This window comes from Kribbella sp. NPDC004875 (genome assembly GCF_042873375.1).
Taxonomy (GTDB): Bacteria; Actinomycetota; Actinomycetes; order Propionibacteriales; family Kribbellaceae; genus Kribbella.
The window spans coordinates 481,674-704,729 of the sequence record NZ_JBIALI010000003.1 but is presented as its reverse complement, the minus strand read 5'-3'; the positions used below and the strand labels follow the sequence as shown (position 1 = coordinate 704,729).

The window sequence follows — 223,056 nt, the reverse complement described above, 5'->3', positions numbered from 1 at the left end:
CCGCCCCCCGGCCGCACCGCCGCCGCCGTACCGAATCAACACTAAGGAGAAGTGCCGCAAGTGGCAGCTGAAATGTTCTACGACGACAACGCCGACCTGTCGGTGATCCAGGGCCGCCACGTGGCCGTCCTCGGCTACGGCTCCCAGGGCCACGCCCACGCGCTCTCGCTGCGCGACTCCGGCGTCGACGTCCGGGTCGGCCTGCCGGAAGGCTCGAAGAGCCGGGCGAAGGCCGAGGCTCAGGGCCTGCGGGTGCTCACCCCGGCCGAGGCGGCCGAGGAGGCCGACGTGATCGTCGTGCTGGCGCCGGACCCGGCCCAGCGCAAGCTCTACAAGGAGGCCATCGAGCCGAACCTGGTCGACGGCGACGCGCTGGTCTTCGGGCACGGCTTCAACATCCGGTTCGGCTACATCAAGCCGCCGGCCGGCGTGGACGTCTTCATGGTCGCCCCCAAGGGCCCCGGTCACCTGGTTCGTCGCGAGTACTCCGAGGGTCGCGGCGTACCCGTCCTGGTCGCGGTCGAGCAGGACGCCACCGGAAAGGCCTGGGACCTGGCGCTGTCGTACGCGAAGGGCATCGGCGGCCTGCGGGCCGGCGGCATCAAGACCACCTTCACCGAGGAGACCGAGACCGACCTGTTCGGTGAGCAGGCCGTCCTCTGCGGTGGCGTGTCGGCGCTGATCCAGGCCGGCTTCGAGACGCTGACCGAGGCCGGGTACCAGCCCGAGGTCGCGTACTTCGAGTGCCTGCACGAGCTCAAGCTGATCGTCGACCTGATCTACGAAGGCGGTATCGCCAAGCAGCGCTGGTCGGTCTCCGACACCGCCGAGTACGGCGACTACGTGTCCGGCCCGCGGATCATCGACGCGTCGGTGAAGGCCCGGATGAAGGAGGTCCTCGGCGACATCACCGACGGCACCTTCGCGGCCCGCTTCATCGCCGACCAGGACGCCGGCGCGCCGGAGTTCGCCGAGTTCCGCAAGCAGAGCGAGTCGCACCCGATCGAGGCCGTCGGCAAGGAGCTGCGCGGCCTGATGGCGTGGGTGAAGTCGCACGACGAGGACTACGTCGAGGGCACTGCCGCTCGCTGACCGCCGGGCTCCTTCGCGGGAGCTTGAACACCTTCCCGGGGCCTTGAACAGGTAATTTCCTGTTCAAGGCCCCGGTTTGTCGGGTCAGCTCCCGATGGCTGACTCCGGGGTTTGACACAATGTGTGACGGTTCGCGGGCAGGACGGGTGATGCGGGGGAGGTGACCAGCGGTGGAGGACGGCAGGAACACGCTGCCTCGGCCGCCTCGGCGGGTGCCGGCCGGGGCCGGATCCCTGACCCAGCTCGAGACCCCGAGCCGCCCGAAGTCCGGGGGACCGGCGCCGCGACGGCCGTGGATCTTCGGCCGCGTCCTGGCCGGCCTGGTCGTCCTGCTCGTGGTCGTCGCCGGTGGCGCCGGCGCGGGCTGGTACGTCCGCGCGCAGACCGTCCGGATCGACACCGCCGAGGTGCTGAAGTCGGTCGGCCCGTCGGTCGTCCGGGTGCTCGCGACCACCTGTGAGGGGACGGGCGAGGCGTCCGGCGTACTGATCGACAACGGGCGGGTGCTGACCGCGACGTCGGCGGTCAAGCTGCCGCGGGGGATCGTGATCGTGCTTCCGGACGGCCGGATGCGGCGGGCCAACCTGCTCGCCACCAGCACCGACGGTGTCGCCGTCCTGCAGTCGATCGGGGTCAGCGGCAATGCCGTGCAGTTGGCGCCGGCTGATCCCGGCCCCAAGGCCGAGCGGGCCCTCGTCGGGTACACCTCGGCCGCCAAGCAGGTCATCAACCCGATCGGCCCGGCCGCCGACCCCACGGCGCTCAGCGCGTACATGAACGCGGCCAAGCTCGGTGGCCCGGTCGTCGACAAGGCCGGCCAGGTCGTCGGAGTCGTCGTCGGCGACACGGTCCAGGACAGCACGATCGTCGGTCTCGACAAGCTCCGCGGGTACGCCGCTCCGACGTCGACCGGCATGACCGTCGCACCGAGCGGGACCTGCGAGCTGTCGAAAGGTCCGCAGGCCGCGATCGCCCCGAAGCTCCAGGTCGCCGGTACGCCGCTGGCCGTCGAGGTGCGAGGCCTGCTCGGCAACTACGTGACCCTGGAGAACCAGAAGGACTTCAGCGGTCTGCAGTCGGTGTACTCCAAGAAGCTGGCCCGGTCGCTCACCGAAGAGCGGGACCGGACGAGCCACCGGACGACGTACTTCTTCGATCCGAGGCTCACCGATGTCAGCCCCGACGGCTCGTACGCGCGAATGTCGTACAACGTGCTGTTCGCCTCCAACGAGGACGGTTCCGGAGGCCGCAGCTGCAGCCGGATGGACGTGCGGTACCAACTGGTCCGCGAGGGCGGCAAGCTGGTGATGGACAGCGCCACCGCGGCGTCGGCCGCGGTCAGCTGCGAGACGGATTAGCTGTCACCTGAGCGGAGAGTGACCGGCATGCGGGTCCCCGGCACCTGCTCGCGGGTGGACGGGGTACCATCGGTCCAGCGGGCACAGCGCGGTGCTCTGTTCATCATGAGCCCCTACCGCTTCTGCAGGAGATTCCTCCATGACTGACGTAACCCGGCCCGTCGTCCTGATCGCCGAAGAGCTCAGCCCGGCCACCGTCGAGGCCCTCGGTCCCGACTTCGAGATCCGGCACACCAACGGCGCCGACCGCGCCGAGCTGATCCCGGCCATCGCCGATGTCGACGCGATCCTGATCCGCAGCGCCACCAAGGTGGACGCCGAGGCGCTCGCCGCCGCGAAGAAGCTGAAGGTCGTCGCCCGCGCCGGCGTCGGCCTGGACAACGTGGACGTGAAGGCCGCCACCCAGGCCGGTGTGATGGTCGTGAACGCGCCGACCTCCAACATCACCAGCGCCGCCGAGCTCGCGGTCGCGCTGCTGCTGGCGTCCGCGCGCCGGGTCCCGGCCGCGAACGAGTCGCTCAAGAAGGGCGAGTGGAAGCGCAGCAAGTACTCGGGTGTCGAGCTGTTCGAGAAGACCGTCGGCATCGTCGGCCTCGGCAAGATCGGCGTCCTGGTCGCGCAGCGGCTGGCCGCCTTCGGCATGAACGTGATCGCCTACGACCCGTACGTGCAGGCCGGCCGGGCCGCGCAGATGGGCGTCCGGCTCGCCACCCTGGACGAGCTGCTGGCGAGCAGTGACTTCATCTCGGTGCACCTGCCGAAGACTCCGGAGACCATCGGCCTGATCGGCGACGAGCAGCTGCACAAGGTCAAGCCCGAGGTCATCATCGTGAACGCGGCCCGCGGTGGCATCGTCGACGAGCAGGCGCTGTACAGCGCGCTCAAGGAGGGCCGGGTGGCCGGCGCCGGCCTCGACGTGTTCGCGTCCGAGCCGTGCACCGACTCGCCGCTGTTCGAGTTCGAGAACGTCGTCGTCACGCCGCACCTCGGCGCGTCCACCGAGGAGGCACAGGAGAAGGCCGGTATCGCGGTCGCCAAGTCGGTTCGGCTCGCGCTGTCCGGTGAGCTGGTCCCGGACGCCGTGAACGTCCAGGGCGGTGTGATCGCCGAGGACGTCCGCCCGGGGATCGCGCTGACCGAGAAGCTCGGCCGGATCTTCACCGCGCTGGCCGGTGGCGTCGCGCAGCAGCTCGACGTCGAGGTCCGCGGCGAGATCACGCAGTACGACGTGAAGGTCCTGGAGCTCGCCTCGCTCAAGGGTGTGTTCGCGGACGTCGTCGAGGACAACGTCTCGTACGTGAACGCGCCGCTGCTGGCCGCCGAGCGGGGCCTCGAGGTCCGGCTCGTCACCGACCACGACAGCCCTGAGCACCGCAACCTGATCACGCTGCGCGGCACGCTCGCCGACGGCGCCCAGGTGTCGGTCTCCGGCACGCTGGTCGGCGTCCGGCAGTCGGAGCGGCTGGTCGAGATCGACGGGTTCGACGTCGAGATCGAGCTCGCCGCGCACCTCGCGTTCCTTACCTACGAGGACCGCCCGGGCGCGGTCGGCCAGATCGGCCGGATCCTCGGCGACGCCGACGTGAACATCGCCGGCATGCAGGTCAGCCGGGACCGCAAGGGCGGCCAGGCGCTGGTCGCGCTCTCGGTCGACTCCGCGATCGCCACCTCGGTGCTGGACGACATCAAGGGGGCCGTCCAGGCCGCCACGGCCCGCACGGTGGACCTCGAGGCCTGATTCAGGCGAACGACTGATTTACTGAAGGCGGTCAGCCGCCCGCAGGCGCATGGCGGCTGACAAGGGCCCGAGCTCCATAGCTCGGGCCCGCTTCAGTTCTCCAACCTGCCCACACCGCCCGGTCCGCTCCTGGCCTGCGTTTCAGTGGTTAACCTGCGACGTGTTCCCTTCACTCGCTGCATGCGAGGCAGGAAGGGACGTTCTCGGAGGTTAACCACTGAAGGGCCGAGGCCCCGCGGGGGCGGGGACGGGGGCGGGAGCTGCTAGCGGCGGGTAGCCAGCAGTACGGCGGCGTCCGCCGCGACCATCACCTCGACGGTGGTGAACCGCGGGTCCATCAGCCACTCCTGGCGCAGCGTGTCGACACGGCCCTCGTACATCGGCGGCCAGACCGCGGACGGCGTGAAGTCGTCGAGAACCACGAAGCCGCCGGGCTCGACGACGTCCGCGATCACGTCGCGGGCGGACAGCTTCGCCTCGCGCGCGTCCACGAACAGCAGCGCGAACGGGCCGCGCTCGATCAGTGCGGTCCAGTCGGCCGAGACGACCTCGATCCGCTCGTCGGCGGCGAACAGTTCGCCGACCGCCTTCGCGAGCTGCGGATCGCTCTCGGCCGTGACGATGTTCGTCCCCGCACCGGCGCCACTACGCAACCACGCCGATCCGACGCCGCAGCCGGTACCGAGCTCGCCGAGCAGGCCGGTCTTCGAGGCCGCGAGGGTGGCGAGCAGCCGGCCGGTCTCGTTCCTGGTGGAGCTGACGAATCCGCGCCGGCCGGACAGGCTGAGGGCCGCCGAGACCAGCGGCGGCAGTTCTGGAGGAGCACTCACCGGCTGAGAGTCGCACAGTTCCGGTCCAGCACCCGCACTGAGATCTCACATTTCGGGACAACCTGCCCGCATAGTGGTGAAATAGTCGGACGTGCGAGTAAATTCGTGCGCACCCTGCCACCCACGCCATATTGGGAGGAGCAGCATGTACGACATGTATCCAGCCAACTGGCCCGCGATCGACGCGCGCGAGCGGAAGGCGACCCGCCGTCGCCGTACCACGCGCCCGGCCGGTGATCAGGTCAAGGCTGTCCAAGAGGCCATGAACCGCCGCGACAATGGGGGAGAACCCAAGAAGTGAGCGACAACAAGAACTTCACGCTGGCTGTCGTCCCCGGTGACGGGATCGGTCCCGAGGTCACCACCGAGGCACTGAAGGTGCTGGACGCGGTAGCGGCGCAGTACGGCGTGACGTTCGAGCGGACCGAGTACGACCTCGGCGCGAAGCGCTGGCACGCCACCGGCGAGACGCTGCCGGACGCCGAGCTGGCGGAGATCCGCAAGCACGACGCGATCCTGCTCGGCGCGGTCGGGGACCCGAGCGTCCCGTCCGGCGTCCTCGAGCGCGGTCTGCTGCTGAAGCTCCGGTTCACCCTCGACCACTACGTGAACCTGCGGCCCTCGAAGATCTACCCGTCCGTCGGCTCCCCGCTGGCGAACCCGGGCGAGGTCGACTTCGTCGTCGTCCGCGAGGGCACCGAGGGCCCGTATGTCGGCAACGGCGGCGCACTGCGCGTCGGTACGCCGGCCGAGATCGCCACCGAGGTCTCGGTCAACACGGCGTACGGCGTCGAGCGGGTCGTCCGGGACGCGTTCGCGCGGGCCCTTGCGCGGCCACGCAAGAAGCTCACGCTGGTGCACAAGAACAACGTCCTGGTGCACGCCGGCCACCTGTGGAAGCGGACCGTCGACAAGGTCGCCGAAGAGTTCCCGGAGATCACCGTCGACTACCTGCACGTCGACGCGGCGACGATCTTCATGGTCACCGACCCGGCGCGCTTCGACGTGATCGTCACCGACAACCTGTTCGGCGACATCATCACCGACCTGGCGGCCGCGATCAGCGGCGGGATCGGGCTGGCCGCGAGCGGGAACATCAACCCGGACCGGACCGCGCCGAGCATGTTCGAGCCGGTGCACGGCTCCGCGCCGGACATCGCCGGCCAGCAGAAGGCGGACCCGACCGCGGCGATCCTGTCCGCGTCGCTGCTCTGCGACCACCTCGGACTGACCGAGTCCGCGCGGGCGATCGAGGCGGCCGTCGAGGCGGACATCGAGGAGCGCACGGGCGCTGCCCGCAGTACTGCGGAGATCGGTGACGCAATCGCCAAGCGCGCGGCGGGCTGACCGATGACCACCTGTGAGGCTCCCGCGGCGGCCGGGGGCGATGCTCGCCTGACCAGTCGTGCGAGAGGTACGGTGCGGCTATGAGCGCCATCGAGTTCACCGTTGAGCCCAACACCCAACCGGCCAGCGACGACCAGCGCGCCCAGATCCTGGCGAACCCGGGATTCGGGCAGTACTTCTCCGACCACATGGCGATCGCCACCTGGACGGCCGAGAAGGGCTGGCACGACGCGCGGATCACCGCCTTCGGACCGCTGGAGCTGTCTCCGGCGACCGCGGTGTTCCACTACGCCCAGACGATCTTCGAGGGGATGAAGGCCTACCGGCACCCCGACGACTCGATCCACCTGTTCCGCCCCGAGGCGAACGCGGCCCGGTTCCAGCGGTCCGCCCAGCGGCTCGCGCTGCCGGAACTGCCGACCGAGGCCTTCCTCGACTCGCTGCACAAGCTGGTCGAGGTCGACAAGGCCTGGGTCCCGGGCGGTGGCGAGACCTCGCTGTACCTGCGTCCGTTCATGTTCGGCTCCGACCCGTTCCTCGGGGTGCGCCCGTCCAGCCACGTCACGTACTGCGTGATCGCCTCGCCGGCCGGCTCGTACTTCTCCGGCGGTGTGAAGCCGGTGCGGATCTGGCTCAGCGAGGAGTACACCCGGGCGGCTCCCGGCGGCACCGGCGCAGCGAAGACCGGCGGCAACTACGCCTCCTCGCTGCTCGCGCAGGCCGAGGCGATCGAGCAGGGTTGCGACCAGGTCGCCTTCCTCGACGCGGTCGAGAAGAAGTGGGTCGAAGAGCTCGGCGGGATGAACCTGTACTTCGTCCTCGACGACAACACCGTGGTGACGCCGGAGCTGTCCGGCACGATCCTCGAGGGTGTCACCCGGGACTCGATCCTGAAGCTGGTCACCGATCTCGGGCACCACGTCGCCGAGCGCAAGATCTCGATCGACGAGTGGCGCGAGGGCGCGGCCTCCGGCAAGGTGCGCGAGGTCTTCGCCTGTGGCACCGCCGCGGTCGTCACCCCGGTCGCCTCCCTGAGTTCCAAGGACGGCGAGGTCCAGATCGGCGACGGCACCGGCGGTCCGGTCACCGCAGCCGTCCGCAGCGCCCTGCTGGACGTCCAGTACGGTCGCGCCGCCGACCCCCACGGCTGGATGACCAAGATCTGAGCCACGGCGAACGGCCCGGTGGGTTCACACCACCGGGCCGTTGTCACGTCCGGCGCTTGAGGTACCAGCCGATCGTGTTCAGCACGCCCAGCACCAGCCAGAGACCGATCGCCAGCACCGGCGCTCCGGTCCACCCGTACTCGCTGTACTCGCTGGAGTCCGGCTTCAGCAGCACGATCACGATCGTGTCCGCGAGTCCAAGGTAGGCGCAGACGAACGAGGCGACGGTCGTCGGCATGGCCAGTGCGACCAGGACGAGCAGGGCGTAGGCGATGAACAACCAGTTCGCGGCGCTCCCGAGAAGCTCGGCGTCGCGGGTCATGCTGAAGCCGCTGTAGATGCGCAGGCTGTCGCGGCTGTACTCCCGGATCAGCCAGGTCGGCGTCAGCGTGACGAGCACGGCCAGCGCGGTCGCGTAGCCGAGCAGCTGGAAGCGCAGTTGCTCGAAGCCGTTCGAGTCGCGCGGCGGCAAGGGCGCCTTCAGCAGGTCGAGGTTCACGTCGTCAGGCTCGCTCACTCGTCATCCTTGTTCTGCAGTAGTCGTTTCACAGGATCTTCTCAGGTCTGGGGGCTGGACCGGTGGTCGCTGTTCGCGGGTCCGGTTCGATAGGGTCGGGCGCCATGAGCAGCTTCCCGGACGACGTCGAGGCCTACTACGCGGAGCTCGCCGAGCGCCGTGCCTGGCCGGCCGAGACCGTCGCCGCGATCCGGTCCACCGTCGAGCTGATCCGCGACCTGGACCGTGGCACCGCACCCCGCACGTACGGCGCGGTCGCCGACGACCACGGGACCGACTGGCTGTACGAGGCGGTCTGGCACGAGCGCGAATGGGTCGTCATCCGCCAGCTCGCCGTCGGCGAGGACGGCGAGACCACGCGCTACTGGTGGCAGCGCCTCGAGGACGACGAGGGCATGCTCACCGACCAGGCCCTCGACCGCGAGGAATGGGGCCTGCGCCCCCTCACCCGCGAGGACTTCTACACCGCCTGGGACGACCCAGGCTGGTCCCTCACCGCCTGACGCCTACCCCAGCGACCCTCGCAGCGAGACACACACCTCGCCCCAACCGCGCCCGCTGGCCAGTCGCGTTCGAGGGGTTAACCCCGCGAACGTGGGGTTCTGCGTTGGTACGGGAGGAGAGAAGCCAGCGTGCGGGGGGTTAACCCCTCGAAGGCGAACTCGGGTGGGGGAGTCGGGCGGGCGGGACTGGGACGGGCGCTGGAGTACTGGTACGCGTACTGAATGTTCGTGATGCGAGACGGCGCCGTTACCGGGCGGTGATTGTGTGGCAGACTGCAAAACGTCATGAAGCACTATCGGGTGATTATTCGCTAGGCGCGCTCAGCAAGCTGTACCTGAGCGCGCAGACCTCTCGCACCTTGCGGGAGGTTTTTTGTTTGCCCGACAGACCCCTTCCGGAAGGCCGACCATGAGCATCTCGGACGATTTCCACGTCTACGACACCACCTTGCGCGACGGCGCGCAGCAGGAGGGTCTGGCGCTGTCCGTGGCCGACAAGATCGCGATCGCGCAGTACCTGGACGACCTGGGGGTCGGGTTCATCGAGGGTGGCTGGCCGGGGGCGGTGCCGAAGGACACCGAGTTCTTCGAGCGGGCGAAGACCGAGCTGCACCTGCGGAACGCCACCTTCGCGGCGTTCGGCGCGACCTGCAAGCCGGGGACCGGCGCCGCCGACGACCCGCAGGTGGCCGCGCTGCGGGACTCCGGCGCGGACGTCGTCACACTCGTTGCCAAGAGCCACGATGCGCACGTCGAGCGCGCGCTGCGGACGACGCTCGACGAGAACCTGCGGATGGTCGGCGACACGGTCCGGCACCTGCGGGACAACGGTCAGCGGGTGTTCCTCGACACCGAGCACTTCTTCGACGGGTACCGCGCGAACCGCGCGTACGCGCTGGAGGTCGTACGGGTAGCCGCCGAGGCCGGCGCCGACGTCGTCGCCCTCTGCGACACCAACGGCGGCACCCTGCCCAGGGAACTCCAGGACGTGGTCCGGGACGTCCTGGAATCCACCGGGGCCAGGCTCGGCATCCACTGTCACAACGACGCCGGCTGCGCGGTGGCGAACTCGATCGCCGCTGTCGAAGCCGGCGTCACGCACGTCCAGGGCACGATCAACGGGTACGGCGAACGCACGGGCAACGCCGACCTGCTGGCGATCGTCGCGAACCTGGAGCTGAAGCGCGCGATGCGGCTGCTCCCGGACGGCAAGCTCGCGGAGTCGTTCCGGATCGCGCACGCGATCGCCGAGGTGACCAACGTGCCGCCGTCGAACCGGGCGCCGTACGTCGGTCTGTCCGCGTTCGCGCACAAGGCCGGCCTGCACGCCAGCGCGATCAAGGTGGACCCGGACCTCTACCAGCACACGGATCCGGCGCAGGTCGGCAACGACATGCGGATGCTGGTGTCGGAGATGGCCGGCCGGGCGAGTGTCGAGCTGAAGGGCCGCGAGCTCGGGTTCGACCTCGGTAACGACCGGGAGCTGGTCAGCCGGGTAACCGACCGGGTGAAGGAGATGGAGTCCCGCGGGTACACGTTCGAGGCCGCCGACGCGTCGTTCTCGCTGCTGCTGACCGAAGAGGTGACGGGGCAACGAGCGTCGTTCTTCGACGTCGAGTCCTGGCGGGTCATCACCGAGTCGCGCGCCGACGGCGAGGCGGTGTCCGAGTCGACCGTGAAGCTGGTCGCCGGCGGTGAGCGGGAGATCGTCACCGGGGAGGGCAACGGTCCGGTGAACGCGCTCGACCACGCGCTGCGCACCGCGATCGAGCGGGCCTACCCGGTGGTGAACAAGTTCGAGCTGGTCGACTACAAGGTCCGCATCCTCGACCAGGGGCACGGGACGGACGCGGTGATCAGAGTCCTCATCGAGACCGCCGACGGCGAGGGCTCGTGGGTGACGGTCGGCGTCGGGCACAACATCGTCGAGGCGTCCTGGGAAGCTCTGGTCGACGGCATGACCTTCGGTCTGCTGCGTCACAAGGAGGTCGTCCGATGAGCCTGCTCGCCGTCCAGCGCACGGTCACCGTGTTCACCGCCCGCGTGGTGGAGGTCGAGGGGATGCTGGCCCGCATCGCCGTCTTGCTGAACCCGTACGACGTCCGCGAACTCGCCCTGTCACTGGACGCCGGCGAACTCCGGGTCGTCGTCGAGGGCAACGGTTTCGACGCCGGGCGGGTGGCCGCCCGGCTCGCGAAGGTGATCGGCGTCCTCGAGGTGACGGTCAGCTGACCCCGGCGTGATGCGCGAGGATCGCGGCCTGGCCGCGCCTCGTGAGCCGCAGCCTGGCCAGGATCCGGCCGACGTGACTCTTCACGGTGGCTGCAGTCGACACGCGCCTGCATGTCCTCGCCGGTGGCGCCGGTGGCGCCGGCGGCGGGATGGCGATCGGCTGGGAAACAAAAGGTCGCTGGGTGGCATCTTTGTTCCCAACCTTCGACTGGCAGGGGTCGGTGTCGTCGACTCGGGGGATCGGCCGACTGACCGGATAATGACAGCCTGAACTGATCAGTCTGGACTGATGAGTTATGGTGGGCGGTATGGAGATCTCGGCGTCCGCGATGCGTGCGGCCAGTGAGGTGCGGGTCGTCTTCGGGCGGGTCAAGCGGCAGTTGAAGGCGCTCGCGGAGACCGACGACCTGACGCCGTCGCAGTCCTCGGTGCTCAGCCGGCTGGACAAGGACGGGCCGGCGTCGGCGAGCGTGCTCGCCAGTGCCGAGCGTGTGCGGCCGCAGTCGATGGCTGCGATCATCGCCGCCCTGCTCGCGGCGGATCTGATCGAGCGGCATCCCGATCCCGAGGACGGCCGGCGGCAGGTCGTGTCGTTGACGTCGGCCGGCCGGCATCGGCTGCAGGGGGATCGCAAGGTGCGGCAGGAGTGGCTGGCGCGGACCCTGCAGGAGCACTGCACCGAGGCCGAGCGGAAGACGATCATCGAGGCGCTCGCTCTGCTCGATCACGCCGTCGAGGCGGCCGGGCGTTGACGGAGCAGCGCTTCGACCGGCGGCTGATCGCGCCGATGATCGTCGGTTCGTCGCTGAACCCGATCAACTCGTCGATGCTCGCGGTCGCGTTGATCCCGATCGGCGCCGCGTTCGGCGTACCGCCGTCGCAGACCGCGTGGCTGGTGACCGGCCTGTACCTCGCGACCTCGGTCGGTCAGCCGGTGATGGGCCGGCTCGTCGACCTGTTCGGTCCGCGACCGCTCTACCTGATCTCGACGTCGCTCGTCGGCGTCGCCGGTCTGCTCGGCGCACTGGCGCCGAACCTCGGCGTACTGATCGTCTCCCGAGTTCTCCTCGGTCTCGGTACGTCGGCGGCGTACCCGGCCTCGATGTCGTTGATCCGGAGCGAGGCCGACCGGACCGGGATGGAGACGCCCGCGGTCATCCTGAGCAGCCTGTCGATCGCGAACCAGGTGATCGCGGTGATCGGCCCGACGCTCGGCGGCTTGCTGATCGGGCTCGGCGGCTGGCACCTGATCTTCACGATCAACGTCCCGTTGTCCTTGATCTGCGTGGTTCTCGGCGCGCTCTGGCTCCCGCGGACGCCGCGCTCGCGCGTCGCCGGGCAGATCGACTACGCAGGCATCGTGCTGTTCGCGACCACGCTGGTCTCGCTGATGCTGTTCCTGATGCGGCCGCAGGCCTCGCGGTGGTGGCTGGTGGTGCTCGCGGTTGTCCTCGGGGTCGCGTTCGTGACGACCCAGTTGCGAGTCGTTGCCCCGTTCATCGATCTACGGGTGCTCGGCGGCAATCGGCCACTGATCCTGACCTACGCGCGCCAGGTGCTCGCGTTCGTCGGCGCGTACTCGTTCCTCTACGGCTTCACCCAATGGCTCGAGGAGTCGCGGGGCCTGAGCGCATCCAAGGCCGGTCTGCTCCTGCTGCCGCTGTCCCTGGCCGCGGTGCTCTTCACCGCGCTCACCGGTCGCAGTCCGCGGATCCGCGGCAAGCTGATGGCCGGTTGCGTGTTCCTCATCCTGGCGGCGGCCGCTCAGCTGCTGGTCGGCCCGGGTACGCCGATCTGGATCCTGGCCGTGGTCGGCGTCATCGCGGGGATCCCGCAGGGCCTCAACAACCTGGCCAACCAGACTGCCCTTTACAAGCAGGCCGATCCGGCCCGGATCGGCTCGTCCGCCGGTCTACTGCGTACCTGTGTGTACGTCGGTGCGCTGATCTCTGCGGCCGCCAACGCGCACTTCTTCCAGCACGGCGCGACCACGGCCGGACTGCACGACATGGCGATCTTCCTGCTCGTCGTGTCCGGTCTGCTCGCGCTGGTCACCTTCCTGAACCTTCCTGAATAGCTCTGAACAGCCCTGAAGAGAGAGGCTCCTCCGTGTCCGTCACCACCCTTGACCCGAAGACCGCCCTGGTCGTCATCGACCTGCAGAACGGTGTCGCCGCCATCCCGGGCGAGCCGCATGCCACCTCCGACGTGATCGCCAGGACCGTCGAGCTCGCCGACGCGTTCCGCAAGCACGATCTGCCGGTCGTCCTGGTCCGGGTCAGCTTCGCCGCCGACGGTGGCGACCGGCTCACCGGCCGCACCGAGCGGCCGGCCCGCGCCGCCGGCGGGACGATGCCGCCCGGCGCCGACCAGATCGTCGACCAGCTGGCGGGGAACGCCGACGACATCGTCGTCACCAAGCGCAACTGGGGCGCCTTCCACGGCACCGACCTGGACGTCCACCTGCGCCGCCGCGGCATCACACAGATCGTCCTGACCGGCGTCGCCACGAGCATCGGCGTCGAGTCGACGGCGCGGGCGGCGTACGAGCACGGGTACCACGTCACGCTCGCCACCGACGCGATGACCGACATGTCCGCCGCCGCCCACGAGAACTCCCTGACCTGGATCTTCCCCCGCCTCGGCGAGTCCGGGAGCACCGCGGAGATCCTCGAGCTGCTCGGCTGATCTTTCCGCGCCGAATCGATTCCCAAGAGGGCACCGGAGCGGCTAGCGTCGCGATCATTCCTGACCTGGAGGGGGTTTCGATGGCGCTGACTGATCGCGAGCAGGCCGAGGTCGACTCGGCCAACGCGTCCGGTAAGCAACCGGTGGTGTTCGTCCACGGTCTCTGGCTGCTCTCGAGCAGCTGGGACCGGTGGCGGAGGTTGTTCGAGGAGAACGGGTACAGCACGGTCGCCCCGGGGTGGCCGGACGATCCGGAGACGGTCGCGGAGGCCCGCGAGCACCCGGACGTCTTCGCCCACAAGATGGTGCAGGCGGTCACCGATCACTACCTGGACGCCATCCGCGGACTGGACCGGAAACCAGCCGTGATCGGGCACTCGTTCGGCGGGCTGATCGCGCAGAAGATCGCCGGCGAGGGGGCGGCGGCGGTGACGGTGTCGATCGATCCGGCGCCCGGACGCGGCGTGCTGCCGTTGCCGGCGTCGGCGTTGAAGTCCGGGTCGCCGGTGCTCGGCAACCCGGCGAACGCGCGGCGGTCGGTGACGCTGACGTTCGACGAGTTCAAGTACGGGTGGGCCAACGCCCTCGACGAGGACGAGGCGCACCAGCTGTACGACGAGTTCCACGTGGCGGCGTCCGGCGTACCGATCTTCCAGGCCGCCGTCGCGAACCTGAACCCGTTCAGCGAGACGAAGGTCGACTACAAGGCCGAGAACCGCGGGCCGATCCTGCTGGTGTCGGGGGAGAAGGACCACACGGTGCCGCACGCGATCACGCACGCGGCGTACAAGCAGCACGCGAAGAACTCCGGCGTCACCGAGTTCGTCGAACTACCGAACCGCGGCCACTCGCTGGTCATCGACCACGGCTGGGAAGAGGTAGCCCGCACCGCCCTGGACTTCATCCAGAAGCACGGCGCAGCCTGACCTGAAGGAAGGCCCGCGGAGCGGCGAGTTGCACCGCGGGCCTCCCGGATCGGGGGTCAGTCCCAGCTGAGTCCGCTGGAGGACTGGTACTCGATCACTCTGGTCTCGAAGAAGTTCTTCTCCTTCTTCAGGTCCATCACCTCTGACATCCATCCGAAGGGGTTCCGCGTTTCACCGAAGAGCGGAGAAAGTCCGATTTGTTCCGCTCTGCGGTCCGTGATGAAGCGCATGTACTGCTCACAGAGGTCCGCGGTGAGCCCGAGCATGCCGTTCGGCATCGTGGCCCGGCCGTAGGCGACCTCCAGCTCGCAGGCCTCGGCGAGCATCTGCCGGACCTCGGCTTGGAAGGCGGTTGTCCACAGGTGCGGGTTCTCCTGCTTGATCTGGTTGATGCAGTCGATGCCGAAGTTCAGGTGGATCGACTCGTCGCGCAGGATGTACTGGTACTGCTCGGCGATCCCGACCATCTTGTTCCGCCGGCCGAGCGACAGGATCTGCGCGAATCCGGTGTAGAACCACATGCCCTCGAAGACCACGTAGAACGCGATCAGGTCGCGCAGGAACGCGGTGTCGGCCTCCGGTGTCCCGGTGCGGAAGTCCGGGTCCTCCAGGTGCTGGGTGTACTTCAGCGCCCACGCGTCCTTGTCGGAGATCGACGGCACCTCGCGGTACATGTTGAACAGCTCGCCCTCGTCGAGACCGAGCGACGTACAGATGTACTGGAAGGTGTGGGTGTGCACGGCCTCCTCGAACGCCTGGCGGAGCAGGTACTGCCGGCATTCGGGGTTGCTGAGCTGACGGTAGACCGCGAGGACGATGTTGTTCGCGACCAGGGACTCCGCGGTGGCGAAGAAGCCGAGGTTGCGCTTCAGCATCAGCCGCTCGTCCTCGGTCAGACCGTCTTTGGCACCTGGTGCACGCCGCCAGAGCGCAATGTCGGCCTGCATGGACACCTCGGTCGGCATCCAGTGGTTGTTGCACGCGGCGAGGTACTTCTCCCAGGCCCACGTGTATTTCAGGGGCAGCAGCTGGTTCACGTCCGCCCGGGAGTTGATCATCGCCTTGTCGGCGACCTCGACGCGGGCCGCTCCGATCGAAAGAGTGCTCACTGGCAGGCCTCGCAGTCCGGGTCGTCGAGGGAGCAGACCGCTCCGGTGGGTTCGGGAACAGTCACCGGTACGGCGTTCAGCCGGCCGTCGGTGCCTTGCAGTGTGGACTTCTCCACGTGGGTAGCTGACTGGGAACGCAGGTAATACGTCGTCTTGAGTCCATAGCGCCAAGCTGACCGGTAAAGCTCATCCAGCGCGCGGCCGGACGGTTTCGCCATGTAGAGGTTCAGCGACTGCGCCTGGTCGATCCACTTCTGCCGCCGCGACGCTGCCTTCACCAGCCAGAGCGGGTCGATCTCGAACGCCGTCGCGTACAGCTCGCGGAGGTCGGCCGGGATCCGTTCGATCCTGGCGAGCACGCCGTCGTGGTACTTCAGGTCGGACACCATCACCTGGTCCCACAACCCACGGTCCTTGAGGTCGGCGACGAGGTACGGGTTCGCGATCGTGAACTCACCGGACATGTTCGACTTCACGAACAGGTTGCTGTACGTCGGCTCGATCGACTGGCTCACGCCGCAGATGTTGGAGATCGTCGCGGTCGGCGCGATCGCCATCACGTTCGAGTTCCGCATGCCGTTGCTGAGGACCCTCGCCCGCAGGGTCTCCCAGTCCAACCGGGTACTCCGGTCGATAGTCACGTCGCCGCCGCGCGCGGTGTGCAGCAGGTCCAGTGAGTCGATCGGCAGGATCCCGAGGCTCCACAGCGATCCGTCGTACGACGAGTAGCGGCCGCGCTCGGCGGCGAGATCGCTGGACGCCTCGATCGCGTGGTAACTGATCTGCTCCATCGAACGGTCGGCGAACTCGACCGCTGCATCGGACGCGTACTGGATCCGAAGCTTGAACAGTGCGTCGGCGAAGCCCATCAGTCCGAGGCTGATCGGCCGGTGCCGCAGGTTCGACCGCTCCGACTCGGGGGTGGTGTAGAAGTTCACGTCGATGGTGTTGTCGAGCATCCGCACAGCGGCCCGGATGGTGTCCCGGAGCAGGTCGGCGTCGAGGCCGTCCGGCGTCAGGTGCGCGACCAGGTTGACCGAGCCGAGGTTGCAGACCGCGATCTCGTCCGCGCTGGTGTTCAGGGTGATCTCGGTGCACAGGTTGGACGAGTGCACGACGCCGGCGTGCTGCTGCGGCGACCGCAGGTTGCTCGGGTCCTTGAACGTGATCCACGGATGCCCGGTCTCGAACAGCACGGTCAGCATCCGCCGCCAGAGATCGACCGCCTTGACCTGCTTGAACACCCGGATCTCACCGCGATCTGCCGCCGCCTCGTAGCCACGGTAGGCGTCGGCGAACGCCGGCCCGTACAGATCGTGCAGATCCGGCACCTCATCCGGCGAGAACAACGTCCACTCACCATCGGCCTCGACCCGCTGCATGAACAGATCAGGCACCCAGTTCGCCGTGTTCATGTCATGCGTCCGCCGCCGCTCGTCCCCGGTGTTCTTCCGCAGATCCAGAAACTCCTCGATATCGATATGCCACGTCTCGAGGTACGCACACACAGCGCCCTTCCGCTTTCCGCCGTTGTGGGCGAGCCCGGCGACAGTCATGTAGGACTCGTCGACCTCGACCTCCAGGTCGTGGACGACTGGAACTGTCGGGGTAGGGCGAACCTCGCGCAGCCGGGAGAAGACCATTCCTTCGTGTGCGATCCAGTTGAGCTTCTGGATGGGAGTCACACCCACGAGTTCGGCAATACCGGGTACAGCGGGAATGCGGAGGTCGTAGGCATGCACAGGCTTCGAGAAGCTGATCTCCGATCCGTCGGAGCGACGCCCGACGTGCTCGCCCTCCCGCAACCGGTACTGTCCTGCGGCCGGAATCCCGAGCCGGAGCAGTTGATAGCGCAGGTCCATCGCGAGCCGTCTGGACGTGCTCGTGAAGTAGATTTCCTTGCCGCGTGACACACCGCCATCGGTCTCCAGGAGTCCACGGATGAGTTCGCGGGTCTGATCGAAAGGCAGGTGCGCGAAACGGCGGGCGATGTGTTTGCGCCGCTGTCCGTCGTACAGATCGTCGGCGACGAACGGCATGGTCGCCTCGCCCGGTCCGGCGATGCGCCCCGTCGCCGGATCCCTTCTGGGGCCTCGGCCTGCCGCCCAGTGGATCTGGGCGTAGGTGTCGCCCCTGCCGTTCTCCCAGAAATGGATGCCACGGGAGGTTAGGTATTCGCGGACGAAGGAAAGATGGGTGTCGTTTTGTGGGTTGCCCGAGACGCCCCACTGGTTGCCGTCGTTGGAGAGGTGTCCGTCGCCGAGGAGGACGCCGTACAGGCGGGCATCGTCGGTGGTCAGGCCGCTGACCGGCGCGACCTCCTGAGGGACCACCTGTCCTACGTAATCGCCTTTGGCGAGCATTCCGGCTTCCGCCCAGGCCGCTTGGACCTTGCCTTTGGCCAGCCACTCAAGGGTTCGCTCGTTGGACTGCTCAACGGGTACGCCCTGGATCGCGTAGAACGGGTGACCGGCGGTCACCGTGAGCGGTTCGATCGAGTGCTCTACGTCGATCTGCACCATCGTGTCGTCCTGGTCGTACATGAAGGTCTTCGTGACCTCGCGATAGACACCGCTTGCGCCGAGAACCAGATCCCCGACCTTGATCTCGCTGATCGCGGTTGGACCGTTGGCTGTGTAGACGAGAGTGTCCGGCGCGAAGCACTGATTCACTGCTACGGCGGTGTCGTTGGCGATCTTGAGGAAGGGGACGACGCCTTGGGACTCGCCGTTGGTGCCTTGGATGCCGGCGCCGATGCCGCGGACCGGGGTCCAGTCGTTGCCGAGGCCGCCGGAGTACTTCGCCAGCAGGGCGTTGTTGCGGATGCCGGTGAAGATCTGGGAGAGGTCGTCCTCGACGGTGGTGAGGAAGCAGGCGGACAGCTGGGCCCTGGTGGTGCCGGAGTTGAAGAGGATCGGGGTCGAGGTCATGAAACGGAAGGAGCTGATGACCTCGTAGAACTCGATCGCCTTCGCGTCCCGGTTGTCCTCGCGGAGCGCGATGCCCATCGCGACTCGTAGGAAGAGCGCCTGGGGGAGCTCGAAGCGGACCTTGTCGATGTGCAGCAGGTAGCGGTCGTAGAGCGTCTGCAGACCGAGGAACGTGAAGTCCAGGTCCCGCTCCGGCTTGATCGCCGCGGCGAGCCGGGCGAGGTCGAAGCGGCCGAGCTCCGGGTCGAGGTGCCCGGCCTCGATCCCGAGCTGGATGTAGCGCGGGAAATAGTCGACGTACGCGTCGGTCATGTCGGACTGGCTGGCCTGGCGTGGTTCGCCGTGGACGCGGCCGAGTGTTTCGCGGCGGATCTTGTCCAGCAGCAGGCGTGCGGCGGCGAAGCTGTACTGCGGCTCGGTCTCGACGTACGACCGGGCGGCCATCACCAGCGCGAGCTCGACCTCGTGCTGCGCGATGCCGTCGTAGCAGGCGCCGAGGGTCTCGTTCAGGATCAGCTCGGGGTCGACCGCGTCGAGACCGGCGGCTGCCTCGGCGACGACCACCTTGAGACGGTCGACGTCGAGCGGGGACCGGCTGCCGTCGGCGGCGCGCACGGTCGGTGCCGGCTTCTCGGCGACGCCGGACGCGCCGGCTGGGGTGCGGGCCTTGGTGCGCTCCTCGCGGTAGAGCACGTAGGCACGGGCGACCTGGTGCTCACCGGCGCGCATCAGCGCCAGCTCGATCTGGTCCTGGATGTCCTCGACCTGCACGCTGCGCCGCCCGGACAGCGAATTCAGACCGCGGCTGGTCAGGGCGCCGACGACCCGGCCGGTCAGGTCGGTCACCAGGTCCTGGACCCGGTGGGTGGTGGCCGCGTCGGAGCCCTCGACGGCGAGGAACGCCTTGGTCAAGGCGACGGAGATCTTGGTGGCGTCGAACGGAGTACTGCTGGCGTCGCGGCGGACGACGGTCAGCTCGATCTCCCGGTCCGTCGCCAGGGGCGATGAGGAAGAAGCAATGGTCACAGGTGTGCGCTCCAGAAGTGTTCGGAGACCCGGGACCACGCGAGCAGGCGCACGACGAGACCGGCAGCACCGGCCGGAAAGACTGTCGTCACGCCCTGCGACCCACCCGCGAGATCTCGGACTGCGTGCACCGGCGGTGCACGCGCCGGTGGCAGGTACTCGGACTCGCGGAGGGTCTCCGCTCACCGTTGCGGGGCAGTCCCGGAGTCGCACCGGATTCCCCTGTTGCCTCGGAGTGACCCACATGTTGTGCCATCGATCACTCCGAACCACCAGCAGTAGAGATGCTAAGCCGATGTATCTAGATCTAGTGGTAGCGCAACGTCGCGTGTCGCACATCTTGTGGTCCTCACGCCGCCACGGCATACAGATCCTGGAGCGTCATGATCTCCGATCCGTGATGGATCAGCTCGCGATTGAGGCGCAGTACGACGTGACCGAACGGCTCGGCCGCGTCGAGTTCGTTGGCCTGACTGAGGCCGACCGTGGTCACCGCGTCCTCGTCGAGGCCGGCGATCGCGTCCTGCCAGGCCTCGACCCAGTGCGTCAGCCAGGCCACCGCGTCCCGCGCGTTGCCGTGCAAGGTGATGTCCGCGCGGCCCTGCCGGCTCTCACCGAACGTCCACTCCCAGCGCTCGAAGAACGTCTCGGTCAGGTGCGCGATCAGCCAGGCGATCGTCCGCGGGCCGCGATGGTCGGGCTCGTCCGGCCACTGCGCGACCCACTCCCCGGACCCGAGTGCGCGGAAATGTCCCGCATAGTGCCGCCGGACGACGGTGAGCGCCTCGCTGCTCGGGCGCCAGAAGTACTGCTCGTCGGTCAGTCGGGCCAGCCGCCCGGACAGGACCATCCAGCTGAAGCCGAGCTGGCCACGAACCATGGCCATCGCCGATGGCCGCTGCAGGATGTCCCAGTCGAACGGCTCCGGCATCACGACTCCCCTGTACGATCGAACATATGTTCGAATTCTTGCTCGTCGGGAGACGGAAAGTCAAACCACCTAGCGTGTCGGTCGTGGCCTCGACGGGACTGGTCTGCTAGGTGGTTCGATCCGGGTGTCGGCGGCCGGGCTCGCGAAGCGGCGCTCGAGCAGTGTGAACGCGTCGATCAGTTCGGGTGCCTCGTAGACACGGTTCCGCCGGCCGTCGGTGACCTCGCGCAGGATCCGCGCCTCGACCAAGCGGGCGAGGCCCTGGTTCGCGGCCTGCTGGGAGCGGTCGATGAGCTGCGCCGCGGCGGCGAGCGTGAGGACCGGCGCGGCCGGCAGTGCCTCGATCAGCCGTTCGGTCGCCGAGCCCGCCCGGACCGGCGCGGCGCGTTCCCGCCAGGCAGCCTTCAGGTCGACGGCCGTCTGCTCGAAACGCGCGGCCTCGGCGGTCGCGTGCGTGCAGGCCATCGCGAACATCCGCAGCCACGGATTGGCGGCCGCTCGTGCCTTCGCGGTCGTCGAGCGTCCGACGTACCGGAACGCGGTCAGGGTGTCGACGTACTCCGTCGCGTGGGTGGCGAGCGCCAGCGAGACCGGCGGCACGGTGCGGGTCACGAGGCCGTCGGCGCGCAGGATCAGGTGGATCAGGGCCCGTCCGGTCCGGCCGTTGCCGTCGGCGAACGGGTGGATGGTCTCGAACTGGGCGTGCGCGATCGCGGTCTTGGCGAGCACCGGCAGCGGCGACTCGCGAACGAAGGTCATCAGGTCCGCGAGCAGTTCCGGAATCAGTTGCGCCGGCGGCGGGACGTAGTACGCCTCGGCGGGGGAGCGGCCACCGATCCAGTTCTGCAGGTAGCGGACCTCGCCGCCGTACTCCGGGGTCGGCGACTGGGCCATCAGGAGCCGGTGTGCCTCGAGCAGATGGTCGACCTCGAGTTTGTCGCCGGCCTGGACGGACTCGGTCACCCAGGTCATCGCGTCGACCGCGCCGAGCACCTCCTCGGCCGTGACGTCGCGCGCGCGGTCTCGCAGTACGTCGGCCTTCAACAGGCGGCGGGCCCCGACGACGAGACCCTCGATGTGGGACGAGCCGACCGCCTCGGCGCGCAGCAGGAGCCGCGCGAGCGCCTCGCTGTTGGTCAGTACGGCGGCCGTCGCGTCCAGGCGGGCGAGATCGCCGGCGGCGTCCTCGAGAACCGCGAGAACGTCGTCGCTCAGGTCGAACTCCCGGCCGACCAGTGGGTCCGGGAAGTACAGCTCGTACGACCCGCCCAGCCGCTCGGCCCGGGTGAACCCGTCGGGGTGTCCGGGCCAGCGGTGCAACTCCACGCGTGCCATACCCTTATTCAACCTTATCCATAAACCTTGAACAAGACCTGTGGATGGGAGCGTACGGGCCCGTGGACCCGATTGTGGGCAGACTGCTGGTTGTGACTCTCGACGCGCAGACGCAGGAGATGGTGGCCGCCAACGAGGCCGACTGGGACGCGAGGGCGCCGCTGCACGCGGCGAGCGACTTCTACGACCGGCCTGCCGAGTTCTGGTTCGCGGACTACGAGTGGGACGACCTCGGTCCGCTGGAGGGGCGCGACGTACTGCATCTGCAGTGTCATCTGGGGACGGAGACGGTCGCGTTCGCGCGGCGGGGCGCGCGGGCGGGCGGGCTCGACCTGTCGGAGAAGTCGCTGGAGGCGGCGCGGGGGATCGCTGCCGAGGCCGGAGTCGAGGTCGACTACGTGCACGCGAATGTGTACGAGGCGGTGCAGGCGGTCGGCGGCCGGCAGTTCGACATCGTCTACACGGGCAAGGGCGCGCTCTGTTATCTGCCTGATCTGAAGCAATGGGCCGAGGTTGTGCGGGAGCTGCTCAAACCGGGTGGCGTGCTGTACGTCGTCGAGTTCCATCCGTTGCTCAATGCGCTGCGGGAGGTTTCGCTCCCCGGTGAGTCGGACGATCTCGTGATCCGCGCCGACTACCTCGAAGGGCGCGGACCGATCGCGCACGACTCGACCGTCACCTACACCGGCGACGAGGTCCCCGGCCGCCAGACGAGCTACGAATGGCGGCACGGCCTCGGCGAGATCGTCACCACGCTCGCCGGTGCCGGCTTCCAACTCACCAGCCTGCGCGAATCCGAAGTGCTTCCCTGGCCCCGCTGGCCGTCCATGCAACAAACGCCCGAGGGCTGGTGGCGTCTACCGGACGAGGCGCCCCGAATCCCCCTCCTGTTCGCACTCAAGGCGACCAAGCCATGACCCGCGAGGCACGTCAACAGGACCTCATCACCTACTACTCCAACGAGCTCCGGGCCCGATCCGACCGCGCACTACCGGATGCGCGGGTAACCCGCCGTACCGCTTATCTCAGTCAGCTGCAGGCCGAGGGACGTCATTCAGTCCTGGAGATCGGCTGCGGCCCGGGCCGCGACGGCGAGGCGATCGCGTCGGCGGGCTTCGACTACACCGGAGTGGATCTGGCGCCGGCGAGCGTCGAGGCGTGTCGCGGACTCGGGCTGCGTGCGGAGGTGGCGTCGGTACTCGAGTTGCCGTTCGACGACGAGACGTTCGACGCCGGCTGGACGATGAGCACTCTGCTCCACGTGGCCGACGACGACCTCGACCTGGCGGTGCGGGAGATTGTCCGGGTGCTGCGGCCGGGTGCGGTGCTTGCGGTTGGGCTGTGGGGGAGTGCGGCGGGTGGCGAACGCGTCTGGCAGGACGAGTCGGGGTTCGGGCCTGGCCGCTTCTTCAGCATTCGGACCGACGAAGGATTGCGCGCCGTGCTGGCGGAACACGGTGTCGTGGAGGAGTGGCTCACCTGGGACGACCGCGAGGGGCCGATGCACTACCAGTGGGCGGTTGTGCGCGTCTGACGATGTTGCTGGTTACTGGCCACGTTTCTTCGGGCCTCGGAAGGCGACGTACACGAGTGCGACGCCGAAGGCGGCGATGATGGGGCCGATGGTGGCCCACAGGGTGCTGCCTGTCATTGAGCTGCCCTTGAGGTAGCCCAGGCCCTGCAGGGTCCAGACGCCGCCGACGGCGATGAGCAGGATGCCGAAGGCAATGGCGACGATCTTTCCCATGCTGCGAGGTTAGCCCAGCAGCTGGTCGCAGAGCTCCACGAGTTCCCGGCGGAGCGGCCTGGCGCGGTCGGCGAAGGAACGCTGGGCCGCCGTGTACTCCGCTTTGCCGGCCGGGGTCTCGATGCGCACGGGGGAGTAGCCGAGCTTCGCGAGATCGTACGGCGAGGCCTGCATGTCGAGGGTGCGGATGTCGCGGGCCAGCTCGAAGCAGTCCAGGAGCAGCGCGCTGGGGGTGAACGGCATCAGCTTCGTCGCCCACTTGTAGAGGTCCATGTTGGCGTGCAGGCAGCCGCCTTGTTCCAGGACCGGCTGCGACTCGCGGGTCGGCTGCAAGGCGTTGAGCGGCCGCGCCGGGTCGGTGAAGAAGCGGAACGCGTCGAAATGCGAGCAGCCGATCTTGTGCGACTCGACGACCTGATCGGTGCCCTCGGCCCCTAACCGGAGCGGCCAGGAGGCGTGCCGTACCTCCGGAGTCCGGTACACCATCGCCCATTCGTGCAATCCGAAGCAGCCGAACTGCGGTTGCCGGTCGAGCGTCGCCGCGAGCAGTCGCCGGATCCAGGTGATGCTGTCCGCGCGGCGCTCGATCTCGCCCGGGTCGAGCGCCGCGGTCCCGTCGGTCACGACGTACCCGCGGCGCTCGGCGTAGACCGCGGCGTCCTGGAGGTGGACGCCGGGACCGGGGTGCCAGATGCGGAGCTGGTTCGGACGGGTCGGGTAATAGGTGAAGAGGAAGTCCTCGACGGGGTGCGGTTCGCGGCGCCGCCGGCGTTCGAGATGACCGGCGAGCAGTACGTCGACCCGCTCGGTGTGTTCGGTCGCGTACGACGACCACTCGTCGAAGGGCAGCGTGACGGTCATACGTCGAGGGCGAAGGCGTAGAGATCGACGCCCGGGATCGGAGCCCAGTCCCGCTCGGGGATCCGGACGAACCCGAGACGCTCGTAGATCCGGTGGGCGGTGGTCATGTACTTCGCGCTGCTCATGACGATCCGCCGCAGGCCCTGCTCGCGGGTCCGCTCGATGCAGCGTTCGGTCAGCGCCCGGCCGATGCCCTGCCCGCGCGCCCGTCCCGCGACCCCGAGCATCCGGAACTCGCCCTCGTCGTCGCGCCCGATCTCGCGGTACACCGATCCCACCGGGCAATACGTGACCGTGCCGAGCAGTCCGTCACCGTCCGCGGCCACCCACAACTCCGCCTTGGCGGCCCGGTCAGCCGCCGCACGCAACGTCATCGCGTAATCACCACGAACGAAGCCATCGTGCGTATAGGCCTCCACGGTCAGCTCACCAACCGCGTCGTACTCCTCAGGCCCAGCCAGCCGAATCTCCGTGCTCACCACATAACTGTCTCATCCGCAACCGACGGTAGGCTCGGCCCGTGCGTATCGCCAGATTCTCCGTGGATGACGAGCCGAAGTACGGCGTCGTCGAGACCGACGACCCCGAAGGGCTCGCCGGTACTGTCAACGTGCTCGACTCGGACCCGCTGTACCGGTCGGCCCAGTTCACCGGGGAGAAGCTGCAACTGGCTGACGTCCGGCTGCTGGCGCCCGTGATCCCGCGCAGCAAGGTGGTCTGCGTCGGGCGGAACTACGCGGCACACGCGGCCGAGCTCGGCAACGACGTACCGACGCAGCCGATGATCTTCCTGAAGCCGAACACGAGTGTGATCGGCCCGCGGGACGGCATCGTCTACCCGGAGCAGACCAACGATCTGCACTTCGAGGGCGAGCTGGCGATCGTGATCGGCCGGATCTGCCGGGACCTGCCGAAGGAGCGGGTCAACGAGGTGATCTTCGGCTACACGATCGCGAACGACGTGACCGCGCGCGACCTGCAGAAGACCGACGGGCAGTGGGCCCGGGCCAAGGGGTACGACACGTTCTGCCCGCTCGGCCCGTGGATCAGCACCGAGCTCGACGTCTCGGACCTGCGGGTCACGACCGAGCTCAACGGCGAGACCAAGCAGGACGGGCGGACCTCGCAGTTCATCTTCGACATCCCGGAGGTGCTGGCCTACATCACCTCCTTCACCACGCTGCTGCCCGGCGACGTGGTGCTCACCGGCACCCCCGCGGGTGTCGGCCCGATGCTGCCCGGTGACGAGGTCTCGGTCAGCGTCGAAGGAATCGGCACTCTGACGAACAAGGTGATCGTGCGTGACTGACCGGGCCGACAAGGAGGTCCTGGGCGACCTGGAACCGCACCAGGTGCGGGTGCGGTTCCCACCGTCCCCGACCGGCCTGCTGACCGTCGGCAACATCCGCAGCGCCCTGTTCAACTGGGCCTTCGCCCGCCACTACGGCGGCAAGCTGGTGCTCCGGATCGAGGACACCGACACCGCGCGCAACACCGAGGAGGGCTACCGGTACACGCTCGAGTCGCTGCAGTGGCTCGGCCTGACCTGGGACGAAGGCCCCGACAACGGCGGCGACTACGGTCCGTACAAACAGTCCGAGCGGATGGACATCTACGCCGACGTCGTCGCGAAGCTGCTCGCGGCGGGCAAGGCGTATCACTGCTACTGCTCGCAGGAGGAGCTCGACCAGCGCCGTGAGGCCGCCCGCTCGGCCGGCCAGCACAGCGGGTACGACGGTCATTGCCGCACCATCACCCCCGAGCAGATCCAGGCGTACGTCGACGAGGGCCGGCGGCCCGTGGTGCGACTGCGGATGCCGGACCGCCCGATCGTGTTCGACGACCTGGTCCGTGGCGAGATCACCTTCCTCCCGGAGAACCTCGGCGACTACGTCCTGGTCCGGGCGAACGGTTACCCGCTCTACCCGCTGGTGAACCCGGTCGACGACGCGCTGATGGAGATCACCCACGTGCTGCGCGGTGAGGACCTGCTGTCGTCGACGCCGCGGCAGATCGCGCTCTACGAGGCGCTCGCCGAGATCGGCATCGGCGGCGGCCGGATCCCGAAGTTCGGGCACCTGCCGTTCGTGATGGGGACCGAGGGCAACAAGAAGCTGTCCAAGCGCGACCCGGGCGCCGGCCTCGGCGAGTACATGGAGCGCGGCTTCCTGCCCGAGGGCCTGCTGAACTACCTGGCGCTGCTCGGCTGGTCGATCGCCGAGGACCGCGACGTGTTCACGATGGCGGAGATGGTCGCGGCGTTCGACATCCGCAAGGTGAACGCGAACTCGGCCCGCTTCGACCCGAAGAAGTGCGAGGCGATCAACGCCGCGCACATGCGGATGCTGCCGCCGGAGGAGTTCGCGCAGCGGATGATCCCGTTCCTCGCCGAGGCCGGGCTGCTGCCGGCCCAGCCGTCGGACGAGCAGCTCGCCGTACTGCGCGGCGTCGTACCGCTGGTGCAGGAGCGGATGAACGCGCTCGGGGAGTCCGTCGAGATGGTCGGGTTCCTTTTCGTCGACGACGCGTCGTTCACGATCGACCCGGACGCGGCCGCGAAGGTGCTGACCGGAGACGCCGGCGCCGTCCTGGATGCGTCGGCGAAGGCGCTCGCGGACGTCGAGTGGACGACCGCGGCGATCGAGGCCGCGCTGCGCGCCGCGCTGATCGACGGGCTCGGGCTGAAGCCGAAGAACGCGTTCGGTCCGGTCCGGGTGGCGATCTCGGGCCGCCGGATCTCGCCGCCGCTGTTCGAGTCGCTCGAGCTGCTCGGACGGGAGACGTCGCTGCGCCGGCTCGAGCAGGCCCGGCGTACGACGTCATGACCGTGCCCGCGAAGGACCAGACCCGGAACGGTACGAAGTACCAGGACCTGCTCCGCACCCCCGAGGCACCCCGTGGGTACGTCGTCCTCGGGTCGCTGGCGATCCTGGTCGGCTGGATGATCGCCAGTCTGATCATCCTCGGCGCCCAGCAGGCGATCCGGACCGATCCCGAGGGCACCATGTCGTGGTTCGGGCTGCTGGCCACGAACCTGTCGCTGATCGTGCTGATCCCGCTCAGCATCCTGGTCGCCCGCAAACTCAACCGCCAGGCACCGGGGCTGTTGTCGTCGGTGGCCGGCGGGCTGCGCTGGCGGCCGCTGGCGTGGTTCGCGCTGGCCGCGATCGTGATCGAGTTGCTGGCGCTGGCGGTCGTGCAGTTCGGCAACATCGAGCTCGCGACCGGCGAGCGGCACAGCGGCGGCGCGGCGTCCGATGCGATCGCGGTGATCGTCGTCACGCTGCTCACCTCGACGTTCCAGGCTGCTGGCGAGGAGTACTACTTCCGTGGCTATCTGCTGCAGGCGATGGGCGCACTGGCCCGGAGCAGCGTGGTCGTCGTCCTCGTGACCGCCCTGATCTTCACCGCCGCGCACGGGATCTGGCCGTGGCAGAGTCCGGCACTCTTCCTGGACCGGTTCGCGTTCGGGCTCGTCGCCGGGGTGCTCGTGGTCCGCACGGGCGGCCTGGAGGCCGGCATCGCGGGGCATGCGGCGAACAACGTGGTGACGTTCGTGTTCGCGGCCCTGACCAACAGCGTCGGCGCGAGCCTCGGGGTCAAGGACGCGCCGTGGTCGCTGGTCACCGTCGACGTGGTGAAGTTCGTGGCGTTCGGCGCGGTCGCACTGTGGATCGCGGGCCGGATGAACCTGACGACCGAGCGCGTGAAGAGTCAGGTGTGACAGGAGTGACAACGCGCCGGAGGGACCCCGTTTTGGTGTCCGGTCGGATGCTCGGGTAAGCTCTCCGAGCCGGGTTGGTGAGGGCGGAAACAAACTCTCCAGCTCAGTGAAATGCCTTTGGGGTATGGGGTAATTGGCAGCCCGTCTGATTCTGGTTCAGTTAGTCTAGGTTCGAGTCCTAGTACCCCAGCGGATTGGACCGCACCGATGGAAATCGGTAGAGTTCAACCTCGTTGCCCGGGCCGAAAGGTCCGGATGACAAACCTCTGGCCCCGTTGTGTAGCGGCCTAGCACGCCGCCCTCTCAAGGCGGTAGCGCGGGTTCGAATCCCGTCGGGGCTACCAGAGAAACAGCGCCTCCCACCATTCGGTGGGAGGCGCTGTTGCGTTGCGCCGGGGGTGGGCGCGGGGCGGGGTGGGCTCGGCGGGTGGCCGGCGGCGTCGGGCTCTCGGTAGGCGAGTTCTGCGGAACAAAAAGTGCGGTGGGTGGCGAAAAGTTTCCGCACAGCGGGAGTGGTGGACACTCTCGGGTCTAAGCGCTTAGAGTCTAAGCGCTTAGACCCTCCTCCGGCCGTTCTGGCCCGTCGTTGAAAGGGGATCGCCGTGCCGCGGAACCTCTTCGCCCGTCCCGCCGCCCTGATCGCCGCCCTCGGTGCGACCGCCCTGCTCGCCGCCGGCTGCGGCGGTACGTCGGACTCCGGTACGCCGGCCGCCGTCGACCAAGGCCCGCAGACCGGGACCGTCACGTTCGCCGGGACCGACAACGCCGAGACCTACCAGCCCGTGATCAAGGCCTTCGAGGCGAAGCACCCGGGGATCAAGGTCACGTACACGCAGATCCCGTTCGACCAGTTCAACGCGACGATGCAGCAGCGGCTGAGCGCGAAGGACACCGGGATCGACGTCTACACGGTCGACGAGCCGCGGGTCTCGCAGCTCGCCGCCAAGGGTTTCCTGACCGACCTCAGTGATCTCGACGACCGAGTGAAGAGCTCGGTGAGCGCGACGGCGTACAAGACCAATCACTTCCGCGACAAGCTGTGGTCGGTGCCGATGTGGAACTCGACCCAGTACCTCTTCTACAACAAGACCGCGCTGGCGAAGGCGAAGGTGACGCCGCCGACCGCGGACCCGCAGCAGCGCTGGACCTGGGAGCAGACCGAGGCGGCCGGCCGGAAGGCGATGCAGGCGGGCGCGACGAAGTACGGACTGTTCATGGAGCAGCTCGACATGTACTACCAGCTGCAGCCGCTGGCCGAGTCGCTCGGCGGCGGCTCCGGGATCGAGGGTGACGACGCCCTGACGCCCGCCGTCGAGACCGACGGCTGGAAGAAGGCGATGCAGTGGTACGGCGCCACGTTCGCGAGCGGACTGTCGCCGCGCGGGATCGGTGGGTTCCAGACCGGTCCGGTGTTCGCGGCCGGTGACGTCGCGTTCTTCGTCGGCGGACCGTGGGACCTGAAGATCTTCGGCAGCTCCAAGATCGACTGGGGCGTCGCGCCGCTGCCGTACTTCCAGGGCGGCAAGCCGGTCACGCCGACCGGCTCCTGGTCGCTCGGCATCAACCCGGCGTCGAAGCAGCAGGGGATGGCCCGCAAGTTCCTCGAGTTCGCGACCCTCGACCCGGCCGGCAACCTGGCCACGACGAGCACGACGACGATCATCCCGGCGAACCTCGACGCGCAGAAGCAGTACACCCCGCAGATGGACCGCTTCTCGGGCGCGAAGACCGCCGGCGCCGCCGCGATCACGACGTACGAGAGTGAGCACACCGCGGTGTCGCGGCCGGTGAGCGTCGGGTACATCCAGTTCGAGGAAGTCATGGGGAAGGCGTTCGCCGACATCCGCAACGGGACGAACCCGGACGCGCGGCTGCAGGAGGCGACGCGGCAGCTGACCGAGGCCTGGAAGTCCATCAAGTGAGGCAGCGGCAGGGGCTCATCGCCCTGGCCTTCCTGGCGCCCGCGCTGGTCTGTCTCGCCGTACTGCGGATCGTGCCGGCGATCTCGGCCGTGACCGAGAGCTTCTACACCGAGAGTCTGCTGCGCGGCGGGCGGGTGTTCGCCGGGCTGGGCAACTACACGGATCTGCTGGCGAACAAGGACTTGCGCCAGTCGGTCGGCGTGACGCTGCTCTTCACGGTCCTGGTCAACCCGATCCAGGTGGTCGTCTCGTTCCTGCTGGCGGTCCTCTTCACCCAGAAAGCGGCCGGCTCGAAGCTCTGGCGGACGCTGGTGATCCTGCCGATCGCGACCCCGCCCGCGGTGTCGGCGGTGATCTGGAGTGTCATCTACCGACCGGACGGCCTCGCGAACGGCGTACTCGAGCGACTCGGTCTCCCGGCACAGCCGTTCCTCACGTCGTCCGGCCAGGTGTTGCCGTCGCTGATCGTGCTGCTCTCGTGGATCGGCGTCGGGTACTGGATGCTCTTCCTGATCGCGGGCATCCAGGAGGTCCCGGTCGAAGTACGGGAGGCCGCGCTGCTCGACGGCGCGGGAGCCTGGCGCCGGATGGTGTCGGTCATCCTCCCGCTGGTACGCCGGCCCCTCGCCTTCGTACTCGTCGCCGACACGGTCTCGAACCTGCTCGTGTTCGCCCCAGTCCAGATCCTCACCAAGGGCGGCCCGAACGGCAACAGCAACCTGTTGATGTACGACGTCTACACCCGCGCCTACGCGATCGGCGACATCCACGTCGCGCAGGCCGAAGTGGTCATCCTGGTCGCGCTGACGCTCGTCATCGTGGCGGGACAGTTCCGGTTGTTGCGCGGTGACCAGTGAAGCGGGTCAGCCTCTCGGTCCTCGGCGGAGTCGTCGGCCTGCTGTTCTTCCTGCCGCTGCTGTGGGTCGTGACGAACTCGCTGCGGCCGGGCTCGGAGACGTTCGCCAACCTCAGTCCACTGTCCTGGCAGACGTTCTTCGAGTTGCGGCCGACCCTGACCAACTACTCGTCCTTGCTGAGCAGCGACATCGGTCGCGCCACGCTCAACTCGATCGTCGTCAGTGCCGCCACGGTCGTGATCGGGCTCGCCGTCTGCGCGACCGCGGCGTTCGGGCTGGCGGCGTTCGAGTTCCGCGGGCGTGGGCTGGTGTTCGGGATCGTCGTACTCAGCTTCCTGGTGCCGTTCGACGCGATCGCGATCCCGCTGTCGACGATGTTCCGGGACTGGCACCTGACCAACACGTTCACCGGCCTGGTGCTGCCCGGGATCGGCAACGGGATGGCGATCTTCCTGCTCCGGCAGTTCTTCCTCGGCATCCCGGCCGAACTGGTCGAGGCCGGGCGGCTCGACGGGCTCGGCTGGTTCGGCGTCTTCCGCTGGATCTACCTGCCGCTGTCCAAGCCCGCGCTGATCGGCGCCGGCCTGATGCTGTTCCTGTTCCAGTGGCAGTCGTACGTCTGGCCGCTGCTGATCGGCACCGACGCGCGGCACATCCTCGGTCCGGTCGCGCTCTCGAACCTGCAGGGCCAGAATTTCACCGACTACGGTCTCGTGTTCGCGGGGGCCGTCGTCCTGACCGTCATCCCGCTGGTCGTCATTGCCGGCTTCCAGCGGTACTTCGTCCAGTCCGTCTCGAGTAGCGGCCTGAAATAGGGAGACCATGCAATCCGTGCGATCCATCATCCTGGACACCGATATCGGGTCCGACGTCGACGACGCGATGGCGCTCGCCCAGATCCTGGGCAGCCCCGAACTCGATCTGCTCGAGGTCCACACCGTGTACGGCGACACCCGGCTGCGGGCGCAGTTGGCTCGTCGGTACGGCGTCCTCGCGGGCCGCGAACTGGACGTCGTACCAGGGGTTGTGCAGCCCGTGTCGGGGCGTGCGGTCTGGTGGGCCGGGCACGAGGGCACGCTGCACGACGACCTGGAGCGCGAGACGATCAGCGCGGGCAGTGCGCCCGAGCGGCTGGTCGCACGGCTGCGAGCGCAACCTGGTGAGCTCGACGTCGCGGCGATCGGACCGCTGACCAACCTTGCCGCCGCGCTGGCGCTCGAACCCGAGGCTGCGCGCTGGATCCGGCATCTGTGGGTGATGGGCGGCTCGTTCGGTGACGAGGTGCCGGAGCACAACTTCAAGTCCGACGACGTCGCGGCGCAGACCGTCCTGAGCGCGGGCATCCCGACCACGATCACCGGTCTGGAGATCACGCGTCAGGTGACGATCGAGTCCGCGCGCCTGGAGCGGATCCGGGCCGCGGGTGCCTTGGGTGCGGCCTTGGGCGCGGACATCGAGCAGTGGTGGGCGTTCTGGAGCGAGACCTGGAACGTGCCGCACGACCCGATCGCCGTCCTGACCCTGAGCCGGCCGGAACTGTTCACGTTCTCGGAACCGGGCCGGATCACGATCGCGGTCGGCGGGGAACAGGCCGGGCACAGCACGTTCACCGCGGATCCCGAGGGCACCGTGCGGATTGTCACGGGGGTCGACGCCGAGCAGGTGGCCGAGGAGATCACGGCCCGCATCGTGGCCGCGGGCGCGGCCTGTCCCGCGGCGGATGGGGAAATCGATGGCGACCGCGCGTGACGTCGCGGAGCGGGCCGGCACGTCCACCGCGGTCGTCAGCTACGTCTTCAACAACGGCCCCCGGCCGGTGTCGGCGGAGACCCGCCGGCGCGTGCTGGAGGCCGCGGCGGAGCTGGACTACCGGCCGAACATCCTCGCCCGCGCCCTGAGTGCGGGACGCACCTACTCGCTCGGTCTGCTGATCCCGCAGATCCGCAACCCGTACTTCGCCACGCTGGCCGAACACCTGGAGAGCTTCGCCCGGCAGCACGACCACCTGCTGCTGATCGGTGACTCGGCCGGCGATCCCGAGCAGGAGTCGGCGCACATCGGATCGTTCATCGAGCGCAAGGTCGACGGCGTCGTGCTCGTCTCGTTGCTGGTCGAGCCCGCGATCCAGCGGTTCGCGGCGGCCGGCGTACCGGTCGTTGCCCTGCACCCCGTTCCCGAGGGGGTGACCGTGTCGACGCTGTCCATCGACTACGTCGCCGCCGCCGAGGGCGCCGCCGAGCACCTGCTGTCCCACGGCTACCGCACCCTCGGGATCGTCACCGGTCCCGAGGAATCACCGGGTACGGCGGAACACCGCAGCGGTATCGAGAACGCACTGAAGGCGCACCCCCGGGCCTCGGCTCGGTACGTCGCCGCGCCGGTGTCACGGTTCGCGGCGCGGGACGCCGTACGGGCGTGGTTCGAACAGAAGCGGCCGCCGCGGGCGATCTACTGTTCGACGGACGAGCAGGCGTTCGGCGTGCTGTTCGCGGCATGGGAAGCCGGACTGCGGGTGCCGGAAGACGTGGCGGTGATGGGTTTCGACGGCACCAGCGAGTGCACGGTGACGATCCCGCCGTTGGCCAGCGTCCGGCAGCCGATCGAGGAGACCGCGCGGAGCGCCGTCGAGCTGTTGCTCGACCGGTCCGACCGGGCGGCGGCACGGCACGTGCTCGACTACGGGCTGGTCCCCAGCACGTCCTGCGGTTGTTAGCCCCGTCGCCGGACGGCGCCGGGGGAGGTGGTCAGGCGGGTGACGGGCTGGTTTCTGCCGGGCCGGCCGCGACGTGGCGCACGGACAGGGCGACGCCGATCAGCACGGCGCCCCAGACCAGGGCCGAGATCCCCAGCAGTACGGCGATACTCACCGCGCCGGCGCCCGGCCGAGCGGCGAACAGCACGCCGATCAGCAACGACAACAGACCGTTCACGACCAGCAGCCAGCGCGGCATCACCTGCTGACTGCTGAAGGCCCCGGCGAGCTCGAAGACGCCCCGGACGATCAGCCAGATCCCGAGGATCCAGGTCAGCGTCGCCGCGGTCATCCCGGGGCTGGTGATCGCGAAGAAGGCCGCCAGCAACGCGATCACGCCGAGCGTCACCAGCCAGAGCCGGCTACCGCGGGACTCCCGCTGGAAGGCCTGCACGATCGAGCCGATGCCGTCGGCGAGGGCCCAGAAGCCCCACAGCAGCGCCAGCGCGATCGCCGTGTGGATCGGCCACACGATCGCGAGCACACCGAACACGATGCCGAGCACGCCCCGCACGAGCAGCATCTTCCATCCGAGAGTCAGCCAGTCTCGCTCCATGTCGGACCTCCTTGAGGGGTTTAACCCTCATGGTGATCCCAGTTACGCCGCGTGACAACCACCCGTGACAACTACTCCGATGCCCGCCGCAGGGCCTCGGAGAGTCGCTCGGCGGCCGCCATCACGGCGGGAGCGTGCATCCGGCCGGGCTGCCGGGACAGCCGCTCGATCGGGCCGGAGACCGACACCGCGGCGATCACCTTGCCGCTGGGGGAGCGGACCGGGGCGGACACCGAGGCCACGCCCTGCTCGCGCTCACCGACCGAGTGCGCCCAGCCGCGCCGCCGGACACCGGCCAGCGCGGCGGCGTTGAAGGAAGCGTTGTGGAGGCCGCGGTGCATCCGCTCCGGGTCCTCCCAGGCCAGCAGTATCTGGGCGGCAGACCCGGCCGCCATCGTCAGCTGGCTGCCGACCGGGACGGTGTCGCGGAGACCGGACGGTCGCTCGGCGGCGGCAACGCACACCCGGTACTCACCCTGGCGGCGGAACAGCTGCGCGGATTCACCGGTGATGTCCCGCAGTCGCGCCAGCACCGGGCCGGCGGTGGCGAGCAGCCGGTCCTCACCGGCGGCGGAGGCCAACTCGCTGAGTCGCGGCCCGAGCACGAAGCGGCCCTGCATGTCGCGACCGACCAGGCGGTGGTGCTCGAGAGCGACTGCCAGCCGGTGCGCCGTCGGGCGGGCCAGCCCCGTCGCCGCCACCAGGCCGGCCAGGGTCGCCGGCCCGGACTCCAGGGCGGACAGAACGAGGGCTGCTTTGTCGAGAACACCGACTCCGCTAGAGTTGTCCATGAGACGATACTGCCGTCTCGAATCGTGGAACGCAAGTCGCTTCCGGGGACCAATCGAGAGCACTGTGAGCGAAAGCACCACAATCCAATCTCAAAGGAGAGTCTGATGGGTAGGACGTTGTCGGAAAAGGTCTGGGATGCGCATGTCGTGCGCCATGCCGACGGAGAACCCGACCTCCTCTACATCGACCTCCACCTGGTCCACGAGGTGACGAGTCCGCAGGCGTTCGACGGGCTGCGGCTGGCCGGCCGGTCGGTACGCCGTCCCGACCTGACGATCGCCACCGAGGACCACAACGTCCCGACGTTCGACGTGGACAAGCCGATCGCCGACCCGGTGTCGCGCACCCAGGTGGACACGCTGCGGAAGAACGCCGAGGAGTTCGGCATCCGGATCCACACCCTCGGCGACCCGGACCAGGGTGTCGTCCACGTGATCGGCCCGCAGCTCGGCCTGACCCAGCCCGGCATGACCGTGGTGTGTGGTGACAGCCACACCTCGACCCACGGTGCCTTCGGGGCGATTGCCTTCGGCATCGGTACCAGCGAGGTCGAGCACGTGCTCGCCACCCAGACGCTGATGCAGGCCCGGCCGAAGACGATGGCCGTCACTGTCGACGGCGTCCTGCCGGACGGGGTCTCGGCCAAGGACCTGGTGCTGGCGCTGATCGCGAAGGTCGGCACCGGCGGCGGCCAGGGCTACATCGTCGAGTACCGCGGCGAGGCGATCCGGGCGCTCAGCATGGAGGCCCGGATGACGATCTGCAACATGTCGATCGAGTGGGGCGCCAAGGCCGGCATGATCGCGCCGGACGAGACCACCTTCGAGTACCTGAAGGGCAAGCCGCACGCGCCTGAAGGCGTCGACTGGGAGGCCGCCGTCGAGTACTGGAAGAGCCTGGCGACCGACGAGGACGCGACCTTCGACCGTGAGGTCGTGATCCGCGCCGAGGAGATCGCGCCGTTCGTCACCTGGGGGACGAACCCGGGTCAGGGCCTCCCGCTGTCGGCCAGCGTGCCGTCGCCGGACGACTTCGACAACCCCAACGACAAGGCCGCGGCCGAGCGTGCCCTGGAGTACATGGGCCTGACCGCCGGTACGCCGCTGCGCGAGATCCACGTGGACACGGTGTTCCTGGGCTCCTGTACCAACGGCCGGATCGAGGACCTGCGGGCCGCGGCCGGCGTGCTGGCCGGCCGGAAGGTTGCCGAGGGCACCCGGATGCTGGTGGTCCCGGGCTCCGGCCGGGTCCGGCTGCAGGCCGAGGCCGAGGGCCTGGACACGATCTTCAAGGACGCCGGCGCCGAATGGCGGGGCGCGGGCTGCTCGATGTGCCTGGGGATGAACCCGGACACGCTGGCCCCGGGGGAGCGCAGCGCCTCCACCTCGAACCGGAACTTCGAAGGCCGCCAGGGCAAGGGTGGCCGGACCCACCTGGTGTCGCCGCTGGTCGCCGCCGCGACCGCCGTCACCGGGACGCTGGCCGCTCCGGCCGACCTGCCGCCCGTCGCCGTACCCGCGAACGCCTGAGGAGCAACGGAATCATGGAAGCCTTCACCCAGCACATCGGTACGGCGGCCCCGCTGCGCCGCAGCAACGTCGACACCGACCAGATCATCCCGGCCGTGTACCTGAAGCGGGTCACCCGGACCGGCTTCGAGGACGGCCTGTTCGCGGCCTGGCGCAACGACCCCGAGTTCGTCCTGAACAAGCCGGAGTACGACGGGGTCTCGGTGCTCGTCGCGGGCCCGGACTTCGGCACCGGATCCTCGCGGGAGCACGCGGTCTGGGCGCTGCTCGACTACGGGTTCCGCGTGGTCGTGTCGTCGCGGTTCGGCGACATCTTCCGCGGCAACTCGGGCAAGGCCGGGTTGCTCGCGGCCCTGGTCACGCAGGAGGTCGTGGAGCAGCTGTGGACCGCGGTCGAGTCCGACCCGGGCACCAAGGTCACGGTGGACCTGGAAAACAAGACGATCTCGGCCGGTGACGTCTCGGCACCCTTCGAGATCGACGACTACACGCGCTACCGGCTGCTGAACGGTCTGGACGACGTCGGCATCACGCTGTCGCACGCGGACGAGATCGCTGCCTACGAAGCGACCCGGCCGTCCTTCAAGCCGGCGACCCTTCCGGCGAAGGCCTGAAACTCCCCCAGAAGCACCCCCAGCAGCACTCACGGAGTTATCGCCGCCGTAACGTTCGGATGGTCGGTGGCGATAACTTCGGTGTTACCCTGGCGTCGTCCCCGAAGGACGTGTCAGTACAAGGCTTGCGAGACCGAGGAGGTGAGGCTCTGATGAACAGTGAGCCCTCCAGACATACCGGTCTCGCTCGGCCGCCGAGGAGCTGACCGCTTTCAGCTTTCTCCTCCAGTAGTTGCGGGTCGGGCAGACGTGCGCCCCTCTTTCACTTGATGCCACCGCACCTGGAGGACCTATGTCCGACCTGCGCCTGCGCACGATCCGTGCGTTCAGCCGTACTCCGTCACTGCGCGCCGCCGCCCGCAAGCACGCCGCCACCGCGGCCCCTGCGCCGCTCGAGCCGGCCGAGAAGCAGCCGCGCGACCAGCAGTTGCCCAACGGGCACAGCGTCGTCGACAGCGCGATCTACTGCGGCGGCCGCCGGGTCTCGACGCCGAGTTCGCTCGCGGACACCTATTCCGCGTTGCACACGATCGAGAACCGGGCCGCACACAGCCTGGCCTGGATCGGCCTGTACCGGCCGGACCGCCGCGAGCTCGCCTCGCTGGCGCAGGAGTTCGACCTGCACGAGCTCGCGATCGAGGACGCGAACGAGGCCCATCAGCGGCCGAAGCTGGAGCGTTACGGCGAGACCCTGTTCGTGGTCCTGAAGGCCGCGCGGTACCGGGACGCGACCGAGGAGGTCGAGTTCGGTGAGGTGCACGTCTTCGTCGGCCCGGACTTCGTGGTGACGGTCCGGCATGCCGAAGCGCCCAACCTGGCAGCGGTACGACGCCGCGTCGAGCGCGACCCCGAGCTCCTCAGCCGCGGCGCCGAAGCGGTGCTGTACGCGATCATGGACAAGGTCGTCGACGGGTACGCACCGGTGGTCGCCGGTCTGGAGAACGACATCGACGAGATCGAGACCGAGGTGTTCCGCGGTGACCCCAAGGTGTCCCGGCGGATCTACGAACTGTCCCGTGAGGTGATCGAGTTCCAGCGCGCCACCCGGCCGCTGATCGGCATGCTCGAGCAACTCCGTGGCGGGTTCCAGAAGTACGGCGTGGACGAGGAACTGCAACGTTCACTGCGGGACGTGGCCGATCACGTCACCGAGGTGGTGGAGAAGGTGGACGGGTTCCGCGAGCTGCTCCGGGACATCCTGACGGTGAACGCGACCCTGGTGGCCCAGCAGCAGAACGAGGAGATGAAGAGCCTCGCGATCGCCAGCAGCGAGCAGAACGAAGAGGTGAAGCGGATCTCTGCCTGGGCGGCGATCCTGTTCGCCCCGACGCTGATCGGGACGGTCTACGGGATGAACTTCGACAAGATGCCGGAGCTGCACTGGCAGTACGGATACCCGTTCGCGATCGGCCTGATGGCCTTGGTCTGTGGAGGTCTGCACCAGATCTTCAAACGCCGCGGTTGGCTCTGAAAAGGGCTCTCCAGGGCCGAATCGGGCGAAATTGTGGCCCGAATCGCCCAAAACAAGGCCGAATTGCCGCGTTGGTGTTTGTGAACGGCGTGTTGAGTCCATAACGTTCCTGTGAGATCGAGCGCTGTGCTCGACGCCTAGTGTTCACGGAGGGAAGCAGTGAACAAGAGCCAGTTGGTCGAAGCGCTCGCAGTGCACTTCGACGGAAACCGCCGCCAGGCCCAGCACGCACTGGAGTCGGTGATCGACACCGTCCAGCGTGAGCTGACCAAGAAGGGCGGCAAGGTCGCCATCACCGGTTTCGGTGCCTTCGAGGCCATCGAGCGTGGGGCGCGCATCGTGCGCAACCCGCGGACCGGTGAGACCAAGCGTGCCAAGAAGACCACGGTTCCGAAGTTCCGCGCCGGTGCGGAGCTGAAGGCCGTCGTCTCCGGTGCCAAGAAGCTGCCGAAGCTGGTCGTCCCGAAGCCGGCCGCGACCGCCACCAAGGCGGCTGCCCCGGCGAAGAAGGCCGCGCCGGCCAAGGCCGCTGCCACCAAGACCGCCGCCGCGAAGAAGACGGTCGCCAAGAAGGCCCCGGCCAAGACGGTCGCCAAGAAGGCGCCGGCGAAGACCGTTGCCAAGAAGGCGCCGGCGAAGACCGTTGCCAAGAAGGCCCCGGCCAAGAAGGTCGTCGCGAAGAAGGCGCCGGCCAAGAAGGCCCCCGCCAAGAAGACCGCGGCGAAGCGTACCGCTCGCTGATCTTCACGCACTGCGGCATCAGCAGTCACCAGTAGTACAGCGAAGGCCGGTCACCCCACTCCAGGGGATGACCGGCCTTCGCGGTTGTTCGGGGGTACAGCGGCGGTGCCGACGGCAACCTTCTAGAGCCGGGTGCCGAACTCGACCTTGGTGACGGTGGTCGCGGCACCGGACCCGGTGGTCTCGATGCGTACTCGTTGGCCTACCCGCAGATGCCGGACCGGGGTGTCGGCGACCGCGTGCACGGTGAACGGGAGCTCGATCCCGGTGTCGGTCAGTACCGCGCCGGAGAACGTTTCACTGTCGTAGGCGCTCACGGTTGCCTGCATGTCAGCAGGCTAGACCCTCGGTCCCGGTCGCGGCACCGAGAACCAGCGACATCACGTCCGCGGTCGCCGGTCCGACGCCGAGCTGGACGGCGTGCGCCAGATCCGCCGCGGTGTCGACGTCCCGGCGTACCGACTCGATGCCGGTCAGTTCGATCGGGACCGCGCCGGAGGCCTGGTGGGCCAGCGCGGAACCCACGCCGAAGCGGGGATCCAGAGCCACCCCGGGGGCGGCGGCGAGCAGCGTCGTACCGGTGCCGGGCAGGTCGACGACGAAGGACCGTGGGGCCGTGCAGGCCGCGAGTACGGCGGTCAGCTCGGCCGGGCGCAGCGCGGGAAGGTCCGCGGACAGGGCCGCGACGCCGTGGCCCGGGAACTCGGCGGCGGCCACGGTCGCACCGTGCAGCAAGGCTTCGTTGAGCCCTTCGGCCGGGAGGTCCGGAACCACCAGGGCACCGGCCGCGGTGACGTCCGCGGCGACCATCGGGTCGTCGGTGACCACCAGCACGGCATGCACCAGGGGAGAGGCGAGGGCGGCCGCAGTAGTGTCGACGGCGAAGGCGCGGGCCAGTTCGGGACGGTGCTGAGGGTAGGCCGGGGCGAGCCGGCTCTTCGCGATCGCCGTACGCTTCACCGGGATCGCCAGGGTCCAGGGAGCGACCTGTAGGTCTGCCATCAGGCAGGATTCTCCCATGACGGATGGTCGGGACGAGCACCAGGAGGCAGTAAGTGGACAGCCGGCGCAGTGACCCACGGCCGCCGCGCGGCTTCTGGTTCGGTCTGATCGTCGCGATCGTCAAGCCGTTCATGATCGTGTTCACCAAATGCCGCTTCACCGGCCGGGAGAACATGCCCCGGTCCGGCGGTGTGGTGTTCGTGCCGAACCACATCTCGCACTTCGACCCGGTGGTGCTCGGGTATTACATCTGGGAGTGCCGGCGAATCCCGCGGTACCTGGGGAAGGCGTCGCTGTTCAAGATCCCGGTGCTCGGCACGATCATCACCAGCGCCGGGCAGATTCCGGTGCATCGGGATTCCACCCAGGCGGCGGACGCGTTCCGGGACGCGGTGGCCGCGGTCGAACGCGGTGAGTGTGTAGGCGTTTACCCGGAGGGGACGATCACCCGCGACCCGGACATGTGGCCGATGACCGGCAAGACCGGCGCCGCCCGGATCGCGTTGATGACCGGCTGCCCGGTGATCCCGATCGCGAACTGGGGCGCCCAGGAGATCATCAAGTCCTACACCGGCAAGGTCCGGTTCCGGCTACTGCCGCGCAAGACCCTGCAGGTACGGGCCGGGGCACCGGTCGACCTGAGCGCGTTCCAGGGCAAGCCGCTGACCAACGAGCTGTTGCACGAGGCAACCGAGGTGATCATGGCCCGGGTCGCCGAGACGCTCGGCGAACTGCGCGGTGAGACCCCGCCCAAGGAGCTCTACGATCTCCGCAAGGCCCGCCGTGAGGAGAAGCCGTGACGGTACAGATGCCACGCCTCCGGCGCGGCGGGTCATCGGGCTGTGACTCTCGTCCTTCCCTCGTCGCTCCGGTCGCCGCGCTCCATCCGCTGCTCAGTCCAGGACGGGAGGCCCGATGACCAAAGTAGCCGTGTTCGGCGCCGGTTCGTGGGGTACGGCGTTCGCGGTGGTGCTCGCGAACGCCGGGAACCAGGTGTCGGTCTGGGGCCGCCGGGAGTCGTTGTGCGCGACGATCAACAGCGCACACGAGAACGCCGAGTACCTTCCCGGACTGCGCTTGCCGGACGCGATCACGGCAACCCACGACCCGGCCGCGGCCGCCGACGGTGCCGAAGCGGTGGTGCTCGCGGTCCCGTCGCAGTCGTTACGCGAGAACCTGACCGACTGGGCCGGCGTGCTGCCGAACGCCGTACCGCTGGTCAGTCTGATGAAAGGCGTCGAGCTCGGGACGACGAAGCGGATGAGTGAGGTGATCGCCGAGCTCACCGGCGCGGGTCCGGAGCGGATCGCGGTCGTCTCGGGGCCGAACCTGGCGCGGGAGATCGCGGAGGGGCAACCCGCGGCATCGGTGGTCGCGTGCGCGGACGAGGGCACCGCGGCACGGTTGCAGAAGCTGTGTCATTCGCCGACGTTCCGCCCGTACACGAACAACGACGTGGTCGGCTGTGAGCTCGGCGGTGCCTGCAAGAACGTGATCGCGCTCGCCGTCGGGATGGCGGTCGGCCTCGGCTTCGGCGACAACGCCCGCGCCTCGGTCATCACCCGCGGCCTGGCCGAGATCGCCCGCCTGGGTACGGCGCTCGGCGCGGACGAGCACACGTTCGCGGGCCTGGCCGGACTCGGGGACCTGGTGGCGACCTGCTCGTCACCGCTGTCGCGGAACCGGACCTTCGGCGAGAAGCTCGGGCAGGGCCTGACGGTCGCCGAGATCGCCGGCGGCACCCGGCAGGTCGCCGAGGGCGTGAAGTCGTGTGCGTCGATCAGCGAGCTGGCGCACCGGCACGACGTCGAGATGCCGATCGCCGAGCACGTCACCAAGGTGGTGGCAGGCGAGATGACGCCGAAGGACATGCTGTTCAGCCTGGTCTCCCGCTCGGCCAAGTCGGAGCGCTGGGGATGATCCCGGAGAAGTTCGCCGAGTCCACCATCGCCCGCGAAGGCGATCGCGGCCGGGCGTGGATCGCCGAGCTGCCGTCGATCGTGGACGACGTGCTGAGCAGCTGGAACGTCGAGCCGGACGGCGCCACGATGCACGGCGAGGTCGGCATCGTGATCCCGGTCGCGGGCGACCGGGTGGTGAAGATCTCGTTCCCGCACCCGGGCAACGACTACGAGGCCGACGCCTTCGAGGCGTGGGGTGGGCGCGGCGCCGTACGGCTGCATCAACACGACGACGCGCGCTACGCCTTGCTGCTCGAGCGGACGCACGCGGAACAGCTGATCGGCCTCGAGGACAACGACCAGATCCCCGCGGTGGCGGGGGAGTTGAGCAAGCGCCTGACGATCGCGGCGCCGGACCACTTGCCGCGGCTCTCCGATCGCGCCGACGAGTGGTACGACGAGGTTCGGTCGGGCGCGGCCGAGTTCCCGGACGCGCTGCCGACACGGGTGGTGGACGCGGCGCTCGATGTGGTCGACGAGCTCGGTCGGGAGCAGCCGGAGCTCGTCGTGCACGGTGACTTCCATGCCCGCAACATCCTCCGCGCCGACCGCGAGCCCTGGCTGGCCGTCGACCCGAAGGGGTACGTCGGCGACCCGGCGTACGACGGCGGGACGCTGCTCCTCCCACGCGTCCTTCCGTACCTGGACTCCGGCGACCTGGCGACGCCGTTGCAACGCGAGCTGGAGATCTTCGCCGAAGCCGCGGACCTGGACCGCGACCGAATCCGCCGCTGGGCCCAGCTCCGCTGCGTCCAAGGCTCGTACTACGGCCGCCGCAACGGCTTCGGCCGAGCCCGCAGCGGCGTACTCCTGGACCGCCTGGTCGCGGCCGCGGAGCAGCTCGCCATCGCCTGGGCGTGACCCGATCCGGAGCTGGCGTCAGGTCGCCAGTGCCTGTTGCTGGACCAGGATGGCGGCGCCGCGGAGGGCGGCGTCGTGGGCGGCGCGGGTGGTCACGACCTGCAGGCCGGTGGTGGCCAAGGGCAACGATCGGGCGTAGACGGTCTCGCGGATACCGGCCAGCAGGCTGTCGCCGGCCTGGGACAGCGAGCCGCCGAGCACGATCAGCGACGGGTTCAGCAGGCTGACCGCGGCGGCCAGCACAGTGCCGATCTCGCGGCCGGCCTGCCGGACCGCCGTGGTGGCGGCGGTGTTGCCGGAGCGCACCAGGTCGACGATGTCCTGGCTGGTGGTGGCGCCCTCGAGTCCGGCGGCCAGTGCGGTCGCGGAGGCGATCGCTTCCAGGCAGCCGTGGTTCCCGCACCGGCAGAGCTCGGTGCGGCCGAGGATCTGGATATGCCCGATGTCGCCGGCCGCGCCCTGGGCGCCGCGGTGCAGACGGCCGCCGCTGATCATGCCCGCACCGATGCCAGTGGCAACTTTCACGAACAGCAGGTCGTCGACGTCCGGGTACGCCGTCGCGTGCTCGCCGAGCGCCATGATGTTCACGTCGTTGTCGACCAGCACCGGTCCCGGGAGCTCGCGGCCGAGCCGGCCGACGACATCGTACGAATCCCAGCCGGGCATGATCGGCGGATGGTTGGGCCGTCCGGTGCTGTGCTCGACCGGACCGGGCAGCCCGACGCCGGTGCCGGCCAGGTCGGCGGGGGAGCGGCCGGCCTCCCGGAGCAGCGCGAGGCCGGCGCGGGCGACGGCGGCGAGGACGACTTCCGGACCCTCGTCGATCCGCAGCGGCGTCGTCGAGCGGTGCAGGATCTCGCCGGTCAGGTCGGTGAGGGCGACCGACAGGTGCGTCGCGCCGATGTCCGCGGCCAGCACGAGCCGCGCCGTCGGGTTGAACCGGAAGCGGGCCGGCGGCCGTCCGCCGGTCGACGCCGCCTCCCCGGACGGTACGACGAGCCCCGCCGCGAGCAGCTCCTCGATCCGGCCGGTGACCGTCGACCGGGCCAGACCGCTGAGCTCGATCAGCTCGGCCCGAGTCCGCGGCTGCCCGTCGAGCAGTAACCGCAGTACCTGGTCCGTCGTCGCCAGATCGCTCATCACCGGACTTTCGTCGTGCTGGTCGTGGACTTTTGCTTGACAGGATTCAAAAGGGTCCCATAGCGTCCTTCGACGTGTCCACCAACGCGCGAAAGCTCAAGGTCGGGATCGTCGGCGGCGGCTTCATGGGCCAGGTGCACGGTCGCGCCGCGCTGGTTTCCGGCGCCACGGTCGTCGGTGCTGTCGGATCGTCACCGGCGCGAGCCGAGGCAGCGGCCGAGGCGACCGGCGCCGAGCGCGGGTTCGCGACGCTCGACGAGCTGCTGGCCGCCGACGTCGACCTGGTCCACGTCTGTACGCCGAACAACACGCACCGCGAGGTCACGCTGAAGGCCTTCGAAGCCGGTAAGCACGTGGTCTGCGAGAAGCCGCTCGCCACCTCGGTGCAGGACGCCGCCGGGCTGTCGGCCGCGGCGCAGGAGGCGGGCCTGGTCGGCGCCGTGCCGTTCGTGTACCGCTACCACCCGATGGTCCGCGAGCTGCGGACCCGGATCGCCGCGGGCGACGCCGGGGTGATCACCAGCCTGCACGGCTCGTACCTGCAGGACTGGCTCGCCGGGGCCGACGACCAGAACTGGCGCGTGGACGACACCACCGGCGGTCCGTCGCGGACCTTCGCCGACATCGGATCGCATTGGTGTGACCTGACCGAGTTCGTCACGGGCGACCGGATCGCCGCGATCAGTGCCCAGCTGCGGACCGTCCGCGCGCAACGTGGCGGCGTCGAGGTAAGGACCGAGGACCTGGCCACGGCGCAGTTCCGGACCGAGGCCGGCGTGGTCGGCACGATCGTGGTCAGCCAGGTCGCCGCCGGCCGCAAGAACCGGCTGTACCTCGAGGTGTCCGGCACCGAGTCGAGCTTCGGTTTCGACCAGGAGGACCCGGACCGGCTGTGGGTCGGCCGCCGGGACGCCTCGCAGGTGCTGACCCGCGATCCCGAGACGCTCAGCCCGCCGGCCGCGCGGGTGAACCGGCTGCCGGCCGGGCACGCTCAGGGGTACCAGGACGCGTTCGACTCGTTCGTCGCCGACAGCTATGCCGCCGTGCTCGGGGACCACCCGGACGGCCTGCCCGATTTCGCCGCCGGCGCGCGGTCGGCACGCGTGGTCGACGCCGTGCTGCGCTCGGCGGCCGCCGACGCTGCCTGGGTCACCGTCGAGAACTGAGCCGAGAACTGAGCCGACAACCAGTCGAGAACCCCAAGAACTAGGAGCCCGTGAGATGCCTCGTCCGATCACACTCTTCACCGGTCAGTGGGCCGATCTGCCGTTCGAGGAGGTCTGCCAGTTCGCGTCCGAGGCCGGGTACGACGGCGTCGAGATCGCCTGCTCGGGTGACCACTTCGACGTCCAGCAGGCGGTCGACGACGACTCCTACGTCCAGGGCCGCAAGGACATCCTGGCGAAGTACAACCTGCAGGTCTTCGCGATCTCCAACCACCTGGTGGGGCAGGCGGTCTGCGACGACCCGATCGACTTCCGGCACCAGGCGATCGTGCCGTCCCGGATCTGGGGCGACGGTGACGCCGAGGGTGTGCGGCAGCGGGCCGCCGAGGACCTGAAGAACACCGCGCGGGCCGCTGCGAAGCTCGGCGTACAGACCGTCGTCGGCTTCACCGGCTCGTCGATCTGGCAGTACGTCGCGATGTTCCCGCCGGTGCCCGCGGAGCGGATCGAGGCCGGGTACCAGGACTTCGCCGACCGCTGGAACCCGATCCTCGACGTGTTCGACGCCGAGGGCGTCCGGTTCGCGCACGAGGTGCACCCGTCGGAGATCGCCTACGACTACTGGACCACCACGTTCGCCCTGGAGGCGATCGGTCACCGCGAGGCGTTCGGCCTGAACTGGGACCCGTCGCACATGGTCTGGCAGGACATCGACCCGGTCGCCTTCCTGTGGGACTTCAAGGACCGGATCTACCACGTGGACTGCAAGGACACCAAGATGCGGGTCGGCGGCGGGCGGAACGGCCGGCTCGGCTCACACCTGCCGTGGGCAGACCCGCGCCGCGGCTGGGACTTCTACTCCACCGGTCACGGCGACGTGAACTGGGAGGACTGCTTCCGGGTACTGAACTCGATCGGCTACGACGGCCCGATCTCGGTCGAGTGGGAGGACGCCGGCATGGACCGCAAGGTCGGCGCGGCGGAGGCGGTCAACGTCATCCGTGCTCTGGCCTTCGACAAGCCGGAAGCAGCCTTCGACTCGGCCTTCGCCACCGACAAGTAGCCGACAAGTAGCCGCGGCTGGGAAACTTTGTGCCACGAGGTGGCACCTTGTTTCCCAGGCCTGTCAGGCCGGCCGGGTGTCCCGGCCGGCCACGAAGCCGAGCGCGACCTGGACCGCGGCGAGCGTGGCGAACACGCTCAACGTCGTCCGCCAGCCGCCGGTGACCTGGGTCAGGTAGCCGGCGACCACCGGACCGGTTGCGGCCAGCGTGTAGCCGACCGCCTGCGCCATGCCGGACAGTTGCGTGGTCTCGTGGTGCCCGCGACCGCGGATGCTGATCAGCGAGAGCGCGGCGACCAGCCCGGCGCCCTGCCCGAGCCCGCCGACGATCGCCCAGACCAGAGCGAGTTGCGGCACCAGCAGCAGACCGAGCAGCGCGAGCAGGATCGGCGTACTCGCGGTCATCAGACCGGCGCGCTGGTTGGTGGGGTGCTTCAGCAGCAAGGGGATGCTCAGACCGCCGATCAGCCCGAACACCTGGAACAGGAACAGGTGTACGCCGGTCGAGCGCTCGGTGACGCCGCCTGTGGTGATCTCGATAGTGGGCAGCCAGTTCACGAACAGGTAGAAGCTGGTGGACTGCAGACCCATGAAGCCGGTGACCAGCCACGCCATCGGCTGCCGCCAGACGCTCACCGGGGGAGCGCCCTCCTCGCCGGCAGTTGACGGCATCGGCTCCGGCGACAGCGTCCGGGGCAGCCAGACCACGGCCACGAGTACGGCGAGACCGCCCCACACCGCCAGCGACAGGCGCCAGTCGACCGCGTCCGCGATCGGTACGGCGAGCACCGAGGCGATCGCCGCGCCGCCGGTGATGAACGCCGTGTAGACGCCAGTGGCGCGGGAGACGTTGCCGGCGTAGTCCCGCTTGATGATGACGGGCACCAGCACGTTGCCGACCGCGATCGCCGCACCGACGACCGCCGTACCGATCCAGAGACCGGCGGAACCGGAGTACGGGCGCAGCGCGCTGCTGGCTGCCAGCACGAGCAGCGAGACGAACACCGCCCGCTCCATGCCGAACCGGCGAGCCGCGAGGTGGACCAGCGGAGAGGCAACCGCGAAGGCGAGCAGCGGGAGAGTGCCGAGCAGACCCTGCGCGGCCTCACCGAGATGCAGATCCTGCCCGATCCGCGGCAGCACCGGACCGACGGCGGTCAGTGCCGGCCGCAAGCTCAGCGCCACCACGAAGGCGGTTGCTGTGATCAGCGACGACCGCTCCCGAGTCATTGGTTCGGCCACCACCGCCACGACACACCTCTCCCAGGCTTCTCTGCAGATGTCCTACATTTATATACTGTACGCGACCCGGCAGAGGAGGTCGTCGGTGGTGTCATTGAACGGACCGGTGCGGCAGGTGCCGCTCGTCCTGCAGGTCTCGGAGCAGTTCCGGGCCCAGATCGAGAGTGGCGCCTGGCCGCGCGGCTCCCGGATCCCGGGCGAGAACCAGCTCGCGACCGAGTTGGGCGTCAGTCGCGGGACCGTGCGGGAGGCCTTGCGGTCACTGAGTCTGACGGGGCTGCTGGAGCCGCGGGTCGGCGACGGCACCTATGTGCGGGCGACGAACGAGATCAGCGGCGTACTGGTCCGGGACGACCTCTCGGCATCGCTGACACATGTGCTCGACGCTCGCGCCGGCATCGAGGCCGCGGCCGCGCGTCTGGCCGCGCAGCATCCGGATGCGGAGAGTATCGCGGCTCTGTCGGAGGTGCTGGAGCGTCGCGCTGCCGCGTTGGAGTCGGGAGACATGGATGAGTTCGTGGCTGTCGACACGGACTTCCACCGCGGCGTCGTCGTCGCCAGCGGGAACCCACTGCTGCTGCGGCTGTACGACGCGATCGCGGAGGTGCTCGCCGAGTCGATCCACCAGACCGCGTCGATCCCCGAGGACCATCGGATCCTGGACGCGCACGTGGTGGTGCTCGAGGCGATCCGCGCCGGTGATCCCGAGGCCGCGAGTCAGGCGTCGTACGCGCTGATCGAGACGATCAAGCAGTCGCCTTCGGCCAGCAGTATCTGAGGCACTTCGGGGTGCCGTTGAGGCGGCGCGGTTCGCCACCCGGCGGCGGGACGTGCTTGCTGTCCTGGCGGATGCCGCCGCGCGCCTCGTAGAACGCCTGTGCGGCGGTGTTCTGTTCGAGCACCCACAGGAAGTAGCCGTCCGGTGCGGCCTCGCCTGTCCGGGCGAGCAGTTGCGTGCCGATGCCCTGGCGTTTCAGCGGCGCGCGGACGTGCAGGTTGTCGACGAGCGCACCCCACCGCGGGTCGGCGCCGAAGACGAGGTGGGCGAGTCCGACGAGCTGTCCGTCGTACTCCGCCAGTGTCGTCAGCGTGCCCTCCCGCGCGGCGAGCCGCTTCGCCCACATCGCGCCGAGGTACTCCGAACACTCGCCATCGAGGAACGAATCGGCGTACGCACCCCGGTAGTGCCGCCGCCAGCTGTCCCCATGCAGCTCGGCGACCGCGGCCGCATCGCCGGCCCCAGCCTGTCGGAACCGCAGCTCAGAAGTCACCCCACGATTCGTATCATCGCCGGCATCGCCCGCCCGGTCCTGTCCGCCAGCTGATCAGAGCGGCCGCAGCGGACACCCAGTCCCGATGCGCTCGCTCAGGTCGGCCCGCAGTACCGCCAGCTCGGCCATCCGCTCGTCGACGACGTGCAGCTTGTCAGCGAGCAACGCGGACAGGGCTGCTGCGGAGTCCGGGGCATGGCGCAGCTTCTCGCCGTGCTTGCCGATCTCAGCCAGCGAGAACCCCAGCACCTGCGCGGTCCGCACGTAGTGCAACCAAGTCACCATCTCGGGCCCGAAATCCCGGTATCCGTTCGGTAGCCGCTCGCCCTCGACCAGCCCGATCTTCTCGTAGAAGCGGATGCTGTCCTTAGACAGCTTCGTCTGCGCCTGTTCCGAACCCTGCCGGTGCACGGTCTGTACGACGGCGTTGCGCGCGGACTGTTCGCGACCTGGCAGTCCTACGCGCTGCTGCACGGCGCCAGCCGGATCCTGATCGCGTTCCTGGTGGTCGAGGTCAGCTTTGCAGGCCTGGAGCTCCTGCCCTGGTTGCGGGGCTGGTCGCGAGGACTCGGGCGAACACCGCGATTCCGACCGCGAGAGCGGTGACGACGAGGAACGAGACGGTGAGGCTGCTGGCCTGGGCGATGCCGCCGATGATGGACGGGGCGACCAGGCCGGAGGCGTAGGTGATGGTGGCGACGCCGGCGATCGCCTGGCTGGCGTTGGAGCCGGTGCGGCCGGCGGCGGCGAACGCGAGCGGTACGACGACGGCGATGCCGATGCCGATCAGCCCGAAGCCGATCATCGCGACGGCCGGCGCCGGCGCGACCACCACGAGCAGCCCACCGAGCGTCGCGACCGCTCCACTCCACCGGACCGTCCGTACGGCGCCGAATCGGTCGACGATCGCGTCGCCGGTGAGGCGGGCGACCGTCATCGTCAGCGCGAACCCCGTGGTCGCCCCCGCAGCCACCGCGGCCGAACTGTCGAGGATGTCGCGCAGGTAGACGGCCGACCAGTCCAGGCTGGCCCCCTCGGCGAAGACCGCGCAGAACCCGACGGCGCCGATCAGCAGCGCCGACTTCGGCGGCAGCGCGAACCGCGCCGGCGGCTCCTCATCCTCGTCGGGGTGGATGTTCAGCACGAACTGACACACCACCACACCGACCAGCGTCAGCACGACAGCCGCGATCGCGTGATGGACCTGCGCGCTCAGCTCGGCGTGCGCCGCGACGGTTCCGACCGCGGATCCGATCAGCGCACCCGCACTCCAGAGCCCGTGCAATCCGGACATGATCGACTTCTTCAGCCGGTGCTCCACCTCGACACCGAGCGCGTTCATCGCGACGTCGGCCATCCCGGCCGTTCCGCCGTAGATCAGCAATGCGCCGCACAGCGTCAGCAGGCCGGGCGCGAGCGACGGCAGCATCAGCGCGAGAGTCCAGAGCGCCAGCAGTCCGCGCAGTGCGTTCCGGGTGCCGAAGCGGTGGCTGACGCGAGCGGCGAGCGGCATCATCAGCGCCGCGCCGAGCGCCGGAAAGGCGAGGGCCAGGCCGAGCTGCCCGGCGGACACCCCCGCGTGCTCCTGGATCCAGGGCACCCGGGTCGCGAACGACCCGGTGACCGATCCGTGCACGCAGAAGACCGCGGCGACGGCGTACCGCGACCGCTTGACGAGTGTGGTGTCTTCAGTCACAAGTAAACAAGCTATCTGTTTGAACGATCAGGCAGATGGTAGTTTTTTGCGCGTGAGGAGCGCGGAACGGCATCAAGTGATCGTAGAACGACTACGCGTCGTCGACAGAGTCTCCGTCCAGGAACTGGTCGAGGCCACCGAGGCGTCGGACATGACGGTCCGCCGCGATCTCGACTTCCTCGCTGCCCAGGGTGTCCTGAAGCGGGTGCACGGTGGCGCGGTGTCCGCGATGCCGTCCGGTCTCGAACCGCCGTACTCGCTGCGCGCGCAGGCCGCCACCGCGGCCAAGCAGGCGATCGCGAAAGCCGCCGTCGAACACCTCCGCGACGGCGAGACGATCGTCCTCGACAGCGGTACGACGGCACTCGAGACCGCGAAGCTCCTGCGCGAGCGTGCGATGACGGTGATGCCGCTCTCGCTGCAGGTCGCGCACGAACTGGCCGACGCGCCGCGGATCCGGCTGCTGATGCCGGGCGGCGAGGCACGCAAGGGCGAGCTCTCGCTGGTCGGCCCGCTGACCGTCGCCTCCCTGCGGGCGCTGCGCTTCGATGCCGCGGTCCTCAGTCCTTGTGCTTTCAGCCTGGACGCGGGCCTCACCGCGTTCGACCTGGGGGACGCGGAGGTCAAGCAGGAGGCGATGAACGTCGCCACCCGGACCATCGTGCTCGCCGACGGCGCCAAGTGGGACCGCGCCGCCCTGGCCTATGTCTGCCCCGCGGACCGGCCCGACCTGATCATCACCGACGACTCTTCCCCCGAGGACCAACGAACCATGCTCACCCAACGCGGCGTACTGGTAGAGGTCGCCTCTTGAGCGCCACCGAAGTCCGTCAATCCGCCCCGCCCCGCGCTGCGCGTGTCGCCACCTGGTTGTACTTCGGGCTGAACGGCTTCGCGGTCGGTATGTGGGTCGTCCACATCCCCAGCATCGAGCAGGCGACCGGCATCACGCACAGCACGCTGGGGCTGCTGCTCCTCGTGCTCGGCGGCGCCGCGTTCATCGGTATGCAGGTCGCCGGCCCGCTGGTCGACAAGATCGGCCAGCGCCGGCTCGTGCCCGCCGCGGGCATCCTGCTCGGGCTCGCGCTCGCCGGCCCCGGCCTGGCCAACAGTTGGTGGACGCTCGGGCTCGCCTTGATCTTCGTCGGCTTCGGCAACGGTTCGATCGACGTCGGGATGAACGCGCAGGCCGTCGTGGTCGAGCGCGGGTACCCGCGTCCGATCATGGCCGCCTTCCATGCCATGTGGTCGATCGGCGGCGCGATCGCGGCCGTCATCGGTGCGGCCACGCTGAAGGCCGGCGTACCGACCGAGGTCACGCTCGCGCTGTCCGGTGTGGTCTGCGTCGTGCTGTCGCTGATCGCCAGCCGGTTCTTGCTGGAGGCAACGGTCGAGGAGCACGACGAGCCGGAGGCCGAGCGGAGCAAGCCGCCCGCGAAGCTGGTCTGGGCGCTCGGCGCGCTCGCGTTCGGCCTGATGCTGTCCGAGGGTGTCGCCAACGACTGGGCCGCGCTGCACTTCCGCGACATCCTGGACACCTCGGTCAGTACGGCGGCCTACGCGTACGGCGCGTTCGCGGTCGCGATGACCGTCGGGCGGTTCCTCACCGACCGGGTCGCGGCCGTCGTCGGTCCGGCGGCGATCGTGCGCTGGGGCGCCGCGATGGCCGCGGTCGGGCTGACGCTGGTGATCGTCGTGCCGTGGGTGCCCGTCGCCCTGGTCGGCTGGGCGATCTTCGGGCTCGGACTCGCGGGCGGCGTACCGCAGCTGTTCACCGCCGCCGGCAACCTCGACCCGCGCTCGTCCGGCGCGCTGATGGCCCGCGTCGTCGGCCTCGGGTACGTCGGCCTGCTCGCGGGCCCCGCGCTGATCGGTGGACTGGCGCACTGGATGCCGCTGAACATCGCGTTCATCCTGCCCGTCGTCCTGTGTGTGCTGACGTTCCTCGGCGGGCCGGTGCTCAAGAAGTCGCGCTGAGCGCCTGCTCCAGATCGGCCCACAGGTCGTCGGGGTGCTCGATCCCGACGGACAATCGGATCAGGTCCTCGGGGATCGTCGGGACCTCGATCGGCCAGCGGCGGCGGCGCTCGAGCATCGACTCGACGCCGCCCAGGCTGGTCGCGTGCACCCACAGCTCGGTGCACTCGCAAACCCGCTGCGCACCCGCGGCGTCGCCGCCGAGCTCGAAGGCGAGGATCGCGCCGAAGCCGGACATCTGCGCGGCCGCGCGCTCGTGGCCCGGGTCGTCCGGCAGGCCTGGGTAGCGGACCTTGCTGACCCGCGGGTGCGCGAGCAGGCGCTCGGCGAGGAATGCCGCGTTCGACTGCGCGCGCTCGAGCCGGAGCGCGAGTGTGCGCAGGCCGCGGAGCGCGAGCCAGGCCTCCATGGGGCCGGGGATCGCGCCGAGACTGCGGCGGCGCAGCTCGATCGCCGGCCACAGCTCGTCGTCGGCGGTGATGACCGCACCCAGGACGACGTCCGAGTGGCCGGAGATGAACTTGGTGGCCGAGTGCATCACGACGTCAGCACCGAGCCGGAGCGGTTGCTGGAGCAGGGGAGTCGCGAACGTGTTGTCGACCACCACGGTCGCGCCGGCCGCACGCCCGGCCGCGGCCAGCGCCGGAATGTCGGCGACCTCCATCGCGGGGTTGGTCGGCGACTCGATCCAGAGCATGTCGGCGCCGGCGACTGCCTGCACGACGGCCGCGGTGTCCGCGACGTTCACCCGCTCGACCTTGAGCCGGCCCGTCGCGGCCTGCTGATCGAACAGCGCGAGTACGCCGGAATACGCGTGCTGCGGCGCGACGACCCGGCCGCCGACCGGGATCAGGTCCGCGATCGCCGCCACGGCCGCCATCCCGGACGCGAAGGTCAGGGCGCGACCGCCTTCGAGTTGGCCGAGGGTGTCCTCGAGCGCGGTCCACGCGTCGTTCCCGAACCGTCCGTACCCGCGGTCCCCACCGGCGACGTACGTCGAGCTGAAGATCGGGGAGTTGCCGACCGGTGCGTCCGCGACCCGCTCGGGCCGACCGGAGTGGACGACGACGGTGGACGGGTCGAGGTCAGGACTCATGGCTGGAATTGTCGCTGACGCCGTCCGGAGCGACCGGCAGGGGGATGCCCCCGGTGCTGAGCAGATCCATGGCCTGCCGGGCGAGCGGCTGCGCGGCGGTGGTGCCGGGCGTCTCGACCCAGACCCGGACGACCGTCTCGATGATGTTCATCGCGATCCCGGCGGACAGCGCGGCGACGAACTCGGACTGACCGTCGGCCGGCAGCCGCAGCGTCAGTTCGTCGGCGAGGTCGGTGCGGAAACGCCAGATCAGCTCGTTCAGATGCGCGCTGACCGACCCGGTCTGCTCGGCCAGCTCGAAGACCGCACGGACCCGGCCCGGGTTGCTCTCCAGTTGGTCGAGGACCCGTTCGATGACCGCGCGCAGGCCGTCCGGCAGTTCGAGTTCGGGCTGCTCGCGGAACCAGTTCACGGCCTCGGCGAGGCAGTCGTCGACGAACTCGAGGACCAGCGTCTCCTTGGTCGGGAAGTACCGGTAGAGCGTGCTCGGCCCGACCTCGGCCGCCGCCGCGATCTGCTCGACCGTGGTCCGGCCGAAGCCGTTGTCGTTGAACAGCTCGAACGCCTTGTCCGCGATCAGCCGGCGGGTCCGCTCCCGCTTCACTTCGCGCAGTCCCATGGCCAGGCAGGGTACCGCCTCTCCGACTCGCCGGGAGCTGCTTCTGATCGGCAGTTTCAGCCATATGGTAGTCACTACCGTTTCGAGCGAGAGGCGTGCGATGACCGAGAGCTTCCCTGTCGGCCGGCCGGCCGGGTGTCCCTTCGACCCGGCGCGGGAGTACGCCGCGTTCCGCCGTACCGACGCTCCGACGAAGGTGTCCACACCGGCAGGTGTCGACGCGTACGTCGTGAGCCGGTACGACGACGTACGCGAGGTGCTGCGGGACGGCCGGCTGAGTTCGCGGTCGGCGCCGTCGGAGCACGTCGTACCGGATGCGGATCTGGAGCGGGAGGTCGACTCGGGCTCGATCCTGCAGGTCGACGGTGCGGCCCACAAACGGCTGCGGCGGATGCTGGCGGGGGAGTTCGCGGTGAAGCGGATGGAGGCATTGCGGCCGCGGGTCGCGGCGATCATCGAGGAACGGCTGGACGCGATGCTCGCTACTGGCGGACCCGTGGACCTGGTACAGGAGTTCGCGCTGCCGATCCCGTCGCTGGTGATCTGCGAGCTGCTGGGTGTCCCGTACGAGGACCGCGCCGAGTTCCAAGCGCGGAGCGCGGTGCTGGTGCGAGTGGACGGCGATCCGGACGAGCAGATGCGGGTCAGTGACGAGTTCAACCAGTACATGGTCGAGCTGGTGCTGGCGAAGCAGGCTCGGCGCGAGGACGACCTGCTGTCGCGGCTCATCACCCGCGGCGAGGAACTCGGTACGCCGTTGAGTCTGCCGGAGCTGGTGTCGATCGGAGTCACGCTGCTCGTCGCGGGCCATGAGACGACGGCGAACATGATCGCGCTCAGCACGCTCGCGCTGCTGCGGAACCCGGCGCAGTTGGAGGCGTTGCGGACCGATCCGGCGCTGGCGCCCGCCGCGGTGGAGGAGTTGTTGCGCTACCTGTCGGTGGTGCATTTCGGTCTGTTCCGGCACGTGACGGCCGACGTACCCGTGGGTGCGTCGACGATCGGCGCGGGGGAGTACCTGATCGTGGCGCTGTCCTCGGCGAACCGGGACGAGCGGGTGTTCCCGGATCCGGATCGGCTCGACGTCACCCGCGAAGGCGCGGCGCATGTCGCGTTCGGGTTCGGGCCGCACCAGTGCCTCGGGCAGCAGTTGGCGCGGCTCGAGCTGCAGGAGGTCTTCACCCGGTTGTACACGCGCATTCCGACGCTGCGACTCGCCGTACCGTTCGAGGAAATCAATTACAGAGACAACACGCTCGTGTACGGAGTGACAGCGTTGCCAGTCAGTTGGGACGAGCAGATCTGAAGAGCTCTTAACCGAACCCAGGTCGGAACCTGATCTCCGGGCCGCTACAGTCGAGCCGGTGAGTGAGTACTCGGAAGAACAGCGCAAACCCCGTGTCGCAGTCGTCTTCGGCGGCCGGTCGAGCGAGCACGCCATCTCCTGCGTGACCGCGGCCAACGTGCTGCAGGTCATCGACCGGGACAAGTACGACGTGGTCCCGGTCGGCATCAGCACCAGCGGGCACTGGGTGCTGGAAAGCGGTGATCCCGATCGGTTGTCGATCACCGACGGCAAGCTTCCCGAGGTCGACGTGACGGCGCTGCCGGTGCTGTTCGGCGCGAACCGGGAGCTCGTGGTCAGCGAGCCCGAGCAGGTCCCGAGCACGCTCGGCACGGTCGACGTGGTGTTCCCGCTGCTGCACGGCCCGTGGGGCGAGGACGGCACCATCCAGGGCCTGCTCGAGATGTCCGACATCCGCTATGTCGGCTCCGGAGTGCTCGCCAGCGCGGTCGGCATGGACAAGCACTACATGAAGGTCGTGTTCCAGGGTGCCGGGCTGGACGTCACACCGTACGTCGTGATCCGGGACCGGGACTGGCAGCAGGACCCGGACGCGTGCCGCGCCGCGGTCGACAAGCTCGGCTACCCGGTGTTCGTGAAGCCGTGCCGTGGCGGGTCGAGCCTCGGTATCAGCAAGGTGAACAGCCTGGACGAGCTCGACGACGCGATCGTCGAGGCTCGGGCGCACGACCCCAAGGTGATCGTCGAGGCGTCCGCGAAGAACCCGCGGGAGATCGAGGTCGGCGTCCTCGGCGGCCTGAACGGCGGCAGGCCCGAGGTCAGCGTCTGCGGCGAGATCGCGGTCTCCGGCGGCGGGCACGACTTCTACGACTTCGAGACCAAGTACCTGCCGGAAGGCGAGGAGTACACCGCGCTGTCGGTGCCGGCCGAGCTGCCGGAGGAGATCGTCGCCGAGGTCCGCGCGAAGGCGCTGACCGCTTTCGACGCGATCGACGCCGAAGGGCTGGCGCGGGTCGACTTCTTCCTGGACGAGGACAACCGGGTCGTGATCAACGAGATCAACACGATGCCCGGGTTCACGCCGACGAGCATGTTCCCGCGGCTGTGGGCGGCCTCCGGCAAGGACTACCCGGCGCTCGTCGAGCACCTGTTGCAGCTCGCGATGACGCGTCCGACCGGTCTGCGCTGAAGTCTCCGCATGACCCTGGTTGCGACGCAGTACGGACCGGTCCGGGGGAGCGGCGACGACGTACTCGCCTTCAAGGGCATCCCGTACGCCGCGCCACCCGTCGGACCGAACCGCTTCCAGCCGCCGCAACCTGTTGAGCCTTGGACCGCGCCGCGGGACGCGATGAGGTACGGGGCGACGGCGCCGCAGAGCGAGGCGGTCAGTGAACTCATCGCCCGGACGATCATTTCGGGCGACGACTACCTGAACCTGAACGTCTGGACACCGGCACTGACCGGGAACGCACCCGTCATGGTCTTCATCCATGGCGGGTCGTTCGTCAGCGGCGCCGGTTCGCTGTCCCTGTACGACGGCACGCGGTTCGCCCGCGACGGTGTCGTACTCGTGACGATCAACTACCGGCTCGGGGCGGACGGCTTCCTGTGGTTCGGGGACGGTACGCCGAATCTCGGGCTGCTGGATCAGATCGCGGCGCTGACCTGGGTCCGCGACAACATCGCCGGCTTCGGCGGCGACCCGGACAACGTGACCGTGTTCGGCGAGTCGGCCGGTGCGATGAGCGTCTGCACGCTGCTCGCGATGCCGGCCGCCGAGGGACTGTTCCGTCGGGCGATCGCGGAGTCCGGCGCGGGTCACAACACGATCGGGGCGTCGACGGCGCAGGCGGTCGGCAGGCGGCTGGCTGCGGCGTTGGGTACGGCGCCGACGCGTGAGGCGATTGCCGCCGTACCCGTCCCGCAGTTGATCGCGGCGCAGGATCAGCTCGGTCAGCAGGTGATGGCGAAGGCGCGTCGCAAGGAGTGGGGTGATGTTGCGCGCACTCTGCTGCCGTTCAGCCCGGTGGTCGACGGGGTGCAGCTGCCTGCGGCGCCGATCGATTGCCTGCGGGCGGGGGCTGCCGCGGATGTCGATGTGTTGATCGGGACGAACAGCGAGGAAGCGCGGCTGTTCCTGGTTCCGACCGGGGTCGGCGCGAAGTTCAGTACGCCGCTGCTCTACGCGGCCGCCGCGCTGCGGTTCGGTCTCCCCGTGAACGGCGTACGTCGGTATCGCGCCAACCGGCCCGGTGCGACGCCGGGGGATGTGCTGGCCGCGGTGATGACGGATTCGTACTACCGCATCCCGGCGATCCGGCTGGCGGAGGCCCACAGCGGGACGTACCTGTACGAGTTCGGCTGGCGGTCGCCGGCGTGCGGCGGGACGCTAGGGGCTTGTCACGCGCTCGAGTTGGCCTTCGTCTTCGACAACCTCGACGACCCCACCGCGGCCGCGATGCTCGGCTCCGCGCCCCCACAACACCTCGCCGACCTCGTCCACCGGACGTGGGTCACTTTCGCCAGAACCGGCAATCCCGGCTGGGCGCCGTACACCCCCGACAACCGCCTGAGCCGCCACTTCGCCACCGCCTCCGGCACCACCACCAACGACCGCCCCGACGAACGCACCGTCTGGCCCACCTAGCCCTGACCCCACCCCGCCCAGCACCACAGCCCCAGCCCGCACCAATTCCTCCCAACCTGCAACCCCACCCCCCACGCGCGCGCCTGATCGCCGCACGCACGCTTTCCGCACGCACGCTTTCCGCACGCACGCTTTCCGCACGCACGCCTGCCGCACGCACGCCTGCCACCCGCACGCCTGCCGCACGCACGCCTGCCACCCGCACGCCTGCCACCCGCACGCCTGCCACCCGCACGCCTGCCACCCGCACGCCTGCCGCACGCACGCTCTCCGCACCAGCGCCCACCTCCCGCTCCGCGTGCTCCGCAGCGCTGATCCCGGCCCCGCAGCCCACCCCCGCTCGTACGCCCACGCCTGGCTGCCGCACAACCACACCGCGCCCGCTCCCGCGCGCCCGCTCAAGCCCCCCGCTCCCGCCTTCACTCCACGCGAGGGGATAACCCCTGGCGTTGGGGGTTCTTCCCTCGCACACCAACAGAGAACCCCTTGCAGGAGGGGTTATCCCTCGTGTGGGGGCCACGTGCACCTCGCCCGTCGTGCAGACCCCGCGCCTCGGCCGTCGTGCGGACCTCCCCGCGCGCCCGCTCCCGCGCCCGCTCCGGCGCGCACTCCCGCGCGCCCGCTCCCGCGCGCCCGCTCCGGCGCCCGCTTCCGCGCGCACTCCCGCGCGCCCGCTCCTGTGCGCACTCCCGCGCGTCCGCCTCCGGCGTCCGCTCCCGCGCCGCGCTGTCGATCCTCGTGAGTTGCGCTGGAGCTGAGAGAGGGCTCACCCCACGCGAGGGGCTAACCCGTGGCGTTGGGGGTTCTTCCATCGCATACCAGCAGATAACCCCTTGCAGGAGGGGTTATCCCCTCGTGTGGGGCCACGTGCGCCTCGGTCGTCTTGCGGACCCCCGCGCGCACTGGACGCCCATCGCTGATTCGCCCGAGCACCTTGGGGAGGATTGCCCGCCCAATCCAGGCACCAATCCTCCCCAACCCGCGGTCTGCGCGGGCTTCGCGTGTGGCGTGCTGCGTGGGCTGCTCGAGGGCGCGTCCTGCGAGTGCTGACCGGGGTCGCGGCGCGGTGCCGGCCGCGCCGGGCAGCCTGCGTCGCGTTCGCGCGGCGTTCTCATCGCGTGGGTGTGCGTTCAGAATCCGGCGTACGGACCGGTGTTCAGAATCCGGCGTAGGGGCCGGCGTGTGAGTGTGCCTGCGGGCTACAGGTTGTTGGCGCGGGCGTGGAGGTAGCGCTGCTGGGGGACGCTGGTGGTTTGGGTGGCTGCTTGTTCGTAGGCGGCGCGGGCTCCTGCTCGGTCGCCGGACCGCTCCAGGAGGTGCGCTCGCACGGCCGCCAACCGGTGGTCCTTCGCGAGGCGGTCGTCGTTCTCGATGGTCCGAAGCAATTGGAGGCCCTCGGCCGGACCTCGGGCCATGGCGACCGCGACCACGTGGTTGAGGCTGACCATCGGGTTGTCGGTGAGTTGCAGCAGCACCTCGTACAGCGCGACGATCTGTGGCCAGTCGGTCTCGTCCGCCGACGGTGACTCGTCGTGTACCGCGGCGATCGCGGCCTGCAGCTGATACGGCCCCACCGGCCCGCGAGGCAGCGTCGCGGTGATCAGGTCGACGCCTTCGCGGATCAGCTCCGGGATCCACAGCGACCGGTCCTGCTCCGCCATCGGCACCAGCTCGCCGAACGGACCGGTCCGCGCCGGCCGCCGGGCGTCGGTCAGCAGTAGTAACGCGAGCAGCCCGGCCACCTCGGCGTCATCCGGCAGCAATCGGTGCAGCATCCGCGCCATCCGGATCCCCTCGGCCGCCAACTCGACACGTTGCAGGCTTGGGCCCGTCGTACTGGCGTACCCCTCGTTGAAGATCAGGTACACCACTTTGAGGACCGCATCCAGCCGCTCCTCCCGGTCGACCGGCAGCGTGAACCGCGCGCCGCTCTCCTTCACGCTCGCCTTCGCCCGGGTGATCCGTCGCGTCATGGTTGCCTCCGGCACCAGGAACGCGCGGGCGATCTCGGTCGTCGTCAGACCACCGACCGCCCGCAGCGTCAACGCGATCTGCGACGCCGGCGACAGCGACGGGTGACAGCACAGGAACAGCAGCACCAGCGTGTCGTCGACGTCCCCGACCGGCTCACCGAGCCACTCGTGCACCGCCCACTGCGCGACCCGGTCCTCCCGCTGCTGACGGGCCTGTTCGCGCCGGAGCAGGTCCGTCAGCCGCCGAGAAGCCACCGTGATCAGCCAGCCCCGCGGGCTATCCGGTACGCCGTCCTTCGGCCACTGCCGCGTCGCCGCGAGCAGCGCCTCCTGAACCGCGTCCTCGGCCGTGTCGAAGTGCCCGTACCGGCGAACAAGCGCCCCAAGCACCTGCGGCACCAACGGCCGCAACACCTCCTCGAGCTCGAAACCGCCGGTCATGAGGACGCGCCGCAGGTCTGCTCACGCACATCACGCGAGCCCCGGGCAGAGCACTCGTCGTGCCCGACCCGATCAAGGCCGCCGGCCATACCCCCGCCGCCACTTCCCCAGCACTCGAGCCCAGCCCCACGACCCCAGCCCACCGAAGCTGTCCCGCGCCGCCCGAGCCCAGCCGCACCGCCCCAGCCCACCGAAGCTGTCCCGCGCCGCCCGAGCCCAGCCGCACCGCCCCACTGCACCGGAGTTGTCCAGTGCGGGCCGAGGTCGGGTGCGTTGACTCGGCACATTGCGGGCTGTGGCGAGGGCATCGTGGTTAGTCCGTCAGGTCGTCGCGGCCCTCGACGAGGGGGCGGACGTCGGCGTAGGCCGTGGCGCGGACGGACTCGGGGGCAGGGGTGTCCGCCAGTCGGGCAGCGATCTCGGTGGCTCGGTCGAAGGACTCGCACTCGACGATCCAGTACCCCGCGAGCACCTCCTGGGTCTCCGCGTACGGCCCGTCGGTGACCACGGACTGCCCGTCCTTCGACCCGAGCCGCCGGGTCAGCACCGGCGCCGCCAGCGCGCGGGTCTCGACCAGCTCACCCGACTCGGCCAGCTCGTTGTTGAACTTCTCCATGAACGCCCCCATCGCCGCGAAGTCCTCCGGCGCCCACGCCGGCTTCCCGGTGTCCTTCCCCGCCATCCCGTCGTAGTCCTGCTGCGACGCGTACGTCAGGATCATGTACTTCATCAGCCTCTCCCGTCATCCAGGCACCCACCGCCGGGCACCTCCACCCGAGACGTCGCCGCCCCTCCCTTCAACCGGACACGACCACGAGACGAATGTCGATCTCGTCAGGGAGTATGCCGCTGTCAGGTACAGGGCGTGACGAGTTTGTTGTGGCTGTGGACAGCGTCGGAGACGTCGGTGAGGGCGTTGGCTTCGGGGGCGTACTTGGAGGGGACCGCCATCTCCAGGTACAGCTCGCGGCCGATGGTGGTGAAGATGTAGCCGTTCTGGACCTGTTTGGCGAACCAGCCGACGCCGTTGACCTCGAAGCACTGGGACTGGGCCTCGGCCATGCCGGCCGGCGGGGTGACGCCGCAGGTGACCTCGATCGCCGGGTCGCCGTACGCGGTGGTGAGCGGGCTCTCAGGAGTCGTCTTGCGTTGCTTCTGGTCGAGGACCTTGGTCGGCAGCGCCTTGACGAGTTCGGCGCAGGCGGCAGCGACCTCGGGGGCCGGCGAGGGGACCGGTACGGGCGTGGCGCCGGGACTGCACGCGGCGACCAGGAGAACGCCGAGTGCGGCGAGCAGGATCTTGGGCATACCGGAGCGGGGTGGGTTCCCGTGGACGACGATCAGATGTGGACGACCGGGCAGGTCAGCGTGCGGGTGATGCCGGGAACGTTCTGAACCCGGGCAACCACCAGCTTGCCCAGCTCGTCGACGTTGCGGGCTTCCGCGCGGACGATCACGTCGTACGGACCGGTGACGTCCTCGGCCAGGGTGACGCCTTGGACCTCGGCGATCTGTGCCGCGACGTCGGCCGCGCGGCCGACCTCGGTCTGGATCAGGATGTAGGCCTGGACCACCACGTCGTTCTCCACTCAGTCGTCCTCAGCGGGGCTCCGGCCACAGTACTGCGAGGTGGCCGGGCGTACTCGTTGCTCCGTCACGGTACCGCCTAGACTCCGGCTAGCGATATGGGAGGTCTGTTGACGTGACGGAGACGTTGGGGAGCACCGGTGAGTTCGGCCTGATCGCGGCCGTCACCAAGGGGCTGTCCACAGGTGAGGACGTCCTGGTCGGTCCTGGTGACGACGCGGCCGTGATGGCGGTGCCGGACGGCCGGATGGTGATCACGACCGACCTGCTGGTGGAGGGCAGGCATTTCCGCCAGGACTGGTCGTCGGCGTACGACGTGGGCCGCAAAGCCGCCGCGCAGAACCTGGCGGACGTCGTGGCGATGGGTGCCCGCCCGACCGCGCTGGTGGTCGGTTTCGGCGGCCCTGCCGAGCTGCCGACCGCCTGGGCGCTGGAACTGAACCAGGGCCTCGTGGACGAATGCGAACTGGTCGAGGCCAGCATCATCGGCGGCGACACGGTCCAGTCCGACAAGATCGTGGTCTCGGTGACCGCGTTCGGCTCGCTGGACGGCCGGTCACCGGTGCTGCGGTCGGGTGCGCGTCCCGGCGACGAGGTGGCGTACGCCGGCCGGCTCGGCTGGGCCGAAGCAGGCTGGGCGGTCCTCGCTCGTGGCTTCCGCTCACCACGGGCCGTCGTCGAGGCACACCGACGCCCACAGCCGCCGTACGCCGAAGGGCCGCGCGCCGCGCTCTCCGGAGCCTCCTCGCTGTGCGACGTGAGTGACGGACTGCTGTCGGACCTCGGTCACATCGCGGCGGCGAGTCAGGTGGTCATCGACGTGCACACGAAGGCGCTCACCGTGCCCGAGCCGCTGCAGGCGGTGGCCGCGGCGACCGGTGTGGACGCGCTGAAGTTCGTGCTGACCGGCGGTGAGGACCACGCACTGGTCGGCACCTTCGAGCCCGCCGACGTACCCGAGGGCTGGACCGTCATCGGTTCGGTTGCTGAGGGCAACGAGGAACGTCCGGCCGGGACCGTGACCGTCGACGGGTCGCCGTATGCTGCGGAGACAGGTCACGCCCACTTCAGGAGTTGAGATGGCACCGCCGAGAGTTCTGACCATCGCGGGTTCCGACTCCGGTGGCGGCGCGGGGATCCAGGCGGATCTGAAGGCGATGCTGGCGAACGGCGTGCACGGCATGAGTGTGCTGACCGCGATCACCGCGCAGAACAGCCTCGGTGTCCAAGGCGCCTGGGAGCTGCCGGAGGAGCAGGTGCGCGCGCAGTTCCACAGCGTGGTCGACGACATCGGTGTCGACGCGGTGAAGACCGGCATGCTGGCGTCCGAGTCGATGGTCCGGGTCGTCGCCGCACTGCTACGGACGTTGCCGCCGGATGTGCCGGTCGTGGTCGACCCGGTGTCAGTGTCGAAGCACGGCGACGCACTGCTCGCTGCGGACGCGATGGCCGCCGTACGGTCCGAGATCGTTCCGCTGGCCACCGTCCTCACCCCGAACCTCACCGAGCTCGGCCCGGTCTCCGGTGTGGAGCTGGAGACGGTCGAGGACCGGGAGCTCGCCGCGAAGGAGCTGCTGGACGCAGGCGCCTCGTGGGTGCTGGTGAAAGGCGGTCACGACGTCGGCACGGCGTCGACCGACGTACTGCACGGCCCAGGGGTACGCCGTTCGTACAGCGCGGTCCGGGCCGACAACAGGCACACGCACGGCACGGGCTGCACGCTGGCGAGCACCATCGCGGCGTACCTTGCTCGTGGGTACGACGTACCCAGTGCTGTCGGTGCGGCGAAGGAGTATGTGACCGGAGCGATTGCCGCCGGGTTCGCCCTCGGCGACGGCATCGGACCGGTCGACCACGCGTGGAGATTTCGAGGGAGTACGAGTTGAGCAAGCAGCAGCCCCCGGTGGACGGGTACTGCGAGCAGTGCGGTTTCAACTACGACACGGGTGACCTGCAGGGCACCGTGACGCTGCTGATCCGGCAGTCCGCCGACTGCAGCATGGCGTTGACGAAGGCCGCCGCCGGTCCGGACCCGAACGTCGTACGGCTGCGTCCGGAGCCGGACGTGTGGTCGGCGATCGAGTACGCCTGCCACGTGCGCGACGTCCTCGAGGTGCAGCGGTTCCGGATCGCTCAGTGCCTGGCCGAGGACCGGCCGGTGTACGCGCCGATGGACCGGACCGGGCGGGTGAAGCAGCAGAAGTACGAGCACCAGGACCCGATGGAGGTCGCCGCGGCACTGGTCCGGTTCGCGAAGGAGTTCGGTGCGGCAGCGCGGGTACTGCGGCCGCAGGAGCTCGGCAAGCTCGGGCTGTACAACTACCCGGTCCGCGCACCGCGCACGCTGGGCTGGATCATCCGGCACACCGCCCACGAGATCCAGCACCACCGGCACGACATCATCGAGATCCTGGCGAAGGTCGAGCCGCCGATCGTCCCGAAGCCCAAGGTCGAGGAAGCCACCCCCGAAGAGGGTGCGACCGAAGAGGGTGCGACCGAAGCGATCGCGACCGAAGAGGGTACGACCGAAGCGATCGCGACCGACAAGATCGTGACCGACAAGATCGCGACCGAAGAGATCGCGGAGACGGTCGACTAACGCTGGGCGACCCATGCGGCGACGGCCGGCTCGCTGGTCAGCTGGTCCAGCGCGAGCGCGGCCGCACCGCGGAGCGGACCGTCCGGCTGGTGCCGGGCGGGCAGCACTGGCGGGGGAGACCCACGGTGGAACGTCATCAGTCCGCCTTGGTACGCCTCGTCGAACATGCGCTCGGCAGCAGCACGCAGTGGGATCGCCAGACCGCCAATGGTGACCACATCGGGGTCGTGAGCGTTCACGAGCCCGGCGATGCCACTGCCGAGGGCAGCCACCACAGTGGCAACTGCATCGCGGGCAGCCCGGTCAGTACGCCCGAGTACCGCTTCTGTGTAGGCAACTGGGTCGTCCGGCATCGGCTGCTCGAGGTGGCGCGACAGTGCCCGCCCGTCGATCTCCAGGTCCCAGCAACCGCGCGCACCGCACGGACAGGCCCGCGAACGGTCACCGAACGGCATGTGGCCGTACTCTCCACCGGCTCCCGAAACGCCCTGCGCCGGTACGCCGTCGATCAGTAGCGTCCCGCCGATACCCACCTCGATGATGAGGTGCACCGCCGTACCAGCTCCTGCCGCAGCCCCGGTGCGTGCCTCTGCCACACCACTGAGCGTCGCGTCGTTCCCCGCGAGCAGGGGGATCCCGGTGCCGGCGGTGACCTGCGTCAGGTCGAGTTCGGTCCACTCCAGCGTCGGTGCCTGCATCAGATGGCTGTCGCGAACAGTCCCTGGTACGGCGAGGCTCACCATCTGCAGCCGAGCGCCGTACTGCTGCTTTGTCCACTCCACCGCGCGCTGCAGGCTCCTCAGCACGACCTGTGCGCGCCGACTCCGGTGCCGCCTGTACTGCGGCTCCTGCAGCGTCCCGTCGAGCGTTACGACCGCACTCCGCCAACTGCTCTGTCGCAGGTCCAGTGCAAGCGCCACAGGTCCCTCAGGATGCGCCCGCAGCAGCGTGGTCGGCCGACCGCGCCCGCGGCTCGGCGCGGGCTCCTCGGTCAGCAGATGTACATCGCGTAGCCGGGCCGTCACCTCGGTCGCGGAACCCGTGCTGAGGTGCAGCGCCCGCGCCACAGCGGCCCGGGTGATCCCGGGCCGGCGGCTGACCTGGGTCAGCACGTCCGAAGCCGTCTGCCACTGTCCACGGCGCACTGGAGTCATCGCTGCCTTTCGCCTTATCCTCGGAGGACGAGTTTATTAGGAGGAGGGTCATGGAGATCCGCGACATCCGCGCCGTTCTGTTCGACATGGACGGGACACTGGTGGATTCGGACGCGGTCGTGGACCGCTGCTGGAGCCGCTGGGCGGTCGAGTGCGGACTCGACCCGGCCGCCGTGCTCGCGGTCGCGCACGGGAACCCGGCGGCCGCGACGGTCGCGCACTTCCTGCCGACGGCGTCGGAGGACGAGCGCGCGGCAGCGTGGGCCCGGGTGTACGACCTCGAGGTCAACGACGTCGACGGCGTGGTCGAGAAGCCGGGTGCGGCCGAGCTGATCGCGACACTCGAGCGGATCGGTGTGCCCTGGGCGGTCTACACCAGTGCGCCGGCGCAGCTGGCGAAGGTGCGGCTGTCCGCGGCCGGTATCGCGCCGACGATCCTCGTGACCGTGGACGACGTACGCAAGGGGAAGCCGGACCCGGAGGGGTACCTGCGGGCCGCGGAGCTGCTCGGCGTACCGGCGGCGGCGTGTCTGGTGGTCGAGGACACGGTGGTCGGGCGGTCGGCCGGTGACGCGGCGGGAGCGATGACGGCGGGGCTGAAGGGTATTTCGGCGGATCTCGAGCTGGCGGATCTCGGGCAGCTCGACGCGCTGTTCAAAGGTCTGGAGTGACCGCGCGCGCGGACGCGCCGGCGGCGGCCGGGGCGCGCGCCGACGAGGTACGGATCGGGATCGCGTTGTCGGCGATGGGGTTCGTGCTGGCCGGGCTCGGGGCGTGTGTCGCGATCCTGGCGCGGGACCTGGACGAGCCGACGAGCCGGTTGGCGTTGCTGTCGTCGGGGTTCGCCGTCGGGTTGCTGGTCGTGGCGGTGGTCGGTCCGCGGTTGCTGAGGTCGTGGGCGATGCCAACGGTGCTGGCGGCCGGGTCGGTGGTCTGCGCGATCGGTGCGGTGCTGATCGCGGTCGCGCCGGCGTACTCCGTGGCGATCGCGGGCGGGCTGTTCGTCGGGCTGGGTGGGGCGTTGCTGGTGCTGGTCGCGCCGTTGATGCTGAACGGTCCGACCGCGGCGGCCCGGTTGAGCCGGGTGAACGCGGTCGCCAGCGGGACCGGCATCCTCGCGCCCCTGGCCATCGGCGCCCTCGACGGCCTCGGTCCGAGCGGGCGCCTCGCGATGATCGCCGCGGCACCACCCCTGCTCCTCCTCGCCATCCTCACCAGACGAGTCCAGCCGAACCACACGAAAGCACCAGAGACCCAGCCCGGGGCGGCTGCTCCGGTGGCGGTGTTGATTGATTCGGCGCCGGCGGTGGGGTTGGGGCGGAAATGGCGGCGGGTGGGGCGGCGGGTCGCGATGGATGTGGGGGTGGGCTGGCTGCGAGTGGTGCTCGCGGTATCGGTGGAGTTCTGTTTCGTGGTGTGGGCGGTGGCGCGCCTCGTGGCGACCGGGTTGCCGACGGCAACGGCGGCGTTGCTCGGCAGCGCGTTCCCGATCGGGATGGCGGTCGGCCGGGCGATCGGCCCGATCCGCTGGCGCGGCTGGTCGCCAGTGCTGCCCTCGGGCGCGCTCGCGGCCTGCGGGACCCTGCTCGTCAGCCTGTTCGACGTCCCGACAGTCGTCGCCCTCGGCCTCGTGGTCGCCGGCCTCGGCGTCGCCCCGCTGTACCCGGTCACGCTGGCCGCCCTCGTCGCCACTCCGGGCCTCAGCTCGGCCCGCCTGGCCGCGATCGGCGCCCTCGCCTCCGGTACGGCGATCCTGTTCGCCCCCGCGATCCTCGCCGTCCTGGCCCGCGTCGTCGACCTCCGAACGGCGTACCTCGTGACGCTCCCGCTGATCGCCGTACTTTTCTTCCTCAGCCGTCGATCCGACCGGTCCTCGTTCGTGTAGGGAGTGAAAAGACCCCGAACAGACAAACGAGGTGGCGTGATGTCCGAGTTGAAACTCCTGCTCGACGGCCTGGCCTTCCCCGAGTCGGGCCGCTGGCACGACGGACGGTTGTGGTTCGCGCACTGGATCGAGCAGCAGGTCGTGGCGGTCGACGCCGGCGGTACGACGGAGTACCTCGACGTGCCGGTGGAGCGCCCGATGGGGTGGTCGATCGAGTGGCTGCCGGACGGCCGGATGCTGACCACCGGCGACAAGCTGCGCCGCTACGAGCCCGACGGCACGATCACCGTGCTCGCCGAGCAGGCCGCGAACGAGATCGTGGTGGATGCCCAGGGCAACATCTATCTGAACGGCGCGGACTTCGACTTCGCCGGCGGCGAGGCGCCGAAACCCGGCTGGATCAAGCTCGTCACGTCGGACGGTCAGCTCCGCGAGGTCGCCGGCGAGATCGAGTTCCCGAACGGCATGCTGCTCACGCCGGACGGGAAGACGCTGGTGATCTCGGAGTCGTTCGCCGGCCGGCTGACCGCGTTCGACGTCGAGCCCGACGGCGGGTTGCGGAATCGCCGGGTGTTCGCCGAGAACCTCGGTCCGGACGGAATCTGCCTCGACGCCGACGGCGCGATCTGGGTGCAGACCGGGTCCGAGGGAGTCGTCCGGGTCGCCGAGGGCGGCGAGATCCTGGACCGCATCGAGCTCGCAGAGAACCAGGCACCGTTCGCGCTGGCGCTGGTCGACTTCGACGGTCCGATGCTGTGCATCCTGACCGCCGAGTGGCGGATGAGCGAACCGATCACCGACAACATCGGGCGGCTGCTCAACGGTCCCCGGACCGGCCAGGTGCACACGATTCAGGTCGCCGTACCGCCGGTCCGTCGTTAGGCTCGGGCGCATGGAGTGCTTCGCCGCCGGACGTACCCGGCGCTGACCCCGGCTCGTCGCCGCGCCCTCGGGTCCGCGGCGGGCCGGTCACGCCTGCCCGGATCCACCAGCGAGAGGCACCTTCCATGCAAATTCGTTCGTACGTCGACGCTGACCTCGCCCAGCTCGTCGACCTCACCATCGACACCTTCGGGCCGTTCTTCGAGGAGTCGTTCCGGCCGCTGGTCGGCGAGACGATCTTCCACCACCAGCACGGCGACTGGCGCGGTGACTACCGTCGTCAGCTCCCCGAGTTGCACGCGCCCGACCAGCACAAGTACGTCGCCGTCGCCGAGCAGGACGGCGTACCCGCCGGGTATGTCGCGTGGCACGTCGACGAGGCGCGACGCCGCGGGACCGTCGAGTTGCTGGCAGTCGCGCGGGATCAGCGGCGGTCGAACCTCGGTACGGCGCTGTGCGAGCACGCGTTCGCCGCGATGCGTGCCGAGGGATCCGAGTACGTCGAGATCGGGACCGGAGGAGACACGTTCCACGCCCCGGCCCGGGCGTTCTACGAGAGCCTCGGCTGCGTGCAGCTCCCGGTAGCCGTGTACTTCCGGGAGCTGTAACGGAGCCGTGGCGGAGTGTGACGGAGCTATGACTACGGCTTGGCGTACTTGCCGACCATCCGCACGAGGGTGTCCGGCGGAATGACCTTCACGTGCGGGGCGAGTCCGTTGACGACCGACAGGACGTCGTCGACGGACTTGCTCCAGGCGTGCCAGACGACGACCGAGTAGCCGGCCGTCGAGCGCGGGTTGCGGGTGGCGGCGTTGAGTTCGGCAGTGACGGACGCTTCGTCGGCACCCGATAGCCCGTCCCACAGCATCGTGCGGGCGCCGATCACCGGCTTGCCCTCGGCCCAGGTGACCTTGCCCTTGAGACCGTCGTACCGCGAGTACTCGAGGTAGATCAGCCCGTCGATCTCCCGATGCTTGAGGTACGACGACCACACGCCGGTCTTCTCGAAGGCGTCGAAGTCGATGATCTGGGCCACCGAGAGATCGGCCCGGCCCATTGCCTGGGCCAACGCGGCGGTGTGCTTGTCGAGCGCGCCGGCGGGATAGCGGCTCGGGTACATGTAGCCGCCGCCGGACGGGCCGACGACCCACCGGTCCTTGCGTGACTGGTCGTAGAACCAGCGCATCACCGAAGGTGCGACGTCGATCAGCGACGGCGAGATCCCCCAGCCGAGGTCGACCTCGCCGCGGCGCGGGCTGCCGAACCACCGTGGATCGGTCGGGAAGTCGCCGAGCGCCCACTGGATGTTGTCGCCGTCGGTGATCAGGAAGCTCACGTAGTGCGCATCAGGATCCGGAGTGGGCAGTGCAGCGGAGACATGCTGGGACAACCGCTCCTCGCGGATGCCGGACAGCACCGACAGGTTGCGGGCGTGGTCCGCGGGCAGGGCCTTGACGCCGGCCGCCGAGTTCACGCCGATGAAGGCGTCCTCGCCGTTCGACGCATCACCCCAGCCGATCACCGTGCCGTCCTCGTCCAGTGCCTTGACCACCTCCGCCCGGAAGTCCGTGTTGCCGTCGAAGAACGCGAGCGCGCCCGCCATCGTGACGTAGTCGCGCAACCGCTCGGGGATGTCCGCGCGCTGCTCCACCGCGACGTCGTGCCGCAGCTTGGGCCAGTACGTCTCGAACACCCAGCGGTCGTCCTTGTCCCGCACGTCCAGGACCTTCCGCAACCCGTTGCGGATCGCCACTGCCTCCAAGCTCTCTTCGACGGCTACGGCACCCGTCACGCCGGCGAGCGTGGTCGCGACGTTGACCGACGGTGTGCCCGTACGAAAGAGAACATATCCGCGAATGCCGGACCGGCTGACGGTTTTCCACAGGTCGCCGGCGCGGGCCACGACGCCGTACCGGGAGACCAGGTCGTCGAGCCAGTGCTGGTAGCCGAGCGTCGGCAGGTTCAGGTACAGGGACTCGCTGCCGCGGCGCGCCATCAGGCCCTGCAGCGTGGTCGCGAGGGTGCGCTCGGCGGTGCTGAGGGAGTCCTCGGCGAAGACGTTCAGCAATCGCGGCCGCTGGCCCTTCGGGTACGGCGAGGGCGCCGCAGCGAGCGCGAGGGAGGGCGAAGCGGCCGCCGCGAGGCCGAGGCCGGCGGTGAGGCCGAGGGCGCGGCGGCGGGTGAGCGTACGACGTCGGCGATCGGACATGGGGTGCCTCCAGGAACGGCTGGTGGACTGTCCTACGTTGTCAGCTGCCCCGTGACGATGTCACAGCCGTCCCGCCGTCACAAGACCTCAGTCCGGAACCGGCAGGTCGTAGCGCCGAAGCAAGTTCTCCAGCGCCGGTACGCCGGCCGCCAGGTCGTACACCTCGGCACGCAGCCCGACGGTCAGCGCGCCGCTCACGTTGTCTTCGTTGTCGTCGATGAACAGCACCTCGGAGGCCGGTACGCCGATCGCGCGCAGGATCGCCCGGAAATACTCCGGATCCGGCTTGGCGAGCCCGAGATCGCACGAGTAGAACGTCTGGTCGAACCAGGCGCCGTACCCGCGCTCGTCCTGCATCAGCGCCCGCCGGTAGGCCTGCTGGTTGGTGGCGAGGTGGCAGCCGACGCCGGCCGACCGCAGTGACTGGATCAGTGCGACCACCTCGGGCTCGGCGACGAACCAGCTCCACGGCTCCAGGGCCTCCTCGATCGTCGCGGTCGAGTTCCAGCGGCGCAGGACGTCGGCCAGCGCGTCGGGGAAGTCGACCTTGCCGATCAGGGCGGGCTTCTCGGCTGCCATCAGGTCCGCGACGAACGCGTCCGAACCGGCAGGCACGAGCGACGCCAGCCGGGTCCACCAGTCGAAGCTGGGACGCTGCACGACCCCGTCGGCGTCGAACAGGACAGCGGAGACAGTCGGTGAGCTCATACGGTCAATCTTGTCATCGGCCCCTTGACCGGTTCAGTTGGTATGCGCTTACCTAATGGCTACGTAAACATATCTAGACACCTTCCGGCGAAATCCAACAGAAAGCGCCAGGTGAGGCTATGAGCTTGAGCAGAAGGCAGTTCCTCGCGGTCGGCTCCGCCGCAGCCGCCGCGGGTCTCACCGGCTGCGGATCCCGCAGCTCGCTGGGTGGAAAGAACGAGCTCAGCATGTGGACCTGGGTCGGGTCCGTCAACGACGACCTGATCGGCCAGGCGGAGAAGGCGATCCCCGGTCACGACGGCATGAAGCTGTCGATGACGCGGATCGGGTCGAACTACAAGACGAAGGTGCTGACCGCACTGGCCGGCAAGTCCCTCGTCCCGGACATCGTCGCGATCAACGACGACGTCGCGACCTACTTCCCGAACGCCGACCAGTTCCACGACCTGAACGAGCTCGGGGCCAAGGACCTCTCGAAGGACTTCCTGGCCTGGAAGTGGAAGCTCGGGATCACGCCGGACGACAAGATGATGGCCTACCCGATGGACACCGGGCCGACGGCGCTGTTCTACCGCACCGACATCTTCCAAAAGGCCGGGATCGACATCGACCCGGCCGCGGTCGCGGACCTGGCGCCGGACTGGGACACCTACATCGCGCTCGCCAAGAAGGTGAAGCAGGCGGTGCCGGGCTCGTCGATCACCGACAACATCACCAGCATCTTCAGCTACCGGATGGCCCAGGCGCCGAAGCGGTACATGACCGAGGACGGTCAGTACATCGGCGACCAGGACCATGTCCGGGAAGCCTTCGACCTGGCGGTTCGGGTGGTCAAGGAAGGCCTGTCGGCGAACGCGCAGAACGGGTCGACGGACGCCGACGCGGTGGTCACGAACGGCCGGCTGGTCGCGTTCAACGCGGCGGTCTGGTGGGCCCAGCTCGGTCCGAAGAACGCGGCGCCGAAGACCAAGGGCCTGTGGCGGGTGACGGCAGCGCCTGGTGGGGCCGGCAACCGTGGCGGGTCGTTCCTGGCGATCACGAAGTACTGCAAGAACCCGGAGGCCGCCTTCGCGTTCATCAGCTGGCTGGAGTCCTCGAAGAACCAGGCTCAGGCGTTCCTCGACCCGGTGCTCTTCCCGTCGACACCGGCCAGCTACACCGACCCCCGGCTGAGTGCGCCCGACCCGTTCTTCGGCGGTCAGAAGATCGTCGACGTGTTCGCGGAGTCCGCGAAGAAGTACCCGGGCGCCTACTTCTCGCCGTACGACTCGATCGTCGGTACGCCGTTGAGCAACGAGCTCGTCAACGTCGAGACGGCCGGCAAGTCACCCGACCAGGCCTGGAGCGACGCGCAGCGCCAGATCGGCCGCGAGCTCACCCGAGTGGGGGCGATCTGAGATGGCAGTCACGAGCAAGGCCGCGCCGGCCGCGATCAGCGCGACCGCGACCTCCGCCGAGAAGCCGCCGAACAAATACCGGCAGGCCTTCCCGCAGTACGCCGCCGTCGCACCGTTCTTCATCCTGTTCGCGATCTTCGGCGCCTTCCCGGTGCTGTTCTCGATCTGGATCTCGTTCCACTCCTGGGACGGCATCGGCCAGATGAAGTGGGTCGGGCTGGAGGAGTACAACTACCTGCTGTCCGACCCGGTGTTCTGGAAGGCGATCGGCAACACGCTGGTCATTTGGGTGCTGTCGACGGTGCCGATGCTGCTGCTGGCGCTGGTGATCGCCAACGCCCTGCACAACGCCACCCGGTTCCGCAGCTTCTACCGGATCGCCTACTTCATTCCGAACGTCACCTCGGTGGTCGCCGTCACGCTGGTGTTCGGCTCGGTCTTCAGCAACAACTTCGGGCTGCTGAACGCGTTCCTGGAGTCCATCGGTGTCGGCAAGGTCGAGTGGCTGACGCAGCCGTGGGGGATCAAGATCGCGATCGCCACCATCGTCACCTGGCGCTGGGTCGGCTACAACGCCATCATCTACCTGGCCGGGCTGCAGGCGATCTCGGCCGACGTCTACGAGGCCGCCAAGGTGGACGGTGCGAGTCCCCGGCAGACCTTCTGGCGGATCACCGTGCCGATGCTGCGGCCGGTCATCCTGTTCACCGCCGTCACCTCGACGATCGGCGGCCTGCAGATCTTCACCGAGTCGCGGGTGCTGTTCGGCGACACCGACAACATCGGCGGTCCCGGTGACGCCGGCCTGACGATCGTCTCGTACCTCTACCAGAGCGCGTTCATCAAGAACCAGTTCGGGTACGGCGCCGCGATCGGCTGGGCGCTGTTCATCCTGATCGTGCTGTTCAGCATCATCAACTGGCGGCTGGTCGGCGGTAAGGACGACGAACGCCTGACCCGACGCGCCGCTCGGCGGGTGGAACGCAAGATCGCAGCCCAGAATGCCAAGAGGGAGGCCGCAGATGTCCATTGAGCGCGTTCGCACCGTCGTCGGGCACGTCGTGCTGATGCTCGGCGTCGTGGTCTCGCTGTTCCCGTTCTACTGGATGCTGGTGATGGCCTCGAACACCACGCCGGACATCTTCGCCTACCCACCGAAACTCGTGATCGGCTCGCACCTGTTCGAGAACATGGGCAAGGTGCTCGATGCGGTGCCGTTCTTCAGTTCGATGCTGCTCACCCTGATCACCTCGGTCAGTGTCACGGCGCTGGTGCTGTTCTTCGACTCGCTGGCCGCGTTCGCGTTCGCGAAGTACCAGTTCCCCGGCCGCAACTTCCTGTTCGCGCTGCTGCTCGCGACGTTCATGATCCCGGCCCAGCTGTCGCTGGTGCCGCAGTTCGTGACGCTCGCCGAGTTCGGCTGGATCGGGTCGCTGAAGGCGCTGATCATCCCGGGCGCCGCGAACGCGTTCGGCATCTTCTGGATGCGCCAGTACGCTGCCGGGGCGATCCCCGACGAGCTGATCTCGGCCGCCAAGGTCGACGGCGCCGGGTTCTTCCGGCAGTACCTGTCCGTCGGCCTGCCGGTGCTCCGGCCCGGCCTGGCCTTCCTCGGCATCTTCACGTTCATCAACGTCTGGAACGACTACCTCTGGCCGCTGATCGTGATGACCGACCCGAACCGCCTCACCCTGCAGGTCGCGCTCGACCAGCTGAACGGCATCTACGGCACCGACTACTCGATGGTGATGGCCGGTGCGTTGATGAGTGTCATCCCCTTGATCGGCGTCTTCCTGATCGGCGCGCGCAGCTTCATCGCCGATCTGGCCGCGGGCGCCATGAAGTTCTGAGAAGTCCTGAGAAGTTCTGACCCAACCGACCACCACACACGGGATTCCCTTTGACTGACCACAAGCTCCGCTGGGGCATCATCGGCACCGGCAACATCGCTTCCCGGTTCGCCAGCCAGGTGCCGACGTCGCCGACCAACGAGGTCGTCGCCGTCGGCAGCCGGTCCCTCGACTCGGCGAACGCGTTCGCCGACAAGTGGGACATCGCCAACCGGCACGGCTCGTACGACGACCTCCTGGCCGACGAAGGAGTCGAGGCGGTGTACATCGCCACGCCGCACCCGATGCACGTCGAGTGGGCGATCAAGGCGGCCGAGGCCGGCAAGCACGTGCTGTGCGAGAAGCCGCTCGCGATCAACCGGGCCTGGGCCGAGGCGATGATCGAGGCCGCGGTCCGCAACGACGTCTTCCTGATGGAGGCGTACATGTACCGTTGCCTGCCGCAGACCAAGCTGATCACCCAGCTGGTCCGCGACGGCGAGCTCGGCACCGTCCACCAGATCCAGGCCACCTTCGCGTTCGCCGCCGGGTACCGGCCGGAGAGCCGGATCTTCGCCGACGACCTGGCCGGCGGCGGGATCCTCGACGTCGGCGGTTACCCGGTCTCGATGGCCCGGCTGATCGCCGGCGCGGCCACCGGGCAGCCGTTCCAGGACCCGGCCGCGGTGACCGCGGTCGGCACCGTCGGCGAGACCGGCGTCGACGAGTGGACGGTGGCGACACTGTTCTTCGACGGCGGCGTCACGGCCCAGGTGAGCACCGGCGTCCGGCTCGGTGACAAGAACCAGGTCCGGATCTACGGCAGCAAGGGCTACCTGCAGGTCGACGACCCGTGGTTCGGCGGCGACGGCAAGCCGACCCACGTGACCCTGCACAAGGTGGGGGAGGAGGCGCGGGAGATCTCCGCGGAGCCGGCGTTGATCTACACCGCCGAGGCCGAGGCGGTGCAGGCCGCGATCGCTTCCGGGGCCAAGGAGGCGCCGGAGATGACCTGGGCGGACACGCTCGGCAACCTCACCGTGCAGGACCAGTGGCGGGCCGCGATCGGGCAGCAGTACGCGAGCGAGCGGGACGACGCGATCATCCCGACCGCGACCGGACGTCCGCTGACCCGGCGCGACGACGCCCCGATGACCTACGGCACGGTCCCGGGCCTGGACAAGCAGGTGTCCCGGCTCGTGATGGGCGTGGACAACCAGCAGACGCTGCCGCATGCCGCGGTCGTCTTCGACGACTTCGTCGAGCGAGGCGGTACGACGTTCGACACGGCGTACATCTACGGCGGTGGGCGCGGCGAGAAGCTGCTCGGGCAGTGGATGACGTCGCGTGGCAACCGGGACGACGTGGTCGTGATCGGGAAGGGCGCGCACACGCCGCACTGCGACCCGGAGTCGATCACGCGGCAGCTGGACGAGAGCCTCGAGCGGCTGCAGACCGACCACGTCGACCTGTACCTGATGCACCGCGACAACGAGGAGATCCCGGTCGGCGAGTTCGTCGACGTCCTCGACGAGCACTTCAAGGCCGGCCGGATCAAGGCGTACGGCGGGTCGAACTGGTCGCTGTCCCGCTTCGACGAGGCCAACGCGTACGCCGAGGCGAACAGCAAGCAGCCGTTCACGCTGCTGAGCAACCACCTCAGCCTCGCCCGCGCGTACGACGTACCGTGGGCCGGCTGCCGGCATGTCTCCGACGACGAGTCGCAGGCGTGGCTGCGGGAGCGGCAGGTCGCGCTGTTCCCGTGGTCGAGTCAGGCCCGCGGGTTCTTCACCGGCCGGGCCAAGCCGGAGGACACGTCGGACCAGGAACTGGTGCGCTGCTTCTACTCCGACGAAAACTTCCGTAGGCTCGACCGGGCCCGGGAGCTGGCGGCCGCCAAGGGAGTCGAGCCGACCGCCATCGCGCTCGCGTGGTTGCTGCACCAGCCGTACCCGGTGTTCCCGCTGATCGGGCCGCGGCACGTGAGCGAGACGCGGACCTCCCTGCCGGGGCTGTCGGTGTCGCTGACGGACGAAGAAGTGGCCTACCTCACGGCGTCATGAGGCCCCTGGCCGCCGAATTGGTCGTGTGCTGACACCCATGTAACATGATCTGTCGGAGTCACGACCCTGAACACGGAGAATCATGTCTAAGAAGTGCGATGTCTGCGGCAAGCAGCCGACGTTCGGCAACAGCGTTGCCCGCCTGGGTAAGGGCGCGATGATCCGGCGGGTCAAGGCTCGTACGCCGCGTCGTTTCAACCCCAACATCCAGCCGGTCCGGGCGCTGATCAAGGGCACCCCGACCCGGATGAAGGTGTGCACGTCCTGCATCAAGGCCGGAAAGGTCCAGCGCGTCGTCGGCTGATCATCAGCTTTACTCCGTGTAGGGCCTTCAGATAGGCGCCCGGGTTCGCCCCGGGCGCCTATTCGCGTTCCCAACCACACCACCCGCCACACCCACCCGCCGCACCACCGCCACGCCACCCGCCGGAGTCCGCTCCGGCTCCCGCGCGCCCTGGCTTCCGCACGGCGGGCTTGTCAGCTTTGAGTGGTTATCCGTTCGTGTTGGGGGTTCTTCGGTCGTGTAACAGCGGAGAACCCCCAAGACGGACGGATAACCCCGCTTGCTGGAGCGGTGGGTCGGACCGGCTGTTGGGGTGGTGGAGTCAGCGGCGCTCGGCGATCACGGTGATCTCGTAGCGGTTGTGATGGAGCTGGCGGGCGTGCAGTACGGCGTACTGCTCGCGGAGCACGTCGAGACCGCGGCGGGCGCCGTCGAGCGGGTTCTTGCCACCGCCCTTCAGCGTGACGATCGCGAGACCGCCGCGGCGTACGTGCCCGGCGGCGTCGAGCATCATCCGGGCGCTGGTCACCTGGTCCATCCGCATGTCGTTGACCACCACGTCGAACGTGACGCGGTTCGCGGCGAAGAATCGGCCCGCGGTCGTCGCCTCGTGGTGGATCCGGCGGTCGGATCGCAGGCGCGGGTCCAGGGAGCCGGGGTCGACCGACCACACCTCCTGGCCGTGCTGCCGGAGGATCCGCGTCCAGCCTCCAGGCGAGGCGCCGAGGTCGACAGCCTTCCCACCGGCCGGCAGCTCCAGCCCGAAGGTCGCGATCGCTTCCTCCAGCTTGAACTCGGACCGTGACACCCGCTCCTCGCCGCGGGCCAGCCGCATGCGCCCACCCGGCCAGTCGGACAGGCTGTCCGCGCGCCGGTTGAGCCCGAGCAGGATCGCCTTGCGCCCCACGTAGCAGGAGACGACCAGCTCCTGACCCGAGCGTGTCACGGTCACGCCACGAGCGGTCAACGCCTCCTCGAGCCGGTGGTAATACGACCCGCCGGTGCCCGCGTCATCGGTCCAGGCCTGTACGGCGAGCGCCTTCGGGTACTCCGCCAACTCGCCCAGCACCAGGTCCGCGAGCTCGTACTCCGGCGGCAGCTCCGCGAAGCTCGCGATCTCCTCGGTGAGATGCCGGACGAACATGATCCGCCCCACGTCGCACGCCGCGGCGAACTCCTGGACCGAAGCACCGTCTACCCGCCCGAGATCCGCGCCGACGCGCTGGACCCGCACGTCCCGGCCGAACTCGCCGCGGATCTCGCGCACAGCCAACTCGTAACTGTCGGCCGCGGCCGAGAACAACACACTCCTGCCGCCGCTCACCCCGGAACCGTACCGAACAACAGGTGGTGGCCGGGTACGCGGCCGGTGAGGGGACCACCACCCGTCGTGCGCTACGCGTTAGCCTTCCGGGCGTGGAGGAACTGACGGTCGAGGTGTTGCGGGCCTGGGCCCGGACGGCGCTGGCGGAGCTGGCGCGCGCGCGGACCGAGATCGACGAGCTGAACGTGTACCCGGTCCCGGACGGCGACACCGGCACGAACCTCTACCTGACCTGGGAGGCCGCCTGCGACGCGCTGCCGAAGGGTGAGCTGACCTTCACCGCGGCGATCCAGGCGTTCGGGCGCGGCGCGCTGCTCGGCGCCCGCGGGAACTCGGGCGTCATCACCTCCCAACTGATCCGCGCCTGCGGCCTGCGGCTGGACGAGAACCTGCCGCGCGACCGGGCCGAGGGAGTCCTCGCGGACCCGCCGATGAGCGAGGCCGCCGCGTTCGCCGACGCGCTGACGTACGCCGCCGACGCCGCGTACGGCGCGGTCGCCGAGCCCGTCGAGGGCACCATGCTGACCGTCGCGCGGGCCGCCGCAAGCGGTGCGATGACCGCCGCCAACGACGGCAAGACCCTCGCCGACGTCTGCCTCGCCGCGGTCGCCTCCGCCCGCCAGGCCCTCACCAGGACGACGGAGCAGCTGGACGTACTGCGGCGCGCGGGCGTCGTGGATGCCGGGGGAGCGGGCCTGGTGGTGATTCTCGGTGCGATGGAGTCGGTGCTCACCGGCCGGCACGTCCGCGTGGTGGTGCCGGCCCGCGTGCAGCCGGAGGGTGAGAGCAGCGAGAGCCTCGAAGGACCGGCGTACGAGGTGATGTACCTGCTGGACGCGGGGGACGACAAGATCGCCGACTTCCGGCAGGCGCTGGCGGCGCTCGGTGACTCGGTGGTCGTGGTCGGCGGTGACGGGCTGTGGAACGTGCACGTCCACACCGACGACGTCGGCGCCGCGATCGAGCACGGCATCGACATCGGCCGTCCGCACCGGATCCGGGTCACCCATTTCGCCGACCACACCCACCAGCACGAGCCGGCGCCGGGGCGCGCCGTGATCGCGGTCGTCGCCGGTGACGGGCTGGCCGAGCTGTTCCGGCAATCCGGCGCCCGGATCATTCGCGGTGGACCCGGCCGGCGGTGCTCGACCGGTGAGCTCCTGGCGGAGATCGAGACCTCGCAGGCACCGGAGATCGTGATCCTGCCGAACGACTCGGACTCGATCGCGGTGGCCGAGGCCGCCGCGACGGCCGCTCGCCAGGACGGGATCCGGGTGGCCGTGATCCCGACCCGCGCGCAGGTCCAGGGCCTGGCCGCGGTCGCGGTCCACGACCCGGAGCGCAGCTTCGACGACGACGTCGTACACCTGTCGGCCGCCGCCGGCCAGACCCGGCACGGTGCGGTCACGACCGCGGTCAAGGACGCCTGGACGATGGCCGGCCGCTGCCGGATCGGCGACGCGCTCGGTGTCGTCGACGGCGACTTCGCGTTGATCACGGAGGATCTCGAGTCGGCCGCACTGGAGGTGGTCGACCGGCTGCTCGGCGGTGGCGGCGAGCTGCTCACCGTCGTCACCGGACGCGACGCGGACCCCGGTCTGGCCGACGCCGTGGAGCGCCACGTCCGCCGGCAACGCAAAGATGTCGACGTCGTGGTGTACGACGGAGGGCAGGACAGGTACCCGCTGCTGATCGGGGTGGAATGAAGAACGACATGGACCGCAAGCTCCGGGACTTCCTCGGCGCGAAGACGGCCAAGACCTTCGCGGACGTGCTCGCCATCGAGACCGTCGGCGAACTGCTGCGGCACTACCCGCGGCGGTACCTGAAGAAGGGTGAGCTGACCCCGTTCGACGAGCTGGAGGTCGGCGACCAGGCGACCGTCAACGGCCGGGTCAAGAAGGTGACCGTGCGGTCGCTGGACACCAAGGCCGAGATCCCGCTGACCGACGTCCAGAAGTGGTCGCGGCGGCGGACGCTGACCAAGGTGGTCGTCACCGACGGCCGCCGGGACCTGGAGCTCGCGTTCTTCAACCAGCCCTGGCTGGCGACGAAGCTGACGCCCGGCACCGCCGCCCTGTTCTGGGGCGAGGTGACGATGTTCCGCGACGTCATGCAGCTGAAGAGCCCGGGCACCGAGATCCTCGACACCGACGATCTGAGCGAGGCCGAGATCGAGCGCCGGGCGCGGCCGTTCCGCCCGCTCTACGCGGCCACCGCGAAGTTGCCGACCGCAACGATCGAGCGGTCGGTGAAGATCGTCCTGGACAGTCTCGACGACCGCCTCGACGACCCGATCCCGGACCTGATCCTGCGCAACGAGAAGCTGCTGGCGCTCCCGGACGCGCTGCGCAAGGTGCACCTGCCGGACACCGAGAAGGACATCCACGACGCGCAGCAGCGGTTCCGGTTCGAGGAGGCGCTGGTGATGCAGACGATCCTCGCCCAGCGCCGGGCGGTGACCGACGCGCTGAACGCCGTACCGCGGCCGCGGGTGCAGGGCCGTCTGCTGGACGAGTTCGACGAGCGGCTGCCGTTCGAGCTCACCGAGGGCCAGGCCGAGGTGGGGGAGGAGATCTTCGCCGATCTGGCGCGGCCGCATCCGATGCACCGGTTGCTGCAGGGCGAGGTCGGTTCCGGCAAGACCGTGGTCGCGTTGCGGGCGATGCTGTCGGTGGTCGACAACGGCGGCCAGGCCGCGCTGCTCGCGCCGACCGAGGTGCTCGCCGTACAGCACCACAAGACGCTCACCAAGATGCTCGGTGACCTGGCCGAGCAGGGCATGCTGGGTGGCGCGGAGCATGCCACCAAGATCGGTCTGCTGACCGGCTCGCTGAACGCGGCAGGACGCCGTACGGCGATGCTCGACGCCGCGAGTGGCGCCGCGGGGATCGTGGTCGGGACGCACGCGCTGCTCGAGGACAAGGTGCAGTTCGCGGATCTCGGGCTCGTGGTGGTCGACGAGCAGCACCGGTTCGGCGTCGAGCAGCGGGCCGCGTTGAGCGCGAAGTCGGGAGAGAACACGCCGCACGTGCTGGTGATGACCGCGACGCCGATCCCGCGGACCGTGGCGATGACGGTGTTCGGCGACCTCGCCGTCTCGACGCTCACCCAGCTGCCGGCCGGCCGGTCGCCGATCCAGTCGTCGGTCGTCCCGGCGAAGGAGAAGCCGGACTGGCTGCAACGCGCCTGGACCCGGGTCCGCGAGGAGGTCGGCAAGGGCCACCAGGTGTACGTCGTGTGCCCGCGGATCGGTGACGACGTCAAGAACGCCACGGACGAGGAAGGCGAGCTGCTCGAGACGGACGAGGGCGGGAAGAAGCAGGCCCGGCCGCCGATCTCGGTGATGCAGGTCGCCGAGGCACTGGGCGAGATCCTGCACGACCTGCGTGTCGAGGTGCTGCACGGGCGGCTGCCGGCCGACGAGAAGGACGCGGTGATGTCCAGGTTCGCGGCCGGGGAGGTCGACGTCCTGATCGCGACCACGGTGATCGAGGTCGGGGTCGACGTACCGAACGCCTCGACGATGGTGATCATGGACGCCGACCGGTTCGGTATCTCGCAGCTGCACCAGTTGCGGGGCCGGGTCGGGCGGGGCAAGGTGCCGGGGCTGTGCCTGCTGGTCACAGACCTGTGGGCGGGATCGAAGTCGTACGGGCGGCTGGAGGCGGTCGCCTCGACCACGGACGGGTTCGAACTGTCCCGGATCGACCTGGAGACGCGGCGCGAGGGCGACGTTCTCGGGGTGGCGCAGTCCGGGCGGCGCTCGAGCCTGAAGCTGCTGAGCGTGCTGCGGGACGAGGACGTCATCTTCGCGGCCCGCCACGTGGCGAACTCGATCGTCTCGGTCGACGCCGAGCTGGCCGAGTACCCGGCGCTCAGGGCAGCTGTGGGGAACGCCTTGGAATCCGAGACCACCGAGTACCTGGAGAAGACGTGACTGCAGTGGATTTCGCGCCTCCGGCACGGGAGGCCCCGTGACGCGGATCGTCGGGGGAGCGGCGGGAGGGCGGCGGATCGACGTACCGGCGGGGAGTGGGACACGGCCGACGGCGGATCGGGTGCGGGAGGCGTTGTTCTCGTCGCTGGAGTCCGAGTTCGGGAGCTTCCACGGGCTGGCGGTGCTCGACCTGTACGCCGGCTCGGGCGCGATCGGGCTGGAGGCGCTGTCCCGTGGTGCCGCGCAGGCCGTGCTGGTCGAGTCGGACCGGAAGGCCGCGGAGGTGATCGCGGCGAACATCAAGGTGGTCGGGTTACCCGGGGCGCGTTTGCTCACGCGGCCGGTCGAGAAGGTTACCGCGAGTGATGCCCCGGCGGTGTTCGACCTGGTGTTCGCGGACCCGCCGTACAAGCTGGAGACGGCCGAGTTGCAGGACGTGCTGGTCGGCCTCACGGCGAGCGGGTGGCTGGCGGACGACGCGGTGGTGGTCGTCGAGCGGGGCAAGCGGGAGCCGTGGGAGTGGCCCGAGGGGTTCGCCGCGCTGCGCGATCGCAAGTACGGCGAGGCGCGCCTTTGGTACGGTCACCGCCATGGTCAAGGCTAAGCGAGCGGGAGCTCGGTGTGAGTAAGGCCGTTTTCCCAGGCACCTTCGATCCACCTACCGTCGGGCATCTCGACATCGTCACCCGGGCGGCCGCCGCCTTCGACGAGGTGATCGTCGCGGCCGGGGTGAACCAGTCGAAGAATCGCTTGTTCGGGCCGCAGGAGCGGCTCGAGATGCTCACCGAGCTGGTCGCGCCGTTCCCGAACGTCCGGGTCGGCAGCTTCGACGGGCTGGTGGTCGACTACTGCCGCGCCGAGGGCGCCGGCGTGATCGTGAAGGGCCTGCGCTCCGCGGCCGACTACGACTACGAGCTGCAGATGGCGCAGCTGAACCGGCGGCTGACCGGCGTCGACACGGTGTTCCTGCCGACCGCGCCGGAGCACGCGTTCATCTCCTCGAGCTGGGTGAAGGAGATCGCCCGCCTCGGCGGCGACGTCAGCACGTTCGTGACCCCGCCCGTTCACTCGCGGTTACTGGACAAGCTCTAGGATCACCCCGAATTGGGTGCCGGGCCGCGGAGTTGGTAATGTAGTTCACCGGTCTCGACGAGACCGAGTTCTTGCCTGCCCACGCCTGAAAGGTTTGCTCTGAGCGTCTTGGACCCGCGGTCCCCACTCGTGATCGACACGCACGAGTTGACCCGCCGCGCAGGGTCCCAACGCGAAGTCACCTTCACGGCGCCGGCGCCGGCAGATCTCGGAATCGACGTGATCGGCGTCCCCGAAGGCGATCCGATCCAGTTCGATCTACGACTGGAATCGGTGGTCGAAGGGGTGCTCGTCACCGGAACGGCCCGTGGCCGTCTGGTCGGGGAGTGCGCGCGGTGCCTGGTCGACATCGAGGACGAGTTCCTCGCTGACGTCCAGGAGCTGTACGTCTATCCGGAGAGCGACGCCGAGCCGGACGAGGCCAGCCGGATGGAGGGCGATCTGATCGACCTCGAGCCGGTGCTGAGGGACCAGGTGGTGCTCGCGCTACCGTTCCAGCCGTTGTGTACGGACGACTGTCCGGGTCTGTGCCCCGAGTGCGGGGTGCGCCTGGCGGACGAGCCCGGCCATCAACACCAGGAGCGGACCGATCCCCGCTGGGCGGCCCTCGACGGACTGCTCCAGAACGACCAGCAGGACAACTGAACAACCGAACCGAGTCAGCCAGCCGGCCGGGTCCACCAGCCCCCGGCCGAAGCAAGGAGTCATAACCGTGGCCGTTCCGAAGCGGAAGATGTCGCGCAGCAACACCCGCAGCCGCCGGGCCCAGTGGAAGACCACTGCCCCGTCGCTGGTCACCTGCGTGAACCCCGCCTGCCGCGCGAAGCACCTGCAGCACACCGTTTGCCCGAACTGCGGCCAGTACGGCGCCAAGGGCGAGCGCCGCCAGGTCGTCGAGAGCTAAACGGCACCAACCCAGTGAACTCTGCCAACGAAACGGGGCTCTACGCCGAGCTGAACCAGCGGCTCGGCGTATCGCTGGCTGACGAATTGCTGGAGCACGCCTTCACCCACCGCTCGTACGCGTACGAGAACGGTGGGCTGCCGACGAACGAGCGGCTGGAGTTCCTCGGGGACTCCGTGCTCGGCGTCATCGTCACGGAGTCGCTGTTCCGGAACCACCCGGACCTGTCCGAGGGCCGACTGGCCAAGTTGCGGGCCGCGGTGGTCAACATGCGTGCGCTCGCGGGTGTCGCCCGCGAGCTCAAGCTCGGCAAGTACCTGCGGCTCGGCCGCGGCGAAGAGGCCACCGGCGGCCGGGACAAGTCGTCGATCCTCGCCGACTGCGTCGAGGCGCTGATCGGTGCCGTCTACCTGGACCGCGGCTTCGAGGTCGCCGGCGGGGTCGTCCACCGGCTGTTCGACGACCTGATGGAGTCGTCGGCGCGGCTCGGGGCCGGCCTGGACTGGAAGACCTCGCTGCAGGAGCTGGTCGCCCAGCTCGGCGTCGGCGTCCCGGAGTACGTGATCGCGGAGTCCGGGCCGGACCACGCGAAGACGTTCGAGGCGCGGGTCCGGATCGGTGCCGACACCTACGGGCACGGCATCGGCCGGAGCAAGAAGGAAGCCGAGCAGCAGGCCGCGGAAACCGCCTGGAAGGCCCTGCGCGCGGCGCATCCCGACAGCGTGGACCCCTCGCAGGCCTAGCTGCAGGACAGTGCCCGAGCTTCCCGAAGTAGAAGTCGTACGGCGGGGTCTGGCGGAGTTCACCACCGGCCGGACCATCGAGACCGTCGAGGTCCTGCATCCGCGCCCGGTACGGCGTCATGCCGCCGGGCCGGAGGATTTCGTGTCCCGGCTCAAGGGCCAGGTGTTCGCCGAGCCGGCCCGGCGCGGGAAGTACCTGTGGCTGCCCTTAACCTCCGGTGACGCGATCCTCACGCACCTCGGCATGAGCGGACAGTTCCGGGTTCAGCCGGTCGGCGCTCCGGACGAGCCGCACCTGCGGGTCCGGTTCGGGTTCGCCGACGACCGCGGAGAGGTCCGCTTTGTGGACCAGCGGATGTTCGGTGGTCTGTCGTACTCCGAAGGTGGCGCGGAGCTGCCCGCCGAGATCGCCCACATCGCCCGGGACCCGTTCGATCCGCTGTTCGACCCGGCGGCGGTGACCGCGAAGATCCGGCGCCGCCGGACCGGCCTGAAGCGGGCACTGCTCGACCAGACCGCGGTCAGCGGGATCGGCAACATCTACGCCGACGAGGCGTTGTGGCGGGCCAAGCTGCACTACGCCCGGGCGACGGAAACGCTGAAACCCGTGCAAATCAAGGCGATCCTCGACGCGGCGCACGAGGTGATGGCCGAGGCGCTGACCGTTGGTGGCACCAGCTTCGACGCGCTGTACGTCAATGTGAACGGTGAGTCCGGATACTTCGAGCGGGGCCTGAACGTCTATGGCCAGGAGGGCTCGCCCTGCCCGCGGGACGGACGCCCGATCCGTCGCGAGCCGTTCATGAACCGTTCGTCGTACCGGTGCCCGAAATGTCAGCCCGTTCCCCGGCATGTCCGCTGGTGAGCGAGGTATCGTTAACAAATGTGGCCCAGGTTGACCCGTCGGCCTCGCCGGTGTCACCCTGAAAGACGGTACACACTTTTCGGCGCTCCCTCATGACCTGGACGCGGAGCGCAACCGGCCAGAACCCTTCCGGAGGACAGCACAATGGCCAAGGCTCTTCTAGGGCATCTTGGAGGCACTGACCCGCGCATGCTCGAGCAGGTTCGTCTGCTCAACCGGCGTGTCGCAGATCTGGAGGCGCACGTGATGCGGCTCCAGGCAGAGAACGATCACCTGGTGGCCCAGATCCACGAGGGTCGGCTGCTCACCGTCGACGAGGCTCTGCGCGCCCCCGCTTCGGTCTGACGTAACAGAGAAGTACACCTCGACCGTCCGCTTTACACTGCAGAACGGCGGTGGCCCCCGCCCGGGCCTCCGCCGCCATGTTTGTTCACGCACTGTATGTTCACCCGATGTTGTGCTCCCACAGCTTCGCCGGCCATCTCTCAACGGCCTGGCCTCCGCCGGATTCCGCGGATCTCTTTGTAGACTGCGAGGCGGAACACCTTCCCCCGGGTAGCGGCAGCGTGACGAACAGCTACGGCGGTTCCCTAGGTACCGTCTGTCATTTCACGGGTTGGAGACCTTCGCCTTGTACCTGAAGAGCATGACGCTCCGGGGCTTCAAGTCGTTCGCGTCCGCGACGACGATGAACTTCGAACCAGGCATCACCTGCATCGTCGGCCCGAACGGCTCCGGGAAGTCCAACGTGGTCGACGCGCTGGCCTGGGTGATGGGTGAGCAGGGCGCCAAGTCGCTGCGCGGCGGCAAGATGGAGGACGTCATCTTCGCCGGGACCTCCGGCCGCGCCCCGCTGGGCCGCGCCGAGGTGGTGCTCACCATCGACAACACCGACGGCGCGCTGCCGATCGAGTACGCCGAGGTGACGATCAGCCGGACGATGTTCCGCAACGGCGGGTCCGACTACCAGATCAACGGCCAGAACTGCCGGCTGCTCGACGTCCAGGAACTGCTCAGCGACTCCGGTATCGGCCGCGAGATGCACGTCATCGTCGGTCAGGGCCAGCTGGACTCGATCCTGCGCGCCACGCCGGAAGGCCGCCGCGGGTTCGTCGAGGAGGCCGCGGGCGTCCTGAAGCACCGCAAGCGCAAGGAGAAGGCGCTGCGGAAGCTGGAGGCCACCGAAGGCAACCTGAACCGGCTCGGCGACCTGATCACCGAGATCCGCCGCCAGTTGAAGCCGCTCGGGCGCCAGGCGGAGGTGGCGCGCCGGGCGGTGACGATCCAGGCGGAGGTCCGGGACGGCCGCGCCCGGTTGCTTGCCGACGACATCGTCCAGGCCCAGTCCGCGCTCGAGGCCGAGCTGCGGGACGAGGCTGCGCTGACGCAGCGCCGGACCGAGACCGAGGCGAAGCTGCGCGAGGCCCGTGAGCTGGAGGCCGAGCTCGAGGACGCGCTCCGCGAGGACGCGCCGGCCCTGCAGGCCGCCCAGGACACCTGGTACCAGCTGTCCGGCTTCGGCGAGAAGATCAAGGGTACGGCGCGGATCGCGGCGGACCGGATTCGTTCGCTGAACGACGAGGCCGAGGAGCCGCGCCCGGGCCGTGACCCCGAGGAGCTCGAGCTCGAGGCCGCCCGGGTCCGGGAGACCGAGGCGCAGATCGAGGCCGAGGTCGAGGCGCACTCCGACCTGCTCGCCGAGTCGGTGGAGCGGCGTCAGCAACTGGAGGCCCAGGAGGCCGAGGAGGAGCGCCGGATCTCCGCGCTGATCAGGGCCGCGGCCGACCGCCGCGAGGGTCTGGCCCGGCTGACCGGCCAGGTGAACGCGCTGAAGAGCCGCGCGGCCGCCGCCGAGTCCGAGATCGGTCGTCTCGCCACCAACCGGCGCGAGGCCGAGGAGCGGGCCGCGAAGGCCCAGCACGACTTCACGGCGTTGGAGACCCAGGTCGCCGGGCTGGACGCCGGCGAGAAGGGGCTCGACGACCAGTACGAGGCCGCTCAGGCGGTGCTCGACGAGATGGACGAGCGGCTGAAGAAGCTGCGCGCCGAAGAGCGGGACGCGGAGCGTGAGCGCACCGGTCTGGCCGCTCGGAAGGAAGCCCTCGAGCTCGGCCTGAACCGCAAGGACGGCGCCGGCGCCCTGCTGGCGGCCTCCGAGCAGATCAACGGCCTGATGGGTTCCGTCGCGGCCCTGTTGAGCGTCCGGACCGGCTACGAGACCGCGATCGCGGCGGCGCTGGGCGAGGCCGCCGACGCGGTCGCCGTCACCCACACCGACGCCGCGCTGCACGCCGTCGGTCACCTCAAGGAGCACGATCTCGGCCGCGCCGGGATGCTCCTCGGCGACGCGCCGGCCGAGGACCAGGCCACCTGGCCGGCGTTGCCCCACGGAGCGTCGTACGCCGTCGACGTCGTGGACTGCCCGGAGACGTTGCGCCCGGCCCTGCGGCGGCTGCTGCGCAAGGTCGCGGTCGTCGACGACGTGAACGCGGCGCGCTCCCTGGTCCGGAACCTGCCCGACGTCACGTGTACGACGCGCGCGGGCGACGTACTCGGGGCGCATTTCGCGTACGGCGGTTCGGACGCGGCACCGAGCCTGATCGAGGTGCAGTCCGCGGTCGACGAGGCGGCGGAGAAGCTGACCGAGGCGACGGCGCGCAGCGAGCGGCTGCGGTTCGAGCTGCAGGGGCTGGAGGACGAGCGAGCCCGCCAGAAGGAGTCCGTCGAGATCACGCTGGCGCGGCTGCACGAGTCCGACGCGGCGATGGCTGCCGTCGCCGAGCAGCTGGCGCACTTCGGGTCGCTGGCGAAGGCGTCGCGTGGCGAGGCCGAGCGGATGGCCGACGCGATCGCCGCGGCCGAGGAGGAGCGGGACAAGAACCTGTCCGGCCTGGCCGAGCTCGAAGAGCGGCTGATGGACGCCGAGGCGTTCGACGAGGACGGCGACGAGCCGGACACCTCGGAGCGCGACCGGCTGGCCGAGGCGGCCAAGGCGGGGCGGGCCGCGGAGATGGAGGCGCGGCTGGCGCTGCGGACCACCGAGGAGCGGGCCCGGGCGCTGTCCGGCCGGGCCGACTCGCTGGAGCGCGCGGCGCGGCAGGAGCGCGAGGCGCGGGCGCGGTCGACCGCGCGGGCGGCGCGGCGGGCGCGGCAGGCCGAAGCGGCGAACGCCGTACATCTGGCTGCTGGTCATGTGCTGGCGCGGCTGGAGTCCTCGCTGCAGCTGGCGGCGTCCGAGCGTGCGACGATCCAGGCGCAGCGGGCCGATCGGGAGCAGGCGCTGTCGCAGGCCCGGTCCGCGACCCGGAACCTGAGCTCCGAGCTGGAGCAGCTCACCAACACCGTGCACCGGGACGCGCTGGCGCGGGCCGAGCAGAAGATGCGGCTGGAGCAGCTGTACGAGAAGGCACTCGGCGAGCTCGGTATCGAGGTCGACGCGCTCGTCACGGAGTACGGGCCGGACCAGCTGGTGCCGCCGCTGCCCTCGAACGACGAGACGCTCGAACTCGAGGGCGAGCCGTTCAACCGGACCAAGGTCGAGAAGCGGCTCAAGCAGGCCGAGCGGGCGCTGAACCAGCTGGGCAAGATCAACCCGCTCGCGCTCGAGGAGTTCGAGGCGATGGAGGAGCGGCACCGCTTCCTGTCCGAGCAGCTCGACGACCTGAAGAAGTCCCGCCGCGACCTGATGGATATCGTCAAGGAGGTCGACGAGCGGGTCGAGCAGGTCTTCACCGAGGCGTACCGGGACGTGGAGGTCGCGTTCGAGCACGTCTTCAGCCGGCTGTTCCCGGGCGGTGAGGGCCGGCTGGTGCTGACCGACCCGGACGACATGCTGGCGACCGGCATCGACGTCGAGGCCCGCCCGCCGGGCAAGAAGGTCAAGCGGCTGTCGCTGCTGTCCGGTGGTGAGCGTTCGCTGGTCGCGGTCGCGTTCCTGGTCGCGCTGTTCAAGGCCCGCCCGTCGCCGTTCTACATCCTCGACGAGGTCGAGGCGGCCCTCGACGACACCAACCTCGGCCGGCTGCTGGAGATCTACGAGGAGCTGCGCGAGAACAGCCAGCTCCTGGTGATCACCCACCAGAAGCGCACGATGGAGGTCGCCGACGCGCTGTACGGCGTGACGATGCGCGGCGACGGCGTCTCCGCAGTCATCTCCCAGCGCATCCGGGAGCCAGAGGCGGTCTAGTAGCACCATGTGTCTCACCGCGCTACGCTGGTCGCATGAAGATCATCACCCAGCGCGAGTTCCGCAATCATTCTGCGGCGGTGATGGACGCCGTAGAGGCAGGCGAGACCTACCACATCACCAGGAACGGCACGGAAGTCGCCGAACTGCGCCCCCTCGCCACACGGCGCCAGCCGACTACCGAGGACCTGATCGCCCAGCATCGGCACCTTCCCCGGATCGATGCGGCTGCGATGCGAAAGGAGGCCGACGAGTTCTTCGGCTCGGAGGACCGGGTCGGCGACGACGACGATCCGTACGAGCGCGCATGAGTGAGCGCGCACCAGTGGGTGTCCTGGACACCTGTACCTACATCGACCTGCTCGTTCTGGACACCGCAGACCTCCCGGAGCGTTCCGAGTTGACTGCAATCTCGCTGGCCGAACTGCATCAGGGCGTCGAGATGGCGAAGGATCCGTTCACCCGCGCTGCTCGCGCCGAGGTCCTGAGTTCGGCCGCGAGAGCGTTTGATCCGTTGCCGTTCGACGGGAATGCGGTGACCCGGTACGGATCCCTGGTGGCACTGACGATCGCGGCTGGGCGGGATCCGCGGCCGCGGCGGCTGGACCTCATGATCGCCGCCATCGCATCCAGTCGCAACCTACCGCTCTACACGCGGAACGCCGCAGACTTTTCCGGACTGGCGGATCTGGTGACCGTGTACGCCGTCTGATCCTGGTTCTCAGGCGGTGATGGTCATCGAGGCCAGGGCGTCGTCCTGGACGTCGAAGGTGAAGTGCGACGGGCCGTTGAAGCCGTCGCCGCCGACCTGGGTCAGGATCGTCACCGGATTGCCGGGGGTGCTGACCTCGGTGCCGGTGAAGGTGGCGCGCTTGCCGATCAGCTCGTTGTCGCTCCACGACCGGATCTGGTCGTGGCCGCGGAACTGGCGGCCCCAGTCGTCCACGTAGCCGTCCGCGGCGAACGCCGCCACGAAGGCGTCGTTGTCCTGGGCGTCGATCGCGTCGAGCGCGCGCTGCACTGCTGCGGGAATCTCTTGGCTCATTCTCGCGACGATAACTGAACCGGCCCGTGTGAACCGATCCGGCGATCTGTACGTATGGCTGGTGTCGGTCGGTGAGCCGGGGAGGTCGTGATGAAGCGTGTGGCGAGTGTGTTCGCCGTGGCGGTGCTCGGTGCGGCCGGGCTGACCGCCTGTGGCGGCGGCAACGGCTACTCGAGCTCCGGCTCGGGCTCCGGCAGTTCGGCCCCGGCCGGCCAGTCCACCGGTGGGCCCGCGAAGTTGGCCGTTGCCACGGTCGGTGACTACGGCAAGGTCGTTGTCGACGGCAACGGGCGGACCGTGTACGTGTTCGACAAGGACACCCACGGTACGTCGAACTGCTCGGGCGGCTGTCTCGCCCAATGGCCTCCGGTACCGGCCGGCAACGGTACGGCGCAGCTCACCGGGATCGAACCGTCGCTGGTCACCACCATCACCCGCTCGGACGGCACGAAGCAGCTGGCCATCAACGGCATGCCGCTGTACCTGTACGCCAGCGACAGCCAGGCCGGCCAGGCCGGTGGCCAGGCGGTCGGCGGCCTGTGGTGGGTCGTCGCACCGGACGGCAAGAAGATCACCACCCAGCCGGGTGGATCGGGCAATGGCAACGGCTACTGAAACGAGCGCTGCTGTTCGGGTGTCGTCGTCCGCTGCTCCCGGTATCGTGCGGACGGTGGGTGACAACCCAGGGCCGCACGATGCCGAAACGCTGATCCGGACGCTGTACGCCGAACACGGCCGCAGTCTGCTGGCGTACGCGACCCGCCTTACCGGCGACCGGGCTGCCGCCGAGGACGTCGTACAGGAAACGCTTGTCCGGGCGTGGAAGCATGCGGACGACCTGACCACCGGCAAGGGGTCGGTGCGAGGCTGGCTGCTGACTGTGGCGCGCAACATCGTCACGGACCGCGCCCGGGCCCGTGCGGTGCGTCCGGCCGAGGTGGCGGACGTGGCGGACACTCCACCGGTCGAGGGGGACCACTCCGAGTCGGTGGTGAACACGATGGTGGTGATGGACGCACTCGACCAGGTGTCTCCCGAGCACCGTGAAGTACTCGTGCAGCTGTATTACCGCGGGCGGTCCGTCGCCGAGGCTGCCAAGGAGCTGGGTGTGCCGCCCGGTACCGTGAAATCGCGTTCGTACTACGCCCTCCGAGCCTTGCGCGCGGTGTTGGCCGGACAAGAGGCGGAGGTGTCCCCATGAGTGAGCACGACCGTACAGAGCTGGGCGCCTACGCACTGGGCGCACTGGAGCCTGCTGAGGTCGCCGCTGTCGACGAGCATCTGGCCACCTGCGCGGACTGCCGTGCTGAGCTGGCTGAGCTGACCGAGATGAAGGACTTCCTCGGAGAGGTGCCACCGGAGGCGTTCCTGGACGGACCGCCCGAGGGCGGTGACCTGCTGCTCCAGCGCACCCTGCGCGAGGTGCGTGGTCTCGAAGCCGACCCGCCGGCGCGAACTCGGCGGCCGAAACGGCGCTCCCGCTGGTTGCTGGTAGCCGCCGCGCTGGTAGTAGTCGCGGGCGCGCTCGGCGGTGGCGTCGTACTCGGTCGGCAGACCGCGCCGCAGGCCGAGGAGCCGACGGCCGGGTACAAGGAAGTCACCACGGTGGACACGGCGACCGGTACGACGATGGCGACCACCGTCGAGCCACGGACCGGCTGGAGCTGGGTCCAGGTTCAGGTGAAAGGGCTGAACGCCGGCGACCAGTGTCAGTTGGTTGTCACCGACAAGGCCGGCAAGACCTGGGTTGCGGGTAGCTGGCTGGTGTCCGAGAAGGCCGCGAAGGACGGGAGTACGTTCGGCGGTGGCGTCCTGGTGCCGCTCGACCAGGTGCATTCGGTGGAGATCAGAACGGTGCAGGGACGGCACGTGGTGACAGCCACCATCTGAGCCGAGTTGCGGGACACGAGAGGATAGAGCCGTGGCTACTACCTCCGAGGACCTGCGGGAGCGACGGAAGAACGCGGCGGACGGCTGTGAGCGCTGGCTGTCCAACCGGCGAGTGCCGGTGCCGGACCGGCTGCGGCGGCTCGCGGAAGTGGCCACAGATGACCAGAGCGACATGTACGGCAACGGTGGTGAGGTCGCCGCGCTGGAGCAGGAGGTCGCCGAGCTGCTGGGCAAGCCGGCCGCAGTGTTCGTGCCGACCGGCATCATGGCGCAGCAGAGCGTCCTGCGGGTGTACGCCGACCGCGCGGGCACCGGACGCGTCGCGGTACATGGTCTGTCGCACCTGCTCATGCACGAGCTCAACGCGCTCGAGGAGGTGCACCACCTGCGCATCGAGCGGATGACCTCGGAGCCGCGGCAGCCGCGACCGGACGAGCTGGCTGCTATTCCGGGCAAGCTGGCCGCGGTGACGCTGGAGCTGCCGCTGCGCGACGCCGGCTTCGTGTTGCCGACATGGGACGAGCTCGTCGTGTTCTCCGAGTCGTGCGCGGAACGCGGCGTACCGCTCCATCTCGACGGAGCACGGTTGTGGGAGAGCGCGCCGTACCTCGAGCACAGCTTGGCGGAGATCGCCGCGCTGGCGTCGACGGTGTACGTCTCGTTCTACAAGGTGCTCGGTGGCGTCAGCGGCGCGGCACTGGCCGGCCCCGAGGACGTGATCGCCGAGGTACGCCGGTGGCAACGCCGACTCGGTGGCAACCTCTTCGCCCTGTTCCCGTACGCCGTCTCCGCGCGCGACGGCCTGCGCTCGGTGCTGCCGCTGATGGACGACCTCCACCAACGGGCCGTCGAGGTCGCAATGGCCTTGCAGGGCGAGGGTTTTCGCGTCTTCCCGGAGCCGCCGCACACCAACTCGTTCCGGCTCTACGCGCCACGGTCGGCGGAGTCGATCGAGCACGCGGCCGTCGCGCGGATGGAGCGCACCCGCGAGGCGCTGTGCGGTCCGTGGCAGCCGGCGGACGTCCCTGGATGGTCGTGGGTCGAGGTGGTGGCCACGCCGGCCACGCTGGACTGGCAGGTCGACGAAATCGCGAAGGCTTTCGGGGAACTTCTGACGCGCTGAGGACGTCAGGGATTGTGTTGGGTTGGGGAGTCGGGGAGAGAAGTGCTGACATTCGTCGTCACCATGGTGGTTCTGCTGGTTCTGTCGGGTCTCGTGCTGCTGGCCGTGGCACGCGGTGAGGGGAAACATTTCGGGTAGCCTCGCGACATGAGGCGACTCATCTTCCAGGAGTACGTGACACTCGACGGCTTCGCCGCCGGTCCGGACGGGGGACTGGAGTTCTTCGACTCGATCGGCATGCAGCCGGACGACGACAACCTGGAGCTGCTCGACAGCGTCGACACGATGTTGCTGGGCGCCGAGACCTATCGCCTGTTCGCGGGGTTCTGGCCGACCGAAGCCTCGGCCGGTGAGCCGATCGCCGCGAAGCTGAACGCGCTGCGCCTCGTCGTCGTGTCGACGACACTGCAGAGTGCGCCGTGGGGCAACTACGAGCCGGGCCTGGTGGTCCGTGACCTCGATGCGGTCCGGGCGCTGAAGGCGGAGCAGACCGGCAAGGACATCATCCTGTGGGGCAGCATCACGTTGTTCCAGTCGCTGCTGCGGGCCGGTCTGGTCGATGAGGTTCAACTGCGGATCTGTCCGGTGCTGCTGGGCAACGGCAAGAGCGCGTTCCCGACCGGTGGGTCGCCGGTGCGTCTGGATCTGATCGAGGCGCGTCCGTGGGGGACCGCCGGTGTCTTGGTGCGGTACCAGCCGGCTAGCTGACCGCGTCCATGATCGCGTGCACGATCGGGGCCGCGATCGTGACGGTCGGCAGGATCAGTAGGGTCGCGGCACCGGCGTACGTCAGTGTCGAGAGCAGGCGCTCGTTGGTCGCCGGACCGGCCAGGCGCTCGACTCGCAGTACCGTGGCGGACTTTGCCGCAGCCAGCGCTGCCTCGGGAGCCGGTGCGCCGGCCAGCGCGACCAGTGCGTGGGCCAGTGGGCGCGGGCCGTTGCGACGGCGGGCGTCGTCGTCGGCGAGCAGTTCGACCAGCGTGCGAGCCTGCTCCAGCGCTACGTCGCTGCGCACCCAGCGCGGGAAGGCGTGGTGCAATGCGGTGAACTCCTCCAGCACCAGGTCGTGTCTCGCGCGCAGATGCGCCTGCTCGTGGGCGAGCACGGCCTTCAACTCGCCGTCGTCGAGTCGATTCAACGCACCGACCGACACCACGACCCGCGCACCACGCAAGGCGGGCAGACAGTAGGCGAGTGGCGTCTCCTCCGCCAGCACGCGCAGTCCGGGGATCAGTCCGTCCGGCGTGGCCAGTACGTCGACCAGATCGCGGTGCCGTTTGCGTCGTGCTCTCGTACCAACAGCTACTCGGCTAACGGCCCACAGCAGCCGCACGACGACCAATGCGGTCATGGCGAGGATGAGAGCGGCCAAGAGGTCACGTGGTGACGACGGGTCGAAGCGAGGCTCACCGGGCCGCCCGGCAATCGAGTACGACAACGAGATCCCGGCACCCAGAGCAGCCAGTACGGCGGCCAGTGCGATCGCCTGCCACAAGATGACTGCCGCACGGGGAACCCGGTAGGGCCAGTTGGAGCGAGCCAGCACGGCCGGTGCCGGGCCGGTGAGGACCAGCGCGAGGACGGCCAGCAGGACCGGGGTGATCACCCCGCGCTGTCCAACCGGGACAGCGCATCGCGCAGCAGGGCCGCCTCTTCGTCGGTGACCTGGCCGACGAAACGGACCAGCGCCTCGCGCCGGTCGCCCGCGCGGTCCAGCGCGTCCCGCATCAGGTCGGCGGCGAGTTCCTCGCGGGGCGCAGCGGCGCGGTAGCGCCAGGCCTTGCCGTCGCGCTCGCGCTCGGTCATCTTCTTCTTCGCCAGCCGGTCCAGAACGGTCATCACGGTCGTGTACGCGAGCTCTCGGGTGCCGGCCAGCCGCTCGTGCACCTCGCGCACGGTCAGCGCGGCCGGCGCCGCCCAGAGCTGCTCCATCACCAGACGTTCCAGGTCCCCGAGGGGACGCGGCGCCTTCTCCTCACTCGCCACGTGACCAGTATAACTACACGATGTAGTAGATCCGCGGTAGCATCTACTACGAAACGTCGTAGATGGCTGGGGAGGCCTGCCGATGGACACCCTCGATCTGGCGCGCTGGCAGTTCGCGATCACCACCGTGTACCACTTCTTCTTCGTGCCGGTGACGATCTCGCTGGTGGCGATCACCGCCGGACTGCAGACCGCCTGGTATCGCACCGGCAAGGAGAAGTACCTGCGGCTGACCAAGTTCTACGGGAAGCTGTTCCTGATCAACATCGCGATGGGCGTGGTCACCGGCCTCGTCCAGGAGTTCCAGTTCGGGATGAACTGGAGCGACTACTCGCGGTTCGTCGGCGACGTGTTCGGCGCCCCGCTGGCGCTCGAGGGCCTGCTCGCGTTCTTCCTCGAGTCGACCTTCATCGGTCTCTGGATCTTCGGCTGGGACCGGCTGCCGAAGCTGGTCCACCTGGGCTGCATCTGGATGGTGGTGCTCGGCACGCAACTGTCGGCGTACTTCATCCTGGCGGCCAACTCGTGGATGCAGAACCCGGTCGGTTTCCGCTACAACGCCGAGCGCGGTCGCGCCGAGCTGACCGACCTGTGGGCGGTGCTGACCAACAAGGTCGTCCTGGTCACCTATCCACACACGATCTTCGCGGCGTTCATGGTCGGCGGCGCGTTCGTGGCCGGCGTCGCCCTCTGGCATCTGCTCCGGCGGCCCTCGGTGGACAAGGACGTGTTCCGCTCGGCGCTGAAGATCGGCGCCTCCGTCGTGCTGGTCGCGAGCGTCGGCGTGGCGATCAGCGGGGACCTGCAGGGCAAAGTGATGACCGAGGTGCAGCCGATGAAGATGGCCGCGGCCGAGGCGCTGTACGAGACCGAGAAGCCGGCGTCGTTCTCGGCCTTCACCATCGGCACCCTGGACGGCTCCAAGGAGATCTTCTCGATCAAGGTGCCGTATCTGCTGTCCTTCCTCGCGACCGGGCACTTCGGTGGCGAGGTGATGGGCATCAACTCGCTGCAGGACGCCTACGAGCAGCTCTACGGACCGGGGTCGTACAAACCGAACATCCCGCTGACCTACTGGACCTTCCGGTTGATGATCGGGGTCGGGATGGCGTCCGCGGCGATCGCGCTCTGGCTGCTGTGGACGACCCGCCGCGGCCGGGCGCCGGCGCACTGGCTGATCTGGCTGGCCGCGCCGCTCCCGCTGTTGCCGCTCGCGGCGAACACCTTCGGCTGGATCTTCACCGAGACCGGACGCCAACCCTGGCTGGTGTTCGGGCTGTTGCCAACGGCATCCGGTGTCTCACCAGGTACGACGGGCGGCGAGGTGATCACGTCACTGGTCGGCTTCACCGCGCTGTACGGCGCCCTCGCGATCGTCGAGACCAAGCTGCTGTTGCGCACCATCCGGGGCGGTCTGGCCGGCACGGACACACCGGCCGACGAGCCGGAACAGCCCGACAAACCACTGTCGTACGCGTACTGAGGGGCTCGAGATGGAACTGACGACTGTGTGGTTCGTCGCGATCGCGGCGCTCTGGACCGGGTACTTCGTGCTCGAGGGCTTCGACTTCGGGGTCGGGATGCTGTACCGCGTGCTCGGCCGCAACGAGCCCGAACGCCGGGCCGCGATCAGCACGATCGGTCCGGTCTGGGACGGCAACGAGGTGTGGCTGATCATGGCCGGCGCCGCCACCTTCGCGGCGTTCCCGGAGTGGTACGCGACGCTGTTCAGCGGGTTCTACCTGCCATTGTTCGCGATCCTTGTCGGGCTGATCGTGCGCGGCGTCGCGCTGGAGTACCGCGGCAAGCGCGACGACGCGGTGTGGCGGTCCCGGATGGACATCATGATCGTGGTCGGTTCGGTGCTGCCGGCGCTGCTCTGGGGCGTTGCCTTCGGCAACATCGTGCGCGGCGTACCGCTGGACGCCGACCACGAGTACATCGGCGGCTTCGGCACCCTGCTGAACCCGTTCGCGTTACTCGGCGGGCTGACCTTCGTCGCGGTCTTCGTCACCCACGGCGCGATCTTCCTCGCGCTGCGCACCACGGACGACCTGCGGATCCGCGCGAACCGGCTCGCGACCCGAAGCGGTGTCGTCGCCGCGGTGCTCACGATCGCGTTCCTGGCCTGGGCCCAGGCGATCCGTGGCGACACGGTCTCGGTGGTCCTGACGATCGCGGCGGTCGTGGCGTTCGCCGGCGGGCTGGTCGCGAACGTGGTGCGCCGCGAGGGCTGGGCCTTCGTCGGTACGACGCTCGCGATCGGACTGGCCGTGGTGTCGTTGTTCGTCGCACTGTTCCCGGACGTGATGCCGTCGACGCTGGAGCCGGGTTCGACCCTCACCGCGGTCGAGGCCGCGTCCTCGGCGTACACGTTGAAGGCGATGACGATCATCACGGCGATCTTCTTCCCGCTGGTGCTGCTCTACCAGGGGTGGACGTACTGGGTGTTCCGTAAGCGCGTCATGGTCGCGGCGGCATGAAACCGCTCGACCCGCGGCTGCTCAAGAGAGCCAAGGGCGCACGTGTCTTCCTGGCGGCATCGGTCCTGATCGGTGTCGCCAGTGGGGCGCTGATCGTCGCGCAGGCTGTTCTTCTGGCCCACGGCATCGCCGGAGCGGTACTGCGGGGCGCCAGCGTGACCGCAGTGGCCTGGGGACTGGCCGCGGTGATCGCCGGACGCGCACTGCTCGTGTGGGCGCAGGAGGTAGTCGCTCAACGCGCTGCGGCCGCTGTGAAGTCGACACTGCGGCGACAGACGCTGGAGCACTCCCTGAAGCTCGGACCGGTCTGGTTGAGCGGTGAACGGAGCAGTGCGCTCACAACCCTGCTCACCAAGGGTCTTGACGACCTGGACCCGTACTTTGCTCGCTACCTCCCGCAGCTCGTACTCGCCGCAACTGTGCCGGCTGGCGTGATCGGCTGGATGGCTACTGGCGACCTGATCGCAGCCGGGACGGTACTGATTACCCTCCCGCTGATCCCGATCTTCATGGCGCTGATCGGTTGGGCGACCCAGGCGCGCAGCCGGCGGCGTCAGCATGCGTTGGCGGTGTTGGCTCACCACTTCGCCGACGTGGTCGGCGGGCTGACCACGCTGAAGCTGTTCGGTCGCGCCAAGGCGCAGGAGTCCGCCGTACGTCGGGTGACCGATGAGCACCGATCCGCGTCGATGGGAAGTCTGCGGTTGGCGTTCCTGTCCTCGTTCGCCTTGGAGCTGCTGGCCAGTATCTCGGTGGCGTTGGTTGCTGTCGGCGTCGGTCTGCGCCTGGTCGACGGCAAGCTCGGACTCGAGACCGCGCTGATGGTGCTGATCCTGGCTCCGGAGGCGTATCTGCCGCTGCGACAGGTCGGTCTGCAGTTCCACGCGAGCGCAGACGGTGTGGCGGCGAGCGAGGAGGTCTTCCGCGTGCTCGAGACGCCACTGCCGGAGCGTGGCGAGCGGACCGACGTACCGGATCTGCGGGTGACTCCGCTGCATCTGTACGACGTGACGGTGACCTACCCCGGGCGTGGGAAGCCGGCGTTGGACGGGTTCGAGCTGGAGCTGCGGCCGGGCGAGGTGGTGGCGCTGACCGGCCCGAGCGGAGCCGGTAAGTCCACTGCGTTGGCTGTGCTGCTGGGATTCGCCCAGCCGGAGCGGGGTGTGGTTGTGGCCGGTGGGAGCGCGGCGGACGAGTTCGATCCCGAGGTGTGGCGACAGCAGTTCGCCTGGGTACCGCAGCGTCCTGGGCTGCGCTCGGGGACTGTCGCCGACAACGTGCGACTGGGGCGGTCGGATGCGTCGGACGACGAGGTCCGGATGGCCCTCCTGACTGCTGGCGCCGGCGAGCTGGAGCTGGACAAGACGGTGGGGGAGCAGGGGGAGATGCTGTCGGGCGGCCAGCGGCGGCGGGTCGCGCTCGCCCGGGCGCTCATCACCGACGCCCCGGTCCTCCTCCTCGACGAGCCAACAGCTGGTCTGGACGCAGATACCGAGGCTGCAGTGGTCACCGGTCTGCGCGCCAGCGGTCGCACCGTCCTCATGGTCGCCCATCGCCCCGCGCTGATCGCCGCGGCTGACCGCACCGTCACCGTAGGAACCCGAGAGTTGGTGAACGCATGAAGGGATGGCAACTGGCCCGCCCGGAGCGTGGCGTGCGGTGGCGACTGCTGCTCGCTCTCGTGCTTGGCGTTGCGGCCGCCGGCTCGGCTGTCGCGCTGCTCGCGACTTCGGCCTGGCTGATCACCGCAGCGTCAGCGCAGCCGCCCGTACTGCTCCTGATGGTGCCGATCGTCGCAGTCCGCGCGTTCGGTGTCGGTCGCGGCGTCTTCCGGTACGTCGAACGCCTGGTCGGCCACGACGCGGCGTACCGGGTGTTGGGGGAGACGAGAGCTCGCATCACCGGACGCCTCGAGAAGATCGCGCCCGCTGGGCTCACCTCGCAGCGCAAGGGCGATCTGCTCGCCCGGCTCGTGCTGGACGTGGATGCGGTCCTCGACCTGTGGTTGCGGGTTCTTCTACCGGTGGCGGTCGCTGCGGTGACAGCTGCCGCCACAGTCGCGTTGCTCGCAGTCCTGCTGCCCGCAGCGGGTGCAGCCGTCGCGCTGGCGGTGCTGGTCGCGTGCACCGTCGTACCGTGGCTGACTGCCCGGACCGCCGAGCGGGCCGAGCGAAACATCGCAGGGGCTCGTGGGGACGTCGCAGCCACCACCACCGAGACTCTGCTGACTGCAGCTGACGTGGTGGCCTACAACGCGATCAACTCGGTGCTGGACGACTTCAGCCGCCGCGACGCCCGCCTGGCCGCCGCCGAACGCCGCTCCGCCTGGAGCACCGGCCTCGGCAGCGCTCTGCTCGTCCTGTGCATCGGGGGCGCCAGCGTGGCCGCACTGGTCCTCGGCAGTACGGCGAACATCACCGGCGCAGTCTTCGCCGTACTGGTCCTCACGCCGCTCGCTCTCGCCGACGTCCTCGGCGGCGTCCCTGCAGCCGCCCAGCTGGCCATCCGGGTACGGGCGTCACTCGCGAGAGTCCAGGAACTTGTCGACACGCCAGATCCCGTCACCGAGCCGACAGAACCGCAGCCACTCCCGACCGGACGCGACCTCCGGGTGAACCTGCTGCGAGTCGGGTACGACGACACCGACGTACTGAACGGCCTCAGCCTGGACATGCCGGCAGGGAGCCGCGTGGTGATCACAGGCCCGAGTGGCTCGGGCAAGAGCACGCTGGCCGCGGTTCTGCTGCGATTCCTCGAGCCGCGTGGTGGAGAGGTGCTGCTGGACGGCGTCGACCTGGCCCGGCTCGAAGGCGATCAGGTGCGGTCGGTCGTCGGCTTGCTGACCCAGGAGAGTCATGTGTTCGACACGAGCATCAGGGAGAACCTGCTGCTCGCGAAGCCTGGGGTGAGTGACCTGCAGCTCTGGAAGGCGCTCTACCGGGCCCGGCTCGGGACGTTCGTCGAGAAGCTGCCGGACGGGCTCGACACGATGGTCGGTGAGCACGGCGCGAAGCTGTCCGGTGGTGAGCGTCAGAGGCTGGCATTCGCCCGGCTCCTGCTCGCGGACCGCGACGTACTCGTGCTGGACGAGCCGACCGAGCACCTGGACGAGGAGACCGGGCGGGCACTGCTCGCCGATCTGTTCGCGGCGGCGGGCGACCGCACCCTGGTGCTGCTCACGCACCGGCCCGAGCTGGTGCCTCCTCACGGATCGCGACAACTGGTTTGCCTGACGTGACAAATGCGGGCGGCGGGCCGGGTGTCTGTCAAGATGGGGAACCGTGTTGACCCCACTGCTCATCTCGTTGCTCACCGACCAGGCCCTGATCACGATCGTCGTGGCGATCGCGGTCGTTCTGGTCGTCGGTACCTCCGGTCTGATCGTCGCCCGGCGCCGCCGGGCCGAGCTGCCGCCGGCCGCTCCGAAGCCCTCGGTCGAGGGTCCGGCAGACGGCTCGGTGGAGGCTGAGCCCAAGGTCGGTGAGGACGCCGAGGAACCGCGAGACACCCCGACGCGGACGCTCGAGGACACCGAGCTCCCCGAGCCGTCGGCCCCGACGGTCGAGAAGCCGGAGTCCGCGCAGGGCCGGCTGGTCCGGCTCCGGGCCCGCCTGGCCCGCTCGCAGGGGTCGCTCGGAAAGGGTCTACTCGCGCTGCTGTCCCGCGACAAGCTCGACGAGGAGGCGTGGGAGGACATCGAGACCACGCTGATCACCGCGGACGTCGGTGTCGCGCCGACGCAGGAGCTGGTCGAGAAGCTGCGCACCCGGATGCGCGTCGAGGGCACCGGCGCCGCGCAGGCCCGGGAGATCCTCCGCGAGGAACTGGTGAACCTGGTCGACCCGTCGATGGACCGCTCGCTCAAGGCGAGCCGGAAGGGCGACCAGCCCGCCGTCGTCCTGATGGTCGGCGTGAACGGCACTGGCAAGACCACCACCGTCGGCCGGCTGGCCCGGGTCCTGATCGCCGAGGACAAGCGCGTCGTGCTCGGCGCCGCTGACACCTTCCGTGCAGCTGCTGCCGACCAGCTGCAGACCTGGGGCGAGCGCGTCGGCGCCCGCACCGTGCGGGGTCCGGAGGGCGGCGACCCGGCCAGCATCGCGTTCGACTCGGTCAAGGAGGGGATCGCGGAGCAGGCAGACGTCGTCCTCGTCGACACCGCCGGCCGCCTGCACACCAAGACCGGCCTGATGGACGAGCTGGGCAAGGTGAAGCGCGTCATCGAGAAGTCCGCCGCGGTGGACGAGGTGCTGCTGGTCATCGACGCCACCACCGGTCAGAACGGTCTCACCCAGGCGCGCGTGTTCGCCGAGGTCATCGACGTCACCGGCCTGGTCCTGACCAAGCTGGACGGTACGGCGAAGGGCGGCATCGTGATCGCGGTGCAGCGCGAACTCGGCGTACCGGTGAAGCTGGTGGGTCTCGGTGAGGGGCCGGACGACCTGGCGCCCTTCGACCCGGAGCAGTTCGTCGACGCCCTGCTGGACTGATGTAGAGCACGGGCCAGCAGCTTCGTCTCCCAGGTGACAGGCTCAACGAGGAGGAGATGAGATGACCAAGTTCATGCTGCTGGTGAATCTGGACGGCGGGAACTGCGAGACGCCGATGCTGGAGTGGGACGAGGCCGATCTGAAGGCCCACATGAAGTTTCTGGACGACCACCTGGAGCGCCTGCGGCAGAGCGGCGAGCTGGTGGTCGCGCAGGCGCTGACGTGGCCGTCGCACGGCAAGGTGGTCCGGGCCGCCGACGTGAGCGCGCCGGTGCTGACCGACGGCCCGTACGCCGAGTCCAAGGAGGTGCTGGCCGGCTACCAGATCGTCGACGTGGACTCCGAGGAGCGGGCGATCGAGATCGCCGCCGAGCTGTCCTCCGCGCCGGGACCCAACGGCGTACCGATCGAACAGCCGATCGAGGTACGGCGGCTGATGGAGTCGGATGCGGACCTGCACGACTTCTGAACCGGATGATCAGCTGGAGGACCTGCTGCGGGAGCTCACGCCGCAGGTCCTCGGCGCCGTCGTCCGCTGGTCCGGTGACTTCGCGGCGGCCGAGGACGCCGTCCAGGAGGCATTGCTGGCGGCGGCAACGGCGTGGCCGCGGGACGGCCGTCCGGACAAGCCCAAGGCCTGGCTGATCCAGACGGCCTCACGGCGGTTCGTCGACGAGGTCCGACAGGAGCAGGCCCGCCGGCGTCGTGAGGAACGCGCGATGCTGCGCGAAGTACCGCGCGGAGAGGTCGAGGAGTACGACGACACGCTCCGCCTGCTGTTCCTGTGCTGCCACCCCGCGCTCACGCCGGCGTCCGCGATCGCGCTCACCCTGCGGGCGGTCGGCGGTCTGACCACGGCGGAGATCGCCACGGCGTACCTGGTGCCGGAGGCGACGATGGCGCAGCGGATCAGCCGGGCGAAGCAGAAACTCAAAGGCGCGAGCTTCGAGCTCGACGCCGACCCGGACCGGCTGCGCAACGTGTTGCATGTGCTCTATCTGATGTTCAACGAGGGCTACACGAGCAGCAGCGGGCCGGAGCTGCGCCGTGGTGACCTGTCCGCTGAGGCGATCCGGCTGACGCGCGCAGTACACGCGCAGCTGCCCGCTGACGGTCAGGTGACCGGACTGCTGGCTCTGATGCTGCTGACCGACGCACGGCGTGCTGCGCGGACCGGTGTGAGCGGTGAGCTCGTTCCACTGGCCGATCAGAACCGGGCCCTGTGGGATCGGGACTACATCACCGAGGGGGTGGCGCTCGCGATCGAGGCGTTCGGCACGCCGCCGTTGGGGGAGTACCAGATCCAGGCGGCCATCGCCGCGCTGCACGACGAGGTGGACCGCGCCGAGGACACCGACTGGCCGCAGATCCTCGCACTGTACGGACTCCTCGAGGACCTGTCCGGCAACCCGATGGTGAAACTCAACCGGGCGATCGCGGCCGCCATGGTCGACGGCCCCGACGCCGGGCTGAAGCTGCTCGAGCCGCTGGATGCCGAGCTGGCCGACCACTACCGCCTGGCCGCGACCCGCGGCCATCTGTACGAGATGCGGGGCGACCGGGCGGCCGCCGCCGAGTACTTCCGGACGGCGGCCCGCGGTACGACGAGCCTGCCGGAGCGCGACTACCTGATGACGAAGGCCGCGTCCCTGAACTAGGTGTACTGAGCGAATGCTCCCGGGATGTCCTCGTCCGTTGCCAGGAGCAACCGAAGCAGGACGCGCGCCTTGTACGGGTCGAGGAAGCCACCGTCGATCAGGCCGCGCTGCAGCAGATCCGCCTCCGAGCCGGGGGAGTGGTAGGTGTTGCGGACCACCGAACCAGCGCCGGTCCGCGACGTGAGGACGACCGGAATCCGCGCCGCCAGATCACCGAGCGCCGGAGCGAGGGCGGCCGGCACGTGACCGACTCCGTACCCGGCGACGACCAGGCCCTGATGGGTGTCGGCCAGTCCCTGCAGCAGTACGCCGTCGTCGTCCATCGTGACCGTGTAGAGCGCGACGCGAAGCTTGTCGAGCGTCGCGGGCTCCGCACTGCCCTGTACGCCGTCCAGCCGCAGCGGACGCGTGAGGACGCGGACCTGGTCCTCGACGACGTGGCCGATCGGGCCCGTGTTCGGTGACGCGAAGGTCGCCGTACTCGTGCTGTGGGTCTTGCGGACCCAGCGGGCCGCGTGGATCTCTTCCTTGAAGACGACCAGTGCGCCGAGGTCGCGGGCCGCGGGGGAGCCGGCCACACGCAGGGCGGCGAGCAGGTTGGCCGGGCCGTCCGGTCCGGCCAGCGTCGGGTTCCGCATCGCGCCGGTGAAGACCAGGGGCTGTGGGTGCGGCCAGACCAGGTCGGCAAGGAAGGCGCCCTCTTCGAGCGTGTCGGTGCCCTGGGTGACCACCACTCCGGCGGCGCCGGCGGCGACCGCCTTCGAGGCGGCGTCGACCACCTCGAGCAGCTTCGCGGCGGTGAGGTCGGCGCTCGGGATCTTCTCGATGTCCTGGATCTCGACCGCGTGGCCGAGCTCGTCCAGGCCGGGCATCGCGGCGGTCAGGTCGTCACCGCTCAGACGATGGGTTCCCGCCATCGAGATGGTCCCGCCCAGAGTGAACAACGCAATGCTCACCAGGTCTCTCCTGTCATGTGGTTCGCGCTCGGACGTGCATCCGCTCCCCCTGCGGGCCGTAAAGACATAGCACCTCGGTCGGTCCAGGGCCTGGGTTGGAGAACCAGTGCGGCACCCGGCAGTCGAACTCGGCCACCTCGCCCTCCTTGAGCACGAAGTCCTGGTCGCCGAGCTTCAGCCGGATCCGGCCGGACAGCACGTAGAACCAGTCGTAGCCCTCGTGGGTCTTCTGCACGACGTCGGTGCCCGGAAAGCCCTCCGGGAGGATCTGCTTGAACGCCTGCAGCCCACCCGGCCGCCGGCTCAGCGGGATGTGCACCGTGCCGTGCCGCTTGATCGGCCTGGCGTAGATGCGCGGGTCGCCGGTCGGCGGCGCGTCCACCAGCTCGTCCAGCTGCACCTGGTGGGCGCGGGCCAGCGGCAGCAGCAGCTCCAGCGTCGGCTTGCGGCCGCCGGACTCCAGCCGGGACAGCGTGCTGACCGAGATCCCGGTCGCCTCCGACAACTGGGCCAGCGTCGTCCCGCGCTCGATCCGGAGCGCGCGCAGCCGCGGCCCGACCGACTCGAGAACCTCGTCGAACGTCTCGGTGTTTGCCATACCAGCAACAATACTTGTCGAAAATGAAAACCACGACGCATCCTCGAGATATCCCTGAGAAACGAGGAGTCCCGAGATGACGACGTACGACGTGATCGTGATCGGTGGCGGTGCCGCCGGGCTGAGCGGTGCGCTCGCCCTGGTCCGGTTCCGCCGTTCGGTGCTGGTGATCGACGACGGCACCCCACGCAACGCGCCCGCCGAGGGCGTGCACAACTTCCTCACCCGCGACGGCACGCCGCCGGGCGAGATCTCCGCGATCGGGCGCCAGGAGGTGATCGGGTACGGCGGTGAGTTCGCCTCCGGCACCGTCACCACGGCCCGCAAGGACGAGGACGGTTTCACGGTCGAGCTGGCCGACGGTACGGCGTACCGCGGTCGGCGGCTGTTGGTGACGACCGGGCTGACCGACGTACTGCCCGACGTACCCGGGCTGGCGGAGCGGTGGGGGAAGGACGTGGTGCACTGCCCGTACTGCCACGGCTGGGAAGTGCAGGACCAGGCTATTGGTGTGCTGGCGACCAGTCCGATGGCGATCCACCAGGTGCAACTGTTCCGGCAGCTGAGTGACGACGTGACGCTGTTCCTGCACACTGCGCCGGAGCCGACCGAGGAGCAGTGGGAGGAGCTGGCTGCGCGCGGCATCTCCGTGGTGCAGGGCAAGGTCGAGCAGATCGAGGTGACCGACGACAGGATCACCGGTGTGCGGCTGGAGAGCGGCAAGGTCGTACCGCGGCAGGCTCTGGCGATTCAGACCACCATGCGGGCCCGTGCGGGCTTCCTGGCCGATCTGGGTCTGGAGGCGACGCAGGTCGAGTCGAACGGCGTCGACGTCGGCACTGCGGTCAAAGCGGACCCTATGGGCGCTACGGACGTTCCTGGGGTGTTCGCGGCAGGCAACGTGACGAATCCGACCGCTCAGGTGATGCCGTCCGCAGCAGCCGGCCTGATGGCCGCCGGGGGCCTCAACTTCGACCTGATCACCGAAGAGACGCGGCGGGCAGTAGCAGCACGCAGTAGTTGAGGAGTTGAATAGAGGCGGGAGGGTGGATGCGCGAAACGGTCGACCCGGATTTCGCCTCGTTCGTCGACGCGCGACAGGGCAGATGGCTCCGTACGACGTACCTCGTGTACGGCGACGTGAAGCGAGCAGAAGAGGTGCTGCTGCACGCCTTCCAGCAACTGTCGGTGCGGTGGACCCGGGTGGACGACCCGGACGCGTTCGTCCAGCCGCTGCTCTACCAACCGGCACTGCGACCCTGGAACCGGTCGAAGCCGTTCGTCGACGAGGACGACAAGGTGAAGCTGGCGCTGGCCGAGATGACGCCCGCGCAACGCACCGTGTTCGTGCTGTTGCACCTGGAGGAGCTCACCGAGTTCGAGGTGGCCGATCTGCTCGGTATGTCCCACACCGCCGTCCACGCCCACGCGATGGCGGCGTTCGGACGCTTCAAGACCGCGCTCGGCGCGGGGGACTGGCGGGACGCGCAATGAGGCGGGAGGACGTGCAGCCGTTGCTGCTGGCGGCGGCCGACCGGTTGCCGGAGACAGATCTCGCCGACGCGGCGTGGGCGGCCGGACTGCGGCTGCGGCGTCGCCGGCGCCGGGCGGCGGCGCTCTGCGTGGTGCTGGCGATCGTGGCGCTGATCGTCGCGTCGATCGTCATCGAGGTCAGCTGAGGACCTCGTCCCTCCGGCAGGGTCCAGGCCGGCGGGGACACTGCCGGGCTAGATCGCTCCGGCGGGTCCGTCGAGAACTGCCCGAAGTGTGACGTCGACCAGGCTTTCGGCGTCCTCGGGCGATGGCATCGGGCGCCCGGTGAGCGCCCGGACGACGAATACTCCCGCCATCCACTCCACCATCAGAACCGGGTCCGCGGTGTCGCGGATCGGTTCACCCCGGGATCTGGCCCGGTCCAGTGCTTCCTTGGTCAGTACGATCCGCCGGTCCAGGACTTTCCGGTAGATCTGTGCCGACCGCTGGTCGCGGTTCGCCTCGGTGACTGCGAGGCGGATGAGTGCCTGCCCCCTCTCGGTGTTGGCGAACAACAATGCCGTTCGGTAGACCTCGCGCAGGTCGCCGGCCAACGAGCCGGTGTCCGCGTCCGGGATCTCCAGGTCGAACAGGTCGGTCAGCGCGTCGTTCGCGAGTAACTCCTTGCTGGCCCACCGCCGGTAGATCGTCGCCTTGCCTACCCCCGCTGCCTCGGCGACGTCGTCCACCGTCATTCCGTCGAATCCCCGCTCCAGCAGCAGTTGTACGGCGTACCGGCGGATCCTCGGTTCCGCCTCCGGATCCCGTGGCCTGCCGCGGCGCGGTCTCACTGCATAACTTGGCTCCATTTCTCGTTCCCCAGGTCGGACGGGCGCAGTGGCGCAAATGCGGTCCCGTGTGGTCCAGGCCAGAGTGCCACATCCGGGCCCTTCGTGAGAGATGTCACCTCGATGTCACCTGGGAGCGTCCTTTGTCACATGCCTGAAACAAACGGACCGATCGGCTGAAACGGCGCGCCGACACCGTGTGCTGTGTGGCCGAGCGGCGGGCTCCCCGGCGTTGTGGAGACCTCCCGACTGAGGACGCCGGTCACCCCCAGTTCGATGGAAGGGATGACGTTGATGGAGATCAACGCCGGCGATACCGCCTGGGTTCTGGCCAGTGCCGCCCTGGTGATGCTGATGACCCCGGGCCTGGCTTTCTTCTACGGCGGCATGGTGCGCGTGAAGAGCGTGCTGAACATGATGATGATGAGTTTCATCACCATCGCCGTCGTCACCATCCTCTGGGTGGTGGTCGGCTATTCGCTGACATTCGCCGGTGACACCGGGCACGTGATCGGGAACTTCTCCGAGGTCGGCCTGAAGGGCCTGCTCGCGCCGGAGGCGGTGAGCGGGTCGACGCCCACGCTCGCGTTCGTCGCCTTCCAGATGATGTTCGCGATCATCACCCCGGCGCTGATCTCCGGTGCGATCGCCGACCGGGCGACGTTCCGCGGCTGGATCGTCTTCGTGGTGGGCTGGACCTGCCTGGTGTACTTCCCGGTCGCGCACTCGGTCTGGTTCCTGGACGACGGCAACGGCGGCTGGATCGGCGACAAGCTCAAGGCCATCGACTTCGCCGGTGGTACGGCGGTGCACGTGAACGCCGGTGCCGCGGCGCTGGCGCTGGCGATCGTGCTCGGCAAGCGGATCGGCTGGAAGAAGGACCCGATGCGGCCGCACAGCCTGCCGCTCGTGTTGCTCGGCGCCGGTCTGCTGTGGTTCGGCTGGTTCGGCTTCAACGCCGGCTCCGCGCTGACCGCCGGTACGACCGCCGCTGTGACCTTCGTGAACACCCAGGTCGCCACCGCCGCCGCCGTGATCGGCTGGCTGATCGTCGAGCGGTTGACACACGGCAAGGCCACCACGCTGGGTCTGGCGTCCGGTGCGGTCGCCGGTCTGGTCGCGATCACCCCGTCCTGTGGCGCGGTCACCCCGATCGGTGCGATCATCCTCGGCCTGCTCGCCGGTGCGATCTGCGCCTTCGCGGTCTCGCTGAAGTACAAGCTCGGCTTCGACGACTCGCTCGACGTGGTCGGTGTGCACCTGGTCGGCGGTCTGTTCGGTTCGCTGGCGATCGGTCTGCTCGGCTCCGCGGCGGCGCCGTCCGCGGTCAACGGCCTCTTCTACGGCGGCGGTGTCTCGCAGCTCGGCAAGCAGGCGCTGGCGAACGTGGTGGTCGGGGTCTACTCCTTCACCGTCGCGTTCATCCTCGGCAAGGTGATCGACAAGACGATCGGCTTCCGGATCAAGGAGGACGACGAGGTCACCGGTGTCGACCAGGTCGAGCACGCGGAGACGGCGTACGACTACCTGAGCGCCGCGGGCCTGCGTGGTGCGCTGTCGGCCCGGCCCGTCGCTGCGGCGGCGGCCGACGGCAAGGACAATGGAGCCACGGAGACGCCCGAGAAGGTCGCGTCCGACAAAGAAGAGGCGAACGCATGAAGCTGATCACCGCGGTGGTCAAGCCGCACAAGCTGGAGGACGTCCGGGCCGCCCTGGAGACGTTCGGTGTCACCGGCATGACGGTCACCGAGGCGAGCGGCTACGGCCGGCAGAAGGGCCACACCGAGGTCTACCGCGGCGCGGAGTACGAGGTGGACCTGGTCCCGAAGGTCCGGCTCGAGGTAGTCGTCGAGGACGGCGACAGCGCCGACGTGACCGACGTGATCGTGAAGGCCGCGCAGACCGGCAAGATCGGTGACGGAAAGGTCTGGGTCACCCCGGTGGAGACGATCGTCCGGGTCCGGACCGGCGAGCTGGACGGAGACGCACTCTAGATGGTCGATCGGGCAGAGCAACGGCGCGTTCGGGCCGAAGAGGCCGATGCGCTGCTGCAACTGCTGCTCGCGAAGGCATGCGACGCCCTCGGTGTACCTACCGAGGGCGTCGCCCTCGTCGCTGTGGGCGGCTACGGGCGGGAGGAGCTGTCGCCGTACAGCGATCTCGACGTGATGCTCGTGCACAGCGAGGGGTACCCGCGGATCGACGAGCTGGCCGCCCAGATCTGGTACCCGCTATGGGACTCGCGGACCAAACTGGACCACAGCGTGCGCACCCTGGCCGACGCGCAGCAGGCTGCCGCCGCCGACGACCGGGTGGCTCTCGGGCTGCTGGACGCTCGGCATGTCGCAGGGGACTCGCACCTGACGCTGCAGCTGCGGTCGGTGCTGATGGCGGACTGGCGGCGTACTGCGAAGTCCCGGCTGCCCGGACTGGCCCAGGCGTGTCGTGACCGCGCCTCCACGGTCGGAGAGCTCGCGCATCTCGCCGAGCCCGACCTGAAGGAGGCGTACGGCGGGTTGCGGGACGCCGTAGTGCTGCGCGCACTGGTCGCGTCGTGGCTGGTCGACGTACCGCATCCGGTCGTGGAGCGTGCGCGGCGGGACCTGCTCGAGGTTCGCGACGCACTGCATGAGGTAGCCGGTCGGGCGACGGATCGGTTGGTGGCCGACCTGGCGGGCGAGGTGGCCGCCGCCATCGGTTTGTCGGGGCGGGACGAGTTGCTGCGGCACGTGTACGCGACGGGCCGGACGCTCGCCCACGTGTGCGATGTGTCGTGGCGGCGGGTCGAGAGCCTCATGACGAAGCCGCCGCGGTCGCGACGTCGTCAACGGACCGGCGGGCCGCTGCTGCTCGCGCTGGACGAGGGAGTGGGCCAGCACGAGGGCGAGGTCGTGCTGATGCCGGACGCGCGCCCGGAGCGGGACGCCGTACTCGGTCTGCGGGCTGCTGCTGTCGCTGCGGATCGTGAGCTCGTACTGTCGCCGGCTGTCTGCGGACGGCTGGCGCTGAAGGCCGCTGACCTGCCAGACCCCTGGCCGGGGGAGGCGCGGCGACTGCTGTGCGCACTGCTCGGTGCGGGCAGCGGACTGCTCGAAGTGTGGGAGGGGCTGGACCAGGCCGGCTACATCTCGCGGCTCCTGCCCGAGTGGGACGCGGTGCGCTTCCGGCCACCGCAATCGGCGATCCACCGGTTCACTGTCGACCGGCATCTGCTGGAGACCTGCGTCGAGGCGTCTTCGATGGTGCGCGACGTACGGCGACCAGACCTGTTGCTGGTGGCCGCTTTGCTGCATGACCTTGGGAAGGCCGTCGACGGCGACCACAGCGTCACTGGTGCGGCTATTGCGGCGAAGGTGGCGCGGCGGTTCGGGTTCAGCGAGCAGGACGCGGACGTCATCACGCTGCTGGTCCGGCAGCACCTGATGCTCGCCCAGGTCGCGACGCGACGGGACCTGGAAGACCCGATGACCGTGGACATGGTCGCGGGCATCGTCCGGACCACCGAGGCGCTGGACCTGCTGGAGGCGCTGACGTACGCCGACGCGCGGGCGGCCGGCCCGGCCGCGTCGTCGCCGTGGCGGATGCGGCTCGTGGGCGAGCTGTGCCGGCGGGTCCGTGGTGAGCTCTCAGGCGGTGGCGAGGGCATGTGGAACGACGCCCCACCGATTCCGGTGCCCGTGCTGCACCAGGTGGTCGGCGTAGGGCGGCTCGGCGTCACCGTGTCCGACCATCACGGCGATCTGCGCGTGAACGTCGCCGTACCGGACCAAGTGGGGACGCTGTCGACTGTGGCCGCCGTACTCGCTGTGGAGCGGCTGGCGGTCCGGTCTGCTGTCATCACGGCCGTTGAAGGACTGGGCATCTCGCAGTGGACCGTTGCCGGCTCACCTCCTGATCCGGTGCGCCTACGGGACCGTCTGGCCGTGGCGCTGCGTGACTCGACGGACGTCGTACGGCGGCTTGCTGCCAGGGACTCCGCCGCACCACGGGTTGCCAGCAGAGTGGACCTGCTCCCGGACGCGTCCGAAACCGCCACCGTCCTGCAGGTGCGAGCGCACGACCGTCCAGCCCTGCTGTACGACGTGACTGCGGCCATAGCGGCGACCGGCGCGGACATCCGCTCGGCACACGTCAGCACGCTCGGTGCGGAGTGCGTGGACGTGTTCTACCTGACCGACAGTCATGGCGCGCCGCTCGAACCGGAGGACGCGCGAACGACGGCCAAGTCGGTACTCGATCGCCTGACCTTCTAGGCCGTGTCTGGCAATTCCCCGCCTACTGCGCGGAATTGCCAGACACGGCCTAATCTCACCTACGTGGATGTCGTAACGGCTCTTCAGCGACAAGCGACCGCCTGCGAGGACCTCGGGTCCCCGATGTATGCCGAACTGCTTCGGCTGCTCGTGGACGACTACGAGGTCGGCGGGGTGACTGTCGAAGTGCTCGCTGATTATGAGGACCGGTCGTTCGGTGAGGCGGTCGCTCTGCGCCTGCTGGGCGCAGTACACGGTCTCGTGCTGTCGGGGACGGTGCCGGAGCTGGCGGCGTTCTACCCGAGCGTGGGCGGCAGTTGGGACCCGGTGCTCGGGTGGGAGGCGTTCGAGCAGGTGCTGCGGTCGCGGCTGGGGGAGGTGCGGTCGCTACTGACCCAACCGCCGCAGACGAACGAGGTCGGCCGGTCCGGTGCGCTGTACGGCGGCCTGCTGCGGCTGGTCGAGACGCTGCCGCTGCCGGTGCGGCTGTTCGAGATCGGTGCGTCAGCTGGGTTGAATCTGCGCGCGGACCGATACCGGTACGTGGCCGATGGAACGTCGTACGGACCGGAGGACAGCCCGGTGGTGTTCGACCCGGCGTGGAGCGGTCCGGTGCCTTCGGTGGACCTGCGGATCGCGGAGCGGGTCGGCTGCGACATCGCGCCGGTCAACCCGTTGACGGACGACGGTGCGCTCACGCTGACATCGTACGTGTGGCCGGACATGGTCGACCGGCTGGAGCGGCTGCGGGGGGCATTGGTGGTCGCGCGCGACGTGCCGGCCGACGTACGGCGGGAGGACGCGGTCTCGTTCCTGCGCGCGCTGGAGCTGTCGGAGGGGCACGTCACGGTCGTGTGGCACTCGATCATGTGGCAGTACCTGCGCCGACCCGACCGGTCCGCGATCGAGCAGCGGCTGGAAGAGCTCGGCGCTCAGGCCACTCCGGCAGCGCCACTGGCCCACCTCAGCCTCGAGCCGCATGCAGTGATCACCCATGAGCGCGGACAGGACGGGTGGGAGTACCGCATCGACCTACAGACCTGGCCAGGCGGCCACAAGCGCTCCCTGGGCACCGCCTCCCCACACGGCCAAGAACTGCTCTGGAACCCCAGCTGAGGCTGCCCGTGGTTGCTCGTCGGATGGTCAGGTGAGCGCGGCGACCAAGGTGTCGGTGAGTTCGGCCGCGTAGGTGCCGTCCGGGTCGAGGTCGGGGTCGAAAATGCCGATATCGAAGCCGACGCACTTCGGCGACGCGAGCAGCGGCCGCAGCAGTGCGCGCAGCTGCTCGTGGTCGATGCCACCCGGATCCGGGCTGTCGACCGCCGGCATGATCGCGGCGTCCAGGATGTCCACGTCCAGATGCACCCAGAACCCGTCGAGTTCGTCCCGGTCGAGATGCTCCAACGTCCCGCGCGCCGCACCGGCCGGGTCCTCCGCGACCCGCGCCGCGGGGTACACCGGGATCCCCGCCTTCTCGACGTCCGCGACGTACTCGTCGTCCGCCCGGATCCCGAGCAGCACCGCGTCGGTGTCCCGCGTATACGGTCCGAGACCCTCGAGATCCGTCAGGTCCGCTTGCCCCCGCCCGGTGACCAACGCCAGCGCCTCACCACCGGCGGCTCCGACGTACGGCGCGTTGTCGACCGTCCGGAAGTCCGAGTGGCCGTCGAGATACACCACGCCGTACCGCCCCCGCCGTTTCAATGCCAACGTCGGCGCCAGCAGGTTGCTGCACTCACCGCCGAGCAGCACCACGAACTTCCCCTGCCCCAGAAACCCGTCCAGCCGATCCGCCAGCCGCGCCGTGTACGCCGCCATCGCCGCCGCGTTGAACACGCCGTCCCCAGGCTTCCAGTCACCCCGGTCGTACCGCGGCGGTGTCACCGACCCACCGTCCTCCGCCCCGATTCGCCCGAGGAACCCCTGATCCCGCACAGCCCCCGCCAACTTGTAACACCCCGGCACCGCCCCTACCACCGGCGGCCGCAACCCCAAGTTCGAAACCCCATCCACCACGACCCGCCGCACGCCAACCCCTAACCATTAAATCCATTTCGACTGGTTAGATCGTGGTGGTGCGGAGGTCGCTTGTCAACGCAGCGACCTGTCAGCGCTCATTGCCGTTCGGCTGCTCCGCCGAGGTTGTCGCGCGATCGAGCAACGCGTTGCCGGCCTGGTCTGCGAAGGACCTGAAGTCGTCGATCGTGCTGATCTCGGCAAACGCCTCGTTGAAGGCGACCGGAACGATGTCCTCGCTCTCGGGCACGGTCAGCTGCCGGTCGCCGGCGACTCGTCCCAGGGCGCGCCGTCGGCGAGGAGCTGCTCCGACGACTCGAGCCCTCGGGTCAACGCGCGAATCGCGGTGCTGTCGGAACCGGCTCGATCCGCGATCGCCCAGATCTCCTGCCGAGCGCGCGCGAACGCCGCCAGCCGCTCTTCCCTGGTGCCGTGCTCCAGGTCCGCGGAGTCCAGGACCCGCAACGCTTCCGCCATCTCCGCCGACTGTCCGCTGCCCATCTGCCACCCTCCCACCGCGTCAACCGTTCCCGGAACAGTAACCGTCCGTAAGCCCACTCATCCGGAGCGAGCCGCAGACACCGTCTCCGGCGCCCGGACAACGAGCGAGTCCTCGTCGTACCGGTGGTGCTCGTGGGTCCTCGGAGACAATTGGTCGCCTGCGGGCGGTTATGTTCCGCAAAGTCGGGCGGCAGCTAGCCTCGGCTGGATCCGGGGCCGTGTTGTGGCGGGCGGTGGGGGGACACATCGCGCGAGGTCGCCGACGTACGAGCGGCCGCGCGGGACCCATCACCCAATGACGGGGTTCGCCCTGTGGCTCCAGCAGCCGGTGCCAGACCACTCAGGAACCTCGCCGCCTCCACATCCTGCCGAGCGCTCGTGGGCGCCGTCGCGTCCCTCGGCGGCTCGCCACCGCCCACCTCACCCTCACGCGCCACGCCGGCGATCTTGCGCGCCCCGTTCTCACGTGGTGCGCCGTCGGCCTGGACGCCGAGATCGGGGTGTGGGCCGCGACGCCGGATCTCGTCCACCTTCGCGTTGAGCGCCTGTCCGATCTCGCCGGCCACCTGCCGCCCGGCTTCAGGTGAGCGCCCGGCGAGTGACTCCCACTGCGGATGCAGCATCGTGCTGATCAGCTCACGCCGCACGGCCTGCCGATCCGGGCCCTCGGGCGGAGCGACCTCCTGCAGCCGATTGTGTACGACGCCCTCCGCCAACTGATCGAAGTGCATCACCGCCGGCCCCTCGTGCAGCCGCCCCACCAACTGCTGCCGATCCACGGACGGCCCGGAAACCTGATGAATCAGATCATTGGTCGCCGCGTACGCGCCGGACAGCCGAGTGTTGTCGAACTTCACGGGTGGGTATCCGGACATCCTGTTGAAGGCCTGGAAGTCCGTCGCGGCCCGGACCGCCGCCAAGCCGTCGTGCAGTCCTCGCGACTGTGTGGTCTGAACAGCGTTGGGTTCGCCGGGCGCTTCTATTGTCATCCCGGCATGGGTTGCACGTTCCAGGACCTTTGCCAGCGCGAGCGACTGCAACTCCGAATCCGTGGCATGATCCCGGGACAGCCCCTCACGCAGGATCCGCTCGTGGATCCCGATCGCGCCTGTCTGATGGTCGAAGCCGCCGTGTTCGCTCGTCGCGTACAGCTCACGGTTCCAGAGATCAACGCCGGTCGGTCTGAGCTGCCTCGCGAGGTCGTACAGCCGGCTGAACTCGCGGTAGGTCGGCGAGTTCTCGGGGACCCGTTGCCCCGACTCAGCCATCAGCCGAAGGGAAGGGCGTGTCGGTCAACGGGAACGGTGGGTTGCGCAGCCAGTTCTCCAGCGACTCCAGATCTTCCGTCAGCACACGGATGGCCCATTCCTCGTCCTTGTCCGCGCGGTCGGCGATGTCCCAGATCCTGCGGCGACCGTCCTCGAGCATCGCGATCTGCTCCTCGCTGGTGCCCTTCGGCGGATACACCGCGATGTGGATCCGCTCGGCCTCGCGGTACAGCTCGCTGCGCTCCGGTGGCGGAGGTGGTGGGACGGCGAGGTCGTCGACGAGCTGGGTGGTCCAGGTGCGGTCGTGGTCCGAGGCGTCGTCCGGAATCAGGGCCCGCAGTTTCTCCTGCTCGGAGGCCAGGTCCGTCGGTTTCCCGCTGCGGTGAACGCGGTCGTACGCGCGGTTGAACGCCACGTTGAAGGCGGGGATGTCGAGAGGCATCGGCGTGGTCTCCTTGGCGTACTGGTCGACAGCGTCGGATCCAAGCTAGCGGGACCGAGGCCCGCCCCGCGGCCGTTATCCACAGGTGTCGGCCCAGCGGGTACGTCGGATCGCGCGGCGACAGACCGCGGTCGTTGCCGCCGGAGTTATCCACAGGTTGGGAGGCCGGTAGACTCGGGGAGTTCATCGCTTCGAGGAAACGGACTGTTTCTCGTGTTCGACACGCTTTCCGATCGGCTCTCCACCGCGTTCAAGAACCTGCGGGGCAAGGGCAAGCTGACCGACGCCGACATCGACGCGACCGCCCGGGAGATCCGGATCGCGTTGCTGGAGGCCGATGTCGCGCTGCCCGTGGTGCGGGAGTTCATCGCGGCGATCAAGGAGCGGGCCGCCGGCGCCGAGGTGCGCGGCGGGCTGAACCCGGCGCAGCAGGTCATCAAGATCGTCAACGAGGAACTGGTCAACATCCTCGGCGGCGAGACCCGCGAGCTGCGGATGGCGAAGCGCCCGCCGACGGTGATCATGCTCGCCGGTCTGCAGGGTGCCGGTAAGACCACCCTGGCCGGCAAGCTCGCCAAGTGGCTGCGGGAGACCAAGCACCAGACCCCGATGCTGGTCGCCGCCGACCTCCAGCGGCCGAACGCGGTGACCCAGCTGCAGGTGGTCGGCGAGCGGGCCGGCGTACCGGTGTTCGCGCCCGAGCCGGGCAACGGTGTCGGTGACCCGATCGAGGTCGCCCGCCAGGCGATGGACGAGGCGCGTAGCAAGCAGCACAGCGTGGTGATCGTCGACACGGCCGGCCGGCTGGGTGTCGACGAGGAGCTGATGAAGCAGGCCGCCGACATCCGCGACGCGGTCAACCCGGACGAGATCCTGTTCGTGGTCGACGCGATGATCGGTCAGGACGCGGTCACCACGGCGCAGGCCTTCCTGGACGGGGTCGGCTTCGACGGCGTCGTCCTGTCCAAGCTCGACGGTGACGCCCGCGGTGGCGCCGCGCTGTCGATCGCGCAGGTCACCGGCCGCCAGGTGATGTTCGCCAGCAACGGCGAGAAGCTCGAGGACTTCGACGTCTTCCACCCGGACCGGATGGCGAGCCGCATCCTGGGCATGGGCGACGTGATGAGCCTGATCGAGCAGGCCGAGCGCACCTTCGACGCGGAGGAGGCCGCCAAGACCGCGGCCAAGCTGCAGAAGAAGGGCGGCAAGGACTTCACCCTGGACGACTTCCTCGCCCAGATGCAGTCGGTCCGGAAGATGGGCCCGCTGACCAAGATCTTCGGCATGCTGCCCGGCGCGAACCAGTTCAAGGACCAGCTGGAGAACTTCGACGAGCGTGAGATCGACCGGATCGAGGCGGTCATCCACTCGATGACCCCGGCCGAGCGGAACGATCCGAACATCATCAACGGCTCCCGCCGGGCCCGGATCGCGAAGGGTTCGGGGACCGAGGTCGCGACCGTCAGCGGTCTGGTCGAGCGGTTCTTCGAGGCCCGCAAGATGATGGCCGCGATGGCGTCCGGGAAGGGCATCCCGGGGATGCCCGGAATGCCTGGCATGCCGGGGATGGGCGGCGGCGGTGGCCGGAAGGCCAAGCAGCAGCAGAAGAAGGGCAAGAAGCGCGGCTCCGGCAACCCCGCCAAGCGGGCGAACCAGGGCAATCCGCAGCCGCAGGCCCCGCAGCCGGGCCAGCTGCCGGCCGCGTTCGGCGGTGCGCAGGACGGCGGCGACTTCGAGCTGCCGGACGACCTGAAGAAGATGCTCGGCGGTAACTGACCGCTTCCCGAAGAGGCAGAGTCGGGCCGGACGGAGGGCAGGTCTGTCCTCCGTCGCTCTGGCGCGCCCCCACCCGTCCGGGCTTACGGTGGACGGGTGTGGGGGTGTGAACACCGGGGGACAAGTACTTGAACTTGACTGTTCGGTACTCGGTCACGGCGCACCGGCAGCGGTTGTGGGTGATCTTCCGACGGCTAAGATCGTCCCTACGCCCGGGAGACACACCAACTGCGGAATGCGTCGAGGACGGTTCGGATGAGGCAGCAGTTCAAGAACCTGGATACGTGGCGGGGAAAGTTGACCGCCACCTGGGTCTGCTTGGCGCCGCCCACCGCGATGGTCGCCGTGTTCGTGGTCGGCGGTGTCACCTCGAACACGTTCGTCGTCGACGCGCACGCGCTCGCTGCTCCGCGCCAGGACGCGGTCTTCGACGACCTGGCCGACAACGTGCCGACTCAGCCGGGTGCCGACGGCAGCCTGCCGACGCAGGCGAAGTCCACGGTCCAGGTCCCGATCACCGGTACGACGGACGGCACCGTGCAGCCGATCCCCGGCCCACTCGGCAACACCTCAGGGATCCCGGGCACAGTGCTGGCGGCGTACCAGAAGGCCGCTCGGGACCTCGCGTTCTCGATGCCGGCCTGCCACCTGACCTGGCCGCTGCTCGCCGGGATCGGCAAGGTCGAGTCCGATCACGCCAGCGGCGGCAAGGTGGACGCGAACGGCAACACCCGCGGCAAGATCCTCGGCCCGGTCCTGAACGGTGGCCCCGGGATGGCGGCGATCGCCGACACCGACCAGGGCGCGTACGACGGGAACGTGACGTGGGACCGTGCCGTCGGGCCGATGCAGTTCGTGCCCGGTACCTGGAAGACGTTCGGCGCCGACGGGAACGGTGACGGCGTCAAGGACCCGCACAACGTGTTCGACGCGGCCCGTGCGGCAGGCGACTACCTGTGCGCCGGTGGCGCGAACCTGTCCGACCCGCAGGGGCTGGTGCAGGCGGTGCTGCGCTACAACCACTCGATGGACTACGTCTCGACGGTCCTGCGGTGGATGCAGACGTACAGCAAGGAAACCGTGAGCATCCCGGACAAGCCGGGCCAGATCGACATCCCGGGCGACGGCGGCAACAACGGCGACGGCGACACGCGGACGACGACCACCACCCCGGCCACGACCGCACCCACCACGGTCCCGACCACAGCACCCACGACGGTCCCGACCACGGTGCCGACCACTGTGCCCACCACTTCGGCGACGCGGACGACCGCCCCGACGCCCCCGCGGCCGACCAGCGGAGCCAGCGGGTCGACGAAGCCGGGGACGCCGACGGCCTCTGCCACCCCGTCGAAGCCGACCGTGCCGCGTCCGACGGGCGGGACCGGGTCGTCGAAGCCGCCGACGTCGACGCCGACGGACCCGACGACGCAGCCGACCGATCCGACCACGACGGACCCGACGTGTACGCCGTCGTCGACCCCGACCGAGAAGCCGAGCGGGACCCCGAGCGACAGCCCGACCACGACGCCGTCGGACACACCGAGCCCGTCCCCGAACCCGTGCGACTCGAACGCCTCGGAGGCGAACCCGACCGACTCCGCGTCCAGCGCCGCGGCCTCACAGCCGGCCGGCTGAGCCCTCAGCAGCCCTCCGTAGCCGTCCGAGCCCGCTCCCACAGGCGCCCGAGCCCGCTCCCAGCAGCAGGAAGCCCGCTCCCAACAGCCGCGGGACCGTTCCAGCTGCTGCGGGCCTGCTCGCAGCAGCCGGGAGCCTGCTCGCACCAGCTGGCGAGCTGTGTGGAGCGTTCCGAGTTGTTCGGATTCGTCTGACGCTGGCTACGGTCGGTAGGGTGAGGTAGCGATCATCGTTACCCCGGTGCCGGTTTTCCGAGGGGTTTCTGGTGCCCGTAACTTTGCGTCGTCTTGATGTAACTTTCCGGCGCATGGATCGTTGAAGGGGCTATGCGCCTAACCCGTAGTGGTAACCGTCGGGTCAAAATCATCATCGCTTCTCTGTGTACAGCTCCGCTCCTGGTCGGGGCTGTCGTGACCGTCGCCGCAGGCGGAGCCGGTGCCTCCGGACAGCTCGCGGCGGGCAGCCCGGTCGCCCCTTCGCCTGGGGCCGGGCTGAACAGTGGCGAGTTCGACGAGTTGACGATGATCGTGCCGCAGCGTCCCGGAGTGGACGGCCGGCTCGGATCCGACAAACCAGCCCGTGCCGACGTCCCCGTGCAGGGGGCCACCGACGGGCGTTCGGTCGTCCGTCCAGGGCGGCCGGGAGCTGTGAACGGTATTCCCCGCGGGGTGTTCCCCGCCTACCGCCGCGCCACGGCGAACCTCGCGGTCGTGCGGCCGAACTGTGGGCTGACCTGGCCGCTGCTGGCCGGGATCGGCAAGGTCGAGTCCGACCATGCCAGCGGCGGGCGGGTCGACGTCGCCGGCACCACCCGCGGCCGGATCCTCGGCCCGCAGCTGAACGGCCGGCACGGCAACGGCCGGATCACCGATTCCGACAAGGGCAAGCTGGACACCGACTCGACGTGGGACCGGGCGGTCGGCCCGATGCAGATCATCCCGCAGGTCTGGACGGAGTTCGGGGCCGACGGCAACGGCGACGGCTACCGCAACCCGAACAACGTGTACGACGCGGTCACCACGGTCGCCGTCGTGCTCTGCTCGCAGGGTGACGACCTCAAGGCTCCGCGGGACCTGGTCTCGGCCCTGCTCCGCTACCAGCACTCGAAGGACTTCGTCGCCACCGTCCTGAAGTGGATGCGGGTCTACAGCAAGAACGCGGTGCTCGTGCCGAACGCGAAGGGCACCATCACCGCCGCGTCCACGACTGGCAACGCCGAGCGCCGGGTCGACCCGCGCCAGGTGCCGGACATCCCGGACGACACCAAGACGCCGACCCCGACGCCGAGCCCGAGCACCACGCTCCCGACGACGGTGGAGCCGTCCACGCCGACGGAGACGGACTGGAACAAGCCGACCGTTCCGGATCCGGTGGACACACCGACGGACTCGCCGACGCACCACCCGACGTCGACGCCGACGCACACGCCCACCAAGACCCCGACCAAGACACCGACGAAGACTCCGACCAAGACGCCCACCCCGACGCCGACCCCCACGCCGACTCCGACCGACACGCCCACGGAAACCCCGACGAGTACGCCGTCGGGTTCGCCGTGCGCCGGCAACGAGACGACGACCCCGACCTGCACCCCGGGCGGCGGCTCGCACGGATGACAGTGCGCCGGATACGGTCGGCAGCATGACCGAATCCGGCGTACTCAGGCTCGTCGGCACGGTGTTGCCGGCCGGTGGGCAACAGGAGATCCACCTCAGCGGTGGGCTGGTCGTCGACCGGCCCACCGCTGCTGATGTGTCGACCGTGCACACCGGTGGCTGGATCGTTCCCGGCCTGGTCGACGCGCACTGCCACATCGGCCTCGACCAGCACGGTGCGGTCGACCGGGAGACGCAGGAGCAACAGGCGATCGTCGACCGGGAGGCCGGTGCGTTGCTGGTCCGCGACGCTGGCTCGGCCGCGGACACCCGCTGGATCGACGACCGTGCGGACCTGCCGAAGATCATTCGCGCCGGTCGGCACATCGCCCGGTCGAAGCGCTACATCCGCAACTACGGCTGGGAGATCGAGCCGGAGGAACTGGTCGCGTACGTCGATCAGGAGGCGCGCCGCGGTGACGGATGGGTCAAGCTGGTCGGCGACTGGATCGACCGCGACGCCGGCGACCTCACCCCGTGCTGGCCGGCCGAGGCACTGAACGCCGCGATCGCGCGCGCCCACGAGCTCGGTGCGCGCGTGACGGCGCACGTCTTCGGCGAGCACGCGCTCCCGGATCTGCTGGCCGCGGGCATCGACTGCATCGAGCACGGCACCGGCATCGAGCCGGACCTGCTGAACCACATGGCCGAGAACGGCGTCGCCGTCGTACCGACGTTGATCCAGCTGGAGAACTTCCCGCAGTACGCCGACCAGGCCGCGGCCAAGTTCCCGCAGTACTCCGCGCACATGCGCGACCTCTACGAGCGCCGCCTGCACCGTTTGCGGGACGCGTTCGAGGCCGGCGTACCCGTGTATGCCGGGACGGACGCGGGTGGTGTGCTCGGGCACGGTCTGGTCGCGCAGGAGATCCAGGCGCTGACCGAGATCGGGATGTCGGGGGAGCAGGCGCTGGCCGCCGGCTCGTGGGCGGCGCGCGCGTGGCTCGGTGCGCCGAGCGAGCTGCGGCCCGGCGATCCTGCCGATCTGGTCGTGTACGACGACGACCCGCGGGCCGACCCGGCGGTCCTCACGCACCCGCGGCTGATCGCGCTGCGTGGTCGCATCGTCTTCCGGCGGTGACGGGAAGTATTTCACCCAAACCCTGGCCGGAACGGAAGATCTTCCCTTAGCGTGGGCCTCCGGGACCGCCGACGCCCCTCGGCGGACCGGACAGGAAGGAAATGCCGCCCATGGGGAAGACCGCCCATATCTCCACGATCCTGCTGGCTGCCGGAGCTCTCGCACTGACAGCCCTCCCGAGCAATGCCGTCGAAGCCCGAGAACCCGCCGGTCAACCGGACCTCTCGTCCGCGTTCCGGGCCGCGGCCGCGAAGTACGACGTACCGCGAGAAGTGCTGGTCAGCGTCGGGTTCGCCGAGACCCACCTGGACGGCCACAACGGCGCGCCGAGCCAGGCCAACGGGTACGGCGTGATGCATCTGGCCGGCAACAACGTGAACAAGACGATGTCCGAGGCAAGCAAACTCACCGGCCTCCCGGTCGCGAAACTGTCCAAGGACGACTCTTCGAACATCCTCGGCGCCGCCGCCGTCCTCGACGCGTACGCCGATCAGGCGGGTCTGAAGGATCGCTCCGACCTCGGCAAGTGGTACTCCGTGATCGCGAAGTACTCGCACTCCGCCGACGCCGCGACCGCCCGGCTCTACACCGACGAGGTGTACAAGGTGATCGGACTCGGCGTCCGCACCGCCGGCGTCTCGACCGACCCGCAGCAGGTCACGCCGGACCGCGGCGCCTACGCGAAGATCTCGGCGCTGGGTAGCAACACCAAGGCCGCCGACTACCCGGACGCGATCTGGAACCCGGCCAGCACCAGCAACTACCGCGCCGGCCGTACCGCCGCGATCACCACGATCGTCATCCACGTCACCCAGGGCTCGTACGCCGGCACCATCAGCTGGTTCAAGGACCCGGCGGCGCAGGTCAGCGCGCACTACGTGATCCGCTCCAGCGACGGTCAGGTCACACAGATGGTGGCCGAGAAGGACACCGCCTGGCACGTCCGCACGGAGAACCCGTACACGATCGGCATCGAGCACGAGGGGTACGTCGACCAGCCCTCGTGGTTCACCGATGCGATGTACCGCTCGTCGGCGGCCCTCACCCGCAACATCGCGGACCGTCGCGGTATCCCGAAGGACCGGGCCCACATCAAGGGCCACAGCGAGATGCCGAACAACGACCACACCGACCCGGGCCCGAACTGGGACTGGAACTACTACATGCAGCTGGTGAACGGCGGCGACCCGAACCCGCCGGAGTACAACTTCACCACCTGGGGGAACGGCGTCAACGTCCGCTCGGCGCCGAAGACGTCCGCGTCGGTCGTCACCACGCTGGCCGGTCCGACCCGGGTCTTCGTCGAGTGCCAGGTCCAGGGCGACACGGTGACCGCCGGTGGCTACACCAACAACTGGTGGGCCAAGCTCCGGGACCAGAAGGGCTACATGACCAACATCTACATCGACGACCCGAACGCCAAGCTCCCCGGCGTACCAGACTGCTAGAGACTGCTGGAGCATGGATGGTAGAGCCTGCTGTACCGACTCCGGCGTAGCGCGTGCCGCAGGATGGTGAGCATGCTCAAGAAGATCTTGTCCCGGGGTGGTCCGGCCGCTGGGTACCTGGTGATCCGCTTCTTCAAAGCGGTCACTCTGCTGGCGGCGATCCCGATCAGCCTGATCCTCGGCTGGCTCATCCCGGGCGCGACGGCAGGGCTGGTGCGGCTGGCGAACAGCGAGCGGCGCCGTGCGGCGCGGTTCCTGGGGGCCGGTGAGCCTGAGCTGCTGCCGCCGGCGCTGCCGCGATTGCCGGGTGACGTGGTGACGCTCGGCCGGGACAAGTCGTTCCGGCGCAGTCTGCGGTGTCTGCTGATGCCGGTCGTGATGGTTCCCGAGCTCGCTGTCGTGGTGTGCGCGGTGTTCGGGGCACCCGCGGCCGTCGTGGGCATGCTCTTGTGGAAGCTCGACCCGGGCGGCTTCAGTCTGATGGGGGTGAGCGTCGACAACTGGCTGGAGGCGTTGACCAACGGCCCGGCGCAGTTCGTCGGCAGTCTCGCATTGCTGACCTGGGTTGTGCCCGCACTGGCTCGGGCGCACGCCAGCGCAGTGCTTGACCTGCTCGAGCCGAGTCAGGAACAGCTGGAGACGGTCCGCCTCGAGCAGCGCGTCGAGGAGCTCACCAAGAGCCGGGCGGGTGCTGTCGACTCTCATGGTGCGGAGCTGCGTCGCATCGAGCGGGACCTGCACGACGGGACGCAGGCCCAGTTGGTGTCGCTGGCGATGCGGATCGGTATCGCCAAGCAGACGATGGCGCAGGACCCGGAGAAGGCCGCCAAGCTGCTCGACGACGCCCGTGACGGCGCGGAGCAGGCCATGACCGAGCTACGTGGCGTACTGCGCACCATGTACCCGCCGATCCTCGCGGACCGCGGTCTGGTCGGAGCGGTGTCCGCACTGGCCGCCCGGTGCCCACTGCCTGTGCAGCTTCGCGTTGGTGAGCTGGGCGACGTTCCGGCCGCCGTAGAGGCCGCTGCGTACTTCGTGGTGGCAGAGTCCCTCACCAACGTCACCAAACACAGTGCGGCCGGACACGTCGACGTACAGCTCGAGCGGAGGGGTTCGGAGCTCTATCTGGCGATCACGGACGACGGAATCGGTGGAGCGCGAGTCAGCGAGCAGTCCGACCTGCTCGGCCGGGGGAGCGGTCTGCATGGCATGCTGCACCGCGTGCAGGCGATCGACGGTCAGATGGAACTGCAGAGCCCGATCGGTGGGCCGACCACCGTCGAGGTGATCCTTCCGTGCGGGTGATCATCCTCGAGGACAATCCGATCCTCGCCGAAGGCCTGAGCCTGCTGCTGACCAACTCCGGCTTCGAGGTCGCCGCGGTCGCGACCGACGCGGACGAGTTCGCCAAGGCGATCGCCGAGCACGAGGTGCAGATCGCGGTGGTCGACGTACGGCTGCCGCCCACCTTCACCGACGAGGGCCTGCGCGCCGCGATCGAGGCGCGACGGGTCCGTCCGGGTCTGCCGGTGCTCGTGTTCTCGCAATACGTCGAGGAGGTGTACGCCGCCGAGTTGCTCGCCGCCGGCAGCGAAGGTGTCGGCTATCTCCTGAAGGACCGGGTCTCCCGCGTCGACGAGTTCCTCGAAGCGGTACGCCGAGTTGCCGCGGGCGGGACCGTACTGGACCCAGAGGTCGTCAGCCAGTTGATGGTGAAGCGCAGTAGCCCGCTCGACCGTCTGACGCCCCGCGAACGCGAAGTACTCGCCCTGATGGCCGAAGGCCTCGGCAACACGGCGATCGGGGAGAAGCTGTTCATCTCCGACGGCGCGGTCCACAAGCACGTCGGCAACGTCTTCCTGAAGCTCGACCTCCCGCCCACGGACTCCGGTCATCGCCGCGTGCTCGCGGTTCTCGCCTATCTAGGGCTGTGACCCCGGGGCTCCTTGAACCCGGCGGTCAGCTATCTTCAGGCGCCACCTGATCAGGTCGGCACTACGACGTTCAGAGCGGATGGAATTCGTGAAGATGCTGGATGCGGGCGTCGGGCGAAATCGTCGCCGCGGTGTTGTTGTCGCGCTGGTCCTGGCGAGCGTGGCGAGCGTTGCTGCGTGCGGTGGATCGAAGCAGGACGCTGCGAGCCCGTCGCCGGTGGTTGTCAGCACGCCGGCGCCGTCGCCGCAGCCGTTGACCGCCGCACGAGCAGCCGCGGCGCTCGCGACCGGTGGCCTGGGCGTCCAGGACGTTCCAGGGATGCAGCCGCTGGGCGCGCCCATCACTCGCCTGGACTCGCCGACCGTTGCCGGCCTGTGCGGGACGACCGCTGCCGGGCTGACCAGTGAGAAGTTGCGGATGGCGCGGCGGCAGCTGGTCTGGAGTGCCGGTCCGTCGGAGATCGTGTCCGAGGAGCGGATCGTCTACCAGCAGGGCGGCGTACAGGCCGCGCTGAAGGATCTGCGCACCTCGAGCACGATCTGCCCGGACCGCATCGGCGTCCGGCCGGCGCCGTCCGGCGCGAAGCTGCCGGCCGGCTCGATGGCGATCTCGTCCAAGGGCGGCGACTCCTACGCCGTGCCCGTCGGGAACCGGCTGCTGGTCATGCTGTGGTCGAACTGGACCATGTCGTCCGAACCGGCCGCCATCCGGGCTGCCCTTGCCAAGGCGCGCTCCGTCGTCGTCCAACGCGAACAGCCCACCCTGCTGGCGCTCACCCGCTGACAGCGGCGGTCATCGGCTCTTGACGGACTGTTTCCGGTAGGCCACTCTCAATCACGAGAGCGCTCTCATGCACCGAACCGCCCCTAGGTGAGGAGAGTTCAGATGAAGGTCCTACTGGCCGCCGTACTGGCGACGGGTGTCCTGACCGTGCCCACACAGGCGTTGGCAGTGCCGCCCGAACCGCCCGAACCGCTGGCTGTGGCGGGCCAATCCGCCGCGATGCAACGGGACTTCGGACTGACCGAGCAGCAGATGCAGGACCGCCTGCGCGCCGAGACGTCGGCAGCCACATTGCTGCCGGCGGCCCAGAAGGCGGCCGGCGCCACGTTCGGCGGCGCCTGGTACGACGCGAGTTCGCAGAAGCTCGTGGTCGGTCTGGTCGGCCAGACCCGCGCGGCGGCCGTCCGAGCGACGGGTGCGCAGGTGACCGGCGTACCTGTGACGTCGAAGGCGCTGGATCAGCGGAAGGCCGCGGTCGACAAGCTGGCCGGCAAGTCCGTACCGGCCGCGGTCAGCGGCTGGGCAGCCGACCCCAAGACGGGCACCGTGGTCGTCAACGTCCAAGCAGGCAAGCGATCCCAGGCCGTCGACGCGTTCCTCGCGAAACTCGGCAAGGTCACCGTTCGCGAGGTGGCCGCGCAGGCGCCGCGCACGTTCGCGGCCGGCACCGTCGGCGGTGACCCGTACTACGTCAGCAACATCCGCTGCTCGATCGGCTTCTCGGTGTACGGCGGCTACGTCACCGCCGGCCACTGTGGACGCAGTGGCATCGTCCGTGGCTGGGACGGTTCGGACCAAGGCTCGTTCCAGGGCTGGTCGTTCCCCGGCAACGACTACGCCTGGGTCGCGACCGGCTATGGCTGGTGGACCGTGCCGGTCGTGCTCGGCTGGGGACAGGTGAGTGACCAGCTCGTCCGCGGTTCGGCGGAGGCGCCGATCGGTGCATCGGTGTGCCGCAGCGGTTCGACATCCCACTGGCACTGCGGCACGATCCTGGCCAAGAACGAGACGGTCAACTACGGCAACGGCCAACTGTTCTACGGCGCCACGAAGACCAACGTATGCGCCGAGGGTGGCGACTCCGGTGGCTCGTTCATCACCGGTGACCAGGCCCAGGGCGTGACGTCGGGCGGCTGGGGCAACTGCAGCAGCGGCGGCGAAACGTGGTTCCAGCCGGTCAACGAGATCCTGCAGGCGTACCACCTGACCCTGCACACCGCGTAAAAGACCTGTGGGATCCCCTTGCACGCAAGGGGATCCCACAGGGTTCGGATCAGGCAGACTCGTCCTGCACCGGCTCGAGCGCCGGCTTCTCGTCGTCCTTCTTGGTGGCCAGCGAGTCGATCAGCTGCTTGGCCAGCGCGAAGCCGGAGCCACCCATAGTGATGGTCTTCACCAGGGTGTCCTCGATGCCCTGGGCACCGTTCAGCACGACCATGTTGCCGACCTTCTCGAACGAGCTCGCCGCCGCGCTGACGATCTCCGGGTAGGCCTCGGCGAGCTGCTGCGCGACGACAGCCTCGGTGTTCGCGGCCAGCGCCTCGGCGCGCGCCTTGATACCGGCCGCCTCGGCCATCGCCTTCGCCTGGACCGCGGAGGCCTCGGCCTTACCGGTCAGCTCGGTCGCCTTCGCCTGCGCCTCACCGCGCAGCTGGACCTCACGGGCGTTCGCCTCGGCGGCCGCGATCTGCGCGTCCCGCGCGGCCTGGGCCAGCGTCCGCTGCCGGTACGCCTCGGCGTCGGCCGGCTTCAGGACCGTCGACTCCAGCTGCTTCTCGGCCAGCGACGCGTTCAGCTTCGCGGTCTCGGTCTCGGCGACCACGACCTCCTGGCGGGCCAGTGCCTCGGCCAGCGGGCCGGACTGCGACGCCTTCGACTTCGCCTGGTCGACCTCGGCCTGGTAGCCGGCCTGCGCGATCGAGCTCTGCCGGACCGCCGCCGCCTTCTGCGCGGACGCGGCCTGCTCGCGCTCGGTCGCCTCGCGGTCCCGCTCGGCCTGCGCGATCCGGGCCGCGGCCTCGACCGCGGCGGCCTGCGGACGCCCGAGGTTCTTGATGTAGCCGGACTCGTCGTCGATCTCCTGGATCTGCAGCGAGTCCACCACCAGGCCGAGCTTCTCCATGTCGCCGGCCAGCGAGCCGCGGATGTTCGTGGTCAGCGTCTCCCGGTCGTGCAGCATCTCCTCGACCGTGGTGGAACCGACGATCGCCCGCAGGTGACCCGCGAACAGCTCGTGGATCGTGCCCATCACCTGCTCGTCGCTCTGCTCCAGGAACCGCCGGGCCGCGTTCGCGATCGAGCCGTAGTCGTCACCGACCTTGTACGCCGTGACGCCCTTGATGTGCAGCGGGATGCCCTGGCTGGACACACACGTCACGGTCAGCGGAGTGGCCCGGATGTCGAGCGGCAACCGGCGTACCGTCTGGAAACCCGGCAGTACGGCGGTGCCGCGGCCGACGACGATCTTGAAGCCGAGGGTCTCGTTGACCTGCTCGGAGCTGGAGTGCGCGCCGAGGCCGGAGATGATCAGTGCCTCGTTCGGCTCCGCCACCCGCCAGACCATCCGGAACAGGATGAGCAGCACGACCACCGCGACCGCAGCGACGATCAGGTACGTCCAGAGCATTTCCCCTCCAAGGGAACGAAATTAGATGGCGCGAGCGACGTACACGGTGCGCGGCGGGTCGTAGTCGACGACGACTACCTGCGTCCCCACCTCGATCACCTCGTCGGTCGCCGGGTAAGCGTAGAAGGCCTCGGTGGCACCCCGGACCGGCAGCATCACCTCGCCGACGATCCCGGGCGCGATCCGGCCGATCACCCGCCCCCGTTTGCCTACCATGTTGCCCCTCCGACGTACTGCTGCTGCTCTGGGTTCCGGCAGCTTACATCGGTCCCTCAGCCGCGGACGGCGCCCTCGGTCGCACCTTGTGATCGGCGACTCCCGGGCGCATGGTGGTGGTGTCGGTCGCGGCCTGGGGGATGGGGAGGGGCCATGGCCGGGGACGTCGAGGTTGAGGTCGTCGAGACCGAGGCGGACGAGGGGCAGCTCGAGACGCTGGCGCTGCTGTTGCGGCAGGAGTTGCTGCTGCTCGACGTCCGTGCGGTCGAGCCGTACCAGGACGGCGATGCGCCGGAAGGCTCGAAGGGCGGCCTGGCCGCCGTCGCCGGGCTGTTGAGCGTTTCGCTGGCACCGGGACTGCAGGCGCTCGGCTCGGTGATCGTGGTGATCCGCGAGTGGGTACGCCGCGGCGGCTCGAGCCGGACCGTGAAGCTCACCGTCGACGGCGACGTGATCGAGCTGACCGGAGCCACCGGGCAGATGCAGCAGCAGTTGATCGACGCCTTCGTCCGCCGCCACACCGGAGTGGACGCGTGACATGAGCGGCTCGCGGGTCGCGCTCGTGGTGGCCAACGACCGGTACGACGATCCCGGTCTGCGGCGGCTGGTCGCGCCCGCGCAGGACGCGAGCGCGCTGGCCGAGGTGCTCGCCGATCCGGCGGTCGGTGGCTTCGAGGTCCAGGTACTGCGGAACGCGTCGGCGCAGGCGATCCGCATCGCGGTCGAGGACTTCTTCGCCGACCGCGTACCCGAAGACCTGCTGTTGCTGCACTTCTCCTGCCACGGCCTGAAGAACGCGGCCGGCGAGCTCTACCTCGCGGTCGCGGACACCCGGCCGTCCCGGCTTGCCTCGACCGCGGTGGCCGCGGACTTCGTCAACCGGCAGATGGCCGACAGCCGGGCACAACGAATCGCGCTGTTCCTCGACTGCTGCTACGGCGGCGCGTTCCCGCGCGGCATGGTCGTCCGCGCGGCCGGTGAGGCCCAGGTGCAGGATGCGTTCGCGCGTCAGGCCGACGTCGGCGGCGGCCGCGGGCGCGTGGTGGTCACGGCGTCCAGTGCGATGGAGTACGCGTTCGAAGGCGGGCAGCTGACCACGGGTGCCGCGCCCGCTCCGTCCGTGTTCACCGGCGCCGTGGTCGACGGTCTGACCACCGGTGAGGCGGACCGCGACGGCGACGGCTGGGTCGGCCTCACTGAACTGGTCGGCTTCGTCAGCGATCAGGTCCACCGAGTCACCCCGAACCAGAACCCGCAGATGTGGACCTTTGGCTCCCAGGGCGAACTGCTGATCGCGCGCAGCCGGATCCGGCGGATCACCGCGGCGCCGCTGGCGGCCGAGCTGGTCGAGGCGATGGAGAGTCCGTTGCCTGCGGCAAGGTTCGGGGTGGTCGACTATCTGCGGGAGCGGTTGTCCGACGCCGATCTCGGGCAGGCGTACGCCGCGTGGCAGGCGCTGCACCGGATGGCGCTCGACGACAGCCGCAAGGTCTCCGAAGCCGCCGCGGCCGCGATCACCAGCGCCGTACCGAAGGTCACGCCGCCGGAGCTGACCCTCGACGATACGGGTGCGGCCGAGGCGCGGCTGGAAGGACCGCCGCTCGCGCTGACCGCGGTGGCGTCCGCCGCCGACGGCTGGCTGACGGTGGAGCAGGACGGATCGTTGATCCGTGTCCAGGTGGGCGAGGCCGGTCCGGGGGCCAGCCCGGCAACGGCGCTTCTGCTTACCGGTCCGACCGGCGAGCTCAGCATCCCGGTCCGGGTCACCAGCACGGACACCGCTTCCAAGCCGCAGCCAGCTGCCACACCGCAGCCGCCACCCCTGTACGTGGAGCAAGACAAGCCTGCACCGAAGGAGCCTGAGCAGAAGACAGTTGTGGCAGCGCCAACACAGCCGTGGTGGCTGGTCGCCGTACTGACGCTCGCCGCAGCCTTCCTCGTCCTGGTGAACTGGCCCGGATCCACCAACTCACGCAAGCTCTGGTACGACCCCGATCCCACCGGGTGGTACGTCTACCGCACCTGGATCGACTCCGCGATCCTCGCCTCGTTCGGGGCGGTCGTGGCTTCACTGCTCCTGCGGTTCGCCGGCCCGCTTGCCCTCGGCGTGCTGATCGGCTGCGTCGTCTCGTTGCTCGAGGACAGTCTGGTGATCCTCGTGGGCGGGATCAGCGCGGACGAGACCAGCGCGTGGGCTGTCACGGTCGGGGTCACAGCCGCACTGATCGTCGTACTCGTGCTGACGCAGCGACCGCGCACCTGGCCGTTGCGTCCCGTCAAGCCCCTACCCGCTGCCCTGGTTGTTGCGGGCGGCCTGCTTCTGGTCGTAGCCCTGTCGATCCAGGACTCCAGCGGCTACTCGCTGCTGACGGTGACCCCACTGTTCCTGCTGGAGCCCCTGGTCACCGTCGCGCTCGCATGGTCCGCCCTGGCATCCGTAGACGCAGTACGGCGGACCTGGCTCACCGCAGGCACTCTGACGCTCGCGGTGCTGGGCGCCATCGCAGCGATACCAACGTGGACCGAGGGCCACTCGGTACCGGTGTTCCTGGTCTACCTGGTCGGCAACGTGTTGCTGGCCGCCGGCGTGCTCATCCCCGGACGGCGCCTTCCGTCGCGCCCTTGATGAACTGGCGCGCGAAGAGGGCGAAGACGACCACCAGCGGGATCATCGCGAGCAGCGCGCCGGTCATCACCATGCTGTAGTCGACGCCGTGCGAGCGGTTCAGCGTGGACAGCGCGACCTGCAGCGTGACGTGGTCCGGGTTGGTGAGCACGATCAGCGGCCACATGTAGTCGTTCCAGGAGCCGACGAACGTGAAGATCCCGAGGAACGCCAGCGCCGGCCGCGCCGACGGCAACGCCACGTGCCAGTACGTCCCGAAGAACCCGCAGCCGTCCAGCGTCGCCGCCTCGACCAGCTCGTCGTGGATCGAGTTCTTGAAGTACTGCCGCATCCAGAAGATCCCGAACGCGTTCGCAGCGCCCGGGATGATCAGCGCTTTCAGCGAGCCGACCCACCCGAGGATCGCCATCGTCTGGAACTGCGGTACGGCGGCCAGCTGCGCCGGCAGCAGCATCGTCGCGAGCAGGATCACGAACAACGCGTTCCGCCCCGGGAACCGGAACTTCGCGAACGTGAACGCGGCCAGCGAGTCGAAGAACAGCACCAGCAGCGTGGTCGAGATCGCCACCGTCGCGGTGTTCGCCATCGACTGGAAGAACGCCACGTTGTCGAGCACGTGCCGGACGTTGTCGAGGAAGTGACCGCCGAAGCTGAACTTCGGCGGGAACCGGTAGATGTCCGCGGTCGTGTTCGACGCCATGATGATCGTCCACACGAACGGGAACAGGAACACCAGCAGGGCCAGGATCAACGCGCCGTGCAGGGCCAGCCCGCGCAGTCGGTACCGGGTCATCGGTCATCGTCCCGTCCGCGGAAGATCCGCCAGTTGATTGCCGTGAACAACAGCACCAGTACGAAGATGGAGAGCGCGATCGCGGCGGCGTACCCGTAGTCGTTGTCCAGGAACGCGGCCCGGTAGAAGAACAGCACCACGGTCATGCCGCTCTGCCCGGTGCCGCCGCTGTTGCCGACCATCACCTGCGGCTCGGTGAACGTCTGCAGCCCACCGATCGTCGACATGATGACGGTGAACAGTACGACGGGCCGCAGCTGCGGCAACGTGATCGAGAAGAACGTCCGGACCGCGCCGGCGCCGTCGACCTTGGCGGCCTCGTACTGCTCCTTCGGGATCGCCTGCAGACCGGCCAGGTAGATCAGCGTGTTGTACCCGACCCACTGCCAGACGATCATCGTCGAGATCGCGATCTTGATACCCCACGGCTGCCCGAGCCAGTCCTGCTCCGGGATGCCGAGCGACCGCAGCGCGGCGTTCACCAGACCGAAGTTCGTGGAGAAGATCGAGCTGAAGAAGATCGCCATCGCGACCAGCGAGGTGACGTTCGGGACGAAGTACGCGATCCGGTAGACGTTGGTGAACCGGACGGCCGACTGCAGCATCACGGCCAGCACCAGCGCGAGCACCAGCGTCGGCACCGTCGACATCAGGAACAGGACGACGGTGTTCTCCAGCGCCTGCCAGAACGTCGGGTCCTTGACCAGGAACGCGAAGTTGTCCAGGCCGGTGAACTTGCGGGCGCTCAGGCCGTCCCAGCGCTGGAACGCCAGCACGATCGTGGACAGCATCGGGTACAGCCCGAACACCGCGAACAGGACGTAGAACGGCGACAGCGCCAGGTAGAACCGCCAGTACGACCAGATCCGCCGGGTCGGTGCCTTGGCCACCCTTTCGGCAGCCGTCACCCCCGTAGCTGTCGCCGTACTACTCACTGCACTCCCTGTCGCTTGGCGATGGCCTTGGCCTTGGAGACGGCCGAGGCCCACGCGGCGTCGGAGGTCTTGGCGCCGGACTGCACCGTCTTGAGCTCGTCGTGGAACGGTGCGGCGACCGAGTCGTCGTACGGGCTCTGGTACGCGACCGGGATGGCCTTGGCGGCCGGGCCGAAGACGTCGATCGGCACCTGGCCACCGAAGAACTTGTCCGCCGCCTTGAGCAGTGGCTTGTCGTACGCCGCCGGCGTGGACGGGAAGATCTGTGCGTCGGCGAACGCCTTGGCCTCGTTGTCGGGGCTCAGCATGTACTTGATCACGTCGAACGCCTTCTGCGGGTCCGCCGCGTTCTTGGTGATCGCGAGGAACGAGCCGCCGAAGTTCGCCGGACCGCCCGGTGTCGGCGCCAGTCGCCACTTACCGGCGCTGGTCTTCACCGCGGACTTGATGTCCAGCGCGACCCACGCCGCGCCGATGTGCGCGGGCACCGAGCCCTGGTCGAGGCCGGCGTTCCAGTCCGGTTTGCCGCTCGGCGTCTTGCCGTCGATCTTCAGCGTCATCGCCTTGACCGAGGTGTCCCACGCCTTGCGGATGTGGTCCTGGTCGCCGACGAACTTGTTGTCCTTGTTGATGTACCGCTCGGTGCCCTGGCCGACCACCATGTCGTAGAGGTCGGTGGCGTCCCAGACGAGCAGCGCCTTCGGGTTCTTGCCCTTCAGCTCGACACCGGCCGCGAAGAAGTCGTCCCAGGTCTTCAGCTGGTCGGCCACCTTCGCCGGGTCGCTCGGCAGACCGGCGGCCGCGAAGATGTCCTCGCGGTAGTACAGCGCGGTCGGGCCGACGTCGATCGGCAGACCGATCACCTTGCCGTCCAGCGTGGTGGCCTGATTGACCTTCCAGTCCAGGTAGTCGCCGAGGATCGAGTCCGCGCCGACCGTCTTCAGATCGACGAAGCGCTCGGCCTGGGGGAGCAGCGAGGCGATGTCCTCGCCCTTCAACCCGGTGATGTCCGGGATCGACGTACCGCCGTTGAACGTGGTGACCAGCTTCTGCTTGAAGTCGCCGCCGATCTCGGAGTACTTGATCTTCGGGTCCGGGAAGTGCGCGATCGTGTCGTCGAGGACGGACTTGCCGAGGCCGCCGGGCCAGCACCACATCGTCAGTTCGGTGGCGACGTTCTTCTTCGCCGGTGCACCGGCGTTGTTCATCCCGGACGAACAGCCGACGAGCGAACCTCCGGCTGTGGTGCTGATGATGGCCGCGAAGCCCCCGAGCAGCGTCCGACGTGAGAGCTCCATGGTTCTTACCTTCCTGAGTGTGCGCCGATCAGCGCCTGGAGGTGGTGGTCTTCGGGGTGCGCGGCCTGCCAGGCCGCGAGGTCGTCCCAGCGCGGCGCGGCATCCGCACCGCCGAGCCGGGTGACGGACAGTGCTGCGGTCAGCGCGGCGAACCGTAGCCGCTGCTCCAGCGGCAGCTCCCAGAGCGTGGCGGCGATGAAGCCGGCGGCGAACACATCACCCGCCCCGGTGGTGTCCGCCGCCGGGACCGGATACGCAGGTACGGCGACCCGCTCGCCGGTGACCGCGTCGAGTGCTTCCGCACCGTCGGCGCCGTTCGACACGACGACCAGTGGGACCTTCGTCGCCAGTACTTCGAGTGCTGCGCCGGGCGACGTGGTCCGGGTGTAGGCCATCGCCTCGTCGGCGTTCGGCAGGAACACGTCGCAGTGCGCGAGCTGATCGAGCACGGCCGGGTCCCATGCCTCGGTCGGGTCCCACCCGACGTCGGCGAACACCACGCTGCCGGCGGCCTTCGCCTTCGCCAGCCACTCGTTCGGCCAGGGGCCGATGTGGGCGGCGACGGCTCGGGCCGCCGGCGGCGTGGTGATCAGCTCGTCGGCCGACAGCGGGGGAGAGGTGCCCCGGGTGACCAGTGCCCGGTCGTTGTCGTAGGCAAGGGCCACGGTGAGCGGGGTCTGCCAGCCGACGAGTCTGCGGGAGAGTGCCAGATCGATGCCCTCGTCGTCGGCGAGCCGGCGCCAGACCCGGTCGCCGAGGTCGTCCGCGCCGAACACCGCGGCCATCCCGGTGCGCAGTCCGAGCCGGGCGAGCGCGACCGCGAAGTTCGCGATCCCGCCCGGGCTCTCGTGCGACTCGGTGGCCCAGACCTCGGTGCCGGGTCGCGGCGGAGTGGGCAGGCCGAGCACGAGATCTTGGAAGACAAGACCGGACACCACAACATCCCTGGGGACGTCCAGTTCGGGCATGCTGAGCACACTCCTGCAGGGTCGATCAAACTCGTGCATGAATCTTGAAACTCTTGCACGAGATCCGCAATACCTGATCACAAGTTTGACTGAAAATGACGGAGTTTGCGTGATACGGTCTGACTGTGTTGCCGAAGCAGCGTCAGGATCAGATCGTTCGCGCGCTCCGGGCCGACGGGGCCGGGGGCGTCAAGGTGCTGGCCGAGAAGCTCGGCGTCAGCGAGGCGACCATTCGCCGCGACCTCGAGCAGCTGCACGCCGAGGGCCGCCTGACCCGGGTGTACGGCGGTGCGCTCGCCGTCGACGGTGGTGACGAGCCGTTCGCCGATGTGAACGCGGTCCATGCCGAGGAGAAGGACCGGATCGCGCGCCGCGCCGCCGAGCTGGTGGCCGACGGCGAGTCCGTCCTGCTGGACATCGGCACGACGGCGCTTCGGGTCGCGCAGCACCTGCACGGGCGCTCGTTGACGGTGGTGACCAGCAACCTCGCCGTACTGGAGGAGTTGCAGAACGACGAGCAGGTCGAGCTGATCGTGCTCGGTGGGTTCGTGCGGCGCAGCTACCGGTCCCTGGTCGGGTATTTGACGGAGGAGAGCCTGCGGCAGATCCACGTCGACTGGCTGTTCCTGGGGACCAGCGGGGTCCGCCCCGACGGCCGGGTGATGGACAGCACGATGATCGAGGTGCCGGTCAAACGGGCGATGATCAAGGCCGCCGACCAGGTGGTGCTGCTCGCCGACCGGACGAAGTTCCCGGGCCACGGGGTTGCCCGGGTGTGTGAGCCGGGGGAACTCTCCATGGTGGTGACCGAGCCCGGTGCCGACGAGGCGACCAGGGCCCAACTGACCGAGGCAGGAGTGCAGGTGGTGCTCGCGTGAGACTGACGATCCTGGGTGGGGGCGGCTTCCGGGTTCCGCTCGTGTACCACGCCTTGCTGGGCGACCGAGGTCCCGGACGGATCACCTCCGTCGTCCTGTACGACGCCGATCGCAGCCGGCTGTCCGCGATCGCCGCGGTGCTACGCCAGCAAGCAGCTGGGATCGCCGACGCGCCCGCCGTCACCGAGACGACGGATCTCGACGAGGCGCTGCGCGGTGCGGACTTCATCTTCTCGGCGATCCGGGTCGGTGGACTCGAGGGGCGCACCGTCGACGAGCGGGTCGCGCTGGACCTCGGCGTACTCGGGCAGGAGACGGTCGGCGCCGGTGGGATCGCTTATGGACTGCGGACGCTCCCGGTCGCCGTACAGATCGCGCAGCGCATCGCCGCGGTCGCACCGGACGCGTGGACCATCAACTTCACCAACCCGGCCGGCATGGTGACCGAGGCGATGATTCCGTACCTGGGCGACCGGGTGATCGGGATCTGCGACTCCCCGTCCGGACTGGGTCGTCGGGCCGCGTTGGCGCTCGGGGTGGATCCGTCGACCGCGTTCTACGACTACGCGGGGCTGAACCACCTCGGCTGGCTGCGTGGCCTGCGGTCCGGTGGTGTGGATCGGCTGCCGGACCTTTTGCAGTCGGCTGAAGCATTGTCCTCGTTCGAAGAGGGCCGGCTGTTCGGTGCGGAGTGGTTGCGGTCGCTCGGGTCGATTCCGAACGAGTACCTGCACTATTACTACTTCGCGCGCGAGACGCTGGCCGCCGTACAGGGGGTGCAGCAGACGCGTGGCACGTTCCTGCTGGGACAGCAGTCTGCTTTCTATGCCGAGACGGGTGAGCATCCCGAGCAGGCGCTGGAGTTGTGGCAGAAGACGCGGGCCGAGCGCGAGTCGACGTACATGGTGGAGAGCCGTGAGGTCGCGGACGCGGGGGAGCGCGACGAGCGCGACATGGCCGCCGGTGGGTACGAGCAGGTCGCGCTGTCCCTGATGCGGGCGATCGCGCACAACGAACGGGCGTCGCTGATCCTCAACGTGCGCAACCGCGGCGTACTGCGTCAGCTCGACGACGACGCCGTGGTGGAGATCCCGTGCACCGTGGACGCCAACGGCGCACTGCCGGTGACGGTGTCGCAACTGACCGATCATCAGGCCGGGCTCGTCGCCGCGGTGAAGGCGGTGGAGAGATCGACCATCGAGGCCGCCACGTCGGGTTCCCGGGAGGCCGCCGTCCGGGCGTTCGCCTGGCATCCGCTGATCGACTCGGTGACCGTTGCCCGCGCGCTCCTGGACTCCTACGTCGGGCGGCTCCCGGACCTGGGGTACCTGCGCGGCTGAGGCCGATTGGTGTCCACCCTGTGGGATCTGGCACAATGTCAGGCTGAGTCCGTCCAGGCTTCGTGCAGCCCTCTAACTCCACTGCCTGGCCGGCCCATCGAGTGTCGCTGCGTTGTCCCCACGACGCGGTCGTGCTGCTCACCCAGAATGTAATTTCCGAGGGAGACCACCCGAAAGTGGCAGTCAAGATCCGTTTGAAGCGCATCGGCAAGAAGCGCACCCCGCACTACCGCATCGTCGTGATGGACGCCCGCACCAAGCGGGACGGCCGGGCGATCGAGGAGATCGGTATCTACAACCCGAAGACCGAGCCGTCGTTCATCCGGGTCGAGTCGGAGCGGGCGCAGTACTGGCTGGGCGTCGGCGCGCAGCCGAGCGAGGCCGTCGAGGCGATCTTCAAGGCCTCCGGCGACTGGCAGAAGTTCAAGGGCCTGGAGGCCCCGGCGCCGCTCAAGGTCGCCGAGCCGAAGCGGGACAAGCAGGAGATCTTCAACGAGGCGCTGGCCGAGGCCCACGGCTCGCTGAAGACCGAGGCCGTCACCGCCAAGAAGACGGCGAAGAAGGCTGACAAGAAGGACGACGCCGCCGAGGCCCCGAAGGCTGACGAGGCGAAGGCCGACGAGGTCAAGGCGGACGAGCCGAAGGCCGAAGAGGCCAAGGCCGAGACCACCGAGGCCTGACGATGATGGAGACCGAGGCGCTCGAGCACCTGGTCCGAGGCATCGTGGACAACCCCGACGACGTCAGCGTCCGGGCCCGGAACCTGCGGCGTGGCCGCACCCTCGAGGTGCACGTCCACCCCGACGACATCGGCAAGGTGATCGGCCGCAACGGCCGGACCGCCACCGCGATCCGTACCGTCGTCGGCGCCCTCAGCTCCGAGTCCTCGCTGCGCATCGACTTCGTCGACGAGCTCAACCGGCGTCCGCGCCGCTGACTCGAGTAGTCCTGTGAAGGGCCGCACCCGGTCTGGGGTGCGGCCCTTCGTCTCGTACAAACCTTCGTCTCGTACAAAGGAGTAGTGCAGGTGCTGGTGACTGTCGGGCGGATCGGCCGCGCGCACGGGATCAAGGGCGAGGTCGGGATCGACGTGCGCACCGACGAGCCGGACCGTCGGTTCGCGGACGGTGCGACCGTGGTGACGGACGCCAAGGTGGCGCGCACCCTGACCGTGGCGTCCAGCCGGTGGCACAGCGGCCGGCTGCTGGTGAAGTTCGCCGAGGTGCCGGACCGGACCGCGGCCGAGCAGTTGCGCAACCTGGTCGTGCAGTCCGAGGTCCCGGACGACGAGCGCCCGGAGGACCCGGAGGAGTACTACGACCGCGACCTGGTCGGTCTCGCGGTCCGCACCACCGACGGCGCCGAGGTCGGCGAGGTGACCGACGTAGTGCACCTGCCGGCACAGGACCTCCTGGAGATCCGCCGTACGGCGGGCAACACCGTGCTGGTGCCGCTCGTCGAGGAACTGGTCCCGGAACTGAACGTTGACAAGCGGTACGTCGTCGTCGCCGACCGCCCCGGTCTGCTGGACCCGGAGGGCGCCGAGGTGGTCCAGACCGAGCCGGACGCTGACTGACATGCGTCTGGACGTCGTCACGATCTTCCCGGAGTACCTGGCCGCCCTGGACGTCTCGCTGGTCGGCAAGGCGGCCAAGAGCGGCCTCCTGGACATTCACCTGCATGACCTGCGCGAGTGGACCTACGACCGGCACCGCTCCGTCGACGACACCCCGTACGGCGGTGGCGCGGGCATGGTGATGAAGCCGGAACCCTGGGGCCAGGCGCTCGACGCGATCGCCCCGGTCGACGGCCCCGCACAACCGCGCCTGATCGTGCCGACGCCGGCCGGTCGGCCCTTCACCCAGGAACTCGCGTACGAACTCGCGGCAGAGCCGTGGCTGGCGTTCGCCTGCGGTCGCTACGAAGGCATCGACGCACGCGTGGCGGAGTACGCGGGGGAGCGGATGCGCGTCGACGAGGTGTCGATCGGCGACTACGTACTGAACGGTGGCGAGGTCGCCGTCCTCGTGATGGTCGAGGCGGTCGCTCGCCTGCTGCCCGGCGTGATCGGCAACCCCGAGTCCCTCGCGGAGGAGTCGCACTCGGGTGACGGTCTGCTCGAGTACCCGGTCTACACCAAGCCGCCGAGCTGGCGCGGGTACGACGTACCCGAGGTGCTGTTGTCCGGGAACCACGGCGTGATCGCCGACTGGCGCCACGAGGAGTCGGTACGCCGTACTTCGGAACGCCGGCCGGATCTCCTGGCGGCCTGGGGCGATGCGCTCGCCGAGAAGGACGACGCCGACGCCGTGCGGGTGCTCCCGGCGACGATCGCCGACGCCGGTGAGATCCACGTACTGCAGCTGGCCGCGTTCCTGTCCGAGGCCCGCCTGTACGACGACTACACGATCCCGCCGCTCACCGCGGACGTCGCCGACACGGCCGCTCGCCTGGAGCGTTCCACCGTCCTGAAGGCGGTCGCCGGCGCTCGGATCGTCGGTGCCGTCCAGCTGACCGTCGACGGCTCGGTGGGCACCATCGAGCGCCTGGTGGTCGCGCCGGACTGGCAGGGTCGTGGCCTCGGTGCTCGCCTCCTCCGGGCCGCCGAGCGACTCGCGCCCGCCGAGGTGACGTCGTACGCGCTGAACACCGGTACACGGAGCGACCGGAACCTGGCGCTGTACCAGAAGGCGGGGTACCGGGAAACCCGGCGGGAGCCGCAGACGCCGAAGGTCGACCTGGTCCACCTCGCCAAGCGACGCCGCCGGAAGTGACCCCCGTCACGGACCGCCGGTTTTCACCCTGCGCTGCCGGGGTGGGCGGATTTCGTCACGGTAGTGGGCGTGTGGCAAGATTGTCTGCTGCTGCCCTTCGGTGCTCCTGCCACAGGGGGTGACCACCGACCGGCAGCCTTTTGATGACTTCATCACCACCGAGAATCGTGGGTGACCTGTGGCACGCGCGAGAAAGAGACACCTGATGAGCAACGTCCTGAACGAGCTGGACAACGCCAGCAAGCGCGATGACATCCCCGCCTTCCGCGCCGGCGACACCGTCAACGTGCACGTGAAGGTCGTCGAGGGCAACCGCTCCCGCGTCCAGGTGTTCAAGGGCGTGGTGATCCGGCGCCAGGGTGGCGGCCTGCAGGAGACCTTCACGGTCCGCAAGGTCAGCTTCGGCGTCGGCGTCGAGCGCACCTTCCCGCTGCACACCCCGATCGTCGAGAAGATCGAGGTCGTGACCCGCGGCGACGTCCGCCGCGCGAAGCTGTACTACCTGCGCGAGCTGCGCGGCAAGGCGGCCAAGATCAAGGAGAAGCGCGAGATCCCGGCTTCCTGACGTCATAACGACGACGGTCACCTATGGCGCCGAGCACTGCGACTCGCGCTCGCCCTCGCCCGGTCTCGAGGGCACGTCGCAGCAAAGGGCGGCACCGCAGGCTGAAGCAGCGGAACCCGCTGCTCAGCCTGCTCGTCGAGATGAGCACCGTGACGGTGCTCGCGCTCGTCATCACGGTGGTCCTGCGGTTGTTCGTCGCCGAGGCGTTCTACGTCCCGTCGGAGTCGATGTACGACACGCTGACGAAGGACGACCGGATCCTCGCCGAGAAGATCAGCTACCTGCACCGGGACGTCGATCGCGGTGACATCATCGTGTTCCGCGACCCGGCCAACTGGCTGAACGAGGCCGAGGCCCAGCCTGGCACGCTGCGCCGGGTCGGTGAGTTCGTCGGCATCCTGCCGCGCAGCGGCGAGGGGCACCTGGTCAAGCGCGTGATCGGGATCGGCGGCGACCGGGTGATCTGCTGCAACAAACAGGGGCAGATCACCGTCAACGGCATCCCGCTGGACGAGCGGGAGTACCTTTTGAAGGACGCCAAGCCGTCCGAGGTGCCGTTCAACGTCCTGGTGCCGGCCGGTCACCTCTGGGTGATGGGGGACAACCGTGCGCAATCCGCCGACTCCCGTGCCCACATGGGCGGCCCCGGCGGTGGATTCGTGCCGGTGGAGAACGTGGTTGGCCGGGCCTGTTGCGTAATCTGGCCGTCTGACCGGATGACGATGCTGCGTCCTCCGGATACCTTCAAGAAGCCGGGGCTGAAGAAGTGACCGATACACCGACCAAGACGGACGCCAAATCCGCCCACCGCTCGGGATTCGGGGCCGCGGCCCGCGAGTTCGTCCTGATCGTGGTCGGCGCGCTGATCGTCTCGTCGATCCTGCGGGCGTTCGTCGGGCAGATGTTCATCATCCCGAGCGAGTCGATGGAGAACACCCTGCTGGTCGGTGACCGGGTCGTGGTGGAGAAACTCACCGACGTCAAGCGCGGCGACGTGGTCGTGTTCGAGGACCCGGGCGGCTGGCTGGGCCCGGAGGAGAGCGGCCAGAAGCGCGGCTCGATCGGCCGGTTCTTCGAGGTCGTCGGCCTGCTGCCGGACTCCAGCCACGGCCACCTGATCAAGCGCCTGATCGGCATGCCGGGCGACAAGGTCGCCTGCTGTGACTCCAAGGGCCGGCTGCTGGTGAACGGGCAGCCGCTCGACGAGACCAGCTATCTCTACCCCGGCGACGCACCGTCCCAGATGGACTTCCAGGTCACCGTCCCGGCCGGCAAGATCTTCGTGATGGGTGACCACCGGTCCGCCTCCGGCGACTCCCGGGTGCACCTCCAGGACGTCGACGCGAACGGCGGCAACCAGGGCGACGCGGCGTTCGTGCCGCTCGACAAGGTCACCGGGCGAGCGATCATGATCGTCTGGCCGGCGGGGCGCTGGGGCAAACTCGGCGTACCCGACACGTTCAAGTCGGTGCCGGCCGCCGGTCCGGCGCCGGACAAACCCTCGATCTCCCTCACGCCACCACCTAAGTGAGCGTCTGTCGCCTCTGTTATCTAGGGTGGACGGTGTGATGCGGAGGGCTGGATGAGCGCGCTGCCGCGCGGGAGCACGGTACGGCGGGACGCCGGGCTGTACGGGTACGAGCGCGCCCTGCGCCGCGTCGGCCTGGACCCGATCGCGGGCGTCGACGAGGCGGGTCGTGGGCCGTGTGCCGGTCCGCTGGTGGCGGCCGCGGTGATCCTGCCGGACGGCAAGCGCGGTCAGATCCCGGAGCTGGCCGACTCCAAGCTGCTCACCGCAAAGGCGCGGGAGCGCTGCTACGACGAGGTCCGCAAGCGTGCGCTGGCCTGGTCGGTGGTGGCCATCGAGGCTCCTGAGTGTGACCGGCTCGGCATGCACGTGGCGAACGTGGAGGCGCTCCGCCGGGCCCTGTTCCGGCTCGACGTACGGCCGGCGTACGTGCTCACCGACGGGTTCGGCGTCGACGGACTCGACGTACCGGGTCTGGCGATCTGGAAGGGCGACCGCGTGGCGGCTTGCATCGCCGCGGCATCCGTGATCGCCAAGGTGACGCGGGACCGGGTGATGGAGCACTGGGACAAGGAGTACCCGCAGTACGGGTTCGGGATCCACAAGGGTTACTGCACCCCCGAGCACCAGGCGGCGCTGGACGAATACGGCCCGTGCCCGCAACATCGACGGCGGTTCGAGAATGTCCGCCGCACTATGCGACCCGATATGGGACAGAATGTGACCAGTCCCACCGGAGTGGAGAGCCGATGAGTGCAGACGACCTGGAAAAGTACGAGACCGATATGGAGCTGCAGCTCTATCGGGAGTACAAGGACGTCGTCGGTATCTTCAAGTACGTCGTCGAGACCGAGCGGCGTTTCTACCTGTGCAACGCGGTCGACCTGAAGGTCCGCACCGAGGGTGGCGACGTGTACTTCGAGGTGACGATGGCCGACGCGTGGGTCTGGGACGTCTACCGTTCCGCCCGCTTCGTCAAGAACGCCAAGGTCGTCACGTTCCGCGACGTCAACATCGAAGAGCTCGCGAAGTCCGACCTGGAAGTCCCGAAGGACTCCGACTTCGGTCGCTGAGGTTTTCCACAGACGGAAAGTGAGGTCCGTTTCCGAGGCCTGATCCCGGCATGTTCTCTGCCGGAGGTGGTCATCGATGCGGACCAGGAACACCGTCGGACGGTACGGCGAAGATCTCGCCGCGAGGTATCTCAGCACGCACGGTTTCGTCGTGCTCGAGCGCAACTGGCGCTGCGAGTTCGGCGAGATCGACATCGTGGCGCGCGAAGGCGACGCGCTCGTCGTCTGTGAGGTGAAGACCCGCCGCGGGCTGAACTACGGCAGCCCGCTGGAGGCGATCACCTACCGCAAGCTCGCCACCCTGCGGAAGCTGGCGGGCCGCTGGCTGCAGACCCATCAGCTCAGACCGGCGGAGATCCGGATCGACGTCATCTCGATCCTGTTCGACCACGACACGCCACCCAGCGTGGACCACGTGCGGGGTGCGGCCTGATGCCTCTCGCACAGACCTGGTCCGTCGCCCTGGTCGGGCTGGAAGGCCACCTCGTCGAGGTCGAGGCGGACATCGCCCAGGGCCTGCCGAAGACGACGCTCATCGGTCTCCCCGACGCGTCCCTGTCCGAAGCCCGCGACCGCGTTCGCGCCGCCGTGGTGAACAGCGGCGAGCGGTTCCCCGACCGCAAGGTCACCATCGGCCTGTCACCGGCGACCCTGCCGAAGACTGGCTCGCACTACGACGTCGCCATCGCGTTGTCGCTGCTCACCGCCGCGGGCGTCGTCGAGCCGGAGGCGCTCCGCCGGACAGCGATCATCGGCGAGCTCGGTCTCGACGGCCGGATCCGCGAGGTCCGCGGCGCGCTCGCGATGACCCTGGCCGCGTCCCGCGCCGGCTTCGACCGCATCGTCGTACCCGACCTGAACGTCGGCGAGGCCCGCCTCGTCCCCGGCATCCAGGTGTACGGCGCTCGCTCGCTCCGGCAGGTGCTGGCCTTGCTCCGCGGCACCGAAGTCCCTGACGAAGCCCCGCCGCGCGCCGAACCGCGCCTGGTCTCGGAGTCGCTGACCCGGGTGCCGGCCGTGGACCTCGACGACGTCATCGGCCAGTTCGAGGGCCGGCGCGCGATCGAGGCAGCGGCCGCCGGCGGCCATCACCTGTTCCTGCACGGCCCGCCGGGCTCGGGGAAGACGATGCTCGCCGAGCGGTTGGCCGGCCTGATGCCCGACATGAGCACGGACGACTCGCTCGAGGTCTCGGCCGTCCACTCACTCGCCGGGCTGCTCACCAACGACGCCGAGCTCGTCACCCGGCCGCCGTTCATCGCGCCGCACCACACAGCCTCGCTGGTGAGCCTCGTCGGCGGCGGCTCGGGCGTGCCGCGACCGGGCGCGATCAGCTGCGCGCATCGCGGCATCCTGTTCATCGACGAGGCGCCCGAGATGCATCCGCTGACGCTCGACACGCTTCGTCAGCCGCTCGAGTCCGGGTTCATCGAGGTCCACCGTGCCGCCGCGGTCGCGAAGTTCCCGGCACGCTTCATGCTCGTCCTCGCGGCGAACCCGTGCCCCTGCGGTCTCGCCGGCACTGAGCAGGGCATCTGCAGCTGCACACCGCAGGCTCTCGCCCGGTACCGGCAACGGATCAGCGGCCCGATCAAGGACCGCCTCGACATTCAGCGCCAGATCCTCCCCGCCGCCCGTCGCATCACCACCGGCGAACCGGCCGAGTCGACTGCCGTCGTCGCCGCCCGCGTCCAATCCGCCCGCGACCGCCAGACCTACCGGTACCGAGCCACCGCGTGGACCTTGAACAGCGAGATCCCCGGCCCGGTCCTGCGCCGCGAACACCCCTTGGACGAGGCCAGCCAACAACTCCTCGAAGACCACTACTCGGCAGGCCGCCTCACCGCCCGAGGCTTCGACCGAGTAATCCGCCTCGCCTGGACCCTCACCGACCTGGCCGGCCTGGCCACCCCCACCATCCACCAAACCCACGAAGCCTTCCAACTCCGCTCTGGCACCCCCCTGACCCCCCTCTCCGACCAACGCCCCCTCAAAGGACCCACCCCATGACCCGCCATCCCACTCCGCCCCGCGTCACCCCGGCCAACCCCACCGCGACCTCGCCCGACCTCACGCGCCTCGGTCTCACCCCGGCCCACGCCGCTCCCGGGGACCTCACCGCCCCATCCGTGAGCACGTCTCGCCCAGCCACCCCGGACGCGACCACGCTCAGCCCGATGCCTGACCTGTCGCCGGTCTCGTTCACCGACGCCTCCTCCCCACCTGCGGATGCGGCAGAGTTCGGTTGTTCCACCGTGGGTGCCGCGAGTGAAGGTGCTGTGGTTCAGGCGGTGGCTGAGGACGCGGTGAGGCGAGACGCCTTCGGCGGGGGTGCAACGGCTGCAGGTGCTGTGAGGTCGGGGGCACCGGGAGTTGGTGGTTCAGGTGTGGATGGTTCGGGTGTGGGTTCTGGGGGAGGGGATGTAGGAACGTTGGTGGTTGCTGATGGCAATGGTGATGCTGAGCGGTTGGCTCGGGTTGGGTTGTCGCGGGTTGTCGAGCCTGGTGATCTCGCCGCGCTGAAAGCGTTCGACGGCCTGGAACCCCTGGAGATCTGGGATCGGCTGCACCACAACGATCCCGATCTCGACCGCTGGTCCACCCGCCTCGCCACCGCCGACCCCCACCGAGACCTCGAACGTGCCGCCGCAGCAGGCGCCCGCTTCGTCATCCCCGGCGACGACGAATGGCCCGACCAGGTAGAGATCCTCGAAGACGCCGGCCAGCTCACCCGCCGCGCCGGCGTCCCGTTCGGCCTCTGGGTCCGCGGCAAACCCAACCTCCGAACCGTCCTCACCCGAGCCATCGCCATCGTCGGCGCCCGCGCCTGCTCGTCGTACGGCGAACATGTCGCCGCCGAACTCGCATCCGGCCTGGCCGACAACGGCGTAACCGTCGTCTCGGGAGGTGCCTTCGGCATCGATGCGGCCGCACACCGCGGCACCCTCGCCGCCGCGGGCCTGACGATCGCGGTCCTCGCCTGCGGTGTCGACGTCAGCTACCCGAAACGCAACTCGGCACTCCTCAGCCGGATCGCCGAAGACGGTCTCGTCGTCAGCGAACTCCCGCCCGGCTGCTCACCCACGAAGCTACGCTTCCTGGCCCGCAACCGCCTGATCGCCGCAGCCACCCAAGGCACAGTCGTCATCGAGGCCGCCGTACGCAGCGGCGCCCTCAACACCGCCGGCTGGGCCGAACAATGCGGCCGCGCCGTCCTGGCAGTCCCCGGCCCAATCACCTCCCGCATGTCCGCAGGCAGTCACCTACTCGTCCGCGAACGCAACGCAGTCCTAGCCACCAATGTCGCCGACATCATCGAAGCCACCGCTCCCTTCGGCACCAGCCTCACCCCACACCCCCGAGCCCCGGAAACCCTCACCGACTCCCTCCCCACCGACCTCCAACGCACCCTGGACGCCGTCCCCGTCCGCACCCCAGCCCCCACACCCCGCATAGCCGCGACCGCCGGCCTGGACGTCCCCACAACCCAACAATCCCTAGAAGCCCTAACAGCCCTGAACCTAACCACCCAAACCCCCACCGGCTGGCACCTGAAAACCCCACCCACGCCTTGACCACACCCGTGGCTGCCACCCGCGAGCGGCGAAGGGCGCTCAGCGGTCCGCACCTGGCAACTTCCGCTCTCGCCTTGACCGCACCCCATGGCTGCCATCCGCGAGCGGCGAAGGGCGCTCAGCGGCTCGCACCTGGCAACCTCCGCTCTCGCCTTGACCACACCCCGTGGCTGCTATCCGCGAGCGGCGTAGGGCGCTCGGCGGTTCGCACGTGGCAACTTCCGCTCTCGCCTTGACCACACCCCGTGGTTGCTATCCGCGAGCGGCGTAGGGCGCTCGGCGGTCCGCACCTGGCAACTTCCGCTCTCGCCTTGACCACACCCCGTGGTTGCTATCCGCGAGCGGCGTAGGGCGCTCGGCGGCTCGCACCGGGCAACTTCCGCTCTCGCCTTGACCACACCCCGTGGTTGCTATCCGCGAGCGGCGAAGGGCGCTCGGCGGCTCGCACCTGGCAACCTCCGCTCTCGCCTTACCCGGCCGTCGACCCCGGCCTGACCGACGACGCAGCGGCGGCCGGATGTTGGCCGAGGCTCGGGTTGTCAGCAGAGGCGTTCTCGACCGATCTGAGAGCTGTGAAGGCTGAGGGCCGAGGACTGAGGGGCTGAGGGGTCGAGGGGCCGAGGGCCGGGTTGGGCGTGGGGGCTTGCCCGGTCTGTGGTGGGTTTGGACAGGTTATTGCCTGTCCAAGGTCTCGACATCCTGTTCATCCCCCCGAGTCGTGGCGGGAGGGAGGGAGGGAGGGAGGGAAGGCGGCAGGGGCAGAGGGGCGGAGGGGCCGAGGGCCGGGTTGGGCGTGGGGGCTTGCCCGGTCTGTGGTGGGTTTGGACAGGTTATTGCCTGTCCAAGGTCCCGGCATCCTGTTCATCCCCCCGAGTCGTAGCGGGAGGGAGGGAAGGAAGGCGGGCGGCAGGAGGCAGGGGGCGAAGGCGGGCGGGGCAGGGGGCGACGGCGGGCGGCACGGGGCGGAGGTGCGGAGGTGCGGGGCTAGTTGCGCATGTGTTTGCCGCGGGGGGCTTTCGAGGGTTGTTGGTCGGGTGGGGTGCGGATGGCGCGGAGTTCGGGGGTGTGGCGGTCGGGTTCGGGGCGGAGGGTTTGGAGGGCGCCGGTGCCGGGGTCGGTGTCGCCCAGGTCGAAGTCCCAGCTGTCCTCGTTGGCGAGCCGGCTGTGCCAGCGGCCGTACAGGCCGTAGATCGCGATGCCGATGACCATCCACACGCCGAACTTCGTCCAGGTGCTCGTCTTGAGGTTCAGCATCAGCCATACGGTGGCGGCCAAGGACAGCAGCGGGATCAGCGGAACCATCGGCACCCGGAATCCACGCTCCAGGTTGGGCTCGGAGCGGCGCAATGTCAGTACGCCGATCGCGCAGAACGCGAAGCAGAACAGTGCACCGATGACCAGCAGCTCCTCGAGCTCAAGCACCTTCGGGTACAGCGTGAGCGCCAGCGCGGCGATTCCGGCTGCGGCGGCGGCGCGAGCCGGGGAGGAGTACACCCGGCTGACCCGGCCGAGGCTCTTCGGCAGCAGACCATCGCGGCCCATGTTGAACAGGACCCGGCTCTGCGCGATGAGCACCACCATGATGACCGTCATCAACGCGAGCAAGGCGCCGAGATTGACCACCTTCGCGGCCCAGCCGACGCCGACGGCCGCCAAGGCTTCCGAGACCGGCGCGGCTCCACCGAGCTTGCCGTACGGGCGCATGCCGACCAGTACGACCGCCATCGCGATGTAGAGGATCGTCACCGCGCCGACGCCGAGCAGCATGCCCTGCGGGACCGTCTTGCGCGGGCTGCGTGCGTCTTCCGACGCCGTCGCGATCAGGTCGAAGCCGATATAGGCGAACACGATCGTGCTCGCCGCGGTGAAGATGCCCATCGTCCCGAACGTTCCGAACGACGAGTCGAGAATCCAGCCCAGCAACGTCGGACTCGCCGCCGCGGGTGCGGCCCGGGACGGCGGCACGAACGGGTGGTAGTTCGACATGTTGATGTGTGCCGCACCGACGATCACGACGAGCAGGATGACCGCGACCTTGGCGATCACGACGATCGTCAGGACGCGCGCCGACAGCTTCGTGCCGGTCACGATCAGCGCGGTCAGGACCAGCAACAACAGCGGGGCAACGAGATTGACCTTTGCCTCCGGCCCGAAGAACTGCGCGATCCCGCTGGGCAGCGTGACGCCGAACCCGTCCAGCGTGGCGACGAAGTACGCCGACCAGACCCGCGCGACGATGGCGGCTGCGGTGACGAGTTCGAGGACGAGTGCCCAGCCGACCAGCCACGCCCACATCTCGCCGAAAGTCACGTAGCTGAAGGTGTACGCGCTACCGGAGACCGGGATCGTGGAGGACAGTTCGGCGTAGCAGGCCGCGGCCAGCACACAGACGATCGCGGCGATCACGAACGACAGGATCACTGCCGGTCCGGCGACATTGGCCGCCTGGACGCCGCTGATGCTGAAGATGCCGGAGCCGATCATCACGCCCAGGCCAAGAACAACCAGGTCGCGACGACCGAACAAGCGCGGCAGACGGTGCCGCGCGTCCTCGACTCGAGTGAACGCCGACTCGACCGGCAGGCGCCGGCCTACGGTCTGTCCGTTCGCTGAGGGGGCCATGGTCAGGGGTGCCTCCGTTGCTACTAGGGCAATCGGGCCGAACAGTAGTCGACCGTTGGGCTATCGACCAGACCTCCTTTTCCCGGTCCCAGCGCGGTGGCTTGCGATGCCGGGTCGCCTCACGCATCGTCGAGACATGACGCCGGACGATGTCAGTGGAATCCCTTCCAGGCCGGAAGGTTTCGCTGTGTTACTGGCTGACTACGAACGGCATCTGACGGCGGAAAGAGACCTCAGCACTCACTCGGTGAGAGCCTACATCGGAGACGTCGCGGATTTACTCGAACATTTGATTCGGCTTGGTCACGATGATCTGGAGGGCTTGGACATCCGTGGCCTGCGATCGTGGCTGGCCAAACAGCAAAGTCTCGGGAAATCCCGCAGCACGATGGCTCGCCGGGCCACCGCCGCGCGGGTCTTCACCGCGTGGGCACAACGGACCGGCCGGATCAGTACGGATCCCGGAGCGTTGCTCGCAAGTCCGCGACCGCACAAGAGCCTGCCGGGCGTGCTCGGCCAGGCGGATACGCGGGCCGTCCTCGATGCGGCTGCTGTCGCCGCTGACGACGGAAGCCCGATCGGGCTGCGGGATCTCGCGATCATGGAGCTGCTGTACGCGACGGGCATCCGGGTCGGGGAGCTGTGTGCTCTCGATGTCGATGACGTCGACCGGGAGCGCCGCGTCGTCCGCGTCTTCGGCAAGGGGCGTAAGGAACGCTCGGTTCCGTATGGCGTTCCTGCGGGGAAGGCCCTTGAGCGTTGGCTCGCTGAAGCTCGCCCGCAGTTGGTTCGCGACGGGAGTGGGCCGGCGGCGTTTCTCGGTGCGCGAGGGGGTCGGATCGATCAGCGGGCGGTGCGGCGAATGGTGCATCAGCGGATGGCGGTCGTCGACGCACCGGATCTGGCGCCGCACGGATTGCGGCACACCGCGGCCACCCATTTGCTCGAAGGTGGCGCGGATCTTCGGAGCGTTCAGGAACTGCTCGGTCACGCATCGTTGGCGACCACGCAGATCTACACCCACGTCTCCAGTGAGCGGCTCCGGCAGGCGTTCAAGCAGGCACACCCCCGAGCCTGACCCGGCCGAGCTCAACCGCGCGGCCAGTCCCGCCCCGCAGAGCCTGAGCGGGCAGGGGAAGCGGTAGCTGAGCAGGGTGTTGGCTGCGGGGGATGCGGCGTGTGAGCGGCCGGATGCGGCAGACTTCGGAGCATGCGGGTTTCGGCGAAGTCTGACTATGCGTTGCGAGCGCTGATCGAGATCACCCAGCGATGGGCGGCGAGCGATCCGTCGGTGGTGTCGGCCGAGGAGCTCAGCCGGGCGCAGGGCATTCCGCACGGCTTCCTGCAGGGAATCCTCGCCGACCTGCGCCGGGCCGGCGTGCTGGCCAGCCAGCGCGGTCAGTCGGGCGGGTGGCGGCTGGCGGTCGATCCGAACGAGATCTCGGTCGCCGACGTGATGCGCGCGGTCGACGGCCCGATCGTGAGTATCTCCGGCGTCCGCCCGGAGAGTGTCACCTACAACGAGCACGCGGTCGTCCTGCAACGGGTCTGGATCGCGGCCCGCGCGAGCCTGCGCGACGTCCTCGAGAACACCACGCTCGTCGATCTCGCCAAGAACAAGCTCCCGGCCGGCGTCGAGCGCCGCTCGCGGGACGAAGACGCCTGGCAGGCGCGGGTCCCCGGCAGCTGATCCCGTGCTACAGTCCCGACTTATATAAGCGGCGACTACATGGGAGTGGGTATGGCCGAGCAGCAGATCAAGACGTTCCTGATGTTCGAGGGTGGCGCCGAGAAGGCGATGACCTTCTACCTCTCGCTGTTCGACGACGCCGAGGTCGTGTCGATCACGAAGTACGGCCCCGAGGGTCCCGGGCCGGAGGGGTCGGTGATGGTCGCGACGTTCACGTTGGCCGGGCAGCAATTCATGTGCAGCGACAGTTTTCAGCACCATGGATTCACCTTCACGCCTTCGACGTCGTTCTTCGTGGACTGTGCGGACGAGGCCGAGCTCGACCGGCTGTACGGCGCGCTGGTCGAGGGTGGCGGCGCTCTGATGCCGCTGGGGGACTACGGGTTCAGCAAGAAGTTCGGCTGGGTCAACGACCGGTTCGGGGTGTCGTGGCAGCTCAACCTGCCGCACGCCTGACAGGCGGTCGCAGAGCGCGAGTGCGGTTCACTCGCGTCTGATCAGGAATCCGGCAGTCAGCGTCAGCGCTGCCGTCGCGGCGATGAGGATCCTGGCGGCGCGCTGATCCCCGCCCGACTCCCCACCCGACGGGGCGGCAGGCGAGCTGACTGCCGGGCTGTCCGACGAGTTGGACGCCGCCAAGTGAGGCGGGGGCGCGGTCGAGGGATGCTCGGCGAGCGGGAGCAGTCGCACCGGCCGGTCAGGCACCAGGGTCAGCGGGTTCAGGTACGTCTTCCCCTGGATCAGACCCCAATGCAGGCACGCTCGAGGCAGGCAATGCGATCCCGCCGCCGACAGCCGACCGATGACCGTTCCGGTCGTCACGGTCGCTCCGACCGACACGGCGGCGATCACCGGCTCGTACGTCGTCCGTCGGGCTCCGTTCGTGATCGTGACGACACCGCGGCCGGCGAGCGGTCCGGCGTACGTGATCGTGCCGGGGGTGGCGGCGAGGACGGGCTGACCGGGGCGGCCGCCGAGATCGATGCCGCGGTGGCCGGGGAGCCACGGTTTGGCGGGTAGTTCGAAGCCGTGCACCACCTGCGGTCGGGGCTGCAACGGCCAGTCGGTGGGGGTCGGGGCGAGGGGGAGGGTGGCGAGGGTCAGCAGGGCGAGGTTCATGCCAGGGAAGATGCCGGGATCAGGGTCGTCGCGGACGGCCGATCACGGGTCTGTGGACAACGGTGGCCGGTTCGCGTTCCGCGCAGGTGGTCACGTACACTTCCGGTGGCGCCCCATCTCGGTGGGGCGACTACGCATGCCCGCACAAACTGTGACGTTCCTCGGTCCCGGAGGCTACTCCGGGTGGACCGGCGCGACGGGCATCAGGAGCCACGGATCACCCGATCCGCGGCGGTACAACCAAAACCAGGGCCCGGAAGCACAAGCCGGGCCGCAAAAGGAGACCCCTCATGGCCGTCGTGACCATGAAGCAGCTGCTCGAGAGCGGCGTGCACTTCGGGCACCAGACCCGGCGCTGGAACCCGAAGATGAAGCGCTACATCCTCACCGAGCGCAACGGCATCTACATCATCGACCTGCAGCAGTCGCTGTCCTACATCGACCGCGCGTACGAGTTCGTCCGCAGCACGGTCGCGTCGGGCGGGGCGATCCTGTTCGTCGGTACCAAGAAGCAGGCCCAGGAAGCGATCGCCGAGCAGGCGACCCGCGTCGGGATGCCGTACGTGAACCAGCGCTGGCTGGGCGGCATGCTGACCAACTTCCAGACCGTGAACAAGCGGCTCCAGCGTCTCAAGGAGCTCGAGCTCATCGACTTCGACGACGTGGCCGCCTCCGGTGTCACCAAGAAGGAGCTGCTGCAGAAGCGTCGCGAGCACGACAAGCTGCTCAAGACCCTCGGCGGTATCCGCGACATGGCCCGGGTTCCGGCCGCCGTGTGGATCGTGGACACCAAGAAGGAGCACCTCGCGGTCGACGAGGCGCGCAAGCTGAAGCTGCCGATCATCGGCATCCTGGACACCAACTGCGACCCGGACGAGGTCGACTACCCGATCCCGGGGAACGACGACGCGATCCGCTCGGTCGGCCTGCTCACGCGGGTCGTCGCCGACGCCGTCGCCGACGGCCTGATGGGCCGCTCGGGTCAGGGCTCCGCCGCTGCCGGCGAGGAGCTGGGTCAGGAGGAGCCGCTGGCTGCCTGGGAGCGCGAGCTGCTGGAGAGCCAGAACGGCACCGCCAAGACCGGTGAGGCGAAGACCGAGGAGAAGGCCGCCGAGGCTGCCCCGGCCGCCGAGGCGACCGACGTGCTCACCGAGCCGGTCGCGACCGACGCCGAGGTCACCGAGGCGAAGGCTCCGGAGGCCACTGAGGCCGCTGAGGCCGCTGAGGCCCCCGCTGCCACCGAGGCCGCTGAGGCCCCGAAGGCCGACGAGGCCTGACAGCCCGCTGATGCCGCCCGGGTCCGCCCGGGCGGCGTCCCAGCTGCCGCGGCCCGGCCGCCGGCGCTGCCGCCCACCCAGCCGCATCGACAAGACGAGAGAACGAGGAATGGCGAACTACACCGCCGCTGACGTGAAGAAGCTCCGCGACACCACGGGCGCGGGCATGATGGACGCGAAGAAGGCGCTCGAGGCCACCGACGGCGACTTCGAGAAGGCCATCGAGGAACTGCGCATCAAGGGCGCGGCCAAGGCCCAGAAGCGTGGCGCCGAGCGGTCCGCCACCAACGGCCTGGTGGCCGCGGCGGAGAACGCGCTGGTCCAGCTGAACTGCGAGACCGACTTCGTCGCCAAGAACGAGCAGTTCCAGCAGCTCGCCGCCGACATCGTCGCGCACGCTTCGGCGAGCAAGGTCGGCGACGTCGAGGGCCTGCTCAGCGAGAAGCTGACCGACGGCAAGTCGGTCGCCGAGAACATCGAGGCGCTGGCCGCCGTCATCGGCGAGAAGCTGGAGCTCGGCAAGGTGGCCGTCTTCGACGGTCAGGTCACGGCGTACATGCACAAGCGCGCCGCGGACCTCCCGGCGCAGGTCGGCGTCCTGGTCGAGTTCGAGGGCGACAACGTCGAGGCCGCTCGGGGCGCCGCCATGCAGGCCGCCGCGATGCGCCCGCTGTACACCACCCGCGACGAGGTCCCGGCCGAGACGGTCGAGAACGAGAAGCGGATCGCCGAGGCGACCGCGCGCGAGGAGGGCAAGCCGGAAGGCGCCCTGCCGAAGATCGTCGAGGGCCGGGTGAACGGCTTCTTCAAGGACGTCGTCCTGCTCGAGCAGCCGTCGGTGACCGAGAACAAGAAGACCGTGAAGGCCGTGCTCGACGAGGCCGGTGTGACCGTGAAGCGGTTCGCCCGCTTCGAGGTCGGCGCCTGATCCCGCGAAGGATCTGAGCGGACAGCAACGAACGAGGAGGCCGGAATCGTGACGGAAACCCTGGGTACCGAGACGAGTCCGGCCTCTTCGCCGTTCTCGCCTGCCTATCACCGGGTGCTGCTGAAACTGTCGGGTGAGGTGTTCGGCGGCGGCAAGCTCGGCGTCGACCCGGACGTCGTGAACTCGATCGCCAAGCAGGTCGCCGAGGTGGCCCGGGCGGGCGTGCAGGTCGCCGTGGTGGTCGGCGGCGGCAACTTCTTCCGCGGTGCCGAGCTGCAGCAGCGCGGCATGGAGCGGAACCGTGCCGACTACATGGGCATGCTCGGCACGGTGATGAACTGCCTGGCTCTCCAGGACTTCCTGGAGAAGCTCGGCATCGAGACCCGCGTGCAGACCGCCATCACCATGGGCCAGGTCGCCGAGCCCTACATCCCGCGCAAGGCCGAGCGGCACCTGGAGAAGGGCCGCGTGGTCATCTTCGGCGCCGGTTCCGGTATGCCGTACTTCTCCACCGACACCGTCGCCGCGCAGCGCGCGCTGGAGATCGGTGCCGAGGCGCTGCTGATGGGCAAGCAGGGCGTGGACGGTGTCTACGACTCGGACCCGAAGAAGAACCCGGACGCGGTGAAGTTCGACCAGCTGTCGTACGACGACTTCCTGTCCCGCGGGCTGCGGGTCGCCGACGCGACCGCGATCAGCCTGGCCCGGGACAATGCGCTGCCGATCGTGATCTTCGGTCTCGAGGAGGGCAATATCGCCCGCGTCGTGCACGGGGAGAAGATCGGGACGGTCGTCTCCCGCGGCCAGTAACCCGGCGTAGGCCTTACCTGCCCGTACGACTAGGATCGTCGAACACGGGTCGATGTCCGTTATCTGGTAGACCCGCGTTCGTAGGGTAGGAGTGTGGCCGCGTCGAGGTGGCCCAGAGGAAGCGAGGAATGTCGTGATCGACGAAGCTCTCCGCGATGCCGAGCAGAAGATGTCCAAGGCCGTGGAGGTTGCGAAGGACGACTTCGCCGCGATCCGCACCGGCCGGGCGCACCCGCAGATGTTCGCGGGCATTCTGGCCGACTACTACGGCAGCCCGACGCCGCTGCAGCAGCTGGCCGGGTTCCAGGTCCCGGAGCCCCGGACCGTGCTGATCTCGCCGTACGACAAGGGTGCGATGGCGGCGATCGAGAAGGCGATCCGTGACTCGGACCTGGGGGTGAACCCGGGTAACGACGGCGCCGTGATCCGCGTGGTGATGCCGCAGCTGACCGAGGAACGCCGCAAGGAGTACATCAAGCTCGCGAAGACCAAGGCCGAGGAGGCCAAGGTCTCGATGCGTAACATCCGCCGGCACGCGATGGACCAGGTGCACAAGACCGTCAAGGACGGCGACGCCGGCGAGGACGAGGGCAAGAGTGCTGAGAAGCGGCTCGACGGGTTGACGAAGAAGTACGTCGACTCCATCGACGACCTGCTCAAGCACAAGGAAGCCGAACTGCTCGAGGTGTGATGGGCGTCGAGAGCACGCCCGCGGCGAGTCCCAGCCCGAGCCGCGCCGGGCGGAACCTGCCCGCGGCGATCGCGGTCGGGGTGGGACTGGGCGCGCTGATCATCGGCTCGCTGTACTGGCAGAAGGCGCTTTTCGTCGTCGTCGTACTGGCCACCGTGCTGGTCGCGGTCGACGAGATGATGAAGGCACTGCGCACCGGTGGCGCGGTGATCCCACGGATCCCGCTGTTCGTCGGTACGGCGGCGATGCTCGTCGCGGCGTACTTCGGGGGACCGATGGCGCTGCTCGTGGCGCTCGCGGGGACCGTTCTCGGGACGCTGTTCTGGCGAATGCCGGGCGGTTCGGTCGGGTTCGTCCGGGACACCTCGGCGGGCGTGTTCCTGATCGGCTACGTCCCGTTGCTGGCCGGTTTCGCGGTGCTGCTCGTGCAGCCGGAGGCCGACGGTCCGCAGCGGGTGACGACGTTCTTCCTGGTCACGGTCGCCAGCGATGTCGGTGGGTACGCCGCCGGCGTGCTGTTCGGCAAGCACCCGATGGCCCCGGCGATCAGTCCGAAGAAGTCCTGGGAGGGCTTCGCCGGGTCGGCCCTGGCGTGTATCGGTGCCGGCATCGGTTCGGTCGTCCTGCTGCTCGACGGCAACTGGTGGGCCGGCGCGATCGTCGGTGCGGTCGCCGTGGTGACCGCGACGGTCGGCGATCTCGGTGAGTCGATGATCAAGCGCGACCTCGGCATCAAGGACATGTCGAACCTGCTGCCCGGTCACGGAGGCGTGATGGACCGCCTGGACTCACTGCTCGCGACTGCGCCCGCGGTCTGGCTGCTCCTGCATTTGCTGGTGAAATGATGACTGTCGCACCCGATGGGCGGTCGCTGGTAGGTGACGTCGTACGGCTGGACCGGATGCGGTCCGAAGACATCGACGAGCTGTACGCCGCGATCGCCAACGAGCAGGTGTACGCCGGTGGGTTCGGCGGCGGCCCCGAGGCGATGCCGCGCAGTGCCGAGGAGATGCGCGCGAAGTGGATCCCGGCCGCGGCCAAACGGTTCGCGTACGTGGTCCGGCTGGTTGACGACAGCTCCCTGGGCGCCGCGGGGACCGTCGTCGGTACGTCGAGCCTCGCCGACGTCGACCTGGTCAACGAGCGGGCCCATCTGGGGTTCACCGGCTACGCGCCGGCGGTCTGGGGGACCGCGGTGAACCCGGCCGCCAAGCTGCTGCTGCTCGAGCATGCCTTCGAGGTGTGTGGATTCGGCCGCGTGAAGATCCAGACCGGCACGAAGAACACCCGGTCGCAGGCGGCGATCGCCAAGCTCGGGGCGACGCGTGAGGGCGTGCTGCGTCGGCACCAGCGACTCGCGGACGGCTCGTTCCGGGACACCGTGGTGTTCTCGATCCTGGCGGACGAGTGGCCCGAGGTTCGCAAGCGCCTCGAGGCCCGGATCAGCCGCTGAGCTTCGCCAGCGCCGCGTAGGACGCCAGCAACGCCGAGCGGTCGAAGGTGTTCGTGGTGATCAGGAGTTCGTCGGCGGCGGTCCGGCGTACCAGGTCGCTGAGGGCGGCGTCGACGTCGTCGAGGGTGCCGTAGATCTGGCCGCGGAGCGCGTTCTCGAAGAACTCCTGCTCGCGGGCCGTCATCTCCTCGGGTACGTCGGCCTGCAGCGGCGGGAAGACGCCACGGGTGCGTGAGTAGGCGCTGGCCCAGGCCTCGGGCAACAGCAGCTCGCGAGCAGCTTCGGTGGAGTCCGCCACCGCGGCGGTGACCGCGAGGATCACGTACGGTTCCGCGGCCCAGTGTGAGGGCCGGAAGGTATTCCGATAGTCCTCGAGGACATCCGGGGAGTCGGAGCGAGCGGCGAGTACTACGGGCAGACCGAGGGACGCCGCGATCGTGGCGCCTTCGCCGACGGCAAGGACGAAAGGCGGAATGCGGAGGCCTTCTCCAGGGCGAGCGTGAACGTCGGAGGTGCCGGTGAGGAAGCCGAGGAGTTCCTCCACCTGGGTGCTGAAGTCGTCGGCCGCATCCTTCTCGACCCCGAGCGCACGCCGTACCCCGTTGGTGAAACCGACCGAGCGGCCGAGGCCCATGTCGATCCGGCCCGGATACAGCGACTCCAGTACGCCGAACTGTTCCGCCACCACCAGCGGCTTGTGGTTCGGCAGCATCACACCGCCGGTACCGACGCGGATCCGTTCGGTGCGAGCGGCAACGGCTGCTGCCAGCACCGTCGGCGCCGATCCGACGACGCCCGGAACGCTGTGGTGCTCCGACACCCAGAACCGCTTGTAGCCAAGCTCTTCGATCTGGTGCGCGAGTTCGACAGTGGCTCGCAGCGTCTCCGCTTCCGACTCGCCGGCACGCGTCCGGGACCGATCGAGAACTGACAACGGCACGGAGAGCATGTCCAGTCCAACCGGCCGGCCGGAGACCTCATTCCCCTAGCAGGAGCCGGAGATCGTCGCGGAAGCGATCCGGCGCCGCCAGGGGAGCGAGGAACGTCTGCTCCACTTCCCGCCGGATCCGCTCCGCCGTCTCGAAGGTGGACTCGCCGAGCGACGTCAGTACGACGACATTCCGCCGCCGATCCTCGGGACTGCGCCGGCGCTCGACGAAGCCGCGCTCCTCGAGTCCGTCCAGCAGGTCGCCGATCGACGTACGGTCCACGCGCAACCGCGCGGCGACGTCGAGCTGGGACAGCGGCTCGCCGGAAGCGACCGCCGACAGGACGGCGAGGTCGCGGCCGTTCAGTCCGTACGGCGCCAGCGCCTCGGTCTGTGCCTCGGTGAGCTGCGCCAGGACATGTTTGAGCAGATACCCCAGCCGGTCGGACGCCATACCGTCAAATCTACCGGGGAACTGATCGTCAGACTTACTGATCATCAGTTATCCTGACGATTATGCCACCGACGTTCGGTCTGAAGACCACCCCGATGCACGTCCCGTACGCCGATATCCGCCGCGTCTGGCTCGAGGCCGACGAAGTCCCGCAGATTCGCGACGCCTGGCTCTGGGATCACTTCCTCCCGCTCGCCGGCCCGAAGAACGGCGACGTCCTCGAGGGCTGGACGCTGCTGACCGCGCTCGCCGCGCAAACCACCCGGCTGCGCCTCGGCCTGCTCGTCACCAGCAACCGGGTCCGCCCGCCGGCCGTGCTCGGCAAGATCGCCAGCACGCTCGAAGTGATCTCAGGAGGCCGCCTGATCATGGGCCTCGGCGCCGGCGGCACCCGTCAACCCGCCGGGCAGAGGGGTATCGCGGGACCGAACCCGGCCATCGAGGAGTACGCCGCCTACGGCCTGACCCTCGTGCCGCCGGGGGAGGGGGTCGACCGGCTCCGCGAAACCATCGAGATCCTGCGGCGGATGTGGACCGAGGACGAGTTCGACTTCCACGGCCGCTACTACTCGCTCGAACGCAACCGCAACGCGCCCAAGCCGATCCAGCCGGCCGGTCCGCCGCTGCTGATCGGTGGCTGGGGCAACCGCATGCTGCGCCTCGTCGCGGAGTACGCCGACAGCTGGAACATCAGCGGCCCGCCGCACACCGACTTCGACACGCTCGCCGATCGGGTACGGCGCCTTGACGCGGAGTGCGCGCGCATCGGTCGCGACCCGTCGACGCTCAGCCGATCACTGCAGCAGATCGTCTCGTACGACGACCCGGCGTCGACTCGGGCGATGGTCGAGAAGGCCGTCGGACTCGGGTTCGACCACATCGTGCTGTCGCTCCCAAGGCCGTACCCGGAGCACGCCGTACGGTGGCTGGTCCGGGAAATCATCGAGCCTTTCCACTGAGCTGGAAAGGGTCGGTGATTTTTTCACCCACACCCAAGGCTGCTGTGTCAGTATCAAACGCAGGACGACCCGCCCCGGTCGTCCAGTGAGGAGCTGACATGACCCCCTGGACGAAGTCCAAGGCCGCGCTCTGCGGTCTCGCGCTCATCGCAGCGGCCGCCCTTCCCTTGTCCACGCTGTCCACAGCGACTGCCCAACCCGCCCAGACCGTCGACGCCGCGCACGCGGCCGCGGTCAAACCAGTGCCGACGCTCGGCTACTCGACGCAGACCGTCAAGACGCTGAACATCGACTTCCAGTACCAGCAGACCGGTTACTGGTGCGGCCCGGCGGCGACCCGGATCGCACTGTCCGCCCGGATCGCACCGCCCAGTCAGCAGCAACTGGCCAACGAGTTGCCGACCACAACCAATGGCACCGACTGGATCGGTCAGGTCACCCGGGTGCTCAACAACCACCTCGGCACCGGCTGGTACGAGACCAAGGAGATGCCCAACGACCCGCCCACCCAGGCGCAGCGTGACCTGCTCTGGCGGGACGTCGTCCTCGACATCGACAACAACTACCCGATCGTCGCCAACATCGTTGCCCCGGCCAACAACCACCCGCCGGGCTACCCGAACTACACGATCTACCACTACTTCACCGTGATCGGGTACGACGACAGCGACCAGACCGTACTCATCGCCGACCCGGCCGGTTTCGCGCCGACGGCGACGTACTGGCTGACCTTCAACCAGCTCGCCACGCTCATCCCGCCGAAGGGCTACTCCGCCTGACGGCCACCTTGTGCACCGGATCCGTACGATTGCCGCCCCGCCGTGCGGATCTGGTGCACGAAGAGATACTGGGGCAGTGACCAGACAGCCGCGGTTGGAGATCGTGTACTGCACGCAGTGCCGGTGGTTGATGCGGGCGGCGTGGACCGCGCAGGAATTGCTGACCACCTTTCCGAAGGAGCTCGGGGAGGTGGCGCTGGTGCCGTCGACCGGTGGGGTGTTCGACATCAGCCTGGACGGCGAGGTGCTGTGGTCGCGGAAGGCGGAGGGCGGGTTCGCCGAACTTCCGTTGCTGAAGCAGATGGTGCGGGACCGGATCGCGCCCGATCGCAAGCTCGGGCACTCGGACCGCCGCGAGAGTGATCCGCAGCACGAAGCGGATGTGAATTTGTGAAGCAGCCGACCGGCTTGCGACAATAGGCCGGTTATGACTACTTCCCTTCCCCTCGTGTTCGATGAGCCGCGCCGCGCCAAGAAGCCACCGCGGCACCTCGCCGATCTCACCGGGGAGGAGCGGCGTACGGCGGTCACGGCGCTGGGCGAGCCCGCGTTCCGGGCCAAGCAGCTGTCCAACCATTACTTCTCCCGGCTGGTGTCCGACCCGGCCGAGATGACCGACCTGCCGGCCGCGACCCGCGACAAGCTCGTCGGCGAGCTGATGCCGCCGCTGCTGACCCGCGTCCGCGACCTGGAGTGCGACAACGGGCAGACCCGGAAGACGCTCTGGAAGCTGCTCGACGGCTCGCTCGTGGAGTCCGTCCTGATGCGTTACCCGGGCCGCGCCACGATGTGCGTGTCCTCGCAGGCCGGCTGCGGGATGGCGTGCCCGTTCTGCGCGACCGGCCAGGGCGGCCTGACCCGGAACATGACGACCGCCGAGATCGTCGAGCAGGTCGTCGACGGGGCGCGGGCGCTGGCCCGCGGCGAGATCGCCGGCGGCCCCGGCCGGGTCTCGAACATCGTGTTCATGGGCATGGGCGAGCCGATGGCCAACTACAAGGCCGTGATGGGCGCGGTACGCCGGTTCACGGACCCGTCGCCGGAGGGCCTGGGGATCTCGGCCCGCGGCGTGACCGTGTCGACGGTCGGCCTGGTGCCGCGGATCAACCAGCTCGCGACCGAGGGCATCCCGGTCACGCTCGCGCTGTCGCTGCACGCGCCGGACGACGAGCTGCGCGACGAGCTGGTGCCGATCAACAACCGCTGGAAGGTCGACGAGGTGCTGGACGCGGCCTGGGGGTACGCGCAGCAGACCAAGCGCCGGGTGTCGATCGAGTACGCGATGATCCGGGACATCAACGACCACGCCTGGCGGGCCGACCTGCTGGCCGAGAAGCTGACCTCGCGCGGCGACTGGGGCTGGGTGCACGTCAACCTGATCCCGCTGAACCCGACGCCCGGCTCGAAGTGGACCGCCTCCGACCCGGCCGACGAGCGCGAGTTCGTGCGCCGGCTCGAGGCAGGCGGCGTACCGACGACCGTCCGCGACACCCGCGGTCAGGAGATCGACGGCGCCTGCGGACAGCTCGCCGCGTCCGAGTCCTGATGCTGAAGCCCGCCTTCACCGTGCGCCGGATCGGCCGGCGGTACGACCGCGGGCAGGTCGATGCGCTGGTCGAGCGCCTGATGGCCACGGTCGAGCGCCGGTCGACGGCTCCGGCCGTGACCGTCGACGACCTCCGCGACGCGGCGTTCAGTACGCCGTTGTTCGGCGCGGGCTACCTGGTCGACGAAGTCGACGCCTTCCTGATGGATGCGGAGCGGTGGCTGCCGGATCGTCCGCTCGCGGCACCCGCGCCGGTCGTGGGGGAGCAGTTCGCGCGTACTGCGCCGCGCTTCACTACGGTCCGGTTGCGCGAGGGGTACGACATGACGGAGGTCGATGGCTTCGTCGACCGGGTGATGGCGACCGTGAACGGGCTTCCGGTGGAGCGGCCCGTGACGGCCCAGGAGATCCGGCGGGTCCAGTTCAGCCCGGTCCGGCTGAGCGAGGGGTATGACGTGGAGCAGGTGGACGCGTTCCTGGACACGGCCGAGGGATGGCTCAGCGGGTCTCGGTGAGGACCTTCGCCGGGGCTTCGGGCTGGAGAACGCACGCTAACCCGCCCCACCGACACACTGGTCAGCATGCACGTTCGCAGCTACCAGCAGACCGACCGCCAAGCAGTCCTCGCCCTTGCCCCGCGCCTCGCGGAAGGCGTCGCGCCATGGCGACCACCCGAACAGGTCCTGGCGGCAGTCACCGGCTGGGTGGAAGAGGCGGTGTATCGCGTGACCGAACCGGACCGCTTGATGCTCGTCGCCGAGGAAGACGGCGTGGTGACGGGCTTCGTGTCCGCTGAGCAGCGCCCGCACTGGTCGGGGGAGCAGGAGATGTACGTCGGTGAGCTCGTGGTCTCGGCGGAGCACGAGGGCCACGGCGTCGGGCGCGCACTCGTCGATGCGGTGGCCGATCACGCTCAGCGACTCGGCCTGCTAGTGGTCACGCTCGAGACTGGTGCCGGCAACACGGCCGCGCGTGCGTTCTACGGGCGGCTCGGGTTTGTGGAGGAGGATGTGAAGCTGACCAAGCTGCTCGGTTGACCGGGGCGGTGGCTGGTGACGGGGCAGTGGGATGATCGCTGGGTGAAGATTCTCTCGATTCAGTCGGCGGTGGCTTACGGTCACGTGGGTAATTCGGCAGCTGTGTTTCCGCTTCAGCGCATCGGGGTTGAGGTGCTGCCGGTGTACACGGTGAACTTCTCGAACCACACGGGGTACGGGGCGTGGCGGGGGCCGCTGATCAGTCCGGACGACGTCCGAGAGGTTCTGCTGGGGATCGAGGAGCGCGGCGTCCTGCCGCAGATCGACGTGGTGCTGTCCGGATACCAGGGCGGCGAGGGGATCGCCGACGTGATCCTGGAGACGGTGCAGCGCGTCAAGGCGGCCAACCCGGCCGCGGTGTACTCCTGCGACCCGGTGATGGGGAACGCGAAGTCCGGGTGCTTCGTCGCGCCCGCCATCCCGGTGCTGCTGCGTGACCGGGTGGTGCCGGCGGCCGACATCATCACGCCGAACCAGTTCGAGCTGGGGTTCCTGACCGGCACCGAGCCGGACACGCTGGAGTCCACGCTGGAGTCGGTGAAGCTGGTCCGCGCGACCGGTCCGAGCACGGTGCTCGTCACCAGCGTCGAGCGTCCGGACCGCGAGGACGGCACGATCGAGATGCTGGCGGTCGACGACAGCGGTGCGTGGCTCGTGCAGACGCCGTACATCCCGATGAAGGCGAACGGGTCGGGTGACGTGACCGCAGCGCTGTTCACCGCGCACTACCGCCGTACGGGCGACCTCGCGGACGCGCTCGCGCGGACGACGTCCAGCGTGTTCGACCTGCTCACCCGCACCCACGAGTCGGGCCGGCGTGAGCTCCAGCTCGTCGAGTCGCAGGACGCCTACGCCAACCCGCAGATGCAGTTCACGCCGCAGCGCGTCGCCTGACCAGCCTGATCAGCTCACCAGCTCGGCAGCCTCGTCGATGGTGTCGACGAGGCTGATCGACGTGCGCATCGGGCGGTCCGCGGCGAGGGACTGGAGGAGCGGCCACACGGGGAGCTTCTCGGTCCAGTGGGCGACGTCGACCAGGATGAGCGGGATCTGGGTGGCGGCGTCGCCGTAGTAGTTCGGGGTGACGGCCTGGAAGACCTCCTGGACGGTGCCGGCGGCGCCGGGGAGGTAGATGATGCCGCCGCGCGCCCGGCTGAGCAGGACGTCCTCGCGCTGCGCGTTCGAGAAGTACTTCGCGATCGCGGACGCGAACACGTTCGGCGGCTCGTGACCGTAGAACCACGTTGGGATCGACACGCCGCCGTCACCGGGGAACGCCCGCCGTACGTCGAGACCCGCACCGGCCCACGCGGCGATCGACGGCCGGAAAGACGGTACCGCGCTCAGCGCCGCCAGCGCGGTGTCGACGGCGCCATCGTCGTACGACGCCAGCGTCGCGCCGAGGTTGGCGGCCTCCATCGCGCCGGGACCGCCGCCGGTGACGACCACGCGGTCACGGCGAGCGAGCGTCCGCCCGAGGAGGGCCGCGGAGCGGTAGTTCGCGTCACCCCGCAGTACGCCGTGACCGCCCATCACCCCGACCCACGGCTTGTCGTCGGGCAGTTCGGTGAGCGCGTCGGCGATCGCGTGGTCGTGGAGGGCCGCTGCGAGGGTCCGGCTGGTGTCGCCCTTCACGTCGTGCTGCCGGGACCAGGCGTAGATCCGGGCGTCCGGCGTGGCGTCGTACCCGTGCTCGAGGCCGGCGTACAGCTCGTCGGCGTCGTACAGCCGCCCGCGGTACGCGTCGAACGGCAACGCCGGGATCGCCGGGAAGACCAGCCCGCCGCCGTCCCGGACCCAGACGTCGGCCTTCTCCTCCAGCAGGCAGCCGAGGAACACCGAGCCCATCGGGCTCAGCCCCAGGAGTTCCGCCGTCCGCCCGGTCAGGTCGACCGACTGGATCCGCCAGCCGGCCATCGCGGTGGCGCCCGCGGCGAGTACTCGGTCGAACTGCTCCAGGGACTCGATGTCCACATGCGGAATGCTCGGCATCGTCACGGAGAGCACCCTAGCTGCGATGGACGTGCACTATCAGTTGAGGTAATGGTTGGACCATGACACAGCGGACACATGCGGAGCTCTGGGAGCGTCACAAGGCCGTCATGCCGGCTTGGCTCGCGTTGTACTACGAGGAGCCGATCGAGATCGTGCAGGGTTCCGGCCGCCGGGTCACCGACGGTGAGGGGAACACGTACCTGGACTTCTTCGCCGGCATCCTGACCAACGCGATCGGGTACGACATCGCGGAGATCTCCGACGCGGTCCGCGAGCAGCTCGGGTCCGGCATCGCGCACACCTCGACGGTGTACCTGATCCGGAAGCAGATCGAACTGGCCGAGCAGATCGCCGAGCTGTCCGGGATCCCGGACGCGAAGGTCTTCTTCGCGAACTCCGGAACCGAGGCGAACGAGACGGCCCTGCTGCTCGCCACCCAGAACCGCCGCTCCAACCAGGTGCTGGCGATGCGCAACTCGTACCACGGCCGTGCGTTCGGCACCGTGGCCATCACCGGCAACCGCGGCTGGTCCGCGAGCAGCCTGTCCCCGGTGAACGTGCAGTACCTGCAGGGCGCGTACCGGTACCGCAGCCCGTTCAAGGACCTGCCCGACGCGGAGTACGTCAAGGTCTGCGTCGACGACCTGCGCAACGTCATCGAGACCACGACGGCCGGGGACGTGGCGTGCCTGATCGCGGAGCCGATCCAGGGCGTCGGCGGGTTCTCCTCGCCGCCCGACGGCCTGTACGCCGCGTTCAAGGAGGTCCTGGACGAGTACGGGATCCTCTTCATCTCCGACGAAGTACAGACCGGGTGGGGACGGACCGGTGAGCACTTCTGGGGGATCCAGGCGCACGGCGTCGTACCGGATGCGATGACGTTCGCGAAGGGGCTCGGCAACGGGTTCGCGATCGGTGGTGTGGTGGCGCGTGGCGACCTGATGGACAGCATCAAGGCGAACTCGCTGTCGACGTTCGGCGGCAACCCGATCTCCACCAGCGCGGCGAAGGCGACGATCGACTACCTGCTCGACAAGGACCTGCAGGCGAACGCGGCCAAGCGCGGCGCGCAGCTCGTCGACGGTCTGCGTGGTATCTCCGACGAGTTCCCCGAGCTGGGCGACGTCCGCGGCAAGGGCCTGATGCTGGCGGCCGAGATCGTGAAGCCGGACGACAACAGCCCCGACCCGGCCGCCACCGCCCAGCTCCAGCAGGAGACCAAGAACCGCGGCCTGCTGGTCGGCAAGGGCGGTCTCTACGGCAACGTCCTCCGGATGGCCCCGCCGATGACGCTCACCGAGGAGGAGGCCGGCGAGGCGCTGGAGATCATCCGCGACTCCTTCAACACCCTGCGCTGAACCAGGTGGTCATCGCGTCGTCCAGACCTTCGGTGGAGAGCTCGTCCGTGGCCCAGGCGACGTAGCCGTCCGGGCGGATGAGCAGTGCGCTCGGTACGGCGATGTCGCCGACCTCGGGCACGGTCCAGCTCGCGCCGGCGCAGTGCGCCTGAATGTGGTCGATGCGGTCGCTCGACGGTAGTGCGCTGCCGTGGAGCGTCAAGAGAACGGGGCGCCCGCGATGGAGCAGCTGATGGACGCGGGTGGCTTCACCGGCGACGGTGAGGTCCGCGTCCGGAACGCGGCGTCCGGTCAGTACGTGATCGCCCTTGACGTCGTACTGGACGTCGAGGGCGGTGATCATCAAGCCGAGCCGCCGCCGTACGTCGTCGATCTCCAACAGCCCGCTGAAGGTGTCGCGCAGCGCGTCCACATGCGGGCCAGGACGTGAGAGGGCGCTCTGTGCGCGGGTGTTGTGCAGCACGCGGGCAGCGACCGGGTACCGCTCGGTCTGGTAGCTGTCCAGCAGTTCGCTCGACGCGTCGCCTCGTACGACGGACGCGAGTTTCCACCCGAGATTGACCGCGTCCTGTACGCCGAGGTTCAGCCCCTGACCGCCCGCGGGGAAGTGGATGTGGGCGGCGTCCCCGGCGAGGAGCACCCGGCCGTCGCGGTACCGGTCGGCCTGCCGTGCCGCGTCGCCGTACTGCGAGACCCACCGCGGACTGTGCATCCCGTAGTCGGTCCCCGCGACCTCGCGGAACGACTCGCGGAAGTCCTCGAACGTCGGCTCGCTCGCCCGATCGACCACGCGGTCGTAGCGCTGCACCATCATCCGGTACCAGCCCGGCTGGAACTGGAGCACCGAATAGTCGCCCGGACCGCTGCGTCGCCCGAAGACCGTGCCGGCGGGCGGCTCGGCGAGCTCGGCGTCGGCGAGCATCCCGGTCATCGTCGCGTCGGTGCCGTCGAACCCGATGCCGGCCAGTCTGCGGACCGTACTGCGTCCGCCGTCGCACCCGACCAGGTACGAGCAGCGGATCACGCCGCCGTCCGTGCCGCCGACCTCGACCTCGACGCCGGCGTCGTCCTGGCGGAACCCGCGCACCGGCGCGGACCACCGCACGACGGTGCCGAGGTCGATCGCGTACGCCTCGAGTTCGCGTTCGATCACGGCCTGCACGATGCCGAGCGTGTACGGGAAGCGGGTCGGGAAGTCGCTGAAGTCCATCGGCACGCCGCCGAAGTGGCCCGCCTGGATCTGCCGGCCGTGCGGCAGCAGGCGGTCCATCAGTCCGCGCTGGTCGAAGATCTCCATCGTGCGGGCGTGAATGCCGCCCGCCCGTGACTCACCCGTCCGCGCGGGCAGCGCGTCCAGCACGAGGACGTCGATCCCGGCCAGGCGCAGCTCGGCGGCCAGCATCAGACCGGTCGGCCCGGCGCCGGCGATCACTACATCCATGAGAACAACTCCCTAACATCGTTCGATTTTCTTTAACGATGTTAAGGAGAGCAAAACGTTGTTAAGCTTGTCAAGGACGAACAGGAGAACGACGTGAAGCTCGATGCCAGGACCATCGCCACCGCGGCGCTGCCGCTGCTCGACGACGGCGGGGTCGACGGCCTGACCATGCGCAAGGTGGCGGGGGCCCTCGGCGTCCAGGCGCCGGCGCTCTACTGGCACGTCAAGAACAAGCGCGAGCTGCTCGACGCGATGGCGCGCGTGTTGTTCGTCAACGCCGTTGACGGAGTGGAAGCGCCCCGGCGCGGAACGGACTGGCAGGACTGGCTGGTCGAGCTGGCGGGGCGGCTGCGCGCGAGCCTGCTGCGGTACCGCGACGGCGCCCGCGTGCTCGCCGGCACCAACGTCAGCGACGAGTCGATGTGGCGGGTGACCGAGCTGACGCTGCGCACGCTGGAGGACGCCGGGTTCTCGGCGCGCGACGTCACCCGGGTGTTTCCGATCCTGCTGCACTACACGATCGGCTACGTCATCGAGGAGCAGGCGCAGACCGGCGTCGACTACCCTGACGGCAATCCGTACCAACCGGACCAGGTCCGGCAGTCGGTCGACGCCGAGCGCTATCCCTTGACGTCGCGAATGGTCGTTGACGTCTTCGCCTCGGATCCCGACGCCGAGTTCGAGCACGGTCTGCGCGTTATCCTGGCGGGCGTGCGCACGACGTACGACATCCGCCCGGGGACCTGAGAAGGCCCCTCCTCGGTCGAGGAGAGGCCGTCGGTCAGGGTTCTGGACGGGGCGCGATCAGAGTGGACGGAAGGACGCGCTCTCGGTCAGATCGAGCGGGGCTGCGTGCAACAGGATGGTCGCCGTCGTGGTGGCCCGCTTCGGTCCTGAGGTCACGGTTGTCGGAATCGAGCAGCCGTCGACCTCCTCCTTGACCGTGTCCACGGTCCCGCCGTTGGTCGCGGACCGCAGACGCCACCAGTTGGCCAGCACCGGGCACGTCAACGGCTTCGCGGTGACGTAGTGGATCCGGTGGTTGTCGAGGCTGGTGCTGTCGTACTGGGTGTCGCAGACCTGGAACTTCTGTCGGCCGCTCTCCGGCACCTCGAACGTGAAGCAGAGCTTGCCGACGTACCGCTCGTCGGCCGCGGCGGGCAACGCGGTGACCGTGACCATCGTGGCCACCGTGGCAGCCGCGGTGAGCATCACGGCTGTTCTGATCAGAGCTGTGGGCATGCCGATCTCCTTCTCAGGCCGGGGGATAGCCGTAGCGCCAGGACCAGACGTCGGAGTGGATCACTCCGGCGATGTTCGCCAGATCGCCGTACGCACGGAACCTGGTGCAGGTCTTCGGCAGGATCGTCCACGGCGTGTCGAAGGGGCCGGTACCGCTCTCGGCCTTGTTGTAGAGGAGCTTCCTGGGAGTGCCCTCGATGCAGTAGAGACGAAGGTTCAGATGGGCCCATCTGCCGTTGCACACGGCAGGTGTCTCGAGCCAGGCGTTGGCCCAGGAACCGGTCTGGTCGGAGTCGTACCAGACGCGCATCACGGGCTCGGCGGCGCACGGCATCGGGAGGGCGGCTGCCGGAGCCACCGCCGGGCCGGTGCCGAGGCTGAAGACGACGACGGCCAGTGCGGCAACGAGCCCGGCGACGCGTGGCCGACGTGTCGGCCGGGCCGGTGAAGATGTCAGAGACGGCATCCTGGGCTCCTCCGCTGGGTGGTGGTGCCTGCAGAATCCCAGCCCGTGATTACCGTGCGTTCACCGCGCTATACCAGTTGTGACAAGGCCTCCTCTCACAGGTGAGAGGAGGCCTTCGATCAGATCTTGGCGCCGGGGTCGAGGCCAGAGGCGGCGTCCGGCGCCTCGGTCATCGGTGGCGGGGCTCCGGTGACCTTGCGGCGGCGGCGCGAGCGGCCCTCGAGGTAGCGGGCGAGCAGCGAGAGCAGCGAGCACAGCCCGATGTAGATGACCGCGATCACGATGTACGTCGGGATGTACGGGAACCCGTAGGTCAGGCGGCCACCCATCTGGCGTCCGACGTACAGCAGCTCCTCGTAGGTGATGATGAAGCCGAGCGCGGTGTCCTTCAGCAGCACGACGAGCTGGCTGACGATCGCCGGCAGCATCGAGCTGATGGCCTGGGGCAACAGCACCAGCCGGACCACCTGGTTCTTCCGCAGGCCGATCGCGTACGCCGCCTCGCGCTGACCCTTCGGTACGGCGGCGATGCCGGCCCGGAAGATCTCGGCCAGCACCGAGCCGTTGTACAGCGTCAGACCGAAGACGACCGCCCAGAACGGGCCCAGCCCGAGCTGGAACTGGATGTTGCCGTAGTAGAAGAAGAACATCAGGATCAGCAGCGGGATCGCCCGGAACAGCTCGACGATCAGCGTCGCCGGGGTGCGCAGCCAGGCGTGGTCACTGATCCGTGCGGCCGCGAAGACAGCGCCGAACAGCAGCGCGAACACCGCCGCGAGGCCGGCGGCCTTCAAGGTATTGACCAGACCGTGCAGCAGCTGATTCTGGATCGCCGTGTACTGGAACTGCCGCCAGAGCCGGCTCTCGAACTGGCCGTTGACGTACATCCGGTGGATCAGCCAGGCGATCGCGCCGGCCAGCACCACCAGGACCACGACGTTGAGGATCCGGTTGCGGACCTTCGCGCGGGGTCCGGGGGACTCGTACAGAACAGAGCTCATCAGGCCACCGCCGTCCGTCGTTCGGCCCATCGTTGCAGGAAGATCAGCGGCACGATCAGGATCAGGAACCCGATCGCGATCCAGGTCAGCGTGAGCAGCTGGTTCTCACCGCGCTCGGACATCGCGGCCGGGATCGAGCCGGCCTCGGCGACCGAGAAGCCGGCCGCGATCGTGGTGTTCTTCAGCAACGCGATCAGCACGCTCATCAGCGGCGGGATGATCGCCCGGAAGGCCTGCGGCAGGACGACGATCGTGAGCACCTGCACGAACGACATGCCGACCGCGCGGGCCGCCTCGGACTGGCCCGGCGAGATCGTGTTCACACCGGCCCGGACCACCTCGCAGATGAAGGCCGAGGTGTAGATCGTCAAAGCGCCGACGCCGGTCCAGAACGGGTTCGGCAGCGCGAGGTGCATCTTGGCCGCGCCGAAGAACAGGAACGCGAAGACCAGCGTGAGCGGGGTGTTCCGCAGGATGTTGACGTAGCCGGTGCCGATGCCGCGCAGGGCCGGCACCGGGGAGACCCGGAACGCTCCCAGCACGGTGCCGAACACCAGGCTGAGCACACCGGACACCACGAACAGCCGGATCGTCAGCCAGAAACCGTCCCGGAACAACGGCCAGTTGTCGGTAAGGACCGAGAACATCGCGACCTTCCTCTTGCCTACAGGTACACAGCCCGGCCGCGGCGCCCGTCAGGACGCCGCGGCCGGCTGATGGATCAGTACTTCTCGAGCGGCGGCGGCGTCGAGTCGGAACCCGACTTGCCGAGCGTCTCGTCGTAGATCGCCTTCCAGGTGCCGTCGGAGGCGGACTTCTCCAGGATGGTGTTCACCTGGGTGCGCAGCGCCTTGTCGGCCAGCGGCAGGCCGATGCCGTACTTCTCGGTGCTGAACGGCTTGCCGACCACCCGCAGCTCGTCGGGCGCGGTGGCGGCGTAACCCTTGAGGATCGCGTCGTCGGTGGTGACGGTGTCGACCTTCTTGTCCAGCAGCTGGGAGACGCACTCCGAGTAGGTCTTGAACTCGGAGATGTTGCTCGCCTCGGTCAGCTGCTCGTCCTTGACCCGCTGGATCGGGGTCGAGCCGGTCGCCGAGCAGACCTTCTTGCCCTTGAGAGCGGTCTTGCCGGCGTCCATCGAGGTGTCGTCCTTGCGGACCAGCAGGTCCTGGCCGGCGATGAAGTACGGACCGGCGAACGAGACCTGCTTCTTGCGCTTGTCGGTGATCGAGTAGGTGCCGACGTAGTAGTCGATCTCACCGCCGGAGATGGCCGTCTCGCGGTTCGCGGACGGGATCTCCTTGTACTGGATCTTGTCCGGGTCCAGTCCGAGGCCGGCCGACACCATCCGGGCCACCTCGATGTCGAACCCGCAGCGCTTGCCGTCGGCGTCCTTGTAGCCGAGGTTCGGCTGGTCGGCCTTGACACCGACGATCAGGTTGCCGCGGGACTGCGCCTTGGTGAAGGTCGTGCTGCCGGCCACGGCGACACCGCTCGCGGTGTCGAACTTGTGCAGGTCGCCGCACGAGTCCGAGGCGCCGCCGCCACCGTTACCACCGCCGGCGGCGGGCTCGTCCTTGCCACAGGCGCCGGCGGTCAGCGCGAGCGCCGCGACGCCGAAGACGGCGACGAGGTTGCGCATTCTCATGATCAGGTTCCCCTTCGTTGGTTACTACAGCTACGCGCGGGTACAGCCGCGGGCGGACAGTACGGGCGGTCAGTACAGGCGGGTCAGTGCTTGAGGATCTTGCCGAGGAAGTCCTGGGCCCGCCGGGAGGTCGGGTTGGTGAAGAACGTCTCCGGGTCGGACTGCTCGACGATCTCGCCGTCGGCCATGAACACCACCCGGTTCGCCGCGGTCCGGGCGAAGCCCATCTCGTGGGTCACCACGACCATCGTCATCCCCTGCTTGGCCAGGTCGATCATCACCTCGAGGACCTCCTGGATCATCTCCGGGTCGAGCGCCGAGGTGGGCTCGTCGAAGAGGATCACCTTCGGGTCCATGGCCAGCGCCCGCGCGATCGCCACCCGCTGCTGCTGGCCACCGGACAGCTGCGCCGGGTACTTCTCGGCCTGGCTGGCCACCCCGACCCGCTCCAGCAGTTCCATCGCCCGCTTCTCGGCCTGCTTGGCATCGGCCTTGCGGACCTTGGTCGGTCCGAGCGTGACGTTCTGCAGGATCGTCTTGTGCGCGAACAGGTTGAACGACTGGAACACCATGCCGACGTCGGAGCGCAGCTTGGCCAGCGCCTTGCCCTCGCTGGGCAGCGGCTGGCCGTCGAGCGTGATGCTGCCGGAGTCGATCGGCTCCAGCCGGTTGATCGCGCGGCAGAGCGTCGACTTACCGGACCCGGACGGCCCGATCACCACAACGACCTCGCCCTGGTCGATGGACAGGTTGATGTCCTTCAGGACGTGCAGCTCGCCGAAATGTTTGTTGACGCCGGACAGCGCCACCAGCCCGGTTTTCGTCAGGGTGCCGGAATCGCTCATGGCCAGAACCTACTGGAGCCGGGGGTGAGGCCGCAGGCCCGGGTGGTTCCACGGTGGTAACGATCTGCAATAAACCGGAGCGCGTTGTAGTGGGACGATCACGGATCGCTCATCGTTGTTCGTTTCTGAGCGACCTGCCGGGTCAGGTGACGATTCCGTACTCGCGATCGTCCAGCACGTCGCTCCGGGCGGGAGCCTCGCACCGGACCCAGCTTTGCTCAGCGGCGCGGCTTGGTGCCGCAACAGCCACCGGCGGCAATGGACGCCGCGGTCGGCGGTTCCTTGACGGCGGCCTCGACGCCGGCCAGCAGTTTCTGGCGGTCAGCGGAGGAGATGACCCGGCCGCGGGTGACCACGGTGTGGATCTTGCGGCTGTTGCGGATGTCGGTCAGCGGGTCCGCGTCCAGGACGACCAGGTCCGCGATCTTGCGGGGCTCCACCGAGCCGAGATCCGCCGACATCCCGAGGAACTCGGCCGGCTCGGCGGTGGCGGCGTACAGGGCCTGGCGTGGGGTGGCGCCGGCGCCGACCAGGTGCTCGAGTTCGTCGTGCAGTGCGAAGCCCGGGACGGAGTACGGCGTACCCGTGTCGGTGCCGGCCATCAGCGGTACGTCGTGCGCGATCAGCTCCCGCACGAACCGCTGGCGCCACGCCCACATCTCGTGCTGGTGTGAGATCTCCTCGGCGCCGCGGTTCGCGGCGTACAGGTTCTGGATCACGTAGTCGTAGGTGCCGATCGAGTCCTCACTCATGTACTTCGCCAGGTTCGGGTCGAGGCGGGTGTAGTCGACCTGGTCGAGGACGTTGTGCATCGTCAGCGTCGGCGTGACCCGGGTGTTGTTACGGCGCAGCGTCCCGAACACGTCGGCGGCGCGGGACGGGCTGTACGTGTTCGCGGCGATCCACTCGATCGGGTGCAGTTGCCGGAACCACGAGTTGTAGTCGCCGTTCGCCACCTTGATCGCGAGCACCAGCCGCCGTACCTCGGCCTCGCGGGTCGAGACCGCCAGGCCGAGCGAGTGGATGTGCTCGATGCTGCGCTGGCCGGCCTGACTGACCTCCTTGGAGGTCACCTCATCGGGGCCATGGCCGTGGACGGTCAGCCCGACCTTCCGTGCTTCGTCGATGACCGCGAGCCAGGCGGTCCGGCTGAGGCGCGAGTAGACCTTCACGAAGTCGGCGCCTTCGCCCTTCACCCGGCGTACGGCGGCCCGCGCGGCGTCGGCGTCGTCGACCACGATGACCTGGATCAGATTCGGGTCCCAGAGGGTCGGGTCGCCGTCGATGATGTTGCTCGCGACGACCATCCGGGGACCGAGCAGACTCCCGGCCGCGGTCCGGTCGCGCCAGTCGTAGAGCATCGGGTTGGTGCCGGCCATCTCGCGGACCGTGGTGAGGCCGTTCGCGAGGTACAGCGGCGGCGAGACGCGCTCGTCGCCGAGGCTGTGGACATGCATGTCGGCGAGACCCGGGATCACGTACTTCCCGGCCAGGTCGATCTCGACGGCACCCCGGGGCACCGGGAGCCGGCCGACCCCGATGATCCGCTCACCACCGATCAGCACGGTCTGGTGCCGATCCCGGCGCCCGCTCGCGACATCGATGACGGTGACGTTGGTGAGCGCGGTGATCCTGGTCGGTCTGACGAGCGCCGAGGCGGAGGTCGCAGTAAAGGAGCCTCCCGCGAGGACGGCGGCACCGGCGGCGCCCCGGGCAAGAAACTGACGACGAGAACTGTTCATGCCTCTCACTATTGTCGCCGAGTGCCCGCCGGTCAGGGGTACCAGCCAGCCGGTCCCCGGTAGGGATATGTCCACCCCGGCACGTACTCTTGGTGGCTGTCATGCGTACTTATGAGGTCCGCACCTACGGGTGCCAGATGAACGTCCACGACTCCGAGCGCCTGCGCGGGCTGCTGGAGGACGCGGGGTATGTCCGTGCGCCCGAGGGCGACGAGGCCGATGTCGTCGTCTTCAACACCTGCGCGGTCCGGGAGAACGCCGACAACAAGCTGTACGGCAACCTCGGTCACCTGGCGCCGGTGAAGGCGCGCAAGCCCGGCATGCAGATCGCCGTCGGTGGGTGCCTGGCGCAGAAGGACAAGGCGTCGATCACCAAGAAGGCGCCGTGGGTCGACGTGGTGTTCGGGACGCACAACATCGGGTCGCTGCCGGCGCTGCTGGAGCGGTCCCGGGTCGAGCAGGAGTCGCAGGTCGAGATCCTCGAGGCGCTCGAGGTGTTCCCGTCGACGCTGCCGACCCGCCGCGAATCGCCGTACTCCGCCTGGGTCTCGGTGAGCGTCGGCTGCAACAACACCTGCACGTTCTGCATCGTGCCGGCGCTGCGCGGCCGCGAGAAGGACCGCCGTCCGGGCGAGATCCTGTCCGAGGTCGAGGCGCTGGTCGGCGAGGGCGTGCTCGAGGTGACCCTGCTCGGCCAGAACGTGAACTCGTACGGCGTCGAGTTCGGCGACCGCTACGCGTTCTCGAAGCTGCTCCGCGCCTGTGGCGGGATCGACGGCCTGGAGCGGGTTCGGTTCACCTCGCCGCACCCGCGGGACTTCACCGCGGACGTGATCGAGGCGATGGCCGAGACGCCGAACGTGATGCCCTCGCTGCACATGCCGCTGCAGTCCGGGTCGGACGCCGTACTGAAGGCGATGCGGCGCTCGTACCGGCGGGACCGCTACCTCAAGATCATCGAAGACGTGCGCGCGGCGATGCCGGACGCGGCGATCACCACCGACATCATCGTCGGGTTCCCGGGGGAGACCGAGGAAGACTTCCAGGGGACCCTCGACGTGGTCCGGCAGGCGCGGTTCGCGGGCGCGTTCACGTTCCAGTACTCGAAGCGTCCCGGGACACCGGCCGAGTCGATGGAGAACCAGGTCCCGCGGGACGTCGTCCAGGATCGGTACGAGCGGCTGGTCGCGCTCCAGGACGACATGGCCTGGGCGGAGAACAAGTTGATCGTCGGCAGGTCGGTGGAGGTGCTCGTCGCCGAGGGGGAGGGGCGCAAGGACGCCGCCACCCACCGGCTCAGCGGTCGCGCGCGGGACAACCGGCTCGTGCACTTCGCCTTGCCGGAGGGCGTGGAGACGCCGCGACCCGGCGACATCGTCACGGTCGAGGTCACCTACGCCGCACCGCACCACCTGAACGCGGACGTCTTCGGCGAGGTACGCCGTACCCGCGCCGGCGACGCCTGGCAGCGCGGTCAGGAGACGCCGGACTCGAGCGGTCCCGGGGTCGTGCCCGGAGTCATGCTTGGTATGCCGACCGTCGGCGCCCAGCCGATCGCGCCGGCCGTCGGCGGCTGCCAGATCGGATGACCGGCCTGTCCGCACTGCTTCCCCCGGGAGCAGAACCGTTTGCCGCCGGCCGGGACGCCGACGTCTACGCGATCGACGACGATTGGGTACTGCGCCGGTACCGCGACGGTCACCCGGTGCGTGACGAGGCGGACTACATGCGCCACGTCGCGAAGTACGACTATCCGGTTCCGGCGGTCGGGGAGATCAGCGGTGCGGACATGGTCATGCAGCGCATCGCCGGCCCGACGATCGGCGAAGCGGGGATCGCCGGTGACCTCAGCCCTGCCGAGCTGGGACGGATCCAGGCCGACCTGCATCACCGCCTGCACGCGATCCCCGCGCCCAGCGGCACGCCCGGCCTGACCGTCGTGCACGGAGACCTGCACCCGTTCAACGTGATCGCGGCGCCGGACGGACCGATGGTCATCGACTGGCGCAACGCCGAGGAAGGCCCCGCCGAGTTCGACGTCGCGATGACCGCGGTCATCCTCGCGCAGGTCGCCCTCGACCCCGAGTGGGGTGAACTGTCCGGCTTTCTCCGCGAGTCGCTGGCGTCGTACCTCGCCCACTCGATCGACCCGCTGCCGGGCCTCCCCGGCGCACTACGGGCCCGCGGCAACAATCCGACCCTGACGCCCGCCGAGCTCGCCCTGCTCCCTGCGCAGGACGAGCTGATCCGCAGCCTGCTGGCCTAGGCGTTCAGGAACTGGGACGGCTTCAGCGCGCGGGTGACGATCCGCAGTTCGCCGATGTTGCCGGCGAAGGCCTGGTCGACGGTGTTGGCGTAGTGGCCGGCGCCGACCAGCCACGGCTTGCCCGCGGTCGCCAGGCCGTTCGACGGGGTCGCCGGATTGCGGAGGAGTTCCGAGGAGTCGACGTACACGATGCTGTGTCTCCCGTCGTTGACGATCGCCAGGTGGAACCACTCGCCGGCGCGCTGCTCGTGGCCCCAGTTCGTGAAGGTGTCGTTCTTGTCCAGCGGGTACACCGCCCACTGCACCTGCAGACCGCCGGAGAACCCGAGCTTGACCGCCGGCTCGTCCGGGTCGCTGCCCGTCTTGCCCGCGTCGCGTCCGGTGCCGAGGCGGGTGAACAGACCCTCCCACGAGTGGTCCTGCCCGTCGTCGGCGAGCTTCACGAACGCCTCGATCGTGTACCCCTTGGTGAACGTCATCGCGTTCAGCGGCGCGTTGTCCACGGTCTTCAGGTATCCGCCGCGCGCCGGGTTCTTCCCACCCGGGAACAGCCAGCTGGCGTGCCCGGGCTGATCCGGGTGGTACTCCGTCGACGCGGTCGGCAGGTCGTTGCTCAGCTGCACCCGCGTCAGGTCGTTCCCCTGTCCCGACTGGTCGACCACCTTGTCGCCGACCGGCCCGTCGAAGCGCCAGTACGCCGCCGTACCCGGGATCACCATCTGCTGCGCCGGGCGCGCCGGACGCACCGGCTCCGGCGCGAACCCGGCGAACCGGGACGCGAAGTCGATCGGGATGCCGAACCGGTTGGTGTCGTCGCTCAGCTCGAGCTCGACCTCCGCGAGCTCGTTGCGCTTCGCCGGGTCCTGCTCGAGGATCCACGGCGCGATCGTCTCGACGTCGATCGTGTTCCGCGCGAGGTCGAAGTGGTAGAGGCGGACCATGCCCGAGCCGCCGTAGTACCGGTCCTGGTAGTTGGTGATGTGCAGGTGCACGTCGTGGCCGGCGGAGTTCTTGCGGGTGACCCGGCCAGGCGGCCAGTAGTGCCCGTTCAGTGTGAGGAAGATCTGGTCGTTGTCCTTGACCAGCTGGTCCCAGACGCGGTTGCCGTGGTCGCTGAAGTACGCGACCGGGTTGCCGTGGTCGGCGTTCACCAGCTCGTGGATGGTGAGGATCACCGGCATCTTCGGGTGCGCCGCGATGACCGCGCGGGCCCACGCGAAGCTCGCGTCCGACGGCCGCCAGTCCATTGCCAGCAGCAACCACTGACGCCCGGCGGCGCGAAACACGTGGTAGGAGTTGTAGCCGTTCGCCGTCGACCCGCCGTACGTCGGCATCCAGCGGAACCGCTGCGGCCCGAAGGTCTCCAGGTACGGCGACGGGCCGCGGGTGTCGTCCTTCGAGCCGTCGATGTCGTGGTTGCCGGCCAGGACGGAGTACGGGAAGCGGGCGCGGTCGAGGATCTTGAAGACCGGGTCGACCTGCGCGAACTCCATCGCGAGCGCGTTCTCCACCACGTCGCCGAGGTGCGCGATGAACACGATGTTCTCGGCGCCGCGCTGGTCGATCAGGTACTGGAAGGTCGCGGTGAGCGGCGCGGCGTCACCCCGGTCCTGATCGAACTGGTACTGCGTGTCCGGCACCACCGCGAGTGTGAACCGCGGATGCTCCGTGTCGATCCTTCCGGCCTTGGCTCCAGTCGTCCCGTTTGTCCCGTTCGATCCCGCCGCTGTGGCGGTGCCCGCGCTCAGGGCGCCTGATGCGGCGACCGCACCCGCGCCCAGTGCCCCCAACAGCCGTCGCCGGCTCGTTCCGTCGTACTGCTCGTCCATCGACCCACGCTCCCAAGCTCGCTGACACCGCAGCGAACACTAGAGCGCAGCACCCCAAGGGACGGTGAACTCACGCAAAACCCTGGTCGATCACCGCGGGAAGCCCACCGCCCTCGGCGACCGCCTTGAGCACCCGCGCCTCATGCGGCACCAAGGGCTCCGGCAGCTTGTCCAGCGAGTACCACTCCAGCCCCGCCGCCTTCTCCGGCTCCATCAACCGCGGCTCACCCCGCCACGTCGACGCCAGGAAGAAGAAATCCACCCGCTCGTCGATCGGATCCCCGTTCCCACCCGTCCGATGCATGGCCGTCAACGGAACGAGATCCGCCACGTCGACCTCCAGCCCAACCTCTTCCCGCAACTCCCGCACAGCAGCCTCGACCGCCGCCTCACCCCGCTCGACATGCCCCGCCGGCACCGCCCAGTACCCATCCATGTAGCCGGTGTTGGCCCGCAGCAACAACAACACCTCGTCCCCGCGCCGAACCACCACATAAGCCGCCGGCACCACCCGAAACCGATCCATACCCCGCACCCTAGACATCCCCACCGACACCCCAAAGGCCGCGCCCGCGGCGCGGCTGTCTGCCGGCCACTTTCGGCGGGGTCGCGAGCTGGTGTGGGCGGCGGGGGAGGGTGGTGGGGAGTGCTGGCGAAGGCGATCGGGTGGATTGGTCGCGCGGGCGGTGGGCGGTGGGTCCGTGGTGATGGTGGAGGTGACCTAGGCCTTTGTCTTGGGGACGGCTTTGGTCATTACGCAGTGGTTCTTGCCCTTCGGGCGGTTGTAGGTGAAGCCTGCTTGTTCGAAGAGGGAGCGGGTGCCGTTGTAGAGGAAGGACGCGCTGACTTTCTGGCCGGCGGTGTCTTGGGGATAGGCCTCGACGACTCCGCCGCCGGACTGGGCGATCAGGTCCAGGGCGCCGCGGAGAGCGACCGCTGAGACGCCTTGGCGGCGGTAGTGGCGGTCGGTGAAGAAGCAGGTGAGGCGGTAGTCGGGCGGCCCGTCCATCCCGGCCTCGTACTCCTTGCGGTGGTAGATGTTCGGCAGTTCGACCGGCGAGCCGTACTCCAGCCACCCGACCGCGAGTTCCCCGTCGAACACCAGCGCCGCGTGGGCGCGTCCTTCCATCACCAGCCGGTGCTTGAGGTCCCGGTTGTTCCCGGCGTCGAACGTCTTCTGGTTGTGCATGGTCTGGAACCACGTGCACCAGCACCCGCCCCACACCCCGTTGTGCCGCTCCGCGAGCGCCTCGAACGCATCCCAGGTCTCCGGCGCAAGCGCCCGTACCGTCAGCTCTTCGACCGCCACCTTGGCCATAGCCCGAGCGTACGACGCCTTCCGGACGATCTCCGTCCGGAAAGTCAGACCGTGCACGCCGCGCCCGGGACGGCGTGCCCGTGCCGCGCCAGCGGTGGCGCCGACCCCAAACCCGAGGCCTACCGCCAACCCGCGCCCAGCGCAGCCAACTGAGCACCCCCGCCGAGGACTTCGGACAAGCAATAGCTTGTCCGAAGTCAGCGGCGCCTATCCACGCGCCGCCGCGGCGCCGCGGGCGAGCCTCGCGTCGGCGCTCTTCGGAACTTGTTCCGCAGTAGGTGACGAAAATGCTCCGGAAACCACGAGGGCGCGCACCGGTCGGCGAGTCGTGGGTTGTGGTGGGCGAAATGGGACCCGGAGTTACGACTCGGCGGATGGGTGAGCGCCTCGTGCACGACTCGGTGGATCGGGCCGATGGTCGTCGTACGGCGATCGGTGGTCGCGAACGCGGACTCGATCGGGACGCGCCGTAGACGGGGTAGGCGCCGTGCGAGTGACGTCCGCGTGGAGCGCGCCGTAGTACGCGGCTATCCGCCCGGACTGGGCACCCCCGCCGAGGACTTCGGACAGGCAATAGCTTGTCCGAAGTCCTCGGCGACTATTCACGGTCCGCCGCAGCGCCGCGGGCGCGCCTCGCGCCGGCGCTCTTCGGAACTTGTTCCGCAGTAGGTGACGAAAATGCTCCGGAAACCACGAGGGCGCGCACCGCCGCAGGCGCTCGGGGGTGGGTGGACAGGGGGAAGGGCCCGCAAGCGTTGCTTGCGGGCCCTTCGGGGACTTGATCAGGCGGTCTGGTTCGGCGCGTCCGGGATGTCGTCGTTCTGGCCGTCCAGGTTGTCCAACCCTTCCTTGGCCTTCTCGACGCCGGAGTCGATCTTGTCGCCGTACTTGCCGCCCGTCTTCTCGTCGACGAAGTCACCGGCCTTGTCCAGGCCCTCGCCGACCTTGTCGCCGTGGCCGTCGACCAGGTCGGTGGCCTTGTCCTTCAGGTTCTCGGCCGTGTCCTTGAACTTGTCGAAGATGCCCATCTCGGGGGGCTCCCATTCCTGCGTAGTTAGATGCTTACAGACAGCTAGCGGTGATCTTCGCATCTGCAACGCCGGAACTGTGGGATCTCCGCGAGCGCCGTGCCCAACCGGTGCCGGGTGGGCGCCGGACCGTGGATCAGACGCCGTCGCCCTTGGGCTCCGACTCGACGTCGCCGCCGCTGTCCGTCGTGTTTCCGCCGGACTCGACGTCGCCGCCGGACTCCACATCGCCACCGGACTCGACGTCCCCACCGCTGAACTCGACGTCACCGCCGCTCTTCTTCAGCTCGACGTCCCCACCGCTGCGCTTGGCAGCCGCCAGGTCGTCGGCCTCGTCCCCCAGGCCGAGTGCGTCCTTGGCCGCGTCCGACTCTTCCTCGAACGGATTCGTCACTTGGGTTCCTCCCGTAGACATGTTGCGAACTCCAAGGTTCCTACCGAACTTTTCGGGTCATCCACAAGGCTGGTACAGACCTCTTGGCGAAGTCTTCAGAACCGAGCTGCCAGACTGGAGCGATGCCTGCTCCACTCGTCGTCGCGGTCGTCGGCCCCACCGCGGCCGGGAAGTCCGACCTGGCCGTTGCCCTCTCGCAGCATCTGGGTGGTGAGGTGGTGAACGCCGACGCCATGCAGGTGTACCGCGGCATGGACATCGGTACGGCGAAGATCAGTGCGGCCGAGCGCTCCGGCGTACCCCATCATCTGCTCGACATCCTCGATGTCACCGAGACCGCGACCGTCGCGGAGTTCCAGGAGCTGGCGCGGGCGGCGATCGACGACTGCATTGCTCGGCAGAAGGTCCCCGTCCTGGCCGGCGGCTCGGCGTTGTACGTCCGCGCGATCCTCGACGACTTCGTCTTCCCGGGCACCGATCCCGAGGTCCGCGCCCGGCTCGAGGCCGAGCTCGAGGCGAAGGGCTCCGGCGCTCTGCATGCCGAGCTGGCCGCGATCGACCCGAAGGCCGCCGAGCAGATCCTGCCGAGCAACGGCCGCCGGATCGTCCGCGCGCTCGAGGTCGTCGAGATCACCGGCGGCCCGTACGTCGCGACGCTGCCGGAGCACCGCTACGTCTACCCGGGCGCGATCCAGCTCGGTCTCGACGTACCGCGGCCGGAGCTGGACGAGCGGATCGACCGCCGGGTGGACCGGATGTTCGACGCCGGATTCGTCGCCGAGGTGCGAGGTCTGCTGAACAAGGGTTTGATTGAGGGCAGGACGGCCAACCGCGCACTCGGGTACTCACAGGTGATCGCGTTGCTGAACGGTGAGATCGACGAAACGGCGGCCCGGGAGCGGACCGCACAGGCCACGCGCCGGTTCGCGCGCCGGCAGGACTCGTGGTTCCGTAAGGACCAACGGATCACCTGGCTCCGCTACGACGCCCCCGATCTGGTGGCGCAGGCACTTCAGGTGATAGCCCAGGGCAACCGCGAGGGCCTCGGCGGCGTAGGTGAGGTAGAAGAAGGCCTGGGGGCCGTCGATGCGAGGGGGTGACCGTGAGGCCGAGTTCCGTGAGTACCTGCTCGCGGACCGCACAAGGCTGATGAGGACGGCCTTGCTGCTCACCGCCGGGGACCTGCACACCGCCGAAGATCTGGTCCAGACCGCCTGTACCAGGGTGTACGTGCACTGGCACCGGATCAAGCACGAGGGCGCCGGGCCGTACGCGCACCGCATCCTGGTCAACGCCTTCCTCGACGAGCGCCGCCGGGCCGGCCGCCACCCCGAGGTGGTGACCGCCGAGACGCTCGAGCCGAGGCTCGCCGACGAACCGGACCAGGCCGACACGCTCGCGGTCCGGGACGCGTTGCTGGACCTCGCGCCCCGGCAACGGGCGGTGCTGGTACTGCGGTACTTCCAGGACCTCGATGTCGCCACCTGTGCCCGGATCCTGGACTGCACCGAAGGCACCGTGAAGAGCCAGACAGCCAAGGCGCTGAAACGCCTGAAGGAACTGATGACGGAAGAGACGGGGAGTAGCTGAGACGGCCGATGGACGACGTCAAGAGGTTGTTGGAGGGTTTCGCGGACCGTGCCGCCGATGGGCTGCCGGACGTGGACATCGAGGCGGACGTCACCCGCGGACGACGCGCTCTGCGCCGGATCAAGCGCCGGCGGCGGGCCACGGGTGTGCTGTGTGTCGCCGCCGTGTCCGCCCTGACGCTTGCGGTCGGCAACCAGGTGAAGTGGTGGGGGAACACCGCGGAGGTCGCGGGCGGCGCCAGTGAGCCGAAGACCGCCGCCGCGCCGGCCACTCCCTCGACGGCATCACCGGCCAAGCCGAAGGGCTCGGAGACGATGTCGATGTTCGGCGCCTCCGTCGCCGAACTGGTCGCGAACAAGCAGCCCTGGAACACGATCGACTGCGGGCTGGCGCCGAAGGGCTGGTCGCCGGAGTCGCCGATCGCGGCCGACCGGGTCGTCCTGTCCCAGCCGCAGATGCGGACGGCCGACACGGCCGCCAAGATCGTCCTGCAGTCGGCCCCGCAGGCGCGGGCGCTGTCGGGTGTGCACGTCACCGCATCGAGCGGCAAGACCTTCCACGTCGGCACTCTCGACGGCCGGCTGACCGGTCAGGTGCAGCTCGCGAACCAGTGGCTGCTCGTCGAGTTCCCGACCGGCACCGTCGAGTGGCCGGACGACGTACTGCGCCGTTTCCTGGACTCCTGCTCGGTCGGCCAGCCACGCCAGAAGTAGCGCGCCGCGCCCACGTGAGATAGGCAGGGGCTTGTCCCTGTCCCGCCGACCTCGTGTGGGGTAATTCGTGAAGAAGCTGGTCGCATCCCTGTCCGCAGGTGCCCTCGTCCTGTCCGGTCTGAGCAGTTCGGCCCTGGCCGCTCCACAGGCCCCGGCACCGGCGCCGACCGCTACGCCGCGGCAGCCGACCGCGGTCGGGTACGGCGGTGCGGTGTCCTCGGTCGATCCGGACGCCACAAACATCGGGCTCGACGTCCTGCGCCGTGGCGGTAACGCGGTTGACGCCGCGGTCGCCACCGCCGCGGCCCTCGGTGTCACCGAGCCGTACTCGGCCGGTATCGGCGGCGGTGGGTACTTCGTGTACTACAACGCCCGCAAACACAAGGTGTTCACGATCGACGGCCGCGAGACCGCGCCGGCGACGATGCCCTCGGACGCGTTCATGAACAAGTCCGCCAACCAGCCGTATCCCTTCGCGCAGCTGGTCACGTCCGGAGTGTCGATCGGTGTACCAGGATCGCTCGCGACCTGGGACAGTGCGCTGAAGCAGTGGGGTTCGCTGCCGCTCGGCAAGGCGCTGCAGCCGGCCGCGGACCTGGCCGAGCGTGGGTTCGTGGTGGACCCGACGTTCCGCCTGCAGACGCTGGAGAACAAGGACCGCTTCGCGCAGGTCGTGCCGACCGCCAAGCTGTTCCTGCCGAACGGCGACGCGCCGCAGGTCGGTTCGCTGTTCAAGAACCCTGAGCTCGCCGCGACGTACAAGCTGATCGGTCAGCAGGGCCCGTCGGTGTTCTACAACGGTCCGCTGTCCGGCGAGATGGCCGCGGTCGCGCAGAACCCGCCCAAGACTCCGAACGGGACGCTGCCGTTCTTCCCCGGCTACCTGCACACCAGCGACCTCGCGGCGTACAAGGCGATCGACCGCACGCCGACGACCGTTCGGTACGACGGCCTGGACGTCTACGGGATGCCACCGTCGTCCTCCGGCGGAATCACCGTCGGTGAGGCGCTGAACATCCTGCAACCGCAGCATCTGCGGCAGCAGTCGACCACGCAGGCGTTGCACACCTACCTGGAGGCGTCGGCGCTCGCATTCGCGGACCGTGGCGCGTACATCGGCGACTCGGCGTACGTCGACGTACCGCAGAAGGAGCTGCTCTCGCGGGGGTTCGGTGCCGAACGCTCCTGCTTGATCGACCCGAAGAAGGCGGCGACCAAGCCGGTGGCCGCGGGCTCGCCGGACGGCAGGTACTCGCACTGCGCCAAGGGTGCTGCGGTCGAGCAGCGACCCGACACAGAGGGCCGGTCGACGACGCACCTCGTCGCAGCCGACAAGTGGGGCAACGTGGTCTCGTACACGCTGACCATCGAGCAGACCGGAGGTAGCGGGATCACCGTGCCGGGTCGTGGTTTCCTGCTGAACAACGAGCTGACCGACTTCTCCGCCGTACCGGACCCGAAGGACCCGAACATCGTCCAGGCCGGGAAGCGGCCGCGGTCGTCGATGTCGCCGACGATCGTGCTGCGCGGCGGCAAGCCGTACATCGCGATCGGTTCGCCGGGCGGCTCGACGATCATCACGACCGTCCTGCAGACGCTGACGAACCGGCTCGACCGCGGGATGACGCTGCCGCAGGCGATCGCGGCGCCGCGGGCCTCGCAGCGCAACACGGCGTCGGTGACCGCGGAGCAGGCGTTCATCGACCGGTACGGCGCCGCGCTGGCGCCGTACCGTCACACGTTCACGCCGGCCGGTGCTCCGGGGAGTTCGGCCGCGGAGATCGGTGCGGTCGCGGCGCTGGAGTTCCTGCCCGGCGGTGCGATTCTGGCGGCGGCGGAGCCGACGCGACGTGGCGGGGGAGCGGCTGGAACGGCATGGCCGTCAAAGTGAGGTGAGGATCGCGGCGACCAGGGCGACCCGTTCGCTCAGGCTCGCCGCGATCACCTGCTCGTGGACGGCGTGGGCGCCCTTGCCGACAGGCCCCAGGCCGTCCACCGTGGGGATCCCCAACCATCCGGTCAGGTTGGTGTCGGCCGCGCCGGACGCGGCCGCGCCACCGACCTCCTGACCGACGGACCGTCCGGCCGCGGCCACCTTCGCGAGCAGTTCGTCGGTCGCTGACGACGGCTGCCATGCCGGCCGGTTCGACATCACCCGCACCTGCAGCTGAGCGTCCCGCACCGGGTGCAAGGCAGCCACCGCCGCGAGCACGGCCTCTTCAGTCGACGGGTCGACAAAGCGAAACCCGATGTCCGCCGCCGCCGCACCCGGTACGACGTTGGTCCGCCCACCACCCGTGATGGTGCCGACATTGCACAGCACGTGATCATGCTCCGCGACGATCCTTCGTACGGCGATCAGCTGGTCCACGAGCTCGTCGATCGCGGAGACCCCGCTCTCCGGATCGAGCGCCGCGTGCGCCTCGCGGCCGGTGACCTCGATGCGGACCCGGGTGCTGCCCCATCGTGAGGTCTTGAGATCGCCGTTCGGGTGCGGCGGTTCGAGACCGAACGCGGCGTACACGCCCTTCGATTCGGCCGTCACGAGTGCGCGGGCCGACGGTGAGCCGACCTCCTCGTCCGCCACGACGATGACGCGGACCGGCCTGCGGTCCTGGCCGGCGACCTGCTCGAGAGCGGTCTCGAGGACGACGAGGCCGCCCTTCATGTCGAAGACGCCCGGCCCGTGGATGATGCCGTCCGCCTCGCGCCACGGCATCGCGTCCTGCAACTGGCCGATCGGCCAGACCGTGTCGTGGTGCGCGAGGAACAGCAGCGGGGCGTCCTCGGCGCGCGGCCCACGACCGGGGAAGTCCGCGATCAGGTGGTCGCCGGTCGGGTGCGGGTCGCGCCGGACGGTCGCGCCGAGCCCGGCGTACCGCGTCGCGAGCCGGTCGGCGAACGCGTTCAGGGCGGCTGCGTCGCCGGTCGGGGTCTCCGCGCCGACGTACTCCCGGAGTCGCTCGATGATCATAGATAGTCAACGTATCATCATCTGGGCAGCGATTGACTAGGGTGAGACGCGCGGGATGTACTCAAGATATGAATCGTATCTCGGAGGTGAGCTTCCGTGCGGTCTCGCTCACCACGGCGTCGCGGTTCGCCGAGGCCTCGGCGTTGTACCGCGAGGTCTTCGGCTACCTCGACCCGGCGTACGGGCTGAACCCGCGGCTGCTCGGCGCACTCGCGAGCAACGGCGGATCGGTGGTCGGCATCCTCGACGAGAGCGACCGGCTGGTCGCGTTCGCGTACGGCTTCTGCGGCACCGACCGGCGCGGCTTCTACCACTACTCGCAGTCGGCCGTGGTGGCCGCCGACCACCAGGGGCGCGGCCTCGGCCGGATGCTCAAGCACGCCCAGCGCGAAGTTGCCCTCAGCCACGGTATGTCGCGGATGCGGTGGACCTACGACCCGATGCAGATCCGCAACGGGCACTTCAACCTCGACGTCCTGGGCGCGCGAGGCCGCTGGTTCGCCCCGGACATGTACGGTCCCGGCACCGACCGCGTCGTCGTGGAGTGGGATCTGAGCCGCGACCAGCCCGCCGCGCTGGACGAGTCCGAGCTGACCGAGCTCGTCGTACCCGCTGATCCGGCCGAGCTTCGCGTCGCGTTCGAGGAGCTGCTCGGCAGGGGACTGGCCGCGGTCTCGTGCCGCCGACTGCCGGACGGCTCCGGCGCCTACTACTTCGGCCCGGTCGACGATGCCTGACGATCCGCGCAACCGCGAGCTCGCCAGCCCTCAGGAGCGGTACGACGCCCGCCTGCAACGTCGCTCGTCGACGCTCCTGCAGCGCCGGGTCGTCGAGCAGGAACGCGCCTCGATCGACGAGGCGCTGGGCCAGATCCTCAACGACGAGTCGATCGCCCAGGCCGCGGCCCGGATCGTCGCGGCCCGGCGGCGCTTCATCATCGGCTCGGCGAAGTCGTATTCGTACGCGTCCCTGCTGGCCTTCGACCTCGGCGTGGGCCTGTCGCAGGTCACGCTGGTCGACGGCACCGTCGTCCGCGGCGTCGACGTCCTGTCCGACGTCCGGTCCAACGACCTGATGGTGGCGTTCTCCTTCCGCCGGTACCGGCGCGACACCGTCGAGATCGCCCGCCGATTCGTCGACGCCGGTGGTGAACTGGTCGCGGTGACGGACTTCGAGGACGCGCCGCTGGCGAAGATCGCCGACCAGTCCATCTACGTCGCGACCGGAAGTGCGTCGTACGTCGACTCGCCGACCGTCGTCGCCTCGGTCCTGCATGTGCTCGCGACGCTGACCACGGCGAGCGCGAAGGGTGCTCGGCGGCGGCTGATGGAGCGCGACCGGTTGAACACGGAGCTGGGGTTGTATGTCAACTGACCTGAAAGTGGTGTCGGCACGGCTGCACCGGGTGCGGATGCCGCTGGTGCACGCGTTCCGGACCAGTTCGCACCGTAAGACGTTCCTGGACCACATCGTGGTCGAGCTGACCGACGCCTCGGGCGCGACCGGCTGGGGCGAGATCGCGTCGTCCTCCGATCCGTTCTACGCGCCCGAGACCGTCGAGACCTGCTGGCACATCGCCGAGCGGTACCTGCTGCCGGCCGTCCTCGGCGCGACCTGGGAGCACCCGGAGCAGGTGAGTGCCCGGTGGGCGAAGGTACGTGGCAACCAGTTCGCCAAGGCCGGTGTCGACATGGCGGTTTGGGTGCTTTGGGCAACAGTTCGTGGGCGGTCGCTGGCGGCGGCCCTCGGCGGTACCCGCTCGGACGTGGTCGCGGGGGTCTCGCTCGGGATCGAGCCGACGATCGACGACCTGCTGGCGGAGGTCGAGCACCAGGTCGCGGCGGGGTATCCCCGGGTGAAACTCAAGATCGCTCCAGGGTGGGACGTCGAACCGGTGCGGGCGGTGCGGGCGGCGTACCCGGAGCTCGATCTGCACGTCGACGCCAACGGGATCTACACCGCGGCGGATCTGGCGCACCTGCGACAGCTCGACGAATACGGACTGACGATGATCGAGCAGCCCTTCGGCCCGCGGGATCTGCTCACCCACGCCGCCTTGCAGCGCACGATCGGTACGCCGGTGTGCCTCGACGAGAGCATCGAGACGGTCGACGACCTGGAGACGGCGCTGGCGCTAGAAGCGCTGCAGGTCCTCAATATCAAGGTGTCGCGGATGGGCGGCCTGACCGCGGCCCGCGCGGCGCACGATCGGGCGCAGGACGCCGGGCTCAGGGTCTGGTGCGGCGGCATGCACGAGTTCGGCATCGGCCGGCTCGCGAACGTCGCGCTGTCCAGTCTCCCCGGGTTCACCCTCCCATCGGACGTGTCCGCCTCGGAGAAGTACTACGCCCGGGACATCGTCGAACCCGCCGTGGTCGCGGTCCGGGGCGTCGTACAGGTGCCCGGGGCAACCGGGCTCGGGCATACCGTCGACCGGGCGCTGATCGCCGCGAACACGGTCGACGAGCTGGCCCTCGGACCAGAACAGGAGTGATTCCATGCGGGTGGCAGTGACCGGCGGCCTGGTCGTCGACGGGACCGGCACCGATCCGCGCCCGGCGACCGTACTGGTCGAGGAGGACCGCATCACCGCGCTGCTGCCACCCGGTGAGGTCCCGTCCGGAGCCGGCGTCATTGATGCCACGGGCAACATTGTGGCACCGGGGTTCGTCGATCTGCACTCGCACGCGGATTTCAGTCTCGACACGAGTCCGGCCGCCGAGTCGCAGCTCGCGCAGGGCGTCACCACGCTGGTCGCGGGCAACTGCGGCTGGTCCCCGTTCCCGGTCACCGACCTCGACACCCTGCGCGCCGGTACGGCGTTCCTCGGGTCGGAGCACGCCTGGTCCTGGACCGACCTCGCCGGCTTCGCCGCACCGTTGGAACCGGCGGTGAACCTGGCCCTCCAGGTCGGCCACTGCACGCTGCGGATCGCCGCGATGGGCGGCGCCCAGCGACCGCCGACGCCGGACGAGCTCCGCCGGATGCAGGACCTGCTCCGAGCCGCCGCGGACCAGGGCGCGGTCGGCTTCTCCACCGGACTCATCTACGCTCCTGGCGCCTACGCCGCACCTGAGGAAGTCGCCGCACTGGTCGCGACCGCTGCCGAGTGCGGGCTCCTCTATTCGACCCACATCCGCAACGAGGGCGCCGGACTGCTGGGCGCGCTGGACGAAGCGATCACCGCGGCCCGCGCCGGTGGCGCACGGCTCGAGGTCTCGCATCTGAAAGCCGTTGGCCAGGCCAACCACGGGCTCGTGCACGCGGCGCTCGATCGGCTGGACCGGGCCGACGACGTCGACCTCGGCTGGGACGCCTACCCGTACACCGCCACCAGCACGACGCTGACCACCAGACTCCCGACCTGGGCTCTGGCCGGCGGCACGCTCCTCGACCGCCTCGCCGACCCGGTCGAGCGCGAACGGATCGCCGACGCCCTACGCGCGGACAGCCTGCTCTCGGCGGACTCGGTGGTGATCGCGTCGCTGCCGCCCGGCCGCTACGAGGACAGCCGTGGCCTCAGTCTCGCCGACATCGCCCGCGACGACGGTGTGGACGCCGCCGAGATCGTGCTCCGCATCCTCGAGTCGCACGAGGCCGCCGTCAGCGTTGTGAACCACGCCATGCACGAGGACGACGTCACCACGGTCCTCGAACACCCGAAGACGGCGATCGCCAGCGACGGCTGGATCATGGACGCCACCGGCCCCGGTCACCCGCACCCGCGGAACTTCGGCACGTTCCCGCGCGTCCTCGGCCACTACGCTCGCGACCGCGCCGTGCTCACCCTCCCCGAAGCGATCCGCCGGATGACGGGCCTTCCCGCGTCCCGCCTCGGCTTCACCGACCGCGGCGTGATCAAGCCGGGCGCCATCGCGGACCTGGTCGTCCTGAACCCGGACGAGATCGCCGACAGGTCGACGTACGACGATCCCTGGCAGTTGTCTGTCGGTGTCACCCACGTGCTGGTGGCCGGTCGGACGGCGTTGGCCGACGGCGTTCCGACCGGGCGGCGGGCGGGACGCGTCATCGCTTGAAACGCTTCGGCTCACTCGGCAACGGGGGAGGAGCGGCGGGAGCCCCTGGGGTCTCGACGGTCGAGGTTTCGAGCCAGCCGTCGTACTCCGTGAGCAGTTGTTCCAGCGCGTCCGGATCGGCGTCACGCAGTACGACGATCCACGGGTGGTCCTCGTCGTCGTCCTCACCGTGGAAGCGTCCACGCCGTACCTCACCGCTCAGCCGGTCGGCGACGGCCTCGGCGTCCTCCTGCTCCCAGAAGTAGGCGATCAGCTCCATGCGGCACACCGTACGCTTTCCCCATGACTGCGTTTGCCTGGTTGAAGGGACACGGGACCGAGAACGACTTCGTGATCCTGCCCGACCCGGACGGTTCGGTGCACGGGGAGCTGGACGCGGAGCTGGTGCGGTTCCTGTGCGACCGGCACGCCGGGCTCGGGGCCGACGGCGTGCTCCGGGTGATCCGGGGCGACAAGCAGTCGTACGTCGACGACGGTGGCGACTGGTTCATGGATTACCGGAATGCGGACGGTTCGATCGCGGAGATGTGCGGGAACGGCGTCCGCGTCTTCGTGAAGTACCTCGCCGAGGCGGGACTCGTGGACGGCAAGCCGGTTCGCGTCGGCACCCGCGCCGGGATCAAAGAGGTCACCCGCAACGACGACGGCACGCTGACCGTCGACATGGGTGAACCGCTGCTGCCGAGCCCGGCCGGGATCGTGGTGGAGGCCAACGGCCATCAGTGGCCCGCTGTGCACGTCGACATGGGCAATCCGCACGCGGTCGCGTTCGTCGATGACCTCGGCGAGCCGGGCAACCTGTGCGACCAGCCCACCTGGTCACCCACGGAGGCCTTTCCGCACGGCGTGAACGTCGAGTTCGTGGTACGCCGGGGTTCGCACGACGTCCAGATGCGGGTTCACGAGCGTGGCGCGGGGGAGACCCGATCCTGCGGGACCGGCACCTGCGCGGTGACCGTGGCCGCGGCGCGGCAGGCGCGGGACGAGCTCCCGGTCACGTACCGGGTCGGCGTACCCGGGGGCGAGGTGAGCGTGACGTGGCGCGCGGACAACCACCTGGAGCTGACCGGACCGGCCGTCCTGCACGCCCGCGGCGAGTTCGATCGGGCGTGGCTGCCGGCCTGACCGGGAATCCCGGTGCCGCGTGGGGCGTTGACTGAGGTAAACGGGTCGCTTGTACTGGAGGCCCGTGCCACCATGGAAGGTATATGACGACCCATTCACATTCTTACGACGAGACCACCGACGTCGAACTTGACCTCCTCGAGGGCGAGGACTCCGGCGATTCGTTGACGGGTCACGACGAGTACGAACAGAGCACCGAGGGCCTCGAGCTCGAGGAACGCCAGGCGCTGCGCCGCGTCGTCGGCATGTCGACCGAGCTGACCGACATCAGCGAGGTCGAGTACCGCAAGCTGCTGCTCGAGCGGGTGCTGCTGGTCGGCGTCTGGACCGAAGGCAGCGCCGAGGACGCCGACAACTCGCTGGCCGAGCTGAAGCTGCTCGCCGAGACCGCCGGTTCCGAGGTTCTGGACGGCGTGATCCAGCGGCGCAAGAAGCCCGACCCGGCGACCTTCATCGGTTCCGGCAAGGTGGCCGACCTGCGCAACCTGGTCGCGGCACTCGGCGCGGACACGGTGATCGCCGACGGCGAGCTGGCGCCCGCGCAGCTGCGCAACCTGGAGGACAGGCTCAAGGTCAAGGTCGTGGACCGGACCGCGCTGATCCTGGACATCTTCGCGCAGCACGCGAAGAGCAAGGAAGGCAAGGCCCAGGTCGAGCTGGCCCAGCTGCAGTACATGAAGCAGCGCCTGCGTGGCTGGGGTGGCAACCTGTCCCGCCAGGCCGGTGGCCGGGTTGGTGCGGCCGGTGGCGGTATCGGTGGCCGTGGTCCCGGTGAGACCAAGATCGAGACCGACCGGCGCCGGATCAACACCAAGATCTCCAAGCTCCGCCGCGAGCTGAAGGCGATGAAGAGCACCCGCGGCACGATGCGCCAGGAGCGCCGCCGGAACTCGGTGCCCTCGGTCGCGATCGCGGGATACACCAACGCCGGCAAGTCCTCGCTGCTGAACCGGATCACCGGCGCCGGGGTGCTGGTCGAGGACGCGCTGTTCGCGACCCTGGACCCGACCACCCGGCGGACCACCACGGTGGACGGCCGCGTCTACACGCTGACCGACACCGTCGGCTTCGTCCGGCACCTGCCGCACGACATCGTCGAGGCGTTCCGCTCGACGCTGGAGGAGGTCGCGGACGCGGACCTGTTGCTGCACGTGGTCGACGGTTCGCACCCCGACCCGATGGCGCAGATCCAGGCGGTTCGCGAGGTGCTCGCCGAGATCGAGGCGAGCGACGTGCCGGAGATCATCGTGATCAACAAGGCCGACGCCGCCGACCCGCTCGCACTGGCCCCGATCCTGCACCGCGAACCGCACGCCATCGTCGTGTCGGCCCGCACCGGTGAAGGCATCGACAAGCTCCGCGAACTGCTCGAGGGTGCGCTCCCGAAGCCGCACGTCGCCCTGGAGGTCCTGCTCCCGTACGACCGCGGCGACCTGGTCTCGCGGATCCACTCCGAAGGCTCGGTCGAGCAACTCGAACACACCGCAGACGGCACCTTGGTCACCGCCCGGGTGCACCCGAACCTGGCGGGCGACCTGACGCCGTACCAGGTCGCGACAGCCTGACCTGTCCCAACGAAACAGCCCCCCGAGGAATCTCGGGGGGCTGTTCTGTGTCTCAGGCGGTCACTTGCGCTTCGAGACCTGGACCGTCATCGAGGTGCCGGTCTTGGAGACGACCTTGATGTTCACGCCGTTGTTCGGGATCTTGACGCTGCTCGTCGGCTGGTCCGCGGACCAGTACGACTTGCTGTCGTTGAACGTCTGGACGGCGTTCTGGCCGCGGATGTAGCTCGCCTGCCCGTTGACGTGCAGGGTGAACGAGTCCGCCTTATCCAGCCCGAACGTCGCGTCGTACATGCCGATCCGCGGGCGCCACAGCTGGCCGTCGATGCGGTTGATCGGCACCGGGTGCGAGTCGATCGGCAGGATCAGGCCCTCGCCCGGGTGGGCGCTGGTGTTGTTGTCCTCCTGCGAGGTGTCCCAGTACCAGAGCAGCAGACCGTCCTGGTACGGGAAGTGCTCCACCTTGTCCGACAGCGTGCTCGCCCAACCGAAGTTGTACGGGCCGCTCTGCAGGTACTGGTCGAAGGACGTGTAGTTGATGTTCGACGCCAGGTAGTAGTTGTCGTGCTGGCTTGTGTATGACGACCCGACCGAGCTGAACCCGTTCAGCGTCCAGCCGTCCGGCGACGTCTCCGCACCGGAGGAGACCAGGTCGGTCCCGCCCGCGGTGACCTTGATGTCGTCGGCGAAGAACCCGAGCCCGCCGGCCGCCGGGTCGGTGGCGTAGCGGAACTGCAGGGTGATCGTCTTCCCGGCGTACGATGAGAGGTCGAACGTCGCCGGCTTCCAGCCGCCGCTGGTGCCGTCGATGCCGTTGCCCTCGGCGTCGTTGGTGATGTTGCCCTTGATCGTCTTGAACCCGCTGCCGTCGTTCACGTCGACGTACGCGTAGTCGCAGGCCGTCGTACCGCAGTCCTCGATGTCCCAGTTGGCCTGGAACGTCAGGCTCGCGGCCTGACCGGCCGGCAGTGCGACCTGGCGGCTCATCGTGTGCGTGAAGGCGTTGCCCTGACCGCTCCACCAGGTCTTCGTCCCGGTGACGGGCTGGACCAGCTGATGCGTGACCTGCTTCTTCGGCAGCGACACCACCAGGCCCTGGGCCTTCTTCGAGTTGTACTCGTGCGGGCCGAGCTCGACGGTCCGGTTCTGGCCGGCGTTCACGATCTCGTAGTCGAGCCAGCCGAGCTGCAGCTTGTCCCAGGCTCCGAGGTCGGCCGCCCGCTCGCCGATGCCGCCGTCGGTCGGTGCGCTGACCCGGCTCTGCGCCATCAGGGTCCACCAGTTGACGCCGTTCTCGCCGCCCGCGGTGTCGTACTCGTCCGGCAGACCGAGGTCGTGGCCGTACTCGTGCGCGAACACGCTGACGCCGCCGTTCTCCGGCTGGATCGTGTAGTCACCGACGTACATGCCGGTGTCGCCGATCTGCGCGCCGCCGTTCGGGTTCGTGGCGGGGCCGCCCGGGAACCCGGCGTACCAGCGGTGCGACCAGATCGCGTCCTCACCCTGCCACGGGTCACCGTCGGCCTGGTCGCCACCGGCGTGCACGATCTGGAAGTGGTCGATGTACCCGTCGGGCTCGTTGAAGTTGCCGTCGCCGTCGTAGTCGTAGCGGTCCCACTGGTCGAACGACTTCAGGTCCGCGGTGATGTCGGCCTTGGTCCGGCCCTTGGCCTCCTGGTCGGCGACCCACTGGTTGACCGCGTCCTGGATCAGGTTCCAGGTGTTGTTGCAGACGTTGCCGGCGCACGGGTAGCCGTTCGAGCGGCCGTACCGGGCCTCGTTGTACTTGACCTTGACCCAGTCGGTGACCTCGCCGGAGACCGAGTAGCGGCCGGAGGACTGCGTCTCGTAGTACTTCTTCAGCGAGTTGCCGTTACCGAAGTACATGTCCTGGAAGTGCTGCTGGCTGTAGTCGGCCTGCCAGACGGTGGAGTTGTCCACCGAGCGGTCCGGAGCCGGGATCTGGTTGTGCAGCGGGCCGTCGAAGCGGGCCGGGCCGGGGAACGCCGTCGACGTGTCCTTGTCCGTGTAGTTCGGGTGCCGCTCGTTGCCGAACTCGGCGAGCACGACGAAGATCCGGTCGGTCTTCTCGCGGCCGAGCTCGACGTACTGGTCGACCTTGCCCTTGGCGTTCTTGGTGCCCTTGGCGCCGGCGGCCTTGGTGCCGACCTTGACGACCGTGCTGCCGTTGCGCTGCTCGGGCGTGGCCTGACCGTTCAGGACCTGGGTCAGGGCCTCCTGGCGCAGCTCGCGGCGCTTGTCCTCGAGCGGGCTGGACAGCTCGTCCGGCGCCGGCGCGGCTTCGCTGGCGATCGGCGCCGACCCTTGCGTGGGCGATGTGGCGGCGTTGCCGGCCGATGCTGCGGCGATGCCCAGCCCGGTCGTCGCCGCCAAGGCCAGGCTGAACAGCCCGGCGGGTAGCTTGCGCACGATTCCCCTCCGTGTGTGATGACGCAGTGTGTTCGAAGCTCCCCCGAGCGTGTGTGGCGCGAGAGTACGGGGAAAATCCGCCGTACTGAAGTGGAAACTGAGGAAATCCTGTGAAGGTGCGGGGAAACCTGCGCGTTGAGTAGAACCGCTCACGTGCAGCGGGCCTGGCGCTTGGCAGACTGTCGCCCGTGGAGCGCGAGACCGGGGACCTGCTGCAGCCGTTGTGGCGTGCGCTCGTCGCGTTCCGCGTGATCACCTGGGGGTTCGCCTGCTTCGGCGTCTGGACCCGGTGGGACGGCATCGTCCGGCCGTCCGGCGCGGTGCTCCAGCTGGCCGTGATGGGGGTCTGGACGCTGATCTCGTCGTACGGCTACAGCCGGCGCTGGGGGCGTCGCAACACCCGGCTCGCGTTCGTGGACCTGGCCGTCACCGTCGCTTGCATGTTCGCGACGTTGTGGGCGCAGCCGCTGATCGACATCCGCGCCGGCGCCTCGGTGCTGACCTCGGTGTGGGCGGCCGGGCCGGTGCTCGCGCTGGCGATCTCCCGCGGCCGCGACGGCGGCCTGCTCGGCGCCGGCACGATCAGCCTGGCGCTGCTGTCGCTACGCGGCATCGAGCACGCGTCGAAGATCCTCGGCAACGTCCAGCTGCTCCTGGTCGCCGGTCTGGTCGTCGGGTACGCCGCCTCGACGCTGCGGCAGGCGGGCGCCCGGCTCCGTGAGGCGATCGCCGTCGAGAGTGCGACGGCCGAGCGGCTGCGGCTCAGTCGGTCGATCCACGACGGCGTACTGCAGGTGCTGGCCCAGGTCCAGCGACGCGGTACGGCGATCGGCGGCGAGGCGCTCGAACTGGCGCAACTGGCGGCTGAGCAGGAAGTGGCGCTGCGCTCCCTGATGTCCACGCGTCCCCCTGTGGCTGACGGGGATCAGGCTGATCTGTGTGGCCTTCTGTTGCCGTTGGCCACGACCCGCGTCGACGTCGTCGTACCGGCCGGTCAGGTCCTGCTGCCCGCGACCACCGCGGCCGAGCTCGTTGCCGCGGTCAAGGAAGCGCTGAGCAACGTGATCAGACACGCCGGCCCGGACGCCCGCTGCTGGGTCGTGGTCGAGGACCTGGGGGAGGAGATCGTGGTGTCGATCCGCGACGACGGAGTCGGTACGACGCCCGCGCGGCTCGAACAGGCCCGTGTGGACGGGCGCCTGGGTGTCAGCCAGTCGATCCGCGGCCGGATCGCCGACCTCGGCGGCACCGTCACGGTCCGCACCGCGCCCGGCGAGGGAACCGAATGGGAGCTGAAAGTGGTGACCGCATGATTCGCGTGATGATCGTCGACGACCACCCGATGTGGCGCGAGGGCGTGGCCCGCGACCTCGGCGGCCGCGGGTACGACGTCTGCGCAACTGCTGCGGACGTCGCGAGCGCCGTGAAGATCGCGCTGGCGACCCGGCCGGATGTGGTGGTGATGGATCTGCAGCTCGGCGCCGGGTCCGGGGTGGACGCGACGCGGGAGATCACGACGGCGCTGCCCGACACCCGGGTTCTCGTGCTCTCGGCGAGTGCCGAGCAGGACGACGTACTCGCGGCCGTGAAGAACGGGGCGTCCGGGTATCTGGTGAAGTCGGCGTCGTTGGACGAGTTCGACGACGCGGTACGCCGTACCGCGGAGGGCGACGCCGTCTTCAGCGCGGGCCTCGCGGGGCTGTTGCTCGGCGAATACCGCCGCCTGGACGCCACCACCGGCCCCGAGGTCCCGCACCTCACCGACCGGGAAACCGAAGTACTCCGCCTGGTCGCCCGCGGCCTCACCGCCAAACAGATCGCCACCCGCCTCGTCCTCTCCCACCGCACGGTCGAGAACCACGTCCAGAACACCCTCCGCAAACTCCAACTCCACAACCGAGCCGAACTGGTCCGCTACGCCATCGAAAACGGCCTCGACGAATAACAGCCCCCGCGTGCTGCCGTCCGCGCCCTCCGGCTCAGCGCCGGCGCGAGGTGATGGGTCGACTGTGGTGCTTCCCATCCGCGAGTCGTGAAGATCGGTCGCCCACAAACAACCAACTCCCACGACTCGGGGAAAGGGGCGCGGACCAAACGCCACGAGTCGGTGGCCCCGGACGCGGCCGGAGTCGGCGGTGGCTCTTGCGACGTGGTCGCTTGTGCGTTTGTGTGGGGTTCGTAGACTGTGCGTTCCACGTTCGCGTGGGTGCTCTGTGTCATGACATCCGCACTGCGGGTGCCCACCTCCGGAGGCTTCGGTGAACCGGTCGACCCTTGTCCGTACTCTGCTCGCGTTCCTGGTCCTGGCGGCGTCGACGTACGTCACGTTGACCGCGAAACCACAACTCGGTCTCGACCTGCGCGGCGGGACGCAGATCGTCCTGGAAGCCAAGGACTCGCCGACGGTGAAGGCGACCAAGGACACCACCGACAAGGCGACCCAGGTGCTGCACCGGCGGATCGACGCGCTCGGGGTCAGCGAGCCGAACGTGACCCGCCAGGGCGAGAACCGGATCATCGTCGAGCTGCCCGGCGTGCAGGACCCGCGCGAGGCCGCGAAGGTGATCGGCAAGACCGCGCAGCTCACGTTCCACGAGGTGCTCGACCAGGTCGCGACGAAGCCGGCCAAACCGGCCGCGGGGGAGACCTACCTGCCGAGCGAGGGCGGCCAGGGCTTCCTGCGGCTCGCCAAGCCGGCAATGACCGGTGAGCTGGTCAGCGGCGCCGAGGGCCGGCTCGATCCGCAACAGGTCGCGCAGGGCTGGTTCGTCGAGATGAACTTCAAGGGCGACGGCGGCAAGACCTGGGCGAACATCACCGGCAAGGCCGCCTGCCAACCGGTCGGTACGCCGCAGCGCCTGATCGCGATCGTGCTGGACAACGAGATCATCAGCGCGCCGCAGGTCGACCCGAACGGTGGCAACCAGCTCTGCAACCTCGGTATCTCCGGCGGCACCACGACGATCTCCGGCACCTTCACCGAGGAGGAGGCCAAGGACCTGGCCGCGCTGATCTCCGGTGGCGCGCTGCCGGTGCCGGTGCAGGTCATCGACCAGCGGACGGTCGGCCCGTCGCTCGGCCAGGACGCGATCCAGGCGAGCGCGCTGGCCGCGATCATCGGCCTCGCACTCACCGCCCTCTTCATCATCGTGGTGTACCGGCTCGTCGGTCTGATGGCCGTCCTCGGCCTGATCGGGTACGCCGCGATGTCGTACGCCGCCCTGACCGCGATCGGGGCGACCCTCACGCTGCCCGGCCTGGCCGGTTTCGTACTGGCGATCGGGATGGCGGTCGACGCGAACGTCCTGGTCTTCGAACGCGCCCGTGAGGACTACACGGCGGGGCGCACCGACGGCCTGCGCAGATCGCTGCGCAGCGGCTTCCAGAACGCGCTGTCCGCGATCGCCGACTCCAACATCACCACTCTGCTGGCCGCGGGGCTGCTGTTCTTCCTGGCCGCCGGTCCGGTCCGTGGCTTCGGCGTCACGCTGTCGATCGGTGTCATCGCGTCGATGCTGTCGGCGCTCGTCGTCACCCGGGTGTTCGCCGAGTTCGCCGTGTCCCGCGGGTTCGTACTGCGTCGTCCGCGGCTGAGCGGGATCGCGGGTCACGGCCGGGTCCGGACGTGGCTGGAGTCGCGGCAGCCGTCGCTGATGAAGCACAGTCGCCGCTGGCTGGTGATCACGGTCGTCGCCGTCGTCGTCAGCCTCGCGGGGGTCGCCGTACGCGGTCTGAACCTCGGGATCGAGTTCACGGGCGGCCGCCTGCTCGAGGTGAGTACGACGCAGCCGATCACGCCGGACCAGGCGCGGGCCGCGGTCGGGGAAGCGGGGTACCCGACCGCGGTCGTGCAGGCGTCCGGGACCGACGACATCACCGTGCGGACCGGAACGATCAGCGACGACGAGGCCGAGAAGATCAAGGAGTCGATCTCGCGGATCGGCGGCGGCGCCGAGGTGATCCGCAACGAGAGCATCGGCCCGTCGCTCGGCGAAGAGCTGCGGAACAAGGGATTGATTGCCCTCGGCATCGCGTTGCTCGCCCAGTTGGCCTACCTCGCCGCCCGGTTCCGCTGGACCTTTGGTGCGGGCGCCGTGCTGGCGCTGCTGCAGAACGTGGCGGTCGTGGTCGGCGTCTTCGCCTGGACCGGGAAGCCGATCGACGGCATCTTCCTGGCCGCGATCCTGACCATCATCGGGTACACGGTGAACGATTCGGTGGTGGTGTTCGACCGGATCCGCGAGACCCGGAACGCCCGCTCCACCGAGGGCCTCGGCAAGATCATCGACACCGCGATCGTGAACGTGCTGCCGCGCACGATCAACACCGGTATCTCGACGCTGTTCATCCTCTCCGCGCTGCTGTTCCTCGGCGGTGACTCGCTCGCCGACTTCGCGCTGGCCCTGCTGCTCGGCATCGTCGTCGGTACGTATTCGTCAAACCTCACCGCGGCACCTCTGCTGCTGGAGCTGGAGCGTCGCTACCCGGCGCCGCCACCACGCCCCAAGCGTCAGCAGGTGGACCGCGACGCCCAGCCCGACCGCGGCGCCGTGGTCTGACGGCCTCAGCCCGCGGGACGTTGTCCACAGCCTGGCCCGCCGGATCGGAAATCTGTCCGCCGAGCGGGCTAGGGTGTGGCGGTGGGTGTTGATGTGCGGGAACTGCTCGAAGCTGCCGTGTCCGGGATCGGTGGTCAGACACGGCCAGGACAGGTGGAGATGGCGCAAGCCGTGGACACCGCGATGCACGACGGGTCGCATCTCCTCGTCCAGGCCGGCACCGGCACCGGGAAGTCGCTCGGGTACCTCGTGCCCGCCCTCCTGCACGCGATCGAGGACCGGCGGGTGGTGGTGTCGACCGCGACCCTCGCGCTGCAGTCGCAGCTGGTCGATCGGGACGTTCCGGCGCTCCTCGCCGCGACCGAGAAGCTGCTGCCCCGCAGACCGAAGTACGCGATCCAGAAGGGCCGCAACAACTATGCCTGCCTGCATCGGATCCGCGAAGGGGCGCCGGACGAGGACGGCATGCTGATCGACGTGCCGCCGGCCGGTGAGGTCGGCCGTCAGGTCGTCGAGCTGCGGGAGTGGGCCGAACAGCAGCTGGCCGACGGCGCGGCCGGCGACCGGGACCACGCGCCCTCCCACCAGTACCAGGCCTGGCAGCAGGTCGCGATCGCGGCCCGCGAGTGCCTCGGCGCGCAGAAATGCCCGTACGGCGAGGAGTGCTTCGCCGAGAAGGCCAAGGAGCATGCCCGCAAGGCCGACATCGTCATCACGAACCACGCGCTGCTCTCGATCGACGCCTTCGAGAACCGGACCGTCCTGCCCGAGCACGACGTCGTCATCGTGGACGAGGCGCACGAGTTGCCTGCCCGGGTCACCGGTGCGGCCGGCGACGAGCTGTCGCCGCAGATGGTCGAGCGTGCCGCCAAGCGGGCCCGCCGGTTCGTCGACGACGACAAGGCCGACGACCTGATCGACGCCTCCGACGCCCTCCGCGCCGCCCTGGACGGCACCCGCGAGGGCCGGATCGAGCCGTCCAACACGCCCGTCCTGGAGGCGGCCGCCCTGGTCCGCGACGCGGCCCGCGGGCTGTACTCCGACCTGAACAAGAAGTCCGACGACAAGGACGACGACCCGGACGGCGCCAAACGGCAGTCGAAGGGCGCGGTCAAGGAGATCTTCGACGTCGCCGAACGTGTCGCCGCGCTGAACGACCTGGACGTCGTCTGGATGATCGACCGCGACCGTTTCGGTCGCGAGCTCCGGATCGCACCGCTGACCGTGGCCGGCCTGCTCCGCGAGCTCGTCCTCCGGGACCGTACGGCGGTGCTCACGTCGGCGACGCTGACACTCGGCGGCGACTTCGACGCGATCGCCCGTCAGGTCGGCCTGCGACCGGCCGACAAGCTCGAGGACGCCGACGAGATGCCGGAGCTCGAGGACGACTCCGAGACCGGCCCGCTGCCGTGGCGCGGCCTCGACGTCGGCTCCCCGTTCGAGTACGAGAAGCAGGCGATCCTGTACGTCGCCAAGCACCTCCCGCCGCCGCACCGGGACGGTCTCGGCAAGAAGCAGTTCGAGGAGATCGTCGACCTGATCACCGCGGCGGGCGGCCGGACGCTCGGCCTGTTCTCGTCCCGCCGCGCGGCCGAGGCGGCGACCGCCGCGGTGCGTGAGGCGACCGACCTCAAGGTGCTGTGCCAGGGCGACGCGCAGCTCGGCGAGCTGGCCCGCGAGTTCGTGGAGGACCCGGAGACCTCCCTGTTCGGGACGCTGTCGCTGTGGCAGGGGATCGACGTGCCCGGGTCGACCTGCAACCTGGTGATCATCGACCGGATTCCGTTCCCGCGGCCGGACGAGCCGTTGATGGCGGCGCGGCAGCGCGCCGTCGACGAAGCGGGTGGGAACGGGTTCATGGCCGTCGCGGCCACCCACGCCGGGCTGCTGCTCGCGCAGGGCACCGGCCGGCTGATCCGCCGCAGCTCGGACCGCGGCGTGGTCGCGATCCTCGACCCCCGCATCGTCACCCAGCGGTACGGCGGGTTCCTGCGGGCCTCGTTACCGCCGATGTGGCCGACCGCCGACCGGGAGAAGGTGCTCGGCGCGCTGAAGCGGTTGCAGTCGTCATGAGTCCCGTGACCGGTCCGCCGGTGCTGCCGATGATGGCGGCGCTCGGCGAGCTGCCGTCAGGCGCGGGCTGGTCGTACGAGATGAAGTGGGACGGCATCCGGGTGATCGCCGAGGTGGACGACGGCGTCTGCCGCCTGTGGTCGCGCAACAGCCACGACGTGTCCGGTGGCTACCCGGAGCTGGTCGGGCTGGCCGAGGCGCCGGGGCTGCGGCTGCCCGCTGTACTCGACGGGGAGATCGTCACGCTGGACGAGCACGGCGCCCCGTCGTTCGGGCTGCTGCAGCGACGGATGCATGTCCGCGACCCCCGGCAGCTCCGGCACCTGATCACCGAGGTGCCGGTCTCGGTGCGGTTGTTCGACCTGCTCCGCTTCGACGGCCAGTGGTTGCTGGACGCAACGTACGACGACCGTCGCGGGCTGCTCGATTCGCTCGAGATCGGTGACCCGTTCTGGGAGATCCCGCCCGCGTTGCAGGACGGTCCGGCAGCGTTGCGGCAGTCCGCCGCCCAGGGGCTCGAAGGTGTGGTCGCGAAACGGCGCAAATCGCGGTACCTGCCGGGCCGCCGGAGCGCCGACTGGATCAAGATCAAGCCGGTGAAGACGCGGGACGTCATCCTGTGCGGCTGGCATCCGGGGGAGGGCAACCGGGAAGGGAAGATCGGCTCGTTCTACTGCGGGGCCTACGCGCCCGGCGGCGAGCTCGTCCTGATCGGGAAGGTCGGTTCGGGCCTCGACTTCGCGACCCTCGACCTGTTGAGCGCCGAGCTGACCGGGCTGGAGATCGATCGGCCGGCCTTCGACCCGGCCGGCATCCCGATGACCGACCGGCGGCGGGCGCACTGGCTCGACCCGGTGCTGGTCGCCGAGATCACGTACTCCGGGTGGGGCGGCGACGGCCGGCTCCGGCACCCGGTGTGGCGTGGTCTGCGTCTCGACATCAACCCGGAAGCGGTCCTGGTCGACACCGAATAGCGACATGCGGGTCCGCGGGGGAATTGTCCGGAATGCGGTGCGAATTAGCGTGGCACTGCGACGGATGATGTCCAGTTGTCGCAGAAAACAACGCATTTTCGCCAACGCCGACAGCGAATCGTGGTGCTTTCACGGAACGCCTGGTTGCGCACGGCCCCGAACCGCGCGCTGGGTCAGTCGTTCGTTTCCCGCGACGGTGCCGGCACCGCCAGTGCGGCCTCGATCTTGTCGGCCAGCTTGTCGGGCGAGTGGGTGGGCGCGTAGCGCGAGATCACCCCGCCGTCGCGGCCGACCAGGAACTTGGTGAAGTTCCACTTGATCCGGCCGCCGAGCAGGCCGCCCTGCTCGCGTTTCAGCCAGTTGTACAACGGAATCGTCCGGGATCCGTTGACGTCGATCTTGGCGAACATCGGGAACGTGACGTGATAGATCGTCGAGCAGAAGTTCGCGATCTCGTTCTCGTCACCAGGCTCCTGGTGGCCGAACTGGTCGCAGGGGAAGCCAAGCACCGAGAAGCCCTGCCGGCGGTAGGTCCGGTAGAGCTTCTGAAGTCCGGTGTACTGCGGTGTCTGGGCACACTGCGACGCCGTGTTCACCACCAGGAGCACCTGGTCGCGGAAATCGGCAAGAGACTGTTCATTGCCTTCGATCCGCCGCGCGCTGAAGTCATAGACAGTCGTCATGTCTCAATGCTGACATGTCCTGCCGGACTTCGCTCGCTGTCTGACATATCAGACACGGCGCAGAACTGTTACGACCTTTCCGAGAATGATGGCGTCCTTGCCGTCGATCGGCTCGAAGGCGGGGTTGTGGGGTAGCAGCAGGATCTCGGTCTTGGTCTTCTTGAACGTCTTCACGGTCGCCTCGCCGTCGATCATCGCGGCCACGATGTCGCCGTTCTCCGCGGTCGGCTGCTGCCGGACGACGACCCAGTCGCCGTCGCAGATCGCGGCCTCGATCATCGACTCACCCTTGACCCGGAGCATGAACAGCGTGCCCTCGCCGACCATTGCCTTGGGCAACGGGAAGACCTCTTCGATCTCCTGCTCGGCGAGGATCGGACCACCGGCGGCGATCCGGCCGACGACCGGCACGTACGCCGCGTCCGGGTGCGCGTCACCGGCATCGGTCTCGTCGTACGCCGTCTGCCGGACGGAGCCGAGCGCGGAACGGCGGGCCGCGGCGTCGACCTCGCCGGGGTAACGGACCTCGATCGCCCGCGGGCGGTTCGGGTCGCGGCGGAGCAGGCCCTTCTGCTCGAGGACCCGAAGCTGGTGCGACACCGAGGAAGAGCTGGTCAGGCCGACTCGCTCGCCGATCTCCCGCATCGACGGCGGGTAGCCACGGCTGTCGACCGAATCGCGGATCACGTCCAGCACGCGGCGCTGGCGCGGCGTCAGACCGGTCGCGTCGGCCGGGCCGTCGGGCAGCTCGGAGACGGTGCGGTCCTTGGCGGCAGCCTTGTCTGCGCCCTTCTCGGGCGCCTTGTCCGCGGCCTTCTGCACGCCTGTGCGCTCGTCCTTGCTGGAACCGCTCGGCGTCCTGGCCATCGCTGGTTGCTCCTCGGGTCGGGCCGGCGATCGCACCACCGGCCGAAGCTTGCTCGACTGAGATGACCGTAGACCGAATTCTGAGATTCTTCAAACATCTGTTCGAAGGCGTGTCGGTTCGCACGTCTGTTCGTGTGTCGGGTTATAAGGCGCGCGCGGGGTGCTGTCGCGGCAGGGAATTTCCCGGGCGTGTCGTGGTTGGAAGTGGTTGCGCGAACGGTGGCCGTCGGTTAATCATTCGTACAGACGTTCGATCGAACAGGTGTTCGGTCCGGTCGAGCGAGTCGCCGCTCCGGAAACTGTCGGCGGCGACCGATAGACAGGAACCGACACCGCAGGACGCATACCGACCGAGGTCTGGAGGATCCGATGAGCACAGCAGCTCTGGCGGCCGACGCACTGGCATCCCGCCGCGCACCCGAGGCTGTGCCGCCACGCACGCCGTCCAACCGATCGACCCGGCACCTCACGGCCGTTCCGGCGGCCCGAGCGGCCGCACCGACGGACCGAGCGGCTTCGCCGGCCGTGAAGCCGGCGCCCGCTGTTGCGCCGCGCCGCCGGCCCCGCGTCGACGGCACGACCACCGATCCGCTGTCGGTTCGCGGATGCTCCGGGGAGGTCGTCGGTCGCCACACGCAGGCGCGTCCCGAGCCGGCGCCGCTTCGCCTGACCCGCCGCGGCCGTCTGCTGGTCACCGCGCTGTCGGTCCTGGTCTTCGGTTCCGCGATCGTCGTTCTCGGCCTCCGCGTGGCCGGCGTCCTCGAGCCCGGTCCGCACTTCACCCACACCGTGCCGGTCCAGGTGGCTCCTGGTCAGACCCTGTGGTCGATCGCGCAGTCCACCAACCCCGGTCAGGACCCGGGCACGGTCGTGGAGAAGATCGCCGACCTCAACAAGCTGTCCAGCCCGGCCTCGATCACGCCCGGCCAGACCCTGCAGGTCCCCGTCGCCGGCTAGTCAGCGGCGCGCCACTCGTCCTCGAGCAGCGCGTAGACGAACTCGTTACCCCACTCACCCTTGAACCGCAGGGCGTGCAGATGGTGCGCCTCGCGCCGCATCCCCAGCCGTTCGAGTAACCGGGCAGACGCGGTGTTCCGGTCGTCAAGGACCGCGACGATCCGATGCAGCCCCAGTTCGTCGAACCCGACCCGCAGCATCTCCCGGGCCGCCTCCGCCGCCAGCCCCTTGCCCTGGTAGTCGGTGTGCAGGGCGAACCCGATCTCACCCTGGCGGTCCGCCTCGCCGGCCCACTTCAGCAGCACCTCGCCGATCACGGTCCCGGTCTCGCGGAGTTCGATCGCAAGCACCAGCCACTGACCCGCCTCGGTCAGCTCTCCTTGCGGCAGCTTGCGCTCCAGCGCGATCCGGGTCTGCTCGCGATCCCGCACCGGCCACGGCGTGTACCGCACCACCTCAGGTCGCGAATGGAACGCAAACAGGTCGTCCAGGTCGTCCCGGCGATGCGGTCGCAGCTCCAACCGCTCGGTCCGCAACGGGTACGCGGGTCGGAATCCGGTCACGAGCACCATCCTCGGCTAGTCTGTCTAATCACGTTAGACAGTAATCCTGACCAGCCCGACGGACAACGAGATTTCATGACCGAACGCGATCCCTCGTCGCATGCCGCGGCCGGTGTCACCGTCGCCGCGATCGCCGACGCTGCCCTCGCCGTGATCCGTGCGGACGGCGTCGGTGGCCTCACCATGCGCGCGGTGGCCGAGCGCCTGCGGGTCCGCGCCCCGTCGCTCTACCACCACGTCCACAACAAGTCAGAGCTCCTCGATCTCGTCGCCCGCAACGCGTTCGACCAGTTCACCGCCGACAACGCGGCGTACCGGGAGTCGCGCACCGTCGACGAGTGGATCGACCTGACGCGATCCGGGTCGCTCGAGCTGCGGGCGTTCTACGCCGGCCACCCGGGTCTCGCCGGCCTGATCCAGTCCAAGGCCACGCCGGACCGCGACCGTGGCGACGGGTCCCGCGCCGAACTGGTCCGTGCCCAGATCGAGGCCCTCGCGCGCCTCGGCGTACCGGAACCGGAGGCGCGGCATCTCTTCGAGGTCACCGCGCGCTGGACTCTGGCGGCCGTCGTCGCCGACTCCGCCGACGGCCCAGACCTGTTCGCGGATGGCCTGGATCTCTTCCTGTACGGCGTTCGCGCCCGCCTGCTCGAGCTACTTACCTGACGGTCGCCAGCCACAGCTCGGCGTACCGCTTGCCGTCGACCGCTGTCGCGACGCGGACCGTCGTCGGCGCCTGCCCGTGCGGATCACTGGTCAGATCAGCGGACCAGTCGCGCGTGTCGACGATCGTCCGCCCGCGGGACCAGCCGCCGGACAGCTCGACGCGCAGCGGGTACGGCTGCGTCGTCAGCCCGGACGGATCGATCACCGCGCACACCGCTCCGCCGTCGCCGATCGTCGCGCCGTCCGCCTGGTACCGCTCGCTGCGCTTCTCGATCAGCTTCCGCGCCAGGTCGGCCGACTGCGAACCCTCCAGCCCGCGAGCCTGCTCGAGCGAAATCACGACGTCGTAGAACACATCCAGCCCGTACATCGTCAGAGGTACGCCGAGTTCGCCGGCCGCCGCCAGCACGATCGCTGCCGCCTCGGGGTCCGTCCAGATGTTGAACTCCGCCGACGCGGTCGCGTTCCCGATCCCGGCCGCGCCGCCCATGAAGACGATCTCTCGCAACCCGGCCGCGGCGTCCGGGTATGTCCGCAGCAGCAACGCGATGTTCGTCATCGGCGCCAACGGGATCAGTGTGATCGGCTCACCGCTCGCTGCGGCTTCCAGCAGTACGTCGCGCAGCAGCTCGACCGCATGCCGCGGGTCGGTGGGTCGCGTCGACCGCGGCCAGTCGAGATCCCCGAGCCCGTCCTCGCCGTGCACATGCCGCGCCTCGCGCACCGGCTGGATCAGCGGTACGGCGGAGCCGCGCGCGACCGGTACGTCGGGCCGGCCGGCTGCGTCGAGCACAGTCAGCGTGTTGCGCACCACCGCGTCGAGCCCGACGTTCCCGCCGACGCACGTGACCGCTTTCAGGTCGAGCTCGGGGTGCCGAGCGGCCAGCAGTAGCGCACAGGCGTCGTCCAGCCCCGTGTCGACGTCGAGAATCACCGGCTTCATGGGCGCCATCCTCACATCCGCGCGGGCCGCGCCTCCCCGGTAGGCTGAGCGGTGGCTGTTTATCGATACAGCGATCGAGAGGCCAAGATGACCCAGAACGCGCGCGTCACCGTCCATGCCGCCCACGACCTCGGTGTTATGAACCGCCTGTGGGCCAGCCTCGGGTACGACGAGATCAACTGGACCTACACGCCACAGGGTCGCCGCACGCTCGAGACGATCGGTGCGTTCGCGGAGACGCCGTACCACGTCCGGCCGCACAACATCTTCACCAGCGGCACCGGTCTCGGCCTGCCGCACTGGGGGAGTGGCAACGTCTATCACGAGCACCCGGACGGGACGACGTACTACGACTTCACGATCGCGGACCTGACGTACGACGCGATCGTGAACGCCGGCCACCATCCGTTGGTCGAGCTGGGGTTCACCCCACTGGCGCTCGTTCCGGACCACGCCAAGACCGACTACCCGTTCGAAGGCAGCCCGAGTCTGTACAGCGAGTACGAAGCGGGCTGGTGGTCTTATCCACCGAAGGACTTCCACAAGTTCGCCGGACTGGTCGCGTCCCTGGTCGAACACGCCCTGGAGCGCTATGGCGAGGACGAGGTCCAGCACTGGCTCTGGGAGCTGTGGAACGAGCCGGACATCAGCTACTGGCGCGGGACTCCGGAGCAGTACCACGACCTGTACGAGCTGACCGTGAACGCGATCCGTGACGTCTACCCGGACGCGAAGGTGGGCGGCCCAGCGGTGACCGGCGGTGGCGACGACTTTCTGCGCGGGTTCCTGCAGGCCTGCGCGGACCGCGACCTCCCCGTCGACTTCGTGTCGTTCCACACCAAGGGCGCGCACTTCACCCCGTGGCGAACCTACGGTCCGATCGGCGCGCCGGCGCCCGTACCGCAGTCCCCGTCGACGGCGAAGATGCTCCGCGAGATCGACACCGCGCTGACGGTGATCGACGAGTTCCCGCGGTACGCCGGGAAGCCCGTGATCGTGGACGAGTGCGACGCGTCCGTCCCGGCGCACTGGGGGATCTACGACAACGCGAACTTCGCCTACCGCAACACCGAGTACTACCCGGTCTTCCAGGCGCAGCTGATGAAGAAGATCCTCGAGCTCAACGAGCGGCACACCGCGCAGGTGGCCGAGGCGACCACCTGGAGCTTCTCGATGGAGGGCGAGCGGTACTTCGAGGGCACCCGGAGCTTCGTCACCGCGTCCGGTATCGAGAAGCCGCTGATGAACGCGTACCGCGCCTTCGCCCAGCTCGGCGACCGCCGGCTCGCCACGGCCGGTGCCGGCCTGCCCGAGGGGATCGACGCGCTCGCGAGCCGCGACGCCTCGAAGATCGCGGTCCTGGTGTGGCGCCACACCGACGACCAGTACGCCGCCGACACCGCCACGGTCCGCGTCGAACTGCAGCTCGAGGGACTCGAGGCCGGCCGGTGGACCGTCGAGCAGTTCCGGATCGACCGTGACCACAGCAACAGTCACACCGTCTGGCAGGGGCTCGGCGCGCCGCAGGACCCGACGCCCGAGCAGCTCGTGGCGATCACCGCCCGTCAGGGCCTGGAACGGCTCTGCGACGACACGCCGATCGCCGTCGATTCGGGCTACTGTCTGCCCCTCGACCTGCCGCTCCCGTCGCTGAGTCTGGTCGTCCTCACGAAGCTCGGCTGACCCCTCGCGGAGGCCGTAGTTTGCGCCTCGAAAGGGTCATTCCGAGGGCGCCACGCGGGAGTACACAGGCCCGCGCGGATGTTGAACCTCAGACACGCGCGGGAGATCCAGGCGTTCTTGCAACTGTCGGATCAGAGTTCTAGGATCCCTAGATGTAGTGGTTACACGGGTGTAATTTTCCACAGGTAGTGGTTAGTTGCACACAGGTCATACACAGGTTGTCCCCAGGCTGATCCACAAGCCGCCCGCTCGGGCGGCCAACGGGAGGAGTGATTTGTCGTGCACTGTCCGTATTGCAGGCACGCCGACTCCCGGGTGGTGGACAGCCGGGTGGCCGAGGACGGCGGAGCGATCCGGCGCCGGCGGCAGTGCCCGGTCTGCGAGAAGCGATTCACCACCGTCGAGCAGATGCAGCTCACGGTCGTGAAGCGCTCCGGCGCGACCGAGCCGTTCAGCCGCGAGAAGGTCATCAACGGGGTCGGGAAGGCGTGCAAGGGCCGGCCGGTGAACGCGGACCAGCTCGCACGTCTGGGGCAGAAGGTCGAGGACGCGCTGAAGGGCAGCGGATCGCCGGAGATTCCCGCGCACGAGGTCGGTCTCGCGATCCTCGGGCCGCTGCGGGAACTGGACGAGGTCGCCTACCTGCGGTTCGCGAGTGTCTACCGGCAGTTCGAGTCCGCCGACGATTTCGAGACGGAGATCGCGCTGCTGCGGGCCGAGAAGGAGCCGCGCGGCACGGAGCCCGGCCGGCTGAAGCCGACCCAGCAGACATAAACCGGGGGAACGGTAGTTCCAGTAGTACCAGCGGTGCCAGAGGTACGGCGTTACGCAGTACACCAACGGGGCGGTCCCGACAGACCGCGGTAGTGCAGACACAGGGCGAGGAGCAACCATGACAGAAACGGTGACCGGCCACTCGGGGTCGACCAAGCGGTCGGCGGCCGGGTTCCGCGGGCGGAAGAACGCGCCCACGGGACTCACCATCGAGCGCGTTTTCAGCACCGAAGGCGCTCACCCGTACGACGAGGTGACGTGGGAGCGTCGCGACGTCGTACAGCAGAACTGGAAGACGGGTGAGACGGTCTTCGAGCAGCGCGGGGTGGAGTTCCCCGACTTCTGGAGCGTGAACGCCTCGACCATCGTCACCACGAAGTACTTCCGCGGCGCGGTCGGTCACGACAACCGGGAGTGGAGCCTGCGCCAGCTGCTCGACCGGGTCGTGAAGACCTACCGCAAGGCCGGCGAGGAGCACGGGTACTTCGCGACGCCCGCCGACGCCGAGGTGTTCGAGCACGAGCTCACCTGGATGCTGCTGCACCAGTACTTCAGCTTCAACTCGCCGGTCTGGTTCAACGTCGGGACGTCCTCGCCGCAGCAGGTGTCGGCCTGCTTCATCCTCGCCGTCGACGACTCGATGGACTCGATCCTGAACTGGTACAAGGAAGAGGGCCTGATCTTCAAGGGCGGCTCCGGTGCCGGCCTGAACCTGTCCCGGATCCGCTCCTCGAAGGAGCTGCTGCAGTCCAGCGGCGGCACCGCCTCCGGCCCGGTCTCGTTCATGCGCGGCGCGGACGCGTCCGCCGGCACCATCAAGTCCGGCGGCGCCACCCGGCGCGCGGCGAAGATGGTCGTGCTGGACGTCGACCACCCCGACATCGAGGAGTTCGTCGACACCAAGATGCGCGAGGAGGAGAAGATCCGCGTCCTGCGTGACGCGGGCTTCGACATGGACCTCGGCGGTCGCGACATCACCTCCGTGCAGTACCAGAACGCGAACAACTCGGTCCGGGTCTCCGACGAGTTCATGCGCGCGGTCGAGGAGAAGGGCGAGTTCGGGCTGCGGGCGCGGCTCGACAACTCGATCATCGAGACCGTCGACGCGCGGCAGCTGTTCGACAAGATCTCCCAGGCGGCGTGGGCGTGCGCCGACCCGGGCCTGCAGTACGACGACACGATCAACGACTGGCACACCACGCCGGAGACCGGCCGGATCACCGCGTCGAACCCGTGCTCGGAGTACATGCACCTGGACAACTCGTCCTGCAACCTGGCGTCGCTGAACCTGATGAAGTTCCTCCGCGACGACGACCTGTTCGACTCGGAGAAGTTCGTCAAGGCCGTCGAGCTGATCATCACCGCGATGGACATCTCGATCTGCTTCGCCGACTTCCCGACCGAGGCGATCGGCGACACCACCCGCGCGTACCGGCAGCTGGGCATCGGCTACGCGAACCTCGGTGCGCTGCTGATGGCCACCGGTCACGCCTACGACTCCGACGGTGGTCGCGCACTGGCGGGCGCTATCACCTCGCTGATGACGGGTACGTCGTACAAGCGCTCCGCCGAGCTGGCCGGCATCGTGGGCCCGTACGACGGCTTCGAGCGGAACAAGGACGCGCACGCCCGGGTGATGCGCAAGCACGCGGCGGCCAACGACGCGATCCGCACCATGCACCCGATCGACCAGGACGTGCACAAGCACGCGACCGCCGCGTGGGAGGGCGTCCTGAAGACCGGCGCGAAGAACGGCTGGCGGAACGCGCAGGCCTCGGTGCTCGCGCCGACCGGCACCATCGGCTTCATGATGGATTGCGACACCACCGGGATCGAGCCAGACTTCTCGCTGGTCAAGTTCAAGAAGCTGGTCGGCGGCGGCTCGATGCAGATCGTCAACCAGACCGTCCCGCGGGCGCTGCGCCAGTACAACTACACCGAGGAGACGATCGAGGCGATCGTCGAGTACATCGCGGAGAACGGGCACGTCGTCGACGCGCCGGGCCTGAAGCCGGAGCACTACGAGATCTTCGACACCGCGATGGGTGAGCGGGCCATCAAGCCGATGGGCCACGTGCGGATGATGGCGGCGGCGCAGCCGTTCCTGTCCGGCGCGATCTCGAAGACGGTGAACCTGCCGGAGACCGCGACGGTCGAGGAGATCGCCGACGTCTACTTCCAGGGCTGGAAGCTCGGCCTGAAGGCGCTCGCGGTCTACCGCGACAACTGCAAGGTCGGTCAGCCGCTGGCGGACGCGAAGGCGAAGAAGGCCACCGAGGCCGCCGAGGCCGAGACCGAGGCGGTCGCCGAGAAGATCATCGAGAAGGTCATCGAGTACCGGCCGACCCGCAAGCGTCTGCCGAAGTCGCGCCCGTCGCGGACCACCTCGTTCACCGTCGGCGGCGCCGAGGGGTACATGACCGCCGGTTCGTACCCGGACGACGGTCTGGGCGAGGTCTTCCTGAAGATGGGCAAGCAGGGTTCGACGCTCGCCGGTGTGATGGATGCCTTCTCGATCGCGATCTCGATCGCACTGCAGCACGGCGTACCGCTGGAGACCTACGTCCAGAAGTTCACCAACCTGAAGTTCGAGCCGGCCGGTCTGACCGACGACCCGGACGTCCGGATGGCGCAGTCGATCATGGACTACATCTTCCGGCGCCTGGCCCTGGACTACCTGCCGTTCGACGACCGGGCCGCGCTGGGCATCTACTCCGCCGAGGAGCGGTCCCGGCAGCTCGACACCGGTTCCTACGAGCCGGCGCCTGTCGAGGTCTCCGAGGCCGAGTCGCTGAAGTCGATCGAGCCGGCCGCCGAGGCCACGGACACCGCGGAGGTCACCGCGAAGTCGGCCGACGCGGTCTCCGCCAAGCCGGTCAAGGGCGAGGCCCACACCACCGCCGAGATGCTGGAACTCATCACCGGCACCTCGGTCGACGCGCCGCTCTGCTTCACCTGCGGCACCAAGATGCGGCCCAGCGGCTCCTGCTACGTCTGCGAGGGCTGCGGCAGCACCTCCGGCTGCAGCTGACCTGCTGACCGGCTTGGGTACGGCGGCGTACTGCGCGCCGCCGTACCGCCCGAACTGATAGCGCCACGGCCCCCGGGAACTTCCCAATTCCCCCGGGGGCCGAGGTGCGTTCAGTGCCCGGAACGGTCCGAGTCCGCCGGCGGTTTCGCGGTGCCGTCCAGTCCGTCGAGCGCGGCGAGCTCGTCGCTGGTCAGGTCGAAGTCGAAGACCGCCAGGTTCTGCGCGAGCCGGCCAGGGTCGGCCGACTTCGGGATCGGTACGACGTCCTGCTGGGTCTCCCAGCGGAGGACGACCTGGCCGGGGGAGCGGTCGTGGGCTGCGGCGATCGCCTGGACCGTCGGGTGGCTGAGGAGCTCCGTGCCCTTGCCCAGCGGGCTCCAGGCCTCCGTGACGATGCCGTGCTGCCGGTGGAACTCCCGCTCGGCGGCCTTGGTCCACACCGGGCTGAGCTGGACCTGGTTCACCTCGGGCGCCACACCGGTCTCGTCGATCAGCCGTTGCAGGTGCGCGGGCTTGAAGTTCGACGTACCGATCGCCTTCACCAGACCGGCCTCGCGCAGGGCGATCAGGCCCTGCCACGCCTCGACGTACCGGTCCTGGGCCGGGTTCGGCCAGTGGATGAGCAGGAGGTCCAGGTACTCGACGCCGAGCTTCTCCGCGCTCGCCTCGAACGCGGTCCGCGGACCGTCGACGCTGTGCCAGCGCTTGTTGAACTTCGACGTCACGAACAGCTCGTCCCGCGGGGCGCCGCGCAACGCCCGCCCGACGCCGACCTCGTTCCGGTAGTTCTCCGCCGTGTCGATGAGGCGATAGCCGAGCTCGAGCGCCGTACGCACGGCTCGCTCGGCGTCCGCGTCGTTCATCGGTGAGGTCCCGAGCCCGACCCGCGGCATCGTGGATCCGTGACTCAACGTGACAGTTGGAACCTGGCTCATCCGTCTCCTCCTTCGTCAACCGCTGCCTGAACACGGTACGTCGGTCACCGTCCGAACTCGCCGGAACCACCCCCGATCCGGCCGTACGGCGTACGGTCCGGGCCGCCGGTCTCATCGTTGGGCTACCGGGGCGCGAACTGTCGGATCCTTGGGTCATCATGGTCCGGCGGGGCGCGAAAAGCTTTGGAGGGATGGGCGAATGCGGAATCGGCTGATCACTCTGGTGGACCTCGGCCTGGACAACTCCTTCGACGCGTCGATGACCTTCGTGCAGGGCATCACCGGCAACATCAACGCGGGCTGGGACCAGCCGGTCATCGATGTGAACTTCGTCCGGACCCGCGACCACGAGACCGCCTTCTCCGCCCTCACCACCCCGTCGACGGTGCTGCACGTGATGGCACACGGTGACCACAGCGAGGAGCCGTCGTTCCTGTCGACCGACGGCGAGACCCAGGTCTCGCTGAAGTCGCTCGCGGACTGGTTCCTCGATCACCAGTGGGGGATCGCCAGCGGCGTCGTGATCGCCGACGGCTGCAAGACCGGCATCGGCAAGTGGCAACGGGCCATCCGCGACTGCATCCAGGACGACATCACCTACATCGGCACCAGCACGGTCATCGGCTGGTACGAGGCCACCGTCTTCTGCTCCGCCTTCTACGGCGCCCTGGTCCGCAACCGCGGCCTCGGCCGCACCCCCGCCGAACAAGGCTGGGACGCCGCCAACCGAGCCATCCGAGCCTACGAAACCCTCACCGACCAACGCTGCCCCTACAAACCCGTCCTCCTCACCCCCTCCCGCCAAGCCCTCCGCTCCCTGGCGGGCTGACCGCGTGCTCGACTGCCGTTCCAGTGGCTGAGCGGCGACACGCATCTGGCGGCTACTTTGGGTGAGGCGTGTGAGACTTTTGGTGGACTCGTCGTGTGGCGCAGTCTGTGGTCTGGGTGGTCGGTGCCTCGGGTGGCGTGAGGTCGGGGAAGCCGTCGGGGGTGCATCGGCCGACCTGCTGACCTCCGCCCTACGCGGTGAAGGAACGCCACCATGAAGCTCCACCGGAACTCGCTCCTGACTGCTGCCGCGATCGTCCTGGTGCTGTACCTCGTTTCGCTGATCATCCGGCTGCCGGCGTGGGCGGCTGTGGTGCTTACCGTGGTGCTGCTGGTGTTGCTCGCGGTCGTGTGGAAACAGCCGGACGAACAGCGACCGGTGGTCGGGAAGCAGCAGGTGCCGCAGCCGTCCGTCGTGCTGCCGGATCCCGAGCCGGTCTTCTCCGGGCCGCCGTCCCGGACGGTGGCGGACGTGCGGCTGCCGTCCGCGTCGCCCGACTTCCAGTTCAGCTTCTCGGCCGTGGTGCAGTGGTCGACCGTGCTGTCAGGCTCCCGGCACGCGGACCTCGGCGCGGTGGCCGTTGACGCGTTGCTCGAGCGGGCGCGGTCGCTGACCGCGCGACAGCAGGTGACGGAGGAGTCGCTGAACCAGCATCGTCTCGCCGCGATCCTGGGCGAGCCGGCGCTGGACGAGAAAGGTCAGGTGCGGGCGTGGGCGACGGAGATCCGGCTCCGCCTGCCTGACCCGGATCAGAAACACCTTCAGCATCTGGCGGCGCTGCACCGCCGGGAACAGACCACGTTGCTCGAGCGCCGGATGGAGCAGGACAAACGCGCCTATCTGAAGGACGACGTCTTCTCCACGCCCGGCTCGGCCGCGGTCTGGTGGCTGGTCAACAACCCCGGCGAGGTCGAGACCGCGCTCGGTCTTCTCGACACCCTCGCCGAGCTCTCGGCCGCGGCGAACGACCTCCCCGTACGGCGGGTGGCCGCAGAGGAGATCGAACGCCAACGGCCGACCCGTGCCGAACTCGCCTTCAGCACGGCGATCGAGGAACTCACCGATCCCGCCGGTCCGGACGGCCCTGATGGTGCGGAGCAGAAGAGCCCGAGCGACGAGTCGCAACAGCGCCCCGTCCCACGGCACGCGGGCGGTGCGACGGGCGCCCGTCACGAGACCGGACCCAGCAGACCCGGCCCGAACGGCGCCACACCAAAGCCCGCATCGGACATCACCTACCGCGAACAGTTCTTCACCGAGTAACCCGACCTCCCCGAGCAGGCCGGGTTTGCTGGGGTGGCCGGCGGGGTGGGGTGTGGGTAGGGGTGGCCTGTGCCGGCGGGGTGGGGTGTGGGTAGGGGTGGCCTGTGCCGGCGGGGTGGGGTGTGTTCAGGGGTGGCCTGCGCCGGCGGGGTTGGTGGGCTGGGATCACTCGTCCAGCCAGCGGATGGTGGTCGCGCCGCCGTGGCCGTGGATGGCCAGCAGGGCTTCGACGCCGTCCTGCCAGACGGTGGTTGTCGGGTACTGCCCGCCCCAGCGCAGGGCGACCGTTCGGTCGCTCCACTCGACGCCCTCGGCGATCACGCCCGTCCCGCTGACTCCGGAGACGTCGACGTGGCGGTGCAGTTCGAAGCGGCGTGCCCCGGACCTGCTCGCGACCTTCAGATGACGCCGCCGCCTGATCGGCGGCAGCGTCGCGGTTGTCCCGCTGATCTCGTCCATGCGCCAAGTCAACGCGCAGCCCGCGGTCCTCACCAGGAACTCAACCGGTATCCACAGCGCACAAATTCTGCCCTCCGGCGGTCACCGAATCGCCATATTCTCATTGCAGGGAGTAATCGACGCGCAAGGGAGCGAGATGACAGTCATCGACGAATGGACCGGCCGGCACGCACACGCCTTGCGTACGGCGCTCCGCCTGACCAACGAGGCCTTCGCCGAGCGGCTCGGGATATCGCCGCGCACGCTGACGAAGTGGCGCGAAAGACCGGACGTCGTGCCGAGCCCGTACCTGCAGGAGGCACTCGACACCTACCTCAGTCAAGCGCCGCCCGACGCCCAGGTCCGCTTCAGCGCCAACCTCGGTCTCGACCAGCGCCGGGTGCCGATCGACGACACCGTGCTGACCCAGCTCAACACGGCGCTCGGCGATCTCGCCCGGGCGCTCGCGCGCCTGCAGACCGAGGATCCGGAGCGATCGCCATCGTCTTGACAGCAACGGCAGACTGGACCGCTCAGCACGAGCGCAGAACACGAGCGCAGAAGGAGCCGCGGATGAGACGACGCCCGGTGAACTCGTCGAGTATCCGATCGATCGGATGGTCCGACGGCACGCTGGAACTCGAGTATGCGAACGGCTACGTCTACCAGTACCTCGACGTCCCGCAGCCGGCGTACGCGGCGTTGTTGGCGGCGCCAAGCATCGGTGCGTACGTGAACGCGCACATCAAGCCCTACTACGAGTTCCGGGAGATCTGAGTTTCTGACCGTTTCGCCGCGGGCACTTGAGGTGCGTTGCACGGGGGTCCACCGAACCAGGAGATGGACATGCGCACCCGTAGAGCTTCCGCGACGCGTTCTCGTGCACTCACGATCGTCATCGTCGTCTGGCTTGTCATCGGTTTCGCGGCCGCGGCTCAACGGCACTACTTCGCGAGCTCCCGGACATCCTGTGCCAAGGTCGGCACGGTACTCGTCACGATCGTCGCCGGGCCGCTGAACTACATCGGAGCCAACCCGAAGATCGACTGCTCGACGCCTCAGCCGTCGCGGTAGCCGGACGCCGAAGCATTCAAGATGCCGCGCACGTGGGACAGGTCGCGCATCCGCATCTCGTCCTCCTGCAGCGGTGGCAGGTTGTTGGCGGCAAGCAAGTCGCGGATGGTGATCCCGGTCAGCGCCCAGCCCCCGGCTGGGGGTTGGGTCTGCTTTCGGTGGCAACCTGGCTGCCCGGCGCGCTGAGCTCAGTGATGGTGTCGATCAGACGGCCCTGCGCCTCCGGAGGCGGATACCCCAACAGACCTTCCGCACTCCAGGCGCTAGGCATACCGAGCAACCCCGGTGGGACCTGTCAGATCGTGGTCGGCAGCGCGTTGTCCAGGAGGGTCTCTGCCGCTGCCCGCGCGTGCCGGCCGTAGTTCGGATCGTCCAGCACCATGGCGCGGCTGGCGGCGCCGTCCGCGAGGGTCACGAGTTGCTCGGCGAGGACGGCGGGCTCGCGGCAGCCCAGTTGCGCTACCAGGTCGGTCACCAGCCGCACCATCAGCAGTTTCTGTTCGCGGGCGTAGGAGTGGACCGCGTTCTGGGGGGCGGGGAACTCCGCGGCGGCGTCGATGAACGGGCATCCGCGCACGGGATCCGTGCCGGTCGGGGGCGGGTCGAACAGTGCGAGGATTCGTTCCTTGGCGGGGATGTCCTCGCGTGTCAGCACGCCTTCCAGGGTGCGTCCCGTCGAGGAGAGGTCCTTGAGATGGGCGAGGACCAGCTCGTCCTTGGTCCGGAAGTGCGCGTAGAGGGTGCGCTTGGACACCGGCGCCCGCTCCGCGATCTGCTCCATGCCGGTCGCGTTGATCCCCTGGGCCGCGAACAGTCCGGCCGCGGCGGCCAGGATGCGCTCCCGCCCTCCGCGCCCCGGCCGTCGGGACGCCGTCGTCGTCGTGGTCATGAGGTAAGTATACGTTCCAGTTTACTTCGGAGGGGATGGCTGGCTATAGTGCCACTTCAGGTAAACGACAACGTTTACTTCAGTGATCCTGAGGAGAGTTCCATGAGTGGACCGGTCTTCACCCGGACACGCACGAGCGAGGCACCCACCGGCGGGACACAGCCGGGCGGGACGCGAACGTCGGAGTACGCCGAGCAGCTGATCCGCGGCCGCCGCGCGACCCGCGCCTTCCGTCCCGACCCGGTACCCGAGGACACTTTGCGCGAGGTCTTCTCTCTGGCCGGCGCCGCGCCGTCCAACTCCAACGCGCAGCCGTGGCGGGTCGAGGTGGTCAGTGGCGCACGGCGAGACCGTCTGGCCGACGCCCTCCGAACGGCCCACGCCGAGCAACGCATCACGGCCGACTACCCGTACTCCGAGGACATGTACGCCCCCGTCCACCAGGAACGGCGGGCCGCCTTCGGCACCGATCTGTACGGAGCGTTGGGCATCGGCCCCGACGACCACCCGGCCCGCGAGGCCTACGACGCGGAAAGTCTGGGCTTCTACGGGGCGCCCCATGCCGCGTTCCTGTTCGTCACCGGCGACGGCGGGCCGCGACTGGCCGCCGACGTCGGCGCTTACCTACAGACACTGCTGCTGGCCATGCGCGGCTACGGCGTGGCCAGTTGCCCGCAGGGCATGCTCAGCTTCTACGCCGACACCGTCCGCGATCAACTCGGAGTGGACGAGGGGAAGCTGCTGGTGGGTGTCTCCTTCGGCTACGCCGACGAGAATGCGCCGGTAAACCGGTTCACGAGCAGCCGGGCGGCCCTGGAGGCAACCACCACATTCCACACCTAGAGTCGGTCCCGAAAGTGCTGGTCACAGCCACTCGTGAGGGCTGCGACCAGCACGGTCGCCTCGTAACGGACGGCGAGTTTGTCGTATCTCCTGGCCACAGTCGTCGCGCAGATCGACAGCGGCCACCTACGATCGGCAGTGGGTACGGCGCCCAGCTCGGCCAGCGCCCGCGTCTTGAACTCGATGACCGATCGCCCGGGGCGCGGCCGCCATGGTCGCGGTCGACCCGACGCTGGATGCGAGATCCCAGGTATCACCGGCGTGCCCACGTGGAGCTCATGTCCATGCACTCCACAAGGCCCTGCGACAACTACGTGAGCGTCGGCTCCAACGTCGGCGTCGAACCGCGGTACGACGTCATCCACTCGCGCAGCAGCTCGACCCGGGACGCGTTGTCCTCGTTGCCCTTCACCACCGGAGCCTGGTTGTACGGCATTGTGTCGGAGCTGCGCCTGAGCTTCACGTACAGCCGGGACGACGCGAGTGCGTACCGCTCCATGTCGTCCTGGAGTGCGCCGATGACGGTGATGTTGCGGTCGCGGCCGATCTGCTCGAACAGGGCCACCGCCTCGCGCCGGTGCTGCGAGCCGAGGTTGCGGCCGAGCTCGTCGAGGATCAGCAACAGCGGCCGGTCCGATCCGCCGGCGAGCGCGGCGGCGCACACCAGCTTGACCGCCTTCTCGTCCATCTGGGCGGTGTTGCCCTTCACGTTGAACGCGGAGAACGGGCCGCCCTCGGAGCGTCGCCACTTCGGTGTCACCGT

226 protein-coding genes, 2 tRNA genes and 1 riboswitch (1 of these 229 cut by a window edge) are annotated in these 223,056 nt (G+C 69.0%); of the genes, 154 read left to right on the top strand and 74 right to left on the bottom strand.

What is annotated here, in order from left to right:
* Positions 1-72: 72 nt before the first annotated feature.
* The 3 genes from ilvC to serA all read left to right on the top strand — a co-directional run bounded on the left by ilvC (position 73) and on the right by serA (position 4,188).
* Complete coding sequence (ilvC, locus tag ACFYRH_RS20570; protein WP_387778313.1) at positions 73-1,092, top strand: ketol-acid reductoisomerase; 1,020 nt, start codon at positions 73-75, stop codon at positions 1,090-1,092.
* Between the two features lie 170 nt (positions 1,093-1,262).
* Positions 1,263-2,450, top strand: a complete 1,188-nt coding sequence (locus ACFYRH_RS20565) for a trypsin-like peptidase domain-containing protein (RefSeq protein WP_387777234.1) — start codon at positions 1,263-1,265, stop codon at positions 2,448-2,450.
* A 139-nt stretch (positions 2,451-2,589) separates the two neighbouring features.
* On the top strand, positions 2,590-4,188 hold the full coding sequence (serA, locus tag ACFYRH_RS20560; protein ID WP_387777231.1) for a phosphoglycerate dehydrogenase: 1,599 nt from the start codon (positions 2,590-2,592) through the stop codon (positions 4,186-4,188).
* A gap of 263 nt (positions 4,189-4,451) precedes the next feature.
* On the opposite strand, the gene ACFYRH_RS20555 is transcribed toward serA, so the two are convergent.
* Positions 4,452-5,018, bottom strand: coding sequence for an O-methyltransferase (locus tag ACFYRH_RS20555; RefSeq protein ID WP_387777228.1), 567 nt, complete (start codon positions 5,016-5,018; stop codon positions 4,452-4,454).
* Positions 5,019-5,163: 145 nt separating this feature from the next.
* Between ACFYRH_RS20555 and ACFYRH_RS20550 the strand changes: the two genes are divergently transcribed.
* From ACFYRH_RS20550 to ACFYRH_RS20540, 3 genes are all read left to right on the top strand, one after another.
* Positions 5,164-5,319 (top strand): hypothetical protein, encoded by a 156-nt coding sequence (locus tag ACFYRH_RS20550; RefSeq protein ID WP_387777225.1) that lies wholly within the window; start codon positions 5,164-5,166, stop codon positions 5,317-5,319.
* Positions 5,316-6,365 (top strand): 3-isopropylmalate dehydrogenase, encoded by a 1,050-nt coding sequence (locus ACFYRH_RS20545; RefSeq protein WP_387777222.1) that lies wholly within the window; start codon positions 5,316-5,318, stop codon positions 6,363-6,365. The genes ACFYRH_RS20550 and ACFYRH_RS20545 overlap by 4 nt, the downstream gene beginning before the upstream one ends.
* An 80-nt stretch (positions 6,366-6,445) precedes the next feature.
* On the top strand, positions 6,446-7,531 hold the full coding sequence (locus tag ACFYRH_RS20540; RefSeq protein WP_387777219.1) for a branched-chain amino acid aminotransferase: 1,086 nt from the start codon (positions 6,446-6,448) through the stop codon (positions 7,529-7,531).
* Between the two features lie 43 nt (positions 7,532-7,574).
* Here ACFYRH_RS20540 and ACFYRH_RS20535 read toward each other — a convergent pair whose 3' ends face one another.
* On the bottom strand, positions 7,575-8,048 hold the full coding sequence (locus tag ACFYRH_RS20535) for a hypothetical protein (protein ID WP_387777216.1): 474 nt from the start codon (positions 8,046-8,048) through the stop codon (positions 7,575-7,577).
* A gap of 104 nt (positions 8,049-8,152) precedes the next feature.
* Here ACFYRH_RS20535 and ACFYRH_RS20530 point away from each other — a divergent pair, with 104 nt between their 5' ends.
* The 7 genes from ACFYRH_RS20530 (at position 8,153) to ACFYRH_RS20500 (ending at position 14,397) form a co-directional block, all read left to right on the top strand.
* The gene (locus tag ACFYRH_RS20530) at positions 8,153-8,551 is read left to right on the top strand and encodes a hypothetical protein (protein WP_387777213.1); all 399 of its coding nucleotides are present in this window, start codon (positions 8,153-8,155) and stop codon (positions 8,549-8,551) included.
* Between the two features lie 409 nt (positions 8,552-8,960).
* Positions 8,961-10,550 carry a citramalate synthase gene (gene cimA, locus ACFYRH_RS20525; RefSeq protein WP_387777210.1) on the top strand — a complete coding sequence of 530 codons (1,590 nt, stop codon included), beginning with the start codon at positions 8,961-8,963 and terminating at the stop codon, positions 10,548-10,550.
* Positions 10,547-10,783, top strand: coding sequence for a hypothetical protein (locus ACFYRH_RS20520; RefSeq protein WP_387777207.1), 237 nt, complete (start codon positions 10,547-10,549; stop codon positions 10,781-10,783). Before cimA ends, ACFYRH_RS20520 begins: the two co-directional genes overlap by 4 nt.
* A 308-nt stretch (positions 10,784-11,091) precedes the next feature.
* Positions 11,092-11,535 (top strand): MarR family winged helix-turn-helix transcriptional regulator, encoded by a 444-nt coding sequence (locus ACFYRH_RS20515; protein WP_387777204.1) that lies wholly within the window; start codon positions 11,092-11,094, stop codon positions 11,533-11,535.
* Positions 11,532-12,860: an MFS transporter gene (locus tag ACFYRH_RS20510; protein ID WP_387777201.1), complete on the top strand. Its 1,329-nt coding sequence runs from the start codon at positions 11,532-11,534 to the stop codon at positions 12,858-12,860. The genes ACFYRH_RS20515 and ACFYRH_RS20510 overlap by 4 nt, the downstream gene beginning before the upstream one ends.
* A 32-nt stretch (positions 12,861-12,892) precedes the next feature.
* Positions 12,893-13,471, top strand: coding sequence for an isochorismatase family protein (locus ACFYRH_RS20505; protein WP_387777198.1), 579 nt, complete (start codon positions 12,893-12,895; stop codon positions 13,469-13,471).
* Positions 13,472-13,551: 80 nt separating this feature from the next.
* Positions 13,552-14,397 carry an alpha/beta hydrolase gene (locus ACFYRH_RS20500; protein WP_387777195.1) on the top strand — a complete coding sequence of 282 codons (846 nt, stop codon included), beginning with the start codon at positions 13,552-13,554 and terminating at the stop codon, positions 14,395-14,397.
* A gap of 56 nt (positions 14,398-14,453) precedes the next feature.
* Here the strand turns inward: ACFYRH_RS20500 and ACFYRH_RS20495 are convergent, their stop codons facing one another.
* From ACFYRH_RS20495 to ACFYRH_RS20480, 4 genes are all read right to left on the bottom strand, one after another.
* Entirely contained in the window at positions 14,454-15,512 is a 1,059-nt protein-coding gene (locus tag ACFYRH_RS20495) for a ribonucleotide-diphosphate reductase subunit beta (RefSeq protein ID WP_387778310.1), read from the bottom strand.
* Entirely contained in the window at positions 15,503-19,462 is a 3,960-nt protein-coding gene (locus ACFYRH_RS20490; protein WP_387777192.1) for a ribonucleoside-diphosphate reductase subunit alpha, read from the bottom strand. Before ACFYRH_RS20490 ends, ACFYRH_RS20495 begins: the two co-directional genes overlap by 10 nt.
* Before the next feature lie 132 nt (positions 19,463-19,594).
* Positions 19,595-19,751: riboswitch (cobalamin riboswitch) on the bottom strand.
* Positions 19,752-19,811: 60 nt separating this feature from the next.
* Positions 19,812-20,393 carry a DinB family protein gene (locus ACFYRH_RS20485; RefSeq protein WP_387777189.1) on the bottom strand — a complete coding sequence of 194 codons (582 nt, stop codon included), beginning with the start codon at positions 20,391-20,393 and terminating at the stop codon, positions 19,812-19,814.
* A gap of 69 nt (positions 20,394-20,462) precedes the next feature.
* A complete protein-coding gene (locus ACFYRH_RS20480) occupies positions 20,463-21,728 on the bottom strand; it encodes a Fic family protein (RefSeq protein ID WP_387777186.1) in 1,266 nt (421 codons plus the stop codon).
* Positions 21,729-21,820: 92 nt separating this feature from the next.
* Between ACFYRH_RS20480 and ACFYRH_RS20475 the strand changes: the two genes are divergently transcribed.
* The gene (locus ACFYRH_RS20475; protein ID WP_387777183.1) at positions 21,821-22,645 is read left to right on the top strand and encodes a class I SAM-dependent methyltransferase; all 825 of its coding nucleotides are present in this window, start codon (positions 21,821-21,823) and stop codon (positions 22,643-22,645) included.
* On the top strand, positions 22,642-23,262 hold the full coding sequence (locus ACFYRH_RS20470) for a class I SAM-dependent methyltransferase (RefSeq protein ID WP_387777180.1): 621 nt from the start codon (positions 22,642-22,644) through the stop codon (positions 23,260-23,262). The genes ACFYRH_RS20475 and ACFYRH_RS20470 overlap by 4 nt, the downstream gene beginning before the upstream one ends.
* Positions 23,263-23,274: 12 nt before the next feature.
* Here ACFYRH_RS20470 and ACFYRH_RS20465 read toward each other — a convergent pair whose 3' ends face one another.
* The 3 genes from ACFYRH_RS20465 to ACFYRH_RS20455 are packed head-to-tail and all read right to left on the bottom strand — an operon-like array spanning position 23,275 to position 24,815.
* Positions 23,275-23,475 carry a hypothetical protein gene (locus ACFYRH_RS20465; RefSeq protein ID WP_387777177.1) on the bottom strand — a complete coding sequence of 67 codons (201 nt, stop codon included), beginning with the start codon at positions 23,473-23,475 and terminating at the stop codon, positions 23,275-23,277.
* 9 nt (positions 23,476-23,484) lie between these two features.
* Positions 23,485-24,336, bottom strand: a complete 852-nt coding sequence (locus ACFYRH_RS20460; RefSeq protein ID WP_387777174.1) for a 3-methyladenine DNA glycosylase — start codon at positions 24,334-24,336, stop codon at positions 23,485-23,487.
* Positions 24,333-24,815 carry a GNAT family N-acetyltransferase gene (locus ACFYRH_RS20455; RefSeq protein ID WP_387777171.1) on the bottom strand — a complete coding sequence of 161 codons (483 nt, stop codon included), beginning with the start codon at positions 24,813-24,815 and terminating at the stop codon, positions 24,333-24,335. Before ACFYRH_RS20455 ends, ACFYRH_RS20460 begins: the two co-directional genes overlap by 4 nt.
* 41 nt (positions 24,816-24,856) lie before the next feature.
* Here ACFYRH_RS20455 and ACFYRH_RS20450 point away from each other — a divergent pair, with 41 nt between their 5' ends.
* From ACFYRH_RS20450 to ACFYRH_RS20405, 10 genes are all read left to right on the top strand, one after another.
* Positions 24,857-25,645: a fumarylacetoacetate hydrolase family protein gene (locus ACFYRH_RS20450; protein ID WP_387777168.1), complete on the top strand. Its 789-nt coding sequence runs from the start codon at positions 24,857-24,859 to the stop codon at positions 25,643-25,645.
* A complete protein-coding gene (gltX, locus tag ACFYRH_RS20445; RefSeq protein WP_387777165.1) occupies positions 25,638-27,161 on the top strand; it encodes a glutamate--tRNA ligase in 1,524 nt (507 codons plus the stop codon). The genes ACFYRH_RS20450 and gltX overlap by 8 nt, the downstream gene beginning before the upstream one ends.
* On the top strand, positions 27,158-28,060 hold the full coding sequence (locus ACFYRH_RS20440) for a CPBP family intramembrane glutamic endopeptidase (RefSeq protein WP_387777162.1): 903 nt from the start codon (positions 27,158-27,160) through the stop codon (positions 28,058-28,060). Before gltX ends, ACFYRH_RS20440 begins: the two co-directional genes overlap by 4 nt.
* A 118-nt stretch (positions 28,061-28,178) precedes the next feature.
* Positions 28,179-28,250 (top strand) — tRNA-Gln (locus tag ACFYRH_RS20435).
* 78 nt (positions 28,251-28,328) lie between these two features.
* Positions 28,329-28,404: transfer RNA gene (locus ACFYRH_RS20430), tRNA-Glu, on the top strand.
* Between the two features lie 258 nt (positions 28,405-28,662).
* Positions 28,663-29,982: an extracellular solute-binding protein gene (locus ACFYRH_RS20425; protein WP_387777159.1), complete on the top strand. Its 1,320-nt coding sequence runs from the start codon at positions 28,663-28,665 to the stop codon at positions 29,980-29,982.
* Positions 29,979-30,839 (top strand): carbohydrate ABC transporter permease, encoded by an 861-nt coding sequence (locus ACFYRH_RS20420; protein WP_387777157.1) that lies wholly within the window; start codon positions 29,979-29,981, stop codon positions 30,837-30,839. Before ACFYRH_RS20425 ends, ACFYRH_RS20420 begins: the two co-directional genes overlap by 4 nt.
* A complete protein-coding gene (locus ACFYRH_RS20415; protein ID WP_387777155.1) occupies positions 30,836-31,654 on the top strand; it encodes a carbohydrate ABC transporter permease in 819 nt (272 codons plus the stop codon). The genes ACFYRH_RS20420 and ACFYRH_RS20415 overlap by 4 nt, the downstream gene beginning before the upstream one ends.
* A gap of 16 nt (positions 31,655-31,670) precedes the next feature.
* Positions 31,671-32,588, top strand: coding sequence for a nucleoside hydrolase (locus ACFYRH_RS20410; protein ID WP_387777152.1), 918 nt, complete (start codon positions 31,671-31,673; stop codon positions 32,586-32,588).
* Positions 32,572-33,552 (top strand): LacI family DNA-binding transcriptional regulator, encoded by a 981-nt coding sequence (locus tag ACFYRH_RS20405; RefSeq protein ID WP_387777149.1) that lies wholly within the window; start codon positions 32,572-32,574, stop codon positions 33,550-33,552. Before ACFYRH_RS20410 ends, ACFYRH_RS20405 begins: the two co-directional genes overlap by 17 nt.
* Positions 33,553-33,583: 31 nt before the next feature.
* On the opposite strand, the gene ACFYRH_RS20400 is transcribed toward ACFYRH_RS20405, so the two are convergent.
* Positions 33,584-34,147, bottom strand: a complete 564-nt coding sequence (locus ACFYRH_RS20400) for an HdeD family acid-resistance protein (RefSeq protein WP_387777146.1) — start codon at positions 34,145-34,147, stop codon at positions 33,584-33,586.
* Positions 34,148-34,218: 71 nt separating this feature from the next.
* Entirely contained in the window at positions 34,219-34,938 is a 720-nt protein-coding gene (locus ACFYRH_RS20395; protein ID WP_130387568.1) for an IclR family transcriptional regulator, read from the bottom strand.
* Between the two features lie 105 nt (positions 34,939-35,043).
* Between ACFYRH_RS20395 and leuC the strand changes: the two genes are divergently transcribed.
* The 4 genes from leuC (at position 35,044) to ACFYRH_RS20375 (ending at position 39,294) form a co-directional block, all read left to right on the top strand.
* Positions 35,044-36,468: a 3-isopropylmalate dehydratase large subunit gene (gene leuC, locus ACFYRH_RS20390; protein WP_387777143.1), complete on the top strand. Its 1,425-nt coding sequence runs from the start codon at positions 35,044-35,046 to the stop codon at positions 36,466-36,468.
* A gap of 14 nt (positions 36,469-36,482) precedes the next feature.
* On the top strand, positions 36,483-37,082 hold the full coding sequence (leuD, locus tag ACFYRH_RS20385; RefSeq protein WP_387777140.1) for a 3-isopropylmalate dehydratase small subunit: 600 nt from the start codon (positions 36,483-36,485) through the stop codon (positions 37,080-37,082).
* A gap of 292 nt (positions 37,083-37,374) precedes the next feature.
* Positions 37,375-38,553, top strand: a complete 1,179-nt coding sequence (gene corA / locus ACFYRH_RS20380) for a magnesium/cobalt transporter CorA (protein ID WP_387777137.1) — start codon at positions 37,375-37,377, stop codon at positions 38,551-38,553.
* Positions 38,554-38,712: 159 nt separating this feature from the next.
* Complete coding sequence (locus ACFYRH_RS20375; protein ID WP_387777134.1) at positions 38,713-39,294, top strand: HU family DNA-binding protein; 582 nt, start codon at positions 38,713-38,715, stop codon at positions 39,292-39,294.
* 122 nt (positions 39,295-39,416) lie between these two features.
* Here the strand turns inward: ACFYRH_RS20375 and ACFYRH_RS20370 are convergent, their stop codons facing one another.
* Both ACFYRH_RS20370 and cofC read right to left on the bottom strand, forming a co-directional pair.
* The gene (locus ACFYRH_RS20370; RefSeq protein ID WP_387777131.1) at positions 39,417-39,623 is read right to left on the bottom strand and encodes a hypothetical protein; all 207 of its coding nucleotides are present in this window, start codon (positions 39,621-39,623) and stop codon (positions 39,417-39,419) included.
* Between the two features lies 1 nt (position 39,624).
* On the bottom strand, positions 39,625-40,296 hold the full coding sequence (gene cofC, locus ACFYRH_RS20365) for a 2-phospho-L-lactate guanylyltransferase (RefSeq protein WP_387777128.1): 672 nt from the start codon (positions 40,294-40,296) through the stop codon (positions 39,625-39,627).
* 53 nt (positions 40,297-40,349) lie between these two features.
* On the opposite strand from cofC, the gene ACFYRH_RS20360 reads away from it, so the two are divergent.
* The 3 genes from ACFYRH_RS20360 (at position 40,350) to ACFYRH_RS20350 (ending at position 43,118) form a co-directional block, all read left to right on the top strand.
* Positions 40,350-41,096, top strand: a complete 747-nt coding sequence (locus ACFYRH_RS20360) for a lysophospholipid acyltransferase family protein (RefSeq protein ID WP_387777125.1) — start codon at positions 40,350-40,352, stop codon at positions 41,094-41,096.
* 115 nt (positions 41,097-41,211) lie between these two features.
* Positions 41,212-42,216: an NAD(P)H-dependent glycerol-3-phosphate dehydrogenase gene (locus ACFYRH_RS20355; RefSeq protein ID WP_387777122.1), complete on the top strand. Its 1,005-nt coding sequence runs from the start codon at positions 41,212-41,214 to the stop codon at positions 42,214-42,216.
* Positions 42,213-43,118: an aminoglycoside phosphotransferase family protein gene (locus ACFYRH_RS20350; protein ID WP_387777119.1), complete on the top strand. Its 906-nt coding sequence runs from the start codon at positions 42,213-42,215 to the stop codon at positions 43,116-43,118. The genes ACFYRH_RS20355 and ACFYRH_RS20350 overlap by 4 nt, the downstream gene beginning before the upstream one ends.
* 18 nt (positions 43,119-43,136) lie before the next feature.
* Here the strand turns inward: ACFYRH_RS20350 and ACFYRH_RS20345 are convergent, their stop codons facing one another.
* On the bottom strand, positions 43,137-44,258 hold the full coding sequence (locus ACFYRH_RS20345) for an ROK family protein (RefSeq protein ID WP_387777116.1): 1,122 nt from the start codon (positions 44,256-44,258) through the stop codon (positions 43,137-43,139).
* 74 nt (positions 44,259-44,332) lie between these two features.
* Between ACFYRH_RS20345 and ACFYRH_RS20340 the strand changes: the two genes are divergently transcribed.
* Together ACFYRH_RS20340 and ACFYRH_RS20335 are read left to right on the top strand one after the other, a co-directional pair.
* Positions 44,333-45,424, top strand: a complete 1,092-nt coding sequence (locus ACFYRH_RS20340) for a Gfo/Idh/MocA family protein (RefSeq protein ID WP_387777113.1) — start codon at positions 44,333-44,335, stop codon at positions 45,422-45,424.
* Positions 45,425-45,479: 55 nt separating this feature from the next.
* Positions 45,480-46,487 carry a sugar phosphate isomerase/epimerase family protein gene (locus ACFYRH_RS20335; RefSeq protein ID WP_387777110.1) on the top strand — a complete coding sequence of 336 codons (1,008 nt, stop codon included), beginning with the start codon at positions 45,480-45,482 and terminating at the stop codon, positions 46,485-46,487.
* A gap of 63 nt (positions 46,488-46,550) precedes the next feature.
* On the opposite strand, the gene ACFYRH_RS20330 is transcribed toward ACFYRH_RS20335, so the two are convergent.
* A complete protein-coding gene (locus ACFYRH_RS20330) occupies positions 46,551-47,717 on the bottom strand; it encodes a CynX/NimT family MFS transporter (protein ID WP_387777107.1) in 1,167 nt (388 codons plus the stop codon).
* Between the two features lie 97 nt (positions 47,718-47,814).
* Here ACFYRH_RS20330 and ACFYRH_RS20325 point away from each other — a divergent pair, with 97 nt between their 5' ends.
* Entirely contained in the window at positions 47,815-48,507 is a 693-nt protein-coding gene (locus ACFYRH_RS20325) for a FadR/GntR family transcriptional regulator (RefSeq protein WP_387777104.1), read from the top strand.
* Here the strand turns inward: ACFYRH_RS20325 and ACFYRH_RS20320 are convergent.
* The 3 genes from ACFYRH_RS20320 to ACFYRH_RS20310 are packed head-to-tail and all read right to left on the bottom strand — an operon-like array spanning position 48,476 to position 50,696.
* Positions 48,476-49,000: a GNAT family N-acetyltransferase gene (locus tag ACFYRH_RS20320; protein ID WP_387777101.1), complete on the bottom strand. Its 525-nt coding sequence runs from the start codon at positions 48,998-49,000 to the stop codon at positions 48,476-48,478. The two genes, ACFYRH_RS20325 and ACFYRH_RS20320, sit on opposite strands and share 32 nt — an antisense overlap.
* 54 nt (positions 49,001-49,054) lie before the next feature.
* Positions 49,055-49,474, bottom strand: a complete 420-nt coding sequence (locus ACFYRH_RS20315; protein ID WP_387777098.1) for a MerR family DNA-binding protein — start codon at positions 49,472-49,474, stop codon at positions 49,055-49,057.
* Positions 49,475-49,514: 40 nt separating this feature from the next.
* Positions 49,515-50,696: an MFS transporter gene (locus ACFYRH_RS20310; protein WP_387777095.1), complete on the bottom strand. Its 1,182-nt coding sequence runs from the start codon at positions 50,694-50,696 to the stop codon at positions 49,515-49,517.
* A 76-nt stretch (positions 50,697-50,772) separates the two neighbouring features.
* On the opposite strand from ACFYRH_RS20310, the gene ACFYRH_RS20305 reads away from it, so the two are divergent.
* Both ACFYRH_RS20305 and ACFYRH_RS20300 read left to right on the top strand, forming a co-directional pair.
* Positions 50,773-51,510, top strand: coding sequence for a DeoR/GlpR family DNA-binding transcription regulator (locus ACFYRH_RS20305; protein WP_387777092.1), 738 nt, complete (start codon positions 50,773-50,775; stop codon positions 51,508-51,510).
* On the top strand, positions 51,507-52,673 hold the full coding sequence (locus ACFYRH_RS20300) for an MFS transporter (RefSeq protein WP_387777089.1): 1,167 nt from the start codon (positions 51,507-51,509) through the stop codon (positions 52,671-52,673). Before ACFYRH_RS20305 ends, ACFYRH_RS20300 begins: the two co-directional genes overlap by 4 nt.
* Here ACFYRH_RS20300 and ACFYRH_RS20295 read toward each other — a convergent pair.
* Positions 52,657-53,769: a trans-sulfuration enzyme family protein gene (locus ACFYRH_RS20295; protein WP_387777086.1), complete on the bottom strand. Its 1,113-nt coding sequence runs from the start codon at positions 53,767-53,769 to the stop codon at positions 52,657-52,659. The genes ACFYRH_RS20300 and ACFYRH_RS20295 overlap by 17 nt on opposite strands.
* Positions 53,759-54,388: a TetR/AcrR family transcriptional regulator gene (locus ACFYRH_RS20290; protein ID WP_387777083.1), complete on the bottom strand. Its 630-nt coding sequence runs from the start codon at positions 54,386-54,388 to the stop codon at positions 53,759-53,761. The genes ACFYRH_RS20295 and ACFYRH_RS20290 overlap by 11 nt, the downstream gene beginning before the upstream one ends.
* A 100-nt stretch (positions 54,389-54,488) precedes the next feature.
* Here ACFYRH_RS20290 and ACFYRH_RS20285 point away from each other — a divergent pair, with 100 nt between their 5' ends.
* Genes ACFYRH_RS20285 through ACFYRH_RS20275 form a run of 3 tightly spaced genes read left to right on the top strand, consistent with a single transcriptional unit; the run spans position 54,489 to position 58,344 of the window.
* The gene (locus ACFYRH_RS20285; protein ID WP_387777080.1) at positions 54,489-55,694 is read left to right on the top strand and encodes a cytochrome P450; all 1,206 of its coding nucleotides are present in this window, start codon (positions 54,489-54,491) and stop codon (positions 55,692-55,694) included.
* A gap of 58 nt (positions 55,695-55,752) precedes the next feature.
* Positions 55,753-56,883 carry a D-alanine--D-alanine ligase family protein gene (locus tag ACFYRH_RS20280; protein WP_387777077.1) on the top strand — a complete coding sequence of 377 codons (1,131 nt, stop codon included), beginning with the start codon at positions 55,753-55,755 and terminating at the stop codon, positions 56,881-56,883.
* A 9-nt stretch (positions 56,884-56,892) separates the two neighbouring features.
* A complete protein-coding gene (locus ACFYRH_RS20275) occupies positions 56,893-58,344 on the top strand; it encodes a carboxylesterase/lipase family protein (protein WP_387777074.1) in 1,452 nt (483 codons plus the stop codon).
* Between the two features lie 1,199 nt (positions 58,345-59,543).
* Here ACFYRH_RS20275 and ACFYRH_RS20270 read toward each other — a convergent pair.
* The 4 genes from ACFYRH_RS20270 to ACFYRH_RS20255 all read right to left on the bottom strand — a co-directional run bounded on the left by ACFYRH_RS20270 (position 59,544) and on the right by ACFYRH_RS20255 (position 62,332).
* On the bottom strand, positions 59,544-60,758 hold the full coding sequence (locus ACFYRH_RS20270) for an RNA polymerase sigma factor (protein WP_387777071.1): 1,215 nt from the start codon (positions 60,756-60,758) through the stop codon (positions 59,544-59,546).
* A gap of 313 nt (positions 60,759-61,071) precedes the next feature.
* The gene (locus ACFYRH_RS20265) at positions 61,072-61,488 is read right to left on the bottom strand and encodes a YciI family protein (protein WP_387777068.1); all 417 of its coding nucleotides are present in this window, start codon (positions 61,486-61,488) and stop codon (positions 61,072-61,074) included.
* Between the two features lie 122 nt (positions 61,489-61,610).
* Positions 61,611-62,066, bottom strand: a complete 456-nt coding sequence (locus tag ACFYRH_RS20260; RefSeq protein ID WP_387777065.1) for a DUF3515 domain-containing protein — start codon at positions 62,064-62,066, stop codon at positions 61,611-61,613.
* 32 nt (positions 62,067-62,098) lie between these two features.
* Positions 62,099-62,332 carry an Lrp/AsnC family transcriptional regulator gene (locus ACFYRH_RS20255; RefSeq protein ID WP_198682133.1) on the bottom strand — a complete coding sequence of 78 codons (234 nt, stop codon included), beginning with the start codon at positions 62,330-62,332 and terminating at the stop codon, positions 62,099-62,101.
* A gap of 128 nt (positions 62,333-62,460) precedes the next feature.
* Here ACFYRH_RS20255 and ACFYRH_RS20250 point away from each other — a divergent pair, with 128 nt between their 5' ends.
* The 3 genes from ACFYRH_RS20250 to ACFYRH_RS20240 are packed head-to-tail and all read left to right on the top strand — an operon-like array spanning position 62,461 to position 64,944.
* On the top strand, positions 62,461-63,423 hold the full coding sequence (locus ACFYRH_RS20250) for a thiamine-phosphate kinase (protein ID WP_387777062.1): 963 nt from the start codon (positions 62,461-62,463) through the stop codon (positions 63,421-63,423).
* Between the two features lies 1 nt (position 63,424).
* Positions 63,425-64,231: a bifunctional hydroxymethylpyrimidine kinase/phosphomethylpyrimidine kinase gene (thiD, locus tag ACFYRH_RS20245; protein ID WP_387777059.1), complete on the top strand. Its 807-nt coding sequence runs from the start codon at positions 63,425-63,427 to the stop codon at positions 64,229-64,231.
* Positions 64,228-64,944 (top strand): DinB family protein, encoded by a 717-nt coding sequence (locus ACFYRH_RS20240; protein ID WP_387777056.1) that lies wholly within the window; start codon positions 64,228-64,230, stop codon positions 64,942-64,944. Before thiD ends, ACFYRH_RS20240 begins: the two co-directional genes overlap by 4 nt.
* Here the strand turns inward: ACFYRH_RS20240 and ACFYRH_RS20235 are convergent.
* On the bottom strand, positions 64,941-66,098 hold the full coding sequence (locus ACFYRH_RS20235) for an ROK family protein (RefSeq protein WP_387777053.1): 1,158 nt from the start codon (positions 66,096-66,098) through the stop codon (positions 64,941-64,943). The two genes, ACFYRH_RS20240 and ACFYRH_RS20235, sit on opposite strands and share 4 nt — an antisense overlap.
* A gap of 50 nt (positions 66,099-66,148) precedes the next feature.
* Between ACFYRH_RS20235 and ACFYRH_RS20230 the strand changes: the two genes are divergently transcribed.
* The 4 genes from ACFYRH_RS20230 to ACFYRH_RS20215 all read left to right on the top strand — a co-directional run bounded on the left by ACFYRH_RS20230 (position 66,149) and on the right by ACFYRH_RS20215 (position 69,473).
* A complete protein-coding gene (locus ACFYRH_RS20230) occupies positions 66,149-66,769 on the top strand; it encodes an HAD-IA family hydrolase (RefSeq protein ID WP_387777050.1) in 621 nt (206 codons plus the stop codon).
* On the top strand, positions 66,766-67,983 hold the full coding sequence (locus tag ACFYRH_RS20225; RefSeq protein ID WP_387777047.1) for an MFS transporter: 1,218 nt from the start codon (positions 66,766-66,768) through the stop codon (positions 67,981-67,983). The genes ACFYRH_RS20230 and ACFYRH_RS20225 overlap by 4 nt, the downstream gene beginning before the upstream one ends.
* A gap of 39 nt (positions 67,984-68,022) precedes the next feature.
* Positions 68,023-68,865 (top strand): SMP-30/gluconolactonase/LRE family protein, encoded by an 843-nt coding sequence (locus tag ACFYRH_RS20220; RefSeq protein WP_387777044.1) that lies wholly within the window; start codon positions 68,023-68,025, stop codon positions 68,863-68,865.
* A 125-nt stretch (positions 68,866-68,990) separates the two neighbouring features.
* A complete protein-coding gene (locus tag ACFYRH_RS20215; RefSeq protein ID WP_387777041.1) occupies positions 68,991-69,473 on the top strand; it encodes a GNAT family N-acetyltransferase in 483 nt (160 codons plus the stop codon).
* A gap of 32 nt (positions 69,474-69,505) precedes the next feature.
* Here ACFYRH_RS20215 and ACFYRH_RS20210 read toward each other — a convergent pair whose 3' ends face one another.
* Both ACFYRH_RS20210 and ACFYRH_RS20205 read right to left on the bottom strand, forming a co-directional pair.
* On the bottom strand, positions 69,506-71,074 hold the full coding sequence (locus tag ACFYRH_RS20210) for a GxGYxYP domain-containing protein (protein WP_387777038.1): 1,569 nt from the start codon (positions 71,072-71,074) through the stop codon (positions 69,506-69,508).
* An 87-nt stretch (positions 71,075-71,161) separates the two neighbouring features.
* Positions 71,162-71,782 (bottom strand): HAD family hydrolase, encoded by a 621-nt coding sequence (locus ACFYRH_RS20205; protein WP_387777035.1) that lies wholly within the window; start codon positions 71,780-71,782, stop codon positions 71,162-71,164.
* A gap of 119 nt (positions 71,783-71,901) precedes the next feature.
* Here ACFYRH_RS20205 and ACFYRH_RS20200 point away from each other — a divergent pair, with 119 nt between their 5' ends.
* From ACFYRH_RS20200 to rpmB, 5 genes are all read left to right on the top strand, one after another.
* Positions 71,902-73,179 (top strand): ABC transporter substrate-binding protein, encoded by a 1,278-nt coding sequence (locus ACFYRH_RS20200; RefSeq protein ID WP_387777032.1) that lies wholly within the window; start codon positions 71,902-71,904, stop codon positions 73,177-73,179.
* Position 73,180: 1 nt separating this feature from the next.
* Entirely contained in the window at positions 73,181-74,212 is a 1,032-nt protein-coding gene (locus ACFYRH_RS20195; protein WP_387777029.1) for a carbohydrate ABC transporter permease, read from the top strand.
* Positions 74,202-75,029 carry a carbohydrate ABC transporter permease gene (locus ACFYRH_RS20190; protein WP_387777026.1) on the top strand — a complete coding sequence of 276 codons (828 nt, stop codon included), beginning with the start codon at positions 74,202-74,204 and terminating at the stop codon, positions 75,027-75,029. Before ACFYRH_RS20195 ends, ACFYRH_RS20190 begins: the two co-directional genes overlap by 11 nt.
* 50 nt (positions 75,030-75,079) lie before the next feature.
* Complete coding sequence (locus ACFYRH_RS20185; RefSeq protein WP_387777023.1) at positions 75,080-77,071, top strand: aldo/keto reductase; 1,992 nt, start codon at positions 75,080-75,082, stop codon at positions 77,069-77,071.
* Between the two features lie 82 nt (positions 77,072-77,153).
* Positions 77,154-77,375, top strand: coding sequence for a 50S ribosomal protein L28 (gene rpmB / locus ACFYRH_RS20180; RefSeq protein ID WP_132153237.1), 222 nt, complete (start codon positions 77,154-77,156; stop codon positions 77,373-77,375).
* Positions 77,376-77,676: 301 nt separating this feature from the next.
* Here rpmB and ACFYRH_RS20175 read toward each other — a convergent pair whose 3' ends face one another.
* Positions 77,677-78,678, bottom strand: a complete 1,002-nt coding sequence (locus tag ACFYRH_RS20175; protein WP_387777020.1) for an SAM-dependent methyltransferase — start codon at positions 78,676-78,678, stop codon at positions 77,677-77,679.
* Positions 78,679-78,770: 92 nt separating this feature from the next.
* On the opposite strand from ACFYRH_RS20175, the gene ACFYRH_RS20170 reads away from it, so the two are divergent.
* The 12 genes from ACFYRH_RS20170 to ACFYRH_RS20115 all read left to right on the top strand — a co-directional run bounded on the left by ACFYRH_RS20170 (position 78,771) and on the right by ACFYRH_RS20115 (position 91,120).
* Positions 78,771-80,384 (top strand): DAK2 domain-containing protein, encoded by a 1,614-nt coding sequence (locus tag ACFYRH_RS20170; RefSeq protein WP_387777017.1) that lies wholly within the window; start codon positions 78,771-78,773, stop codon positions 80,382-80,384.
* On the top strand, positions 80,381-82,618 hold the full coding sequence (gene recG, locus ACFYRH_RS20165; protein WP_387777014.1) for an ATP-dependent DNA helicase RecG: 2,238 nt from the start codon (positions 80,381-80,383) through the stop codon (positions 82,616-82,618). Before ACFYRH_RS20170 ends, recG begins: the two co-directional genes overlap by 4 nt.
* 37 nt (positions 82,619-82,655) lie before the next feature.
* The gene (gene rsmD, locus ACFYRH_RS20160) at positions 82,656-83,222 is read left to right on the top strand and encodes a 16S rRNA (guanine(966)-N(2))-methyltransferase RsmD (RefSeq protein WP_387777011.1); all 567 of its coding nucleotides are present in this window, start codon (positions 82,656-82,658) and stop codon (positions 83,220-83,222) included.
* 17 nt (positions 83,223-83,239) lie between these two features.
* Positions 83,240-83,710 (top strand): pantetheine-phosphate adenylyltransferase, encoded by a 471-nt coding sequence (gene coaD, locus ACFYRH_RS20155; RefSeq protein WP_387777008.1) that lies wholly within the window; start codon positions 83,240-83,242, stop codon positions 83,708-83,710.
* Between the two features lie 129 nt (positions 83,711-83,839).
* A complete protein-coding gene (locus tag ACFYRH_RS20150) occupies positions 83,840-84,355 on the top strand; it encodes a YceD family protein (RefSeq protein WP_387777005.1) in 516 nt (171 codons plus the stop codon).
* A gap of 67 nt (positions 84,356-84,422) precedes the next feature.
* The gene (gene rpmF / locus ACFYRH_RS20145) at positions 84,423-84,614 is read left to right on the top strand and encodes a 50S ribosomal protein L32 (protein ID WP_130387616.1); all 192 of its coding nucleotides are present in this window, start codon (positions 84,423-84,425) and stop codon (positions 84,612-84,614) included.
* A gap of 14 nt (positions 84,615-84,628) precedes the next feature.
* Positions 84,629-85,357, top strand: a complete 729-nt coding sequence (gene rnc / locus ACFYRH_RS20140; RefSeq protein WP_387777002.1) for a ribonuclease III — start codon at positions 84,629-84,631, stop codon at positions 85,355-85,357.
* A 10-nt stretch (positions 85,358-85,367) separates the two neighbouring features.
* Positions 85,368-86,222: a bifunctional DNA-formamidopyrimidine glycosylase/DNA-(apurinic or apyrimidinic site) lyase gene (gene mutM, locus ACFYRH_RS20135; RefSeq protein ID WP_387776999.1), complete on the top strand. Its 855-nt coding sequence runs from the start codon at positions 85,368-85,370 to the stop codon at positions 86,220-86,222.
* A gap of 189 nt (positions 86,223-86,411) precedes the next feature.
* On the top strand, positions 86,412-86,567 hold the full coding sequence (locus ACFYRH_RS20130; RefSeq protein WP_233715190.1) for a hypothetical protein: 156 nt from the start codon (positions 86,412-86,414) through the stop codon (positions 86,565-86,567).
* 286 nt (positions 86,568-86,853) lie between these two features.
* Positions 86,854-90,408: a chromosome segregation protein SMC gene (gene smc, locus ACFYRH_RS20125; RefSeq protein WP_387778307.1), complete on the top strand. Its 3,555-nt coding sequence runs from the start codon at positions 86,854-86,856 to the stop codon at positions 90,406-90,408.
* A gap of 35 nt (positions 90,409-90,443) precedes the next feature.
* The gene (locus ACFYRH_RS20120) at positions 90,444-90,719 is read left to right on the top strand and encodes a type II toxin-antitoxin system Phd/YefM family antitoxin (protein ID WP_387776996.1); all 276 of its coding nucleotides are present in this window, start codon (positions 90,444-90,446) and stop codon (positions 90,717-90,719) included.
* Positions 90,716-91,120 (top strand): type II toxin-antitoxin system VapC family toxin, encoded by a 405-nt coding sequence (locus tag ACFYRH_RS20115; protein WP_387776993.1) that lies wholly within the window; start codon positions 90,716-90,718, stop codon positions 91,118-91,120. Before ACFYRH_RS20120 ends, ACFYRH_RS20115 begins: the two co-directional genes overlap by 4 nt.
* Positions 91,121-91,129: 9 nt before the next feature.
* Here ACFYRH_RS20115 and ACFYRH_RS20110 read toward each other — a convergent pair whose 3' ends face one another.
* Positions 91,130-91,453, bottom strand: a complete 324-nt coding sequence (locus ACFYRH_RS20110) for a nuclear transport factor 2 family protein (protein WP_387776990.1) — start codon at positions 91,451-91,453, stop codon at positions 91,130-91,132.
* A 90-nt stretch (positions 91,454-91,543) separates the two neighbouring features.
* Here ACFYRH_RS20110 and ACFYRH_RS20105 point away from each other — a divergent pair, with 90 nt between their 5' ends.
* From ACFYRH_RS20105 to ACFYRH_RS20085, 5 genes are all read left to right on the top strand, one after another.
* The gene (locus ACFYRH_RS20105; protein WP_387776987.1) at positions 91,544-92,068 is read left to right on the top strand and encodes a hypothetical protein; all 525 of its coding nucleotides are present in this window, start codon (positions 91,544-91,546) and stop codon (positions 92,066-92,068) included.
* A gap of 55 nt (positions 92,069-92,123) precedes the next feature.
* Positions 92,124-92,654 carry a sigma-70 family RNA polymerase sigma factor gene (locus ACFYRH_RS20100; protein WP_387776984.1) on the top strand — a complete coding sequence of 177 codons (531 nt, stop codon included), beginning with the start codon at positions 92,124-92,126 and terminating at the stop codon, positions 92,652-92,654.
* Positions 92,651-93,343, top strand: a complete 693-nt coding sequence (locus tag ACFYRH_RS20095; RefSeq protein ID WP_387776981.1) for an anti-sigma factor family protein — start codon at positions 92,651-92,653, stop codon at positions 93,341-93,343. The genes ACFYRH_RS20100 and ACFYRH_RS20095 overlap by 4 nt, the downstream gene beginning before the upstream one ends.
* Before the next feature lie 31 nt (positions 93,344-93,374).
* Positions 93,375-94,466 carry a threonine aldolase family protein gene (locus tag ACFYRH_RS20090; RefSeq protein ID WP_387776978.1) on the top strand — a complete coding sequence of 364 codons (1,092 nt, stop codon included), beginning with the start codon at positions 93,375-93,377 and terminating at the stop codon, positions 94,464-94,466.
* Between the two features lie 147 nt (positions 94,467-94,613).
* On the top strand, positions 94,614-95,174 hold the full coding sequence (locus ACFYRH_RS20085; protein ID WP_387776975.1) for a dihydrofolate reductase family protein: 561 nt from the start codon (positions 94,614-94,616) through the stop codon (positions 95,172-95,174).
* On the opposite strand, the gene ACFYRH_RS20080 is transcribed toward ACFYRH_RS20085, so the two are convergent.
* On the bottom strand, positions 95,167-96,072 hold the full coding sequence (locus ACFYRH_RS20080; RefSeq protein ID WP_387776972.1) for a M56 family metallopeptidase: 906 nt from the start codon (positions 96,070-96,072) through the stop codon (positions 95,167-95,169). The two genes, ACFYRH_RS20085 and ACFYRH_RS20080, sit on opposite strands and share 8 nt — an antisense overlap.
* On the bottom strand, positions 96,069-96,452 hold the full coding sequence (locus ACFYRH_RS20075) for a BlaI/MecI/CopY family transcriptional regulator (RefSeq protein WP_387776969.1): 384 nt from the start codon (positions 96,450-96,452) through the stop codon (positions 96,069-96,071). Before ACFYRH_RS20075 ends, ACFYRH_RS20080 begins: the two co-directional genes overlap by 4 nt.
* Positions 96,453-96,534: 82 nt before the next feature.
* Here ACFYRH_RS20075 and ACFYRH_RS20070 point away from each other — a divergent pair, with 82 nt between their 5' ends.
* The 7 genes from ACFYRH_RS20070 to ACFYRH_RS20040 all read left to right on the top strand — a co-directional run bounded on the left by ACFYRH_RS20070 (position 96,535) and on the right by ACFYRH_RS20040 (position 105,083).
* On the top strand, positions 96,535-97,935 hold the full coding sequence (locus ACFYRH_RS20070; RefSeq protein WP_387776966.1) for a cytochrome ubiquinol oxidase subunit I: 1,401 nt from the start codon (positions 96,535-96,537) through the stop codon (positions 97,933-97,935).
* A 10-nt stretch (positions 97,936-97,945) separates the two neighbouring features.
* A complete protein-coding gene (cydB, locus tag ACFYRH_RS20065; RefSeq protein WP_387776963.1) occupies positions 97,946-98,935 on the top strand; it encodes a cytochrome d ubiquinol oxidase subunit II in 990 nt (329 codons plus the stop codon).
* Positions 98,932-100,557, top strand: coding sequence for a thiol reductant ABC exporter subunit CydD (gene cydD, locus ACFYRH_RS20060; RefSeq protein ID WP_387776960.1), 1,626 nt, complete (start codon positions 98,932-98,934; stop codon positions 100,555-100,557). The genes cydB and cydD overlap by 4 nt, the downstream gene beginning before the upstream one ends.
* Complete coding sequence (gene cydC / locus ACFYRH_RS20055) at positions 100,554-102,173, top strand: thiol reductant ABC exporter subunit CydC (protein WP_387776957.1); 1,620 nt, start codon at positions 100,554-100,556, stop codon at positions 102,171-102,173. The genes cydD and cydC overlap by 4 nt, the downstream gene beginning before the upstream one ends.
* 43 nt (positions 102,174-102,216) lie before the next feature.
* Positions 102,217-103,425 (top strand): signal recognition particle-docking protein FtsY, encoded by a 1,209-nt coding sequence (ftsY, locus tag ACFYRH_RS20050; protein ID WP_387776954.1) that lies wholly within the window; start codon positions 102,217-102,219, stop codon positions 103,423-103,425.
* A 61-nt stretch (positions 103,426-103,486) separates the two neighbouring features.
* Positions 103,487-103,894 carry a YciI family protein gene (locus ACFYRH_RS20045; protein WP_387776951.1) on the top strand — a complete coding sequence of 136 codons (408 nt, stop codon included), beginning with the start codon at positions 103,487-103,489 and terminating at the stop codon, positions 103,892-103,894.
* Positions 103,872-105,083, top strand: a complete 1,212-nt coding sequence (locus ACFYRH_RS20040) for an RNA polymerase sigma factor (protein WP_387776948.1) — start codon at positions 103,872-103,874, stop codon at positions 105,081-105,083. Before ACFYRH_RS20045 ends, ACFYRH_RS20040 begins: the two co-directional genes overlap by 23 nt.
* Here ACFYRH_RS20040 and ACFYRH_RS20035 read toward each other — a convergent pair.
* Positions 105,080-106,039, bottom strand: coding sequence for an asparaginase (locus ACFYRH_RS20035; RefSeq protein ID WP_387776945.1), 960 nt, complete (start codon positions 106,037-106,039; stop codon positions 105,080-105,082). The two genes, ACFYRH_RS20040 and ACFYRH_RS20035, sit on opposite strands and share 4 nt — an antisense overlap.
* 13 nt (positions 106,040-106,052) lie before the next feature.
* Complete coding sequence (locus ACFYRH_RS20030; RefSeq protein WP_387776942.1) at positions 106,053-106,637, bottom strand: helix-turn-helix domain-containing protein; 585 nt, start codon at positions 106,635-106,637, stop codon at positions 106,053-106,055.
* Between the two features lie 76 nt (positions 106,638-106,713).
* Between ACFYRH_RS20030 and ACFYRH_RS20025 the strand changes: the two genes are divergently transcribed.
* The 3 genes from ACFYRH_RS20025 to ACFYRH_RS20015 are packed head-to-tail and all read left to right on the top strand — an operon-like array spanning position 106,714 to position 108,316.
* A complete protein-coding gene (locus tag ACFYRH_RS20025; RefSeq protein ID WP_387776939.1) occupies positions 106,714-107,661 on the top strand; it encodes an NAD(P)/FAD-dependent oxidoreductase in 948 nt (315 codons plus the stop codon).
* Positions 107,662-107,687: 26 nt separating this feature from the next.
* Entirely contained in the window at positions 107,688-108,131 is a 444-nt protein-coding gene (locus ACFYRH_RS20020) for an RNA polymerase sigma factor (protein ID WP_387776936.1), read from the top strand.
* Entirely contained in the window at positions 108,128-108,316 is a 189-nt protein-coding gene (locus tag ACFYRH_RS20015; protein ID WP_387776933.1) for a hypothetical protein, read from the top strand. Before ACFYRH_RS20020 ends, ACFYRH_RS20015 begins: the two co-directional genes overlap by 4 nt.
* Before the next feature lie 48 nt (positions 108,317-108,364).
* On the opposite strand, the gene ACFYRH_RS20010 is transcribed toward ACFYRH_RS20015, so the two are convergent.
* On the bottom strand, positions 108,365-108,961 hold the full coding sequence (locus tag ACFYRH_RS20010) for a TetR/AcrR family transcriptional regulator (RefSeq protein ID WP_387776930.1): 597 nt from the start codon (positions 108,959-108,961) through the stop codon (positions 108,365-108,367).
* A 282-nt stretch (positions 108,962-109,243) separates the two neighbouring features.
* Between ACFYRH_RS20010 and ACFYRH_RS20005 the strand changes: the two genes are divergently transcribed.
* The 4 genes from ACFYRH_RS20005 (at position 109,244) to ACFYRH_RS19990 (ending at position 114,327) form a co-directional block, all read left to right on the top strand.
* Positions 109,244-110,617, top strand: a complete 1,374-nt coding sequence (locus tag ACFYRH_RS20005; protein ID WP_387776927.1) for an ammonium transporter — start codon at positions 109,244-109,246, stop codon at positions 110,615-110,617.
* On the top strand, positions 110,614-110,952 hold the full coding sequence (locus ACFYRH_RS20000; RefSeq protein ID WP_355483534.1) for a P-II family nitrogen regulator: 339 nt from the start codon (positions 110,614-110,616) through the stop codon (positions 110,950-110,952). The genes ACFYRH_RS20005 and ACFYRH_RS20000 overlap by 4 nt, the downstream gene beginning before the upstream one ends.
* Positions 110,953-113,211 (top strand): [protein-PII] uridylyltransferase, encoded by a 2,259-nt coding sequence (locus tag ACFYRH_RS19995; RefSeq protein WP_387776924.1) that lies wholly within the window; start codon positions 110,953-110,955, stop codon positions 113,209-113,211. It abuts the gene before it with no gap.
* 63 nt (positions 113,212-113,274) lie between these two features.
* Positions 113,275-114,327: a DUF2332 domain-containing protein gene (locus ACFYRH_RS19990; protein WP_387776921.1), complete on the top strand. Its 1,053-nt coding sequence runs from the start codon at positions 113,275-113,277 to the stop codon at positions 114,325-114,327.
* A 27-nt stretch (positions 114,328-114,354) separates the two neighbouring features.
* Here ACFYRH_RS19990 and ACFYRH_RS19985 read toward each other — a convergent pair whose 3' ends face one another.
* The 5 genes from ACFYRH_RS19985 to ACFYRH_RS19965 form a co-directional block, all read right to left on the bottom strand.
* Positions 114,355-115,095, bottom strand: a complete 741-nt coding sequence (locus tag ACFYRH_RS19985) for an arginase family protein (protein WP_387776918.1) — start codon at positions 115,093-115,095, stop codon at positions 114,355-114,357.
* A 223-nt stretch (positions 115,096-115,318) separates the two neighbouring features.
* The gene (locus tag ACFYRH_RS19980) at positions 115,319-115,477 is read right to left on the bottom strand and encodes a hypothetical protein (protein WP_387776915.1); all 159 of its coding nucleotides are present in this window, start codon (positions 115,475-115,477) and stop codon (positions 115,319-115,321) included.
* Between the two features lie 2 nt (positions 115,478-115,479).
* Positions 115,480-115,728, bottom strand: a complete 249-nt coding sequence (locus tag ACFYRH_RS19975) for a hypothetical protein (RefSeq protein WP_387776912.1) — start codon at positions 115,726-115,728, stop codon at positions 115,480-115,482.
* Positions 115,729-115,922: 194 nt separating this feature from the next.
* Positions 115,923-116,996: a hypothetical protein gene (locus tag ACFYRH_RS19970; RefSeq protein ID WP_387776909.1), complete on the bottom strand. Its 1,074-nt coding sequence runs from the start codon at positions 116,994-116,996 to the stop codon at positions 115,923-115,925.
* Positions 116,989-117,438, bottom strand: coding sequence for a hypothetical protein (locus ACFYRH_RS19965; RefSeq protein WP_387776906.1), 450 nt, complete (start codon positions 117,436-117,438; stop codon positions 116,989-116,991). Before ACFYRH_RS19965 ends, ACFYRH_RS19970 begins: the two co-directional genes overlap by 8 nt.
* 213 nt (positions 117,439-117,651) lie before the next feature.
* Here ACFYRH_RS19965 and ffh point away from each other — a divergent pair, with 213 nt between their 5' ends.
* From ffh to ACFYRH_RS19920, 9 genes are all read left to right on the top strand, one after another.
* Positions 117,652-119,214, top strand: a complete 1,563-nt coding sequence (ffh, locus tag ACFYRH_RS19960; RefSeq protein ID WP_387776903.1) for a signal recognition particle protein — start codon at positions 117,652-117,654, stop codon at positions 119,212-119,214.
* 255 nt (positions 119,215-119,469) lie between these two features.
* Positions 119,470-120,852: a lytic transglycosylase domain-containing protein gene (locus ACFYRH_RS19955; RefSeq protein ID WP_387776900.1), complete on the top strand. Its 1,383-nt coding sequence runs from the start codon at positions 119,470-119,472 to the stop codon at positions 120,850-120,852.
* 410 nt (positions 120,853-121,262) lie between these two features.
* Complete coding sequence (locus ACFYRH_RS19950) at positions 121,263-122,468, top strand: lytic transglycosylase domain-containing protein (protein WP_387776897.1); 1,206 nt, start codon at positions 121,263-121,265, stop codon at positions 122,466-122,468.
* Positions 122,469-122,493: 25 nt separating this feature from the next.
* On the top strand, positions 122,494-123,588 hold the full coding sequence (locus ACFYRH_RS19945; protein ID WP_387776894.1) for an amidohydrolase family protein: 1,095 nt from the start codon (positions 122,494-122,496) through the stop codon (positions 123,586-123,588).
* A 110-nt stretch (positions 123,589-123,698) separates the two neighbouring features.
* Positions 123,699-125,036, top strand: a complete 1,338-nt coding sequence (locus ACFYRH_RS19940; protein WP_387776891.1) for an N-acetylmuramoyl-L-alanine amidase — start codon at positions 123,699-123,701, stop codon at positions 125,034-125,036.
* A gap of 72 nt (positions 125,037-125,108) precedes the next feature.
* Positions 125,109-126,341 carry a histidine kinase gene (locus tag ACFYRH_RS19935; RefSeq protein WP_387776888.1) on the top strand — a complete coding sequence of 411 codons (1,233 nt, stop codon included), beginning with the start codon at positions 125,109-125,111 and terminating at the stop codon, positions 126,339-126,341.
* Positions 126,332-126,970: a response regulator gene (locus ACFYRH_RS19930; RefSeq protein ID WP_387776885.1), complete on the top strand. Its 639-nt coding sequence runs from the start codon at positions 126,332-126,334 to the stop codon at positions 126,968-126,970. Before ACFYRH_RS19935 ends, ACFYRH_RS19930 begins: the two co-directional genes overlap by 10 nt.
* 79 nt (positions 126,971-127,049) lie before the next feature.
* Positions 127,050-127,754: a hypothetical protein gene (locus ACFYRH_RS19925; protein WP_387776883.1), complete on the top strand. Its 705-nt coding sequence runs from the start codon at positions 127,050-127,052 to the stop codon at positions 127,752-127,754.
* A 102-nt stretch (positions 127,755-127,856) separates the two neighbouring features.
* Positions 127,857-128,978: a S1 family peptidase gene (locus ACFYRH_RS19920; RefSeq protein WP_387776880.1), complete on the top strand. Its 1,122-nt coding sequence runs from the start codon at positions 127,857-127,859 to the stop codon at positions 128,976-128,978.
* Positions 128,979-129,027: 49 nt separating this feature from the next.
* On the opposite strand, the gene ACFYRH_RS19915 is transcribed toward ACFYRH_RS19920, so the two are convergent.
* Complete coding sequence (locus tag ACFYRH_RS19915; RefSeq protein WP_387776877.1) at positions 129,028-130,380, bottom strand: flotillin family protein; 1,353 nt, start codon at positions 130,378-130,380, stop codon at positions 129,028-129,030.
* 21 nt (positions 130,381-130,401) lie between these two features.
* Entirely contained in the window at positions 130,402-130,596 is a 195-nt protein-coding gene (locus ACFYRH_RS19910) for a hypothetical protein (protein ID WP_360452250.1), read from the bottom strand.
* Between the two features lie 153 nt (positions 130,597-130,749).
* Here ACFYRH_RS19910 and ACFYRH_RS19905 point away from each other — a divergent pair, with 153 nt between their 5' ends.
* Both ACFYRH_RS19905 and ACFYRH_RS19900 read left to right on the top strand, forming a co-directional pair.
* Positions 130,750-131,133, top strand: a complete 384-nt coding sequence (locus tag ACFYRH_RS19905; protein ID WP_387776873.1) for a hypothetical protein — start codon at positions 130,750-130,752, stop codon at positions 131,131-131,133.
* Between the two features lies 1 nt (position 131,134).
* Positions 131,135-133,222: a caspase family protein gene (locus ACFYRH_RS19900; RefSeq protein WP_387776870.1), complete on the top strand. Its 2,088-nt coding sequence runs from the start codon at positions 131,135-131,137 to the stop codon at positions 133,220-133,222.
* Here the strand turns inward: ACFYRH_RS19900 and ACFYRH_RS19895 are convergent.
* Genes ACFYRH_RS19895 through ACFYRH_RS19880 form a run of 4 tightly spaced genes read right to left on the bottom strand, consistent with a single transcriptional unit; the run spans position 133,188 to position 137,183 of the window.
* Positions 133,188-134,015 (bottom strand): carbohydrate ABC transporter permease, encoded by an 828-nt coding sequence (locus ACFYRH_RS19895; protein ID WP_387776867.1) that lies wholly within the window; start codon positions 134,013-134,015, stop codon positions 133,188-133,190. The two genes, ACFYRH_RS19900 and ACFYRH_RS19895, sit on opposite strands and share 35 nt — an antisense overlap.
* Complete coding sequence (locus tag ACFYRH_RS19890) at positions 134,012-134,905, bottom strand: carbohydrate ABC transporter permease (protein WP_387776864.1); 894 nt, start codon at positions 134,903-134,905, stop codon at positions 134,012-134,014. Before ACFYRH_RS19890 ends, ACFYRH_RS19895 begins: the two co-directional genes overlap by 4 nt.
* 41 nt (positions 134,906-134,946) lie before the next feature.
* Positions 134,947-136,248: an ABC transporter substrate-binding protein gene (locus ACFYRH_RS19885; RefSeq protein WP_387776861.1), complete on the bottom strand. Its 1,302-nt coding sequence runs from the start codon at positions 136,246-136,248 to the stop codon at positions 134,947-134,949.
* Between the two features lie 5 nt (positions 136,249-136,253).
* Positions 136,254-137,183, bottom strand: coding sequence for a carbohydrate kinase family protein (locus ACFYRH_RS19880; protein ID WP_387776858.1), 930 nt, complete (start codon positions 137,181-137,183; stop codon positions 136,254-136,256).
* Positions 137,184-137,341: 158 nt separating this feature from the next.
* On the opposite strand from ACFYRH_RS19880, the gene ACFYRH_RS19875 reads away from it, so the two are divergent.
* The 14 genes from ACFYRH_RS19875 to dprA all read left to right on the top strand — a co-directional run bounded on the left by ACFYRH_RS19875 (position 137,342) and on the right by dprA (position 148,949).
* Positions 137,342-138,094 carry a DeoR/GlpR family DNA-binding transcription regulator gene (locus ACFYRH_RS19875; RefSeq protein WP_387776855.1) on the top strand — a complete coding sequence of 251 codons (753 nt, stop codon included), beginning with the start codon at positions 137,342-137,344 and terminating at the stop codon, positions 138,092-138,094.
* Positions 138,091-139,434 (top strand): 6-phospho-beta-glucosidase, encoded by a 1,344-nt coding sequence (locus ACFYRH_RS19870; protein ID WP_387776852.1) that lies wholly within the window; start codon positions 138,091-138,093, stop codon positions 139,432-139,434. The genes ACFYRH_RS19875 and ACFYRH_RS19870 overlap by 4 nt, the downstream gene beginning before the upstream one ends.
* Before the next feature lie 176 nt (positions 139,435-139,610).
* Positions 139,611-140,114 carry a 30S ribosomal protein S16 gene (gene rpsP / locus ACFYRH_RS19865; protein WP_387776849.1) on the top strand — a complete coding sequence of 168 codons (504 nt, stop codon included), beginning with the start codon at positions 139,611-139,613 and terminating at the stop codon, positions 140,112-140,114.
* A gap of 5 nt (positions 140,115-140,119) precedes the next feature.
* Positions 140,120-140,371, top strand: coding sequence for an RNA-binding protein (locus ACFYRH_RS19860; protein WP_328526964.1), 252 nt, complete (start codon positions 140,120-140,122; stop codon positions 140,369-140,371).
* Positions 140,372-140,461: 90 nt separating this feature from the next.
* On the top strand, positions 140,462-141,010 hold the full coding sequence (rimM, locus tag ACFYRH_RS19855) for a ribosome maturation factor RimM (RefSeq protein WP_387776846.1): 549 nt from the start codon (positions 140,462-140,464) through the stop codon (positions 141,008-141,010).
* A gap of 1 nt (position 141,011) precedes the next feature.
* Entirely contained in the window at positions 141,012-142,208 is a 1,197-nt protein-coding gene (gene trmD / locus ACFYRH_RS19850) for a tRNA (guanosine(37)-N1)-methyltransferase TrmD (RefSeq protein ID WP_387776843.1), read from the top strand.
* Positions 142,209-142,413: 205 nt separating this feature from the next.
* Positions 142,414-142,773, top strand: coding sequence for a 50S ribosomal protein L19 (gene rplS / locus ACFYRH_RS19845; RefSeq protein ID WP_387776840.1), 360 nt, complete (start codon positions 142,414-142,416; stop codon positions 142,771-142,773).
* Positions 142,774-142,913: 140 nt separating this feature from the next.
* The gene (lepB, locus tag ACFYRH_RS19840) at positions 142,914-143,543 is read left to right on the top strand and encodes a signal peptidase I (protein WP_387776837.1); all 630 of its coding nucleotides are present in this window, start codon (positions 142,914-142,916) and stop codon (positions 143,541-143,543) included.
* On the top strand, positions 143,540-144,304 hold the full coding sequence (lepB, locus tag ACFYRH_RS19835; protein WP_387776834.1) for a signal peptidase I: 765 nt from the start codon (positions 143,540-143,542) through the stop codon (positions 144,302-144,304). Before lepB (ACFYRH_RS19840) ends, lepB (ACFYRH_RS19835) begins: the two co-directional genes overlap by 4 nt.
* A gap of 51 nt (positions 144,305-144,355) precedes the next feature.
* Positions 144,356-145,054, top strand: a complete 699-nt coding sequence (locus ACFYRH_RS19830; RefSeq protein WP_387776831.1) for a ribonuclease HII — start codon at positions 144,356-144,358, stop codon at positions 145,052-145,054.
* Positions 145,051-145,374, top strand: a complete 324-nt coding sequence (locus ACFYRH_RS19825; RefSeq protein WP_012922325.1) for a DUF2469 domain-containing protein — start codon at positions 145,051-145,053, stop codon at positions 145,372-145,374. The genes ACFYRH_RS19830 and ACFYRH_RS19825 overlap by 4 nt, the downstream gene beginning before the upstream one ends.
* 76 nt (positions 145,375-145,450) lie before the next feature.
* Positions 145,451-145,807: a YraN family protein gene (locus ACFYRH_RS19820; protein ID WP_387776828.1), complete on the top strand. Its 357-nt coding sequence runs from the start codon at positions 145,451-145,453 to the stop codon at positions 145,805-145,807.
* Positions 145,807-147,384: a YifB family Mg chelatase-like AAA ATPase gene (locus ACFYRH_RS19815; RefSeq protein ID WP_387776825.1), complete on the top strand. Its 1,578-nt coding sequence runs from the start codon at positions 145,807-145,809 to the stop codon at positions 147,382-147,384. Before ACFYRH_RS19820 ends, ACFYRH_RS19815 begins: the two co-directional genes overlap by 1 nt.
* Positions 147,385-147,842: 458 nt before the next feature.
* Positions 147,843-148,949: a DNA-processing protein DprA gene (dprA, locus tag ACFYRH_RS19810; RefSeq protein ID WP_387776822.1), complete on the top strand. Its 1,107-nt coding sequence runs from the start codon at positions 147,843-147,845 to the stop codon at positions 148,947-148,949.
* 984 nt (positions 148,950-149,933) lie between these two features.
* Here dprA and ACFYRH_RS19805 read toward each other — a convergent pair.
* Positions 149,934-151,571, bottom strand: coding sequence for an APC family permease (locus tag ACFYRH_RS19805; protein ID WP_387776819.1), 1,638 nt, complete (start codon positions 151,569-151,571; stop codon positions 149,934-149,936).
* Positions 151,572-151,707: 136 nt separating this feature from the next.
* Here ACFYRH_RS19805 and ACFYRH_RS19800 point away from each other — a divergent pair, with 136 nt between their 5' ends.
* The 3 genes from ACFYRH_RS19800 to ACFYRH_RS19790 all read left to right on the top strand — a co-directional run bounded on the left by ACFYRH_RS19800 (position 151,708) and on the right by ACFYRH_RS19790 (position 153,717).
* Complete coding sequence (locus tag ACFYRH_RS19800) at positions 151,708-152,649, top strand: tyrosine recombinase XerC (protein ID WP_387776816.1); 942 nt, start codon at positions 151,708-151,710, stop codon at positions 152,647-152,649.
* Between the two features lie 132 nt (positions 152,650-152,781).
* Entirely contained in the window at positions 152,782-153,261 is a 480-nt protein-coding gene (locus ACFYRH_RS19795) for an RrF2 family transcriptional regulator (protein WP_387776813.1), read from the top strand.
* A 51-nt stretch (positions 153,262-153,312) separates the two neighbouring features.
* Entirely contained in the window at positions 153,313-153,717 is a 405-nt protein-coding gene (locus tag ACFYRH_RS19790) for a VOC family protein (protein ID WP_387776810.1), read from the top strand.
* Positions 153,718-153,744: 27 nt separating this feature from the next.
* On the opposite strand, the gene ACFYRH_RS19785 is transcribed toward ACFYRH_RS19790, so the two are convergent.
* The gene (locus ACFYRH_RS19785) at positions 153,745-154,380 is read right to left on the bottom strand and encodes a murein hydrolase activator EnvC family protein (protein WP_387776807.1); all 636 of its coding nucleotides are present in this window, start codon (positions 154,378-154,380) and stop codon (positions 153,745-153,747) included.
* A 290-nt stretch (positions 154,381-154,670) separates the two neighbouring features.
* On the opposite strand from ACFYRH_RS19785, the gene rpsB reads away from it, so the two are divergent.
* From rpsB to ACFYRH_RS19755, 6 genes are all read left to right on the top strand, one after another.
* Positions 154,671-155,657: a 30S ribosomal protein S2 gene (rpsB, locus tag ACFYRH_RS19780; protein ID WP_387776804.1), complete on the top strand. Its 987-nt coding sequence runs from the start codon at positions 154,671-154,673 to the stop codon at positions 155,655-155,657.
* Positions 155,658-155,766: 109 nt separating this feature from the next.
* Complete coding sequence (gene tsf, locus ACFYRH_RS19775; RefSeq protein WP_387776801.1) at positions 155,767-156,585, top strand: translation elongation factor Ts; 819 nt, start codon at positions 155,767-155,769, stop codon at positions 156,583-156,585.
* Between the two features lie 48 nt (positions 156,586-156,633).
* The gene (gene pyrH / locus ACFYRH_RS19770; RefSeq protein ID WP_387776798.1) at positions 156,634-157,395 is read left to right on the top strand and encodes a UMP kinase; all 762 of its coding nucleotides are present in this window, start codon (positions 156,634-156,636) and stop codon (positions 157,393-157,395) included.
* 136 nt (positions 157,396-157,531) lie between these two features.
* On the top strand, positions 157,532-158,086 hold the full coding sequence (frr, locus tag ACFYRH_RS19765) for a ribosome recycling factor (RefSeq protein WP_387778304.1): 555 nt from the start codon (positions 157,532-157,534) through the stop codon (positions 158,084-158,086).
* Positions 158,086-158,931, top strand: a complete 846-nt coding sequence (locus tag ACFYRH_RS19760) for a phosphatidate cytidylyltransferase (RefSeq protein ID WP_387776795.1) — start codon at positions 158,086-158,088, stop codon at positions 158,929-158,931. Before frr ends, ACFYRH_RS19760 begins: the two co-directional genes overlap by 1 nt.
* Positions 158,928-159,539, top strand: coding sequence for a GNAT family N-acetyltransferase (locus ACFYRH_RS19755; RefSeq protein ID WP_387776792.1), 612 nt, complete (start codon positions 158,928-158,930; stop codon positions 159,537-159,539). Before ACFYRH_RS19760 ends, ACFYRH_RS19755 begins: the two co-directional genes overlap by 4 nt.
* On the opposite strand, the gene ACFYRH_RS19750 is transcribed toward ACFYRH_RS19755, so the two are convergent.
* Together ACFYRH_RS19750 and ACFYRH_RS19745 are read right to left on the bottom strand one after the other, a co-directional pair.
* The gene (locus ACFYRH_RS19750) at positions 159,529-160,488 is read right to left on the bottom strand and encodes an LLM class flavin-dependent oxidoreductase (protein ID WP_387776789.1); all 960 of its coding nucleotides are present in this window, start codon (positions 160,486-160,488) and stop codon (positions 159,529-159,531) included. The two genes, ACFYRH_RS19755 and ACFYRH_RS19750, sit on opposite strands and share 11 nt — an antisense overlap.
* A 28-nt stretch (positions 160,489-160,516) precedes the next feature.
* Complete coding sequence (locus tag ACFYRH_RS19745; RefSeq protein ID WP_387776786.1) at positions 160,517-160,921, bottom strand: MarR family winged helix-turn-helix transcriptional regulator; 405 nt, start codon at positions 160,919-160,921, stop codon at positions 160,517-160,519.
* A 62-nt stretch (positions 160,922-160,983) separates the two neighbouring features.
* Between ACFYRH_RS19745 and ACFYRH_RS19740 the strand changes: the two genes are divergently transcribed.
* The 7 genes from ACFYRH_RS19740 to pdxY all read left to right on the top strand — a co-directional run bounded on the left by ACFYRH_RS19740 (position 160,984) and on the right by pdxY (position 166,136).
* Entirely contained in the window at positions 160,984-161,880 is an 897-nt protein-coding gene (locus ACFYRH_RS19740; RefSeq protein ID WP_387776783.1) for an LLM class flavin-dependent oxidoreductase, read from the top strand.
* A gap of 98 nt (positions 161,881-161,978) precedes the next feature.
* Positions 161,979-162,659 (top strand): C39 family peptidase, encoded by a 681-nt coding sequence (locus tag ACFYRH_RS19735; protein WP_387776780.1) that lies wholly within the window; start codon positions 161,979-161,981, stop codon positions 162,657-162,659.
* 76 nt (positions 162,660-162,735) lie between these two features.
* A complete protein-coding gene (locus ACFYRH_RS19730) occupies positions 162,736-163,053 on the top strand; it encodes a SelT/SelW/SelH family protein (protein WP_387776777.1) in 318 nt (105 codons plus the stop codon).
* Between the two features lie 33 nt (positions 163,054-163,086).
* Entirely contained in the window at positions 163,087-164,205 is a 1,119-nt protein-coding gene (rlmN, locus tag ACFYRH_RS19725; RefSeq protein WP_387776774.1) for a 23S rRNA (adenine(2503)-C(2))-methyltransferase RlmN, read from the top strand.
* Positions 164,205-164,720, top strand: coding sequence for a DivIVA domain-containing protein (locus ACFYRH_RS19720; RefSeq protein ID WP_387776771.1), 516 nt, complete (start codon positions 164,205-164,207; stop codon positions 164,718-164,720). Before rlmN ends, ACFYRH_RS19720 begins: the two co-directional genes overlap by 1 nt.
* 66 nt (positions 164,721-164,786) lie before the next feature.
* On the top strand, positions 164,787-165,242 hold the full coding sequence (locus ACFYRH_RS19715; RefSeq protein WP_387776767.1) for a GNAT family N-acetyltransferase: 456 nt from the start codon (positions 164,787-164,789) through the stop codon (positions 165,240-165,242).
* Positions 165,243-165,284: 42 nt separating this feature from the next.
* Entirely contained in the window at positions 165,285-166,136 is an 852-nt protein-coding gene (gene pdxY / locus ACFYRH_RS19710) for a pyridoxal kinase PdxY (RefSeq protein WP_387776764.1), read from the top strand.
* A 9-nt stretch (positions 166,137-166,145) separates the two neighbouring features.
* Here pdxY and ACFYRH_RS19705 read toward each other — a convergent pair whose 3' ends face one another.
* Entirely contained in the window at positions 166,146-167,234 is a 1,089-nt protein-coding gene (locus ACFYRH_RS19705; protein ID WP_387778301.1) for an LOG family protein, read from the bottom strand.
* A 62-nt stretch (positions 167,235-167,296) separates the two neighbouring features.
* Here ACFYRH_RS19705 and ACFYRH_RS19700 point away from each other — a divergent pair, with 62 nt between their 5' ends.
* Positions 167,297-168,595: an aspartate aminotransferase family protein gene (locus ACFYRH_RS19700; protein ID WP_387776761.1), complete on the top strand. Its 1,299-nt coding sequence runs from the start codon at positions 167,297-167,299 to the stop codon at positions 168,593-168,595.
* Here the strand turns inward: ACFYRH_RS19700 and ACFYRH_RS19695 are convergent.
* Positions 168,579-170,036: an FAD-dependent monooxygenase gene (locus tag ACFYRH_RS19695; RefSeq protein WP_387776758.1), complete on the bottom strand. Its 1,458-nt coding sequence runs from the start codon at positions 170,034-170,036 to the stop codon at positions 168,579-168,581. The two genes, ACFYRH_RS19700 and ACFYRH_RS19695, sit on opposite strands and share 17 nt — an antisense overlap.
* A 93-nt stretch (positions 170,037-170,129) precedes the next feature.
* Between ACFYRH_RS19695 and ACFYRH_RS19690 the strand changes: the two genes are divergently transcribed.
* Positions 170,130-170,783, top strand: a complete 654-nt coding sequence (locus ACFYRH_RS19690; RefSeq protein WP_387776755.1) for a TetR/AcrR family transcriptional regulator C-terminal domain-containing protein — start codon at positions 170,130-170,132, stop codon at positions 170,781-170,783.
* Positions 170,784-170,840: 57 nt separating this feature from the next.
* Here ACFYRH_RS19690 and ACFYRH_RS19685 read toward each other — a convergent pair whose 3' ends face one another.
* From ACFYRH_RS19685 to ACFYRH_RS19655, 7 genes are all read right to left on the bottom strand, one after another.
* Positions 170,841-171,278, bottom strand: a complete 438-nt coding sequence (locus ACFYRH_RS19685; RefSeq protein ID WP_387776752.1) for a hypothetical protein — start codon at positions 171,276-171,278, stop codon at positions 170,841-170,843.
* 13 nt (positions 171,279-171,291) lie between these two features.
* A complete protein-coding gene (locus tag ACFYRH_RS19680; RefSeq protein ID WP_387776749.1) occupies positions 171,292-171,744 on the bottom strand; it encodes a hypothetical protein in 453 nt (150 codons plus the stop codon).
* Between the two features lie 119 nt (positions 171,745-171,863).
* Positions 171,864-172,745 (bottom strand): amino acid ABC transporter permease, encoded by an 882-nt coding sequence (locus ACFYRH_RS19675; RefSeq protein WP_387776746.1) that lies wholly within the window; start codon positions 172,743-172,745, stop codon positions 171,864-171,866.
* Complete coding sequence (locus ACFYRH_RS19670) at positions 172,745-173,392, bottom strand: amino acid ABC transporter permease (protein ID WP_387776743.1); 648 nt, start codon at positions 173,390-173,392, stop codon at positions 172,745-172,747. The genes ACFYRH_RS19675 and ACFYRH_RS19670 overlap by 1 nt, the downstream gene beginning before the upstream one ends.
* Positions 173,393-173,466: 74 nt before the next feature.
* Positions 173,467-174,393, bottom strand: a complete 927-nt coding sequence (locus tag ACFYRH_RS19665; protein WP_387776740.1) for a glutamate ABC transporter substrate-binding protein — start codon at positions 174,391-174,393, stop codon at positions 173,467-173,469.
* A gap of 83 nt (positions 174,394-174,476) precedes the next feature.
* Positions 174,477-175,238, bottom strand: a complete 762-nt coding sequence (locus tag ACFYRH_RS19660) for an amino acid ABC transporter ATP-binding protein (RefSeq protein ID WP_387776737.1) — start codon at positions 175,236-175,238, stop codon at positions 174,477-174,479.
* Positions 175,239-175,456: 218 nt separating this feature from the next.
* The gene (locus ACFYRH_RS19655) at positions 175,457-176,980 is read right to left on the bottom strand and encodes an amidohydrolase family protein (protein WP_387776734.1); all 1,524 of its coding nucleotides are present in this window, start codon (positions 176,978-176,980) and stop codon (positions 175,457-175,459) included.
* Positions 176,981-177,081: 101 nt separating this feature from the next.
* Between ACFYRH_RS19655 and miaB the strand changes: the two genes are divergently transcribed.
* Both miaB and ACFYRH_RS19645 read left to right on the top strand, forming a co-directional pair.
* On the top strand, positions 177,082-178,569 hold the full coding sequence (gene miaB / locus ACFYRH_RS19650; RefSeq protein ID WP_387776731.1) for a tRNA (N6-isopentenyl adenosine(37)-C2)-methylthiotransferase MiaB: 1,488 nt from the start codon (positions 177,082-177,084) through the stop codon (positions 178,567-178,569).
* A complete protein-coding gene (locus ACFYRH_RS19645; protein ID WP_387776728.1) occupies positions 178,566-179,246 on the top strand; it encodes a phosphotransferase in 681 nt (226 codons plus the stop codon). The genes miaB and ACFYRH_RS19645 overlap by 4 nt, the downstream gene beginning before the upstream one ends.
* Here ACFYRH_RS19645 and ACFYRH_RS19640 read toward each other — a convergent pair.
* The 5 genes from ACFYRH_RS19640 to ACFYRH_RS19620 all read right to left on the bottom strand — a co-directional run bounded on the left by ACFYRH_RS19640 (position 179,243) and on the right by ACFYRH_RS19620 (position 183,815).
* Positions 179,243-181,075, bottom strand: coding sequence for a LamG-like jellyroll fold domain-containing protein (locus ACFYRH_RS19640; RefSeq protein ID WP_387776725.1), 1,833 nt, complete (start codon positions 181,073-181,075; stop codon positions 179,243-179,245). The two genes, ACFYRH_RS19645 and ACFYRH_RS19640, sit on opposite strands and share 4 nt — an antisense overlap.
* A 70-nt stretch (positions 181,076-181,145) precedes the next feature.
* Positions 181,146-181,601 (bottom strand): NUDIX domain-containing protein, encoded by a 456-nt coding sequence (locus ACFYRH_RS19635; RefSeq protein WP_387776722.1) that lies wholly within the window; start codon positions 181,599-181,601, stop codon positions 181,146-181,148.
* 195 nt (positions 181,602-181,796) lie between these two features.
* On the bottom strand, positions 181,797-182,393 hold the full coding sequence (locus tag ACFYRH_RS19630) for a GNAT family N-acetyltransferase (RefSeq protein ID WP_387776719.1): 597 nt from the start codon (positions 182,391-182,393) through the stop codon (positions 181,797-181,799).
* Between the two features lie 782 nt (positions 182,394-183,175).
* Positions 183,176-183,421, bottom strand: a complete 246-nt coding sequence (locus ACFYRH_RS19625) for an antitoxin (protein ID WP_387776716.1) — start codon at positions 183,419-183,421, stop codon at positions 183,176-183,178.
* A gap of 136 nt (positions 183,422-183,557) precedes the next feature.
* Positions 183,558-183,815 (bottom strand): hypothetical protein, encoded by a 258-nt coding sequence (locus ACFYRH_RS19620; protein WP_387776713.1) that lies wholly within the window; start codon positions 183,813-183,815, stop codon positions 183,558-183,560.
* A 122-nt stretch (positions 183,816-183,937) separates the two neighbouring features.
* Between ACFYRH_RS19620 and miaA the strand changes: the two genes are divergently transcribed.
* The 4 genes from miaA (at position 183,938) to ggt (ending at position 188,009) form a co-directional block, all read left to right on the top strand.
* Positions 183,938-184,915: a tRNA (adenosine(37)-N6)-dimethylallyltransferase MiaA gene (gene miaA, locus ACFYRH_RS19615; RefSeq protein ID WP_387776710.1), complete on the top strand. Its 978-nt coding sequence runs from the start codon at positions 183,938-183,940 to the stop codon at positions 184,913-184,915.
* Positions 184,902-185,405: a SigE family RNA polymerase sigma factor gene (locus ACFYRH_RS19610; RefSeq protein WP_387776707.1), complete on the top strand. Its 504-nt coding sequence runs from the start codon at positions 184,902-184,904 to the stop codon at positions 185,403-185,405. The genes miaA and ACFYRH_RS19610 overlap by 14 nt, the downstream gene beginning before the upstream one ends.
* Before the next feature lie 8 nt (positions 185,406-185,413).
* Positions 185,414-186,118 carry a hypothetical protein gene (locus ACFYRH_RS19605; protein ID WP_387776704.1) on the top strand — a complete coding sequence of 235 codons (705 nt, stop codon included), beginning with the start codon at positions 185,414-185,416 and terminating at the stop codon, positions 186,116-186,118.
* Between the two features lie 67 nt (positions 186,119-186,185).
* Positions 186,186-188,009 (top strand): gamma-glutamyltransferase, encoded by a 1,824-nt coding sequence (gene ggt, locus ACFYRH_RS19600; RefSeq protein WP_387776701.1) that lies wholly within the window; start codon positions 186,186-186,188, stop codon positions 188,007-188,009.
* Here ggt and ACFYRH_RS19595 read toward each other — a convergent pair.
* Entirely contained in the window at positions 188,001-189,092 is a 1,092-nt protein-coding gene (locus ACFYRH_RS19595; RefSeq protein WP_387776698.1) for a M20/M25/M40 family metallo-hydrolase, read from the bottom strand. The two genes, ggt and ACFYRH_RS19595, sit on opposite strands and share 9 nt — an antisense overlap.
* Before the next feature lie 68 nt (positions 189,093-189,160).
* On the opposite strand from ACFYRH_RS19595, the gene ACFYRH_RS19590 reads away from it, so the two are divergent.
* The 4 genes from ACFYRH_RS19590 to ACFYRH_RS19575 are packed head-to-tail and all read left to right on the top strand — an operon-like array spanning position 189,161 to position 193,129.
* Complete coding sequence (locus ACFYRH_RS19590) at positions 189,161-189,829, top strand: GNAT family N-acetyltransferase (RefSeq protein WP_387776695.1); 669 nt, start codon at positions 189,161-189,163, stop codon at positions 189,827-189,829.
* The gene (locus ACFYRH_RS19585) at positions 189,822-190,466 is read left to right on the top strand and encodes a MurR/RpiR family transcriptional regulator (protein ID WP_387776692.1); all 645 of its coding nucleotides are present in this window, start codon (positions 189,822-189,824) and stop codon (positions 190,464-190,466) included. The genes ACFYRH_RS19590 and ACFYRH_RS19585 overlap by 8 nt, the downstream gene beginning before the upstream one ends.
* A complete protein-coding gene (gene menC / locus ACFYRH_RS19580; RefSeq protein WP_387776689.1) occupies positions 190,456-191,586 on the top strand; it encodes an o-succinylbenzoate synthase in 1,131 nt (376 codons plus the stop codon). The genes ACFYRH_RS19585 and menC overlap by 11 nt, the downstream gene beginning before the upstream one ends.
* Positions 191,587-191,590: 4 nt before the next feature.
* Entirely contained in the window at positions 191,591-193,129 is a 1,539-nt protein-coding gene (locus ACFYRH_RS19575; protein WP_387776686.1) for an amidohydrolase family protein, read from the top strand.
* On the opposite strand, the gene ACFYRH_RS19570 is transcribed toward ACFYRH_RS19575, so the two are convergent.
* Positions 193,119-193,388, bottom strand: coding sequence for a hypothetical protein (locus tag ACFYRH_RS19570; RefSeq protein ID WP_387776683.1), 270 nt, complete (start codon positions 193,386-193,388; stop codon positions 193,119-193,121). The two genes, ACFYRH_RS19575 and ACFYRH_RS19570, sit on opposite strands and share 11 nt — an antisense overlap.
* 23 nt (positions 193,389-193,411) lie before the next feature.
* Here ACFYRH_RS19570 and dapF point away from each other — a divergent pair, with 23 nt between their 5' ends.
* Together dapF and hflX are read left to right on the top strand one after the other, a co-directional pair.
* Entirely contained in the window at positions 193,412-194,254 is an 843-nt protein-coding gene (gene dapF, locus ACFYRH_RS19565; RefSeq protein ID WP_387776680.1) for a diaminopimelate epimerase, read from the top strand.
* 83 nt (positions 194,255-194,337) lie between these two features.
* Positions 194,338-195,819: a GTPase HflX gene (hflX, locus tag ACFYRH_RS19560; protein ID WP_387776677.1), complete on the top strand. Its 1,482-nt coding sequence runs from the start codon at positions 194,338-194,340 to the stop codon at positions 195,817-195,819.
* A gap of 60 nt (positions 195,820-195,879) precedes the next feature.
* On the opposite strand, the gene ACFYRH_RS19555 is transcribed toward hflX, so the two are convergent.
* Positions 195,880-198,249 (bottom strand): immune inhibitor A domain-containing protein, encoded by a 2,370-nt coding sequence (locus ACFYRH_RS19555; RefSeq protein ID WP_387776674.1) that lies wholly within the window; start codon positions 198,247-198,249, stop codon positions 195,880-195,882.
* Positions 198,250-198,437: 188 nt separating this feature from the next.
* Between ACFYRH_RS19555 and macS the strand changes: the two genes are divergently transcribed.
* The 5 genes from macS to ligD all read left to right on the top strand — a co-directional run bounded on the left by macS (position 198,438) and on the right by ligD (position 205,855).
* Entirely contained in the window at positions 198,438-199,562 is a 1,125-nt protein-coding gene (gene macS, locus ACFYRH_RS19550; protein WP_387776671.1) for a MacS family sensor histidine kinase, read from the top strand.
* Positions 199,559-200,194, top strand: a complete 636-nt coding sequence (locus ACFYRH_RS19545) for a response regulator (RefSeq protein WP_387776668.1) — start codon at positions 199,559-199,561, stop codon at positions 200,192-200,194. The genes macS and ACFYRH_RS19545 overlap by 4 nt, the downstream gene beginning before the upstream one ends.
* A 313-nt stretch (positions 200,195-200,507) precedes the next feature.
* Complete coding sequence (secD, locus tag ACFYRH_RS19540; RefSeq protein ID WP_387776665.1) at positions 200,508-202,808, top strand: protein translocase subunit SecD; 2,301 nt, start codon at positions 200,508-200,510, stop codon at positions 202,806-202,808.
* Positions 202,809-202,883: 75 nt separating this feature from the next.
* A complete protein-coding gene (locus ACFYRH_RS19535; protein WP_387776662.1) occupies positions 202,884-204,881 on the top strand; it encodes an ATP-dependent DNA helicase in 1,998 nt (665 codons plus the stop codon).
* A complete protein-coding gene (gene ligD, locus ACFYRH_RS19530; protein ID WP_387776659.1) occupies positions 204,878-205,855 on the top strand; it encodes a non-homologous end-joining DNA ligase in 978 nt (325 codons plus the stop codon). Before ACFYRH_RS19535 ends, ligD begins: the two co-directional genes overlap by 4 nt.
* Before the next feature lie 173 nt (positions 205,856-206,028).
* On the opposite strand, the gene ACFYRH_RS19525 is transcribed toward ligD, so the two are convergent.
* Both ACFYRH_RS19525 and lexA read right to left on the bottom strand, forming a co-directional pair.
* Positions 206,029-206,538, bottom strand: a complete 510-nt coding sequence (locus ACFYRH_RS19525) for a glutathione peroxidase (RefSeq protein WP_387776656.1) — start codon at positions 206,536-206,538, stop codon at positions 206,029-206,031.
* A gap of 48 nt (positions 206,539-206,586) precedes the next feature.
* On the bottom strand, positions 206,587-207,405 hold the full coding sequence (gene lexA / locus ACFYRH_RS19520) for a transcriptional repressor LexA (RefSeq protein WP_387776653.1): 819 nt from the start codon (positions 207,403-207,405) through the stop codon (positions 206,587-206,589).
* 369 nt (positions 207,406-207,774) lie between these two features.
* Here lexA and ACFYRH_RS19515 point away from each other — a divergent pair, with 369 nt between their 5' ends.
* Positions 207,775-208,362: a LysM peptidoglycan-binding domain-containing protein gene (locus ACFYRH_RS19515; protein ID WP_387776650.1), complete on the top strand. Its 588-nt coding sequence runs from the start codon at positions 207,775-207,777 to the stop codon at positions 208,360-208,362.
* On the opposite strand, the gene ACFYRH_RS19510 is transcribed toward ACFYRH_RS19515, so the two are convergent.
* Positions 208,359-208,925, bottom strand: coding sequence for a GNAT family N-acetyltransferase (locus ACFYRH_RS19510; protein ID WP_387776647.1), 567 nt, complete (start codon positions 208,923-208,925; stop codon positions 208,359-208,361). The two genes, ACFYRH_RS19515 and ACFYRH_RS19510, sit on opposite strands and share 4 nt — an antisense overlap.
* A 75-nt stretch (positions 208,926-209,000) precedes the next feature.
* Here ACFYRH_RS19510 and ACFYRH_RS19505 point away from each other — a divergent pair, with 75 nt between their 5' ends.
* Positions 209,001-209,591 (top strand): TetR/AcrR family transcriptional regulator, encoded by a 591-nt coding sequence (locus tag ACFYRH_RS19505; RefSeq protein WP_387776644.1) that lies wholly within the window; start codon positions 209,001-209,003, stop codon positions 209,589-209,591.
* Here the strand turns inward: ACFYRH_RS19505 and ACFYRH_RS19500 are convergent.
* Positions 209,584-210,534 carry a nucleoside hydrolase gene (locus tag ACFYRH_RS19500; protein WP_387776641.1) on the bottom strand — a complete coding sequence of 317 codons (951 nt, stop codon included), beginning with the start codon at positions 210,532-210,534 and terminating at the stop codon, positions 209,584-209,586. The genes ACFYRH_RS19505 and ACFYRH_RS19500 overlap by 8 nt on opposite strands.
* 87 nt (positions 210,535-210,621) lie before the next feature.
* On the opposite strand from ACFYRH_RS19500, the gene ACFYRH_RS19495 reads away from it, so the two are divergent.
* From ACFYRH_RS19495 to ACFYRH_RS19485, 3 genes are all read left to right on the top strand, one after another.
* A complete protein-coding gene (locus ACFYRH_RS19495) occupies positions 210,622-212,217 on the top strand; it encodes a glycoside hydrolase (RefSeq protein ID WP_387776638.1) in 1,596 nt (531 codons plus the stop codon).
* A 279-nt stretch (positions 212,218-212,496) separates the two neighbouring features.
* Positions 212,497-212,991: a transcriptional regulator NrdR gene (gene nrdR / locus ACFYRH_RS19490; protein ID WP_387776635.1), complete on the top strand. Its 495-nt coding sequence runs from the start codon at positions 212,497-212,499 to the stop codon at positions 212,989-212,991.
* Positions 212,992-213,109: 118 nt separating this feature from the next.
* Entirely contained in the window at positions 213,110-216,022 is a 2,913-nt protein-coding gene (locus tag ACFYRH_RS19485; RefSeq protein ID WP_387776632.1) for a vitamin B12-dependent ribonucleotide reductase, read from the top strand.
* Positions 216,023-216,132: 110 nt separating this feature from the next.
* On the opposite strand, the gene ACFYRH_RS19480 is transcribed toward ACFYRH_RS19485, so the two are convergent.
* Positions 216,133-216,957: an aldo/keto reductase gene (locus ACFYRH_RS19480; protein ID WP_387776629.1), complete on the bottom strand. Its 825-nt coding sequence runs from the start codon at positions 216,955-216,957 to the stop codon at positions 216,133-216,135.
* A 199-nt stretch (positions 216,958-217,156) separates the two neighbouring features.
* Between ACFYRH_RS19480 and ACFYRH_RS19475 the strand changes: the two genes are divergently transcribed.
* Complete coding sequence (locus ACFYRH_RS19475; RefSeq protein WP_387776626.1) at positions 217,157-217,786, top strand: hypothetical protein; 630 nt, start codon at positions 217,157-217,159, stop codon at positions 217,784-217,786.
* A 213-nt stretch (positions 217,787-217,999) separates the two neighbouring features.
* Positions 218,000-219,049, top strand: a complete 1,050-nt coding sequence (locus tag ACFYRH_RS19470) for a hypothetical protein (RefSeq protein ID WP_387776624.1) — start codon at positions 218,000-218,002, stop codon at positions 219,047-219,049.
* Positions 219,050-219,214: 165 nt separating this feature from the next.
* Here ACFYRH_RS19470 and ACFYRH_RS19465 read toward each other — a convergent pair whose 3' ends face one another.
* The gene (locus tag ACFYRH_RS19465) at positions 219,215-219,508 is read right to left on the bottom strand and encodes a hypothetical protein (RefSeq protein WP_387776621.1); all 294 of its coding nucleotides are present in this window, start codon (positions 219,506-219,508) and stop codon (positions 219,215-219,217) included.
* Between the two features lie 136 nt (positions 219,509-219,644).
* On the opposite strand from ACFYRH_RS19465, the gene ACFYRH_RS19460 reads away from it, so the two are divergent.
* From ACFYRH_RS19460 to ACFYRH_RS19450, 3 genes are all read left to right on the top strand, one after another.
* On the top strand, positions 219,645-219,998 hold the full coding sequence (locus ACFYRH_RS19460) for a helix-turn-helix domain-containing protein (RefSeq protein ID WP_387776618.1): 354 nt from the start codon (positions 219,645-219,647) through the stop codon (positions 219,996-219,998).
* 62 nt (positions 219,999-220,060) lie between these two features.
* Positions 220,061-220,264, top strand: coding sequence for a KTSC domain-containing protein (locus ACFYRH_RS19455; RefSeq protein ID WP_387776615.1), 204 nt, complete (start codon positions 220,061-220,063; stop codon positions 220,262-220,264).
* A 69-nt stretch (positions 220,265-220,333) separates the two neighbouring features.
* Entirely contained in the window at positions 220,334-220,561 is a 228-nt protein-coding gene (locus ACFYRH_RS19450) for a hypothetical protein (protein ID WP_387776612.1), read from the top strand.
* Positions 220,562-220,856: 295 nt separating this feature from the next.
* On the opposite strand, the gene ACFYRH_RS19445 is transcribed toward ACFYRH_RS19450, so the two are convergent.
* Positions 220,857-221,450 (bottom strand): TetR/AcrR family transcriptional regulator, encoded by a 594-nt coding sequence (locus ACFYRH_RS19445; RefSeq protein ID WP_387776609.1) that lies wholly within the window; start codon positions 221,448-221,450, stop codon positions 220,857-220,859.
* Between the two features lie 102 nt (positions 221,451-221,552).
* Here ACFYRH_RS19445 and ACFYRH_RS19440 point away from each other — a divergent pair, with 102 nt between their 5' ends.
* Positions 221,553-222,293, top strand: a complete 741-nt coding sequence (locus ACFYRH_RS19440; RefSeq protein WP_387776606.1) for a nitroreductase — start codon at positions 221,553-221,555, stop codon at positions 222,291-222,293.
* A 310-nt stretch (positions 222,294-222,603) separates the two neighbouring features.
* On the opposite strand, the gene ACFYRH_RS19435 is transcribed toward ACFYRH_RS19440, so the two are convergent.
* A protein-coding gene (locus ACFYRH_RS19435; RefSeq protein WP_387776603.1) for a chromosome segregation ATPase crosses the window boundary here: on the bottom strand, positions 222,604-223,056 show its 3' portion. Its footprint extends 2,661 nt past the window's final position; the window shows 453 of its 3,114 coding nt (coding positions 2,662-3,114); its start codon lies beyond the right edge, outside the window; the stop codon is at positions 222,604-222,606.

Excerpts from the sequence above, each read along its gene's own strand:
- ilvC (WP_387778313.1), top strand. The coding sequence starts at position 73 with ATGTTCTACGACGACAACGCCGACCTGTCGGTGATCCAGGGCCGCCAC.
- serA (WP_387777231.1), top strand. The coding sequence starts at position 2,590 with ATGACTGACGTAACCCGGCCCGTCGTCCTGATCGCCGAAGAGCTCAGC.
- ACFYRH_RS20550 (WP_387777225.1), top strand. The coding sequence starts at position 5,164 with ATGTACGACATGTATCCAGCCAACTGGCCCGCGATCGACGCGCGCGAG.
- ACFYRH_RS20540 (WP_387777219.1), top strand. The coding sequence starts at position 6,446 with ATGAGCGCCATCGAGTTCACCGTTGAGCCCAACACCCAACCGGCCAGC.
- ACFYRH_RS20530 (WP_387777213.1), top strand. The coding sequence starts at position 8,153 with ATGAGCAGCTTCCCGGACGACGTCGAGGCCTACTACGCGGAGCTCGCC.
- cimA (WP_387777210.1), top strand. The coding sequence starts at position 8,961 with ATGAGCATCTCGGACGATTTCCACGTCTACGACACCACCTTGCGCGAC.
- ACFYRH_RS20520 (WP_387777207.1), top strand. The coding sequence starts at position 10,547 with ATGAGCCTGCTCGCCGTCCAGCGCACGGTCACCGTGTTCACCGCCCGC.
- ACFYRH_RS20515 (WP_387777204.1), top strand. The coding sequence starts at position 11,092 with ATGGAGATCTCGGCGTCCGCGATGCGTGCGGCCAGTGAGGTGCGGGTC.
- ACFYRH_RS20500 (WP_387777195.1), top strand. The coding sequence starts at position 13,552 with ATGGCGCTGACTGATCGCGAGCAGGCCGAGGTCGACTCGGCCAACGCG.
- ACFYRH_RS20485 (WP_387777189.1), bottom strand. The coding sequence starts at position 20,393 with ATGCCGGAGCCGTTCGACTGGGACATCCTGCAGCGGCCATCGGCGATG.
- ACFYRH_RS20480 (WP_387777186.1), bottom strand. The coding sequence starts at position 21,728 with ATGGCACGCGTGGAGTTGCACCGCTGGCCCGGACACCCCGACGGGTTC.
- ACFYRH_RS20470 (WP_387777180.1), top strand. The coding sequence starts at position 22,642 with ATGACCCGCGAGGCACGTCAACAGGACCTCATCACCTACTACTCCAAC.
- ACFYRH_RS20465 (WP_387777177.1), bottom strand. The coding sequence starts at position 23,475 with ATGGGAAAGATCGTCGCCATTGCCTTCGGCATCCTGCTCATCGCCGTC.
- ACFYRH_RS20460 (WP_387777174.1), bottom strand. The coding sequence starts at position 24,336 with ATGACCGTCACGCTGCCCTTCGACGAGTGGTCGTCGTACGCGACCGAA.
- ACFYRH_RS20440 (WP_387777162.1), top strand. The coding sequence starts at position 27,158 with ATGACCGTGCCCGCGAAGGACCAGACCCGGAACGGTACGAAGTACCAG.
- ACFYRH_RS20405 (WP_387777149.1), top strand. The coding sequence starts at position 32,572 with ATGGCGACCGCGCGTGACGTCGCGGAGCGGGCCGGCACGTCCACCGCG.
- ACFYRH_RS20400 (WP_387777146.1), bottom strand. The coding sequence starts at position 34,147 with ATGGAGCGAGACTGGCTGACTCTCGGATGGAAGATGCTGCTCGTGCGG.
- ACFYRH_RS20395 (WP_130387568.1), bottom strand. The coding sequence starts at position 34,938 with ATGGACAACTCTAGCGGAGTCGGTGTTCTCGACAAAGCAGCCCTCGTT.
- leuC (WP_387777143.1), top strand. The coding sequence starts at position 35,044 with ATGGGTAGGACGTTGTCGGAAAAGGTCTGGGATGCGCATGTCGTGCGC.
- leuD (WP_387777140.1), top strand. The coding sequence starts at position 36,483 with ATGGAAGCCTTCACCCAGCACATCGGTACGGCGGCCCCGCTGCGCCGC.
- corA (WP_387777137.1), top strand. The coding sequence starts at position 37,375 with ATGTCCGACCTGCGCCTGCGCACGATCCGTGCGTTCAGCCGTACTCCG.
- ACFYRH_RS20370 (WP_387777131.1), bottom strand. The coding sequence starts at position 39,623 with ATGCAGGCAACCGTGAGCGCCTACGACAGTGAAACGTTCTCCGGCGCG.
- cofC (WP_387777128.1), bottom strand. The coding sequence starts at position 40,296 with ATGGCAGACCTACAGGTCGCTCCCTGGACCCTGGCGATCCCGGTGAAG.
- ACFYRH_RS20355 (WP_387777122.1), top strand. The coding sequence starts at position 41,212 with ATGACCAAAGTAGCCGTGTTCGGCGCCGGTTCGTGGGGTACGGCGTTC.
- ACFYRH_RS20350 (WP_387777119.1), top strand. The coding sequence starts at position 42,213 with ATGATCCCGGAGAAGTTCGCCGAGTCCACCATCGCCCGCGAAGGCGAT.
- ACFYRH_RS20345 (WP_387777116.1), bottom strand. The coding sequence starts at position 44,258 with ATGAGCGATCTGGCGACGACGGACCAGGTACTGCGGTTACTGCTCGAC.
- ACFYRH_RS20335 (WP_387777110.1), top strand. The coding sequence starts at position 45,480 with ATGCCTCGTCCGATCACACTCTTCACCGGTCAGTGGGCCGATCTGCCG.
- ACFYRH_RS20330 (WP_387777107.1), bottom strand. The coding sequence starts at position 47,717 with ATGACTCGGGAGCGGTCGTCGCTGATCACAGCAACCGCCTTCGTGGTG.
- ACFYRH_RS20295 (WP_387777086.1), bottom strand. The coding sequence starts at position 53,769 with ATGAGTCCTGACCTCGACCCGTCCACCGTCGTCGTCCACTCCGGTCGG.
- ACFYRH_RS20290 (WP_387777083.1), bottom strand. The coding sequence starts at position 54,388 with ATGGGACTGCGCGAAGTGAAGCGGGAGCGGACCCGCCGGCTGATCGCG.
- ACFYRH_RS20285 (WP_387777080.1), top strand. The coding sequence starts at position 54,489 with ATGACCGAGAGCTTCCCTGTCGGCCGGCCGGCCGGGTGTCCCTTCGAC.
- ACFYRH_RS20275 (WP_387777074.1), top strand. The coding sequence starts at position 56,893 with ATGACCCTGGTTGCGACGCAGTACGGACCGGTCCGGGGGAGCGGCGAC.
- ACFYRH_RS20270 (WP_387777071.1), bottom strand. The coding sequence starts at position 60,758 with ATGACCGGCGGTTTCGAGCTCGAGGAGGTGTTGCGGCCGTTGGTGCCG.
- ACFYRH_RS20265 (WP_387777068.1), bottom strand. The coding sequence starts at position 61,488 with ATGAAGTACATGATCCTGACGTACGCGTCGCAGCAGGACTACGACGGG.
- ACFYRH_RS20260 (WP_387777065.1), bottom strand. The coding sequence starts at position 62,066 with ATGCCCAAGATCCTGCTCGCCGCACTCGGCGTTCTCCTGGTCGCCGCG.
- thiD (WP_387777059.1), top strand. The coding sequence starts at position 63,425 with ATGGCACCGCCGAGAGTTCTGACCATCGCGGGTTCCGACTCCGGTGGC.
- ACFYRH_RS20235 (WP_387777053.1), bottom strand. The coding sequence starts at position 66,098 with ATGACTCCAGTGCGCCGTGGACAGTGGCAGACGGCTTCGGACGTGCTG.
- ACFYRH_RS20230 (WP_387777050.1), top strand. The coding sequence starts at position 66,149 with ATGGAGATCCGCGACATCCGCGCCGTTCTGTTCGACATGGACGGGACA.
- ACFYRH_RS20220 (WP_387777044.1), top strand. The coding sequence starts at position 68,023 with ATGTCCGAGTTGAAACTCCTGCTCGACGGCCTGGCCTTCCCCGAGTCG.
- ACFYRH_RS20215 (WP_387777041.1), top strand. The coding sequence starts at position 68,991 with ATGCAAATTCGTTCGTACGTCGACGCTGACCTCGCCCAGCTCGTCGAC.
- ACFYRH_RS20210 (WP_387777038.1), bottom strand. The coding sequence starts at position 71,074 with ATGTCCGATCGCCGACGTCGTACGCTCACCCGCCGCCGCGCCCTCGGC.
- ACFYRH_RS20205 (WP_387777035.1), bottom strand. The coding sequence starts at position 71,782 with ATGAGCTCACCGACTGTCTCCGCTGTCCTGTTCGACGCCGACGGGGTC.
- ACFYRH_RS20200 (WP_387777032.1), top strand. The coding sequence starts at position 71,902 with ATGAGCTTGAGCAGAAGGCAGTTCCTCGCGGTCGGCTCCGCCGCAGCC.
- ACFYRH_RS20195 (WP_387777029.1), top strand. The coding sequence starts at position 73,181 with ATGGCAGTCACGAGCAAGGCCGCGCCGGCCGCGATCAGCGCGACCGCG.
- ACFYRH_RS20190 (WP_387777026.1), top strand. The coding sequence starts at position 74,202 with ATGTCCATTGAGCGCGTTCGCACCGTCGTCGGGCACGTCGTGCTGATG.
- rpmB (WP_132153237.1), top strand. The coding sequence starts at position 77,154 with ATGTCTAAGAAGTGCGATGTCTGCGGCAAGCAGCCGACGTTCGGCAAC.
- recG (WP_387777014.1), top strand. The coding sequence starts at position 80,381 with ATGAAGAACGACATGGACCGCAAGCTCCGGGACTTCCTCGGCGCGAAG.
- ACFYRH_RS20130 (WP_233715190.1), top strand. The coding sequence starts at position 86,412 with ATGCTCGAGCAGGTTCGTCTGCTCAACCGGCGTGTCGCAGATCTGGAG.
- ACFYRH_RS20120 (WP_387776996.1), top strand. The coding sequence starts at position 90,444 with ATGAAGATCATCACCCAGCGCGAGTTCCGCAATCATTCTGCGGCGGTG.
- ACFYRH_RS20115 (WP_387776993.1), top strand. The coding sequence starts at position 90,716 with ATGAGTGAGCGCGCACCAGTGGGTGTCCTGGACACCTGTACCTACATC.
- ACFYRH_RS20110 (WP_387776990.1), bottom strand. The coding sequence starts at position 91,453 with ATGAGCCAAGAGATTCCCGCAGCAGTGCAGCGCGCGCTCGACGCGATC.
- ACFYRH_RS20105 (WP_387776987.1), top strand. The coding sequence starts at position 91,544 with ATGAAGCGTGTGGCGAGTGTGTTCGCCGTGGCGGTGCTCGGTGCGGCC.
- ACFYRH_RS20095 (WP_387776981.1), top strand. The coding sequence starts at position 92,651 with ATGAGTGAGCACGACCGTACAGAGCTGGGCGCCTACGCACTGGGCGCA.
- ACFYRH_RS20085 (WP_387776975.1), top strand. The coding sequence starts at position 94,614 with ATGAGGCGACTCATCTTCCAGGAGTACGTGACACTCGACGGCTTCGCC.
- ACFYRH_RS20070 (WP_387776966.1), top strand. The coding sequence starts at position 96,535 with ATGGACACCCTCGATCTGGCGCGCTGGCAGTTCGCGATCACCACCGTG.
- cydB (WP_387776963.1), top strand. The coding sequence starts at position 97,946 with ATGGAACTGACGACTGTGTGGTTCGTCGCGATCGCGGCGCTCTGGACC.
- cydD (WP_387776960.1), top strand. The coding sequence starts at position 98,932 with ATGAAACCGCTCGACCCGCGGCTGCTCAAGAGAGCCAAGGGCGCACGT.
- cydC (WP_387776957.1), top strand. The coding sequence starts at position 100,554 with ATGAAGGGATGGCAACTGGCCCGCCCGGAGCGTGGCGTGCGGTGGCGA.
- ACFYRH_RS20045 (WP_387776951.1), top strand. The coding sequence starts at position 103,487 with ATGACCAAGTTCATGCTGCTGGTGAATCTGGACGGCGGGAACTGCGAG.
- ACFYRH_RS20040 (WP_387776948.1), top strand. The coding sequence starts at position 103,872 with ATGCGGACCTGCACGACTTCTGAACCGGATGATCAGCTGGAGGACCTG.
- ACFYRH_RS20030 (WP_387776942.1), bottom strand. The coding sequence starts at position 106,637 with ATGGCAAACACCGAGACGTTCGACGAGGTTCTCGAGTCGGTCGGGCCG.
- ACFYRH_RS20025 (WP_387776939.1), top strand. The coding sequence starts at position 106,714 with ATGACGACGTACGACGTGATCGTGATCGGTGGCGGTGCCGCCGGGCTG.
- ACFYRH_RS20020 (WP_387776936.1), top strand. The coding sequence starts at position 107,688 with ATGCGCGAAACGGTCGACCCGGATTTCGCCTCGTTCGTCGACGCGCGA.
- ACFYRH_RS20015 (WP_387776933.1), top strand. The coding sequence starts at position 108,128 with ATGAGGCGGGAGGACGTGCAGCCGTTGCTGCTGGCGGCGGCCGACCGG.
- ACFYRH_RS20005 (WP_387776927.1), top strand. The coding sequence starts at position 109,244 with ATGACGTTGATGGAGATCAACGCCGGCGATACCGCCTGGGTTCTGGCC.
- ACFYRH_RS20000 (WP_355483534.1), top strand. The coding sequence starts at position 110,614 with ATGAAGCTGATCACCGCGGTGGTCAAGCCGCACAAGCTGGAGGACGTC.
- ACFYRH_RS19995 (WP_387776924.1), top strand. The coding sequence starts at position 110,953 with ATGGTCGATCGGGCAGAGCAACGGCGCGTTCGGGCCGAAGAGGCCGAT.
- ACFYRH_RS19975 (WP_387776912.1), bottom strand. The coding sequence starts at position 115,728 with ATGGGCAGCGGACAGTCGGCGGAGATGGCGGAAGCGTTGCGGGTCCTG.
- ACFYRH_RS19970 (WP_387776909.1), bottom strand. The coding sequence starts at position 116,996 with ATGGCTGAGTCGGGGCAACGGGTCCCCGAGAACTCGCCGACCTACCGC.
- ACFYRH_RS19965 (WP_387776906.1), bottom strand. The coding sequence starts at position 117,438 with ATGCCTCTCGACATCCCCGCCTTCAACGTGGCGTTCAACCGCGCGTAC.
- ACFYRH_RS19955 (WP_387776900.1), top strand. The coding sequence starts at position 119,470 with ATGAGGCAGCAGTTCAAGAACCTGGATACGTGGCGGGGAAAGTTGACC.
- ACFYRH_RS19945 (WP_387776894.1), top strand. The coding sequence starts at position 122,494 with ATGACCGAATCCGGCGTACTCAGGCTCGTCGGCACGGTGTTGCCGGCC.
- ACFYRH_RS19940 (WP_387776891.1), top strand. The coding sequence starts at position 123,699 with ATGGGGAAGACCGCCCATATCTCCACGATCCTGCTGGCTGCCGGAGCT.
- ACFYRH_RS19935 (WP_387776888.1), top strand. The coding sequence starts at position 125,109 with ATGCTCAAGAAGATCTTGTCCCGGGGTGGTCCGGCCGCTGGGTACCTG.
- ACFYRH_RS19925 (WP_387776883.1), top strand. The coding sequence starts at position 127,050 with ATGGAATTCGTGAAGATGCTGGATGCGGGCGTCGGGCGAAATCGTCGC.
- ACFYRH_RS19920 (WP_387776880.1), top strand. The coding sequence starts at position 127,857 with ATGAAGGTCCTACTGGCCGCCGTACTGGCGACGGGTGTCCTGACCGTG.
- ACFYRH_RS19915 (WP_387776877.1), bottom strand. The coding sequence starts at position 130,380 with ATGCTCTGGACGTACCTGATCGTCGCTGCGGTCGCGGTGGTCGTGCTG.
- ACFYRH_RS19910 (WP_360452250.1), bottom strand. The coding sequence starts at position 130,596 with ATGGTAGGCAAACGGGGGCGGGTGATCGGCCGGATCGCGCCCGGGATC.
- ACFYRH_RS19905 (WP_387776873.1), top strand. The coding sequence starts at position 130,750 with ATGGCCGGGGACGTCGAGGTTGAGGTCGTCGAGACCGAGGCGGACGAG.
- ACFYRH_RS19900 (WP_387776870.1), top strand. The coding sequence starts at position 131,135 with ATGAGCGGCTCGCGGGTCGCGCTCGTGGTGGCCAACGACCGGTACGAC.
- ACFYRH_RS19895 (WP_387776867.1), bottom strand. The coding sequence starts at position 134,015 with ATGACCCGGTACCGACTGCGCGGGCTGGCCCTGCACGGCGCGTTGATC.
- ACFYRH_RS19885 (WP_387776861.1), bottom strand. The coding sequence starts at position 136,248 with ATGGAGCTCTCACGTCGGACGCTGCTCGGGGGCTTCGCGGCCATCATC.
- ACFYRH_RS19860 (WP_328526964.1), top strand. The coding sequence starts at position 140,120 with ATGGAGACCGAGGCGCTCGAGCACCTGGTCCGAGGCATCGTGGACAAC.
- trmD (WP_387776843.1), top strand. The coding sequence starts at position 141,012 with ATGCGTCTGGACGTCGTCACGATCTTCCCGGAGTACCTGGCCGCCCTG.
- rplS (WP_387776840.1), top strand. The coding sequence starts at position 142,414 with ATGAGCAACGTCCTGAACGAGCTGGACAACGCCAGCAAGCGCGATGAC.
- lepB (WP_387776837.1), top strand. The coding sequence starts at position 142,914 with ATGAGCACCGTGACGGTGCTCGCGCTCGTCATCACGGTGGTCCTGCGG.
- ACFYRH_RS19830 (WP_387776831.1), top strand. The coding sequence starts at position 144,356 with ATGAGCGCGCTGCCGCGCGGGAGCACGGTACGGCGGGACGCCGGGCTG.
- ACFYRH_RS19825 (WP_012922325.1), top strand. The coding sequence starts at position 145,051 with ATGAGTGCAGACGACCTGGAAAAGTACGAGACCGATATGGAGCTGCAG.
- ACFYRH_RS19820 (WP_387776828.1), top strand. The coding sequence starts at position 145,451 with ATGCGGACCAGGAACACCGTCGGACGGTACGGCGAAGATCTCGCCGCG.
- ACFYRH_RS19815 (WP_387776825.1), top strand. The coding sequence starts at position 145,807 with ATGCCTCTCGCACAGACCTGGTCCGTCGCCCTGGTCGGGCTGGAAGGC.
- ACFYRH_RS19805 (WP_387776819.1), bottom strand. The coding sequence starts at position 151,571 with ATGGCCCCCTCAGCGAACGGACAGACCGTAGGCCGGCGCCTGCCGGTC.
- ACFYRH_RS19800 (WP_387776816.1), top strand. The coding sequence starts at position 151,708 with ATGACGCCGGACGATGTCAGTGGAATCCCTTCCAGGCCGGAAGGTTTC.
- ACFYRH_RS19795 (WP_387776813.1), top strand. The coding sequence starts at position 152,782 with ATGCGGGTTTCGGCGAAGTCTGACTATGCGTTGCGAGCGCTGATCGAG.
- ACFYRH_RS19790 (WP_387776810.1), top strand. The coding sequence starts at position 153,313 with ATGGCCGAGCAGCAGATCAAGACGTTCCTGATGTTCGAGGGTGGCGCC.
- ACFYRH_RS19785 (WP_387776807.1), bottom strand. The coding sequence starts at position 154,380 with ATGAACCTCGCCCTGCTGACCCTCGCCACCCTCCCCCTCGCCCCGACC.
- rpsB (WP_387776804.1), top strand. The coding sequence starts at position 154,671 with ATGGCCGTCGTGACCATGAAGCAGCTGCTCGAGAGCGGCGTGCACTTC.
- tsf (WP_387776801.1), top strand. The coding sequence starts at position 155,767 with ATGGCGAACTACACCGCCGCTGACGTGAAGAAGCTCCGCGACACCACG.
- ACFYRH_RS19760 (WP_387776795.1), top strand. The coding sequence starts at position 158,086 with ATGGGCGTCGAGAGCACGCCCGCGGCGAGTCCCAGCCCGAGCCGCGCC.
- ACFYRH_RS19755 (WP_387776792.1), top strand. The coding sequence starts at position 158,928 with ATGATGACTGTCGCACCCGATGGGCGGTCGCTGGTAGGTGACGTCGTA.
- ACFYRH_RS19750 (WP_387776789.1), bottom strand. The coding sequence starts at position 160,488 with ATGCTCTCCGTGCCGTTGTCAGTTCTCGATCGGTCCCGGACGCGTGCC.
- ACFYRH_RS19745 (WP_387776786.1), bottom strand. The coding sequence starts at position 160,921 with ATGGCGTCCGACCGGCTGGGGTATCTGCTCAAACATGTCCTGGCGCAG.
- ACFYRH_RS19740 (WP_387776783.1), top strand. The coding sequence starts at position 160,984 with ATGCCACCGACGTTCGGTCTGAAGACCACCCCGATGCACGTCCCGTAC.
- ACFYRH_RS19735 (WP_387776780.1), top strand. The coding sequence starts at position 161,979 with ATGACCCCCTGGACGAAGTCCAAGGCCGCGCTCTGCGGTCTCGCGCTC.
- rlmN (WP_387776774.1), top strand. The coding sequence starts at position 163,087 with ATGACTACTTCCCTTCCCCTCGTGTTCGATGAGCCGCGCCGCGCCAAG.
- ACFYRH_RS19720 (WP_387776771.1), top strand. The coding sequence starts at position 164,205 with ATGCTGAAGCCCGCCTTCACCGTGCGCCGGATCGGCCGGCGGTACGAC.
- ACFYRH_RS19715 (WP_387776767.1), top strand. The coding sequence starts at position 164,787 with ATGCACGTTCGCAGCTACCAGCAGACCGACCGCCAAGCAGTCCTCGCC.
- ACFYRH_RS19705 (WP_387778301.1), bottom strand. The coding sequence starts at position 167,234 with ATGCCGAGCATTCCGCATGTGGACATCGAGTCCCTGGAGCAGTTCGAC.
- ACFYRH_RS19700 (WP_387776761.1), top strand. The coding sequence starts at position 167,297 with ATGACACAGCGGACACATGCGGAGCTCTGGGAGCGTCACAAGGCCGTC.
- ACFYRH_RS19695 (WP_387776758.1), bottom strand. The coding sequence starts at position 170,036 with ATGGATGTAGTGATCGCCGGCGCCGGGCCGACCGGTCTGATGCTGGCC.
- ACFYRH_RS19685 (WP_387776752.1), bottom strand. The coding sequence starts at position 171,278 with ATGCCCACAGCTCTGATCAGAACAGCCGTGATGCTCACCGCGGCTGCC.
- ACFYRH_RS19680 (WP_387776749.1), bottom strand. The coding sequence starts at position 171,744 with ATGCCGTCTCTGACATCTTCACCGGCCCGGCCGACACGTCGGCCACGC.
- ACFYRH_RS19675 (WP_387776746.1), bottom strand. The coding sequence starts at position 172,745 with ATGAGCTCTGTTCTGTACGAGTCCCCCGGACCCCGCGCGAAGGTCCGC.
- ACFYRH_RS19670 (WP_387776743.1), bottom strand. The coding sequence starts at position 173,392 with ATGTTCTCGGTCCTTACCGACAACTGGCCGTTGTTCCGGGACGGTTTC.
- ACFYRH_RS19665 (WP_387776740.1), bottom strand. The coding sequence starts at position 174,393 with ATGAGAATGCGCAACCTCGTCGCCGTCTTCGGCGTCGCGGCGCTCGCG.
- ACFYRH_RS19660 (WP_387776737.1), bottom strand. The coding sequence starts at position 175,238 with ATGAGCGATTCCGGCACCCTGACGAAAACCGGGCTGGTGGCGCTGTCC.
- ACFYRH_RS19655 (WP_387776734.1), bottom strand. The coding sequence starts at position 176,980 with ATGAACAGTTCTCGTCGTCAGTTTCTTGCCCGGGGCGCCGCCGGTGCC.
- miaB (WP_387776731.1), top strand. The coding sequence starts at position 177,082 with ATGCGTACTTATGAGGTCCGCACCTACGGGTGCCAGATGAACGTCCAC.
- ACFYRH_RS19645 (WP_387776728.1), top strand. The coding sequence starts at position 178,566 with ATGACCGGCCTGTCCGCACTGCTTCCCCCGGGAGCAGAACCGTTTGCC.
- ACFYRH_RS19640 (WP_387776725.1), bottom strand. The coding sequence starts at position 181,075 with ATGGACGAGCAGTACGACGGAACGAGCCGGCGACGGCTGTTGGGGGCA.
- ACFYRH_RS19635 (WP_387776722.1), bottom strand. The coding sequence starts at position 181,601 with ATGGATCGGTTTCGGGTGGTGCCGGCGGCTTATGTGGTGGTTCGGCGC.
- ACFYRH_RS19630 (WP_387776719.1), bottom strand. The coding sequence starts at position 182,393 with ATGGCCAAGGTGGCGGTCGAAGAGCTGACGGTACGGGCGCTTGCGCCG.
- ACFYRH_RS19625 (WP_387776716.1), bottom strand. The coding sequence starts at position 183,421 with ATGGGCATCTTCGACAAGTTCAAGGACACGGCCGAGAACCTGAAGGAC.
- miaA (WP_387776710.1), top strand. The coding sequence starts at position 183,938 with ATGCCTGCTCCACTCGTCGTCGCGGTCGTCGGCCCCACCGCGGCCGGG.
- ACFYRH_RS19610 (WP_387776707.1), top strand. The coding sequence starts at position 184,902 with ATGCGAGGGGGTGACCGTGAGGCCGAGTTCCGTGAGTACCTGCTCGCG.
- ACFYRH_RS19605 (WP_387776704.1), top strand. The coding sequence starts at position 185,414 with ATGGACGACGTCAAGAGGTTGTTGGAGGGTTTCGCGGACCGTGCCGCC.
- ACFYRH_RS19595 (WP_387776698.1), bottom strand. The coding sequence starts at position 189,092 with ATGATCATCGAGCGACTCCGGGAGTACGTCGGCGCGGAGACCCCGACC.
- ACFYRH_RS19590 (WP_387776695.1), top strand. The coding sequence starts at position 189,161 with ATGAATCGTATCTCGGAGGTGAGCTTCCGTGCGGTCTCGCTCACCACG.
- ACFYRH_RS19585 (WP_387776692.1), top strand. The coding sequence starts at position 189,822 with ATGCCTGACGATCCGCGCAACCGCGAGCTCGCCAGCCCTCAGGAGCGG.
- menC (WP_387776689.1), top strand. The coding sequence starts at position 190,456 with ATGTCAACTGACCTGAAAGTGGTGTCGGCACGGCTGCACCGGGTGCGG.
- ACFYRH_RS19575 (WP_387776686.1), top strand. The coding sequence starts at position 191,591 with ATGCGGGTGGCAGTGACCGGCGGCCTGGTCGTCGACGGGACCGGCACC.
- ACFYRH_RS19570 (WP_387776683.1), bottom strand. The coding sequence starts at position 193,388 with ATGGAGCTGATCGCCTACTTCTGGGAGCAGGAGGACGCCGAGGCCGTC.
- dapF (WP_387776680.1), top strand. The coding sequence starts at position 193,412 with ATGACTGCGTTTGCCTGGTTGAAGGGACACGGGACCGAGAACGACTTC.
- hflX (WP_387776677.1), top strand. The coding sequence starts at position 194,338 with ATGACGACCCATTCACATTCTTACGACGAGACCACCGACGTCGAACTT.
- ACFYRH_RS19545 (WP_387776668.1), top strand. The coding sequence starts at position 199,559 with ATGATTCGCGTGATGATCGTCGACGACCACCCGATGTGGCGCGAGGGC.
- ligD (WP_387776659.1), top strand. The coding sequence starts at position 204,878 with ATGAGTCCCGTGACCGGTCCGCCGGTGCTGCCGATGATGGCGGCGCTC.
- ACFYRH_RS19525 (WP_387776656.1), bottom strand. The coding sequence starts at position 206,538 with ATGACGACTGTCTATGACTTCAGCGCGCGGCGGATCGAAGGCAATGAA.
- lexA (WP_387776653.1), bottom strand. The coding sequence starts at position 207,405 with ATGGCCAGGACGCCGAGCGGTTCCAGCAAGGACGAGCGCACAGGCGTG.
- ACFYRH_RS19515 (WP_387776650.1), top strand. The coding sequence starts at position 207,775 with ATGAGCACAGCAGCTCTGGCGGCCGACGCACTGGCATCCCGCCGCGCA.
- ACFYRH_RS19505 (WP_387776644.1), top strand. The coding sequence starts at position 209,001 with ATGACCGAACGCGATCCCTCGTCGCATGCCGCGGCCGGTGTCACCGTC.
- ACFYRH_RS19500 (WP_387776641.1), bottom strand. The coding sequence starts at position 210,534 with ATGAAGCCGGTGATTCTCGACGTCGACACGGGGCTGGACGACGCCTGT.
- ACFYRH_RS19495 (WP_387776638.1), top strand. The coding sequence starts at position 210,622 with ATGACCCAGAACGCGCGCGTCACCGTCCATGCCGCCCACGACCTCGGT.
- ACFYRH_RS19485 (WP_387776632.1), top strand. The coding sequence starts at position 213,110 with ATGACAGAAACGGTGACCGGCCACTCGGGGTCGACCAAGCGGTCGGCG.
- ACFYRH_RS19480 (WP_387776629.1), bottom strand. The coding sequence starts at position 216,957 with ATGAGCCAGGTTCCAACTGTCACGTTGAGTCACGGATCCACGATGCCG.
- ACFYRH_RS19475 (WP_387776626.1), top strand. The coding sequence starts at position 217,157 with ATGCGGAATCGGCTGATCACTCTGGTGGACCTCGGCCTGGACAACTCC.
- ACFYRH_RS19470 (WP_387776624.1), top strand. The coding sequence starts at position 218,000 with ATGAAGCTCCACCGGAACTCGCTCCTGACTGCTGCCGCGATCGTCCTG.
- ACFYRH_RS19465 (WP_387776621.1), bottom strand. The coding sequence starts at position 219,508 with ATGGACGAGATCAGCGGGACAACCGCGACGCTGCCGCCGATCAGGCGG.
- ACFYRH_RS19460 (WP_387776618.1), top strand. The coding sequence starts at position 219,645 with ATGACAGTCATCGACGAATGGACCGGCCGGCACGCACACGCCTTGCGT.
- ACFYRH_RS19455 (WP_387776615.1), top strand. The coding sequence starts at position 220,061 with ATGAGACGACGCCCGGTGAACTCGTCGAGTATCCGATCGATCGGATGG.
- ACFYRH_RS19450 (WP_387776612.1), top strand. The coding sequence starts at position 220,334 with ATGCGCACCCGTAGAGCTTCCGCGACGCGTTCTCGTGCACTCACGATC.
- ACFYRH_RS19445 (WP_387776609.1), bottom strand. The coding sequence starts at position 221,450 with ATGACCACGACGACGACGGCGTCCCGACGGCCGGGGCGCGGAGGGCGG.
- ACFYRH_RS19440 (WP_387776606.1), top strand. The coding sequence starts at position 221,553 with ATGAGTGGACCGGTCTTCACCCGGACACGCACGAGCGAGGCACCCACC.